At 65.5% G+C, this 228838-nt stretch carries 203 protein-coding genes, 1 tRNA gene and 3 pseudogenes (2 of these 207 running past the window's edge); 89 read left to right on the top strand and 118 right to left on the bottom strand.

Annotated features, from left to right (window positions below):
• The 3 genes from ACAM58_RS21920 to ACAM58_RS21930 all read left to right on the top strand — a co-directional run.
• Positions 1-509, top strand: the 3' portion of a protein-coding gene (locus ACAM58_RS21920) for an alpha/beta hydrolase (protein WP_018906684.1). 328 nt of this gene lie to the left of the window's left edge; only the last 509 of its 837 coding nucleotides appear in the window; the start codon falls outside the window, past its left edge; its stop codon occupies positions 507-509.
• Positions 506-1453: an ornithine cyclodeaminase family protein gene (locus ACAM58_RS21925; protein ID WP_018906683.1), complete on the top strand. Its 948-nt coding sequence runs from the start codon at positions 506-508 to the stop codon at positions 1451-1453. The genes ACAM58_RS21920 and ACAM58_RS21925 overlap by 4 nt, the downstream gene beginning before the upstream one ends.
• 141 nt (positions 1454-1594) lie before the next feature.
• Positions 1595-1837, top strand: a complete 243-nt coding sequence (locus ACAM58_RS21930) for a hypothetical protein (protein WP_015867195.1) — start codon at positions 1595-1597, stop codon at positions 1835-1837.
• 45 nt (positions 1838-1882) lie between these two features.
• Here ACAM58_RS21930 and ACAM58_RS21935 read toward each other — a convergent pair whose 3' ends face one another.
• From ACAM58_RS21935 to ACAM58_RS21945, 3 genes are read right to left on the bottom strand one after another with little or no spacing between them, the layout of a single operon-like run.
• The gene (locus ACAM58_RS21935; RefSeq protein WP_018906682.1) at positions 1883-3673 is read right to left on the bottom strand and encodes a cytochrome c biogenesis protein DipZ; all 1791 of its coding nucleotides are present in this window, start codon (positions 3671-3673) and stop codon (positions 1883-1885) included.
• A 3-nt stretch (positions 3674-3676) separates the two neighbouring features.
• A complete protein-coding gene (locus tag ACAM58_RS21940; protein WP_018906681.1) occupies positions 3677-5050 on the bottom strand; it encodes an ATP-binding protein in 1374 nt (457 codons plus the stop codon).
• Between the two features lie 51 nt (positions 5051-5101).
• Positions 5102-5521, bottom strand: coding sequence for an organic hydroperoxide resistance protein (locus ACAM58_RS21945; protein WP_018906680.1), 420 nt, complete (start codon positions 5519-5521; stop codon positions 5102-5104).
• Between the two features lie 203 nt (positions 5522-5724).
• Here ACAM58_RS21945 and ACAM58_RS21950 point away from each other — a divergent pair, with 203 nt between their 5' ends.
• Together ACAM58_RS21950 and ACAM58_RS21955 are read left to right on the top strand one after the other, a co-directional pair.
• Entirely contained in the window at positions 5725-6465 is a 741-nt protein-coding gene (locus ACAM58_RS21950) for a response regulator (protein ID WP_026284240.1), read from the top strand.
• Positions 6466-6524: 59 nt separating this feature from the next.
• A complete protein-coding gene (locus ACAM58_RS21955; RefSeq protein WP_018906678.1) occupies positions 6525-6776 on the top strand; it encodes a hypothetical protein in 252 nt (83 codons plus the stop codon).
• Here ACAM58_RS21955 and soxR read toward each other — a convergent pair.
• The 5 genes from soxR to ACAM58_RS21980 are packed head-to-tail and all read right to left on the bottom strand — an operon-like array spanning position 6757 to position 10853.
• Positions 6757-7239 (bottom strand): redox-sensitive transcriptional activator SoxR, encoded by a 483-nt coding sequence (gene soxR / locus ACAM58_RS21960; RefSeq protein WP_018906677.1) that lies wholly within the window; start codon positions 7237-7239, stop codon positions 6757-6759. The genes ACAM58_RS21955 and soxR overlap by 20 nt on opposite strands.
• A 48-nt stretch (positions 7240-7287) precedes the next feature.
• On the bottom strand, positions 7288-8262 hold the full coding sequence (locus ACAM58_RS21965) for a tripartite tricarboxylate transporter substrate binding protein (protein ID WP_018906676.1): 975 nt from the start codon (positions 8260-8262) through the stop codon (positions 7288-7290).
• Positions 8262-9467: a 3-oxoadipyl-CoA thiolase gene (gene pcaF / locus ACAM58_RS21970; RefSeq protein WP_018906675.1), complete on the bottom strand. Its 1206-nt coding sequence runs from the start codon at positions 9465-9467 to the stop codon at positions 8262-8264. Before pcaF ends, ACAM58_RS21965 begins: the two co-directional genes overlap by 1 nt.
• Positions 9468-9504: 37 nt before the next feature.
• Positions 9505-10155, bottom strand: a complete 651-nt coding sequence (locus ACAM58_RS21975; RefSeq protein WP_018906674.1) for a 3-oxoacid CoA-transferase subunit B — start codon at positions 10153-10155, stop codon at positions 9505-9507.
• On the bottom strand, positions 10152-10853 hold the full coding sequence (locus ACAM58_RS21980) for a 3-oxoacid CoA-transferase subunit A (protein ID WP_015867205.1): 702 nt from the start codon (positions 10851-10853) through the stop codon (positions 10152-10154). The genes ACAM58_RS21975 and ACAM58_RS21980 overlap by 4 nt, the downstream gene beginning before the upstream one ends.
• Positions 10854-11018: 165 nt before the next feature.
• On the opposite strand from ACAM58_RS21980, the gene ACAM58_RS21985 reads away from it, so the two are divergent.
• The gene (locus ACAM58_RS21985; RefSeq protein WP_018906673.1) at positions 11019-11804 is read left to right on the top strand and encodes an IclR family transcriptional regulator C-terminal domain-containing protein; all 786 of its coding nucleotides are present in this window, start codon (positions 11019-11021) and stop codon (positions 11802-11804) included.
• A 103-nt stretch (positions 11805-11907) separates the two neighbouring features.
• On the opposite strand, the gene ACAM58_RS21990 is transcribed toward ACAM58_RS21985, so the two are convergent.
• Both ACAM58_RS21990 and ACAM58_RS21995 read right to left on the bottom strand, forming a co-directional pair.
• Entirely contained in the window at positions 11908-12924 is a 1017-nt protein-coding gene (locus ACAM58_RS21990; protein WP_018906672.1) for a tripartite tricarboxylate transporter substrate binding protein, read from the bottom strand.
• A 144-nt stretch (positions 12925-13068) separates the two neighbouring features.
• Positions 13069-13782 (bottom strand): LuxR C-terminal-related transcriptional regulator, encoded by a 714-nt coding sequence (locus ACAM58_RS21995; RefSeq protein ID WP_369663551.1) that lies wholly within the window; start codon positions 13780-13782, stop codon positions 13069-13071.
• Positions 13783-14142: 360 nt separating this feature from the next.
• Between ACAM58_RS21995 and ACAM58_RS22000 the strand changes: the two genes are divergently transcribed.
• The 16 genes from ACAM58_RS22000 to ACAM58_RS22075 all read left to right on the top strand — a co-directional run bounded on the left by ACAM58_RS22000 (position 14143) and on the right by ACAM58_RS22075 (position 30875).
• Positions 14143-15321, top strand: coding sequence for a tetratricopeptide repeat protein (locus tag ACAM58_RS22000; protein WP_018906824.1), 1179 nt, complete (start codon positions 14143-14145; stop codon positions 15319-15321).
• Positions 15321-16760, top strand: a complete 1440-nt coding sequence (locus ACAM58_RS22005; RefSeq protein WP_018906825.1) for a murein L,D-transpeptidase family protein — start codon at positions 15321-15323, stop codon at positions 16758-16760. Before ACAM58_RS22000 ends, ACAM58_RS22005 begins: the two co-directional genes overlap by 1 nt.
• A gap of 413 nt (positions 16761-17173) precedes the next feature.
• Entirely contained in the window at positions 17174-17359 is a 186-nt protein-coding gene (locus ACAM58_RS22010) for a Flp family type IVb pilin (RefSeq protein ID WP_018906826.1), read from the top strand.
• A 16-nt stretch (positions 17360-17375) separates the two neighbouring features.
• Positions 17376-17873: a prepilin peptidase gene (locus ACAM58_RS22015; RefSeq protein WP_018906827.1), complete on the top strand. Its 498-nt coding sequence runs from the start codon at positions 17376-17378 to the stop codon at positions 17871-17873.
• Between the two features lie 66 nt (positions 17874-17939).
• On the top strand, positions 17940-18926 hold the full coding sequence (gene cpaB / locus ACAM58_RS22020) for a Flp pilus assembly protein CpaB (RefSeq protein WP_369663552.1): 987 nt from the start codon (positions 17940-17942) through the stop codon (positions 18924-18926).
• 49 nt (positions 18927-18975) lie between these two features.
• Positions 18976-20343, top strand: a complete 1368-nt coding sequence (locus ACAM58_RS22025) for a type II and III secretion system protein family protein (protein WP_051128051.1) — start codon at positions 18976-18978, stop codon at positions 20341-20343.
• Positions 20344-20378: 35 nt separating this feature from the next.
• Positions 20379-21662 carry a histidine kinase gene (locus ACAM58_RS22030; RefSeq protein WP_026284253.1) on the top strand — a complete coding sequence of 428 codons (1284 nt, stop codon included), beginning with the start codon at positions 20379-20381 and terminating at the stop codon, positions 21660-21662.
• 9 nt (positions 21663-21671) lie between these two features.
• Positions 21672-22988: a CpaF family protein gene (locus ACAM58_RS22035; RefSeq protein ID WP_018906831.1), complete on the top strand. Its 1317-nt coding sequence runs from the start codon at positions 21672-21674 to the stop codon at positions 22986-22988.
• Positions 22981-23961, top strand: coding sequence for a type II secretion system F family protein (locus ACAM58_RS22040; protein ID WP_018906832.1), 981 nt, complete (start codon positions 22981-22983; stop codon positions 23959-23961). The genes ACAM58_RS22035 and ACAM58_RS22040 overlap by 8 nt, the downstream gene beginning before the upstream one ends.
• Positions 23958-24923, top strand: coding sequence for a type II secretion system F family protein (locus ACAM58_RS22045; protein ID WP_018906833.1), 966 nt, complete (start codon positions 23958-23960; stop codon positions 24921-24923). The genes ACAM58_RS22040 and ACAM58_RS22045 overlap by 4 nt, the downstream gene beginning before the upstream one ends.
• Positions 24920-25855 carry a tetratricopeptide repeat protein gene (locus ACAM58_RS22050; RefSeq protein ID WP_026284254.1) on the top strand — a complete coding sequence of 312 codons (936 nt, stop codon included), beginning with the start codon at positions 24920-24922 and terminating at the stop codon, positions 25853-25855. Before ACAM58_RS22045 ends, ACAM58_RS22050 begins: the two co-directional genes overlap by 4 nt.
• Positions 25852-26322: a DUF3613 domain-containing protein gene (locus ACAM58_RS22055; protein ID WP_080642551.1), complete on the top strand. Its 471-nt coding sequence runs from the start codon at positions 25852-25854 to the stop codon at positions 26320-26322. The genes ACAM58_RS22050 and ACAM58_RS22055 overlap by 4 nt, the downstream gene beginning before the upstream one ends.
• A gap of 36 nt (positions 26323-26358) precedes the next feature.
• Positions 26359-26844, top strand: a complete 486-nt coding sequence (locus ACAM58_RS22060; protein WP_018906836.1) for a TadE/TadG family type IV pilus assembly protein — start codon at positions 26359-26361, stop codon at positions 26842-26844.
• Entirely contained in the window at positions 26841-27323 is a 483-nt protein-coding gene (locus ACAM58_RS22065) for a TadE/TadG family type IV pilus assembly protein (protein ID WP_018906837.1), read from the top strand. The genes ACAM58_RS22060 and ACAM58_RS22065 overlap by 4 nt, the downstream gene beginning before the upstream one ends.
• A gap of 16 nt (positions 27324-27339) precedes the next feature.
• On the top strand, positions 27340-29421 hold the full coding sequence (locus tag ACAM58_RS22070) for a TadG family pilus assembly protein (RefSeq protein WP_369663553.1): 2082 nt from the start codon (positions 27340-27342) through the stop codon (positions 29419-29421).
• 11 nt (positions 29422-29432) lie between these two features.
• The gene (locus ACAM58_RS22075) at positions 29433-30875 is read left to right on the top strand and encodes a sigma 54-interacting transcriptional regulator (protein ID WP_018906839.1); all 1443 of its coding nucleotides are present in this window, start codon (positions 29433-29435) and stop codon (positions 30873-30875) included.
• Between the two features lie 16 nt (positions 30876-30891).
• Here ACAM58_RS22075 and ACAM58_RS22080 read toward each other — a convergent pair whose 3' ends face one another.
• The 7 genes from ACAM58_RS22080 to ACAM58_RS22110 form a co-directional block, all read right to left on the bottom strand.
• Complete coding sequence (locus tag ACAM58_RS22080; protein ID WP_018906840.1) at positions 30892-32451, bottom strand: TolC family protein; 1560 nt, start codon at positions 32449-32451, stop codon at positions 30892-30894.
• Positions 32448-33764, bottom strand: coding sequence for an HlyD family type I secretion periplasmic adaptor subunit (locus tag ACAM58_RS22085; protein ID WP_015867226.1), 1317 nt, complete (start codon positions 33762-33764; stop codon positions 32448-32450). The genes ACAM58_RS22080 and ACAM58_RS22085 overlap by 4 nt, the downstream gene beginning before the upstream one ends.
• Positions 33765-33801: 37 nt before the next feature.
• A complete protein-coding gene (locus ACAM58_RS22090; RefSeq protein WP_018906841.1) occupies positions 33802-35643 on the bottom strand; it encodes a peptidase domain-containing ABC transporter in 1842 nt (613 codons plus the stop codon).
• A gap of 79 nt (positions 35644-35722) precedes the next feature.
• Entirely contained in the window at positions 35723-36019 is a 297-nt protein-coding gene (locus tag ACAM58_RS22095; RefSeq protein WP_018906842.1) for a hypothetical protein, read from the bottom strand.
• The gene (locus tag ACAM58_RS22100) at positions 36016-39090 is read right to left on the bottom strand and encodes a Mur ligase family protein (RefSeq protein WP_018906843.1); all 3075 of its coding nucleotides are present in this window, start codon (positions 39088-39090) and stop codon (positions 36016-36018) included. The genes ACAM58_RS22095 and ACAM58_RS22100 overlap by 4 nt, the downstream gene beginning before the upstream one ends.
• Before the next feature lie 78 nt (positions 39091-39168).
• On the bottom strand, positions 39169-39675 hold the full coding sequence (locus ACAM58_RS22105) for an OmpA family protein (protein ID WP_015867230.1): 507 nt from the start codon (positions 39673-39675) through the stop codon (positions 39169-39171).
• Positions 39676-39758: 83 nt separating this feature from the next.
• Complete coding sequence (locus tag ACAM58_RS22110) at positions 39759-42968, bottom strand: hypothetical protein (protein WP_369663554.1); 3210 nt, start codon at positions 42966-42968, stop codon at positions 39759-39761.
• A gap of 285 nt (positions 42969-43253) precedes the next feature.
• Here ACAM58_RS22110 and ACAM58_RS22115 point away from each other — a divergent pair, with 285 nt between their 5' ends.
• Positions 43254-43688 (top strand): DUF1841 family protein, encoded by a 435-nt coding sequence (locus ACAM58_RS22115; RefSeq protein WP_018906845.1) that lies wholly within the window; start codon positions 43254-43256, stop codon positions 43686-43688.
• Here the strand turns inward: ACAM58_RS22115 and ACAM58_RS22120 are convergent.
• A complete protein-coding gene (locus tag ACAM58_RS22120; protein WP_018906846.1) occupies positions 43685-44671 on the bottom strand; it encodes a LysR substrate-binding domain-containing protein in 987 nt (328 codons plus the stop codon). The two genes, ACAM58_RS22115 and ACAM58_RS22120, sit on opposite strands and share 4 nt — an antisense overlap.
• Before the next feature lie 107 nt (positions 44672-44778).
• Here ACAM58_RS22120 and pcaH point away from each other — a divergent pair, with 107 nt between their 5' ends.
• The gene (gene pcaH / locus ACAM58_RS22125) at positions 44779-45495 is read left to right on the top strand and encodes a protocatechuate 3,4-dioxygenase subunit beta (protein ID WP_369663555.1); all 717 of its coding nucleotides are present in this window, start codon (positions 44779-44781) and stop codon (positions 45493-45495) included.
• A gap of 20 nt (positions 45496-45515) precedes the next feature.
• Positions 45516-46124 carry a protocatechuate 3,4-dioxygenase subunit alpha gene (pcaG, locus tag ACAM58_RS22130; protein ID WP_018906848.1) on the top strand — a complete coding sequence of 203 codons (609 nt, stop codon included), beginning with the start codon at positions 45516-45518 and terminating at the stop codon, positions 46122-46124.
• Positions 46125-46197: 73 nt separating this feature from the next.
• Here pcaG and ACAM58_RS22135 read toward each other — a convergent pair whose 3' ends face one another.
• Positions 46198-46890: a cytochrome c gene (locus ACAM58_RS22135; protein WP_015867236.1), complete on the bottom strand. Its 693-nt coding sequence runs from the start codon at positions 46888-46890 to the stop codon at positions 46198-46200.
• A gap of 162 nt (positions 46891-47052) precedes the next feature.
• Between ACAM58_RS22135 and ACAM58_RS22140 the strand changes: the two genes are divergently transcribed.
• The 6 genes from ACAM58_RS22140 (at position 47053) to ACAM58_RS22165 (ending at position 56212) form a co-directional block, all read left to right on the top strand.
• Positions 47053-47907, top strand: a complete 855-nt coding sequence (locus ACAM58_RS22140; protein ID WP_015867237.1) for a MoxR family ATPase — start codon at positions 47053-47055, stop codon at positions 47905-47907.
• 19 nt (positions 47908-47926) lie between these two features.
• On the top strand, positions 47927-48523 hold the full coding sequence (locus ACAM58_RS22145) for a GNAT family N-acetyltransferase (RefSeq protein WP_018906849.1): 597 nt from the start codon (positions 47927-47929) through the stop codon (positions 48521-48523).
• A 25-nt stretch (positions 48524-48548) separates the two neighbouring features.
• A complete protein-coding gene (locus tag ACAM58_RS22150; RefSeq protein WP_015867239.1) occupies positions 48549-49736 on the top strand; it encodes a VWA domain-containing protein in 1188 nt (395 codons plus the stop codon).
• A 71-nt stretch (positions 49737-49807) separates the two neighbouring features.
• Positions 49808-51739 (top strand): autotransporter assembly complex family protein, encoded by a 1932-nt coding sequence (locus tag ACAM58_RS22155; RefSeq protein ID WP_018906850.1) that lies wholly within the window; start codon positions 49808-49810, stop codon positions 51737-51739.
• Between the two features lie 14 nt (positions 51740-51753).
• On the top strand, positions 51754-55833 hold the full coding sequence (locus ACAM58_RS22160; protein ID WP_369663556.1) for a translocation/assembly module TamB domain-containing protein: 4080 nt from the start codon (positions 51754-51756) through the stop codon (positions 55831-55833).
• Positions 55834-55942: 109 nt separating this feature from the next.
• Positions 55943-56212, top strand: coding sequence for a hypothetical protein (locus tag ACAM58_RS22165; protein WP_230537958.1), 270 nt, complete (start codon positions 55943-55945; stop codon positions 56210-56212).
• Between the two features lie 8 nt (positions 56213-56220).
• Here the strand turns inward: ACAM58_RS22165 and ACAM58_RS22170 are convergent, their stop codons facing one another.
• On the bottom strand, positions 56221-57075 hold the full coding sequence (locus ACAM58_RS22170; RefSeq protein WP_018906853.1) for a LysR family transcriptional regulator: 855 nt from the start codon (positions 57073-57075) through the stop codon (positions 56221-56223).
• A 113-nt stretch (positions 57076-57188) separates the two neighbouring features.
• Between ACAM58_RS22170 and ACAM58_RS22175 the strand changes: the two genes are divergently transcribed.
• Complete coding sequence (locus tag ACAM58_RS22175) at positions 57189-57425, top strand: hypothetical protein (protein WP_018906854.1); 237 nt, start codon at positions 57189-57191, stop codon at positions 57423-57425.
• 48 nt (positions 57426-57473) lie between these two features.
• On the opposite strand, the gene oxlT is transcribed toward ACAM58_RS22175, so the two are convergent.
• Positions 57474-58799 carry an oxalate/formate MFS antiporter gene (gene oxlT, locus ACAM58_RS22180; RefSeq protein ID WP_018906855.1) on the bottom strand — a complete coding sequence of 442 codons (1326 nt, stop codon included), beginning with the start codon at positions 58797-58799 and terminating at the stop codon, positions 57474-57476.
• A 474-nt stretch (positions 58800-59273) separates the two neighbouring features.
• On the opposite strand from oxlT, the gene ACAM58_RS22185 reads away from it, so the two are divergent.
• Positions 59274-59438: a hypothetical protein gene (locus tag ACAM58_RS22185; RefSeq protein WP_018906856.1), complete on the top strand. Its 165-nt coding sequence runs from the start codon at positions 59274-59276 to the stop codon at positions 59436-59438.
• 42 nt (positions 59439-59480) lie between these two features.
• Here ACAM58_RS22185 and ACAM58_RS22190 read toward each other — a convergent pair whose 3' ends face one another.
• The 11 genes from ACAM58_RS22190 to oxc form a co-directional block, all read right to left on the bottom strand.
• A complete protein-coding gene (locus ACAM58_RS22190; protein WP_018906857.1) occupies positions 59481-60428 on the bottom strand; it encodes a LysR family transcriptional regulator in 948 nt (315 codons plus the stop codon).
• A 68-nt stretch (positions 60429-60496) separates the two neighbouring features.
• Positions 60497-61912 (bottom strand): pyruvate kinase, encoded by a 1416-nt coding sequence (gene pyk, locus ACAM58_RS22195; RefSeq protein WP_015867248.1) that lies wholly within the window; start codon positions 61910-61912, stop codon positions 60497-60499.
• Positions 61913-61990: 78 nt separating this feature from the next.
• Positions 61991-63004, bottom strand: a complete 1014-nt coding sequence (locus ACAM58_RS22200) for a 2-dehydropantoate 2-reductase (protein ID WP_026284255.1) — start codon at positions 63002-63004, stop codon at positions 61991-61993.
• Between the two features lie 46 nt (positions 63005-63050).
• Entirely contained in the window at positions 63051-63833 is a 783-nt protein-coding gene (locus tag ACAM58_RS22205) for a fumarylacetoacetate hydrolase family protein (RefSeq protein ID WP_018906860.1), read from the bottom strand.
• 45 nt (positions 63834-63878) lie between these two features.
• The gene (gene sucD / locus ACAM58_RS22210) at positions 63879-64778 is read right to left on the bottom strand and encodes a succinate--CoA ligase subunit alpha (protein ID WP_369663557.1); all 900 of its coding nucleotides are present in this window, start codon (positions 64776-64778) and stop codon (positions 63879-63881) included.
• 314 nt (positions 64779-65092) lie between these two features.
• The gene (gene sucC, locus ACAM58_RS22215) at positions 65093-66262 is read right to left on the bottom strand and encodes an ADP-forming succinate--CoA ligase subunit beta (RefSeq protein ID WP_018906862.1); all 1170 of its coding nucleotides are present in this window, start codon (positions 66260-66262) and stop codon (positions 65093-65095) included.
• Between the two features lie 8 nt (positions 66263-66270).
• Positions 66271-66603, bottom strand: coding sequence for a hypothetical protein (locus ACAM58_RS22220; protein WP_018906863.1), 333 nt, complete (start codon positions 66601-66603; stop codon positions 66271-66273).
• 208 nt (positions 66604-66811) lie between these two features.
• Entirely contained in the window at positions 66812-68062 is a 1251-nt protein-coding gene (frc, locus tag ACAM58_RS22225) for a formyl-CoA transferase (RefSeq protein WP_015867254.1), read from the bottom strand.
• Positions 68062-68499, bottom strand: coding sequence for a PAS domain S-box protein (locus ACAM58_RS22230; RefSeq protein WP_015867255.1), 438 nt, complete (start codon positions 68497-68499; stop codon positions 68062-68064). The genes frc (ACAM58_RS22225) and ACAM58_RS22230 overlap by 1 nt, the downstream gene beginning before the upstream one ends.
• 72 nt (positions 68500-68571) lie before the next feature.
• On the bottom strand, positions 68572-69843 hold the full coding sequence (frc, locus tag ACAM58_RS22235) for a formyl-CoA transferase (protein WP_015867256.1): 1272 nt from the start codon (positions 69841-69843) through the stop codon (positions 68572-68574).
• Positions 69844-69869: 26 nt separating this feature from the next.
• Positions 69870-71699, bottom strand: a complete 1830-nt coding sequence (oxc, locus tag ACAM58_RS22240) for an oxalyl-CoA decarboxylase (RefSeq protein WP_015867257.1) — start codon at positions 71697-71699, stop codon at positions 69870-69872.
• Between the two features lie 156 nt (positions 71700-71855).
• On the opposite strand from oxc, the gene ACAM58_RS22245 reads away from it, so the two are divergent.
• Positions 71856-72464, top strand: a complete 609-nt coding sequence (locus ACAM58_RS22245) for a Crp/Fnr family transcriptional regulator (RefSeq protein ID WP_015867259.1) — start codon at positions 71856-71858, stop codon at positions 72462-72464.
• A 129-nt stretch (positions 72465-72593) separates the two neighbouring features.
• Here ACAM58_RS22245 and ACAM58_RS22250 read toward each other — a convergent pair whose 3' ends face one another.
• From ACAM58_RS22250 to ACAM58_RS22265, 4 genes are all read right to left on the bottom strand, one after another.
• Complete coding sequence (locus tag ACAM58_RS22250) at positions 72594-73430, bottom strand: cytidylate kinase family protein (protein WP_018906864.1); 837 nt, start codon at positions 73428-73430, stop codon at positions 72594-72596.
• A 15-nt stretch (positions 73431-73445) separates the two neighbouring features.
• Positions 73446-74975, bottom strand: a complete 1530-nt coding sequence (locus tag ACAM58_RS22255) for a tripartite tricarboxylate transporter permease (RefSeq protein ID WP_018906865.1) — start codon at positions 74973-74975, stop codon at positions 73446-73448.
• 21 nt (positions 74976-74996) lie between these two features.
• Positions 74997-75521 (bottom strand): tripartite tricarboxylate transporter TctB family protein, encoded by a 525-nt coding sequence (locus ACAM58_RS22260; RefSeq protein ID WP_018906866.1) that lies wholly within the window; start codon positions 75519-75521, stop codon positions 74997-74999.
• 115 nt (positions 75522-75636) lie between these two features.
• Positions 75637-76662, bottom strand: a complete 1026-nt coding sequence (locus tag ACAM58_RS22265) for a tripartite tricarboxylate transporter substrate binding protein (protein ID WP_015867263.1) — start codon at positions 76660-76662, stop codon at positions 75637-75639.
• 316 nt (positions 76663-76978) lie between these two features.
• On the opposite strand from ACAM58_RS22265, the gene ACAM58_RS22270 reads away from it, so the two are divergent.
• The 5 genes from ACAM58_RS22270 (at position 76979) to ACAM58_RS22290 (ending at position 79610) form a co-directional block, all read left to right on the top strand.
• Positions 76979-77215 (top strand): hypothetical protein, encoded by a 237-nt coding sequence (locus tag ACAM58_RS22270; protein WP_018906867.1) that lies wholly within the window; start codon positions 76979-76981, stop codon positions 77213-77215.
• Between the two features lie 55 nt (positions 77216-77270).
• Positions 77271-77345: transfer RNA gene (locus ACAM58_RS22275), tRNA-Arg, on the top strand.
• A gap of 175 nt (positions 77346-77520) precedes the next feature.
• Positions 77521-78750 (top strand): integrase arm-type DNA-binding domain-containing protein, encoded by a 1230-nt coding sequence (locus tag ACAM58_RS22280; protein ID WP_015867265.1) that lies wholly within the window; start codon positions 77521-77523, stop codon positions 78748-78750.
• 255 nt (positions 78751-79005) lie between these two features.
• The gene (locus ACAM58_RS22285; RefSeq protein ID WP_167313213.1) at positions 79006-79287 is read left to right on the top strand and encodes a YlcI/YnfO family protein; all 282 of its coding nucleotides are present in this window, start codon (positions 79006-79008) and stop codon (positions 79285-79287) included.
• The gene (locus ACAM58_RS22290; RefSeq protein WP_015867267.1) at positions 79284-79610 is read left to right on the top strand and encodes a type II toxin-antitoxin system RelE/ParE family toxin; all 327 of its coding nucleotides are present in this window, start codon (positions 79284-79286) and stop codon (positions 79608-79610) included. The genes ACAM58_RS22285 and ACAM58_RS22290 overlap by 4 nt, the downstream gene beginning before the upstream one ends.
• A gap of 187 nt (positions 79611-79797) precedes the next feature.
• On the opposite strand, the gene ACAM58_RS22295 is transcribed toward ACAM58_RS22290, so the two are convergent.
• The 4 genes from ACAM58_RS22295 to ACAM58_RS22310 all read right to left on the bottom strand — a co-directional run bounded on the left by ACAM58_RS22295 (position 79798) and on the right by ACAM58_RS22310 (position 83912).
• The gene (locus ACAM58_RS22295; protein ID WP_125967249.1) at positions 79798-80262 is read right to left on the bottom strand and encodes a hypothetical protein; all 465 of its coding nucleotides are present in this window, start codon (positions 80260-80262) and stop codon (positions 79798-79800) included.
• Between the two features lie 206 nt (positions 80263-80468).
• Positions 80469-81155, bottom strand: coding sequence for a hypothetical protein (locus tag ACAM58_RS22300; RefSeq protein ID WP_230537962.1), 687 nt, complete (start codon positions 81153-81155; stop codon positions 80469-80471).
• 807 nt (positions 81156-81962) lie between these two features.
• Positions 81963-83411 carry an IS1182 family transposase gene (locus ACAM58_RS22305; RefSeq protein ID WP_015867268.1) on the bottom strand — a complete coding sequence of 483 codons (1449 nt, stop codon included), beginning with the start codon at positions 83409-83411 and terminating at the stop codon, positions 81963-81965.
• Between the two features lie 150 nt (positions 83412-83561).
• Complete coding sequence (locus ACAM58_RS22310) at positions 83562-83912, bottom strand: nuclear transport factor 2 family protein (protein WP_015867269.1); 351 nt, start codon at positions 83910-83912, stop codon at positions 83562-83564.
• A 426-nt stretch (positions 83913-84338) separates the two neighbouring features.
• Between ACAM58_RS22310 and ACAM58_RS22315 the strand changes: the two genes are divergently transcribed.
• The gene (locus ACAM58_RS22315; protein WP_015867270.1) at positions 84339-84887 is read left to right on the top strand and encodes a DUF1003 domain-containing protein; all 549 of its coding nucleotides are present in this window, start codon (positions 84339-84341) and stop codon (positions 84885-84887) included.
• 466 nt (positions 84888-85353) lie between these two features.
• Here the strand turns inward: ACAM58_RS22315 and ACAM58_RS22320 are convergent, their stop codons facing one another.
• The 8 genes and pseudogenes from ACAM58_RS22320 to ACAM58_RS22355 all read right to left on the bottom strand — a co-directional run bounded on the left by ACAM58_RS22320 (position 85354) and on the right by ACAM58_RS22355 (position 90098).
• A complete protein-coding gene (locus tag ACAM58_RS22320) occupies positions 85354-85680 on the bottom strand; it encodes a DUF6228 family protein (RefSeq protein WP_369663558.1) in 327 nt (108 codons plus the stop codon).
• A gap of 376 nt (positions 85681-86056) precedes the next feature.
• Positions 86057-87253, bottom strand: a complete 1197-nt coding sequence (locus ACAM58_RS22325) for an IS91 family transposase (protein WP_369663559.1) — start codon at positions 87251-87253, stop codon at positions 86057-86059.
• Positions 87254-87262: 9 nt separating this feature from the next.
• A pseudogene (locus ACAM58_RS22330) lies at positions 87263-88136 on the bottom strand (tyrosine-type recombinase/integrase).
• A gap of 181 nt (positions 88137-88317) precedes the next feature.
• Positions 88318-88554, bottom strand: a complete 237-nt coding sequence (locus ACAM58_RS22335) for a hypothetical protein (RefSeq protein ID WP_038108222.1) — start codon at positions 88552-88554, stop codon at positions 88318-88320.
• A gap of 2 nt (positions 88555-88556) precedes the next feature.
• Complete coding sequence (locus tag ACAM58_RS22340) at positions 88557-88901, bottom strand: hypothetical protein (protein ID WP_150106810.1); 345 nt, start codon at positions 88899-88901, stop codon at positions 88557-88559.
• A 61-nt stretch (positions 88902-88962) separates the two neighbouring features.
• Positions 88963-89295, bottom strand: coding sequence for a hypothetical protein (locus ACAM58_RS22345; protein WP_018907256.1), 333 nt, complete (start codon positions 89293-89295; stop codon positions 88963-88965).
• Between the two features lie 89 nt (positions 89296-89384).
• On the bottom strand, positions 89385-89666 hold the full coding sequence (locus ACAM58_RS22350) for a hypothetical protein (protein WP_015867274.1): 282 nt from the start codon (positions 89664-89666) through the stop codon (positions 89385-89387).
• Between the two features lie 195 nt (positions 89667-89861).
• Complete coding sequence (locus ACAM58_RS22355; protein WP_230537982.1) at positions 89862-90098, bottom strand: DUF6429 family protein; 237 nt, start codon at positions 90096-90098, stop codon at positions 89862-89864.
• A 190-nt stretch (positions 90099-90288) separates the two neighbouring features.
• Between ACAM58_RS22355 and ACAM58_RS22360 the strand changes: the two genes are divergently transcribed.
• Positions 90289-90840, top strand: a complete 552-nt coding sequence (locus ACAM58_RS22360) for a hypothetical protein (RefSeq protein WP_015867276.1) — start codon at positions 90289-90291, stop codon at positions 90838-90840.
• Between the two features lie 38 nt (positions 90841-90878).
• Here the strand turns inward: ACAM58_RS22360 and ACAM58_RS22365 are convergent, their stop codons facing one another.
• The 10 genes from ACAM58_RS22365 to ACAM58_RS22410 all read right to left on the bottom strand — a co-directional run bounded on the left by ACAM58_RS22365 (position 90879) and on the right by ACAM58_RS22410 (position 97593).
• Positions 90879-91328: a hypothetical protein gene (locus tag ACAM58_RS22365; protein WP_150106811.1), complete on the bottom strand. Its 450-nt coding sequence runs from the start codon at positions 91326-91328 to the stop codon at positions 90879-90881.
• A gap of 107 nt (positions 91329-91435) precedes the next feature.
• Complete coding sequence (locus ACAM58_RS22370) at positions 91436-91771, bottom strand: DUF2489 domain-containing protein (protein ID WP_018907259.1); 336 nt, start codon at positions 91769-91771, stop codon at positions 91436-91438.
• Positions 91772-91866: 95 nt separating this feature from the next.
• A complete protein-coding gene (locus ACAM58_RS22375) occupies positions 91867-92064 on the bottom strand; it encodes a hypothetical protein (RefSeq protein WP_018907260.1) in 198 nt (65 codons plus the stop codon).
• 72 nt (positions 92065-92136) lie between these two features.
• Positions 92137-92709 carry a GNAT family N-acetyltransferase gene (locus tag ACAM58_RS22380; protein WP_015867278.1) on the bottom strand — a complete coding sequence of 191 codons (573 nt, stop codon included), beginning with the start codon at positions 92707-92709 and terminating at the stop codon, positions 92137-92139.
• Between the two features lie 224 nt (positions 92710-92933).
• A complete protein-coding gene (locus tag ACAM58_RS22385; RefSeq protein WP_155247920.1) occupies positions 92934-93251 on the bottom strand; it encodes a hypothetical protein in 318 nt (105 codons plus the stop codon).
• A 77-nt stretch (positions 93252-93328) separates the two neighbouring features.
• Complete coding sequence (locus tag ACAM58_RS22390; protein ID WP_155247921.1) at positions 93329-93778, bottom strand: hypothetical protein; 450 nt, start codon at positions 93776-93778, stop codon at positions 93329-93331.
• 204 nt (positions 93779-93982) lie between these two features.
• A complete protein-coding gene (locus tag ACAM58_RS22395; protein ID WP_015867279.1) occupies positions 93983-94291 on the bottom strand; it encodes a hypothetical protein in 309 nt (102 codons plus the stop codon).
• A gap of 44 nt (positions 94292-94335) precedes the next feature.
• The gene (locus ACAM58_RS22400; protein ID WP_015867280.1) at positions 94336-94866 is read right to left on the bottom strand and encodes a hypothetical protein; all 531 of its coding nucleotides are present in this window, start codon (positions 94864-94866) and stop codon (positions 94336-94338) included.
• A complete protein-coding gene (locus ACAM58_RS22405; RefSeq protein WP_015867281.1) occupies positions 94863-97046 on the bottom strand; it encodes a GYF domain-containing protein in 2184 nt (727 codons plus the stop codon). Before ACAM58_RS22405 ends, ACAM58_RS22400 begins: the two co-directional genes overlap by 4 nt.
• A 151-nt stretch (positions 97047-97197) precedes the next feature.
• The gene (locus ACAM58_RS22410; protein ID WP_015867282.1) at positions 97198-97593 is read right to left on the bottom strand and encodes a hypothetical protein; all 396 of its coding nucleotides are present in this window, start codon (positions 97591-97593) and stop codon (positions 97198-97200) included.
• A gap of 654 nt (positions 97594-98247) precedes the next feature.
• On the opposite strand from ACAM58_RS22410, the gene ACAM58_RS22415 reads away from it, so the two are divergent.
• Both ACAM58_RS22415 and ACAM58_RS22420 read left to right on the top strand, forming a co-directional pair.
• Positions 98248-99051 carry a type IV toxin-antitoxin system AbiEi family antitoxin gene (locus ACAM58_RS22415; protein ID WP_018907261.1) on the top strand — a complete coding sequence of 268 codons (804 nt, stop codon included), beginning with the start codon at positions 98248-98250 and terminating at the stop codon, positions 99049-99051.
• A 78-nt stretch (positions 99052-99129) separates the two neighbouring features.
• The gene (locus ACAM58_RS22420) at positions 99130-99885 is read left to right on the top strand and encodes a nucleotidyl transferase AbiEii/AbiGii toxin family protein (RefSeq protein ID WP_015867284.1); all 756 of its coding nucleotides are present in this window, start codon (positions 99130-99132) and stop codon (positions 99883-99885) included.
• Between the two features lie 453 nt (positions 99886-100338).
• On the opposite strand, the gene ACAM58_RS22425 is transcribed toward ACAM58_RS22420, so the two are convergent.
• From ACAM58_RS22425 to ACAM58_RS22435, 3 genes are read right to left on the bottom strand one after another with little or no spacing between them, the layout of a single operon-like run.
• Positions 100339-100566: a hypothetical protein gene (locus ACAM58_RS22425; RefSeq protein WP_150106814.1), complete on the bottom strand. Its 228-nt coding sequence runs from the start codon at positions 100564-100566 to the stop codon at positions 100339-100341.
• Between the two features lie 56 nt (positions 100567-100622).
• Positions 100623-100955 (bottom strand): hypothetical protein, encoded by a 333-nt coding sequence (locus ACAM58_RS22430; protein WP_369663560.1) that lies wholly within the window; start codon positions 100953-100955, stop codon positions 100623-100625.
• Positions 100956-100999: 44 nt separating this feature from the next.
• Positions 101000-101368, bottom strand: coding sequence for a hypothetical protein (locus tag ACAM58_RS22435; RefSeq protein WP_369663561.1), 369 nt, complete (start codon positions 101366-101368; stop codon positions 101000-101002).
• A gap of 58 nt (positions 101369-101426) precedes the next feature.
• Between ACAM58_RS22435 and ACAM58_RS22440 the strand changes: the two genes are divergently transcribed.
• Positions 101427-101834, top strand: coding sequence for a hypothetical protein (locus tag ACAM58_RS22440; RefSeq protein ID WP_018907265.1), 408 nt, complete (start codon positions 101427-101429; stop codon positions 101832-101834).
• Here ACAM58_RS22440 and ACAM58_RS22445 read toward each other — a convergent pair.
• The 12 genes from ACAM58_RS22445 to ACAM58_RS22500 form a co-directional block, all read right to left on the bottom strand.
• Entirely contained in the window at positions 101759-102031 is a 273-nt protein-coding gene (locus tag ACAM58_RS22445; RefSeq protein WP_015867285.1) for an AlpA family transcriptional regulator, read from the bottom strand. The genes ACAM58_RS22440 and ACAM58_RS22445 overlap by 76 nt on opposite strands.
• Before the next feature lie 255 nt (positions 102032-102286).
• Complete coding sequence (locus ACAM58_RS22450) at positions 102287-102553, bottom strand: helix-turn-helix transcriptional regulator (RefSeq protein WP_369663562.1); 267 nt, start codon at positions 102551-102553, stop codon at positions 102287-102289.
• A 395-nt stretch (positions 102554-102948) separates the two neighbouring features.
• Positions 102949-103392 carry a hypothetical protein gene (locus ACAM58_RS22455; protein ID WP_150106815.1) on the bottom strand — a complete coding sequence of 148 codons (444 nt, stop codon included), beginning with the start codon at positions 103390-103392 and terminating at the stop codon, positions 102949-102951.
• A gap of 9 nt (positions 103393-103401) precedes the next feature.
• Positions 103402-105150, bottom strand: a complete 1749-nt coding sequence (locus ACAM58_RS22460; protein ID WP_369663563.1) for a ShlB/FhaC/HecB family hemolysin secretion/activation protein — start codon at positions 105148-105150, stop codon at positions 103402-103404.
• Between the two features lie 76 nt (positions 105151-105226).
• Positions 105227-105835, bottom strand: coding sequence for a hypothetical protein (locus ACAM58_RS22465; protein WP_369663564.1), 609 nt, complete (start codon positions 105833-105835; stop codon positions 105227-105229).
• A gap of 83 nt (positions 105836-105918) precedes the next feature.
• Entirely contained in the window at positions 105919-106869 is a 951-nt protein-coding gene (locus tag ACAM58_RS22470; RefSeq protein ID WP_015867290.1) for a hypothetical protein, read from the bottom strand.
• Positions 106870-106894: 25 nt separating this feature from the next.
• Positions 106895-118549 (bottom strand): hemagglutinin repeat-containing protein, encoded by an 11655-nt coding sequence (locus ACAM58_RS22475; RefSeq protein WP_369663565.1) that lies wholly within the window; start codon positions 118547-118549, stop codon positions 106895-106897.
• Between the two features lie 465 nt (positions 118550-119014).
• A complete protein-coding gene (locus ACAM58_RS22480) occupies positions 119015-119143 on the bottom strand; it encodes a hypothetical protein (protein ID WP_268969341.1) in 129 nt (42 codons plus the stop codon).
• Positions 119144-119179: 36 nt separating this feature from the next.
• The gene (locus tag ACAM58_RS22485; protein ID WP_208856273.1) at positions 119180-119392 is read right to left on the bottom strand and encodes a hypothetical protein; all 213 of its coding nucleotides are present in this window, start codon (positions 119390-119392) and stop codon (positions 119180-119182) included.
• Positions 119393-119859: 467 nt separating this feature from the next.
• A complete protein-coding gene (locus tag ACAM58_RS22490; protein ID WP_369664508.1) occupies positions 119860-120951 on the bottom strand; it encodes a relaxase/mobilization nuclease domain-containing protein in 1092 nt (363 codons plus the stop codon).
• Positions 120952-120958: 7 nt separating this feature from the next.
• Positions 120959-121540 (bottom strand): hypothetical protein, encoded by a 582-nt coding sequence (locus tag ACAM58_RS22495; RefSeq protein WP_230537984.1) that lies wholly within the window; start codon positions 121538-121540, stop codon positions 120959-120961.
• Positions 121541-122369: 829 nt separating this feature from the next.
• Positions 122370-122942: a cupin domain-containing protein gene (locus ACAM58_RS22500; RefSeq protein ID WP_028256538.1), complete on the bottom strand. Its 573-nt coding sequence runs from the start codon at positions 122940-122942 to the stop codon at positions 122370-122372.
• Positions 122943-123219: 277 nt separating this feature from the next.
• Between ACAM58_RS22500 and ACAM58_RS22505 the strand changes: the two genes are divergently transcribed.
• Positions 123220-123582: a helix-turn-helix domain-containing protein gene (locus tag ACAM58_RS22505; RefSeq protein WP_026284333.1), complete on the top strand. Its 363-nt coding sequence runs from the start codon at positions 123220-123222 to the stop codon at positions 123580-123582.
• Positions 123583-123679: 97 nt separating this feature from the next.
• On the opposite strand, the gene ACAM58_RS22510 is transcribed toward ACAM58_RS22505, so the two are convergent.
• Both ACAM58_RS22510 and ACAM58_RS22515 read right to left on the bottom strand, forming a co-directional pair.
• Positions 123680-124198 (bottom strand): hypothetical protein, encoded by a 519-nt coding sequence (locus tag ACAM58_RS22510; RefSeq protein WP_028256539.1) that lies wholly within the window; start codon positions 124196-124198, stop codon positions 123680-123682.
• 178 nt (positions 124199-124376) lie between these two features.
• Positions 124377-125246, bottom strand: a complete 870-nt coding sequence (locus ACAM58_RS22515; RefSeq protein ID WP_369663566.1) for a restriction endonuclease — start codon at positions 125244-125246, stop codon at positions 124377-124379.
• Positions 125247-125577: 331 nt separating this feature from the next.
• Between ACAM58_RS22515 and ACAM58_RS22520 the strand changes: the two genes are divergently transcribed.
• The gene (locus ACAM58_RS22520) at positions 125578-126549 is read left to right on the top strand and encodes a putative phage abortive infection protein (protein WP_369663567.1); all 972 of its coding nucleotides are present in this window, start codon (positions 125578-125580) and stop codon (positions 126547-126549) included.
• A 477-nt stretch (positions 126550-127026) separates the two neighbouring features.
• Here the strand turns inward: ACAM58_RS22520 and ACAM58_RS22525 are convergent, their stop codons facing one another.
• Complete coding sequence (locus ACAM58_RS22525; protein ID WP_041945567.1) at positions 127027-127599, bottom strand: XRE family transcriptional regulator; 573 nt, start codon at positions 127597-127599, stop codon at positions 127027-127029.
• Positions 127600-127838: 239 nt separating this feature from the next.
• On the opposite strand from ACAM58_RS22525, the gene ACAM58_RS22530 reads away from it, so the two are divergent.
• Positions 127839-128030: a helix-turn-helix transcriptional regulator gene (locus ACAM58_RS22530; RefSeq protein ID WP_150106816.1), complete on the top strand. Its 192-nt coding sequence runs from the start codon at positions 127839-127841 to the stop codon at positions 128028-128030.
• A gap of 124 nt (positions 128031-128154) precedes the next feature.
• Here the strand turns inward: ACAM58_RS22530 and ACAM58_RS22535 are convergent, their stop codons facing one another.
• Genes ACAM58_RS22535 through imuA form a run of 4 tightly spaced genes read right to left on the bottom strand, consistent with a single transcriptional unit; the run spans position 128155 to position 133839 of the window.
• Entirely contained in the window at positions 128155-128619 is a 465-nt protein-coding gene (locus tag ACAM58_RS22535) for a thiamine pyrophosphate-binding protein (protein WP_369663568.1), read from the bottom strand.
• Between the two features lie 40 nt (positions 128620-128659).
• Positions 128660-131782, bottom strand: a complete 3123-nt coding sequence (locus ACAM58_RS22540) for an error-prone DNA polymerase (RefSeq protein ID WP_369663569.1) — start codon at positions 131780-131782, stop codon at positions 128660-128662.
• 10 nt (positions 131783-131792) lie between these two features.
• On the bottom strand, positions 131793-133148 hold the full coding sequence (locus ACAM58_RS22545; protein ID WP_369663570.1) for a DNA polymerase Y family protein: 1356 nt from the start codon (positions 133146-133148) through the stop codon (positions 131793-131795).
• Positions 133090-133839, bottom strand: coding sequence for a translesion DNA synthesis-associated protein ImuA (gene imuA / locus ACAM58_RS22550; protein WP_369663571.1), 750 nt, complete (start codon positions 133837-133839; stop codon positions 133090-133092). The genes ACAM58_RS22545 and imuA overlap by 59 nt, the downstream gene beginning before the upstream one ends.
• Before the next feature lie 263 nt (positions 133840-134102).
• On the opposite strand from imuA, the gene ACAM58_RS22555 reads away from it, so the two are divergent.
• From ACAM58_RS22555 to ACAM58_RS22595, 9 genes and pseudogenes are all read left to right on the top strand, one after another.
• Entirely contained in the window at positions 134103-135026 is a 924-nt protein-coding gene (locus ACAM58_RS22555) for an SOS response-associated peptidase family protein (RefSeq protein ID WP_369663572.1), read from the top strand.
• A 566-nt stretch (positions 135027-135592) separates the two neighbouring features.
• Complete coding sequence (locus ACAM58_RS22560) at positions 135593-136060, top strand: hypothetical protein (protein ID WP_369663573.1); 468 nt, start codon at positions 135593-135595, stop codon at positions 136058-136060.
• Positions 136061-136191: 131 nt separating this feature from the next.
• Entirely contained in the window at positions 136192-136839 is a 648-nt protein-coding gene (locus tag ACAM58_RS22565; RefSeq protein WP_369663574.1) for a hypothetical protein, read from the top strand.
• Positions 136840-137023: 184 nt separating this feature from the next.
• Entirely contained in the window at positions 137024-137485 is a 462-nt protein-coding gene (locus tag ACAM58_RS22570; RefSeq protein WP_369663575.1) for a hypothetical protein, read from the top strand.
• A gap of 145 nt (positions 137486-137630) precedes the next feature.
• Positions 137631-137948, top strand: a complete 318-nt coding sequence (locus tag ACAM58_RS22575) for a hypothetical protein (protein WP_369663576.1) — start codon at positions 137631-137633, stop codon at positions 137946-137948.
• Between the two features lie 162 nt (positions 137949-138110).
• Positions 138111-138344, top strand: coding sequence for a hypothetical protein (locus tag ACAM58_RS22580; RefSeq protein ID WP_369663577.1), 234 nt, complete (start codon positions 138111-138113; stop codon positions 138342-138344).
• Positions 138345-138389: 45 nt separating this feature from the next.
• On the top strand, positions 138390-138746 hold the full coding sequence (locus ACAM58_RS22585; RefSeq protein WP_369663578.1) for an RHS repeat domain-containing protein: 357 nt from the start codon (positions 138390-138392) through the stop codon (positions 138744-138746).
• Positions 138747-138874: 128 nt separating this feature from the next.
• Positions 138875-139809, top strand: a pseudogene (locus ACAM58_RS22590) (Ku protein).
• Positions 139806-140669, top strand: a complete 864-nt coding sequence (locus tag ACAM58_RS22595) for a tetratricopeptide repeat protein (protein ID WP_369663579.1) — start codon at positions 139806-139808, stop codon at positions 140667-140669. Before ACAM58_RS22590 ends, ACAM58_RS22595 begins: the two are co-directional and overlap by 4 nt.
• Positions 140670-140678: 9 nt before the next feature.
• Here the strand turns inward: ACAM58_RS22595 and ACAM58_RS22600 are convergent, their stop codons facing one another.
• Positions 140679-140858 carry a DUF3606 domain-containing protein gene (locus ACAM58_RS22600; protein WP_369663580.1) on the bottom strand — a complete coding sequence of 60 codons (180 nt, stop codon included), beginning with the start codon at positions 140856-140858 and terminating at the stop codon, positions 140679-140681.
• Positions 140859-141037: 179 nt separating this feature from the next.
• Here ACAM58_RS22600 and ligD point away from each other — a divergent pair, with 179 nt between their 5' ends.
• On the top strand, positions 141038-143611 hold the full coding sequence (gene ligD, locus ACAM58_RS22605; protein ID WP_369663581.1) for a DNA ligase D: 2574 nt from the start codon (positions 141038-141040) through the stop codon (positions 143609-143611).
• Positions 143612-143960: 349 nt separating this feature from the next.
• Here the strand turns inward: ligD and ACAM58_RS22610 are convergent, their stop codons facing one another.
• Positions 143961-144533: a helix-turn-helix domain-containing protein gene (locus ACAM58_RS22610; RefSeq protein ID WP_369663582.1), complete on the bottom strand. Its 573-nt coding sequence runs from the start codon at positions 144531-144533 to the stop codon at positions 143961-143963.
• A 195-nt stretch (positions 144534-144728) separates the two neighbouring features.
• Between ACAM58_RS22610 and ACAM58_RS22615 the strand changes: the two genes are divergently transcribed.
• Positions 144729-144965, top strand: a complete 237-nt coding sequence (locus ACAM58_RS22615; RefSeq protein ID WP_369663583.1) for a helix-turn-helix domain-containing protein — start codon at positions 144729-144731, stop codon at positions 144963-144965.
• 140 nt (positions 144966-145105) lie between these two features.
• Here ACAM58_RS22615 and ACAM58_RS22620 read toward each other — a convergent pair whose 3' ends face one another.
• Positions 145106-145393: a hypothetical protein gene (locus tag ACAM58_RS22620; RefSeq protein WP_369663584.1), complete on the bottom strand. Its 288-nt coding sequence runs from the start codon at positions 145391-145393 to the stop codon at positions 145106-145108.
• A 367-nt stretch (positions 145394-145760) separates the two neighbouring features.
• Here ACAM58_RS22620 and ACAM58_RS22625 point away from each other — a divergent pair, with 367 nt between their 5' ends.
• The 4 genes from ACAM58_RS22625 to ACAM58_RS22640 are packed head-to-tail and all read left to right on the top strand — an operon-like array spanning position 145761 to position 155288.
• Positions 145761-148610: a hypothetical protein gene (locus ACAM58_RS22625; protein ID WP_369663585.1), complete on the top strand. Its 2850-nt coding sequence runs from the start codon at positions 145761-145763 to the stop codon at positions 148608-148610.
• Positions 148607-149719, top strand: coding sequence for a hypothetical protein (locus ACAM58_RS22630; RefSeq protein WP_369663586.1), 1113 nt, complete (start codon positions 148607-148609; stop codon positions 149717-149719). Before ACAM58_RS22625 ends, ACAM58_RS22630 begins: the two co-directional genes overlap by 4 nt.
• On the top strand, positions 149716-153594 hold the full coding sequence (locus ACAM58_RS22635; RefSeq protein ID WP_369663587.1) for a DEAD/DEAH box helicase: 3879 nt from the start codon (positions 149716-149718) through the stop codon (positions 153592-153594). The genes ACAM58_RS22630 and ACAM58_RS22635 overlap by 4 nt, the downstream gene beginning before the upstream one ends.
• A complete protein-coding gene (locus ACAM58_RS22640) occupies positions 153591-155288 on the top strand; it encodes a DUF1998 domain-containing protein (RefSeq protein WP_369663588.1) in 1698 nt (565 codons plus the stop codon). Before ACAM58_RS22635 ends, ACAM58_RS22640 begins: the two co-directional genes overlap by 4 nt.
• A 7-nt stretch (positions 155289-155295) precedes the next feature.
• Here the strand turns inward: ACAM58_RS22640 and ACAM58_RS22645 are convergent, their stop codons facing one another.
• A complete protein-coding gene (locus tag ACAM58_RS22645; protein WP_369663589.1) occupies positions 155296-156504 on the bottom strand; it encodes a Druantia anti-phage system protein DruA in 1209 nt (402 codons plus the stop codon).
• A 723-nt stretch (positions 156505-157227) separates the two neighbouring features.
• Between ACAM58_RS22645 and ACAM58_RS22650 the strand changes: the two genes are divergently transcribed.
• The 8 genes from ACAM58_RS22650 (at position 157228) to ACAM58_RS22685 (ending at position 164271) form a co-directional block, all read left to right on the top strand.
• Positions 157228-159837: a hypothetical protein gene (locus ACAM58_RS22650; RefSeq protein WP_369663590.1), complete on the top strand. Its 2610-nt coding sequence runs from the start codon at positions 157228-157230 to the stop codon at positions 159835-159837.
• Positions 159834-161057, top strand: coding sequence for a hypothetical protein (locus ACAM58_RS22655; protein ID WP_369663591.1), 1224 nt, complete (start codon positions 159834-159836; stop codon positions 161055-161057). Before ACAM58_RS22650 ends, ACAM58_RS22655 begins: the two co-directional genes overlap by 4 nt.
• Before the next feature lie 229 nt (positions 161058-161286).
• Positions 161287-161688: a transposase gene (locus tag ACAM58_RS22660; protein ID WP_369663592.1), complete on the top strand. Its 402-nt coding sequence runs from the start codon at positions 161287-161289 to the stop codon at positions 161686-161688.
• Entirely contained in the window at positions 161685-162032 is a 348-nt protein-coding gene (tnpB, locus tag ACAM58_RS22665; protein WP_369663593.1) for an IS66 family insertion sequence element accessory protein TnpB, read from the top strand. Before ACAM58_RS22660 ends, tnpB begins: the two co-directional genes overlap by 4 nt.
• Positions 162033-162118: 86 nt before the next feature.
• Complete coding sequence (locus ACAM58_RS22670) at positions 162119-162439, top strand: transposase (protein ID WP_369663594.1); 321 nt, start codon at positions 162119-162121, stop codon at positions 162437-162439.
• The gene (locus tag ACAM58_RS22675; RefSeq protein WP_369663595.1) at positions 162432-163589 is read left to right on the top strand and encodes an IS66 family transposase; all 1158 of its coding nucleotides are present in this window, start codon (positions 162432-162434) and stop codon (positions 163587-163589) included. The genes ACAM58_RS22670 and ACAM58_RS22675 overlap by 8 nt, the downstream gene beginning before the upstream one ends.
• Before the next feature lie 9 nt (positions 163590-163598).
• The gene (locus tag ACAM58_RS22680) at positions 163599-163724 is read left to right on the top strand and encodes a hypothetical protein (RefSeq protein ID WP_369663596.1); all 126 of its coding nucleotides are present in this window, start codon (positions 163599-163601) and stop codon (positions 163722-163724) included.
• 28 nt (positions 163725-163752) lie between these two features.
• Positions 163753-164271 (top strand): hypothetical protein, encoded by a 519-nt coding sequence (locus tag ACAM58_RS22685; protein WP_369663597.1) that lies wholly within the window; start codon positions 163753-163755, stop codon positions 164269-164271.
• 551 nt (positions 164272-164822) lie between these two features.
• Here the strand turns inward: ACAM58_RS22685 and ACAM58_RS22690 are convergent.
• The 4 genes from ACAM58_RS22690 to ACAM58_RS22705 form a co-directional block, all read right to left on the bottom strand.
• A complete protein-coding gene (locus ACAM58_RS22690) occupies positions 164823-165794 on the bottom strand; it encodes a phage exclusion protein Lit family protein (RefSeq protein ID WP_369663598.1) in 972 nt (323 codons plus the stop codon).
• Between the two features lie 410 nt (positions 165795-166204).
• Positions 166205-166585, bottom strand: a complete 381-nt coding sequence (locus tag ACAM58_RS22695) for a hypothetical protein (RefSeq protein ID WP_369663599.1) — start codon at positions 166583-166585, stop codon at positions 166205-166207.
• A gap of 71 nt (positions 166586-166656) precedes the next feature.
• A complete protein-coding gene (locus ACAM58_RS22700) occupies positions 166657-167028 on the bottom strand; it encodes a hypothetical protein (protein WP_369663600.1) in 372 nt (123 codons plus the stop codon).
• Position 167029: 1 nt separating this feature from the next.
• Positions 167030-167533, bottom strand: coding sequence for a Panacea domain-containing protein (locus ACAM58_RS22705; RefSeq protein WP_369663601.1), 504 nt, complete (start codon positions 167531-167533; stop codon positions 167030-167032).
• A gap of 513 nt (positions 167534-168046) precedes the next feature.
• Here ACAM58_RS22705 and ACAM58_RS22710 point away from each other — a divergent pair.
• Both ACAM58_RS22710 and ACAM58_RS22715 read left to right on the top strand, forming a co-directional pair.
• Positions 168047-169165 carry a site-specific DNA-methyltransferase gene (locus ACAM58_RS22710; protein ID WP_369663602.1) on the top strand — a complete coding sequence of 373 codons (1119 nt, stop codon included), beginning with the start codon at positions 168047-168049 and terminating at the stop codon, positions 169163-169165.
• Between the two features lie 12 nt (positions 169166-169177).
• The gene (locus ACAM58_RS22715) at positions 169178-170032 is read left to right on the top strand and encodes a NotI family restriction endonuclease (protein ID WP_369663603.1); all 855 of its coding nucleotides are present in this window, start codon (positions 169178-169180) and stop codon (positions 170030-170032) included.
• 789 nt (positions 170033-170821) lie between these two features.
• On the opposite strand, the gene bamE is transcribed toward ACAM58_RS22715, so the two are convergent.
• The 5 genes from bamE to ACAM58_RS22740 all read right to left on the bottom strand — a co-directional run bounded on the left by bamE (position 170822) and on the right by ACAM58_RS22740 (position 181150).
• The gene (bamE, locus tag ACAM58_RS22720) at positions 170822-171265 is read right to left on the bottom strand and encodes an outer membrane protein assembly factor BamE (protein WP_062365430.1); all 444 of its coding nucleotides are present in this window, start codon (positions 171263-171265) and stop codon (positions 170822-170824) included.
• Between the two features lie 59 nt (positions 171266-171324).
• Positions 171325-172560, bottom strand: coding sequence for an HlyD family efflux transporter periplasmic adaptor subunit (locus ACAM58_RS22725; protein ID WP_062365429.1), 1236 nt, complete (start codon positions 172558-172560; stop codon positions 171325-171327).
• Complete coding sequence (locus ACAM58_RS22730; RefSeq protein WP_062365428.1) at positions 172557-174749, bottom strand: type I secretion system permease/ATPase; 2193 nt, start codon at positions 174747-174749, stop codon at positions 172557-172559. Before ACAM58_RS22730 ends, ACAM58_RS22725 begins: the two co-directional genes overlap by 4 nt.
• Entirely contained in the window at positions 174746-176080 is a 1335-nt protein-coding gene (locus ACAM58_RS22735) for a TolC family outer membrane protein (protein ID WP_369663604.1), read from the bottom strand. Before ACAM58_RS22735 ends, ACAM58_RS22730 begins: the two co-directional genes overlap by 4 nt.
• Before the next feature lie 72 nt (positions 176081-176152).
• Positions 176153-181150: an Ig-like domain-containing protein gene (locus ACAM58_RS22740; protein ID WP_369663605.1), complete on the bottom strand. Its 4998-nt coding sequence runs from the start codon at positions 181148-181150 to the stop codon at positions 176153-176155.
• Between the two features lie 443 nt (positions 181151-181593).
• Here ACAM58_RS22740 and ACAM58_RS22745 point away from each other — a divergent pair, with 443 nt between their 5' ends.
• Positions 181594-182382, top strand: a complete 789-nt coding sequence (locus tag ACAM58_RS22745) for a helix-turn-helix domain-containing protein (RefSeq protein WP_369663606.1) — start codon at positions 181594-181596, stop codon at positions 182380-182382.
• A gap of 82 nt (positions 182383-182464) precedes the next feature.
• Here ACAM58_RS22745 and ACAM58_RS22750 read toward each other — a convergent pair whose 3' ends face one another.
• Entirely contained in the window at positions 182465-183280 is an 816-nt protein-coding gene (locus ACAM58_RS22750; RefSeq protein ID WP_278879246.1) for a DNA-binding response regulator, read from the bottom strand.
• 130 nt (positions 183281-183410) lie between these two features.
• Positions 183411-184124, bottom strand: coding sequence for a response regulator transcription factor (locus tag ACAM58_RS22755; RefSeq protein WP_015867370.1), 714 nt, complete (start codon positions 184122-184124; stop codon positions 183411-183413).
• A 28-nt stretch (positions 184125-184152) separates the two neighbouring features.
• Between ACAM58_RS22755 and ACAM58_RS22760 the strand changes: the two genes are divergently transcribed.
• Entirely contained in the window at positions 184153-186243 is a 2091-nt protein-coding gene (locus ACAM58_RS22760) for a 7TM-DISM domain-containing protein (protein WP_369663607.1), read from the top strand.
• A gap of 18 nt (positions 186244-186261) precedes the next feature.
• Here ACAM58_RS22760 and ACAM58_RS22765 read toward each other — a convergent pair whose 3' ends face one another.
• Entirely contained in the window at positions 186262-188577 is a 2316-nt protein-coding gene (locus ACAM58_RS22765; protein ID WP_369663608.1) for a TonB-dependent receptor, read from the bottom strand.
• 150 nt (positions 188578-188727) lie between these two features.
• Positions 188728-189708: an AraC family transcriptional regulator gene (locus ACAM58_RS22770; protein WP_018906253.1), complete on the bottom strand. Its 981-nt coding sequence runs from the start codon at positions 189706-189708 to the stop codon at positions 188728-188730.
• Between the two features lie 128 nt (positions 189709-189836).
• On the opposite strand from ACAM58_RS22770, the gene ACAM58_RS22775 reads away from it, so the two are divergent.
• A complete protein-coding gene (locus tag ACAM58_RS22775) occupies positions 189837-190109 on the top strand; it encodes a DUF4242 domain-containing protein (RefSeq protein WP_015867374.1) in 273 nt (90 codons plus the stop codon).
• Between the two features lie 54 nt (positions 190110-190163).
• On the opposite strand, the gene ACAM58_RS22780 is transcribed toward ACAM58_RS22775, so the two are convergent.
• From ACAM58_RS22780 to ACAM58_RS22810, 7 genes are all read right to left on the bottom strand, one after another.
• The gene (locus ACAM58_RS22780; RefSeq protein WP_018906252.1) at positions 190164-190319 is read right to left on the bottom strand and encodes a hypothetical protein; all 156 of its coding nucleotides are present in this window, start codon (positions 190317-190319) and stop codon (positions 190164-190166) included.
• Positions 190320-190952: 633 nt separating this feature from the next.
• Positions 190953-191699, bottom strand: coding sequence for a 1-acyl-sn-glycerol-3-phosphate acyltransferase (locus ACAM58_RS22785; protein ID WP_018906250.1), 747 nt, complete (start codon positions 191697-191699; stop codon positions 190953-190955).
• 16 nt (positions 191700-191715) lie between these two features.
• Entirely contained in the window at positions 191716-192999 is a 1284-nt protein-coding gene (locus ACAM58_RS22790; RefSeq protein WP_018906249.1) for a dihydroorotase, read from the bottom strand.
• Between the two features lie 139 nt (positions 193000-193138).
• Positions 193139-194101, bottom strand: a complete 963-nt coding sequence (locus tag ACAM58_RS22795) for an aspartate carbamoyltransferase catalytic subunit (protein WP_015867378.1) — start codon at positions 194099-194101, stop codon at positions 193139-193141.
• Complete coding sequence (pyrR, locus tag ACAM58_RS22800) at positions 194101-194598, bottom strand: bifunctional pyr operon transcriptional regulator/uracil phosphoribosyltransferase PyrR (RefSeq protein WP_062367262.1); 498 nt, start codon at positions 194596-194598, stop codon at positions 194101-194103. Before pyrR ends, ACAM58_RS22795 begins: the two co-directional genes overlap by 1 nt.
• Complete coding sequence (gene ruvX / locus ACAM58_RS22805) at positions 194595-195044, bottom strand: Holliday junction resolvase RuvX (RefSeq protein WP_369663609.1); 450 nt, start codon at positions 195042-195044, stop codon at positions 194595-194597. The genes pyrR and ruvX overlap by 4 nt, the downstream gene beginning before the upstream one ends.
• An 11-nt stretch (positions 195045-195055) precedes the next feature.
• A complete protein-coding gene (locus ACAM58_RS22810; protein WP_015867381.1) occupies positions 195056-195655 on the bottom strand; it encodes a YqgE/AlgH family protein in 600 nt (199 codons plus the stop codon).
• Between ACAM58_RS22810 and ACAM58_RS22815 the strand changes: the two are divergent.
• Positions 195656-197202, top strand: a pseudogene (locus ACAM58_RS22815) (deoxyribodipyrimidine photo-lyase).
• Here the strand turns inward: ACAM58_RS22815 and ACAM58_RS22820 are convergent.
• On the bottom strand, positions 197153-197545 hold the full coding sequence (locus ACAM58_RS22820; protein WP_062367256.1) for a hypothetical protein: 393 nt from the start codon (positions 197543-197545) through the stop codon (positions 197153-197155). The pseudogene ACAM58_RS22815 and the gene ACAM58_RS22820 sit on opposite strands and share 50 nt — an antisense overlap.
• Positions 197542-199179, bottom strand: coding sequence for a hypothetical protein (locus ACAM58_RS22825; RefSeq protein ID WP_369663610.1), 1638 nt, complete (start codon positions 199177-199179; stop codon positions 197542-197544). Before ACAM58_RS22825 ends, ACAM58_RS22820 begins: the two co-directional genes overlap by 4 nt.
• Positions 199180-199398: 219 nt before the next feature.
• Here ACAM58_RS22825 and ACAM58_RS22830 point away from each other — a divergent pair, with 219 nt between their 5' ends.
• Positions 199399-200481: a helix-turn-helix transcriptional regulator gene (locus tag ACAM58_RS22830; protein ID WP_062367250.1), complete on the top strand. Its 1083-nt coding sequence runs from the start codon at positions 199399-199401 to the stop codon at positions 200479-200481.
• Between the two features lie 21 nt (positions 200482-200502).
• On the opposite strand, the gene ACAM58_RS22835 is transcribed toward ACAM58_RS22830, so the two are convergent.
• The 6 genes from ACAM58_RS22835 to ACAM58_RS22860 all read right to left on the bottom strand — a co-directional run bounded on the left by ACAM58_RS22835 (position 200503) and on the right by ACAM58_RS22860 (position 210625).
• On the bottom strand, positions 200503-206565 hold the full coding sequence (locus ACAM58_RS22835; protein WP_369663611.1) for an Hpt domain-containing protein: 6063 nt from the start codon (positions 206563-206565) through the stop codon (positions 200503-200505).
• 134 nt (positions 206566-206699) lie between these two features.
• A complete protein-coding gene (locus tag ACAM58_RS22840; protein ID WP_015867387.1) occupies positions 206700-209012 on the bottom strand; it encodes a methyl-accepting chemotaxis protein in 2313 nt (770 codons plus the stop codon).
• 42 nt (positions 209013-209054) lie between these two features.
• Positions 209055-209588, bottom strand: coding sequence for a chemotaxis protein CheW (locus tag ACAM58_RS22845; RefSeq protein WP_015867388.1), 534 nt, complete (start codon positions 209586-209588; stop codon positions 209055-209057).
• Between the two features lie 19 nt (positions 209589-209607).
• Positions 209608-209973: a PleD family two-component system response regulator gene (locus ACAM58_RS22850; protein WP_015867389.1), complete on the bottom strand. Its 366-nt coding sequence runs from the start codon at positions 209971-209973 to the stop codon at positions 209608-209610.
• Positions 209974-210372 (bottom strand): PleD family two-component system response regulator, encoded by a 399-nt coding sequence (locus ACAM58_RS22855; protein ID WP_015867390.1) that lies wholly within the window; start codon positions 210370-210372, stop codon positions 209974-209976.
• Between the two features lie 82 nt (positions 210373-210454).
• Positions 210455-210625 carry a rubredoxin gene (locus ACAM58_RS22860; RefSeq protein ID WP_007838397.1) on the bottom strand — a complete coding sequence of 57 codons (171 nt, stop codon included), beginning with the start codon at positions 210623-210625 and terminating at the stop codon, positions 210455-210457.
• Between the two features lie 111 nt (positions 210626-210736).
• Between ACAM58_RS22860 and ACAM58_RS22865 the strand changes: the two genes are divergently transcribed.
• A complete protein-coding gene (locus ACAM58_RS22865) occupies positions 210737-211702 on the top strand; it encodes a bifunctional hydroxymethylpyrimidine kinase/phosphomethylpyrimidine kinase (protein WP_015867391.1) in 966 nt (321 codons plus the stop codon).
• Positions 211702-212997 carry a glutamate-1-semialdehyde 2,1-aminomutase gene (hemL, locus tag ACAM58_RS22870; protein WP_369663612.1) on the top strand — a complete coding sequence of 432 codons (1296 nt, stop codon included), beginning with the start codon at positions 211702-211704 and terminating at the stop codon, positions 212995-212997. Before ACAM58_RS22865 ends, hemL begins: the two co-directional genes overlap by 1 nt.
• Before the next feature lie 48 nt (positions 212998-213045).
• Here hemL and purH read toward each other — a convergent pair whose 3' ends face one another.
• Genes purH through dusB form a run of 3 tightly spaced genes read right to left on the bottom strand, consistent with a single transcriptional unit; the run spans position 213046 to position 215988 of the window.
• Positions 213046-214653, bottom strand: coding sequence for a bifunctional phosphoribosylaminoimidazolecarboxamide formyltransferase/IMP cyclohydrolase (purH, locus tag ACAM58_RS22875; protein ID WP_369663613.1), 1608 nt, complete (start codon positions 214651-214653; stop codon positions 213046-213048).
• Between the two features lie 20 nt (positions 214654-214673).
• Positions 214674-214910, bottom strand: coding sequence for a Fis family transcriptional regulator (locus ACAM58_RS22880; RefSeq protein WP_007838304.1), 237 nt, complete (start codon positions 214908-214910; stop codon positions 214674-214676).
• Between the two features lie 19 nt (positions 214911-214929).
• Positions 214930-215988, bottom strand: coding sequence for a tRNA dihydrouridine synthase DusB (gene dusB / locus ACAM58_RS22885; RefSeq protein ID WP_018906239.1), 1059 nt, complete (start codon positions 215986-215988; stop codon positions 214930-214932).
• A 181-nt stretch (positions 215989-216169) separates the two neighbouring features.
• Here dusB and ACAM58_RS22890 point away from each other — a divergent pair, with 181 nt between their 5' ends.
• Entirely contained in the window at positions 216170-216640 is a 471-nt protein-coding gene (locus ACAM58_RS22890; protein ID WP_015867395.1) for a YqaA family protein, read from the top strand.
• A gap of 10 nt (positions 216641-216650) precedes the next feature.
• On the opposite strand, the gene ACAM58_RS22895 is transcribed toward ACAM58_RS22890, so the two are convergent.
• Together ACAM58_RS22895 and ychF are read right to left on the bottom strand one after the other, a co-directional pair.
• The gene (locus tag ACAM58_RS22895; RefSeq protein ID WP_015867396.1) at positions 216651-217325 is read right to left on the bottom strand and encodes a glutathione S-transferase; all 675 of its coding nucleotides are present in this window, start codon (positions 217323-217325) and stop codon (positions 216651-216653) included.
• A gap of 9 nt (positions 217326-217334) precedes the next feature.
• Complete coding sequence (gene ychF / locus ACAM58_RS22900; RefSeq protein WP_015867397.1) at positions 217335-218426, bottom strand: redox-regulated ATPase YchF; 1092 nt, start codon at positions 218424-218426, stop codon at positions 217335-217337.
• A gap of 203 nt (positions 218427-218629) precedes the next feature.
• Here ychF and ACAM58_RS22905 point away from each other — a divergent pair, with 203 nt between their 5' ends.
• The 6 genes from ACAM58_RS22905 to rbsD all read left to right on the top strand — a co-directional run bounded on the left by ACAM58_RS22905 (position 218630) and on the right by rbsD (position 224797).
• Positions 218630-219586 (top strand): sugar ABC transporter substrate-binding protein, encoded by a 957-nt coding sequence (locus ACAM58_RS22905; protein WP_369663614.1) that lies wholly within the window; start codon positions 218630-218632, stop codon positions 219584-219586.
• A gap of 118 nt (positions 219587-219704) precedes the next feature.
• Positions 219705-221327 carry a sugar ABC transporter ATP-binding protein gene (locus tag ACAM58_RS22910; RefSeq protein ID WP_369663615.1) on the top strand — a complete coding sequence of 541 codons (1623 nt, stop codon included), beginning with the start codon at positions 219705-219707 and terminating at the stop codon, positions 221325-221327.
• Positions 221324-222307: an ABC transporter permease gene (locus ACAM58_RS22915; protein ID WP_018906236.1), complete on the top strand. Its 984-nt coding sequence runs from the start codon at positions 221324-221326 to the stop codon at positions 222305-222307. The genes ACAM58_RS22910 and ACAM58_RS22915 overlap by 4 nt, the downstream gene beginning before the upstream one ends.
• A 26-nt stretch (positions 222308-222333) precedes the next feature.
• Positions 222334-223434: a LacI family DNA-binding transcriptional regulator gene (locus tag ACAM58_RS22920; protein ID WP_018906235.1), complete on the top strand. Its 1101-nt coding sequence runs from the start codon at positions 222334-222336 to the stop codon at positions 223432-223434.
• Entirely contained in the window at positions 223431-224402 is a 972-nt protein-coding gene (gene rbsK / locus ACAM58_RS22925; protein WP_018906234.1) for a ribokinase, read from the top strand. Before ACAM58_RS22920 ends, rbsK begins: the two co-directional genes overlap by 4 nt.
• A complete protein-coding gene (rbsD, locus tag ACAM58_RS22930; protein ID WP_018906233.1) occupies positions 224399-224797 on the top strand; it encodes a D-ribose pyranase in 399 nt (132 codons plus the stop codon). Before rbsK ends, rbsD begins: the two co-directional genes overlap by 4 nt.
• Before the next feature lie 10 nt (positions 224798-224807).
• On the opposite strand, the gene ACAM58_RS22935 is transcribed toward rbsD, so the two are convergent.
• Positions 224808-225689: an MOSC domain-containing protein gene (locus ACAM58_RS22935; protein WP_018906232.1), complete on the bottom strand. Its 882-nt coding sequence runs from the start codon at positions 225687-225689 to the stop codon at positions 224808-224810.
• Between the two features lie 97 nt (positions 225690-225786).
• Here ACAM58_RS22935 and ACAM58_RS22940 point away from each other — a divergent pair, with 97 nt between their 5' ends.
• The 3 genes in view from ACAM58_RS22940 to ACAM58_RS22950 are tightly spaced (at most 20 nt apart) and all read left to right on the top strand, a layout consistent with a single transcriptional unit that may run on beyond the window.
• On the top strand, positions 225787-226923 hold the full coding sequence (locus ACAM58_RS22940) for an FAD-dependent monooxygenase (protein WP_369663616.1): 1137 nt from the start codon (positions 225787-225789) through the stop codon (positions 226921-226923).
• Between the two features lie 20 nt (positions 226924-226943).
• The gene (locus ACAM58_RS22945; protein ID WP_018906230.1) at positions 226944-227666 is read left to right on the top strand and encodes a DsbC family protein; all 723 of its coding nucleotides are present in this window, start codon (positions 226944-226946) and stop codon (positions 227664-227666) included.
• On the top strand, positions 227666-228838 hold the 5' portion of the coding sequence (locus tag ACAM58_RS22950) for a M61 family metallopeptidase (RefSeq protein ID WP_018906229.1). The gene runs 681 nt beyond the window's last position; the window shows 1173 of its 1854 coding nt (coding positions 1-1173); it begins with the start codon at positions 227666-227668; its stop codon lies beyond the right edge, outside the window. Before ACAM58_RS22945 ends, ACAM58_RS22950 begins: the two co-directional genes overlap by 1 nt.

Raw genomic sequence — 228838 nt, forward strand, 5'->3', positions numbered from 1 at the left:
GCGAATCGGCCGGCAAGCCCGAGCCCAAGGGCGTGTTCGAGGATTCCAGCGCTGCGCTCGACCACGTGCGCTCGCGCGGCGATGTCGACCCCGGGCGCCTTCTCGTCTTCGGCCAGAGCCTGGGCGGCGCCAATGCGATTGCGGTGCTGGGCTCGGGCAACCGGGCCGGCGTGAAGGCGGCGGCCATCGAATCGACCTTCTATTCGTACTCCTCGATCGCGAACGAGAAGCTCCCGGGCGCCGGGCTGCTGGTGAGCGACGACTACGCCGCATCGAAATACGTCGCCGACGTTGCGCCCATTCCGCTGCTGCTGATCCACGGCACGGCCGACATGGTCATTCCGGATTCCCATTCGCGGCGCCTGCTGGAGGCCGCGCGCGAGCCCAGGCGCCTGCTCGAGGTGCCCGGCGCCGGCCACCTCGAGCCCATGACCGAGCGCTTCGGCACCACCTGGCAGCGGGCGCTGGTGGAATTCTTCGACGCCTCGCTGCGTCCACGCCAGCCATGAAGCATTTCGATTCAACCGCCACCCGCGAGCCGCTGGACTTTGCGCGGCTCGTGCCCGCGCTGCGCGCAGCCTTCGCGGCCGAGGCGCAGGTGCCGCCGCGCCATGTGCACGCCATCGAGACCGCCGGCGCCGACAAGGGCACCGTGCTCATCATGCCGGCGTGGAGCGACGCGGGCTTTCTGGGCATCAAGACCATCAACATCTTTCCGGGCAACAGCGCGCGCGGCCTGCCCGGCCTGCATGCGACCTATGTGCTGTACGACGCGCGCACCGGCGTGCCGCTGGCCATGATGGACGGCAACGAGCTCACCGCGCGCCGCACGGCCGCCGCATCGGCGCTGGGTGCCTCGTTCCTGGCGCGCGCCGATGCGCGCCGCCTGCTGGTGCTGGGCACCGGCCGCGTCGCGCGGCTGCTGCCCGCCGCGCATGCGAGCGTGCGGCCCATCGACGAGGTGCTCGTGTGGAACCACCGGCCCGAAGGCGCCCAGGCCCTGGCCGCGCAATGGCGCGCCGAAGGGTTCAACGCCCGGGCCGCCACCGGGCTCGAAGCGGCCGTGCGCCAGGCCGACATCGTGAGCTGCGCCACCCTGGCCACCGCGCCGCTGGTGCGCGGCGAATGGCTGGCGCCGGGTTCGCACCTGGACCTGATCGGCAGCTTCACGCCCGCCATGCGCGAGGCCGACGTGCGCTGCTTCGAGGGTGCGCGCACCTTCGTCGACACCACCGAAGCGCTGCAGAAGGCCGGCGAGCTGCTCGACGCGATCGCGGCCGGCACGCTGCGCGCCGATGAGGTGCAAGGCACGCTGGCCGCACTCTGCCGGGGCGAATGCGCGGGCCGCGCGGGCCGCGAAGAGCGCACCGTCTTCAAGGCCGTGGGCAGCGCGCTCGAAGACCTGGCGGCCGCAACGCTGGTCTGGCAGCACGCCGAATCGATTCCGGCCTAAGGCTTAAGGCCTAGAAAACCGCGGCCACCGCGCTGCGGGAAGCCCGCTTACCGACAGTCACATACGTCATGCAGCGGATGGCACGCCTCTTGCGCCAACGTTAACCTGATGCCCATACCCAAAGGCCAGGAGGCCCGCCCCATGCTCACCATCTTCCAGAAAGCCACCATCCTCAGCAAAGCCGGTTTCGAGGTGCCCGCCTGTCCGGCCGAGGATGCCTCGGCCGGTGCGGTGTCCCAGAAGATGCACGACTGGGCCAAGGCCATCGAGACGCTGTACGTCAGCTACGTGGCGGCCCGCGCGGCCAAGAGCCTGCGGGATGCCGAGGAATCGCGCCAGACCGACATGCTGCGGCGGCTCTCGCTGAGCGCCTGGGCCGCCTGACAGGCAGGCTCGGCCGCCCGCTCCACGCCCGAGCCGCGTCAGCGCTCAACCGAAAGTGAACGCGTAGGCCTGCGCGCCGGCGTCGAAAAACTCGATCTCGAACAGCCGCTCCCGGCTGCCCTCCGCCTGCCGCACCAGCTGGTACAGCTTCTGTGCATCGATCACGCCGTAGCCCTGTGCGTCGGTGTCGGAACCGTGGTCCGCGAGCGGCGGCTTTCCATCCATCAGCACCCTGAAGCGCACCGGCTTGCCATTGGCCGCCGGGCCCAGCACCAGGTGCAGGTCGCGCGCCTGGAAGCGATAGGCGATGCGGCCGTTGGCGCCGTTCAGCACGGCGCGCTCGGCCTCCACCGTCCAGTCGCCGGCCAGCGACCACTGGTTGGTGCGCAGCGCCGAGGCCGCCGGCTGGTAGGCCTTCGCATGGTCCCGCGCGATGCCGCCGGGCGAGGCAAAGCCGTGCGCACGCTCGTGGCCCAGGTAGGTTTCGCCGGAGAGCGCCGGCTCGGCGCCGGGCGCGGCCTGGGTACCCTGCCCGAGCGGCGCCACCAGCCCGGCGGCGATGCGGGTCTGGCCCGCCTCGGCCAGCAGCTGCTGGATCACCTGCTCGGCCTTGTCGTAGCGGTTCTCGCCGAACTGGTGGTGGCGGATGCGGCCCTCGGCATCGATGAAATAGAACGCGGGCCAGGCCTGGTTGTCGAAGCCGCGCCAGATCGCGAAGTCGTTGTCCAGCGCCACCGGAAAGCCGATGCCCAGGTCCTGGACGGCCTTGCGCACGTTGGCCGGCTGCTTCTCGAACGCGAACTCCGGCGAATGCACGCCGATGACCACCAGCCCCGCGTCCTTGTACTTCTCGGCCCATGCACGAAGGTAGGGCAGCGTGCGCAGGCAATTGATGCACGAGTAGGTCCAGAAGTCGACCAGCACCACCTTGCCGCGCAGGGCCTCGGGCGCGAGCGGCGCGGAGTTGATCCATTCGGTGGCGCCGGCCAGTGAAGGAAAGCGGCCTTCGACCCTGAGCTCGCGCGCGGGCGGCGGGGCCGTGCGGTTGTCCGACACGCGCAGGAGGCCCGCGTCTTCGCGCGCCGCGACCGGTTCCGCCTGCGGCTTTCCTGGCTTGATCCTGTCCACCAGCGCCTGCTCCAGCGCCGACGTGGTGCCCACCGACAGGCGGGCGAGCAAGCCGGTGTCCAGCCCCAGCGCAATGGCGCCCACGCCCAACAGCACGGCCGCGCCGGCGGCGCGCCGCACCCATTCGCCGGTAGGCAGCGAACGCTTCATGACGGAGAAAACCCGCCCGCCGAACAGCAGCGCGGCCGCAAGCGAGGTGCAGGCGCCGGCCGCATAGGCCAGCAGCAACAGCGAGGTGCCGACGCTCGCGCCATTGAGCGCCGCGCCCGTCAGGATCAGGCCGAGGATCGGCCCCGCGCACGGCGCCCAGAGCAGGCCCGTGCCCACGCCCAGCAGCAGCGGCGAGAACCCGGATGCAGGCGCCGCGCCGCCATCGCCGCGCGGCTGGGACATGCGGACGCCCAGCGCCACCAGCGGCCGGCCGAGGCGCTCGGCCACGCCGGGGAACAGCAAAGTCAGGCCGAACAGCGCGAGCAGCGCGATGGCGCCAAGGCGCCCGTATTCGTTGAGCGTGACGATCCAGCCGCCGCCCACTGCCGCCAGCGTGGCCACGGCGGCAAAGGCCAGCGCCATGCCCAGCAGCATCGGCAGGCCGTGCGAGCCGAACGGTCGGTCGGCGCGCGCAAACACGAAGGGCAGCACCGGCAGGATGCAGGGGCTCAGGATGGTGAGCACCCCGCCCAGGTAGGCAATGAGGAGGATGAGCATGATTCAGTCCTGGAGATTGGTGCGTGCCGGCGCGGCCAGCGCAAGCCGGGCCTCGAGCCCGCCTTCGGTGCGGTTCTTCAGCGTGAGCTCGGCGCCCATGGCCATGGCCAGCTGGTGCGCAATGGCCAGGCCCAGCCCGGTGCCGCCGGTGCTGCGGTTGCGCGAACTCTCGACGCGGTAGAAAGGCTTGAGCACGGCGTCGAGCTCGTCCGGCGGAATGCCGGGGCCGTTGTCGAGCACGCTCAGCACCAGCCGGCCGTCTTCTTCGGCATGCACGCGCAGGCGCACCTCGCTGCCGAACTTGAGCGCGTTGTCGATCAGGTTCATCAGGATGCGGCGCAGCGCATGCGGGCGGCTCACGATCGGCGCGCCGGCCTTGCCTTCGAGCCGTACCTGCTGGCCCACGTCTTCGTAGTCGGCCACCATGCTCTCGAGCAGTGCATCGGCATCGATGCGCAGCGGCGGCTCCGCGGCGCCGTGGAGCGTGCGCGCATAGGTCACGCCTTCGCGCACCAGCGAGTGCATGGCGTCGAGGTCCTGGCGGAATTTCTCGCGGTCGTGCGCGTCGTCCATCAGGTCGGTGCGCAGCCGCATCCGCGTGATGGGCGTCTGCAGGTCGTGCGAGATGGCCGCGAGGATCTCGACGCGCTCGGACATGTAGCCCGCAATGCGCTGCTGCATGGCGTTGAAGGCGCGCGCCGCGTGCGCCACTTCGGTGGGACCCTCTTCCGCGAGCGTGCGGCCCTTCAGGTCGGGCCCGAGCCGGTCGGCCGCCTCGGAAAGCTGCGCGAGCGGCCGCGTCACCAGCCGTACCGCATACCAGGCGCACACGGCCAGCACCACCAGCTGGGCCGCAAGCAGCCACATCACCCAGCCCGACACCGGCATGCCCACGCGCATTGCATGGACGACCACGGAAGACCCGTCGCCCAGGCGCACCTGGATCTGCAGGCCCTCGGGCGGCCAGGCCACCTCGCCGACCTTGACGACCTGGAACGGGCGCATTGCATCGACGATGGCCGCGGCAAACTGCCGCGACTGCAGCGAGCCGGGCTCGGTGCCCTCTGCACTGCCGCCCAGCACGAAGCGGTAGTTGCGCCGCTCCAGCCGGTCGAGCCAGCCGGCGCGCTCGGCCGCGGGCAGGCGGTCGAGGATGGCGACCGAGCTTGCGATGTCGCGCTCGATGCCGATCATCATCAGCTCGCGCAGCGCCATGTTCCGCTCGTAGCGGATCGCCGCGAAGGTGAGCAGCTGCGCAATCGCCAGGCCCACCACGATGATCAGCGTCACGCGGGAGAACAGCGAGCCGGGCAGCAGCCGGCGCCAGCCGCGCACAGCGCCGGCCGGGTTCGCGGGAGGATTCGCGGGAGTGGACATGGACACCTTCTTCTTCGTTCATGCGGCGCGGCTCTGCACGCCGCCGCTGGCTCACACCAGGTGGATGGAAACGTCGATATTGCCCCGGGTGGCCTTCGAATAGGGGCAGGTCTGGTGCGCCGCGTCCGTCAGGGCCTGCGCCACTTCGCGGTCCAGGCCCGGCAGGCTCACATTCAGCCGCGCCTGCAGGAAGTATTCGCCGCCCGCCGTGCCCAGGTCGACCTCGGCATCGACGGCCAGGTCGGGCGGCAATGCGACCTTCATCCTGCCCGCCGCCTTGCCCATGGCGCCGATGAAGCAGGCCGACCAGCCGGCCGCGAACAGCTGCTCCGGGTTGGTGCCCCTGCCGGCGCTGCCGGGCGACGAGAGCTTGATGTCCAGGCGGCCGTCGGAGCTGCGCGCCTCGCCGTCGCGGCCACCCGAAGAAGTGCGGGTCTTGCCGGTGTAGAGAACTTTTTCGATGCGGGTCATGGTGGTTTCCTTGGGGTGGGTTGGTTCGGGAACGCACGGATTGTTGAGCCGCCTTCCCCCTGCCCGCGCGGATTGCGTATGCCTGTGTACGGCGCCCGCCGCGCCAGATACTTGCGAATACAAAACCGCCGGCCCAGAGCGGGCGGGAAGCTACATTGCGGCTGCGGCGCGCTTTCCGCACCCACCCTTTTTTGCTCACTGCCATGACGCCAAAGACCTCCGACCACATCCTCATCGTCGACGACGACCGGGAAATCCGCGAACTGCTCACCACCTACCTGGTGAAGAACGGCTTGCGCGTGGTCGCGGTGCCCACCGGCCGCCACATGCGCGCCGCGCTCGAGGAGTCGGGCCCGTTCGACCTCATCATCCTCGACCTGATGCTGCCCGGCGAAGACGGGCTCACGCTGTGCCGCGACCTGCGCACCGGCAAGTACAAGGCCACGCCCATCCTGATGCTGACCGCGCGCAGCGAGGAGGCCGACCGCATCCTGGGCCTGGAGATGGGCGCCGACGACTACCTGGCCAAGCCTTTTTCCGCACGCGAGCTGCTCGCGCGCCTGCGCGCCGTGATGCGCCGCACGCGCATGCTGCCGCCGAACATGGGCGCGGTCGAACCGTCCCAGAAACTGAGCTTCGGCGAATGGCAGGTCGACACGGTGGCGCGCCACCTGATCGACGACAGCGGCGTCATGGTGGCGCTGAGCGGCGCCGAATACCGGCTGCTGCGCGTGTTCCTGGACCATCCGCAGAAGGTGCTGAGCCGCGACCAATTGCTCAGCCTCACCCAGGGCCGCGAGGCCGAGCTCTTCGAGCGCTCGATCGACCTGCTCGTGAGCCGGCTGCGCCAGCGCCTGCGCGACGATGCGCGCGAGCCCCGCTACATCAAGACCGTGCGCAGCGAAGGCTATGTGCTCGCTTCGGCCGTCGAAGCGATGAACTGACCGGCTCGGTCTTCATTCCGCTTGACCTCAAGTTAGGTTGAGGCTGCACATTGCGCAGCATGAACCATGTCCCGCAACCCTCCGCCCGCGTCGCAGAGGCGCTCCAGATCCATCGAAGCATTGCCGCATGCCATGCGTACCTTGCGCGCAGTGACGATGCCCACGCGCTGACGGCCACGCTGATGCTGCCTTGCTACCGCGCCGAGTTCGAGCGGCTGGTGCTCGCGATGTCCGCGCCGGAAAGAAACGAACTGACGTCGCTGCTCCCCATCGGCGAAGCGCAGCAATCCCTCAGTCTTCCGCGCGCCTGATCACCAGGCGGCGGGCGCCGGGCCCTTCCGACGACAGCTTGTCGGCCGGGTTGCGCAGGCGGCAGCGGTCGATCGACAGGCAGCCGCAGCCGATGCAGTCGTCCAGCGTGTCGCGCAGCTTCTTGAGCTGGGCCATGCGTTCGTCCAGCTCCGCGCGCCAGCCGGCGGAAAGCCGCGCCCAGTCCGCGCGGCTGGGCGCGGCCGAGGTGGGCAGCGTGGCCAGCGCATCGGCGATGTCGGCCAGCGCAATGCCCACGCGCTGCGCGACGCGGATGAACGCCACGCGCCGGAGCACGTCGCGCCCATAGCGGCGGTGGTTGCTGGGCGCCCGGTGGCTCGCGATGAGCCCCCTGGATTCGTAGAAATGAAGGGTGGACACCGGCACCCCGCTGCGCTGCGCGACCTCGCCCACCGAAAGCGTGGCGGGAAAATCGTGCGGTGGTTCTGCTGGCTTGGATTTCATCGAGACCTCTGGACCTCGACTTTAGTTGAGGTTCCAGAGGCCGCGTGCTCACTCCACAGTAGCGCCCGAGGCCTTGACGATGCCGGCCCAGAGCGCGCTTTCCTTCGCGATGAGGGCGGCGTATTCGGCCGGGCCGCCGAGCAGCGGCACGGCGCCTTCCACGCCCAGGCGCGACTGGAATTCGGCGCTGCCCGCCACCTGCAGCATCTGCGCCGAAAGCTCCTTCACGAAGGCATCCGGCGTGCCGCGCGGCGCGAGGATGCCGTAGGTCAGCGTGCTCTCGAAGCCCGCGAGTTCGCGCAGGCCCGACTCGGCCACGGTGGGCACATCGGGCAGCGAAGGCAGGCGCTTGGCGCCCGTGACCGCAATGGCGCGCAGCCGGCCGCCCTTGACCAGCGCGAGCGCGGGCGGAACGACGCTGAACATCATCTGCACCTGCCCGCCCGCCAGGTCGGTGAGGCCGGGGTTGGTGCCCTTGTAGGGGATGTGATTGATCCGCGTGCCGGTGCGCTCTGCGAAGAGTTCGCCGGTCAGGTGGCCGCCGGTGCCGCTGCCGCTCGATGCGTAGTCGAGCAGGCCCGGCCGCGCCTTGGCCTCTGCGACGAGCTCGGCCACGGTGCGCACCTTCGATGCCGCGGGCACCACCAGCACCAGCGCGGATGAAGCGAACATGGCCACGGGCAGCAGGTCCTTGCGCGCGTCGAACTTCAGGCCCTTGTAGAGCGCCGGGTTGATCGACACGGTGCCGGTGTGGCCCAGCAGCAGCGTGTTGCCGTCGGGCGCGCTGCGCACCACCTGCTCGGTGCCGAGGTTGCCGCCCGCGCCGGGCTTGTTGTCGACGATGACGCCCTGCTTGCGCAGCTCGCCCAGGCCCTTGGCCATCTGGCGCGCGAACACGTCGTTGCCGCCGCCGGCCGCAAAGGGCACGACGATGCGGATCGGCCGGGCCTCGCTCTGCGCGTGCGCAGACAGCCCCGCCGCCGCCAGCAGCCCCAGCAGCAGGCCGCGACGGGCGCGGTCCATCAGACGCGTTCCAGGATCACGGCAATGCCCTGGCCCACGCCGATGCACATCGTGCACAGCGCGTAGCGGCCGCCGCCCTTGTGCAGCTGGTTCACCGCGGTGGTGGCCAGGCGTGCGCCGCTGGCGCCGAGCGGGTGGCCAAGTGCAATGGCGCCGCCGTTGATGTTCACGCGCGGGTCGTTGTCCTGCAGGCCCAGCAGGCGCAGCACGGCAAGGCCTTGCGCCGCGAAGGCTTCGTTGAGCTCGATCACGTCGAGCTGGTCGATGCTGAGGCCGGTGAGCGCCAGCACCTTCTGCGTGGCGGGCGCGGGGCCGATGCCCATCACGCGCGGCGCGACACCGGCGGTGGCCATGCCGACCACGCGGGCGCGCGGCGTGAGGCCATGCTTGGCGGCGCTGGCTTCGTCGGCCAGCAGCAGCGCGCAGGCGCCGTCGTTCACGCCACTGGCATTGCCGGCCGTCACGGTGCCGTCGGGGCGCACCACGCCCTTGAGCTTGGCGAGCGATTCGAGGCTGGTTTCGCGCGGATGCTCGTCCTTGTTGACGATGATCGCGTCGCCCTTTTTCTGCGGCACGGTCACGGGCACGATCTCGGCGTCGAAGAAGCCGGACTTCTGCGAAGCCACGGCGCGCAGCTGCGAGTTGAGCGCCATCAGGTCCTGCGCCTCGCGCTCGATCTTGTAGTCGGTGGCCACGTTCTCGGCCGTCTCGGGCATGGAGTCGACGCCGTACTGCGCCTTCATGAGCTTGTTGACGAAGCGCCAGCCGATGGTGGTGTCGTACACCGCGTTGTTGCGGCTGAAGGCGCTCTCGGCCTTGGGCATGACGAAGGGCGCGCGGCTCATGCTTTCGACGCCGCCGGCAATCATGAGGCCAGCCTCGCCCGCGCGGATGGCGCGCGCGGCGGTGCCCAGCGCATCGAGGCCCGAGCCGCACAGGCGGTTGATGGTGCCGCCGCCGATTTCGAGCGGCAGGCCCGCGAGCAGCGCCGACATGCGCGCGACGTTGCGGTTGTCTTCGCCGGCCTGGTTGGCGCAGCCGTAGAGCACGTCGCTCACGGCCTGCCAGTCGACGTTCTTGTTGCGTTCCATCAGCGCCTTGAGCGGCACCGCGCCCAGGTCGTCGGTGCGCACGCTGCTGAGCGAACCGCCGTAGCGGCCGAAGGGGGTGCGAACGGCGTCGCAGATGAAGGCTTGGTTGGTCATGTGAGTTGTCTCTCTCTGATTACTTGGTTGAATGCGGTCAGGCGGCGATCGGCAGGCCGACCAGCTTTTCGAGCTCTTCGCGGCTGAGGCCCTCGACCAGGTCGACGAGCTTCAGGCCCTCGGGCGTGCATTCGAGCGTGGCAAGGTCGGAGTACACGCGCTTGACGCAGGCAATGCCGGTCAGCGGATAGCTGCATTCCTGCACCAGCTTGCTTGTGCCCTGCTTGGTCAGCAGGTCCATCATGACCCAGGTCTGCTTGGCGCCGATGGCCAGGTCCATGGCGCCGCCGACCGCGGGAATCGCGTCTTTCTCGCCCGTGTGCCAGTTGGCCAGGTCGCCCGTGGCCGACACCTGGAACGCGCCGAGCACGCAGATGTCGAGGTGGCCGCCGCGCATCATCGCGAAGCTGTCGGCATGGTGGAAGAACGAGCCGCCCGGCAGCAGCGTGACGGGCTGCTTGCCGGCGTTGATGAGGTCGTAGTCTTCTTCGCCGGCCTCGGGCGCGGGGCCCATGCCGAGGATGCCGTTCTCGCTCTGCAGGATGACCTCGCGGCCCTTGGGCAGGTGGTTGGCCACCAGCGTGGGCTGGCCGATGCCCAGGTTGACGACGGCGCCGTCGAAGATGTCCTGCGCCACGCGGGCTGCGAGCTGGTCCTTGGTGCGACGTTGGTAGGTTGTCATGGTCATGCTGCCTTCTTGAAACCGCCGGCCTGGGTGGCCACGCGTTCGATGCGCACCACCTGGTGCACGAAGATGCCCGGGGTCACGACGGTCTCGGGGTCGAGGGTGCCGAGCTCGGCGATGTCGTGCACGGTGGCAATGGTCTTCTTCGCGGCCATGGCCATCACCGGGCCGAAGTTGCGCGCGGCCTTGCGGTAGACCAGGTTGCCCCAGCGGTCGCCGCGCTCGGCCTTGATGAGGGCCACGTCGCCGTGGATCGGGTATTCGAGCACGTACTGCTTGCCGTCGATCTCGCGGGTTTCGCGGTTGCCCGCGAGCTGCGTGCCGTAGCCCGTGGGGCAGAAGAAGGCGCCGATACCGGCACCCGCGGCGCGGATGCGCTCGGCCAGGTTGCCCTGGGGCACCAGTTCGAGTTCGATCTTGCCGCTGCGGTAGAGCCCGTCGAACACCTGGCTGTCGGCCTGGCGCGGAAAGCTGCAGATGATCTTGCGCACGCGGCCGGCCTTGAGCAGCGCGGCCAGGCCGGTTTCGCCGTTGCCGGCATTGTTGTTGACGACGGTGAGGTCCTTGGCGCCCTGCTCGACGAGGCCGTCGATGAGTTCGCCGGGAATGCCGGCGGTGCCGAAACCGCCGATGAGAACCGTGGCGCCGTCTGGGATGCCTGCCAGGGCATCGGCGACCGAGCGCGCGATCTTGTTGATCATGAAGCCTGTCTCCGGGAATGAGGAAAGAAAGAGAAATCGAACCGTGCGAACGACCTGCCCCAACCATCCGACCAGACCGGGCCGATTCCGTGTCTTGCGAATCGCCGATTTGTTCGTATAAAGAACATTTGTTCGTATAATGAATTCTAAAGAGGATCGTTCCACATGGCAACCCATACCCCGCAAACAGAGACGCCCGCCCCCGGCGACAGCTACGTGCAGTCGTTCGCGCGCGGGCTCCAGGTGATCCGCTCGTTCAGCGAAAGCGCGCCGCGCCAGACGCTCAGCGAGGTGGCGGCCGCCAGCGGCCTCACGCGGGCGGGCGCGCGGCGCATCCTGCTCACGCTGCAGACGCTGGGCTACGTGGTGAGCGACGGCAAGCTCTTCACGCTCACGCCGCGCATCCTCGACCTGGGCTTTGCGTATCTTTCGTCGATGCCGATCTGGAACCGCGCCGAGCCCGTGATGGAAGCGCTGGTGCAGCAGGTGCAGGAGTCCTGCTCGGCCGCGGTGCTGGACGCCACCGACATCGTCTACGTGATGCGCGTGCCCACCAAGAAGATCATGCACATCAGCCTGGGCGTGGGCTCGCGGCTGCCGGCCTACTGCACCTCGCTCGGCCGGCTGCTGCTGGCCGACCTGGACGACGAAGAGGTGCGCGCGCGGCTCGAGGCCTCCGATCGCCAAGCGCTCACCAAGCACACGGTGACCGACGTGGACGCGCTCATGGCCAAGGTGGCGCAGGCGCGCAGGCAGCAGTGGTGCCTGGTGAACCAGGAGCTGGAAGAAGGCCTGATCTCCGTGGCCGCGCCCATCGTCAACCGCCAGGGCCGCATGGTGGCCGCGCTGAACATCAGCGGACAGGCCAACCGCACCAGCGCCAAGGTGATGCAGGAGACGATATTGCCGGCGCTGATGGATGCCGCGAAGAAGGTCTCAATACTGCTGTAAATAGAAGGCGGCCTCATCCAGCGCACCCGCGGAACGGGCTTTGCCCGGCCGCCGGGTGCGCCCCCCAGTGGGGGGAGGCGCCGAAGGCGCTTCGGGGGGCGTCCTAAGCTTCGGAGTGGATGCCCTTCATGATGATCACGCCGCCCAGGCGGGCCGTGTCGGCGCGCATGCGCTTGGCCAGCGCGTCGGGCGAACCGGGCTGCGCCTGCCAGCCGGTCTTCAGCAGCGCCTGGCTCACCTCGGGCGAGCCGAGCACCTCGGCCAGCGCGGCATTGAGCCGGGCGATGGCGGCGGGCTTCATGCCCGCGGGCGCGGCCAGCGCGGTCCAGATCTCGAGGTCGGCGCCGCGCACGTCGGCGTCGCGGATCGTGGGCAGTTCGCTGGCCAGCGGGCTGCGCTCGGGCGAGGTCACGCCAATGGCCTTGAGCTTGCCCGACTTCAGATGCGGCATGGCCAGGCCCGGCGGCAGCAGCGCCAGCTGGATCTCGCCCGCCAGCAAGCCCGCAATGACCTGCGGATTGCCGGTGTAGGGCTTGTGCTGCGCGGTGATGGCGGCGCGGCTCTTGAGCAGTTCCATGCCCAGGTGGCCCACGGTGCCCACGCCCGGCGTGCCGTACTTGCCGCCGCTGCCGAGGTTGCGCACCCACAGCAGTTGTTCGGCCGCCGTCTTGCCGGTGGCGCTGCCCGACACCGCCAGCACCAGCGGCGCGGTGCCGATCATGCCGACCGGCGCAAAGTCTTTCTCGGGATCGAAGCTCAGCTTGGGATTGAGCAGCCTGGCAATGGTGAGATTGCCGTTGATCAGCGCGCCGATGGTGTGGTCGTCGGTCGCCTTGGCCACCTGGTCGGCCACCAAGTTGCCGCTGGCGCCGGGCTTGTTCTCGACCGTGACCGGCTGGCGCAGGATCTTCGACAGCGGCTCGGCAATGGCGCGGGCCGCCAGGTCGGGCGATGCGCCGGCGGGAAACCCCACGAGGATGCGAACGGGCTTGGTCGGCCAGGCGGCGTCGCCGCCGGCAGCGGCGGAGCCGGCGCGCTGGGCCCACGATCCGGGTGCAAAAAGCGATGCGGCAACTGCTGCTGCGCCGCTTTCGAGCAAGCGGCGTTTGGTGATCTTCAAGATGGCTCCAGAAAGAGTGGGAGAGAGTCCGGCAACGTTGCTGACGTCGCACTTACAGAACGTTACAGGATCGTGCTGCATTGCGCAACCGTTGACCCTGTTGCGGGCACGCCCCGCGCCCCCGCCTCTGCCCCTCGGTCCGCGTCAGTTGAAGAGGCCCTGCTGCGTGGCCTGGTGCACCGCCTGGGTCCGCGACTTGACGGACAGCTTGCGGTAGATGTTCTTCGCGTGAAACTCGATGGTGTTGACCGAAAGCGACACGGCCTCGGCGATCTGCTGGTTGCTCCAGCCCTGGGCGATGAGCCGCAGCACCTTCAGCTCGCGCGGCGACAGCAGCGGCTTGCCTTCCGCCAGGCTCGCGGGCACGGGGTGGATGGCAATCGGCTTGGGCTGGGCGGAAGCAGCGAACAGGCCGAGGATGCGGCGCGCAATGCGCGAATCCACCGGCGCGCCGCCGCGTTCGATGGAACGCAGCAGGAACGCGAGTTCGGCGTCATCTGCCTCGGTCAGCACGTAGCCCACCGCACCCGCGGCAATGGCGGCGCCCACCAGGCCGTCATCGTCGGTTTCCGACATGGCGATGGCGTCGATGTGCGGATGGGCCATGCGCACGTGGCGGATCAATGCCGCGCCATCGCCATCCGGCCCGTCCATGCCCACGAGCACGAGGCTGAAGGCCTGCGTGGCCAGCATGAAGCGGGCCTCGGCCTGCGTCGACGCGGCTGCCAGCTCCAGGCCGGGTGCCACCGTGGCGAGGATGCGCCGCATGCGCTCCGACACGCCCCGGCTGCCCTCGACAACGAGGGCGCCACCACGCATGCCGGCAGCAGGGCTGCCGGCGGATATCTGATTGGCCACGCGCACTTCCTTTCGGCCGCACAAGGCGTGCCGAGATTGATCTTTGGCTTGAACATTGCATGAACGATGCCCGGCCAAGGAGGCCGGCGTGGCGCCCGGCGCTTCGATGCATGCAGGCACTCCGATCTTCATTGGCGAAGCGGCTGCGGACCCGCTTTTCAGAGGCTTGAAAAGGGCGGCTGGAACGGCTGTTTTGGGGCCCTGCGTTACGTATCTGCCACAGTGCCCGTTACGTAACACGCCCCTCGGCCACACAGGTTGGAAGCGCTCAATTCGAGTGTCCGCACTGTGTCCGAAGGTTACTCCCCCACTTACAATCCCTGCCGCATCATTCCTTCCCCCTACCAGGTCTCGTCCGCAATGCCCAAGAGCCCCCTGCCGCGCACGCGCTTTCGCTTTTCTCCCACCGTGCGTGCCCTGCTCCTGGCCACCGCCTGTGGCGTGGCATTGCCGGTGCTCGCCGCCATTGAGCACGACGAGGTCGACCGGCTCATGCAGGCCGGCAAGCTCGACGAGGCCATGACGCGCGCCGATGCCTTCCTGAAGGACAAGCCCAAGGACCCGCAGATGCGCTTCCTCAAGGGCGTGATCCAGCTCGACACCGGCAAGCGCGCCGAAGCCATTGCCGCCTTCACCCAGCTCACGCAGGACGCGCCCGAACTGCCCGAGCCCTACAACAACCTCGCCGTCATCTACGCGAGCCAGAACCAGTTCGACAAGGCGCGCAGCGCGCTCGAAAGCGCGATTCGCACCAACCCGAGCTATGCCACCGCGCAAGAGAACCTCGGCGACGTGTATGCGCGGCTGGCCAGCCAGGCCTACAGCAAGGCGCTGCAGCTCGACCAGAACAACACCGCCGTGCAGCCCAAGCTCGCGGTGATCCGCACCCTGTTCACGCCTGCGCCGGCCGGCGGCAAGCCATCCGCCGTTGTCGCGGCGGCAGCGCCCGAGGCCACGCTCCGCGCGGCGCCGGCTGCGAAGGCTGCGGCACCTGCTGCGGCACCCGCGCCCGTCGCCAAGGCGCCCGCCGCTCCGGCGCCCGCGCCGGTGCCGACGCCGGCTCCCGTCAAGGCAGCAGCGGCCCCCGCACCAGCGCCCGCAGCACCGCCGCCGCCGCCCACCGTGGTGGCCAAGGCACCCGAGGCTGCGCCGGTGCCGGCGGCGCCCGCGCCAGCACCGGCTGCGGCGCCCTCTTCCACCTCCACCGCCGAAGTCGAATCGGCCGTGCGCGGATGGGCTGCCGCATGGGCCGGCCAGGACATGGACCGCTACCTTGCCGCCTACGGCGCCGACTTCAACCCCGGCGGCGGACAAAGCCGCAAGAGCTGGGAAGAAGAACGCCGCGCGCGCATCGTCGGCAAGTCGAGCATCAGCGTGAACATCGAGAACCTCGTGATCAGCGTCAACGGGCAGGCCGCAACCGCCAAGTTCCGCCAGATCTACCGCGCCGACAACCTCAACATCTCGAGCCGCAAGACGCTCGAGCTGCAACGCGCCGGCAACCAGTGGCACATCCGCAAGGAAAGCGTCGGCGGCTAGTGGCAGACATCGTCCGGCGCGGCCGGCTTCGGAAGCCTGCGCTGCGGCGCGGCGCGAACATGCTTGCCGCGCTCATGGCGGCATCGGCCCTGCTGCTGGCAACGCACGGCACGGCAGCGGCCGCATCGACCAAGTCCGCGAGCGCCAAGACCAGCAGCGCCAAGGCCAAGGCTTCCGCCAGCCGTCCGGCTGCCAGGGAAGCCAAGGCCAGGACGGCAAGAAAGGCTTCCGCGGCAGAGGCAAGAACCGCCGCCGCAGCCAAAGGCGCCCCGCGCAGCAAGGCGGCAGCCGCTTCTGCTTCTTCTTCTGCAGCCTTGCAGCAGGCCAGCAGCGCCGAAGCCCGCCTGATCGCCGTCTATGAACTGTTCGGACGCGGCCAGCCGCGCCCCGCGCTGGCCAAGGCCCGCGACCTGGTGCGGGACTATCCCAACTTCCAGCTTGCGCAGCTCGTCTATGCCGACCTGCTCGCCACGCAGGTGCCGCCCGCGCACGCCTTTTCAGACGCCACGGGCATCGGGCGGCTGCGCAGCGATCCGGCCATGGCCGACCTGCGCGAAGAGTCCCGCCGGCGCCTGCAGGCCCTGCGCGACAGGCCGCCGGCCGGCACCGTGCCTTCGCAGTTTTTGGCGCTGTCCACGCGCAGCCGCTATGCCATTGCGGTCGACGCCTCGCGCTCGCGGCTCTACCTGCTCGAGAACTCCGACAAGGGCCTGCAGCTGGTGGCCGACTATTACGTTTCGGTCGGCAAATCGGGCATCGGCAAGGCCACCGAAGGCGATGCTCGCACGCCGCTGGGCGTGTACTACGTCACCAGCAGCCTCGACCCCAAGTCGCTGCGCGACTTCTACGGCGCCGGCGCACTGCCCATCAACTACCCCAACCCCTACGACGTGCGGCGCGGCAAGACCGGCAGCGGCATCTGGCTGCACGGCACCCCGCCCCAGCAGTTCTCGCGCGCGCCGCTCGCGAGCGACGGCTGCGTCGTCATGGCCAACCCCGACCTGAAGCAGCTGCTGCGCAAGGTGCAGATCGGCGCCACCCCCGTGGTCACCGCGCCCAGCCTGCAGTGGATTGCGCGCCCGCAGGCCGAAAAAGAGGCCCAGACCTTCACCAGCGCAATTTCTGCTTGGAAAGATGCCCGGGCCAATGGCAATGAAGCGCAATTGAAGAAATTCTATTTGCCCGATTTCCAGCGCAGCAGCGGCAACAAGAAAAATACCGATGGCTTTTCGGTGCTCCACGACGAAGTGGAATATGCCCAGGGCAAACGCGTGCAGTTCAAGGACATGTCCTTCCTGCATTGGCGCGATGGCGACGACACCATGGTCGCTACCTTCGGCGAAGTCTTCGAAGGCGAAAAAAGCGGGCGCACCCGGCGCCAATACTGGCTGCGCCAAGGCAGCGAGTGGAAGCTTTTCCACGAAGAAATCCTCGGCTGAGACCCTCCCGGCTGAGGGGTAGGTACCCCAAAGGTGTGACTTTTTGCACAAGAGATGCACCTATCTTGGGCGTTACAACTACCGTTACACACCCCTGCTACGTAACACGTAACGACTTTGTTCCCGTAACAAACGCCGTTTGAATGTTCCCAAGGAACGTAACGTTGTTCACCCATTCATGGGATGCGCACACACCGTGTCAGAGGGAAAAATGTGTCTCAGGACTGTTACTCCTGCTCCCAAGCGGAGGCTTCCTGAGGACGGCAAAGGGTTGGCCGCCTTCCTGCTTAGACCATATGGCCTAGCACAGGAAAGCCTCGAACCCACGGGTTACTGTTGTTGATACACGGAGTTACGCTGTATAACATCCACCTGGCCAGCCTCACTTGTTAACACTTTTTTAAGGGGAAATCATGCTTCGCTCTATTACTCGTTTTCTGCGCGATGAAGAAGGTGCTACCGCAATTGAATATGGAATTATTGCGGGGTTGATTTCGGTCGTGATGATTACAGCCATCACGGGCCAAGGCGGCATAGGCGCCAACTTGGAAATTATTTGGAACAGCGTCAAATCGTCCCTCGCGACTGCGGCAGCATAAAGTGCCGACGCAAGCAATGACATCAGCGTATTTGGTGTGGTTGCTTTTCATTGCGGCTTATGACTTCAGGCAACGCCGCGTTCCCAATTGGCTTGTGCTCGCAGGCGCCTTCTTGGCTCTTGCAGCACTGGCATTGGGAATGGGGCCAACCAATCACGACTGGGCTGCCGCGCTGCTCGGTGCGGGATTGGGTTTTGGATTTCTGCTGCTTTTCTACGCTCTCGGAATCATGGGAGCCGGCGACGTGAAATTCGCCGGGGCGCTCGGACTATGGGTCGGCCTGTCGGCACTGCTTCCGGTCTGGATCATCGGCAGCCTTCTCGCCGGCCTGCATGCCGCACTCTGGCTGATTCTTCAGCGCTGGCCCGTTGCTCCTCGGCTTTCGCTCGTCCTTTTCGGGCGGTCCTCTTCGGGCGGCGGCCCATCGCCGAGTCGAGTTCGCTTTATTCCTTATGCGGCTTATCTCGCACTGGCCGCCGCGGTGTGGATGGTTTGGGGCCGACAGGGTAGCTAATCGCTCCGCCGCCACGAGCTGTTCATCGATAGCTCCCGAATTGCCTCCCTCCTAGTCACGCCGCCCATGATCAATCTCACCAAAGTCATCGCCGCCATCCTCGTGCTCCTGGCCCTCGCGCTCGGCGGCTATGCATGGATGCTCAGCCGCCAGCCCCCACCGTCGGTCGCAGTCGCCCCCTCCACAGCCGCTCCCGGCAAGACGGTCCAAGCCCAAACCTTTCCCGTGGTTGTCGCTGCCAAGCCGCTGCCTGCGGGCCAAGCGATTCCAGCCGACGCACTTCGCATCGAGCGCCTGACCATCAATCCCGTGGGCGCGTTCCAGGAGACTGCACCGCTCGCAGGGCGCGTGCCGGTGATCGACCTGGGCGAAGGTTCCCCGCTTCTCCAAAGCCAGCTCGTTTCGGGTCTGGCCCTGCGTGTTGCCGAAGGCGAGCGTGCGATTGCCATCAAGGCCGACGAAACCATGGGCGTGGGCAACAAGGTCCAGCCCGGCGACTTTGTCGACGTATTCCTGATGCTCAAGTCCGACGGCAAGGACATCGACCGCAGCCAGGCGCGCCTGCTGCTGTCGCGCAAGCGCGTGCTGGCCTACGGCACTGCTTCCGTCGATGGCCTGTCTTCGAAGATGGACAAGAACGGTGCCGCGCAGCAGCAGCGCGTCGAGGCTGCCCGTACCGCGGTGCTCGCGGTGCCAGTGGACGAGATCAACCGGCTCACGCTCGCCGAAAACAGCGGCCGTTTGCTGCTGGCGCTGCGCAACCCGACCGACATGTCGGAACCCGACCCGAAGCTTTTTGCCGAACTGCCCACCGCCCTGCAGCCGCCTCCGCTTAAAGCCGGCGAACCGCGCCGCCCACCGCTCGAAGGGCTGGATCGCGCGCAGGCCGGCGTCACCACGGCCGACTTCGTGACCGGCGGCAAGCCGAGCAGCGCTTCGCGCGCGCCAGTCATCGCTGCTGCGCGGGCACCAACGGCCAGTACGGGGGAGTCCCGTGGCGGACTCAAGGTCGAAGTCATTCGCGGCGACCGCAGCGAAACCATCAATTACTGATCAGCAAACAAGTGGCACGCCCGTGCATGCCACGCAGGAATCGAACACCATGACGATCGCCCTTCGCGCGAAAACAGCCGGTCCGGCACGTCCTCTGCGTCCAACGCTCGCGGTGCTGTGCCTGCTGGCCCAGGGGGCGTGGCCTGTGGCGGCCACAGCGGCAGATGCAACAGAGGCTGCATCTGCCCGTCCTGCGCTGCAACTGCGGATCGACGCGGGCACGCAAAAGGAATTGCTGATCGGCAAAGGCATCGAGCGCATGGCCATTGCCGACGAGACGGTCGCCGGTGTCGCCCTCACCCGCCAATCGCCCAACTCGCCAGCTGCACGCCTTATCGTCACCGGCAAGGCCGCGGGCCGGACCACGCTGATGATCTGGGAAAAAGGCCAGTCGGCTGCCACGGTCTACGCGCTCGAAGTGCGGCGCCGCGCCTCCACGCTCTCCGGCTCGCTCAACAGCATGGACGCGCACCAGGAAGCCCGCGACGCAGCCATGGCCGCCGGCGGAGAAAAGACAGCCTTGGTCGACCGCTCCGTTGTCAATGTGCGAAGCAACACGGTGCAGGTCGAAGTCAAGATCGTCGAGTTCAACCGCAGCGTGCTCAAACAGGCCGGCCTCAACATCTTCAGCACGCGCGCCAACTCCAACGGCTTCAGTTTCGGCGTTTTCACGCCGTCGTCGCTGCGTTCTGCAACGTTCGGAAGTGACGGATCGATTGGCGGCGAACACAACAACCCGCTCGCACAGGCATTCAGCTTGCTGTTCAACTTCAGCAAAGCCGGTATTGGCCTGAATGTCGGTTTCCTCGAAGGCAACGGCATGGCCCGCGTGCTTGCCGAGCCCACGCTGGTGGCACTCTCGGGCCAGAGCGCAAGCTTCCTGGCCGGCGGCGAACTGCCCGTGCCCGCGCCCCAGGGCCTCGGCACCACGAGCATCGAATACAAGCCCTTCGGCATCGGCCTCACGCTCACGCCCACGGTGCTGTCGAACGAACGCATCGTGCTCAAGGTGGCGCCCGAGGCTAGCGACCTGGACTACACCAACTCGCTCAGCATAGGCGGTGTCGCGGTGCCCGCGATCAGCACGCGCCGCGCCGACACCACGGTGGAACTGGGCGACGGCGAGAGCTTCATCATCGGCGGCCTCGTGAGCCGCACCACGACCTCCAACGCCGACAAGGTTCCGCTGCTCGGCGACATTCCGGTGCTCGGAGCCTTCTTCAAGCAGAACAAGTACCAGATGAGCGAGAAGGAGCTGGTGATCCTTGTCACGCCACACCTGGTGAAGCCCATTGCGCGTGGCACGGATCTGAGTCCGTACCTGCCGGGTGGCGCCGAACAGCGCGATGGCCCCGTGTGGCGCGCGCATCTGCTGGGGCCAGCTTCGGGCACGACGGTGCCGGGCTTCTCGCGTTGACAGAACCGAACCACGCAAAGCCTTTGGCCGACGCCATGAACGCCCCACGCGACAGCCTTCCTGAAATTGGTGCGGAGACCTATCTCTTCGCATCGCCAAACAGCAGCCACATCACATGGCTGAGCGACGCGCTCAACCAGTTGGGTGCCGTGGTGATCCTTCCCTCCGAGGCCAAGTCGATCGACGAGCGGATCGCCATGCTCAGTCCGGCGGCGGTCTTTCTCGATTTCTCGGGTGACCACGCCGCTGCAGCGGGCGAACTCCACCAGCGCCTCAAGCGTGAATGGCCGACGCTGCCGGTGCTGGCAACTGGCGTTTCGGCCGAGCCAGCTTCCATGCTTGCCGCACTGCGTGCCGGCGTGGACGATTTCGTCGACATGAGCGCACCGCCGACCGATGCAATCAACACGCTGCGCAAGCTGGTCGATCGTCAAGTCAGCCTGCAAAGCCATGCCCGCGGATGCACGCTTGCGCTGCTTGGCGCGAGGCCCGGCATTGGCGTGACCACGCTCGCGGCCAGCCTGGCGTTGATGCTCAACGAGCAGCCGTCCCAAACGGCCGCACCTTCTCAGAGCCGCAACGCGCGCCGCGGGGTGGCGTTGCTCGACCTTGGACTGCCGGCCCGAGACGGTCTTCTGTATCTGGACACGCAAAGCGGCTTCAGCTTTGTCGACGGCGTGCGCAGCCTGCGCCGCCTTGACCAGACGCTGCTGCACACCGCATTGGCCCACCACACGAGCGGCGTGGCCGTGCTGCCGCTGCCCGCGAGCCTTGCGCAGGTGCGCGAGATCTCGCATGCCGATTCGATGGCGCTGATCAAGCGGCTTGGCGATTTCTTCGATTTCCAGATTGCCGACCTGGGGGGTTTTTCGACGCTTGATTTCGTCGCACAGACCGTGAAGGTTGCCCAGCACAGCTGGGTGGTGTGCGACCAGAGCATCGGCGCCATCGTCTCCACCGCAAACATGCTCAAAGAGCTGCGCACCCGCGGCATCGACACCGATCGTCTGTCGCTCGTAGTCAACAAGTTCGACAGCCATGTGGGGCTGCCGGCCAAGGACATTGCCGATCGTCTCGAACTGCCGCTGCACCATGTGTTGCCAGCACGCGGCACGCAACTGCTGGCGGCGGCAAGCCGCGGCGAGATGCTGGTGCGCACCGCGCGCAGCGACGCGTATTCACAAGCTGTGGCCGCCCTCGCACGCGGATTGAACCAGCAATACACGTCCGACGCAGGCGAGCCGCCGGCCAGGGAGTCCAGCTGGGTCGCTCGAATGTCGCAAATTGCCGGCTTCTGGAAAAGCTCTAGTCAAGGTTGAAACGCCTCTATGTCCAACGATCTCGAATTCGCCGACGACGACCAGGCGTTCGTCAACTCCCAGCAGTTCCAGGACATCAAGAGCTGGACGCATGACCATCTCTTGAGCCGCATCGAAGAGCTGGGGGCGGAGTTCGGCCGCTGGTCGCGCGCCTCTATCCAGCAATTTGTCGAACTGGAAGTCGACAGCTTCGTCCGGCTGCGCCGCGTACCGATCAACAACCGTGAGATGCAGCTCATCTCCGACGCGTTGACCAAGGAGCTTGCAGGCTTCGGGCCGCTGGAAGACTTGCTCAACGACCCGGCCGTCGAAGATATTTTGATCAACGGCTACCAGAACGTGTACGTGTCGCGCCACGGCATGTTGGAGCGCGAGACCGTGCGCTTTGCCGATGCAGAGCACGTGATGCGCATCGTGCGCCGCATCCTCGCGCCGCTCGGCCGCCGGCTCGACGAATCCAACCCGATGGTCGATGCACGCCTGCCCGACGGCGGGCGCATCAACGTGATCATCGAGCCGCTGGCCATTGACGGGCTCTCGGTCTCAATCCGCAAGTTCCGCAAGGAGCCGCTCACGCCGGCCGATCTGGTGAAGCTCGGCACCTTCGACGCAGGCATGGCGCAGTTGCTGGAGATTGCCGTGCGTGCGCGCTGCAACATCCTTGTGAGCGGCGGCACCAGCTCGGGCAAGACATCGCTGCTCAACGCGCTTGCCACCTTCATCCCTGCGCGCGAGCGCGTCATCACCATCGAAGACACGGCGGAGCTTTCGCTAGGCACCAGCCACGTCGTCCGCCTCGAAAGCCGCCCCGGCGGCTTCGACGGCACGGGTGTGGTGTCGATCCGCGACCTGCTGCGCAACAGCCTGCGCATGCGGCCTGACCGGATCATCGTGGGCGAAGTGCGTGGCGCCGAAGTGATCGAGATGATGCAGGCGATGAACACGGGCCATGAAGGTTCGATGGGCACCATCCACGCAAGCTCGCCGCGTGAATGCCTCTACCGCCTTGAAATGCTCGCGGGTTTTGCAGGCTACCAGGGCAGCGAAGTGAGCCTGCGCCGGCAGATTGCCAATGCCATCGATTTCATCGTGCAGATCGGTCGCCTTTCGAATGGGCAGCGCCGCATTCTTTCATTGAGCGAAGTCACCGGCGTCAACGACAACGTGGTCGCGATGCAGGAGCTCTACCGCTTCGAGCCGATCACGTCGCCCGACGGCGAGGAGCGCGATCGTTGGGTGTCGCTGGGCATTGCGCCGCATTCACCCAAGATCACGCGCTTCCGCCAGTCGCTGGCACGAGGCCAGCAGGGAGACAACCGTGGCTAAGGTCCTGCTGACGGTGGCTTGCATCGCGCTGCTGCTTGCAGCCGCGGGGCTGCTGCTGTGGCAATGGGCAAAGGGGCGCCAGGCGCGACAGGCGGCGGCACGCCACTTGGACCAGCAGATCCTGGCCAGCACGGCGGCTGCCGTGCAAACGCCGATGCCCTTGCGGGATTTGCCGAGCGATGCGCTCATGACCGACCCGTGGCTCGAGACCGAGGCAAGTGCCGCGGCTTCCGAACCCGCCGGGCTTCTTGAAAAAGCCATGCCTGACTGGTTGATTGGCGTGATCGAGCCGCGCATGGTCGTGGTGGGCTTCGTCGCCATCGTGGTGCTCACGGCCCTTGCGGGTCTCTTCGGCGGTTGGATTGCTGCCTTGAGTGCGCTCACTCTGCTGGCACTGCTCGCCGTTTTCGCGATCTGGCTGCGGCTTCAGAAATCCCGACGCAAGCTGGTCAGCCAGTTGCCTGGCTATATCGACGCGATGGTGCGACTGATCACCATCGGCAATTCCACGCAAGCGGCTTTCCAGCTGGCGATTGCCACCACGGAAGCTCCGTTGCGTGGTCACCTGGAACGCTCGGCCTCGCTGGTGCGCGCGGGCATGGACCTGGATCGGGCGCTGCATCAAACAGCCAGCAGTGTCCGCGTCGAAGAGATGTTCCTATTGGCCTCCATCCTCGGCCTGGGTGTGCGTTACGGCGGGCGCTCTGACCTGCTGTTGGAGCGCGTCGGCAACTTCATGCGTGACCGGGAGCAGGCGGAGCACGAACTGCTTGCCATGTCTTCGGAAACCCGTCTTTCCGCCTGGATTCTCGGGTTGTTGCCTGTGAGCATAGGCGCCTTCTTCATCCTGACCAATCCCAGCTATTTCCTGGGAATGTGGAGCGATGGGACCGGCCGCATGATGGTCCTTTCTGCCGCAGGTTTTCAGTTGTTCGGTGCAGCACTCCTCTATCGGTTGGCGAAACTGACATGACGGTCACCTTCAATCAACTGGCGATCTTCAGCCTGGCATTGCTGGCCTTGGGCCTGATGGCCGGCGCCGGCGCACTCATTGCGACCGAGTTGCGACGCGCACGCAGCGGAAAAACCATCGACCGTGCCATCCAGCAAGTGGTGACGGCTCCGCACGAATCGAGAGCCACCGTCGACTCAGCCGAAGAACTGGACACCGCGGCAAAGCCGGACATCGAGCTGCCGTTCCATTGGCTCGATTCACGGATCGGTCGCGCACTGGTGGCAGACGAAGATCGCAACCTCATCGACCAGTGCGGCCTTCCCTCGAAACGGGCGCAGTTGATCTTTTTGGTGGCGCGTGTCTTTCTTGCATTCCTTCTTCCATTTCTCGCCTATGTCCTGTGGAGCGCGGGCCATCCACAGCGCACCGTGATCACGGTTTTGGCGGCCGCATTCGTCATTGGCTTCATGGCACCGAAATGGACACTCGGCCGCTTTGCGGCCAAACGGCGCGAGCGGGTGAATCAGGAGCTTCCGCTGTTCATCGATTTGCTGCGCCTTCTCCAGGGCGTGGGGCTGAGTCTGGACCAGAGCCTGCAGATCATGGCCAGCGACTTCTCGCATGTGCTGCGCGTGCTCGGCTACGAACTGACCTTTGCCAACAACCAGTACAGCCGTGGCCGCAGCCGCGAGCATTCGTTGCAGCGCCTCGCGACCCTGCACAAGAGCGAAAACCTCCGCGGGCTCGTGTCCTTGCTGGTGCAGGTCGACAAACATGGCGGCGCGGTACAGGAACCCTTGCGCATCTTCAGCGACCGACTTCGTGAACACCGGCGCTCCGAGATGAAAGAAAAAATCGGAAAAATCACTGTGAAGATGACTGCTGTCATGGTGACCACGCTGCTGCCAGCGCTGGTCATCGTCACGGCGGGACCGGCCTTCCTGGCGATCTTCCGTTCACTGGGAGCCGCCGCCAAATGAAATCATCTAAATCCTTGACGAGCTCGTTCCGTGCTGGATACATGCTGGCTTTGGTCTCCGCGACGGTCGCGGTCTTCGCCGTCACCGGCTGCGCCAGCGTCAAGGACCAGTACGCCGCCAGTGCCGATGCGCAACAGCGCATGGCCGCCGAAGCGGCCGCAGAGACCAAGGCGGGAGCGTCGGTGGATTCCCAGGCGACCTACCTCAAGCTGGTCGAGCAGATGCAAAAGGAGGACCTGTGGTTTGCATCGCTCGCGCACATCGACGCACTTGAACAGCGTTGGGGTGTTTCGCCTGAATCCACGCGCACGCGTGCCGAAGCATTGCGCCAGACCGGCCAGGCTGCACCCGCCGAAGCTGCATACAGGCGCCTTCTGGGTACACCACTGGCAAGCGCCGGCTACCGCGGACTCGGACTTCTGGCAGGTACGCGTGGCAACTACAGCGAGGCAGTGCAACTGCTCGCGCAGGCGCAACGCCGCACACCAACCGATGCGCTCTTGCTGAGCGACCTGGGCTACGCGCAGTTGCGCGCTGGCCAGATCGAAGAGGCGCGACTGCCGCTGATGCAGGCCCTGCAACTTCGCCCCGACAGCACGCAGGCACAAGCCAATCTCGCGCTCTATCTGGAAGTAACCAATCAGCGGGATCAAGCAACAGCGCTGATGGATGCAAACCGCATGTCCGAACCAACACGCCGGGCCGTGCGCGAAGCGGCGCTGCAGTTACGCGCACTAGGTGGACTCGCCGCACCCGTCGCCGCTACGGCGACAGCATCAACTCGCGGAGAGCTCACTGTTGCGCCGCTCGCCCTCAAACCGTCGCGCTGGTCAGGCGTTGGCGGAATGAGAACTGCGATCCAGACGAATCCGCCGGCATCGAACGCCGAAGCGCCCTTTTCTCCGAATTCGACCTCACGAGGTACACCATGAACAACGAATCCACCGAGCGGGTTCCCTCTCTGCCCGCTCGTGCGGCCTTGGCGGCCGCACTTCTCTTCATGGCAACGTGCGCGATCGCACAAACGAACGCAACCAAATCAGACGCAAAGGCCGTCGCGACGCCAGTGACCGCGTCGACAGATAAGGTCGCAGCAACAGCCGCACCCGCTGGTCAGTCCGCACCGAATCAGACAGCGCCGGAGCCTCAGCAGCCGCAGGTGGCCGAGTCCGAAGAGGTCGGCCCGCCGCCGCTGTTGCTTGGCGATGCAACGCAAAACCTGCTCGCCTGGCAACGCAGCGGAGAGATTGCATCACCTACACCTCGGCCCATTGCCGGAAGCGTCGCGAGCCGAAGCTACGAGCGCTACATCAAGAGCTTCGAGCATTCGATTCCCGAGCACCTGAGCTCGACGGTGACGAAGTCCAGCGGCGGCGGCTCTTCGGCCGGGTCTCGGTAAGCGGCGAGCCAGTTCGCGCGGCGCAAAGAGAAGCACGTGGAAATACGCAGCCATGCAAAACCCTGGCGCGCCCAGCGCGGCGTGTATGCGATCGAGTTTGCATTTGTGTTCCTGATCATCTTTGCTCTGCTTTATGCAGTCATCTGCTACGGCTTCTTGCTGACGATGCGCATGAGCCTACAGAACGCAGCGGAAGACGGTGCCCGCGCTGGCCTGCGCTATCAGAGTGAATTGAATAAAAGAAAAGACATTGCCAGCGCCGTGGCAACCGCTCGCTCTGGCTGGTTGCCTGCGTCTCTGAAAGCAAATCTAGAGGTTGCGGCAAACATCTGCATCGCTGAAGAGAACGATTGCCAGCAAGAAGCGCCTGCCTGCGGTCCGGTTTGGAGCACCCGTTGCCAGATGGTCGTCACGGTCACGGTCAGCGGCATAGAGACCCTGTTTCCCGCCTTTCCCAGCTTTGCCGTGCCCGACCGGATCGCAGGCAAGGCCAGCATGCTGCTCGATGGGAGATCTTTATGAGATCCGGCTTCCCACAACCGAAGCGCGTGACTCCTCGCCCGCAGAGGGGGGTCGCCGCCATCGAGTTCGCGCTCGTCTTCAGTGTTCTCTTCCTCGGCATCTATGGCTTCGTGACATTCAGCGCTGTGCTCTACGTCCAGCAGGCAGTTTCTCGAGCGGCGGAGGATGGAGCGAGAGCGGCTCAACTCGCCGGCGGGACCATCTCCGCCGCAGACCTGCAAGCGAATGCCCGGACAGCGATCTATCGTTCGTTGGCCCTGTCCCTGATTACTCCGGCCGCCGCAGGCGGAACACCTTCATCCAAAGAGGACTGGCTTCGGTTAGAGATGAAGACCCTTCCCGTGATCAATCTTCTGCCCGACGAAATTGAAGTGAAGGTGACCTATCCCTACCGCGCCAATCCACTGTTTCCGCCGCTCGTACTTACCTCGAACTTGATTCCAGAGCAGTTGACCGGTAAGGCTACCGCTACCAGATAGAGACCAGGGCAGAACGATGCAATTAACCAATCGTGAACCAGGCCGACGACAGACTGGCTCAGTCGTCATCAATGCGGCAATCGCCCTCAGTCTGATCGTTATTGTTCTTGTGGGTACCGAACTTGGCTACTTGTTCTATATGAAACGAGAGCTCCAGAAGGCGGCGGACCTCTCGGCGCTCGCAGGCGCTCAGGTTCTCAGACCCACTGAGTGCAGCAAGGCTACGACAGCAGCTTCGGCAAATGCGGCGCGAAACTTGCCATTTCTCGCATCGCAATATGAACTCACTGCAGTCTGCGGTGTTTGGAATCCCACGAAATACACGGCTGGATCGCATTTCAGCTCCGTCTTGAGCGGCACAGACGAAATCAATGCGCTCTCCGTCACCATAGTTGGTCGCCCTCCGCTCTTATTTCCCTCATTACCTGGCAATGAAGTGCGTGCCGTGACTGTAAGCGCAATCGCGGCTAAAGACGAACCACTGGCCGTATTCAGCGTTGGATCAAAGCTCGTCGATATCAATCCGGATGCACCACTGATTTCGATTCTCAAATTTGTGGGCGCCGATATTTCCGGATCTTGTGGCGGATGCTACTCCGGCCTCGTCGGCGTAAAAATCACGCCAGGTGGACTGCTTGCGGAACTCAAAATTCCTGTCTCCACCGACCTGACTATCGGCGACCTCAATGCGTTGTTGGTTGCGAAAAAAGTCACCCTCGGCCAACTACTGAATGCCGTCGCAACCATCGCCGGGCAAACGAGTCTGGTTTCGGCCAACGCGACTCTCGTGAAATCCCTGCTCGATGCGGGTGTGAACGCAGACAACTTGGGGATTCAGCTCGGGACCGATTCAGCCAGTGGGGTGCGAGGCCTTTTCGCTCAAATTACTGCGCCGACCTCCGCGTCCGCCCTGAGCGCGGAAGTCGATGCTCTCGATCTAATAACAACTGCGGTGGGAATCGGCACAAGCGGCCACGCAGTGAATGTGAGCACCGGCGTGAGCCCGATTGGGGTCACGCTCCAGTCGCGCATCATTGAGCCGCCCTCCATCGGCATTGGCCCGATCGGTACAAAGGCCTACAACTCGCAAGTTCGCATCGCGCTCGACATCAATTCCAGCGGCTCCGTCCTGGGCGGATTGCTCGGTGCTCTGGGCACAGAGATTCATCTTCCTATGGCGATCGATGTGGTGAATGCATTCGGTCGGCTGGATGCCATCAATTGCGACGTGGCACCGCCAGAGGCAACGATTCACGTCGATGCACCCATACTCAATGCTTGTATCGGCAATATCAATCCAACCGCGCTCTGGTCGAAATCCGATGTCTGCACGACAGACCTCGGGGCAATGCCCTTGGTCAAATTACTTGGCATTAACCTGCTGAATGGCAAGGTAGCCATTCCCGCCCTCCCCTATGGCGAGAACATCACGCTATCGGTGGGCGAAACGAAAACTACAAGCCGCAATCCCTTGAACATCGGCAGCACCATCGAGGCGTTGCTCGATCAGTTGCTCAAATTGCTCCTGGGTGGCAATACCGGTTCCGACGATACGCCGGCAAGCAGAGCATCCAATCCTGAGATTGCGGCAAAACTTGCGGACTACTACATTACCCGGTCAGGTAGCCTCACCAACGTCAGTGCCATCAAGACGCTGCTCTATGGCGATCACTTGGCATGGAATAGACCCGGGCTTCTAAATCTCCTCCCAATTCCAATGCCGGAGGAATGGGCCGGAAAGATTGCCGCACTTCCGCCAGGAGGATGCACGCCGCTCTTCGGTTCCCCCTCGGCTTCATGTATTCGCACGAAGCTGATCGAATCGCTTCAGTCCTCTGCTCAGAATGGCATTGTTGGCGATCTCCTCGGCGGGCTTGTCGATCTCGTATCTAACGTGCTCGGTCTGGATCGCAATGGCCCAGGCACCCCTTTGCTTTCTACGATCCTCGGCCCGCTACTTGAGTTGCTGCAGCCCATCCTCGATTCTGTAGGCGGTTTCATCTCCAATCTGCTGGGTGACACACTGGGTCTTGAGCTCGGCCGCACCGACGTCCACCTCCAATCACTGAATTGCAAGAACGCCAAGCTGGTGTACTGACGCCTCTTCCGATGAATCCTGCATCCCCCAACTTCGACGAACTCGACCTCTTTGTCTGGGAAGGCAAGGCCGACATCCTCGACCGTATCGCGCGGTGCATGGCGAGCTTCGACGTGGAGGTGATCCGGGCCGATGGCTTGCCGCCTCCGCAGCAGGATCGCGGCACTGCGCTTCGGCCTTCGGTGGCCATCCTCAGCGTCACGGTCATCGACAGTGGCGGCCTCGCGCATGCCACCGAGCTGCTGCAGGGCATGCCGGTGATCTGGGTGGCCGCGGCCTCGCGGGAGCGGGACTCGCGCACCTATCCGCCCGAGTACCTGCACGTGCTGCCCTACGACTTCACCTGCGCCGAGTTGCGCACGATGGTGGCCAAGCTGGTGCGGCAGCTGCGCGCGCGCGATGTGGCGCCGCAGGCGCCCGATGTGCTGGTGGCGCATTCGGACGCGATGAAGTCGCTGCTGGCCGAAGTGGGCGCCTTTGCCGACTGCAACCACAGCGTGCTGGTGCGCGGCGAAACGGGGGTGGGCAAGGAGCGCATCGCGCAGCAGCTGCACCTGGGGCACCAGCACTACAGCAAGGGCGCGTTCGTGGCAGTGAACTGCGGCGCGATTCCTGACGGACTCTTTGAATCGCTCTTCTTCGGCCACACCAAGGGCTCGTTCACGGGCGCCGTGCATGCGCACCGCGGCTATTTCGAGCAGGCCACGGGCGGCACGCTGTTCCTCGACGAGATCGGCGATCTGCCGCGCTACCAGCAGGTAAAACTGCTGCGCGTGCTGGAAGACAACGCGGTCACGCGGCTGGGCGCCACGGCGCCGATCCGGGTCGACTTTCGGCTGGTGGCGGCCACCAACCGCAACCTGCGCGAGATGGTGGCGAGCGGCGAATTTCGCGCCGACCTGTTCTACCGGCTCGCGGTGATCGAGCTGCACGTGCCCAGCCTGGAGGAGCGCGGGGAGATCGACAAGATCGCGATCTTCAAGGCGCTCTTGGCCAATGTACTGGGCGACGAACTCGAGACGCTCGGGGAAACGCCGCACTGGCTCAGCGATGCGGTGGCCGAGACCTACTTTCCCGGCAACGTGCGGCAGCTGCGCAACCTGGCCGAGCGGGTGGGCGTGATCGCGCGGCAGCTGCACAGCTGGGACCAGAACCTGATCCAGCGCGCCATTGCGCTCACGCGCGGCACGCCGACGCTGGCAGCAGGCGCTGCTGCGGAGCGCAACGGCCATGGCGGCGGCGGCACCATGAACGGCGTGGCGCTCGACGGCAATGGCGAGCGCAAGGGATGGAACAGCAGCGAGCGCAACCGCATCATCGCGGCGCTGGAGATCAACGACTGGAAGCGCCAGGACACCGCGCAGCACCTGGGCATCAGCCGCAAGGTGCTGTGGGAAAAGATGCGCAAGTACCAGATCCTCGACGGCGAGCCCGGCATCCCCGAAGACGCCTGAGCCCGCTGCGGCTCGCTTAGCGGTTTGCCAGCCGCGCGGCCCGGCGCAGCGGCGGGTTCGCCGCGGTTGCGGTGGCACCGCGCTCGGCCACAACAGGCTCGCTGGCGCAGCTTGCGTTGCTCGAGATGCACAGCGCGGTGAGCAGGCCGTCTTCGCTCAGCGCGGGCCGGTTCGGTGGGCCGAAGATGCGGTCGATCCAGGAATTGCTCGCGTCGGCGTCGATGCGCAGTTCGCCGGTGGTGCGCGCCAGGCGCAGCTCGGTGATGCGCAGGTCGAACACGGCGTCGACGTAGTCGAACAGCAGGTTGTAGTAGTCGAGCTGCGCGTCGAGCACGGCGGGCAGTGTTTCGCGGCCGAACTCCATCAGCCGGCGGCGCCCGCGAAAGGCCTGGCCCGATGTGCTGACGGCCTCCGCCAGCTGCCGCTCGCGCTCGCGCCCGGACACGGCGCGCGACCATGAGGCCGAGGTGAGCTCCAGCAGGTTGAGCTTCACGCCTTCGAGCTTGGCTTCCTGGTTGGCGACTTCGGCCAGGGCCGACTTCAGGCGCAGCTGGCGGTCGAAGCCGTTGCCGAAGTTCCAGTTGAGCTCGAAGGCCGCGCGCGTCGGGTCTTGCGGCGACACGCCGCGCGGGTCCTTGCTCTTGACGACCACCGCATCCACGGTCGGCCAGATGCTGGCCTCCTGCTGGTCGACCAGGGCCTGGGCGCGCGCCACGCGGCCCTTGGCTTCGGAGATTTCGGTGCTGCGCTCCTCGGCGCGGCGCAGGGCCTCTTCGTGCGAAGCGATGCGCCAGTACGCGGGCGCGGCCAGCACGGGCAGCGAATCGGTGTTGGGCGTGAACTTGAAGTAGGTGTTGAACTTGGCCAGCGCCTCGTCGCGCTGCGCCTGGAAGTCGGATTCGCGTGCAGCCACGCTGGCGCGGCGCGCTGCCGCCATGTTCAGGTCGTTCTCGCCGGCGGCGCCCAGCGCCACGCGGCGGGCCTCGGCCTTGGAGAGCTCGGCCACCACCTCGGTGGACTTGCGCGCGATCTGCTTCTTGAGGTCGAAGCGCTGCACCTGCAGGTAGGCGGTCAGCGCATCGAGCACCACCTTCTGCGAAGTGGTGACGACGGCCTCGTCGTCGGCCTGGTTGCCGGCCTCGGCGGCGCGAATCGCGGCGTTCATGGCGCCGCCGTCGACCAGGCTCAGGCGCGCCTCGGCGGTGAGCACGGTGTAGTTCTCAGTCTTCGCGTTGTCCGCGCCGCTGTTGTAGGTGCCGGAGGCGGTGCCCATCTTGAAGCGCGGGTAGCGGGCCTTCTTGGCGGCGTCCACGCCAAAGCTGCTGGTGTTGGCGGCGGCTTGCGCGGTCTGCACTTCAGGGTAGTCCTGCGACAGCGCGATGAGCGCCTGCTTCACGCGCTGCGCATAGCTGGCGGCGCCGATCGATGGCGCGGAAAGGCGGCGCGCCGGCATCAGCTGCGCGGGCGCCTCCTCCTGCGCCATGGCGCCGGGAGGAAGCGCAAAGCTCGCGCACAGCACTGCACAAAGAACACCGGTGCCCGCGGGGCGCCGGCCGGCCACGTTGCTGCCCATCATGGTTCGCGGAAGGCTTCGCGCCGCAGCTTGAGCACGGGCCGAAGGATGTACCAGATGAACGGATCGGTGCCCACCTTCAGGTCGACCTCGGACTCCATGCCGGCGGTGATGCGGTTCTCTTCGCGGCCCACGTGGGCCTGCTCGGTGCTCACGAGGATGCGGTAGTACGGCGCCGCGTTGGCAATGGCCGGGTCGCGGTCGGCATCGGCGGCCACCAGGGTGACCTTGCCTTCGACCGCGCCATAGCGCAGGTAGTCGTAGGCGGTGATCTTGACGCGCGCCGCCTGGCCGACCTCGACGAAGCCGCGGTCGTTGGGATTGAGGCGCGCCTCGATCATGATCTCGTCCTTGTCGGGCACCACTTCCATGATGGCTTCGCCGGGCTTGATGACCCAGCCCGGGCTGGCGCTGCGCAGCCCCTTGACGATGCCGTCGGCGGGCGCCTTCACCATGGTGCGGGAGCGCTGCGTGCGCGCGCGCGCCAGGTCTTCGTTGAGGCTGGCGAACTGGCGCTCCACGGTGGCCAGCTCGTCGGACGCGCGGCGCCGGAAGCGCCCTTCGGCCTCGGCCATCTTGGCCTGCGCCTCGGTGATGGCAGCGCTCGCGGAGATGGCGCCCTGGCGCGCCACGGCCAGCTCGCTTCGCACGCTTTCGACCTGCCGCCGCTTCTCGAGCACTTCGACCTGGCCGACCAGCTTTTCATTGAGCAGCTGCTCGGAGATCTCGAGTTCCTTCTGCATCAGTGCGAGGCGGTCGTTCAGGCCCTTGACCTTGGCCTGCTGCTCGAGCAGCCGGCTGCGCGCGCCCTCCAGGCCCGACACCGCACCGGCCATCACGCCGCGCTGCTCGAGCGCGCGCGCCTCGTAGGCGCCGGTCTCGCCGTCGAGCACGCTCTCGTCGATGTCGGCGGCAAAGCTCTCGCGCCTGAGCGGCTGGCCGCGGCTCTCGGCCATGAGCCGGATGCGGGTGGCCTGGGTGGCGGCGTAGCGCGCGGTGAGTTCCTCGAAATTGAGCCCGCTGCCGCCCAGGTCGATCTCCACCAGCGGCTGGCCCTGCGTGACCTTGTCGCCTTCCTTGACCAGCACGCTGCTGACGATGCCGCCTTCCAGATGCTGGATCGACTTGACGCGGTCCGACGGGATCACGCGGCCCGGTGCCACCACCACGGTTTCCATGGGAAAGCCCAGCCCGACAGCGGCCAGCAGCGCAACCGCGCCGCCAATGACCCACTTGCGGCGCCGGCCCTTGGGCGATGTCTGCGCCGCGCGCTTGTGATCCTCGTCCTGCAGTATCTGCGGCAAATCTGATTTCAAGTCGCGGTCCCCAATTACTCTTCGATCGATCGGCCGCTCAGGCCATGGAACGGTTGGCGGCGGCTTGCTGCGAGTGCACGTCGGCATCGTCCTCGCCTGCGGTGGAATCGGGGAGCGCCACCAGCGCCTTCTTCACGCCGAAGAGCTTGGGCACCATGACGGCGGCCGTGCCCTGTTCGACGTTGCCCTGGCCCGTCACGTGGTAGACCACGCTGGCTGCCGACACGATGCGAAGCGAATGCGTGACCACCACCACCGTGCGCACCTTGGCCACCGCGAGCAGCGTGGCCAGCAGGGTGCGCTCGCTCTGGAAGTCCAGGTCGTTGCTGGGCTCGTCGAGCACCAGCACCGAGGGCTTGCGCAGGAAGCTCATGGCCAGCGCGAGCTTGCGCCGCTCGCCCACCGACAGGCCCGTGCCGCCCTCGCCCACCACGGTGCGGTAGCCGTCGGGCATGCGCGAAATGAACTCGTGCGCGCCCGAGAGCTTGCAGGCCGCCACCACCTGCTCGTCGGTCTGGCCCGGGGCCGTGCGGCGCATGGTGTCGATCAGCGGTCCGCCGAACCAGTACACCTCCTGCGAGAGGTAGCTGATCCAGCGCGAAAGCTCTTCGCGGCCGAATTGCGAAAGGTCGTACTCGCCGATGCTGATGACGCCGCGCGTGGGCGTGTACAGGCCCGAGAGCAGCTTGACCAGCGTCGACTTGCCGGCGCCGTTGCGCCCGACGATCACGTGCAGCCCGCCCGGCCCGATGTCCAGGTCGACGTTCTCCAGCACCGGCCGGTGCGCGTCTTCCGTGAAGCTGAAGCTCACGTCCTTCAAGGTGACGCGGCCCAGCGGCTGCGGCAGCGTCATGCCGGTGGGCGCTTTTTCCACCGGCTCGCCAAGCACCGTCTCGAGCCGCTTGGCCGCTTCCTTGGCCGCGGCCAGCGAGCGCCAGCTCGACACCAGGCCCGCCACCGGCTGCAGCGCCTTGAGGGCCAGCATGTTGGAGGCGACCAGGCCGCCCACCGTCATCCATTGCTCCATCACCGAGATGGCGCCCACCGTGACCACGATGACCGAGAACACCGTCATCAGCACGGTGGTGCCGTCGCGCGCGGTTTCGATCTGCCCGTTCTTGCTGAAGCTTTCGCTCAGCCAGGAGTTGTACGACTGGCGCCACATCTCGATGGTGGGACCGTCGTTGGCCTGCGTCTTGAGCGTTTCGCGCGCGTTGCAGATCTCCGAGGTCATGCGCTCGAGGCCGCGGCCGCGCTGCACTTCCTCGACCCGCCCGCTGCGCACCTCGTCGGCCCACCACCAGGCCAGGAAGACCATGATGGCAAGGAACAGCACCACCACCGGCAATACCGGCAAGGCCACGATGCCGATCACGGCCAGTGCGAAGACCGCCATCGGCAGGTCGAAGATCGATTGCGCCAGGCCGCCGGTGACGGTGCCGCGCACCGAGGCCACGTCGCGGAAGAACTGGTGCCAGATCGAGGCCGGCCGCGCTTCGAGCGCACGCAGCGGACGGTTCAGCATCGAATGCAGCAGCGCGCCCGAGACCCCGTGGTCGATGATGGCGCCCGCATTGCGCAACAGGCGCGAACGCCCCGAGCGCAGCCAGAACTCGATGCACAGGAAGAACAGGATGCCGCACACCAGCGCGGCCAGCGTGGAGACGCCGCTGCGCGACAGCACGCGGTCATACACCTGGAGCAGGAAGATCGATGGCAGCAGGCCGAACAGGCTGATGGGCAGCGAGCGCCAGGCCGCGCTCTTGACCAGTGGGTAGGCGGCGCGGAACGCCGTGTGCAGGGCACCCGCGTACGGGCTCGCACCTGCTTTTTCGGGCACCTCGGCCACCAGTTGGCTGGGCAAGAGAAACTTGATCATGGGAAGGGCCGATCCGTCAGGCAATGACGCCTGCGCCATTATCGACTGTTACCCAGTTGTTACAAGACAAAATCAATACTTACGAAGCGCTGCAGCGTGACATACGTCTCAGCGTGTGCGACACCGTTTCCGCATTGGCCGCAGCGGCGTCCTTGGCGGCCTCGACAGACAGGCTGCAGTCCGCCGCTTTTCTAGCCACGACCGGCGCCGCTTCGTCTTTCGGCAGGCCCTGCGCCAGCACCAGCGCAACGTTGGCGCACAGCAACATGCAAAGCAGCCAGGCGCACAACAACTGCAGCCAGCCCAGCCACCACCGGCGCTGCGGCGCGGCCTGGCGTTGATAGGGCAAGGACGCCTGAGCGTTCAGTTTGATCATGGCAATGCTTTCAGAACCCGGGCCAGCCGGGACAGGCCGACACCGGCAGAACTCTTGGCCAGCACCCAGTCGCCCGGCTGCAGCAGGCCGCCCAGCGCGGTCGACAGGTCGGACACATCGACGAACCAGTGCGAGCGGACCTTGGTGCGGATGCGCGCATGCAGCGCCCGCATCAGCGGGCCGCACAGCAGCACGCGGTCGGGCTGCGATGCGAGCAGCTCGGGCTCCAGGTCCAGGTGGTGCCGCTGCGCGGCGGGGCCGAGCTCCTGCATGTCGCCGAGGATCGCCACGCGGCGGGCCGGCTCGCAGGGCGCCTGCGACAGCAGCTCGAGCGCGGCGCGCATCGAGCTCGGGTTGGCGTCGTAGGTCTCGTCGATCAGCTTGAAGCTCCCGCCGCCGATGTGGATGGTGTGCAGCGCGCCGCGTCCGCCCGGCGGCTCGAACTGCGCGAAGGGCTCGACCGCGGCGGCCAGCTTCAGGCGCATCGCCTGCAGGGCCGCCAGCGCGGCCACGGCGCTCGCGCCCATGTGGCGCCCCGGCGCATTGAGGCGCAACTGGAACGGCTCGCCGAGCACCTGGGCCTGCACCTCGCCATGGTCGAAGGCGAGCAGCCGCACGTCGGCGTCCTTGTGCTCGCCATAGGTCACGATCTGCAGCTGGTGCGCCATGGCGGCTTCGGCAAAGGTCGCGAACTCGGGGAGGTCGCGGTTCAGCACCGCGCTGTCGCCGGGCGCCATGCCCTCGAAGATGCGGCTGTCCATGCGCGCGGCGGCTTCCGAAGGCCCGCGGTGCTTTTGCGACGCGGCCGACAGCCCCGTCACCACGGCCAGCATCGGGCGCACCAGCTGGGCCGTGGCCAGCATGTGCGGCGATCCCATCTCCAGCACCCAGTAGGCCGCATGCCGCGGCATGCAGGTCAGGTTCCAGGCCATGCCCGAGGGCAGGCTGACGTTGCCTTCGGGCCGGCCGACCTCGCCCCACACGGCCAGGGCGTCGGCCAGCATCGCGGCCACGGTGGCGCCGGCGGTGCCGCTGCCCAGCACGCCGCAGACGCGCCCCGTGAACTCGGTGCGCGCATGCGCGCCCAGTGCAAGCACGGCCTGCGGCACGTCGTCCACCTGGAGCACCGGCACCCGCTTGTCGAGGTGCGGTGCGGGATCGGTGCACAGCACGGCGGCGGCCGGCTGCAGCACGCCCTTGAGCGCCACCGCGGCCAGCGGCGTCTTCGAGGGCCGCGCCTGGTGCTCGAACACCACGCGGCCCTTGCGCAGGAAGGAGCGCTGCGTCACGCCGCTGGCGCGCCAGCCGTCTTCCGGGCGCACCACCCATTCGCCGCCGGTCACGCGCGCCATTTCGCCCGCGGTCCAGGCGGCGGCACCGTCGTCCCTCGCGCTGCCGGCGCCGGGCACGGCCGGGCGCTCCAGCAGGTAGCGGCGATAGGCCACGAAGCCCGACACGTATTGCGCCACGTCGTCGATGCGCACCCGGAACGCGTGGTGCCGGATGAAGAAGGAGCCGACGATGGTGGAGGGCCGGCGAAAGTACATCGCCATCTCGGGCCAGAAGAAGCCGTTCTGCAGGTAGTGGGCGCGGTACTCCAGCGCGCGGTAGAACTTTTCGGTGTCGAGCTCGTCGAGCAGGTGCCGCATGGCGGGCGTGGCCTCCAGGCGCTGCAGCATCTGCTGGGCCGCGAGCATGAGTTCGAGCAGCGTCGGAAAGGTGGTCTTTCGGTCGAGCACGAAGTCCAGGTAGCCGGCCACGTTCTGCAGGCCGAAGCGAAAGTACTTTTCCTGCGGGCTCCAGCGCGTGAGCTCGTTGACACAGCAGCTCAGCCAGTGGTCGTGCGCCTGCCAGTGCTGGCTTGCAATGAAATGGTCGAAGGCCTTCTCGACCACGGCGAGCCATCTTGCATCGCGCGTGAGGCCGTACAGGCGCATGAGGCCGTAGGCCGCCTCGCCGTCGTAGTAGATGACGCGCGAGGCCTGCTTCACGCGCAAGTCGCCGGCATGCAGCACGTGGCTGAAGCTGCCGGTGGCGCCATCCTGCAGCGACGCGATGCCCAGCGCCAGCTTCTCCAGCAGCGGCAGCCAGTCGCGCGTGTCCATGGCCTCGCAGTACTTCACCAGGGCCAGCACGCAGGCGGCGTTGCCGCCGAGCCTGATTTCTTCGCCGGTGTCGACGAGAAAGGCGACCTCGGTGCCGTCGGCCAGCGTGTAGCTGCGGATGAGCGTGTTCGCGAGATGGTCGAGCGCGCGGTCGATGGCCAGGCGCAGCTTGTCGTCGCGCACGAGCTCCCACGCCTCGATCATGGCGCTGAGCACGCTCGCATGGCGCATCGCGTCGTAGGTTGGAATGCGGCGGTCGAAGCACGGAAAGTAGCCGTACACGAAGAGCCCGTCGTCCTGCACCTGGCGCGCAAGGTACGAGGCGCCGCTGCGCACCAGGTCGAGCGCCGATTGCGGCGCGAGCGCCGGCGCCTGGCGCCGTCCGGCATCGAGCCCCGTGCCCACGAGCTTGTGCACCACGCAGTCGGCCTGGCAGAACACGCCCACGGTTGCGAGCAGGTAGACGCGCTGGTCGGCCGGCAGCTCGAGCGGCAGCGCGCGTGCGAAGCGCGCCTGGGCATAGGCCTCGAAGTTGCGCGCATTCACCACGGCATGCGCAATGGTCGAATCGCCGCTCAGCATGGCGTTGGCGTTGAGCTCCTGCTCGGTGAACGCGGTCTCGAAGTCCTGGTCGAAGGCCAGGCCGAGGCGGAAATAGTTGCGCTTGACGCCGGCGAGCTGGGCCTTGAACTGCGCCCAGTCGATCGGGCTTGCGCCCTCGACCCAGTCGATGCGCAGCCATGGCGAGACGATGCCGCAGTCGCGCACCCAGCGCTCCACGGCCTCGGCGCCTTCGTGCCACGCGGTTTCGAAATCGGCCGCGCGCGCGTGCACCACGTGCGCGCGCTGCGACCCGTCGCTCACCGAGAAGAAAAGCGTGAAGGCCGGATAAGGCGCCGGCAGCGCCGCGCACACCGAGGCCAGGCGCTCGTGGCAGGCATGGAGCTGGTCGGAGAAGGACATCATTCGGCCCCAGTCGAATGCGGGAGGCCGGTCGCACCCGGACCGGGAACTCCCATCGAAGGCATCGCGTTTCTCCGTGTTTCAGCGGTAGCTGAATTCGGCTCGGCGATTGAGCTGATGGCCCTCCTCGGTGGTTTCGAGCGACGCGGGTTTTTCAATACCCCAGCTGACGGCCTCGATCCGTTCGCCCGGCACGCCAAGCTGCGTGAGCGCGCGCTGCACGGATTCGGCCCGGCGCTGGCCCAGCGCAAGGTTGTATTCGCGGCCGCCGCGCAAGTCGGTGTGGCCCTCGATCACCACCTTGCTGGCGGGACGGTTGCGCAGGTAGCTCGCATGCGCTTCCACCACGTTGCGGTACTGCGGCTTGACGTCGTATTTGTCGAAGTCGAAGTACACGATCTTCAGTGCGGGGCCGTTCTGCACCGGCGCGGGCGGAGGTGGTTCCACCTTCGCCACCGGGGCTGCCTTGTTCGAGTAGTAGTAGGTGGCGTCTTCGCGTCCGCTCGTGGCGGCGGTTCCGCAAGCGGCAAGGCTTGCTGCGAGGGCGACGATGGCCAGTATCCGGTAGCTGCTGCTGCTGTTCTTCATATCGATTCCTTTCGCGGGCCAGGCCGCGGCGGCCTGGCCCTGGTGCGTTGTTTTTCTTCCTTCTCCTCTACTGCTCTTGTTCCTTAACCCAGCAGGCCGTGCAGGATGTTCGCCACCGGGGTCAGAACGCTGCCGGTGCCGGCGGCCTGGTCCACCAGGCTGGTGATCGGGGTGACCACGTCGGTCACGATCGGCGCGGCATGCTCCACCGTGTCGACCACGCTGGCGACGGTGTCGACCACCGGAGCGACCGTCGGGGCTGCGCCGGCCAGGATGTCGGTCACGGGCGCTGCCACCGTGGATGCCGTGGCAACCACCGGTTCGAGCGCCGCACCGGCCGTGCTTGCCGTATCGAGCACCGGCTCCAGGATGTTGGCCACCGGGCTGCTGCCGCCGCCCAGCACGCCGCCCAGCAGGCCATCGCTGCCGAGCACGCTGCCGACCAGGCCGTCGTTGCCAAGCAGATCGCCGCCGAGCAGGCCGCCGACGATGCCGTCTTCGCCGAGCACGCCGCCCAGCAGGTCACCACCAAGCAAGTCGCCACCCAGAAGGTCGCCGCCGAGCACGCTGCCGACAACGCCGTCCTGGCCGAGCACGCCACCGAGCAGGTCACCGCCAAGCAAGTCGCCACCCAGGAGATCGCCGCCCAGCACGCTGCCGACAACACCGTCTTCACCCAGCACGCCGCTGAGCAGGTCGCCGCCGAGCAAGTCGCCACCCAAGAGGTCACCGCCGAGCAGGTTGTCGACAAGGCCGTTGTCGCCGAGGACGCCGCTGAGCAGGTCACCACCGAGCAGATCGCCGCCCAGGAGGTCACCACCGAGCAGGTTGCCGACGAGGCCGTCTTCACCCAGCACGCCACCGAGCAGGTCGCCGCCAAGCAGATCACCGCCCAGGAGGTCACCACCGAGCAGATTGCCGACAAGGCCGTCTTCACCGAGAACGCCGCCGAGCAGGTCGCCGCCGAGCAAGTCACCACCCAGGAGATCGCCGCCGAGCAGGTTGCCGACGAGGCCGTCCTCGCCCAGCACGCCGCCGAGCAGGTCACCACCGAGCAGATCGCCGCCCAGGAGATCGCCGCCGAGCAGGTTGCCGACAAGGCCGTCTTCGCCGAGGACGCCGCCCAGCAGGTCACCACCGAGCAAGTCACCGCCCAGGAGATCGCCGCCGAGCAGGTTGCCGACCAGGCCGTCTTCGCCGAGCACACCGCCCAGCAGGCCGCCGTCGCCCAGCAGGTTGTCGACCAGGCCGTCCTCGCCGAGCACGCCGCCGAGCAGGCCGTCTTCTGCGAGGAGGCTGCCGATGGCGCCGCCGCTGCCGAGCAAGCCGTCTTCGCCGAGCAGGCCGCCGACCACGCCGTCATCGCCAAGCACGCCGCCCAGCAGGCCGCCTTCACCCAGCACGCCATCGGTCACGCCGCCGAGCAGGCCGTCTTCGCCGCCGAGCAAGCCACCCAGCGGGCTGTCTTCGAGCAGGCCGCTCACGGCGCCGCCGTCGCCCAGGAGGTTGTCGACCACGCCGTCCTGGCCCAGCAGGCCGCCGGTGAGGCCTTCGCTGCCCAGCAGGCTGGACAGCGCGCCGTCACCGCCAAGCAGGCCGCCCACCACCCCGTCGCCGCCGAGCAGGCTGCCCACGGGGCTGCCCGCGCCGATCAGGCCGCCCAGCAGGCCCTCTTCGCCCAGTACGCCGCCGACCACGCCGCCAAGGGCGCCGTCCTCGCCCAGCAGGCCGCCGACGATGCCGTCGTCGCCGATCACGTTGTCCAGCAGGCTGCCGACGGCACTGCCTTCGCCGATGAGGCCGCCAAGCGTGCCGTTCTCGCCGAGCAGGCCGCCCACCAGGCCGTCTTCGCTGACGAGCTCGCCGAGGAGGCTGTCCTGGCCGAGCAGGCCGTCCACCACGTTGCCGACCACTCCATCCTCGCCCACGAGGCCGTCGAGCGCGCCGTCCAGGCCGAGGCTGCCGGTGAGGCCGCTCAGGATGCCTTCATCGCCCACCAGGTTGTCCAGGCCGTTCTGCAGCGCGTCGGTGACGTAGTCGACCTGCTTGACCAGCTGGTCGACCAGCGCACCCGTGGCGCCTTCGCCGAGCAGGCCGTCGACGATCGGGCTGGCCACGCCGCCCACGCCATCGGCCACGGTCTCGACGAAATCGTCCGCCGGATCGAACTGGTTGGGATCGTTCTGGGAGAACTCGGAACCGAGCACCGGGGCCAGCACGTCGTCGACCACGTCGGTCACGCCGTCGACCACGCCCAGCACCGGGTCGAGCGAGTCGCCGAGACCCGCGGTGTCGCCGATCGAACCGACCAGGCCGCCAGCCGCGCCGTCGCCCGGATCGAGCAGGCTGTCGCCGTCTGCGTCTGCGTCTGCGTCTGCGTCTGCGTCTGCGTCTGCGTCTGCGTCGGCGTCCGCATCGGCGTCGGCGTCCGCATCGGCATCGGCGTCGGCATCCGCATCGGCATCGGCGTCGGCATCCGCGTCGGCGTCGGCGTCGGCGTCGGCATCAGCATCGGCATCGGCATCGGCATCGGCATCAGCATCGGCATCGGCATCGGCATCCGCATCCGCATCCGCATCAGCATCAGCATCAGCATCCGCGTCGGCATCAGCATCGCCGTCGGCATCCGCGTCAGCATCCGCATCGGAATCAGCATCCGCATCGCTCTCACCGCCACCACCGCCGCCGCTGCCGGCGAAGAACGGGATCGTTCCACCGTCGTCACCGCCACCGCCGCCCAGCGCGGCACCGAGCGCAGCGGCGCCCAGTGCGCCGAGCGCGAATTCGCCGAGACCGAGGCCGCTGCCGGCCGCGACCTTCTTGGTGACGGCCAGTGCGGCCGCGTCGGCGTCGCTGTCGGGCGGGGTCACCTGCAGGTCGCCCGAGGCGACATCCACATTCACTTGTTCGAGGCCGCCGGGCAGCTTGGTCGAGCCGATGGTGGCGTCGGTGCCGCCGGTGAAGACGCCGGCCAGCGGCGCCTTGTTGGTGGCCGAGCCGGGGAACAGGACGTTGGCCTGCCCGCCTTCGGGAACGATCACGCGGTCACCCGCGATCAGGGTCTGGTTGCCGTCCACTGGAATGCGGACACCCTCGCGCATCACCGCGACGCCCGGCGTAGCATTGGACAATGTGCCAATGCTCGAGGGCGCCGCGGCAGCGGCAGGTGCCGACGAGCTCATCGCGGCGGGAGCGCCGAGCGGTGTGCTGGTGGCTTGGGCGATGACCACAGGAGCAACGCCACTGGCGGCAAGTCCTTCGGTCGAATGGGTCGGTGCTTGTGGTGCGTTCATGACAGCCTCTGTGACAAAAGATGCATCTACAGGGGCAACTAGCGTGCCGTGCTGCCAACTCTTTTGAGCCACCGGTTCGCCAAGAACGCAAGTTATTGATTCTTATGGATATTTTTCTGAAAACGAGTGCCCGCGCTGTCGGCCGGAACAGCGCTTTGGACGCTGTTTTGACCATTCGTTACGTTACGGCGTAACGTCCCGCTACCGGAACATCGGGCGCATTCCGGGCTGCCGGCGCGCGGTTTTCCCTTCCCTCTTTTTCCTTTCCAGCTTCTCCATACAGATATGTTCAATCCCTCCCAGGAAGACGTGCGCCGCTTCTTTTGCGACGTGTACGCCAAGCACCGCCAAGGCTTGCCGATGGAAGCGCTCGAGACGATTGCCGCGGGATGGATCGACGCCCACCCCGAATACCACGAGGACCTTGCCGACGCCGATGCGGCCGTGGCGCGCGTGTACGACGGCTCGAACGGCCGCGAAAACCCGTTCCTGCACCTGTCGATGCATCTTTCGATCAGCGAGCAATGCTCCATCGACCAGCCGCGCGGCATCCGCCAGGCCGTCGAACTGCTGGCCGCCCGCCGCGGCTCGCTGCTCGATGCGCATCACGAGGCCATGGAATGCCTCGGCCAGATGATGTGGGAGAGCCAGCGCGCCGGCCGGCCGCCCGACGGCGACGGCTACGTCGCCTGCGTGCAGCGCCGCGCAACCAAGGACTAGCCGGCCTTCCGGGAAGGCAGCGCGCCCTGCTGCTTCGCTCCCTCGCGCAGCAGCGCGGCCATGGCGCTGCGCAGCGCCGAGGGCTCGGCGTCGCTGCGCAGCAGCAGGCCCACGGGCTCGTCGGTGCCGGCGGTTTCGATGCGCAGGCGCACCAGCCGCTGGTCGGCCAGCTCCCCGCGCGCGGCGCCCAGCGGGGTGATCCAGACCGCGTCGGACACCGCCACCAGGCCGCGCGCCACCGCGACGTCGAGCGTCTGCAGCGCGTGGGGCGGAAGCGCCAGGCCGCGCGCCGACAGGAAGCTTTCGGTGTTGTGGCGCGGGATGGTGCCCTCGCCATACACCACGAGCGGAAAGCCGAGCACCGCCTGCACCGACACCGCCCGGGTCGACCGGCCCGCCAGCGGATGGCCGGGGCGCACGGCAAACACCAGCGGCTCGGTGTAGAGCAGCTCGAAGCTGAGCCCGCCCATCAGACGCGGATCGCTCATGCGGCCGGCCACCAGGTCGAGTTCGCCGGCGCGCAGCTCGTCGAGCAGCACCGGGTTGGCCGCGCTCTTCACCACAACCTGCACCGACGGCCAGCGCTCGCGAAAGCGCGCGAGTGCCGCCGGCAGCAGCGCCGGCGCCACGCTCGGCAGCGCGCCGATGCGCAGCCGCTCCACGCGCTCGCCCGAGGCGGGCGCCACCGCCTGCGCGCTGGCGTCGATGGCCTCGAGCACGCGCAGCGCATGGGCCAGCAGCTGCTCGCCGGCCGGCGCGAGCCCCTGCACCCCGCGCCGCCCGGCATTGCCGCGCTCCACCAGGCGCGCCCCGACGATGGCCTCCAGCTCGGCCAGCGTCTTGGACACCGCCGGCTGGCTCAGCGACAGCCGCTCGGCGGCGCGCGCGAGATGGCGCTCCTGCGCCACCGCGACAAGGCAGCGCAGGTGGCGCAGCTGCACGTTGCGCACAAAGTCCTGGCGAAGGTCGGCGGGCGTTTTCAATTACTGATGGTTATGTAAAACAGACCAATCTTCAATTTACATCATCGAACGCGGCTTCTAAAGTTCAGCTTCCAAATTCGATTCGTCCCACGACAGGAGACAACGGCATGTTGACGAAAACCCCGGCCACCCTCACCCCCCGCGATTGGGAAGCCCATCCCTCGTACATCTACCCCGGCTACAAGTCGACCGCGAAGCGCGGCCCGCAGAAGCCCCTGGTGCCGCTGAAGGCCTCGCTCGGCGAGCTGCAGCAGCCGGTGTACGGCCACGACAGCATCGGCGAGCTCGACCACGACCTGACGCGCAATGCGCGCAAGAACGGCGAGCCGCTGGGCGAACGCATGATCCTCACCGGCCAGGTGCTCGACGAGCGCCGCCGCCCCGTGGTCAACACGCTGGTCGAGCTCTGGCAGGCCAACGCCTCCGGCCGCTACGTGCACAAGGTCGACCAGCACGACGCGCCGCTCGACCCCAACTTCCTGGGCGCGGGCCGCTGCCTGACCGACAGCGAGGGCCGCTACCGCTTCCTCACCATCAAGCCCGGCGCCTATCCCTGGGGCAACCACCCCAACGCCTGGCGCCCGCAGCACATCCATATGTCGCTGTTCGGCCAGAGCTTTGCGAGCCGGCTGGTCACGCAGATGTACTTCCCCGGCGATCCGCTGCTGCAGTACGACCCCATGGTCACCGGCACGCCCGAGCGCTACCGCAACCGGCTGATCGCCGACTTCAGCCTCGACATCACCGAGGAAGGCTACGCGCTGGGCTACCAGTTCGACATTGTGCTGCGCGGCGCCGACGAAACGCCGTTCGAAAACCGCTGAGCAAGAAGGAGACACACACCATGTTGATGACCGCACAGGAAGCCGACTTCGGCCAGACCCCCTCCCAGACCGTGGGCCCCTACTTCGCCTACGGCCTCACCGCCGCGCAGTACGGCTACGACTTCGACCAGCCCTTCGACGGCGTGGTGGCCCTGGACAACGCCAGCGGCGAGCGCATCCGCCTCGAAGGCCGCGTGATCGACGGCGACGGCAACCCCATCGGCGATGCGCTGGTCGAGATCAGCCAGCCCGACGGCGAGGGCCGCTATCCGCAGACGCCCGAAGAGGCGCGCGAGATCGGCTTTCGCGCCTTCGGCCGCGCCGGCACGGGCACCGATGCGCAGAACCGCTTCGTGTTCCACACCGTGAAGCCGGGCGCCGAATCGCCAGGCGAAGCCCCGCATATCAACGTGATCGTGCTGATGCGCGGCCTGCTGCTGCATGCGTTCACGCGCGTGTATTTCAGCGACGAGGCCGAAGCCAACGCCAAGGACGCCGTGCTGGCCAGCGTGCCGGCCGAGCGCCGCCACACGTTGATTGCCGAGCGCGTGGAGCAAGGCGGCGCGGTGAGCTACCGCTTCGACATCCGCATGCAGGGGCCCCAGGAGACGGTGTTCTTCGACGTCTGACACCAGCAGCCGGACCCGCAAACAAGAAAGCCCGCGCGATGCGGGCTTTCTTCTTGATGGGGCGGGAGGGCGCTTACTCGGCGGCGCGGTGGATGCGCGATTCGGGCACCGTCTTGAGGTCGCCGGGCAGCGAGCTGATGTAGCTCGCGAGCGTCTTGAGTTCGGCGTTGCTGAACTTCTTGGGCTCGACCTGCTGCGCCATCACCGCATTCGAGCGGCCCAGGTGCAGGTTGTTCTTCACGCGGTACGACTTGAGCGCCACGAAGAGGTAGTCGGCATGCTGGCCGGCCAGCTTGGGCACCGTGCCGTCATTGGGCGTGCTGAAGTTGGCGCCGTGGCACTTGGTGCAGCTGTTGTCCTTGTCGCGCGACACCAGGGCCTGCACGTTCTCGGGCATGGGCTTGGCGAGCGCAGCCGGGGGCGCGTCGCCTTCCTTCAGGCCCAGCTGGCTGTAGTAGGCGGCCAGGTCGGCGATGTCCTGCTCCTTCAGGGTGTCGGCAATCGCGCGCATGGTGGGGTGCTTGCGGTCGCCGCCCTTGTAGGCGGTGAGGGCCGAGGTGATGTAGCTGGCGCTCTGGCCGGCGATCATCGGGACCTTGTGGATCTCCGGAAAGCTGGCCTGGTAGCCGATGATGCCGTGGCAGCCCACGCACATGGCAACCTTCTTGGCACCCTCCTGGGCATTGCCCGTGACTTGCTGGGCTTGCGCCGAGACCGTCACGCAAGCGACAGCGAAGGCAAACATCGTGGTCAACAACTTGTTCATTTTGCGCGCACAATCTCGTGGAGATACAGTTTTTCGAATCAACATTCGATTATATGCAAGGGTCCTCCGGGAACCCCTTCAAGCCGTCCAAGTGGCTGCACGAAGCGAATCGAGTGTGTTCTTTTCTCCACCCCGCCTCCTCCACCCTGCTCGCGTTCACTCATGAAATTCAAGGGCTCAGACAACTACGTCGCCACTCAGGACCTGATGCTGGCCGTCAATGCCGCCATCACGCTCACGCGCCCGCTGCTCGTCAAGGGCGAGCCCGGCACCGGCAAGACCATGCTGGCCGAGGAAGTGGCGCAATCGCTCGGGCTGCCGCTTTTGCAGTGGCACATCAAGTCGACCACCAAGGCGCAGCAGGGCCTCTATGAATACGACGCCGTGAGCCGCCTGCGCGACTCGCAGCTGGCGGACGTGGACGGCGGCGAGCGCGTCAAGGACATCCAGAACTACATCGTCAAGGGCGTGCTCTGGCAGGCCTTCACGGCCGACCAGCCGGTGGCGCTGCTCATCGACGAGATCGACAAGGCCGACATCGAATTCCCGAACGACCTGCTGCGCGAGATCGACCGCATGGAGTTCTACTGCTACGAGACGCGCGAGCTCATCCGCGCCAAGCACCGGCCGGTGGTGTTCATCACCTCCAACAACGAGAAGGAGCTGCCCGACGCCTTCCTGCGCCGCTGCTTCTTCCACTACATCAAGTTCCCCGACGCGGAAACGATGAAGAGCATCGTGGCGGTGCACTTCCCCGGCCTCAAGCAGGAGCTGCTCACCTCCGCGATGAAGACCTTCTACGACGTGCGCAACCTGCCCGGGCTCAAGAAGAAGCCCTCCACCTCCGAGCTGCTCGACTGGCTCAAGCTGCTGGTGGCCGAGGACATTCCGCTCGAGGCCTTGCAGAGCAAGGACGACAAGGTCGCCGTGCCGCCGCTGGTGGGCGCGCTGCTCAAGAACGAGCAGGACGTGACCCTGTTCGAGAAGCTCGTCTTCATGCAGCGCAATAACCGGTAACTGCTCCGGGGCCCGCGAAATGGCGTTCGTCGAACCTGTCACGCTGAAGGCCCGCGACCTGGCGCTGGTGCCGCTCTCGCTCGATCATGAAGAGGGCCTGCGCGCCGCCGCGGCCGATGGCGAGCTCTGGAAGCTGCGCGTCACCTCGGTGCCCGAGCCGCACGAAACCCGCGCCTACATCGAAACCGCGCTGCAGGGGCGCGAGGCCGGCCACCGCTTTGCGTTTGCCGTGACCGAAGCCGAAAACGGCACCGTGCTCGGCAGCACCAGCTTCCACGACATCCTGCCGGCCGTGAAGCGCGTGGAGATCGGCTACACCTGGTACGCCAGGCGCTGCCAGCGCACCCACGTCAACACCACCTGCAAGCTGCTCATGCTGACGCATGCCTTCGATACCCTCGGCTGCAACGTGGTGGGCTGGCGCACCGACAATTTCAACTTTGCTTCGCAGCGCGCCATCGAGCGGCTCGGCGCCAAGAAGGACGGCGTGATCCGCGGCCATGCGATGCGCCGCGACGGCACCATCCGCGACACCGTGATGTACAGCCTTGCCGCGGGCGAGTGGCCCGAGGTGAAGGCCCAGCTGCTCTACCTGCTCGACAAGCCGCGAAGCTGAAGAGCAGCCCAAGGAAAGCCCGACCATGCTGATCGATTTCTTCTACACGCTGCGCTCGGCCAAGCTGCCGGTCTCGGTCAAGGAATACCTCACGCTGCTCGAGGCGCTGCAGGCCGACGTGGTGGGCCCCAACTCCGACGGCGCCTTCGGCCTGGACGACTTCTACTATCTCTCGCGCACCGCGCTGGTCAAGGACGAGAAGCACTACGACAAGTTCGACCGCGCCTTTGCCGCCTACTTCAAGGGCGTGGAGATGCTGGCCGACTTCACCAAGGAAGTGCCGCTCGACTGGCTGCGCAAGACGCTGGAGCGCGAGTTCACGGCCGAGGAAAAGGCCAAGATCGAGAAGATGGGCTGGGACGAGCTCATGGAAACGCTCAAGAAGCGCTTCGAGGAGCAGAAGGAGCGTCACGAGGGCGGCAACAAGTGGATCGGCACCGGCGGCACCTCGCCCTTCGGCCACGGCGGCTACAACCCGCAGGGCGTGCGCATCGGCGGCGCGGGCAAGAACAAGAGCGCCGTGAAGGTGTGGGACCAGCGCGCCTATAAAGACTACGACGACAGCCAGGAACTCGGCACGCGCAACATCAAGGTGGCGCTGCGGCGGCTGCGCAAGTTCGCGCGCGAGGGCCACGAGGAAGAGCTGGACCTGGACGACACCATCCACTCGACCGCGGCCAATGCCGGCTACCTCGACATCAAGATGCGGCCCGAGCGCCACAACAACGTCAAGGTGCTGCTGCTGATGGACGTGGGCGGCACCATGGACGAGCACATCCAGCGCGTGGAGGAGCTGTTCTCGGCCGTCAAGACCGAGTTCAAGCACCTGGAGTTCTTCTACTTCCACAACTGCGTCTACGACTTCATGTGGAAGAACAACAAGCGCCGCTTCTCCGAGAAGTTCGCGACCTGGGACATCCTGCGCAAGTACAACAAGGACTACAAGCTCATCTTCGTCGGCGACGCGACCATGAGCCCCTACGAGATCCTGCAGCCCGGCGGCAGCGTCGAGTACAACAACGAGGAAGCCGGCGCCGAATGGATCCAGCGCCTCACGCACACCTTCCCCAAGTTCGCCTGGATCAACCCCGAGCCGCAGGGCGTGTGGCAGTACCGCCAGAGCATCGCGGTGATGCAGCAGCTCATGTCCAACCGCATGTACCCGCTCACGCTGCGCGGCCTCGAAGAAGCAATGCGAATGCTTTCTAAGTAAGGCCGGTGCGAAGCCCGGAACTGTTTCCGGATGCTTACGGAACCGGCCCGCCTTGCTGTCAAAATCCGCCCATGCTCAGGGTGGTTCCAGTCATTGCGCCGGCGTGGTTGCCGGCCTTGCTTTTTTGCGGCGTCCTGCTCTTGCAGGGATGCAGCCTGCTGCCGAAGAAGGACAGCGCGCAGGACACGGCCACCCCCGCGCTGGTGCGCAGCGACGGCGCGGCCGCCGATGCGGACCGCAAGGACAGCGAGCGAAGCGGGCCGCGGCGCGACGCCTTCACCGTCGAGGTGCGCGGGCCCGACACGGTGCGCGAGTACCTCACGCTGCACCTGGACATCCAGCGCTACCGCACGCTCGACGACCTGGGCGCCACCGAGATCTCGCGGCTCATGGTGGCGGCCGAAGGCAATGCGCGCGAACTGCTCGGCACGCTGGGCTATTTCACGCCCACGCTGACGCTGGAGCTCAACGAGACGCCGGCCAGCGACAAGGCGCCGCGCGAGATCGTCATCACGGTGGAGCCGGGCGAACTCACGCGCGTGAGCAACGTGCAGATCAGCTACGGCGGCGCCATTGCAAACGACCCCACGGCCGAGGCCCAGCGCGATTCGATCCGCACCGGCTGGACGCTGCGCCCGGGCCAGCCCTTCACGCAGCAGGGCTGGGACAACGCCAAGACCATTGCATTGCGCAGCCTCACGGCCAGGCGCTTTCCCACCGGCAGCGTCGAAGTGAGCCGCGCCGAGGTCGATGCCGACCGGCACGAGGCCCGCCTCAGCGTCACCTACCAGTCGGGCCCGGCCTACCGCTTCGGCCCGCTCGTGCTGCGCGGCACCGAGCGCTACGACGCCGACGGCGCGCGCCGCATCGCGCAGCTTCCCACCGGCACCGACTACGACCAGCAGAAGCTGCTCGATGCACAGCAGCGCCTGGCCAGCAGCGGCTACTACGACTCGGTGTTCCTCACGCTCGACACCGAAAGCGGCACGCCGCTGGCCGCCCCGGTGATTGCGCAGCTGCGCGAAGCGCCGATGCAGAAGGTGGTGCTGGGCGCCGGCTTCACCACCGACAACGGCCCGCGGCTGTCGGTGGACCACATCCACAACCGGCTGCCGCTGCTCGGCTGGCGCGCCGTGTCGCGGCTGTCGGTGGACCGCGACATCAAGTCGCTGGGCACCGAGTGGAACGCCATTCCCGATGACCGCGGATGGCGCTGGTTCGCGGGCGCCGGGCTCAAGAGCGAAACCTCCGGCAGCTACGTGGTCGACAGCGGCCGGCTGCGCAGCGGGCGCAGCAAATCCAGCGGCCACATCGACCGCAGCTACTTCCTGCAGTACGACTATGCGCAGAACCGCGGCACCAATGCACCGCCCTCGGCCTCCGCCGTGACCGCCAACTGGGGCTGGACCGGCCGCTATTTCGACGACAACGCCGCGCCCACGCGCGGCTTCGGCCTGGCGCTCGAACTGGGCGCCGGCTATACGCTGACCGGCGAGCGCCTGCCCTTCACGCGCACCTATGCGCGCTGGCTCGGCGTGCTGCCGCTGGGCTTCGCCGAAGACCGCGACGCCGACACGCTGGCGCGCCGCAGCCGGCTGCAGCTGCGCGCCGAAGCCGGTGCCGTGTCCGCCAAGGACAGCGCGCAGATTCCCTCCACGCTGATGTTCCTCACGGGCGGCGACACCACCGTGCGCGGCTACAGCTACCGCCAGATCGGCACCGTGCGCAGCGACGGCCAGATCGTGGCGGGCCGCTACCTGGGCGTGGTGAGCGTCGAATGGCAGCGGCCCTTCGTCTACAAGGACAAGCTCACCGAATGGGAGAGCGTGGTGTTCGCCGACGCCGGCGCCGTGGCCGACAAGCCCGGCGAGCTCAGGCCGAAGGTCGGCGTGGGCGTGGGCGCGCGCTGGCGCAGCCCGGTCGGGCCGGTGCAGGCCGACCTTGCCTACGGCGTGGACACGCGCAAGTTCCGCCTGCACTTTCGCCTGGGCTTCACTTTCTGAACGCGCACGCATCGATGCAGACCGACGCCGAACCCCAGTCCACGCCACGCGCACGGCGCTCGCGCACGCGGCGCGCGCTGCGTGCGCTGGGCTGGATGTTCGCGGGCCTGCTCGCGCTGGTGCTCGTGATCGGCGCGGCCGCGTGGTGGTGGATCGGCTCCAACCAGTCGCTGGCCTTCGCGCTCGCCCAGGCCGCGCGCTATTTGCCCGCCGGCCAGACGCTCGAAAGCCGCGAGGTCACGGGCTCGCTGCGCACCGGCGGGCGCATCGGCTGGCTGCGCTGGCAAAGCGACAAGCTGGCGGTCGAGGTGCAGGAGGCAAGCGTCGGCTGGCAGCTCGCGCCGCTGTTCCAGCGCAAGCTGCAGCTCGGCGAAGTGCATGCAGCGCGCCTGCTCATCGAACGCCGCGGCCCGCCGAGCGACACGCCCACCGAGCCGCTCGAACAGCTCGCGCTGCCGATCGAGGTCGAGCTGCCGTTCCGCATCGACGAACTGCGCTGGACCGGCCCGCCCGCGCTGCAGGCCAGCCAGCTCGCGGGCAGCTACCGCTACACCGGCGCGGAGCATCGGCTGGAGGTCAAGGGCGTCGACATTGCCGACGGCCACTACAGCGCGCGCGTCAAGCTGCAAGGGCCCGCGCCGATGGCGCTCGACGCCACGCTCGACGGCCGCGTGAAGGCACCGCTGGCCGAAGGCCGCAGCATCGAGGTGCTGGCCCAGGCCGCCATCAAGGGCACGCTTGCCGGCACCGGCGCGCGGCTGCAGGTGGCCGCCGAACTGAAGCCGGCCGAGCCCGACGCCGAGGCCCCCATGGAAGCAAAGCTGCAGGCGAGCGTCGCGCCCTGGCTGCCGCAGCCCGTCATCGATGCCAAGGCCGATCTGCACAACGTCGATGCGGCCAGCCTCTGGCCCGGCGCACCGCGCACGCGGCTGACCGGCACGGTGGCGCTGCAGCCCGACGCGGCCACCGGCCCCGCCGCCTGGCAGGCCTCGGCCAGCATCCGCAACGCGCTGCCCGGGCCCTGGGACAAGGGCGCGCTGCCGCTCGAACAGGTCGAGGCGCGCGTGGGCTTCGACGGCACCAGCTGGACGATTCCCGAAGCCACGCTGCGCGCCGGCGGCGGCCGCATCGACGCCGAAGGCCGCTGGAGCCCCGCGCCCGCGCCGTGGCAGGCGCGCGCCACCGTGCGCGGCGTGCGGCCCGGCCTGCTGCACAGCGAGTTGTCCGGCGCGCCGATCAACGGCACGGCCACGGCGCAGCAGCGCGAGGACACCATCGGCTTCGACCTTGCGCTGCAGGCCCAGGGCGGTGCCGGCAGCGCGGCCATGCCGGGCTTCGGCCTCGACCGCGTGCTCGCCCAGGGCCAGTGGAAGAACCAGGTGCTGGACCTGCGCACGCTGCGCGTCGAAGCCGAACGCGCCAGCATCGGGGGCCGGTTGCAGGTGCGCGTGGCCGAGCAGGCCGCGAGCGGCAAGCTCGACCTCACGCTGCCGGGCGGCGGCGCGCAGCTCGAAGGCCGCATCGCACCGGCACAAGGGGCCGGCGAGATCAAGGCGCGCATCGACGACGCCGAGGCCGTGCAGCGCTGGATCGAAGCCCTGCCCCAGATGTCGAAGCTGTTCGCGGGCAAGTCCGCCAAGGGCTCCGCGCGGCTCGACGCCAGCTGGCAGGGCGGCTGGCAGACCATCCAGCGCCGGCTCGAGAACCCCAATGCGCCGGCCCAGCGCGGCGTTGCGGAGCCCAGCCTCAAGGCCACGCTGGGCGTGCCGCGCCTCACGCTGCGCATGCCGGCGGCCGATGGCAACGGCAATGCGGCGGCCACCACGGTCGAACTCAAGGATCTGCACGCGGACCTTGCCGGAAGCCTGGCGCAGGCCACGCTCGCGCTGCAGGGCGAAGCCAGCACCGGCACGCAGAAGCTCACGCTCGATGCGCGCGCGAGCGGCGGCCTTGCAGGGCCCAACCAGTGGCGCGCAGCGCTCGCCAGCCTGCGCCTGCAGGCCCAGGACAGCGCGAAGCCCGCCACCGCCAGCGCGCCCTGGACGCTGGAGCTCGGCCGCGAGCTCACCGCCACCCTCAAGACCAGCGGAAGCGGCAGCAACAGCCGGCTCGATCTCGAAGCCTCGGCCGCTGCCGCCACCTTGCGCGGGCCCGCACCCGGCACCGTGCGTATCGAATGGCAGCCGCTGCGCTTCACGCAAAGCGGCGCGGCCCCCGACCAGGCCTTCCGCCTGCAGTCCAAGGGCAAGCTGCAGGGCCTTCCGATGGCCTGGGCCGAGGCCTTCGGCGCCAGCGCCACCTTCAACGAGATCGGCGTGAGCGGCGACCTCGTGTTCGACGGCGACTGGGACATCGACGCCGGCGACACCCTGCGCGCCCATGCGCGGATCGCACGCCAGAGCGGCGACATCCGCGTGCAGGCGGGCGAGGCCGCGCTGGTCACGCGCATCACGAGCCGCGGCACCGGCACGGCCAGCGAGCGCACGATGAATTCCGCCACCGCGCAGGGCACCGCGCCCAGCACGCCGGCCGGCCTGCGCCAGGCCGAACTGCGGCTCGACGCGCAGGGCGAGGCCGTGCGCGCCACGCTGGCCTGGGACAGCGAACGCGCGGGCAAGATCGGTGCAGAGCTCAACACGCGCATGCAGCAGCGCGCAGGCGGCTGGCAATGGGCGCCCGATGCGCCGCTGGCCGGCAACATCAAGGCCACGCTGCCCAACCTTGGCGTGTGGTCGATGCTCGCGCCACCCGGCTGGCGCGTGGCGGGCACGCTGGACGCCGATGCCGCGCTCTCGGGCAACCGCGCGGCGCCGCGCTGGAACGGCACGCTGGGCGCCGACAAGCTCGCGCTGCGCGCGCCGGTCGAAGGGCTCGACCTGCGCGACGGCCGGCTGCGCGCCACGCTCACCGGGGAGCGCATCGAGATCACCGAATTCACGCTCAAGGGCGGCGCCGGCAGCACGGTGCGCATCGGCGGCCAGAGCGGCAACCGCAGCACCGCGGCCAGCCAGGCCGCGAGCGACGGCGGCTCGCTCTCGGCGCGCGGCGACATGGCCTGGGGCGCGGCCGGCGCCTCGGGCACGGGCATCCGCATGGCGCTGCAGGCCGACCTGCGCGCGCTGCGCGTGCTGGTGCGCACCGACCGGCAGCTCACGCTCTCGGGCAACCTGCAGGCGCGCCTGGACGCCGGCCAGTTCAGCGTGCGCGGCAAGCTCAAGACCGACCGCGCGGTGATCATCCTGCCCGACGAGACCGCGCCGAGCCTGGGCACCGACGTGGTGGTGCGCTCCGCCGCCAAGGACCGCGAGCTGGCCGAGCAGGCCCAGCGCGACGCCGCGCGCAACGAGGCACAGGCCGCCAGGCCGCAGACCGCGAAGCCGCCCGACATCGTGGTGAACTTCGACCTGGGCGACGACTTCGCGGTGCAGGGGCGCGGCATCACCACGCGGCTCGAGGGCGACCTGGAGATCCGCAGCACCCGGCTCGATGCGCCGCCGCGCATCACCGGCGAGGTGAAGACCGTGAAGGGCCAGTACCGCGCCTATGGCCAGCAGCTCGACGTGGAGACCGGCGTGGCCCGCTTCAACGGGCCCTTCGACAATCCCGCGCTCGACATCCTGGCGATCCGGCCCAACATCTCGCAGCGCGCCGGCGTGCAGATCACGGGCACCGCGCAGTCGCCGCGCGTCAAGCTCTATTCGGAGCCCGCGCTGTCCGATGCGGAGACGCTCTCGTGGGTGGTGCTCGGCCGCGCCTCGGCCACCAGCGGCGGCGAATCGGCGCTGCTGCAGCAGGCGGCGCTGGCACTGATCGGCCACGTCAGCAAGGGCACGAGCGGCGGCAGCCTGGCCGGCCGCTTCGGCCTGGACGAACTCGGCTTCAAGGGCCCCGGCAGCGGCGGCGACCTGCGCGAATCGGCGGTCACGCTCGGCAAGCGGCTGTCGAAGGATTTCTATCTCACCTACGAACGCAGCCTGGGCGGCACCTTCGGCACCATCTTCATCTTCTACGACCTGACGCAGCGCCTCACGCTGCGCGGACAGGCCGGCCAGACCAGCGGGCTCGACCTGATCTACACGCTCAAGTACGACTGAGCTGCGGGTCTGCCGCCTTGACCGCGGTAATTCACAGAGTTAAAAATCGTTAACGCCCTTCTAACAAGGAACGACGATGCACGGTGAAGGAGACAAGGGCGAGTGTTCCATGCTGGACCGTCAGAAGTACGACCCGCCGGGCTACTCGCGAACCACGTTCTTGCGCCACGCGCTGCAGTGCGTGATTGCAGTCATTGCAGCAGGCGCCGCGGTGGCGTCCCTTCCGTACTGGGGAGGCGACGACTTTCCGCTGATGGGCCTGATCGTCTACGTGGCGGGCATGGTGTTCGTTGCCATGCCGCTGTGCCTGTACTACGAGTCGCTGCTGCAGTCGCATGAAGAGCGCGTGGAGCGTGCAAGGCACATGCTGGCGGCTTAGGCCTCCGCCTAGACCTCCGGCTTTGCCTTGACCACTTGCCGCAGGCCCGCAAGCGCGGGATCGACGATGGCCGCGTCCGCTCCCACCGCATACACCGCATAGGCCGGGTAAAGAAACTCGGGCGTGCCGGGCACGCGGCGCAGCCGGCCCGACTCGAGGTGGCTGCGCACCACGTCGTGCCGGAAATAGCCGGTGCCGCCCGCGGCCAGCAGATACTCGCGCCCGAGCGGCCCGAGCCCGGCGCTCACCGCGGCGTTGGAGAGCTCGGGAAACGCCAGGCCGTGCTGCGCCGCGAACTCCGGGCCCCAGTCCACATACACGTAGTCCGCAGGCCGCGGCACGCGCGGGCGCTGCGCGGTCGTGACCATGACCAGCTTCTCCTCGATGAGCAGCTCCACGCGGAGGCCCGGCCGCTGCTGCGGCGCGTAGGCAATGGCCATGTCGAGCACGCCCGCGGCCACCTTGTCGAGCAGGTCGTGCGGAAAGCCGACCTCGGTGCGGATGGCCAGTTGCGGCGCGGCCGTGCGCATCCACAGCAGCCATTGCAGCAGCAGCGGATCCCACAGGCTGATCTCGCATCCGATCGCGAGCACGGCGCGGCTGCCGACGGGCACCGCCACCTGGTGGCGCGCGCGCTCCCACACCTGCACCAGCATGGTGGCGTGCGGCAGGAACTGCTCGCCGGCCGCGGTGAGCACCGCGCCCGCCTTGTTGCGCACGAAGAGCGGCCGGCCCAGCAGTTCCTCGAGCGTTCGCACGCGCGCGCTCACCGAAGTCTGCGTGACGTGCAGCCGCTCGGCGGCGCGCTGGAAGCTGCGCGTGTCCACGATCTCGAGGAAAGTCCGGGCCAGGTTGATGTCCATGCCGCATCCTTTTGAGTGCATAAATTTTGCACTCAACTGGCAATTAATATCGTTTTACTTGATACGAACGCGGGCCCAAGATGAAGGCATCCCAAGCAACCAGGAGTTGATCGATGTCCACCGTTCGCCAACCATTCCATGCCGGTGCCGCCGAAAGCCTTGCCGACGCCTTCAAGGGGCTGCTCGACGAAACCCTGATGCTCGTCGAGGCCCTGCTGAGCCCGAACAAGATCATCGGCGAGGTGGAGCAGATGCGCGCGCTTCAGGTTGCGGCGGACGACATCGAGCCGACCGATCCGGCGCAGGCCGAGCTGCTGCGCTCGCGCGCCTCGCGCATCGGCCTGCGCTGAGGCGGCGTGCGGCGCGGCTGTTGGCCTGCCGCGCGAACCATGAACAGACTACGAAGAAAGCCGGCTCTGCTCGATGTGCTTGCGCCGCATCGGCCGCAACACGAACCAGGCCAGCAGCGCCGCGGCCGCATTGACCGCGCTCGCGGCAATGAAGACGGCCTGCCAGCTGCCGGTGGCTGCCGCAAGCACGCTGGACAGCGGCACCAGCAGCGAGGCCGTGCCCTTGGCGGTGTAGAGCATGCCGGCGTTGGACGCCGCGTACCTGGAGCCGAAGGTATCGGCGCAGGTCGAAGGAAAGAGGCTGTAGATCTCGCCCCAGGCAAAGAACACGATGCCGGTGAGCACCACGAAGAGGATCGGGTTGTGGCCGTAGTGATAGAGCATCAGGATGCCCACCGACTCGAGCGCGAACGCAATGAACATCGTCTGCTCGCGCCCGATCTTGTCGGACACCCAGCCGAAGAAGGGCCGCGTGAGCCCGTTGAGCACGCGGTCGATCGCCAGCGCGAAGGTCAGCGCGGGCAGCACGAGGCCCATGATGTTGACGGGCACGTCCATGATCTTGAAGTCCTGCGCGATCGGCGCGAGCTGGGCGGTGGCCATGAGGCCGCCCGCGGCCACCATCACGAACATCGCGTACATCACCCAGAAGACGGGCGAGCGCAGCACCTCGGAGGGCGCGTAGTCGCGGCCCGCCTGCTGCACGTTGCGGCTGTTCGATGCCTTCGCGTGGTGGGGCGCGCGGGTCAGCATCCATGCGAGCAGGAACACGATGAGTCCCTGCCCGATCCCAAAATACAGGAAGGCCGATTCGTAGCCGCTCGACTTGATCATCGCGGAGATCGGGATGATCGTGAGGGCCGAACCCGCGCCGAAGCCCGCGGCGGTCATGCCCGCCGCAAGGCCGCGCCGGTCGGGAAACCACTTGAGCGCATTGCCCACGCAAGTGCCATACACCGCGCCCGCGCCGATGCCTCCGATGGCCGCCGCAATGTAGAGCAGCGGCAGCGTGGAAGCCACCGAGTTGATCACCCAGCCGAGGCCGCACAGGATGCCGCCCACGAGCACCACCGGGCGCGGACCGAAGCGGTCGACGAGGTAGCCTTCGATCGGCACGAGCCATGTTTCCGTGAGCACGAAGATGGTGAAGGCCACCTGGATGGCGGCGCGGCTCCAGCCGTGCTTCTCCGCGATCGGATTGACGAACAGCGTCCAGCCGTATTGCAGGTTGGCGATCATCGCCATGCAGACGATGCCGATCAGCAGCTGGCCCCATCGGTAGGCCTCGGAACGGGTCGCGCCGGTGCCGTAGGTTTCGGATGGGGAATACATCGCAGGATTGGAACCTGCGATCGTGGAGGTGGGCCGGGTCATGGAGTTGTCCTAAGTGTTTTCGTTGAATTCCGACAGGCTGCGAATACGGAGCAATCAGTCGAGCGATCGATGCGCATCGACAGGCGACGAGGCTTTTTTTGACATCGCTACACGGCAGTGGGATCGCCAGTTTCTGCGCGTGAATGACTGTCGGACCGAGCGCCCCAAAAACTCTTGACCGCAGTCAAGTTCATACGAATCGCGCTCTCGCGAGACCCCCGTGGTATCCCTAGCGGGTTCGAAGTTTCGATGGTTCGCGAAGGGGTGTTGGCGTGCATGCCGATGCGCGTTGCGCGCCCGCCGGAAGGCCTCGCGAAGCGCTCCAGGAGCCCGCGCATGCAGGACCCGTTTGCGTCCGAAAAAATTGACCTAGGTCAAGAAACGCAAAAATCGCGTTTGCGCTCGTCTAGGGTAAACCCTAAAATCGAGGGTAATCCCTTCAGTCTTTTCGATTCAATCTTCCTGGAGCCTCTCATGAGCCACACCACCCTGAATTCCAGCGCCTTCCGCACACCCGCCTCGTCGTCGACCGCCAACGATGCGATGCGCGAGCTGTTCGCCGCCATGCCCATCGTGATCTTCTACAAGGCCGCACGCGCCGCGCTGATGCAGCGCCGTTCGGCGGCCGTGCAGCGTTGAGCCGCAGCAGCCCACTCACTCTCATCGAAGAGCGCGCGCGAGTTACTCGCCGCGCTCTTTTTCGTTGGGGCTTCCGAACGGCACGATCTGCGAGATGAGCGCGGGTCCATCGGCCAGCAGGAAGTCCTTGAAGGCCTGCGCCACCGGCGGCAGCCGCTTGCTGCGCCGGTGCACCACGTACCAGTTGAGCATCAGCGGAAAGCCCTCGACGTCGAGCACGCGCAGGCTGCCGGCGCGCAGCTCCTGGCTGATGGTGTGGGCCGACACGAAGCTCACGCCCATGCCCGCGATCACGGCCTGCTTGATGGTCTCGGTGCTGCGGATCTCCATCGCGATGTTGATGCCGCGCAGGTCGCCGCCGAAGCCCTCCTCCATCGAATGCCAGGTGTCGGAGGCCTTCTCGCGCACCACGAAGGGCTCGCGCATGAGCCGCGCGAGCGGGATGCGCGGCACGCCCACCAGCGCATGGCTGGGCGCCGCGACGATCACGTAGGGATGCGGCGCGAACGGCTGGTTGACGGTGTCCAGGTCGGTCGGCGGGCGCACCATGATCGCCAGGTCGGTGAGGTTCTCGGCGATGTGGGTCATGAGCCCTTCGCGGTTGTGCACCGTGAAGTTCAGCGTGACGCCGCGGTGCCGGCTCGCAAACTCCACCAGCAGGCGCGGAAAGAAGTAGTCGCCCGCACTGATCACGCCCACGTTGAGCTTGCCGCCCGAGACGCCGTTGAACTGCAGCATCGCGTTCTCGGCCGCCTCGAACTGCTGGATGATCGCGCGGCTGATCTGCAGCAGCTCGGTGCCGGCCGGCGTCAGGTAGATCTTCTTGCCGAACTGCTCGAACAGTGCATTGCCCGCGTGTTCCTCGAGCTTGCGCACCTGCGTGGAAACGGCCGGCTGCGTCAGGTGAAGCTCCTCCGCCGCGCGCGAGAAGCTCAGCAGCCGCGCCACCGCTTCGAAGACTTTCAACTGGCGCAGGGTCGCGTGCTTCATTCGGAAAAAGGTGGCTGCTGCAATCGAGCGGGCATCGTACTGCGCCCGAGTCCGCTCGCGTGAACCGCCTAGGGTATGCGCGCGACGTGCAGCAGGTTCGTCGTTCCCGACAACCCGAACGGCAGGCCCGCGACCACCACCACGTCGCGGCCGCTGCTCGCGAAGCCCTCGGTGCAGGCGTTGCGGCAGGCGCACTCGATCATCTCGGCCACGTCGTGCACGTCGTCGACCAGCACCGCGTGCACGCCCCACACCATCGCCATGCGGCGCGCCGTGGCCACGTCGGGCGTGAGGCTGATGATGGGCACGGCCGGCCGCTCGCGCGCGGCGCGCAGGCTGGTGAAGCCCGACGAGGTGTAGGTGACGGTGGCGGCGGGCGCAAGCAGCGCGGCCACCTGGCGCATCGACGCGCACACCGCATCGGCCGTGGTCGAGAGCGAGGCCTCGTGCGTGGCGTCGATGCCGATGCGGTAGGACGCATCGGCCTCCACGCGCGAGATGATGCGGTCCATCATCGCCACGGCCTCGAGCGGATATTTTCCGGAGGCCGATTCGGCCGACAGCATCACCGCGTCCACGCCGTCGTACACGGCGGTGGCCACGTCGGACACCTCGGCGCGCGTGGGCACCGGCGCGGCAATCATCGATTCGAGCATCTGCGTGGCCACCACCACCGGCTTGCCGCGCTTGCGGCAGGCGCGCACGATGAGGCGCTGCAGCTCGGGCACGCGCTCGGGCGGCAGCTCCACGCCGAGGTCGCCGCGCGCCACCATGACGCCGTCGCACAGGTCGACGATCGCGTCGAGGTGGTCGATGGCCGCGGGCTTCTCGAGCTTGGCCATGATCCACGCGCGCTTGCCGATGATGGCGCGCGCCTCCTCGATGTCCTCGGGGCGCTGCACGAAGGACAGCGCCACCCAGTCCACGCCCATGGCCAGGCCGCAGGCCAGGTCGTCCAGGTCCTTGGGCGTCAGCGGCGAGATCGGCAGCACCACGCTCGGCACATTGACGCCCTTGCGGTCGGAGATCGGGCCGCCGACCAGCACCGTGGTCTCGGCAAAGTCGGGGCCGAAGCTTTCGACGCGCAGCCGCAGTTTGCCGTCGTCGAGCAGCAGGTCGGTGCCCACCTGCAGCGCCGCGAAAATTTCCGGATGCAGCAGCGGCGCGCGGCGCGCATTGCCGCTCGCGGCGTCCATGTCGAGCCGAAAGCGCGAACCCGCGTCCAGCTGTGCGCGGCCGCCTTCGAAGGTGCCCAGCCGCAGCTTCGGCCCCTGCAGGTCGAGCAGCACGCCGATCGGCCGGCCGAACTCTTTCTCGAGCCGCCGGATGGTGTCGAGGCGGCGCGCATGGTCATGCTGCGTGCCATGGCTGAAGTTGAGCCGGAACACATCCACGCCGCGCTCGAACAGGGCACGGATGGCCGGCTCGTCGGTGGTGGCAGGGCCCAGCGTGGCCACGATCTTCGCGCTGCGTGTACGTCGCATCATCCGTTCCATTTCATCGATCGATCACAGCGCACGACCGGCGCCCCCTCGGCGCCGGATTGCGCAGCCTGGGGGGAGCTAGCCCGCCATCTCGTGAAGGCAGACGCGGCCGCGCTGTTCTTCCATCGTACGCGCCAGCAGCTTGACCAGGGAATACACGGTGTCGATGTGCGGCGTTGGCGTGTCGGTGAGCCGGGCCAGCTCGACCACGGCGCCCACCAGCGCATCGATCTCGGGTGCGCGGCCGGCCTCCACGTCCTGCAGCATCGAGGTCTTGTGCTTGCCGACCTTCTCGGCGCCCGCAATGCGCTTGTCGAGCGTCACGCGGAACTCGATGCCCAGCTTGTGCGCCACCGCCTGCGCCTCGCGCATCATCGCGGCGGCCAGCTCGCGCGAGGGCGGGTATTGGCAGATGTCGACCAGCGTGGAGTGCGACAGGCTGCTGATCGGGTTGAAGGTCAGGTTGCCCCAGAGCTTGAGCCAGATCTCGGCGCGGATGTTGTCGAGCACCGGCGCCTTGAAGCCGGCCGCGCCCAGGCAGGCCGAGACGCGGTTCACGCGCTCGCTCGAAGAGCCGTCGAGTTCCCCCACCGGGAAGCGGTCGCCTTCGATGTGCTTCACCACGCCCGGCGCCGTGAGCTCGGAGGCGGGATACACCACGCAGCCGATGACGCGCTCGGCCGGGATCTTCGCGGCCACCAGGCCGCTCGGGTCGACGCTGCGCACCGGCGTGCCCGCGAGCGCGCCGCCATGGTTGTGGAAGTACCAGAACGGGATGCCGTTCTGCATCGTCACCACCACGGTCTCGGGCCCGAAGAGCCTGGGCACGTCGTTGGCCACCGCCTCGACCTGGTGCGCCTTCATCGCAAGGATCACGATGTCCTGCGGTCCCGCCTGCTCGTAGCGGTCGGTGGCCTTGACGTTGCGCGCCACCTGTTCCGTTCCATCGGCCCCGATGAGCTTGAAGCCGTTGGTGGCAATGGCGTCGAGATTCTTCCCGCGCACGATGAACGTCACGTCCTCGCCGGCCAGGGCGAGCTTTGCGCCCACCAAGCCGCCGATGGCGCCCGCTCCAATGACTGCTATCTTCATGTCGATCCCCAAGGTTGTTGATTCTTCCGGCGCAGGTCGGTCTCTCTCAGCCGAAGCGGTTGCCGAGCCTGCCGATGCCGCCGATCTCCACTTCGACCAGGCTGCCGGGCTTCATCGAGCCGACGCCGATGGACGTGCCGCACAGGATCACGTCACCGGGTTGCAGGGTCATGTCCTGGGAGATCAGGCTCACGAGTTGCTGGACCGAAAAGCGCATGTCGCTGATCGGATAGTTCTGCCGCACCTCACCATCGAGCAGCGTGGTGACGGTGAGCGCGGCGGGATCGAGGCCGGTGGCCACCACCGGGCCCATCGGGCAGAAGGTGTCGAAGCCCTTGGCCCGCACCCACTGGGCGAACGACGCGTCGCGGTTCAGGATGTCGGCCACCGTCACGTCGTTGGCGCAGGTGTAGCCGAACACATGGCCGAGCGCATCCGCCTCGGACACGGCCGTGCAGGCCTTGCCGATGACGATGCCGAGCTCGCCCTCGAACACCACCTTGCCCTCGCACAGCGGCTTGCGGATGGGCGCGCCGGGCGCAAGGTAGGAGTTGGGCGCCTTCAGCAGGTACAGCGGCTCGGCCGGCACCGCGAGCTTGAGCTTCTCGCCGAGCGCGTGGAAGTTGTTCCACAGCGCGATGACCTTGGTCGGCTCGGTGGGCGTGAGCAGCCGCACGCCCGAGAGCAGGAACACGCGGCCGGTCGGCTCCGGGCGATCGAACATGTTGCCGCGGTGCTCGTGCACGGCGTCGCCTTCGAGCGTGCCGAAGCCCGTTTCGCCGCCGTGTTCGAAACGGACCCATCGTTGTTGTTGCTGTTGCTGCTGCATGTCGCGCCTTCCTTTGGTTTCTGTTGGAGTGGTTCTGTGTTCAGTTCAGTCGAAGGGCAGGTAGTCGGGGATCACCAGCGACGCGAGCAGCTTTCCCATCTCGGCCGGGTTGTCGGTCACGTGGATGCCGCATTCCTTCATCACCGCCAGTTTTTCCCGCGCCGTTCCCTTGCCGCCCGAGACGATGGCGCCCGCATGGCCCATGCGCTTGCCGGGCGGCGCGCTGGCGCCGGCGATGAAGCCGACGACCGGCTTTCGCATGTGCTCGCTGATCCAGCGCGCGCAGGTTTCTTCGTCGCTGCCGCCGATCTCGCCGACCATGATCACGGCGTCGGTGCGCGGGTCGTCGTTGAACAGCTTCAGCACGTCGATGTGCCGCAGCCCGCCCACCGGATCGCCGCCGATGCCCACTACGGTCGACTGCCCGATGCCAAAGCTCGCGAGCTGGCTCGCGGCCTCGTAGGTCAGCGTGCCCGAGCGCGACACCACGCCGATGCGGCCCTTCTGGTGGATGTGGCCGGGCATGATCCCGATCTTGATTTCCTCGGGCGTGATGAGGCCCGGGCAGTTGGGTCCGAGCAGCAGGGTCTTGCTGCCCTCCATGCGATGCCGGGTGCGGATCATGTCGCGCACCGGAATGCCTTCGGTGATGCACACGACAAGGTCGAGCCCCGCATCCACTGCTTCATCAATGGCGGCGGCGGCAAACGGCGGCGGCACGTAGATCACGGACACGGTGGCGCCGGTCTCGGCCTTGGCTTCCTTGACGGTGCCGAACAGCGGAATGCCGTCGAAGGACTTGCCCGCCTTGTTGGGGTTCACGCCGGCGACGAAGCACTTCTGGCCGTTGGCGTAGTCGCGGCACATCGCGGTGTGGAACTGGCCGGTCTTGCCCGTGATGCCCTGGGTGATGACGCGGGTGTGCTTGTTGATGAGGATCGACATTTCAGCCTCGCTGTTGTTCTTTTTCGGGGTGCGTGCACAGGCCACCGGGTACTCCCCTCCGCGAATGTCCCCCGCCTTCGGCTCCTCCTTTATTTCGCTGCGGGGAGCACCCGATGCCCTGTGCACGAGGACACGCTCGTTGTGCACCGCTGATCAACCACCGCTCTGTCCAACGCTCCCGTCGATGGGGTGCCTTGCGCAGCGAAATAAAGGAGGAGCCCGAAGGGCGGGGGACATTCGCGGAGCAAGGTACCCCGTCGGCGGGAGCGCGCCCCGGACAAGGTAGGTCAAACACAAAGCGGTGCTTCATGGTCCTAGCCTCCCCGCCGCGCAGCAGCCACCACCAGCCCCGCCGCCTCCGCCATGTCGTCCGCACTGATGATCCGAAGGCCCGACTGCCCGAGGATGGTCTTGCCCAGGCTCTCGTTGGTGCCCTTCATGCGCACCACCAGCGGCACCGCCAGCTGGACCTCGCGCGCGGCAGCCACCACGCCGCGCGCGATCACGTCGCACTTCATGATGCCGCCGAAGATGTTGACCAGGATCGCGCGCAGGTTCGGGTTGCGCAGCATCAGCTTGAAGGCTTCGGTCACCTTCTCCGCCGTGGCGCCGCCGCCCACGTCCAGGAAATTGGCGGGCGATCCGCCGTAGAGCTTGATCGCGTCCATCGTGGCCATGGCCAGGCCCGCGCCGTTCACCAGGCAGCCGATGTCGCCTTCGAGCGCAATGTAGGAAAGATCGAACTTCGAGGCCTCGACCTCGGCCGGGTCTTCCTCGTCGAGATCGCGCATCGCGGCGATCTCGGGCTGGCGGAACAGCGCGTTCGGATCGAAGTTGAACTTGGCATCCAACGCCAGCACGCGGCCGTCGCGCGTGAGCGCCAGCGGGTTGATCTCGGCCAGCGATGCGTCGCAGGCGTCGAAGGCCTGGTAGAGGTTCTGCACCAGCGTGCGCACCTGCGGCAGCAGCTTTCCGGAAAAGCCGATGTCGCGCGCCAGGCCATCGGCCTCGGCCGCCTTCACGCCGGTGGACGGATCGACGAAGAGCTTGCGGATTTTTTCCGGCGTGCGCGCCGCCACGTCCTCGATGTCCATGCCGCCTTCGCTCGACGCCATCAGGGCCACGCGGCGCGATTCGCGGTCGACCGCCATGCCGAGGTAGAACTCTTTTTCGATCTCGACGCTCTCCTCCACCAGCAGCCGCTTCACCAGCCGGCCTTGCGGGCCCGTCTGGTGCGTTCGCAGGGTCATGCCGAGCAGTTCGTCGGCGTGGCGCCGCACTTCGGCCGCCGACCAGGCCAGCCGCACGCCGCCGCCCTTGCCGCGGCCGCCCGCATGGATCTGCGCCTTGACCACCCAGGCCCTGCCGCCAAGCCGCGCGGCCGCATCGGCCGCCTCGTCGGGCGAAAAGCAGGCATATCCACGCGGCGTGGGAACGCCGTATTTGCGCAATACGTCCTTGCCCTGGTATTCGTGGATATTCATGGCGGCTTTCAGGCGCCGAGTTCGGCGCCGCGGGTTTCGGCCCAGTTGAAATAGCGCCTTTTTTTCATGGCGCCGGCATCGAGCTCGCGCTTTTGATGCTCTTCCTTTTTCTGCTCGATCACCTCGGCCAGGAATTTGGCGTCGTAGGCACGCAGAAGATGCGGCTGGTGGGTGCGCAGGTAATGGCAGATCCGCTCGACGCCGTCCTGGCTCTCGCGCAGCAGCTGGCAATAAACTTCGCGGTCCCAGTGCCAGCGCAATCCCAATTCGTAGAACGCCGCGTTGTAGGCGTTGCGCTCGGTTTCGCTGCTCCAGTATTGAATTGGCAAATCATCGATCATGAAATTTCTCCTAGAAATTGAATGCCGGGCATCAAATGTTTTGCGGATCGGCATGATCAAAATGTAGATTCGATGATCGATAAATAATAGTTAAACTATTTTATTGAATGCATTCACGATAAGTTATACATAATTGGCCGTGAATTCCCACCGCGGATGGCATTGCCATCCGCGTTTTCCTCAGCCTTCTAAAAAACCGGCGCTCAGTTCAGATGACGCCGTCGGCGCGCAGCGCGGCCACGTCGCTGGCCGTGTAGCCCAGCTGCATCAGCACCTCGTCGGTGTGCTCGCCGAGCAGCGGCGAGCGCGTGACCTCGGTCGGGCTGTCGGACATCTTGATGGGGTTGCCCACCGTCAGGTACTTGCCGCGCGTCGGGTGGTCGACCTCGACGATGGTGCCGGTCTCGCGCAGCGACGGATCGGCGGCGATTTCCTTCATCGAAAGAATCGGCCCGCACGGAATGTCGTACTGGTTGAGGATGTCCATGGCCTCGAACTTGTCCTTGGTCATGGTCCATTGCTCGATGCGCGCGAAGATCGGCTTCAGGTGCAGCAGGCGTGCGGCCGGCGTGGCGTAGGCCTCGTCGGTGATCCAGCCTTCCTCGCCGATGACCTTGCACACCGCGGGCCACACCGCCCCTTGCGTGATGAAGTAGATGTAGGCGTTGGGGTCGGTCTCCCAGCCCTTGCACTTGAGGATCGAGCCCGGCTGTCCGCCGCCCGAGGCATTGCCCGCGCGCGGCACCGCGTCGCCGAACTTGCCGTCGGGGTACTGCGGGTACTCGTGCATGGTGCCGGTGCGCTCCAGCCGCTGCTGGTCGCGCATCTTCACGCGGCACAGGTTGAGCACCGCGTCCTGCATGGGCGCGAGCACCTGCTGGCCGCGGCCCGTGCTGTTGCGCTGGTAGAGCGCCGCCACGATGCCCAGCGCCAGGTGCAGGCCGGTGCCGCTGTCGCCGATCTGCGCACCGGTGACGACCGGCGGGCCGTCCTCGAAGCCGGTGGTCGAGGCCGCGCCGCCGGCGCACTGGGCCACGTTCTCGTACACCTTGCAGTGCTCGTACTTGCCGGGGCCGAAGCCCTTGACCGACGCCACGATCATGCGCGGGTTGAGCTCCTGGATGTGGGCCCAGGTGATGCCCATGCGGTCGAGCGCGCCGGGCGCGAAGTTCTCCACCAGCACGTCGCAGGTCTTGATCAGCGAATCGAGCACCTTCTTGCCCTTGGGCTTCTTGGTGTCGAGCGTGATCGAGCGCTTGTTGTGGTTGAGCATCGTGAAGTAGAGGCTGTCCACGCCGGGAATGTCGCGCAGCTGGCCGCGCGTGGCGTCGCCTTCGCCGGCGCGCTCCACCTTGATCACGTCGGCGCCGAACCACGCCAGCAGCTGGGTGCAGGTGGGACCGGATTGCACATGGGTGAAGTCGAGGATGCGAACGCCCTCAAGTGCCTTGCTGCTCATCAGCTGTCTCCTTTGATCGTGGCCTCTGCTTCTTGCAGACGAGCGCGCAATTTACGCTCTTCGGCGAAGCGGGTGGTTTCGTCGCGCACGATGGCGACGATGCCCGTGACTTCACGACTCTGCGAGAACAGCATCGACACCGTGAAGGCGATCGACAGCGTGTGCCCGTCCTTGTGCAGCGCCGGCACGCGCAGCAGGTCGGCACCGTACTTGGTGATGCCGGTTTCCATGGTCTTGTGGTAGCCGTCCCAGTGCCGCTGGCGCTGCCGCTGGGGAATGATCATGTCGAGCGACTGGCCCAGCGCCTCGGCTTCGGTGAAGCCGAAGATGCGCTCGGCCGCGCGGTTCCAGAGCGTGATCGCCCCTTGCGCATCGCACACCATGATCGCGTCGCCGGCGCCTTCGACGAGCTGCTTGAAATCAACGTTCGCTTGCATGTTTTCCTCTGGCGCTTCGTGTCATTTCCCGGCTCGCCCGCGTCTCGTGAAGCGGCGAGCCGGGGTGGTCCGCTAGACGGCCTTCGATTCTTTCAGGTTGTCGATCTGTGCCTGGGTGTAGCCAAGCTCCGCGAGCACCTCTTCGGTGTGCTCGCCCAGGAGCGGCGAGGCAGTGACCTCGGGCTTGAGGTCCGAGAACTTGATCGGGCTGCCGATGGTCCAGTAGCTGCCGCGCTCCTTGTGCGGCACTTCGACGATGGAGCCGCTCTTGCGCAGCGACTCGTCGTGCAGCAGTTCCTTCATCGACAGCACCGGGGCGCAGGGAATGTCGTGCTTGCGGAAGATGTCCACCGCCTCGAACTTGGTCTTGTCCTTGATGAAGTCCTCGATGGTGGCGAAGATCTGGTCGATGTGCGGCTGGCGGGCCTTGGGGGTCATGTAGTCAGGGTCGGTCTTCCACTCGGGCTTGCCGAGCGCGTCGCAGATCGGGTCCCAGGCGTGGCCCTGCACCGTGAAGTAGATGTAGGCGTTGGGGTCGGTCTGCCAGCCCTTGCACTTCAGGATCCAGCCCGGCTGGCCGCCGCCGCCGGCATTGCCGCCGCGCGGCACCACCTTGTCCTTGAAGGCGTCCATCTCGTGCGGGTACTGCGGGTATTCCTCCAGGTAGCCCACGTTGTCCAGGCGCTGCTGGTCGCGCATCTTCACGCGGCACAGGTTGAGCACGGCGTCCTGCATCGAGCAGGCCACCTTCTGGCCCTTGCCGGTCTGCTGGCGGCCGATGATGGCCGTCAGGATGCCGATGGCCAGGTGCATGCCGGTGTTGGAGTCGCCCAGCGCGGCGGCCGAGATCGTCGGCACCGAGTTCTCGCCCTTCCACCAGCCGGTGGTGGAGGCGGCGCCGCCGGCGCACTGCGCCACGTTCTCGTAGACCTTCAGGTCCTCGTAGTGGTGGCCGTCGCTGAAGCCCTTGACCGAGGCGACGATCATCTTGGGGTTCAGCTCCTGGATGCGCGCCCAGGTGAAGCCCATGCGGTCGAGCGCGCCGGGGCCGAAGTTCTCCACCAGCACGTCGGATTCGCGGATCAGCTTTTCCAGCACGGCCTTGCCCTCGGGCTTCTTCGTGTCCAGCGTGATCGAGCGCTTGTTGCTGTTGAGCATGGTGAAGTACAGCGCGTCGACGTTCGGGATGTCGCGCAGCTGGCTGCGGGTGACGTCGCCGGCGCCCGGGCGCTCGACCTTGATCACGTCGGCGCCGAACCAGGCCAGCATCTGGGTACAGGCCGGGCCGGCTTGCACGTGCGTGAAGTCGATGATCTTGATGCCGTTGAGGGGTTTGTTGCTCATTTGAGGTTCTCCTTGAGGATGCTGGGTTACTTCTTCTTCGCCGTGCTGGGGTTCAGACTGGTGATGCGGCCGCTTTCGGTGCCGGCGGTCTCGTCGATCACGGCATTGATGAGGGTCGGACGGCGCGAAGCCACGGCTTCGGCCAGCGCCTTCTGCAATTCGTCCGCGGTGGTGGCATTGACGCCCACGCCGCCGAAGGCTTCCATCAGCTTGTCGTAGCGCGCGTTCTTCACGAACACGGTGGGCGCCACGTCGGGCGTGCCGCTCGCGTTCACGTCGGTGCCGCGGTAGACGCCGTTGTTGTTGAACACGACGATGCAAATGGGCAGGTTGTAGCGGCAGATGGTCTCCACCTCCATGCCGCTGAAGCCGAAGGCGCTGTCGCCCTCGATGGCGATCACCGGCTTGTCGGTGACCACCGCGGCGGCCACGGCAAAGCCCATGCCGATGCCCATGATTCCCCAGGTGCCCACGTCCAGGCGCTTGCGCGGCTCGTACATGTCGACGATGCTGCGCGCGAAGTCCAGCGTGTTGGCGCCTTCGTTCACCACGATGGCGTCGGGCCGCGCCTTCACCTGGTCGCGGATCACGCTGAGCGCGCTGTGGAAGTTCATCGGCGAGGGCCGCGCGGCCAGCGTCACGGCCATCTTCGAGAGGTTCTTGTCCTTGCGCTCGGCAATGGCGCCGGTCCATTCCGCCGGCGGCTTGGCCCACTTGGCATCCACGCCCGCGAGCAGCGCCGCCACGCAGGAGCCGATGTCGCCGATCACCGGCGCGGCAATCGCCACGTTGCTGTCGATCTCGGTCGGCGCGATGTCGATCTGGATGAACTGCTTGGCGCCCTTGTCCTGGCCCCAGGTCTTGCCCTTGCCGTGCGACAGCAGCCAGTTCAGGCGCGCGCCCACCAGCATCACCACGTCGGCTTCCTGCAGCACGTAGGAGCGCGCGGCCGCGGCCGACTGCGCATGCGTGTCGGGCAAAAGGCCCTTGGCCATCGACATCGGCAGGTAGGGAATGCCGGTCTTCTCGACCAGCGCGCGGATGTCGGCATCGGCCTGCGCGTAGGCCGCGCCCTTGCCCAGCAGGATCAGCGGCTTCTTGGCGCCCTTGAGCAGGTCGAGCGCACGCTTGACCGCGTCGGGCGCGGGAATCTGGCGCGGCGCGGGATCGACCACCTTGATGAGCGAGCGGCGGCCGGCTTCGGCCTCCATGGTCTGCGCGAACAGCTTGGCCGGCAGGTCCAGGTACACGCCGCCCGGGCGGCCCGACAGCGCCGCGCGGATGGCGCGTGCGATGCCCACGCCGATGTCCTGCGCATGCAGCACGCGGAAGGCCGCCTTGCACAGCGGCTTGGCGATCGCGAGCTGGTCCATCTCCTCATAGTCGCCCTGCTGCAGGTCGACGATCTCGCGCTCGCTCGAGCCGCTGATGAGAATCATCGGGAAGCAGTTGGTGGTGGCATTGGCCAGCGCCGTGAGGCCGTTCAGGAAGCCGGGCGCCGACACCGTCAGGCAGATGCCGGGCTTCTGCGTGAGGAAGCCGGCGGCGGCGGCGGCGTTGCCCGCATGCTGCTCGTGGCGGAACGAGATGACCCGCAGCCCCTCGGCCTGCGCCATGCGCGTGAGGTCGGTGATGGGAATGCCCGGCAGGCCGAAGATGGTGTCGATGTCGTTCAGCTTGAGCGCATCGATGACCAGGTGGAAGCCGTCGATGGTCGTTTCGTGCGCCGCCGATGCCTCGTCGGCAGGGTGCTTGAGGGCCACCACGACCGCATCGCCGTCGTTTGCCCTGTTCTTGGGCTTGAGGGCGTCGTCCAGGGTGGTGGATGCCTCTTTGTCCGTTCTTACTGAAGACATGTCTCTCCTTCTTGCTTGGTTGAATGGCCGAGGCCCGAGCCGGGACTATGATTCGGGGGCATGCTTTCGGGCGTTGACCTCGGTCAACTTTCCGGAAAACGGCACCGGCCAGATGAACCAGAAGTTGTTGTTGCGCATTCGAGCAAGACGGGACCCATGACCTTGTTGGAAAACCACCCGGAGAAGAACATCATTCGCGCGCAGCTCCGGCAGAACATCCTTCTCAAGGACCTGAGCGAGAGCGAGCGCGCCGAGCTGGAAACCCATCTCGTCATCGTGGACGGCAACAAGGGCGATTTCCTGCTGCACCAGGGCGTGCGCGAGATGGAGCAGTACTTCATCCTCGACGGCATCCTCAAGCGGGTGGTGAGCAACCCCGAGGGCAAGGAAATGATCCTGCGCTTTGCCGATGCGCACGACATGGAAACCAGCTACGCCGCGCTGCGGCTGGGCACGCCCACGCCCTACGGCATCGTCTGCGTCACCAAGGCGCGCGTGGCGAGCCTGCCGCTGAAGGAGTGGATCGCGTTCCTGGACCGCCACCCCGAGACCAAGGAACTGTTCGAATACTGCGTGATGCGCGGCATGAGCGAGATCATGGCGCACACCATCACGCTGCATCTGCTCGACGCCCCCGGCCGCGTGCACCGCTTCATGCGCAAGCACCCCGAGCTGGAAGACCGCATTCCCAGCAAGGAGCTGGCGTCGTACCTCAATCTCTCCGCAGAAACCCTGAGCCGGCTCCGAAAGCGCGGGAAGATTTAGCTCGCCCCCAGTCTTCGCGCACTTCGTGTCGCTTCGCCAACCCCCTACCGGGGGCAACACCAGAGGCCCGGCAAAGCCGGTTCCTCGGTGTTTCACGAAAAGAATCCTTTCCGAAGAATCGTGGATGGCTCAGGTCTGCTTGGCCGACGCGAAGCGGCGCGGAACGGTCATCAGGCGCAGCGCGTTGTCGACGCCGCTCACGCCGTCGACCTTGGAGGCCACCTCCTGCGTGAGCGCGCGCTCCTGTGCATCGAGCACGATGCCGCTCAGCTTGACCTTGCCCTGGTCGGCCTCGACGGTCACGCGGATGTCTCCGGTCGCCTCGTTGTCCTTGAGCGCCGACTTCACCCGCGCCGCGAGCGCCATGTTGGCCAGGAGCGCGCGCGAGGCCGGCGTCTCGGCAAACTCGGGGCGCTCCACCAGCGCGCGGATCTGAGCCACGCAGCTGTCCACCGAGAGGCGGTCCGTGTTGAGCACCAGGTCGTAGAGCACCGGGTCGCCCCAGGTCACGCCGAACTGCGCATGCATGCGCGCGGCGTGCGCGTCGTCGCTGCGCCGGATCTCGGCTTCGGCAAACTCGGCATCGTCGGTTTCGAGGTGCGCCATCAGCCATTCGACCCGCTTCTTCATCGAGCGCGTGATGCGCACGCACACCACGTGCGGCACCGGCCGCAGCAGGCAGGTCGCGCCCCAGCCGCGCAGCACCACGTTGCCGCGGTCGGCCAGCGCAAAGAGTTCCTCGGCCGTGTAGAGCGCCAGGCTGCGCCGGTCGGCGGTGAACCGCTCGACAAAACCGGCCTTGCCGTCGCGCAGGCGGCCGATGAAGCTGGTCGGCACCTGCATGCGGTCGGCCACGCGCTCGATCGTCTCGTGGCGCATGACCGCGAGGCCGAGCGCTTCGGCAAGCCGAAGCGACACGTCCTTGGCAAGGGAACCCATCTCCTGGGTGAGTGCGATCACTGGCATGTGGTTGTTCTCCGTTCAGTCCACCGGGCGCTCGACGGCGAACTCGTCGGGCTTCTTGGGCTTGACGAAAGCCAGCACCTTGGAAATGAGCGGCCAGAACAGCAGCACGAGCGCCAGGGTGGTGATGCCGCCGACCAGCGGGTTCGAGAACATGATCGTCACGTCGCCCTGCGAGACCAGCATGGCCTGGCGGAACGAGTCTTCCGCCTTGTCGCCGAGCACCAGCGCCAGCACCAGCGGCGCCAGCGGGAAGTCGAGCTTCTTGAACAGATAGCCCACCACGCCGAAGCCGAGCATGAACCAGATGTCGAGCATCGCGTTGTGCACCGTGTAGGCGCCGATGGCGCAGATCACGATGATCACCGGCGCAATGATCGAGAACGGAATGCGCAGGATCGAAGCGAACAGCGGCACCGTGCTCAGCACCACGATCAGGCCCACGATGTTGCCCAGGTACATGCTGGCGATCAGGCCCCAGACGAAGTCCTTCTGCTCGACGAACAGCAGCGGGCCGGGCTGCAGGCCCCAGATCAGCAGGCCGCCCAGCAGCACCGCGGCGGTGGGCGAACCCGGAATGCCCAGCGCCAGCATCGGCAGCAGCGCGCTGGTGCCCGCGGCGTGCGCTGCGGTCTCGGGGGCCACCACGCCTTCCATCTGGCCAGTGCCGAACTTGGAGCCGCGCTTGGACATCTTCTTGGCCAGGCCATAGGCCATGAACGAAGCCGGTGTCGCGCCGCCGGGCGTGATGCCCATCCAGATGCCGATCAGCGAGCTGCGCAGCGAAGTCACCCAGTACTGCGGCAGCTGCTTCCAGGTCTGCAGCACCACCTTGGGATCGATCTTCGCGCTCTTGCCCGAGAACTTCAGGCCCTCTTCCATCGACAGCAGGATCTCGCCGATGCCGAACAGGCCGATCACCGCAATCAGGAAGTCGAAGCCGCGCATCAGCTCGGGCTGGCCGAAGGTGAGCCGCAGCTGGCCCGTGACGGTGTCCATGCCCACGCTGGCCAGCGCGAAGCCGAGCGCCATCGACGCCAGGATCTTGAACGGCGAGCCCTTGCCCATGCCCACGAAGCTGCAGAAGGTCAGCAGGTACACCGCAAAGAATTCGGGCGAGCCGAACTTGAGCGCGAACTTGGCCACCAGCGGCGCCAGGAAGGTGATCATGATCACCGCCAGCAGCGCACCCACGAACGACGAGGTGAAGGCGGTGGTCAGCGCGGCGCCCGCATTGCCCTGCTGCGCCATCGGATAGCCGTCGAAGGTGGTGGCCACCGACCACGGCTCGCCCGGGATGTTGAACAGGATGGAGGTGATGGCCCCGCCGAACAGCGCACCCCAGTAGATGCACGACAGCATGATGATTGCCGAGGTCGGCGACATCGTGAACGTGAGGGGCAGCAGGATCGCCACCCCGTTGGCGCCGCCCAAGCCCGGGAGCACGCCGATCAGCACGCCCAGGATGATGCCGACGAACATCAGGCCGATGTTCATCGGCGTGAGGATTACCGAGAAGCCCTGCATCAGGGCACTGATTTCATCCATTTCGCATTTGCTCCGTGAGATTCAGTAGCCGAGAAACCGGAGAGGATCGAATGCGCCCTTGAACAGCGGCACCTTGAACCACACCTCGAACATGCAGAAGAACACCGTGTTGACGACCAGCGCCGCAATGGCGCTCTTCACCCACGAGTACTTGCCCAGGAACACCATGAACAGCGCGATGTAGATCGCCGACGCCACGTAGATGCCGAGCAGCGAGATCGCCCCCACGTACACCGTGGCCGGCAGCAGCACCGACAGCACGCGCTTGAGCTGCACCGAGTCGACGAAGACCTCGGTCTTCCTGTTCTTGCCCAGCAATGCCTGGTACAGGATGCCGGCGCCGGAAATCGTGATGATCACGCCGATGTAGAAGGGGAAGTACCCCGCGCCGGGCCCGTCGCTGGTCCAGCCCGAGCCCAGCCTCTGGCTCTCGTAGATCACCACCAGGCCGATGGCCACCAGGACCAGTGCGACCACGGCCTCGACCACGTGGGTCGCTACGCCGGTGCGCACCGGCCCGTCTGCTGAATTCTCGTCGTGCTCCATGGAGTCCCCATCGTTCATGTGTATGCCGTGAAACCCGAAGTGCAGCGCTCCGCCCGCCGCCCTGCCGGCGGCCGTCTCATCAGGGCAAGGAGCGCCGCGCGACGCTCGGTGATTGCTACTTGCTGCTGGCCAGGAAGCCGGCTTCCGTCATCAGCGTGCGGTGCGTGGCTTCCGCTTCCGTGAGCCATTTGGTGAACGCGTCGCCGGTCATGAAGGTCGGGTTGAAGGCACCCTTCTCCATGTACTCCTTCCAGTCCGGCGTGGCGGCGATCTTGGTCAGCAGGTCCACGTAGAAGGCGAGCTGCTCGGGCGTCACGCCGGCGGGCATGAAGATGCCGCGCAGCATCGTGTACTTGGTGGGAACGCCCGCTTCCTTGCAGGTGGGTACATCGTTCCACGACTGCGTCTCCGTCACCTTGGCCTTGAACGGCATGCGCTGGTCGTCGAACACGCACAGTGCGCGCAGCTTGCCCGCACGCCACTGGGCCACCGCCTCGATCGGGTTGTTGACCGTCGATTGCACGTGCCCGCCCACCAGTTGCACCGCCACCTCGCCGCCGCCCTTGAACGGCACGTAGATGAACTTGGTGCCGGTGGCCTTCTCCAGCGCCACCGTGATGATCTGGTCTTCCTGCTTGGAGCCGGTGCCGGCCATCTTGAACTTGCTCGGGCCCGCCGCCTTGGCGGCCGCAATGAACTCGGAAGCGTTCTTGTACGGCTGCTCGGCGTTGGTCCACAGCACGAACTGGTCGAGCGCCATCATCGCGACGGGCGTCATGTCCTTCCAGTTGAAGGGCACGCCGGTGGCCATGGGCGTGGTGAACAGGTTGGACAGCGAGATGATGATCTTGTGCGGATCGCCCTTGGCTTCCTTCACCGCAAGAAAGCCCTCGGCCCCCGCGCCGCCCGACTTGTTGACGACGATCAGCGGCTCCTTCATCAGCTTGTACTTGATGACGATGCCCTGCAGCAGCCGGCCCATCTGGTCGGCGCCGCCGCCGGTGCCCGCCGGGATCACGAACTCCACCGGCTTGGTGGGCTCCCATGCGGAAGCTGGCGTGGCAGCCGCCAGCGCCAGCATGGCCGCAGTGAAGACTGAGGCCCGGCAAGCGCGGGTGCGCGAAAAGAAGTTCTTCATCATGTTGTCTCCTGTGTAAGGTGCGCTCTTTTTTTTTGATGGATCTGAGCCGAGATGCGAACAGGGGCGATGGTGCGCGCAGGAATAACTCGGCCTGCTTGACCATGGTCAACTTTTTCAAGATTTTGTCTTGGGGTTAGCCCGTGCCGAGCGAGGGCGGGCGAGCCCCGCCGCGCAGGCTGCGCGGGAGGAATTGCACACGAGCGAAAGGCCTGTGGCAGCACCGGCCGGATTCAGTTTTTCCTCGCATTCGGGCGGGATTCGGGTAAACCCTAAAATGGCGGTCATTTCCCGACCAACGAATCCCAGGAGTTCCCGTATGTCTACCCTTGACCGATCGTCCGGCACGAGCGCATCCGGTGGCTTGGCTGGCGCGCTCAAGGCGCTCGCCGAAGAGGCCAGCGTGCTCGTTCAGGCCTTGCTCAGCCCGGGCAAGGTGATCGAGGAAGTCGAGCAGATGCGCGCGCTGCAGGTGCGCGCCAACCGCATCGAGGCCTCCGACCCGCTGCGCGCCGACGTGCTGCGCTGGCACGCCTCGCGCATCGGCCTGCGCTGAACCGGCCTCTGCGCGGCGGCACGGCGCCAAACTGGTAAAGTCCGGGCCGCCCTCCGTCTTCGTAGTTCAATGGATAGAACGGGGTCCTCCTAAGACTCAGATACAGGTTCGATTCCTGTCGAAGGCACCAAGGACCCGGTTCACGGCGTCTCACTCCACACCAGAAACCCGCACGTTTCCCCAGCGTAGCGGGTTTTTCTTTGCCTCGCGACGACACGCGGCGTAGCATCCCTTCCCACAGAAATACCGTCATTTTTGCCGGTACCTCGGAGATCCCCGTGACGAGATACCGTTAAGGAGTGGAGATGGCACTGACAGACACGTTTGTTAGGCAGGTGAAGCCCACCGGGAAGGCCAACGGCGACAAATATGCCGACGGCGCCGGCATGTACCTGCTGGTGAAGACTGCCGGGAAATACTGGCGAATGGATTACACCTTCGCCGGCAAGCGGAAAACGCTGGCGCTGGGGACCTACCCGGAGGTCTCGCTGGCCAAAGCCCGGGATCGCCGCGCCGCCGCCCGCGAGCTGCTGGCGGACGGGACCGACCCGAGCGCGGCCAAGCGCGAAGAAAAGAGAGCCCGAGCCGACGCGGCGGCGAATACGTTCGAGGCGGTTGCGCGCGAGTGGCTGGGAAAGACCGCGGCCAAACGAGCGAGTGGAACGCAGCTCAAGGTCAAGACATGGCTCGAGAAGGACGTGTTCCCCTTCATCGGCAAGATGCCCATCTCCACCATCGGTCCGCGCGACATTCTGGAGCGGGTGGTCCGCAAGCTGGAAGCACGCGGCGCCATCGATACCGCCCATCGCGTCAAGCAGCTTTGCGGGCAGGTGTTTCGCTTCGCAGTGGTGTCAGGACTGGCAGAGAGGGACGTGACCGCCGATCTGAGCGAAGCTCTGGCCTCGAAAGCGACCAGGCACTTCGCCGCCATCACCGAGCCCAAGAGAGTCGGCGACCTGATGCGCTCGATCCATGCCTACAGCGGCCACCCCACCACCGTTGCCGCGCTGAAGCTTTCCCCTCTGCTGTTTGTCCGGCCCGGCGAGTTGCGCACCGCGGAATGGGCCGAGATCGACCTGGACGCGGCCGAGTGGCGCATCGCCGGCCCGAAGATGAAAATGAAGGTCGATCATGTCGTGCCGCTCGCAACCCAGGCGGTGGAGATCCTGCGCGACCTCCACCCAATCACAGGGCATGGACGGTTTGTGTTTCCGAGCATACGGACGGGTGAACGCCCCATGAGCGAGAACACCATCAATGCCGCCCTGCGTGGAATGGGCTACAGCGCCGAAGTCCACACGGCTCACGGCTTCAGGGCAACCGCGCGGACCATCATGGATGAGGTGCTTGGCGAGCGCGTGGACTTCATCGAGCACCAGCTCTCCCACATGGTCAGGGATACCAACGGTCGTGCGTACAACCGCACTGCGCATCTCCCCGCGCGCCGGGAAATGATGCAGCGCTGGGCGGACTACCTGGACAAGCTGCGCATCGGTGCCGACCTGATTCCGTTGAAGCCGCGCCAGATGACATAGCGCCAAGTCCGCGCGCTCCTTCCAAGCCAGCTGGATGAGTGCCACGACATCGCGCAGGTGCGCCGCAATCTGGGGCAAACCGCTTCGGACGCCTGCCGTGAACTGCTGTGCTGCTCGCAGTGCGCCGCGCGCCCGTTCCGACGCCGCGCGTTGACTACAGCCGGCTCAGCCAGGACCAGACACTCGAAGTCACCTTCCGATGTCGGCGTCGGGACAAAGTGGCGAACGCATTACAAATGTGCTACGCTTACGGCCATGAAATCGTGCACCTTACCTGCCGTTCGCGTTGAGCCGGAACTGCGTGCCGAGCTCGAAGCGGTCCTGGGTGAAGAGGAAACCATCAGCACCTTTGTGGCCGATGCCGTGCGCCGAGCAGTTGACTTCCGTCGCGTCCAGACGGACTTCCATGCGCGTGGCGAGGCCGCTTGGCAGGACTACCTGCGAACCGGTGTTTCACACCCCGTGGACGAAGTGTTTGACCGCGTCCAGACCCGCATTGATGCACGACGTCGCGAATTGCAAGGCTCTGGCACGTGACTGAGTTGTTCGGGGTTGAGATGACCCCGCAAGCCGAGGATGACCTTGAGCGGTTGTTTGAGTTCCTCGTCGCTCGGTCAGAGACCTTGGAGGAACTGGACCATGCCCAGCATGTACTGCACGAGCTTCGCACCAGTATCAAGAAGCGGCTGGCCGAGAATCCTTGGGCGTATCGGAAAGCGAGCGACGGCAGGCGTACAACGCGCCGAGAGTTGATCGTAGGGCTTGGTTCCACAGGCTACGTGGCCCTCTACGAAATCCTTCCAGGGCGGGAAGTCAGGGTGTTGGCAATTCGTCATCAGCGCGAAGAGGACTACCACTGAGCCCAATGCGGCCGTAAGTCGCTGTGGTGTGGCGCGACGATCTGGCTGAGAGGCGCGCGACAGTCTCCACAATTTGAATGACTTCTTCAGAGATGCTGCTATGTCTCTTGTGGGCCCCTAAGCGGAAGTACCAGCACGAAGAAAGCTGCCCGTCGATGGAGACTTCAGTCGATGCCCGGAAGGCCTCTCACTGCGAAGTATTGCTTGGCGCTCTTGCTTCAAGCCCTTTGATCTCACTCAAGCCTTCGTCCGTGGGTACCGATCCAAGTTGCCAAGTAGTGTGAAGTACTCCCCCATAAAACTCACCGCCCAATTGCGACAGTCGGACGTATGTCCTTTCCTTGGACGGGACATTGATTTCAATCTCTATGTCTTTGATCATCATGTCCCAGTCCCACTTTTGAGAAAGACGATAAGCTCCGGGAGGAAGCTTTATCAGCGAATATGTTCCTGATCCTAGACTTGCAACTTCAACGCCATCTACATAGAAGTAGACATTCCGAGCTCCGAATACGAACGATCCGGGCCGATAGATGACCAACTCTCCGTTCTTTGAATCTGACACCCACGACTGGGGCTTAGGCTTGCCGCTCGGCGCAGCGCAAGCAACAAGAAAAATGGGCAGAGCCAAAAATATCCACTTTAACTTCATCTACAACCTCTCTTCGGGGATGTCGCCCCGCCTCCATACAGACAACGTCACCGATCAGATTTTGAAACATTGTCGATAGGCCGACTGTAGCCGCACAGGTTAGCGGCGAAAAGGAGGCCGAACCGGAAGTACAGATTCCTCTGCAGCAGCCCTGCACAAGGGCCTACGCCAAATCAGCGGCCCGGTCGCTGGGCCTGCATCGTTGTTTAAACTTGAAGCGAGCTCCACGCTTCAGAAAAGGTTTCGAGGCTGATCGGCTGCGCGTGAGGGTCTTCTTCCCTGAACAATCCGCGCCCGACGCCGAAATCCTGAATGGCATCCCGAAAGCCGCCCGCAGTGCCTGACGCGATACCCCAGGCACGGTGCTTACAAACCACGAGAGGGCTCTCGAGCAGCGTTGCAACGGCGGTCATTGCGGCGCGGAGCTCCCCCCGGCGCATTTCAGAGGCAGAAGCTGCCAATGCGACTACCAACATGGAGCCGAACTGAGATGCGCCTCCATGTTGGACGTTAGGCGCCGAAAGTAGATGCAAGTAGAAGTCCGGCGCCTCATGTTCTTTCTCGCATACCGTCCATGATGGCGCCCATGCTTCCGTTCCAAGGAACCTCCAAGAATTCGACTCGAGGGCGTTGGAGGGCGAACCGTGCGCCCAACGTGCATGTGACTTCAAATCCCAACCCATCTTTCCGAAGGCGACCGATCGATACTCTTTCCCCAAACCCGAGGTTTGGCTTGAACGGACCGTCGGCTTTCCGCGGTCTGAGCGGACAAATGGCGCGAGCAACTGCTCGATCTTCACCCATACCTGCCATTGCCAAGGCAACAAGCTCGGTGCACCAAGCAGTACAAACACATCGTAGTTCTTGGCGTAATACGGAATTGAATTCGTCACGGGGAGAGGGTCATCATTCAACTGGACGGCAAAGAAATCGATGCGTGCAGCGAGCTTGCCTTTTTAGCTGGACAGTACCGAGGGCTCGGGGCCGATCAGCACGATCTTGCCACGGGCGCGAACGTCGGTTCCTGGTTGGCTTCAGTCGCACCGGTGAAAGCGCTTGCACTCAGCGACAGCATGAATAGCAACTACGCACTCAGTTCACGCAAAACCCTGAGAGCCAGTGCTCCGCGTCCAACGCCTGTGCCTCGATTGTGCTCGTTGAAATTTTGGGCGCTCGTTATGTCCTCCCACTGCTCCACTCGTATCTCATCAGTCGTGTCGATCTCAAATGCAATGAAGCGCTGGTCTTGCGTTACTAGCCGACCGAATATGCTGGGCATGCCCGGGAAGTCAATGCCAAGTTCAACGACGATCGATCTTTCCCATTGGATGCCCCGCTCAACTCCCACACTAGCCAACGCCGGCGGCACGCCGTGCCGCCTCCAATAGCTTGCTTCTGCGCGCAGCGAACGCTCGACGCTGGCGTTTTGCTGTTGTACGTTTAACTGTCGCGGTTCGCGTTCACACATAGCCGAATTACGATCGTCCAAGATGAATGGAGCTACTCGGATCTTCGCCGCTGCGACAGAGGTCCGCTCTTGGCCGAGGTTGTGTGGAAACGCTCTCGGCGCTCCAGTATGCCGAGCATCCGCGTCACGAGGGCAACCGCCAGCCTCGCAGGCCATCCAGTCGTCGTAGACGGGCACGAATGGATTTGAAGCCCAGCGGCCCTCTGCACCCGTTGAAGCGCCGTAAAGAGGCTCATGGCCCCACCAGCCGCACCGCCTTCATCATTCTTCTCATTCCCAGGATGGCGATCACTCGCTTGAGGTTGTAAGCCAGCACATGCAGGCTCATCTCGGTGCCCACATGCGCCAGCGTCTTCGTCAGGAAGTGCGTCGAGCCCATCCAGTGCTTCAACGTCCCGAAGACATGCTCCACGGTGCGCCGTCGCAAGGTCATGGCCTTGGGCTTCTTGTCCAGGCGCTGCTGCACACGCTCGAGTACTTCTTCATGTTCCCATCGGCGGATGCGTCGGAAGTCGCCTGTCGTGCATTGGTCTTTGATCGCGCATGTGGGGCAGGCGCTGGTCCAGTAGACATGCGCGTTGAGCCCGTTCTTCTCCAGCGTGCTGAACCGGTAAATGGCCTGCTCGCCCGCAGGGCACTGGTACTCATCGTCCTTCGCGATGTAGATGAAGTCGCTCTTGTCGAAGCGACCCGCAGCCTTGGCGCCCGAGGTCATGGGCTTGGGCACGAAGGCCGTGATGCCCGCGTCCTCGCAGGCCTTGAGCTCGGTGCCGTTGAAGTAGCCACGGTCGGCGAAGGCCTGCAGCTTCTTCGTGTCCATCGCCTCACGTGCCGCCTTGGCCATCTTGCTCAACTGGGCCCGGTCGTTGCCGATGTTCGTCACCTCGTGTGCCACGATGAGATGGTGCTTGGCATCGACCGCCGTCTGCACGTTGTAGCCCACCAGGCCCGAGCCCTTGGCCTGCGAGTTCATCGAACGGGCATCGGGGTCGGTGGTGGAGATCTGCCCGTCGGGCAGCTTCTTCAATTGCTCCTGGGTCTCGTCGAGCTGGCGCATCTGCGCGCGCAGGGTTCGGATCTTGTCCTGCAGGCGTTCGGTCTTCGCTTCCACTTCAGCAGGCTGTGTGCGATCCGCCGTCTCCAGCACGTCGAGGTAGCGCTGGATGCTCTGTTCGATCTGGCGCTGGCGCGCATCGATCTTGGCGGGGGTGACATTGCGGTCGCGGCTGTTGACGGCCTTGAACTTGCTGCCATCGATGGCCACGATGGCCTGCGTGAACAGCTTGAGCTCCCGGCACATGCCCACGAAGCGCTTGCAGACGTTGCGGATGCCCGCGCCGTTGTCGTGACGGAAGTCGGCAATGGTCTTGAAGTCCGGGGCAAGGCGGCCAGTGAGCCACATCAGTTCGACGTTGCGCTGGGCCTCGCGCTCCAGACGCCGGCTGGACTGGATGCGGTTCAGGTAGCCGTAGATGTAGAGCTTGAGAAGCACCGCCGGGTGGTACGCAGGCCGACCGGTAGCAGCTGGGTCCGCGCCTTTGAAGCCGAGTGCCTGAAGATCAAGTTCCTCGACGAAGGCGTCGACGACTCGCACCGGGTTGTCTTCGCCGATATAGTCATCAAGACATTCCGGCAACAGCGCGACCTGCTGTCGGTCTTCGCCTTCGATGAATCGCTTCATGGGCACCTCGCTTGGAACGGTGCATCGATTTTATTTTTTGATGGGCGGGACTGGAAGTCTTTTCACACAGCCTCGGCCGACTGTAGCCGCCCACGCTGCCATCGTGGACGGACCTAAGCCGACAAGCGCCTCCTCCAACTCCCGCCGTCTTTACGAGGCAAGGACGACGAAAGCCTGCAGTTCGGCCATCTTGCCGTCACGGAATCGCCAGACATCGCAGTACGCATGAGGCTGTGTGTTCCCCTCCTCGTCCGTCAACGTGATCTCGCCGAGTGCGGCAACGAAGTCGCCGTCGCCGATCATGTGGTGAACCTGGAAACGGGGCGGCTCTTTGTACGCGACGACCATCCACTCGCGAACGGCCTCCTTGCCTCGCAGGATTGTGTCACCCACGAAGTTCCAGACGGTGTCTTCGGTGCAGAACTTCAAGAACCCTTCGAAGTCGCCATCCATGATGGCGGCGTTGGCAGTCGCGAGGATCGTCTTGTGATCTTTGGGCATTTCAGCATCTCCATCCATGAATGGCGGTGGGGCCCGCGCGAGTGATCAATGAATCAGGGCCGTGACGCACATTTTGAACCGGTCCGAAATCACATTCTCTGCCAGCCTAAGCGTCGCGGCCTCGGAGCTTTGGGCCCATCGCAGACGATCGCTCGTCCAGATTTGGCGCCGCAGAGCTGTCGGTGGAACTCGGCGGGTCAAGGAGTCAACGTCCAGTCGATTTCGATCGACGGTTTGATGCTCCTCGCAAGCCGCGCGCCGGCGCACCCAGCTGCCGCTAGGAATGCGCTGGCGTGGGCACGAGTGCAACGCTTCTCGGTGTCTTCAAACATCCACGTGCTGTCTGCCCCATGATGCAACCGGGCTTGCGGCGTTTGGCGGACGCGGGCCATCGACATCGCCCCTGACTTCACCATCGGAGCCCGTATGAACGACAAACACCTCACCCCAAATGCGACGACCCTGGCGGCCGAAGATCGGCTTCGGCTGGAGTCACTTCGCAAGCAGCGACGCGCCCATCGGCAAGCCAGATCGGCCAAGCCGCCGACGGCTCCCGAGCATTTCCTTGCAGGCGAACCGACTCGCAGTCAACGCCTGGCCGACGCGGTGGCGGCGACCGTAGGGTCGTGGCGCTTCATCATCTTCCAGAGCACGGCCATCGTGCTGTGGATCGTCGGCAACGCGATGACCGGGAACGGCGCTTGGGACCCGTATCCGTTCATTCTTCTGAACCTGCTCCTGTCGTTCCAGGCGGCCTACACCGCGCCGGCAATCATGATGAGCCAGAACCGGCAGTCCGAGCAGGACCGGCGCCACGCGGAAACCGACTACGAAATCAATGTCAAGGCGGAGTTGGAGATCGAACTGCTGCACGAGAAGATCGACCTCCTGAAGGAACGCGAACTGCTGGCGCTGACCGACGCGGTGCACGCCCTGACTCGGCGGATCGAAGGGTTGTCGGCGCGCCCGACCTGAATCGCGCTACGGCCGCGGCTTCCACGCCACGTTGAGTCGTACGACGGGCAGGTCTGGCGAGCCACCGCGTGGTGCAACAGGCGGTCGATCTCCTTCTTCGCCAAGCCGTAGCGCAAGGCGCAGGCGCGACGCCGGGGCGAACCCGGGGGGCTGCACTGGGCTGAATGGGAGCATCACATGGCAGTCGCATCGGTCGAACCTGAATCCGGTCTCGCTCCGAGCGCGTGTCGCCACTGCCCTTTGTGGCACCTGCTTCGTGGCGCCCGACACGGGACTTCAATGAAGTCCGAGTTCCACCGCAATGGGTGCGGGCCGAAGATGCGCACGCCCGGACCAGACGGTCGTGAGCACCCGCTTGTGGCCGGGTGCAGCCCTATCGCCGGACTTCTTGTTGGCCGAAGAATGCTCCTGCCTCCGCGGCGAGTTGCTCCAGGCTTCCCACCTCAGGGACCATCGTTAGACGAACCTACCACTCGGGAGGTCCGTCTCTCGGGTCCAGATTGACTTCAAGATTCACGTGCCCAAGCGAATCGGTAATTGCCACCATGCTCATCTCCCCGTCCAGGGCAGCCCAAGATTTCTCACCTTCCCAGCCAGACGGTTCGGCAACCATCTCATTGAATAGCACCACGGGTGACGTTCCGAGCTCCGAGTTGCCAACTCGCGCCGTCGCACTGAACCGATGACCCTCAAGGGTCACATCGTAGCTAACGAGGCTTCCTTGTCGTTGATCCCGACGAGAGTGGAACCGAAGCTTCGCCTCGCGTTCCGAGGTCACTACAAATTCGCCCATGCTTTCCTTCGTGAACGTCAGCTTAGGTTAAGGGTTGTCCGACACCTGCCCGTGCAACACCACGAGCCCGCGCACGACAACGGCCTGAGGGCAGGTGTTGGACAAGCCTCTAAGGAGGAAACCGCGGAATGCGCTGCTGCGGACGGGGAAGGCTACCGGCCTATGGCGATTCGGAACGCGTGGCCCGAGCTGGCGCCGATGCTGAGCCCGAGGGACGCCTCCAATGGCGTTGCCGAAGCGCAGCAAATCAAAGCCGTTGTTTGGGTCGCCTGACGCCAGGACGGTCGACGAAGGGCATCACCGGACTCGAAGACCAGACTTCCTCTCATCGGCCCGATAGCAAGAAGGGTCGAAGGTTGGCTGAGCAGCGGCGTCGTCATGGTGCCCGGACCTGTGGTGGCGGCGCACGGATCGGCTGCCCGCGCGCCAACGTCAGCAAGACGATCATCGCAGCGCCGCAGTGCATGCAGACGAAGGTCGGTGGAGAACGGCAAGGCTCAGCATCCAGGCTCGCGATCTGCGCGACGGCGTCAGCCTCTTGCCCCAGTAGTTCGCGGATGCGCGCCAGGTTGGCCGTGCGATTGCCGTTGGCCAGAAGCCCGTAGTGTCGGATGCGGTGGAAGCCGCCCGGCAGGACATGCAGCACGAAGCGGCGCATGAACTCATCGGCATCGAGCGTCATCGTCTTGCGCCGAGTGCGCCCCTTGGCCCGATAGTCCTTCCAACGGAAGGTGACGCCTTGCTCGTCCATGGCAACAAGCCGGCTGTTGGAGATGGCGACGCGGTGCGTGTAGCGGGACAGGTAGGCCAGCACCGCTTCGGGTCCGGCGAACGGTCGTTTGGCGTAGACGACCCATTCGCACGTGCGCAGCGGCGCGAGCCAGGCCGCAAAGGCGCGCGCGTCGGTCAGCGCGGCGAACTCGTCGAAGAACCGCAGTCGGCCCGCGCGATGCAGCTGTCCGAGCGCTTCGAGGAAGCGCCTTCTGAACAGGCGCGACAGCACCCGCACGGACAGGAAGAAGCCGGGCTTGCAGGCGATCCAGCGCCCGCCATCCGGCGACAGACCTCCGCCCGGCACGATACCGTGCACATGCGGGTGGTGCGTCAGTGCCGATCCCCACGTATGCAGCACCAGGGTCGCGCCGATGCTTGCGCCAAGGTGCTTGGGATCGGCTGCGATGGTCAACAAGGTCTCGGCGGCCGCATCGAACAGCAAGGCGTAGATATCGGCCTTGTTGTAGTAGGCGATGGCACTGATCGGCGCCGGCAAGGTGAAGACGACGTGGTAGTAGTCCACCGGCAGCAGATCGGCCTGGCGCGCCTGGAGCCAGCGCTGCGCCGCACTGGCCTGGCACTTCGGGCAATGTCGGTTGCGGCACGAGTTGTAGGCGATCTGATCCTGCCCGCAGCCTTCGCAACGCAACACGTGGCCTCCCAGCGCCGCGCTGCGGCACTGCTCGATGGCCGACATGACCTTGAGTTGACCCAGGCTCAGGTGACCACGCTGCGCGTTGCGCCAGCCAGGACCGTGGGTGCGGAAAATGTCGGCGACTTCCAGGGCGCAGTGCGCCATGAAGAGGGCCTACGCGGACAGCTTCTCCAGCGGGCTGACGACCTCGCGCAGGACTTCGGTGGCCACGTGCGTGTAGACCGACGTGGTCTCCAGCTTCTTGTGGCCGAGCATCACCTGGATCACGCGGATGTCCACCTTCTGCTCCAGCAGGTGCGTGGCGAAGCTGTGGCGCAGCGTATGCATGGTGACGCGCTTGTCGATCTTGGCCGCTGCGGCGGCGTCATGAACTGCCCGGTTGAGCTGGCGCGCGGTCAAGGGATCGACCGGGTTCTGCCCGGGGAACAGCCAACCGCTGGGCAGCATCTTGCCCATCGCATTGGCATATCGCCACCAGGCCCGCAGCCGCTCCAGAAGAACCGGCGAGAGCATCGCATAGCGATCCCTTGCGACCCTTGCCCTGCTCGACGCGCAGGGTCATGCGCTGGCTGTCGATGTCGCCGACCTTCAGCGCAACGATCTCGCTGACCCGCAGGCCAGTGCCGTAGGCGATGGACAGTGCCGTGTGGTACTTGAGGTTGGAGGCCGCCGCGATCAGGCGTGCGGCCTCGTCGCGGCTGAGCACCACCGGCAGCTTCTGCGGCACATGCACGTAGCTCATCCTCTCGACCAGTTCGCCGCGATGGAGCGTGACGTCGAAGAAGAACTTCAGGCCGGTGATGGTGGCGTTGAGCGTGATCGGCGAGACGCCCCGGTCGACCAGGTGCAACTGGAAACGCCGCAGATCCTCCGCGGTGGCCGTGTCGGGGGAGCGCTGAAGGAAGCCCGCGAGGTAACGCACAGCGCGAACGTACGCGGATTGCGTCTTGGGGCCGAGCTTGCGCATGCGCATGTCGTCGAGCAAGCGCTGGCGCAGCGCAGAAACAGCCGGTGTGGAAGGGATCATGATCGTGCTCCTGTCGAAGAACGAGGCCGATTGCCTCGGTTCCCAACATAGACAGGGGCGCGATGTTTGTTAAATCACGGACTGTGCGGCGGGCTACCGCGCGAGCGGTTTAGTCCTCGGGGCGAATTCTGCCTGCGTCGCGAAGGTCTGGTTCTGGCCGAAAGTGCCTCTGCGCGATGCGTCATTGCCTGGCAAGGCGTGAGGCGATCACCCCACGGCGATCGAACACCCAGCCGCGCTCGATGTTCACGCTGAATTCAGCGTAGACGGAATCCTGAAGCCATCCCTTGCACTGCTCGACATCGACGACATTTCCGTCGGGCAGAAGACAACGCATGGTTCGCGCCTCGTCTTCCACTATTTCGATCAGTTTCGACCAAGCTTCGATCCACAGGTCTTCGATTTCAGAGTTAGTCACAGCTATCGGACTCGGCCGGCATGTCGCTCGACGAACAGCTTAGCTTCGGCCAAGGTCGCAGGGTAGTCCACGAGTGATCCACTCGGCTGCTCGTGGATGGATTGAAAGCGAAACCTGTGGCTGACCAGGAACTCGACCTTGCGCCACTGCTCAACGTCGGTCATTCTGGGCGCCGAAAATTTCCGACTCAGCATCACCATCGGTCCGTGGCACTGCGGGCAGAGCCGAGCAATCTCCCGCGTTGGCTTCTTGAAGGACTTACGGCACGAGAAGCAGACGTGCGGAAACAGATGCCTCTGCTCCTGGCGCGGCTTGGCAAAGTACACGTGATGTTTGAACTTCTTCATGGCTTCTGGGGCGGCGACCAATAGATGCGAAGGGCAGCTTTTGGCCGAATTCTGCCTTCGCCTACACATGTCCCAAGTCATCGAGCCAGCGAAGCTCCTCGGCCCCCTCCTCGGATGCCTGGAAGATGTTTCGCAGAATCTGCGGAGTGATTGGCCGACCAGCCTCACTGACAAGAGGCTGATGCCCCGCACACTCCAGAGCCGAAAGCAGCGCAAGCGCTTTTGCACAGACGTCTTCTGTTCGATTGAAGAAAATCTCCTGGTCGAACACGGGCTTCCCGGCGAGAAGGCGGTCTCGCACATCGAGAACTCCGAGGTTTGTAATGCGCCGAACTTCGCTCACCAACGACACGGGCGGGTCACATGGCGCTGTAGAAATGATCACGCGGCTCATCTTCGTTGGGAAGCGAAAGGGGATGACTGATCCAGGCCGAATTTTGCTAGCCGCTGCGAACAGCTGATTGTGGCCGCAAGCCGTCGATCTCAATGATCTAGCTGGTGACCGGTGAATTTCAAGAAAGCGAAATAGTGATAGAGGCCAACAAACGCACCGACCGCGAGAGCTAGTAGGAAGTAGCCGGCAAGAATCCAGAAAGGGGCCGCAGCGAAGAGCGCTCCGATCTCGCTGAAGTCCATGGCGGAGAACAACACTACGAGCGGGATAATGACGGACATGATCAGCACAGGAATCATATAGAGCCCGGAAAACTGCAGGCCGCGAAATCTTACTGAGGACTTCTCATCCCACAGGTTTGGCTGAATCATCAGTGGGATAGAGAAGAAGTGATACGGCTTTCCGGGTATATGAGTTGGTGGAGGGTTCATCTTGAACGAGAAAAAGCGAGGCGGTCGACAAAGGTGTGCTCCAGGCCAATCGTCACTACACGAGCCGCTGAGTACCAGAGACAGGCGATTCGGCGTCCCTCACGAATGACTGATGTTGGCCGGATTCTGCCGCAGCTACTGGCGCACTGGCGCCGCCCCGTTGGTTCCGAAGCATTTGGCCGCGAGCTCCTTGGCACGACGCATCCCTTCGTCCGTCAGGTAGACCGACTCCTGCCTGCCGTGGGCCTCCGTGATGAGCCCTTTTTCGTGGAGCCCGTCCATGGTTGCGAAGTCATATCGCTTCCATACGCGTCCGTTGTCGAACTCAAAGACGCCGAGCAACGCCAGAACCGCCTCTTCGACCTTGACCATGTCATACCCCATAGCATCGCCCCTTTCCGTTCGACGATGGACCGTTTGCACGGCACCGCCTCTGATTAGCCTCGGCCGCCGCAAGGCGGCAGTTCGACCTTACGATGGTACTTTGGCAATTTGGCATTCGCCAGCAACATGGTCTCACCCGCCAGGCGTCGTACAGGCTTCAATTCCGACACGCACAGAGATGAAAGCAAGCAAGACCAAGAGATCCACGTCCTGGAGCGACGTCAAGGCCAGACTGATCCACTTCGACCACGATGGACTGGTCGGCCTGGTGCATGACCTGTACACGGCCGACAAGAGCATCCAGATTTTCCTTCACGCCCGTTTCGGGCTGGGCGAAGATATCCTGGAGCCGTACAAGATCACCATCAGCCGCTGCCTTTGGCCCGACATGTTCCGGAACCAGACCGTGTCCGTCGCCGAGGCCAAGAAGGCCATCGCGAATTACAGGAAGGCAATTGGCCAACCGGAGGGCCTCGCAGAGTTGATGGTCTTCTACTGCGAGCGCGGATCAGGCTTCAGCGTTGAAGTTGGCCTGCAGGACGAAGACTTTTTCAACGCGTTGGTGCGAATGTTCGAGCAGGCGTTGAAGGCCATTTCGAAACTGCCGGATGAGCAGCGACCCTTGCTCATGGAACGACTGGAAGCCGTATGTCGCATCAGTCAGAACATCGGCTACGGCGTCGAGGATGCCATGAAGGACCTGCTTGTCGAATACGACATCTACGATTGACGACGATGTTCAGGGTTTGCTCATGGCCGGATCCGCCACTAGCGAGCGGGCGGCGTTGTCGCAACGGGCTTGCCGGTCAACTCTTCGATCTTTGATCTCGCCTGCCGTTCGATCGCTGCATTTTCCTCTGCCGACAGCTGCACTGATCGAGATGGGAGTTCGGTGGGCGGCCTTGAGCCCTGAGCGTTGATGGCAATCACTGCTACGACTGCGAGACCAGCGACAGCGGTCGCGACCCATCCAGGAACGCGGTGAGCACCGCGCCATTTTTCAGGATTAGCTTTTGCAAGATCATGCGCCCATACCCACGCGCTTCCGGAAATCAGCAGGCTCAGAAAACATAGAGGAATGCCGATCCAGATGACGCCGACGGCGGCCCACGGTGTCAGCACACCGCTGATCGCCAGGAGGCCAAGCCAAAGCACAGTCGGGGCTACACCCAAAAGAATCAGTATGTTGGCAACATTGCGTTTGCTGCCGGAGCTCATTTGATTCACCGAAGTCGTAGGGCTTGAATGTCCGCCATCCGCTGATCTTCGCTTGCGGGAACAATGACTGGCTCTGGTCGCATTCTGCCCACCGGCTGGCTCCACGCTCATGAGGAAAACCGGCCGACGAGGCGCGCACATGCAGCGCGAACCTGCTTCCGGTGAAGAGCCTCGAGCTCGCGCGCCTCGCGGTCGCACTGTTCTAGCCAGGCCGGCGCACATTGACTGCGGAGCTCGTGCGGCGGAAGGTGGTCCGCTTCACTCGCAACGGCGACGAACAACGTGAAGTCCGGGTCATGGTCAAGCCGTGACACTTCAAAGCTCAGCGCTGCCAATTGCCTGACGCCCTCAATAAAGGGTACCGTGTCATCCGCGAGGCCCCGAGCGGCGTCCACGACCGCTCTGCGCGCCGCCCCGAGTTGGCCGTCGTCAGCCGTGTTCACGTCACTCCTCTGTACATGTTCACTGTCCTTCGGCGCCACCCCTCGAAGGCCCGCAATTGGCCGATGACAGCTGTTGCATCCACGATTGCGCAGCCTTACCAGAATCGACCGACAAAGCTAACGGTCTTCTCAAACAGGCTATTCGGCAGCATGGCGCTCACAGCGATGCAAGCACCACCGATGAGCCCAAACAAGAAACCAACCCGATCACCGCTGGCCCACAGCAGGTAGCCGATCCCCGCGATGGCTGCACCAAAGGCGAGGACGGAGAGTCGCCCTTTCCAATTAGCCATGAAACTCCAATCTTTTGTGGGTTGAGGGCAATGAACGACTGAATGCCAATGCCCCGACGCAAGAGATTGTTTTCATGTCGGTATAGGACCACCGGTTTGGCTCAGAGATTGGGCACTAGACTCGGGAACAAGCGAGAAAACGTAGGCGTCGGTGAATTTCCCATGCACCTTTAAACGATTGCGAGCCAGGCATTCGCGCAAGGCCCCGGACTTGGCCGCCAACGCAAGGCTGGGGGCGTTGTCTGCCGCGACGACGATTTCAACTCGACCAAGCTGAAGCTCTGAAAAAGCCACGCGAGATAGGGTCTGAATGGCTGCGGAGGCGGCACCCCGGCGATGCCAGGACTCACGAACCCAGTAGCCGAGATTGCAGAACCCATTGAGGGCATTGAATTGGTTCAAGCCACACCCACCCACAAAGCATCTTGACTGGGCATCGAAGATCCCGAATTCGTGACTCGCTCCGTTTGCGCGTTCCTGCGCGCAATGTGAAAACCAAGACAGTGCATCGGAATCGGTGTAGCCGGCATGTGCCCAAGACATCCACTTGCCCACCGTAGCACCCGACTCGCGAACGGCCTCAGCAAAGGAAACGGCGTCGCTCTCGACGAAGGGACGAAGAACGAAGTGACTCGCAGCTTGCATGAGTGTTGATGTATGGGCGCCTCACGGATTCTCGCCGCACGGCGTACAGCAAGGTTCGGGGACCGGAAGACTGTACAAGTTCACATTACCAAATAGAAGCCGAACCGGCAATGCGACCGGCCGCTCTTGGCCGGCGACGGAAGTCTAGGTGCGCTTCCAAAGCTCACGACGTTGCCACGTCGGAACGGCCACAGTTCAAATGGCGATGACGTCACGTCGACTGCTCAGCAGGCAAGACGGCCGAATATCACCGTGTCGCTCGGAAACAGCGGAAACGACATATCTTGTTTGATGCATATTTCTTCTCCATCACGGGTGACATGAATGTCCACAAGCACAAAAGTTGGGTCGTCACGCGACAGGTGGTACCGAAAATATTTCGGCGGGTCGTGCGGCACAATGTAGGCGCCGGTCCTTGCTTCAATCTGCTCAAGCATTTCAGCGATATTGGTGCACGGCAACATCAATCCAGGCTGTGCGACGAACGTATTCAAAGATTGGTCGAAGGCCAACACTTGGCCGCGAGGATGTACTTCAGGCATTTGAGTGGCTTGGCTTGGCAGTGGCAATCTCGAATTCTGCCTGTCTAGCGAAGGGCTTCTCTTGGCCGACTGCGGCACTACTCGTGTGTGCGTACATGCGACGTCCCAACATAGATAGCCACTGAAACTACCGCTGCCACGATGGCCCCGATCAACCATCGGCCGCGACGTCGCTCGATCTCCTCGACATATGCCTGATACGACAGAACAGGTCCAGCAGCGCTCTCCAACGTGACGACCTCACCCAGATGCAGCCCTATCCGCACTCTGGGACCTGCGGCTTCAACAGCGCCCGCTTGCTCTTGTGTGACGCTGAGAATCGATGCAAAGGGAAGATATAGCACGGGCCGGAGTCTCAGCAGGAGTTCGTCACGATCAATGTCGTTTGCGATTCCAATGCCCAGACCGGCGTCGAACTTCGTCGTTCCATGATTGATACCAGACCTGCTGATTGCTTTTCCAATCGGGCCGACGTACTTCAGCGTTACGTCACGCGCCGTGAGAGTCTTCTCGGCGGCAGCCCTCATTTCTGCTCGGTGCATCAGCATCAAGCCAGCAACGACTAGCAGTCCGATACTGCAAGATGCGCGGTACTCCCGCAACCATCGCGAGACCCGCACTGCACTCGCCGCTAGCTCCATCACTTCCCCAATGTCAACTCTGATGGCCGAATTCTGCCTGCCGCTCCGAATGTCCGGTTCTGGGCGACACCTTAGCAATCACGGACCGGGTTAGGTGCCATCTCCCGTCCCGACCGCCGCCGTTCCGGGCGGTTCGAACTGATGATGGGCTTTGACCTGGTCGTAGCAGTGCGAGCACAGGACAGTGTGTTGAGTAAAGGCCCGGAAGCGCTCGCTCCTGTCCTCTTCCTGCAGATAGACCAGCTCGCAGGCGTAGCACCAGCCTTGCTTGTCATCAGGGTCATCACTGTTCTCAATGAAGCCTAACGGAACGCCGTGATTCTGGATCAGATGCCCGCACACCGAAGCAAGTGCCGCTTGCCCGTGATGCGGGCAGTTGATATCTATCTTATCGGTCATGGTGTCGAAGGGATGTACCCGGCTTCTAAAGATTGCAGCCGAACCTAGCTCACCTCACTGCGAAGCTCGTGTTCAGGCGCCTGCGGTTCGTCCAGCAGGCGTTTTGCCACCACCTGAGCCTTCAGGACAAGAAAGAGCCCAAGGGCCAGTTGGGCGAAGCCGATGAATCCGTCGATGTGCCGGCCTGCGTCCATGGTCGAGACCGGCTGGCCGCTGCCAATCCACAGCGCGCACACCGAGAGATAGCCCATGACGGGGGCGAGCGCCTTGAATGCAATGACGAGCAGGCCCAGGACCACGCATGCCACGACCAACGCCTGCTGAGCCGGAACGCGCAGGACGTCGTCGTATTTCGTCCTGGGGACAAGCTTGTGCGCAATGACCATGGGGAAGAACCAGCACAGCAGGCCCGCCAACAAATAAAAGCCGCCCATGAGGTAAGGCACCCAGACGGCACTGGGGTCGCTGCTGCCAGCCTTCAAGGCGCCGCCGATGGCAACAGCCTGGAATGCCGTGATGAGCAGCCAGATGGCAAAAAGGCGCGAAGCGGTACCGACGATTTGCTGAGGGGTCATGGGGTTTGCGCTTGCGCGCTCGGCTGAGAAGATGTTGTTTTTTGGCTGCTTGCGGGTTGCGGCGGCACCGTGCCGCGCTGGGCCAGCAGCAGGAAGTCGACGCCCTGGGCGCGTACGGACTGCATGTCGAACTTGGTGAGGCTGGCTTGGCCCAGGAGCGACACGCAATCGGCGCAGACGACGGCTGGTACGTTCTTCAGCTCGAAGGGTCCCACCTTCATGGAGTCGACCACCACCCCCTTGGCTGCGACCTTGCGACCGTCGGCCACGGTCATCAGAACTTTGGGGTCGACCACCCGATACACCGCCTTGGAGTCGCGCAGCATCGCTTCGCTCAGGCTGGTGAGACTTGCGCCGGTATCGACCATGAAGGGCTTCGGCTTGCCCGAACCGAGCGTCACGGGTGCGAAGAAGTGACCCGCATACATGGGAAGGCGCAGCGCCATGCGTTCCTCGTTCTTCTCCGGCTCGGCCTTGTCGATGGCCGTCTCAATCGAAATCCGTTGCGCCGCGAAGTAAGGCCGCATGCCTTTGGCCTCCAGCTGGCTGTCGTACGCCTGCAGCAGCGACAGCGCTTCGTAGGGTCGATGGGTCTTGAGCAGCAGGCTGGCCAGCCGACCCCTGACATCCACGAGGCTTGGCGCCACGGACAGCGCCTTGTACGACCATTCGATGGCGTCGCCGGTGTGGCCAAGCTTCTCGTGGCTGTCCGCGTAATAGGCAAAGAGGTCATACGCTCCCGCTCCGAGGTCCATCGACTTTTTCAGGTGAACGATGGCTTCTTCATGCTTGTCGCGTTGGTTTAGCACGAACCCGAGGCGGGCGATGCCGAGGGAATCCTCCGGCCGAAGGCGCACGTATTCGCGCCAGCTCGATTCCTGGCACCGCAAGTCGCGCAACTGCGCGCACTTGTTGGCCTGCGACCTGAAGTCTTCTGCGCTCAGGTTGTCCTTGTTGAACCAGCGCTCCACGTAGCCACGGTTCGAGAGCGAACTCGCGCCCGAGGTCGCGAGCAGCACCGCGCAGCACCCGACAAAGACCTGCAGGTTTTTCCGTTGGCTCGGGTAAGCGGTCCAGAGCGAGAAGATGGCGACCACCACCACTGGAATCAGCAGCGCGCCGACTCCAACCCCCAGTGCGTAGCCGAGGGAGGCTCGCTCGGGCAGGTGGAAGGCCAGGCTGAACCACACCAGTACTGCGGAGAGCACGACCGCGGAGGTCCACAGAGGTGCGCCGGCGGTGCGCTCGCGCAGCCTGTCAAGTCTGACGAAGTCCGGCTCGACATCGGATGGCGCCGCTCTCTCGCCGACCAGTTCCGGAATCTGCTGCAGAGGCTTCCAGGTCAGGCGCCCTTCGCACCAGACGAGCGTGTTCGAGCTGATGGTGCCCGCCTGCACGAGCTGCTCGAGTTGCGCAGCCGACACGGGCCCGCTTCTGTGCTCGCCTTCCGCATACCACCAGACCTGCTCTCCCTCGTCCTCGGCGGGGGAGCTGGTGAGGTCCGCCGCAGGCGCCAGTGGCACCGGAACGTCTGTAAACACTGGCTCCCGGCGCTGCTCCAGCCCCTTCAAATTCCTTACACGCGGGCGTCCAGGCTCAAAGGGGGCGGAACCGGCGCTCTTCTCGGCGCCAAAGTACGTGTTCTTCACCCGCTCGGAGTTCGTGAAATACAGGAACCAGAGGAAGCTGGAGATGAAGCCGCGCACGGTGCGTCCGGCATCTTCGCCAGCTGCATTGACGTCCAGGAACGCCCAGGCCGCACCCACGTCGCCGAGATACATGACGAATGGACTGAGGGCCAGAAAGAGCTTGGCATGCGCCACGCTCTCCGGCTCGTACCTCGTGCGAAGCCGATTGGCCATCCAGACTTGCCAAACGATGACGCCCAGCAGCAGGCACCAGCAGAAGGCCTTGTAAGGCACGTAGCCCGCAAGTTCCAGGACCGCGGGGGTGCGCAGCTCGACGTCTGCGAAGGTCTTCAGCTGCGTCCCGATGCCTACCAGGGGTGTGAGGACGAACGCCGTGACAAGAAAGAAGCCGAGCCAGCCTTTGGTTCCGTACAGCGTCTCTCCTTGAACCTCCCTCTGGCGTGCCGACCGGCGGGTGAGCCATACGCAGCCCGCAACGAGCGCGATGAACAGCAACAACGGCACCATCGAGCCAACCTGCTCCATGTTCATTTCTGTTCCTCGGTCTTTGAGTTCTTTTGGGGGGCTCGGCCTGTCGACGGCAATGTGCGCGCGAGCGCGGATACGGGCACTCGGGCACCCGCCAGCCCGCGAAGCGCAAGCTCTCGCTTGAAGCCAGAAAACGAGTTCTTGCTTGCCGCCATCATTCCGCCGGCGCGAAAGTGGTGTGTTCGGAAGCGGGCGCACCCGCCGTCTCGCGCCTCTTGGATGCCGTCAGGGCAAGAAGATTGAGCAGGCAAGGCATTGCCAGCAGGGCAACGAAGACCGCGATGAAGAAGCCTTCTCGGAGCGGGAGCGACCACAGGATGAAGGTAATTCCTGCGGACAAGCCGGCCATCCACAGGCCGTTGAGAAGGAGTGCCACCACGACGGCAAGGCGGGAGGAGTCCTGTCGAAAGGCAATCAGTGCCGCGCCAAGCGGCAGCAAGTGAATCACCATGACCAGCGGTGAGGCCCGCGGATAGCGAGCCATCGCAAGTGCGCCAATCCCGAAGATGGCAACACCAACCCAATCGAGTACCTTCGCCCAGGTTCGCATCCGGATTCCCTCCAACGGGCGCGCGACCTGATTAGCCGGTACCGCCCTAACCCTCGACTACCCGAGGCGTCTCCCCGGAGGAGTACCGCCGCTTATGTTTTTTTGCACCCGCTCGTTGGCCGTTTTCTATGGTGCTGGCGAGATGTTACCCGCAGTAACCCGAGCACACAACGCTCAGGAAGGCCTGAGCTTTCCGCCGGGCGCGAGTATTGGGGCGATGGAACGTAAGTCCGCTCGTGGCCGAGGTCGTGTGGAAACAGCTTCGGTGACCGCGAAGCTGTGATCGGCGTCACGCACTCGTCCAGTGGCCTCGCCGCAGAAACGGGTGACCTGGCATGCTCCTGAGTCGCCGAAAGCGTTGCAATGGCGATTGAAGAGCCTCACTCCCCCAATAGGCCTTGTCGCCTTCATCGTTTGGTTCATACCCAGGATCGCGATCATGCGCTTCAGGTTGTAAGCCAGCACGTGCAAGCTCATTTCCGTGTTCACGCGTGCGGTGACCGAAAGGTGCCCGACGTCCGGGCGCAAGAACGTTTGCGTAAATATACAAAAAACGATAATTTTCGCAAACGCTTTTGAACTCAGAGGCCTTCCATTTTGGCCCCCACGCCTCCCACACAAGCTTTCCCCGTTGGGCAGGAAAGAAGCGCAGAGTTGCTGCGCAATCTTCAGTCGCAGGCTCGGTACCTGTTCCGCGAAGACGAGTTCGCCCGCCACACGGGCCGCGAACCGGGCGGCCCCGCGTCCCAGATGGCGCTGCAGCGCCTTTCCAGGGCGGGACGCATCGTATTGGCCCAGAAGAACGCGGCCCGCTGGCTCATCGTACCTCCGGAGCAAGCGCACTATGGCGCCCCACCAGTCGACTGGTGGCTGGATGACCTCATGCGCGACCAGGAACCAGCGTACTACCTGGCCCTTCTGAGCGCCGCACGCTTTTGGGGTTCGTCCCATTACGCCTATCAAGCCACTCAAGTCATGGTGAGCCGGCCTCGGCGGCCGCTTGCAGTGGGCAAGCTGCGTGTGGAATTCGTTGTCAAGAAGGCCTTGGGCGACACCCCCGTGGTTCACGAGCGGACCAAGATGGCGCGCATGCGCATCAGCACTCGTGAAGCCACCGTGCTTGACCTCATTCGACACCAAAACACCGTGGGCGGACTGGAGGCCGTCGCTCGGATTGCCCACGACCTCCTACCGAAGATGACGTCGGTCGGCGTGCGCGACGCTGTAAGGGCCCTGAACCAAGTGCCGGCCGTCCAGCGCTTCGGGTTCGTGCTCGACCAGCTCGGAGGGGGGCGCTTGGCAGATACGGTCGCCAGCTGGCTGCATCAGCAACGGCGCAGTGTGCAGCCGCTGGTCACGCCCCGAGATGACCAAGCCACCATGCACCTGGTCGACGGCAAATGGGCCATCGAGTACACGTCGAACCAGCACGAACTACTGAAGGAGATGCGAGGATGATCAGCGTGCAGGAACTAGCGCAGTGGCGGCCAGTGGCTCCGTGGAGCGGTTGAACAGGACTACCTCATCAGCCAGGCCGTGGCCGCCATCTTCGAGGACAAGTTCTTGACGGGCCAAGTCGCAATGCGCGGAGGCACGGTGCTTCACAAGGCGCACCTCGCACCGGCGAGCAGGTATTCGGAAGACATCGACTTGGTGCTGGTGGGCGACCGTCCGCCCGGCCACATCAAGAAGGCACTCACACGAGTACTGAAGCCGCTTCTTGGTAATCCGGTCGAGTCGGTGATGACGGACATTCAGTTGACTGTTCGCAACCTGGTGGCCAAGTCAAAAATCATCCGCAGCACATACACCTACGACCCCACGAGTTCTGACGCGGCGCTCGCCCACCTCAAAGTCGAGGTCAACACCAACGAGAACAAGAGCTTCTTCCCTCTCGTGACCGTCAAAGTCCAGGTTCCCGGGCCCGGCGCGGCACGGCACATTGCCGTGGCGTCATACGACCTCGACGAGATGCTCGGCACAAAGCTGCGCGCGCTGCTCCAGCGCGAACACGGTCGAGACCTGTTCGACATCGTCTGGGCGTGGGAGACATCGCAACAGCCCCATGCGGTCTCCAAGGTGAACCCGGGTCGAGTCGGCGAAGCCTTCCGCTTCTATATGAGGCAGGAGGGCAGCACGTTCAGCGCTGCCAACATCGAAGCAGAGCTGGTGCGCCGAATGAAGTCGCGCAAGTTCTTGAGCGACATGGACGGCTACTTGGCACATGACAGGACATATTCGCCACAGACCGCGTATGAGCAGTTCTGCCAGGTGTTCTTGCCGCACCTCTGACCCGCGCTGCGCGACTGGATGTGGTGCTCAAACCCCTGTGCAAGCATTTTGCGCATCAGAGCGTTCTGAAGCGTCGCCCCTCGAAGCACAGGAAATCGTCGTTCAACTACGTGGAAACCGTGACGGGCTCGGCCGACAACTTGAACCTCGAGCCGCAAGCCGGTCCCATCTGACCTGTCCCAGAACAGTCACATGCGAAAGCACGAACTGGCTCGGCACATGCCATCGCCAAGGCGTCTCCGGGGAAAAGTGCTCGTACTCAGCTCGGCGAAGCAAAACGGCATATAGGGCCACAGACCGTCGGTTGCCTCGGTTGCCATTGCATCCAGGTAGTCGACCTTCGTCCCGCCGATGGCCACAAAGCCGCTGGCCTCAAGGCCTTTGATGACATCCCCATCACACCTTCTGCCAAGCCACCTGGAAACATCCCTTCGATGGTTGACTCCAGGGCCTTCAGGACCGCGGGCCGCCCAATCTGGTCTTTCGGACGTCGGCGGCACCGGCGAGCGTGCAGGCGCCGTTCTTGTAGACGAGGGCCGCGGTTGGCCGCGCCGGATCGTTCGCGAATACGCGGCCACGCCCGATACCGGCGATGACGGAATTGGGGATGTTGGGACCGTACGGAAGATCGTCGAATAAGGAAGCGACGCGATGGAACTCCGAAGGTCTCAGTTCAAGCATTGGTGCGATTTGAGTTGGTCAGTTGAAGGGTTGCTTCTGGCCAATTCTGCTTTCGCCTACCCATGTCCCAAGTCGTCGAGCCGGCGAAATTCCTCGGCCTCTTCTTCGGACGCCTGGAAAATGTTTCGCAAGATCTGCGGAGCGATTGGCCGACCAGCCTCACTGACAAGAGGCCGATGCCCGGCACGCTCCAGAGCCGAAAGCAGCGCAAGCGCTTTTGCAAAGACGTCTTCTGTACGATGGAAGAAGAGCTCCTGGTCGAACACGGGCTTCCCGGCGGAAAGGCGGTCCCGCACGTCGAGAACTCCGAGGTTTGTAATGCGCCGAACTTCGCTCACCAGCGAGGCGGACGGGTCGCATGGCGCCGTTGAAACGATCACGCGGCTCATCTTTGTGTAAGCGTCAGCTCACGGCCCTCTTGACCGCGGCCGAATCATAAGATGTCGAAGACCTGGCGCAGCATGTGGAACGGCACTCGCCATGAATGCCCGTTGCCCGTGTCGACGGTGGCGGTGCGCTGGTTGATGCGCACGATGACGCCTACCTGCGGCTGGAGGTAGCTGTCGTCGAACGAGACCTTCTCGCCGCAGCGGAAGTCGCCCCGTGAAGGCATGCTCCGCGGTGGTGCTGCGCGCGCAGAAGCCGTTGCGGGCGGGCTTGCAGGATCCGGTGGTTCGACGGCGGCATAGGGCAGCTTCCACTCGCGTCGCGTGCCTTCCTCGTGCAAAGTCACCTGCGTGTCCCTCATGGCGACCACCTTGCCATGGCGCATCTGGCCGTCGCGCCAGTCGAGAAAGCGCACCGTCTGGGCCGATCGCGGCCATCCTAGCTGCCCAGGGCCACCCGACAGCCAAGGGTGGTTGACTCAGTCGTCGAGCGGGATCGAGCGCGGCTCGTGCGTCCTCGGAAAGTTGCGCGGCAAGCATGTCGACGGCGTCAATCACCTCGTCGCGCTCCAGCGTGTAGAGAAATTCGTGCTTGCGGTTGAGCGCGCCGACAACCTCGAGAAATTCCGAGACCGCCCGGGCGACCGCTTCGGTATAGGCCGCGTCTTCCGCGCCCGCCACATTGTTGGCCTCGCGCACCTGCCGCAGCGCATCCAGGAAGGCCGCGCGCGTCTTCTTGACTATGGCGGCAGGGATGCCTTCCCGGCCGTCCCAATGGCGAAGCGGATTCTCGAGATTCTCCTGCATCAGGTAGCGGGCTCGGCTAGATCAACCAGTCCGCGAGAGTTCGAATATCCCTCCGGATCATCAATCCATTGCTGAAGCGCCCCACGCGGCCATCCACAGGCGTGTCCGCCCAAATGCACTTGAGGCGGAAACTTGCATCCGGCAGTCCTGCGATACAAGGTGGCGCGGCTCAGTGCGGTGATCCGTATCACGTCGGCCATGCGAAAAAATGCGGGGCCTGTCGCGCTCGACAGATCAACATGGCGGTGATTGGCATGGGATTCCAATTGCATGACAACTCCTTGAAATTGGGTCGAGCCTTGGCGGCGTGCTTGCGGACATTGAATTTCTGACTTGAAGACTCTGGACAAAGCAGAGCAGCGCTGCCGTTCGGACTCGCCCCGGCAATCGCAGCCCAATCCGGCGGTTCTTAAAAATTGTTATCCGCATGGAGTTGCGCCGAGCGTGCGACAAAGCTCGACTTCGGACAACTGACAAATCTGCTAGGGAAGTCCGGTCCGCGAAGGACGCGGAGAGTCTCGCTTCGTTCAGTTCATTCGACTCGGATGCGTGATGGGCGAATTCGAATAGCCGTCCGGATCATCGATCCAGCGCTGAAGCGCTGCACGCGGCCATCCAGAGGCGCGGCCTCCCAGGTGCACGGGAGGCGGGAACTTGCCTTCGGCAATTCTTCGGTATACGGTGGCGCGACTCAGTGCAGTGATGCGAATCACGTCAGCCATGCGAAAGAATGCAGGCATACCGACGGTCTGCGGACCGGGTTCGCGGCGGTTTACGTGGGCGTCGAGTTCCATGACAGATCCTTTTGGGTGCCGTGCTTTCAGGCCGTGCATCGTTGGATGTGAAGTCCCCGGCTTGAAGAGCTCGAATAGGAGCAGAACCAGTGCCAGGCAAGAGTGACTGCGCCCTGAACAGCTGTCGGACCCAGGGGCGGCCTGCTCCCACAAAAAGTTCTCCGCCTGGATCTGCGTCTAGGGTGCGACGAAGTATGTCATTCGACAACTATCACTTTTGACAGTGCATATGAAAATTGCGGGATGGCCTGGTGGAGAGACCGCCGCAACGGTCGGATATCGATCCTTCGTCGATCACCATCGTCCTTCCTGCTTTCTACGGTGCCCATGCACCTCAAGGGCGCTGAGGAATGTGGACTGCTGCAAAATTCATGCGGATAACGGTGCGCCCAAGGTCATGCATGGCGCGACTCCAGCCACTGCTTCATTTGTTCGAGTTGCTTGTCACGCTCGGAGATCGCCAGGTCCAACGCGCGGGCACCATAGCGCCCGACGCTGAACGACTTGCTGACGTTCCGATCACCAATGCGCGTCTGTGCTCGCCAGATCGACGGTTTGCCATCGGGGGTACAACGGATGCAAGTCACGCCAGCGATGCCACTGGGCGAATCGACGCGCGGCTTGGCTGCCTGTACATGGCGAGGCGTGAGCGGCTTCTCGGCTTCGATCTCATCGCGCCATTGTTTGGCGACTTTCAACGAAGCACGAACTCCACCGTGCGTACTGAGCAAGAACACGCGGCGATGGCGCTGGCCTTGCCGGATAAGTGTGACTTCCCAGCGGTCTTCCATGCGCCAGATGCCTCGCATCGAGAACGAATTCGGTGTGCCCTTGGGCATGATCGCTAATCAGAAACTCGCATTCAGGTTGAAGCCGAAGGTGGTCTTGGCCGTGCGATACCCCTCGGGCTTGCGGATCGGCGCCCCCATGTAGAAGTCATAGCTGAGCTTGCTCCACTGCCCCCGCACCCCGAGGACCGCGCCCGCGAGGCTGCGGCCCAGCAGGTCCGCGGTGGAACGCCCGCCGACATGCCCGTAGTCGGCACCGACATACAGCTCCGCCCCGCTCTGCCCCATGGCCCAGCCGATGTCGTTGCGGATCAGCCAGCCGCGCTCGCCCATCAGGCTCGTCTCGCCGTCGAAGCCGCGCACTGTGTAGCGCCCGCCGATGGCGAAGCGGTCCTGCGGCGTGAGCGGCGTGCGGTTCCACTGCGCGCGCACCAGGCCCGAGTAGCGCAGCTTCTCTTCGCCCAGCTTGAACGGCGCGTTCAGGCTCACCTCCGCCGTGTACAGCCGCATGCGCGAGCTGCCCTCGCCGAATGCTTCTTCCGGCGCCGCGATCGACCCGAAGCCGCCCGTGCCGTGCTTGTAGGCGAGCGTGCCCTCCAGGGTGGCCTCGCCGATGAACTCCTTGTGGTTCAGCCCGAGCTCCCAGCCACCCACCACCCGGTGCTGCACCTCGACCTCGGTGTCGTCCACGAAGTTGCGCGATTCGCGCCGGAAGCCCTTCAGCGCCAGCGTGGTCTTGCGGCTCTGGTCGCGGTACAGCAGGCGCGAGAGCTTGACCTCGGCGTTGTTGGTCTTGCCCGCGTAGACATAGTCCTGGTTCAACCCGGCCACGCGCTGGTGGTACTGGCTGTTGGAGGCCGTGAGGCCCAGCATCCAGTAGCCGTAGGGCAGCGAGTAGTGCACCGTCTGGCCTTCGGTGCCCTTGGCCGGATCGCTGAAGACGTGGCCGTTGATGTTGTGGTTGGCGCTGACATAGAACAGGTCGTTCAGGCCGAACGGGTTGTCCAGCGACAGCGTGGCGCCGGCCTGGTAGCGGCCGGTGGCCTCGGTGCCGCTGTCGTCCAGGCTCAGGGTGAGGCGCCACTTCTTGGCCTGCACGTACTTGACCACCAGGTCGCTGTCGCCCGGCCTGGCACCGGGTGCGGTCGAGGGCTCGATCTGGATGTCGGCCTCGGCCGTGGGCGCGCGCTTGAGGTTCTCCAGGCCCTGCTCGATGTCGCGCAGGTTCAGCAGGTCGCCCGGACGGGCGGGAATGGCCGAAGCCAGCAACGCGGAACTGCCCAGCAGCGTGGAGGAAGAATCAGGCGTGGTCCGGATGGCCGCGATGCGCCCGGGGACCAGCGACAGGGTCAAGGTGCCGGTGGAGAGGTCCTGCGGCGCGGCCAGCACGCGGGTGGTGACGAAGCCGCGCGCAATCGCCGCCTGCTGGGCGCGGGCGAGCACCACGTTTACGCCGGCGGTGCCCAGGCAGCGGCCAAGAGGTGAATCGTTGCCTTCAGGACCTGACAAATCGGAAACAGCCCACTGGAAGGCCTCGGCCTGCTCGCCCACCAGCAGCACGCGGTCGATGCGGAAGCACGGTGCTTCGGAGGCCGCGATGCGCTGAGTGGGTGCGGGCGGTGCGGCCTGCAGCCGCAGGTCGACCGTGCGCTCGTTCTGCTCGCGCAGGGCGCGCTCGCGTTCCTGCTGGCGTTGCTGTTCGACGAAGGGTTGGGGAGTGCTCGCCAGTTGGGCTGACGCGAGCGACGGCAGGCCGAGGATGGCCGTGGTCAACAGCGCACGCGCACGCGGTCTATTTTGGGTGTTCATTTGGAATGTGCTCTTACGCGGCGCGCAAAGGGGCAACGGCCATGCGGTCATGCCGTCAGGTTGCTTGTGGTGCGGGTTATCTGGGCGGACGCGCGCAGCTCGGCGCATCCTTCGTTTCGACCGGCGCGCCGTCCATCGAAGTCACCGAAAGTGAACATGCCATTGGCCCGGCCTTGAAAAGGTGCACTCGGTATCTCGCGCCGGGCTTCGGGGTCAAGATCTTTGCCGCCCAGGGACAACTCGTCGCCGGCATGACGGTCTTTCTCTGGCTCAGATAGTCATAGCCAGCTGAGGAATAGCGCGTCCACTGACCCGCGATCAGAATCGGCTTATCGGCAGGGGCCGCGATCTTCCAAGGGCCCGGCGCGTCCGCTCTGCGTAGGTAGGAGTCCATCTGCTGCAGGTACGCCACCCGTTTGGTGTCGAGGCAGTCGTCGCCGTCCTGCACGGCTTCTGTCTTGGCTTTGAACTGCGAGTTGGTTCCGAATTCGGACTCGAAGAAGAACTCCGAATCGCCTGCTTGGGCCGCATAGTTGTATTCGGGCTTGGGATAGCCAGCGCCGTCGTATGCGCAACCGGCCAGCCAGAACGCAACCAGCAATGCAAGACTTGGCGCGGAGAACTTATTTTTTAGCATCTGGAGAATCAATAGGATTGGCGAGAATGCAGCTTCGAACGCCGTCATTCAATTTTCATCGCGGACATTAAGCGCGTAGAAGAGCGAGAGTGCCGCGCAAGAATCAGACAACGCGTGCGAACACATGCCCGCTAGGAAGTGGAAAGTTGTCGATACAAGCCTCGCACCGTTAGGCCTTCATCACTCTCGAGTCGATGGTACAGACCAGAAAGCAGCTCGTCTGGTACCGCAGGTCCGATTGGCCACAAGCGCGACCAAGGGAATTTCATGAGTGGGTGATTGACCTGTGGATTCACAAGGCCTGCTTGCTCTCGCAACCGAAACAACATCAGCACCTCAACGGGAAAATGGCTGAAGCTATTTGAAAAATCGGCAAACTCTTGAACGCCAGTCAAACGAGTATGTTGATTGCACAGTTGCACGAGCCATTTTCCGAGGGTCTCGGAGTCCTGAGTGTCCCAGTTCTGCAGTATTTCCTCTGCTACTGCATAGCGCGGATAGTTCGTACCCGGATAGTCGATGCGCCGCACATCGCACCACAAACGCAAGATCCATTGCAACAGTCCGCGCGAATCGGCGTCACGCAAGTAGCCGCGCCTCATCACATCTACGGCCAAAGAAGCCCAGCGCTCCAGAACGACCAAATCACCCACCGCGGCGGCAAGACCCAACCAACCGGCGAATCCAACCGACATGCCGCAAAGCTTCCGTCCAAAGCGCGCGGGGAACTCGGATTCAACCAATACGGTCTGCAAGAACGAAAGCTCTCGATAGAGAACTCCGAGCGCAAATTGATCACGTGCCGTATCAGCAGGCGCCAGTCGGCACCCATGCATTACCTTTGCTATCGACGTCGTTTCGAGCGCCCCACTTAGAAACGCGGATCGCGAGGGATGACTCACCACTTCCTCATGACCCGTCAATATGGATGTGTGAACAATTCGTCCCGTGCTCGCGTAGTCGCCAAGAGTTTGAAGGTCAGATGATTCAAACGACTGCAGCCACTCTTCATTCATCCGAAGGTGTTTTTTCAACGAAGGCCAGGAATCGAGTGTCTTTACGAGCGGTGGGTCGATGTGCAAGATTTCTCCTCGGAGTCGAAAATGATCAAGGTGCGGTGCCAGGACGTGGTAACCCCTTGGGAACAGGCCACGGAACTACGGTCACTGTCGGACGCGCACTCTGCCCTTGCGGTGGGACAGCGACTTCAACTACGTAAGGTTGAATCGTATAGCCTTCGCGAAGCAAATTTTGTAGCCCCCTTGCATACGCCCTATCAGCTGCGCTAACGCGCTGTCCACTGATCATGCCTGTATTCGCGGCTTCATTGACCCAATCATTCACTCGTTCAGGAAGCGGCTTTGGTTTGTCGACAGGCTGCCGATTCCCGGTATCAGTCGTTTTGATCTCGAATGCGGGAATCGTCTTGTTCTCCGTATTAATCTTCCCGCCAATGCTATCCACACCATAGCCTCCGCCGGTTTGCAGGGGCCTGGTCCCTGGCGACAGTTGCTCAATGATCTCCGTACCGAGGCCGCTCGGACCTTCACCCCAAGCCCCAAGCCGCACCCCGGCGTTTTGCCCCGAGATTCTTTGTCCTTGTGGGGGCATCGTGAATACTGTTGCCCCAGAAATGTCCTCAATGGAAGTGCCCCTGATGGGCATATGGACGACGGTTTGATTCTGCGTCGAATAGACATTTGAAAGATCCCCGTCGCTGGTGATCTCCGTTGGCCGAACAGAATTCCTGGAGGGGCTGACAGGGCGTAATCCTCCTAGGGCCTGTATGGCCGTCGGAATCGCGACGGTGGTGGCTCCGAGTATCAAGGCACGCGTCGCTCTGTCGGCAATAGCGTCGTCCACCCTTGCGTCGCAAGCTCCAGCACTGAGCCCTCCGCAGTAGGTCTGTCGGAACTTCGCTACTTCCAGTGCCTGTTGGACGTCAGTGCCACCCAGTGCCCCCACCCCGCCAACTGTGCCCAAGACGTTCACGTTGTTCTGCCAGCCTTGGAATACGGTTGACATCTGGGCATAGCCAAACGGGATGGCCGAATCCACGTCGGCAGCACTGGCTGCTTGGCTTTCCAAGGCACTGACACTGGCGACGTCGCCGGCCTTGATGTAGGACTTGATCAGATCGATGTTCTTCTGCGAGAGGGCAGCATATTTGCCCGCGATCGCTCGGACTTCCTCATCATTGCACTCCCCCTTGGCCCTGCACGCCGCGAACTCCTTCTTCATCGCGGCCACTTGGTCGTGCTTTAGAAAATTGTTGACCGTTGCATTGTTGGCAACTGTCGCGCCGACGCCGGCACTCGAGCTTCCGCCAGCCACCGTGCCAACAGCCGCACCCACCAAAGTCGAAGCGGCCGTCAATAGCGCGCTGTAGTCACTCTTCTTCTGTGCAGCTTGCTCAACCGTTAACGAAGGGTCGTTGTAGTCATAGCCGTTCTCCTTTAAGTATTTCTCCATCGCAGGCAGCAACTGCTCGTTGACAACACCAGCAGCGGCCCCCGCCAAACCGCTGCCGTCGCCGACTTTGGCCTGGATGAACCCGGCAATCCCGTGCAGTACAGTTTTTTCCAACGAACCATCTGCAAAGTTGGTCACAGTCCGTGGAGCTTCTCCAGCAGCGAGCGCTCTTGCATTCTCTTGGGCCTGCGCTTGTTGATTTAACGACTGGCTCACGTCTCCAATCACGCCGCTCAAAACGCTGCCCACGAGCTGAGCTGCGCGCTGATGATCTTGCGCTTGCTGCTGCAGTCTCGGAATCTCCTTGGCCTGTTGCAAGGTCAGCGTATTGACGAGCGCGCCGTTGGCCGTAACCGGATCCCTAGTTGTCAGAGTGGCCACGTTGGCGTTGCTCTTGTCGTCGATCTCCTTGACGCCTGTGCCAACGATCTTGATGTTGCCCGGGCTGATCACGCTCAAGGTCTGGCTGGACTGGCTGTTATCCGCAGGCAGTCCCTTGCCTCCGTTCAGATTCGCCAGCACGGTGTTGGTCGCGCTCCGAGCTACGTTGCTCAGCACGTTGTTCGCTGCACCCGTGCCATAGCTGAAGCTCAGGCTGACGGCGCTGCTGCTTGAATTGGTGTTCTGCCGGTTTTGCAGATCGCTGGTTGTGAGGCTCCCGGTGACCAGGCTGTTCTTGCTTTCAGGCGCCGTGCTGGTGATCGCACCGCCCTTCAGATCAGTGTTGCCCTTGACCGACACGTCGTAGCCGCCATTGCCCGCAGCGATGCCACTTTGCCCGGTGGCGCTGCGGTAGTTATGGTCGACTCTCTGTTTGGAGGCATCGACCGTGGCGGAGACGAACTGACCGTAGCAGATCGGCGGAATACACAGGCTGAGCGCGACTCCGCTGCTGCTCTGGTTGCTGTTGTAGGTGGTGCTGTCCTGCAGGCTCTCGATGTTCAGGTTGCCTGCGATGTCGGCCTTGACCGAATCGGCCGTGATCTGCGCCCCCTTCATGTTCACGTCGCCGCCGCTCTTGATCTTCACGGAGTCGGTGGCGGTGATGAGGGTGTTGTCGTGGCGCGTCTCGATGCCCGTGGCCTTGCCCTGGTTGCTGCCGGCATTGACCTGGATGCTGAAGCCGTTCTGCGAACCGAAGCCGAAGGTCACGCCCCCGCCGAGCGAACTGCCCGAATTGGTACTGAGGGTGGCCGCCTTGTTTTCCGCGGCGAGCATGTTGATGTCGCGCTTCGCGTCCAGCGCGATATCGCGAGCCTGCAGCTTGGCACCCTGCATGTTGATGTCGGTCTCGCGCGCGGTGATGTCGATGCTGCCGGCCTGGATGTTGGTGCCGCGCTGGTTGCTGTAGACCTCGGCCGTGTCGCTACGCGAACGTGTGCGGCTTTCGCTCACGCTCACACCAAAGGCCGCACCGCTGGGGTCGCCGCCGGTGCCCGCAGCCGTCAGTCCCTGGATGCCATTCCCTAACGCCCCATCGGTGGCCAGCTTGTAGGCGTCGTACCCAGCCTTGAGTTCCAAGGCGCCCTTCAGCCGGCTGTCATCGGTCTTGCGCGACTCCTGCGCCGCATCGTAGGCGCTGGTGATCGCGCTGCCCACGATGCCGCTCAGCTGCGCACCGATGGTGTGGCTCTTGGATTCTGCGTGGTGCTTGCTGCTGCCGCTGGACGTGGCGGCGTTGAGGTTCACTGCATTGCCAGACAAGGCGACTTTGTTCTTGGCCAGCAGATCCGCGCCTTCGGCCGTGATGTTGCCTTGGCCAGTGCCCGCATATTTGGAGTCCAGGCCAGCCACCATGGTGAGATTGCCGCCGTTGGCACTGATCAGGCTTGTGACGGCGGTGCTGGACTCGCCCGTACCGTCCTCCGAACCCTTCACATTGCTGTAGGCCGTATGGCGTGGCGCAAGGCCTGGCGACGGGCTGAAGCTGCGGCTCTTGCCGCTGCTGGCAGTTGCCGACACAGAGGTATCCTGAGCCGCCAGCACGTCGATGTTACGGCCGGCAGTAATGGCGATGCTCGTGTCGGCCAGTACATTGCTCGCCACGATCTGGGCATCGCGCCCAGCATCGATGCTGACGCTGCCGCCACTGATGGTGCTGCCGACCTGTGTCGTGCCAGCACTCATTTCGTTGCGATTGCTGGAACTGCTGCTGTAGCCCTTTCCGTACAGCAGGCTGTCTTTCACTCCGTTGAAGCCGCTTTGGCTGCTTCTCGAAACGTTGCCGGTCGCATGTTGCTCCTGCGCGCTCTCGATGCGCACATCGCGACCCGCGCTCAGCACGAGTTGGCTCTCTGCAGACACTCGACTGCCGCGGACGCCCAGGTCATTGCCCGCGGACATCACCACGTTCTGCCCGGAGAAGTTGCTGCCAAGCACGGTGGTGTCGCTCTGCGCCTTGATTTCGGAGCTGCTGCTCTTTGAAGTGAGCGTTTTGCGTGAGGAGTTGCTGGTTGTCAGGATTGCTTGGCTTGACTGTCCGGCATCGATGCGGATGTCATGCTCAGCGGTGACCGCCAGGGTGCCTCCGGCCGACACGTCAGCGGCGCGTGCTCGGACATCGTTGCCCGCGGTGATGGCGACACTGCCGCTGCCCACGATGGTGGAGCCGATTTCGCGGCTCTGCGAGGACACGGCGCTGAAGCTACGGCCCTTGTTGCCGCCGCTGGCGAAGATGGTGCTCGATTCAGAGACGGTGCCGAGGTTGACGTCCCGCTCCGCATTGACCAAGGTTCGGCTGTCCTTGCCGACGTTCGCGAGAACGGCGCCGACGAGATTGACGTCGCGGCCGGCAGAGGCCAGCAGCACACCGCCAGGGTTGCTGACATAGACTCCGGCCACACGGTCCACGGCCGTGTTGTTCAACAGCCCGCCCGTGCTCTGGGTGGTCGTTCGGATGGTGATGTCCCGGCCGGCAGTCAGCATGGCCGTGTCCCGCGCATCGATGGTGCCGCCGATATTGTTCAGATCGGACCTGGCGTCGAGGGCAACGCTGCCACCCGAGATGCGGCCGCCAAGATTGTTGACGTTCTCGGCCGTGATCGACACCAGACGCCTCCCGGCGATGGTGCCCGTGTTGGTGACATCGCCCGAACTCTTGATGATGGCGGCATCCGCGCTCAACAATGCGCCTGAACCGTCGATATCGCCTGGCCGCACACGCACATACACCTGAGGCACCAGCACGCGTTGCATCGTTCCGTCCGGCAAGGTCACCGTCTGTTCGACGAGCCACACGATGTCGCTGGTCAGCTGCGCCATCTGCGCCGCGCTCAGCGCCACGCCCGGGCGCAATCCGTATTGCTTCGCGAAAATCACGCCGGCGTCCATCAGCGCCATGTACTGGTCTTCGTCGCTGTTGTAGCCATCCAGGTAGCGATAGCCTGTGAGTTGCGCCACCTGTTCGCGGATCAGCTTCTGCTCGTAGAAACCATCGCCCAGGCGCTTGAGGATGTTGCTCGGGTCCTGGCCGAGGCTGTTCAGCAGGTAATCGCTGCTGAGCCAGTTGCGGTAGTTGGCGAAGCGCGGGTCGGTCTCGATCAGGTAGCTGCCCGGACCGGCACGAAGGTTGAACAGGCTGGCATTCGGGATACGCACGTTGGGCATGCTGGTGCGCACGACCATCGGGACGGTCCGGCTTGCGCCGGCTTGGGCCGACGAAGCGGTGCCGGTCGCAGCTCCGTTGGCACCTACGTCCGTGGCGCCCGTACCCAATTGCGTTGCCGTCGTGCCATCGGGTCCGGTCGACCCTGTCGCGCTGCCAGCACTCTGGCCGTCGACCTTGACTGTGTCGCCCACATTCGCCGGCACTTCGACAATGGTGGCCGGCCCTTGGCCGCCGCCCACCGCGCCCTTGCCGGTCGCCCCGCCCGTCCCGCTGCCGACCGGGGCGACGCCCGCGTTGTAGCCGGCGGCCGCATTGATGTTTTCCTGGTACTTGTAGGCGCCCAGCGAAATGGTCTGCGGCGGAAGGATCAGAGGCACATTCATCGCCTGCACCTGGCCCTTGTTGTCGATCACGGTGGCAGAGCCCGTGATCGTGCGCGTACCCGTCAGCTGGTAAGACTGGTAGTCAGTGGCCGTGATCGTCCCGCCGGCCAGCACCTGGCTGTTCTCGTTGTACAGGCGCCCGTTGACGGTCATGCTGCCGCCCGCCACCAAGTGGGCGGGGTCGATGTTGGTCGCCGTGTCTTCCGTGGTCGTGATGGCGTTGTGCCAGACGGCGTAGCCTCCGATGCCGACGAGCTCGCCGGTAGCCTTGAGATAGACGAAACCGTTGACGGGGTCGACATTGACTTCGTCCAATGGATAGGTCGTGGTCCTGCCGACACCGCTGCCCACGAGCGTGTTGGGTGCGATGCCGGTCAAGGTGCTGGGCGTTACCGTGGGCGCGCCCTTCTGGATGTGGACATCGCGGTTGTTGACCTGCGCCATCGAGATGGACATGTCGCCAATGGACTCGATGTCGGCGCTCAGGTTGTCGAGCGTCCCACCTTGGCCGATCGCCTGACGGTTGGCATCGAGGGCGCCACCGATATACATGTTGCCCTGGCTGTAGATCAGGGCGTGCTCACGGTTGGTGATGGTGCCCGCACCGATGTCGAGGTCGCCGCGCGATGCGATCGTTCCCGCCTTGGTCACGCCATTGGCGGTTTCGCTGTCGTTGAGCAGCGTGCCGGCCGAGATGGAAATCGCATCGCCATAGATCCGGCCGGTGCCGATGTTGTTCAGCGCGCCTGCGTTGATCTCGGTTTCGCCGCGGCTGTCAATCAGGCCGCGGTTGGTCAGCGTACCGCCGGCATTGACGATGGTGTTCGTCCCCGACATCTCCGCATTCGCCGTGTTGTCCACGTTGTTGCCGCCCACGGTGAGCGTCTGGCCCGCCAGCAGCTTGCCGTTGTTCGTGAAGTTGCCCGTCGTCGTGTAGCTCAGGTTGCCATTGGCAGCCACCTCGCCGTTGTTCACGATGTCCTGCTGGAGCGCAATGCTCAGGTTCTGGCCCGAGACGGCCCGGCCATCGCCGCTGAAGTTCGCAACATCGATCTTCAGGCTCTTGTCGGCCACCAGCGTGCCGCCGGTATTGACCAAGTTGAGCGTCTTGGCGCCGGGGTTGGCGGCATTGGGATCGGCGATGGCGAGCGTGTTGCCGGCCGAGATCAAGCCATTCGTGTTGTTGACGGTGCCGCCGCTGGTGATGGTGGCGTTGACGTCGGCGCGGATGGCACCCGAGCTGTTGTCGAGATTGACGGCACCAACGGCCACATTCAGGCCTTCGATGCCCTGCTCGGTGCCAAGAGTGCTGGTGTTGACGATGCGGCCGGCGTTCAGCGTCGTTGTGGCCGCCGAGCGGATCAGGCCGCTGGTATTGGTCAGCGTCCCGGCGTTCACGGCCAGATCGCCCGCGGCCAGGGTGCGGCCGCCGGTGTTGTCGTAGGCGGCCGCGTTGGTGTTGATGGCGACGGTGGACTGCCCGAGCACCAAGCCTGCGCCCGTGTTGGAGAAGCCCTGGGTGCTGGCCGTCACGGCGTTCTTCGCGCCGATGAAGCCCGCGTTGTTATTGACCGACCCGGTGGTCAGGTTCAGCGTGCCGCCGCTGCTGATGCCGCCTTGGCCATTGATGTACCCGGCCGCATTCGTGTTCGTGAGCAACTGACCATTCGTGTCGATGGTCATCGCGCCGCCCGACTGGATCAGGCCGGCAGCGTTGATGAGCGCGCCCGAGTTCACGGCCACCGTGGTGGTGGCCGCCAGCGTGCCTTGCGTGTTGTCCAGCGCATTGTTCTGCCCGTTCGCGCGCGTGTTCACCGCCAGGCTGTTGCCAAAGATCTTGCCCGCGACATTGTTCAGCCCGCTATTGAGCAGCGTGGTCGCGGCGCCGGCCTGCAACGTGCCGCCGTTGTTCGTCGTCGCGCCTGACGTCGTGACGCTCAGGTTGCCATTGACCGCCGCGGCGGTTCCGCTGCTGTTGTCCAGCGTTCCGGCCACGAGCGTGGTGTTGCCGTTGGCCGCCAACGTGCCGCCCACGTTCGAGGCCGCGCCGCCCACGGTAACGCTCAGGTCTTCGGCAGCGGTCACGCTGCCCGCGTTGTTGCTCAAGCTGCCGGCAGCGATGGTGGTGGTGCCGCCCGCGCCGATCACGCCCTTGCTGCTGTTGTCGAGCAGGCCGCCCACGGTCAGGCCGAGATCGGAGGCCTCGGCGGCGCGGAGGATGCCGCCCTGGTTGGACAGGCTGCCGGCCGCGACGGTCGTGTTGCCATTGCTGGCCAGCGTGCCGCCGCCGTTGTCCAGCGCGCCCACCACCGTGATGCGCGTGGCATCGGCGCCGGTTTGCACGATCTGGGCGCCGGCGCGGTTGCCGAGCGATCCGGCGTCGATGGTGATGTGCTTGGCGCTGACTGCGGCCGTCGCGCCGTCCTGGTTGAACGCGCCCGACATCGCGACGGTCAGCGCACCATTGGCCGTGACCTGGCCGTTGGTGCCGTTGTAGCTGCCGCCGGCAATGCTCAGCGTGCCGACACCGGCATGCTCGATCTTGCCGCCGGCGTTGGTGATGTTGGCGCCACCCAGGCTCAGGTCCTGCCCATTGCTCGCGATGCGTCCGCCGTTGTTGTTCAGGGTGCCGGTGGTCGCAATGGTGGTCGCGCCCGTGCCCGTCTGCACGATCTCGCCGCCGTTCGTGTTGGCGAGGTTCGAAAGCTTCAGGTCGAGCTGTTTCGCGTTGAGCCGGCCCGCGTCGTTGACAAGGGTCTGCGGCGCCTTGCTGTTGGCGGTCACGCTCAGGGTTCCCGGCGTGACGACCGTAGCTTTGCTGGTGATCACGTCGCCCTGCGTGGCCGTGATCGCGATGTTCGCGGCGCTGGTCTGACCGGCCGAGACATCGACACTGGCGCCTTGCAGCGCGGCATTGCCGGCTGCCAGGTTGGTGCCGTGTGTGGCGAGCGCCCCGGAGACCGTCACACTCAACTCGCCCACCGTACCGAGCTTGCCATCGCTCTGGACGCCTGCACCGAGCACGCCGGTGCTGCCGCCTTGCAGGCTGCCGGTGGTGATGGTGGCATTTCGCCCGGCCGTGATGCTGCCGTCGTTGGCGAGCAGGCCAGCCACTGCCACGGTGGTGTCGTTGGCCCCGCGCAGGCTGCCGCCCGCGGCGTTGCTCAGGCTGCCCGCCTGCACGCTGAGGTCGGTGGCGGCGCCGATGTAGCCCTGGCCATTGGTCAAAGCGCCGGTGACGTTCACCTGGGTCGCGGCCTGGGCCGACTGGATCGAGCCCTTGTCGTTGGCGAGCGAGCCGGCGTCGAGGGCCAGCTCCTGGGTGGCCGCCAGCGTGCCGGCCGTGTTGTCGACTGCGCCCTGGACATTGACCGCCAGGCGGTTCAGCGCGGACACGGTGCCGCCGCTGTTGTCCAGGCTGCCGGCATTCAATGCGGTACTGCCATTGGCGGCGATGGTGCCGCCACGGTTGCTGGTGGCGCCGCTCGTGGTGCTTGCGACATCCCCCGTGGCAGCCGTGACGCGCCCGGCATCGTTGGCAAGGCTGCCGGCTTGCAGGGTCGTGTTGCCGCCCGCACTGATCTCACCCTGGCCGTTGTCCAGCAGACCCGTCACATTGACGCTCAGGTCGGAGACCTGGGCGGCCTGCAGTGTGCCGCCCCGGTTGTTCAGGCTGGCTGCGGTGAGGGCGAGGCTGCCGTTGCTGGCCAGCGTGGCGCCGCTGTTGTCGATGGCGCCCGAGGTCGCGATGGTGGTCGCCCTCGTGCCGGTCTGCACGATCTCGCCGCCGTTCGTGTTGGCGAGGTTGGAGACATTCAGGTCCAGCTGATTGGCGCTGAGCTTGCCGCCCTCGTTGACCAGCGTCTGGCTAGGCTGTGCGTTGGCAGTCACGCTCAACGTGCCCGGCGTTGTGATCGTGGCCTTGTCGGTGGTCACGTTGCCCTGCGTCGCCGTAACCGCAATATTCGCCGCACTGGTCTGGCTGGCCGAGAGATCGACGCTTGCACCCTGCAACGTGGCATTGCCAGCCGCCAGGTTGGTGCCATTGGCGACCAAGGCGCCGCTCGTGGTCACGACCAGGTCACCCGCTGCGCCAAGCTTGCCGTCGCTCTGGATGCCGGCACCCAGCACGCCGGTGCTGCCGCTTTGCAGGCTGCCTGCGGCGACCGCCGTGTGCCGCCCGGCCGTGATGCTGCCGTCGTTGGTCATCGCCCCGCCGACCGCGACACTCACATCGTTCGCGCCGCGCAGGCTGGCGCCATTGGAGTTGACGAGTGAACCCGCCTGCACCTTCAGGTCGGTGGCCGCCCCGATCGTGCCGCTGCTGCCATTGGTCAGTTGGTTAGTCACCCCCAGCTGCACTGCAGCCTGCGCCGACTGGATGCTGCCCTGCGTGTTGTCCAGGCTGCCCGCGCCGAGCGCGACGCCTTGGTTCGCCACCAGTGTGCCGCCGGTGTTGTTCACCGCGCCCGCCACGTTGGCCGTCAACGCACCCGTTGCCGAAATCACGCCGCGCGTGTTGTCGGCCTGTCCGCCCACGGTCAGCGTGGCGTCGGCCGCGCTGGTCAGCTTGCCGTCGACATTGACCAGGTCGCCGGTCGTGGTGATGTTCAGGCTGCCCGCGTTGAGCGTGCCGCCGGTGTTGTCGAACCGATCGACATTGGCGCTGAAGCCGTTGCTGACGTTCAGCGTGCCGCCGTGGTTGTCGAACGTCGGCTGGCTCACGGCCATGTTGGCGACATTCAGCGTGCCGCCGTTGTTGTTGATGTTGGCGCTTTGCAGGCTGATGGGCCCGCCGGCGTAGATCTTGCCGCTGTCGTTGCGGATCGTGCCGCTGGCGGTGATCGCACCTGGCGACGGTGGAACGTACGGGGCGGGCGTGACGGTGCTGCCGGAGCCGGTCTCCGTGCCGGTGCCCGTGGTTGGCGCGGCGGGGTCGGTGGTGCCGCCCGTGCCTGTTCCTGTGCCCGTGCCGCCGCCCGTTCCGGTGCCAGAGGTGGACGGCGCAGCCGCCACGGGCTCCAGCCCGATGACGCCGCCGCTGGTGTTGCTCAGGGCCGGCGCGCTCAGCCCGAGACCGGCGCTGCTGGTCTGGCGCAGGGTGCCGCCGCGGTTGTCGATGTCGCCTCCGGTGCTGGCGAGCTCCAGCCGCGCGCCTTCGAGCGTGCCGCCCGCGCCGTTGAGTGCATTGGCCAGGTCGCCCTGGGTCGTGATCTTGAGGTTGCCGCCGCTGCTGATGCGGCCGCTGTTGGCGAGGGCCGAGGCCGCGAGGTTCGCATCGGCGGTGGCCTGGAGCGTGCCGATGTTCTCCAGGCGCCCGGCGCTGGTGACCACCAGTTGGCCCGCGCCCATCAGCGCGGCGGCGCCCGGCGCGGCCTGGATGGTGCCGGCGTTGCGCACGCCCAGGCCGGCCTCGGTGCCGATGAGGGTGATCTTGCCGGCGTACATGCCGCCGAGCGCAGCGACGTCCAGGGCAAAGGTGGGCGCCGTGCCGGTGCCCGCGGTGGGCGTGACCTGGCTGTGGTCGGCGCTGACCGTGTTGGCGCCGGTCACCACCTTCAGTTCGCTGGCCCAGATGCCGGCGTTGGCCTGCACGGCGCGCGCGAGGATGGCGGCGTAGTCGGTCTTGCTGGCGTCCAGGCCCGCGCCGTCGATGGTGATGGTGCCGCCGCGCACGAGGAAGCTGTCCAGGCCGCCCACGGCATTGAACTGCGGCGTGCCGGTGGTCAGCGTGGCCCGGCTCGCATTGATGAAGCCGCCGCCGTCGACGCTGATGCCGGCCGGGTTGGCGATGACCACCTCGGCCCGCTGCCCCGCCACTTCGATGTAGCCGCGCAGCTGGCTCGGGCTGCCGCCGTTCACCTCATTGAGGATGATGCGTGCAGGCCCGGTCGCGAGATACGGATTGCCTTGCACGAACCCGCCGAGCTGGCTCTGCACATTGGTGCGGCTGTTGTTCAGGATGGCGCCGTTGGGCGCCACGTTGAACTGCTGGTACACATTGCGCGAGACACCGGCGGCGCTGGGCGTCTGGATGTTGATGAGCGGCACGCCGTTGGGCGCGACCAGCACCGTGGGCCGCAGGTTGGCGGGAACGTTGGGCGCGCCGACGATCTGGGCTTCTCCAGGAAGCGCGACCAGTGCACCGAGCAACGCGACAGCCTTCACCGCGGCGCCCGCGCCGCCGGGCCCGCCCGTGGGTTTGGATTTGCCCTTCCCCGTGCTGCTGGCTGTTTCTTGCACCACCATCCGCATGCCTCTGGCGGCGTTGAAGATGATGCGATGCAGATAACGATTCATTGTTCGGCGCTCCCTCGGTGTTGTCTGCTTGCGACGTCTTTTGTGACAAGACGCACGAGACGGGGAGCGATTATGCGGAACGGGTGCGCGAGGACGCGCGGTACAAATTCACAGATCCGACCTGTTCGCGAGACCGCCGGCCGAACGTAATCAATACGGCCTACATTTCGCTGCGGGATGTGTGGGTCCAATACGACGAATGGTCGCCCGCAGCATTGCGGGATGCGTTTGCGCACTCCCAACGCGATCCGACAAGTGCCGACGACGACGACCGCGTGTCGGGCGACACGACCAACTGGCTCCCGGAGCCAGTTGCTGACGTCGCTTGATACTGCGACTGAAATGAGGCGGCGATGGCGGCGCGGGTGAGGTGCCGCAACAGCCACACCGAGGGTATTGCCTCAGCCCCGATAGCCGACACGGACCCGGTCGGCGTGCAGTCGCAGCAACCGAAAGTCCGCCCCTTCATTCTGGGAGAGAGATTCGAACGGACTTGGTTTCCTCGACAAGCTTGGCCAGCAGCAGAACGCGGGTGTTGATCTCTGCAAATTGATAGTTTTGTAAGCCGCCCCGTGATGCGCTAAGTGCGTCCACGTGGAAAAACTCAGTTCGCCCGCCGAAGGTCATCTATCAAATACGCGCCGCCAGTGTGTTGAGCATGTTGGCGAGGCCGGTATCCGCTGAACTGTAGGGATGGTCAAAGTGCTCAATTTGCAGCCACTGTGCTTCTTGGCCGAGATGAACGTACTTCTCAAAGTCATCGACCGGCAATACTTGATGTGGATGTACGCCAGGGACAAACCGAAGGTTTTTTGTCTCGCCTTGCCAAGTGATGTATTCCACTTCCGCAAACCAGGGGGGCGCGACGCCCTCGTCCACCAATAAGCGCGCGATCTTCCTGAACCGTTCTTCCTTGACAGTGGGGTGAACATGACGATGCGGGGAAAAAGTTCAGCGCAACGATTCAGGAATCCAGCCAGACCTGGCCACGGTATCTGGCTCATCGCATTTGAGATCAATGTGCCTTCGAGATCGAGAGCAAGGACGTAGCTTTTCATGAATGGACGTTGATCGGTCACAAAACTCCGGACTTTGGCCGCATTCGCCCTTACCAATTTCGCACACGACTGGGTCAGGTGGCGTCATTCTTCAGCGAGGCCAAGACAAGGCACGTCCGCAGGCAGGGCAGCTCGAAAGCTTGCAGCTGTGAGGGACCTCGGTGCGCGCGAAGTTGCGGGGCATCCAATCGCACGAAGGTTCACGTGCCACAGCCGCAAGCCTTGCCTCACCAGTCGCACGAGCGCAGCCATTCACCGAATCTTTGGCAGCATGGGCTGGTCCTTCGCGTGCTCCAGCACTCGACTTCTCTCCGCCCCTCTCCAACGCTCCGCCAATCGCTGCGCTTCGGTCTGCACGTCCGGCATTCGTGCGACGAAATGATCCACTTGGTCGGCAAGATCTGCCTCGCCCTGTCTTCGAAGCGCATCTGCTGTGGCGCGCCAATCTGCGACCACTGCCCGCCGGGTGTTTCGCATCTTCTCTTGGCCGTCATCCACGGCGCCTCGCCCCGAACCCAGCGCCTGGAGCAGGCTCTCCAGCTTGGCGCGCATGAAGGTCGAGGTCTTCGGCGACCGATGCCTGGCTCGGTCGCTCAAGGGCAGTTGCCCGAATGCCCGAAACGCGCGCAGCCGATGATGGATCGCATCCCTGTACGGCTTGCGGGTCTGCCCTCGCACTTGGCGCGGCGTGGCATTGGCCGCCACGCCCTGCTCTCGCATCAGTGCGGCGAACTGCTCGCGCCACTGGCGCAGCGTGTCCTTTCGGATGTAGAGGCGCTGGCCGGGCTCGAACTCGTGCTCGCACTTGACCACCAGGTGCACATGCGGGTGCGGTTGATCGGTGTGCAGCACCATGGCGTAGCGATACTGCAGCGCGAAGTTCTCGCGCGCAAAGACGCGGGCGGCCGCCCGTACCTTGTCCGGCGGCGTGCCGGCGGGCATGGACAGGACGATGTTGTGCACCAGCTTCGCACGCGTGTCTTTCTGCCCCGGCGCGGGTTTCGGCTTGTACTGGCTTCTGCAAAGCTCCAGCTGCCAGTCGGCCGCGATCTCCTTGCCTGCACCCCGGCCCTGCGGCGTCAGCCCCTCGTCGGTTTCGATCGGCAGCTTGCCGTGCCGGCCGATGTAGCGCAGATGGGCCTCGACGCCGCCGACATCCCGTCCGCCGCCGGAGACCTTCACCATCACCTCGGGCGTGCGCCCCACCGTGCGCTGGATCTGCGCGATCTGGTCGGCGCCGAAGCGCAGCTGGCCGCCCGGTCCTCGCCGGCCGTAGCTCACGATGTCCAGGGTCATGTCGCGCGGCGCACCGGCCGGGCCGCGGTCGCTTCGGCCTGCGCGCACCCTCTGTTTAGGCATGGGCACTCCCGGCGCCGGTCTCCCAGCTGATGAGGTTGCGCCGCACGAGGGCGGCCGTGGCTTCGCGTGCCACTTCGACTTCCCGCCGGACTGACGCAATCGCTTCACTGAGGTCCGGTGCCACCGTCGCTGGCTGAGTGTTCGGCGTGCCGAACGTTCGAAGCTGCCGTCCCAGTGCAGCCAGTCGGGCGCCGGTCACCTTGATCTGGTCCAGTTCGTTCGGCGGCAGCACGGCCGCGTCACGCACATGGTTGTGGATCAGCAGGGCCAGGTAGCTGGCTGTCTTCATCCCACGGGCACGGGCTCGCTCTGTCGCCAGCGCGCGATCGCCTTGGCGAAGCCGCAGCGTGATGCGATCCGCCGCGCCAATGTCGCTTTCCGTTTCGTGTGGGAATCGCTGTTCGCCCGAGCCCGGCGAGATGACGCCGTGGGTCTTGAGGACCTCGTCGACCATCTTCGCGAGCAGGCTCGACGCACTGAGATGATGACGGGCGGCCAGCGCGGCGAAGCACGCCCTCGTCTCGGGCGGCACCCGGGTTCCGATCATGCGGCTCGATCGAGAGGACTTGGTCATTGCAACGCCATCGCTGTTAACAATGTCTGACGGCAGTCTATCCTGCCCTCATAGCCGCACAAGGACTTTGCCCTCGGAATTCCAGCGTCGAACTCCCCTCGCCGTTTCGCCGCTCCCGGAGCGTTGCTATCGATCGGGAATTCAGAGCGCTCCATCAATGTTCGGCATGCCGAACATCACGCAGGTAGACGGAACGATCCCGCCCTCATAGCCGCACAAGGAGGTTGCCCTCGGATTCCAGCGTCGAGCTCACCTCGCCGTTTCGCGGCCCGGAGCGTTGCCGTCAATCGACAGCTTGAAGACCACCATCAATGTTCGGCATGCCGAACATTTCGGAAGTAGACGGAACGATCCCGCCCTCATGGCCGCACCGGGACGTTGCCCTCGGAATTCCAGCGTCGAGTTCACCTCGCTGTTTCGCAGCTCCGGAGCGTTGCCGTCGATCGACAGCTCGAAGGCCTCCATCGATGTTCGGCATGCCGAACACTACGGAAGTAGACGGAACGGTCCCGCACTCGTAGCCGCACGAGGACTTCGCCCTCGAAGTTTCGACGTCGTCCTGCGACCGCCGCGTCCTGGCTAGCGAAACCGAGAATTCGTTCCGCTCGCTAAGCAAGTCCACACGGCCGCTGCATGGCTTCCTCACGGCCCCATCAAGCAGAAGACTCCGCTGATGCTGCCGTTCGAGACCTTCTCGGTGTTCGGCATGCCGAACACCTAGAAGTGGAGCCGGACAGAGAAGTGAATTCGGCACGCAGCGAATTCGCGGGTGAACCATCGAATGGGCGTTCGCGCCGCCCCGCGGTGCGCCAGTGCCGCCAAGAACAGCCTACTCCCGCAGCGTGAACACCACCGACAGGTAAGAGACCGGCTGGGTCTGGATGGCCTCAATCCCGTGCAGTGCGGTCGCATCGAACAGCAGCGAGTCCCCTGCCCTCACCTCCGCAGTCCTGCCGCCGTAACGGTAGCGGACCTCCCCGGACAGGAAATACAGGAACTTGAGGCCTGGATGCTGGAAGGTCACATAGGGATCGGCGCCCGGCAGCAGCGTGACCAGGTAGGGCTCCACGAACAGGTTACCCGACAGCAGGTGGCCCAGCAGCTCATAGCGGTAGTCCGCCACCGCGCCGATGCGATCGACCAAGACACCATGGCCTGCGCGCACATGGCAGAAGTCGGTGCGCCGCGCCTGATCGCCGAAGAACCGCGACGTCGGCACCCCAAGACCATTCGCGAGATGCTCCAGGGTCTCCACCGAAGGCGAGACCAGCCCGCGCTCGATGCGCGAGAGCATCGAGGCAGAAATCCCCGAGGTCTTGGCCAGCTCGCCGCCAGACACCTCGGCCGCCATGCGCAGCGCCCTCACCTGCGCACCGATGCGAGCCGCAGACAGGCTGCGCACGACAGGTGCTGGTTTCCTCGATCGGACACGCGTCACCGAGACCGGCAGCCGCAAGGGGCGGACCGTTGGCAAAGGCGAGGCGGCTTCTTTGCGCGTCATACGCCCCCGCTGATCACGCGCAGGCCACCGCCGAGAAATCGCTGGTGGCATTGAATCTGAAGGTAGCTGCTCTGGTTCCGCATCGTTGCTGCACCGTGTTCTCAAAAACATGCACAGCGGGATTATGTGTCGTTTAAGACGTTTCCTCCACAAGCACATTCAACGAGCCTGCTCGGACATGAATGCAGGCACACGATCCAAGACGCCATCTGGCATTGCGCGGGGCAGGTTGCCCAACGCAGTGACCCTGGCTCTCGGGCGAAACCTGCGGTATTTCCGCGAGCAGGCAGGACTCACGCAGGTCGAACTGGCCTTTGATGCGGAGGTGGAGCGCTCGCGCATCTCCAAGATAGAACGAGGACACATCAACCCTTCGCTGTTGACGCTGGCCACGCTGTGCTATTGCTTGAAGATCACACTCCCCACTCTGTTCGAAGGCATGAAAGAGACGCTGGCGCCCTCGTGGAAAGGCGGCGAGTTGCGACGCTCAAACCAGGCAGTTCTTGTCGCGTCGTCGGAGAAGTCGCGTGGTCACCGATAACGCGCAGAAGCCGCGACGTCAACAGTTCGGTTTCTGGTTTCCTCGGGCGGGCCTTTGGTAATAGTCCGCTCGAGGCCGTTGTTGACGGCTCGACTGTTTAGGGCGTGACATCTGTGACGTGTTGAAGCAGAGCGAACGCCACGCGCCATGCACGGCCGTCGCAGTGAACGGTGGCCGTACGCTGGTTGATCCGAACGATTTTTCCGACATGCCGCTTCAGGCTTTGGTCGGTGAAGCTCACACGCTGGCCGATGCGGAAGTCCTGTTTGTGATGGATCTCCGGCGGCGGCCTCAGCGGCGCTGCAGTCGCCGGTGAGGATGACGTGCCTGCCTGCTGATCATCGACAGGCACGACGGCCGCGTACAGCACGCTGAAGCGCTGTTTGCTTTGCTCGTCGATCAGCGAGACCTGCCGGTCCTTCATCGCCGCGATGCGAGCCTCACGCAACTTGCCGGTGCCCCAGTCCCAGTACTTCACCAGTTGGCCCATGTGCAGCTGCGAGCGCGCCTGCACGATGCGCCTGGGGTCGGCCATGAGTTGCTCGATGACCCAGCTGAGCTGGTACAGCTCGGCGCTTGTGGCCATGGGGAGATCTTCGATCTGCTTGACACGCATGCTGGCGATTTTGCCAGCGGCGATGTGCTCAGGCCGCGAGCCTGTCGGTCGGCGGTGAGCTCGTCGGCGCCGCCTTGGCAAGCTCACTGGCGGCTTTGCCGAGCCAAGCCTCCCCCTCCTGCGGCGAAGGTTGGACGTTCTCCAGATCGACGAGCAAAGTGGACGCCTGTGCCCATGCTCAAGCGGTGCCGCGGCACCGCGGATAGTCCGAGCACCCCCAGAATTCTTGGCCTGCGTTGGCTCCCTTTCTGGCCGTACGTCGCACCATGGGCTGCGTGCACCTGGGGCAGCTCGGGGCGGCTGTCTTCGCCGCTTGGGGCGCTGCGTTGCTGGCCTGCTCCGTCGCCCTGATGTCGGCGGCGGGCTTGGCCGAAGAGCCGCCTCGGGCCTGCTTCAACAACCGGTGCAACTGCGGGCCGTCGAGCAGGCGAAGGTTGCGACCACTGGCGAACGCTTCGGCCTCCGGCGTAAATCGACCGGAAGTGACAACGAATCCACCGGCGGCCCCTTTGGCCGCCATGACGCCATAGAGCTCGCGCACCACGGGCACGCCGACCTTGAGGGCCCGCCATTGCTTGCATTGCACCAGGTACTTCTCTCCGTTCTTGCGAAGGGTGAGATCGATGCCGTCATCCGGACCCGCCTCGAAGTTCTCCGCGACCTGGTAGCCCTGCAGGCGGAAACCCTCGCCCACCAGCATCTCGAACTCTCGCCAGCTCATGTCGTCAAGGATGTCGGGAGCGTCTGAACGGGTCACGTTGTCCATCAACGAACGCCTCGCGTGACGGCGCCAAGCAGAGATGGCTGCGCCGGCGAGGCAGAGGATCGGCACGATGTACTGCCCGCCAGTCGCCAGGCCGCGCCCCACGGCTCCGACCATCGCATTGCCCACCTCACCGGGGCCAAGGGCACTGGGAAGGGGCGCTATCGCGATGCGGTGGAGCAGCAGGTACCCGGCAAGAGCCAGGATGACCCCCACATACCAAGGCAACAAGGCAATCAGGTCGACCACGTCTTCGGCGGGGCTGGTTCTTTTGCGGCGGGCCATCGATGAATTCCTCCTTCTGGCGGATTTTGCCCAAAAGCAGCCGACTTTGATACAGTCCGTTACGCTCGTCACGATGGGATTTCGGCCGGCCACGTGCGTGCGACACGGATCGACACACTGGCCTTTTTTTTAACGCACCCCCCGGTCCGCGCCGAAGCCCAAACTGAGGCGCCGCGCCGATGAATCGCACCATGGGGTGGAAGCAAACGCCGTGATGCTCACGACCGATACCGGTTATGACCATGATTGAATTGCTGAATCGTCGCAGCTGGCGATTTACTACTCCGTTCTTTGAATGACCTCCACCAATGCGCCTGTCCCCAAGACGTCCATGAGCGAGCATTTGCTCATGGCTGCGTATTGGATCGTTGCCATCGTCATCCTCGCCGCACTCGTCGTCCTGTTGGTGTACTTCCATGCTTTTGGCGGGCAAAAAATGTCCCGCGATCCCGGCGATTGGGGAGCGTTTGGAGACTACGTCGGCGGGCTTATCAACCCCCTCGTCGGAATCGCCACAGTCACGTTGATCTTCCTGACGCTCATGCTGCAGCGGAAGGAACTGCAGGCCTCGCTTGAAGAAATACGCAGTGCCCATCGAAGTGCGGTGCTCCAGGGATTCGAGCAGTCGCTGTTCTCATGGCTAGCCAACTATCACTCCCTTCTCTCGGCCACGAAAAGCAAACTCGGCGGCGAGGGACGTCAAGCCTTGACAACCATGTACGAGCAGCGCTTCTCGAGCGTGGTTGCGATGCAGAGGCATCAACGTGCCGAAGGCCTTGGGGCCCTCGATGAAGAGGAAGCGAAGATCTATCTTGGGGAAATACGCAGGGCGTCCGCAACCGGGGACGCCGAAGAAAAGGGCAACCTCTCCAACGTTTTCATGATCGCGCTCTGGGGCTACAAAGAAGTCATCCGTATGCATCGATCGGAGTTGGATGCCGTCTTTCGCACCCTGTACCGTCTGCTGCGGTGGATCGACACCTCTGAACTCGACGATGTTCAAAAGTGGCACTACGTCGCGCTTGTGCGCGCGCAACTTTCCTGGATCGAGTTGGTTTTTATTCTCTACAACTGCCTCACACCGGAAGGCGAGAAGTTTGCTGATCTGGTCAATGACTATGCGCTCTTCGACAATCTGGAGGGGGCACCCGATGAACTGATTGATGCCATCGCCCATGAGTTCACTGTGTCGCCCCCGTCTTCGTTCACGGCGAACCTGCCACCAGAACCATGGCCGTTCAACGAAGCTGCATTCTCATCCGAGGTCGCCAAAGCCAAACGCAAGCTGCCACCGTCGGCATAGCCAGCCCTCATAGCCGCACAAGGACTCTGCCCTTGGAATTCCAGCGTCGAACTCCCCTTGCCGTTTCGCGGCTCCGGAGCGTTGCCGTCGATCGACAGCTCGAAGACCGCCATCAATGTTCGGCATGCCGAACATGACGGAGGTAGACGGAACGATCCCGCCCTCGTAGCCGCACGAGCACTTTTCCCTCGAAGTTTCGACGTCGTCCTGCGACCGCCGCTCCAGGCTACCGAACCCGAAAATTCATTCCGCTCGCGGAGCAACTCCACGCGGCCGTTGCATAAGTTTCCTCACGGCGCCATCAAGCAAAAGACCTCCGCTGTTGCGACCGTTCGAGACTTTCTCGGTGTTCGGCATGCCGAACACCGAGAAATGGAGCCGGACAGAGAGGTGAATTCGGCACATAGCGAATTCGGGGAGACCATCGAACGGACATCCGCGTCGCCCCGCTGCGCGGCAGTGCCGCCAGGAACAGGCCTACTCTCGCAGCGTAAACACCACTGAAAGGTATGAGACCGGCTGGGTCTGAATGGCCTCGATCCCATGCAGTGCGGTCGCATCGAACAGCAGCGAGTCCCCTGCCCTCACCTCCGCAGTCCTGCCGCCATAGCGGTAGCGGACCTCTCCGGACAGGAAGTACAGGAACTTCAGACCCGGATGCTGGAAGGTCACATAGGGATCGGCGCCGGGCAGCAATGTGACCAGGTAGGGCTCGACGAACAGGTTGCCCGACAGCAGGTGGCCCAGCAGCTCATAGCGGTAGTCGGCCACCGCCCCGATGCGATCGACCAGGACACCATGTCCTGCACGCACATGGCAAAAGTCAGTGCGCCGCGCCTGGTCCCCGAAGAACCGCGACGTCGGCACCCCAAGACCATTCGCGAGGCGCTCCAACGTCTCCACCGACGGCGAGACCAGCCCGCGCTCGATGCGTGACAGCATCGAGGCCGAAATCCCCGAGGTCTTGGCCAGCTCGCCGCCTGACACCTCGGCCGCCATGCGCAGCGCCCGCACCTGCGCCCCGATGCGCGCCGCGGACAGGCTGCGCACGACCGGTGCTGGTTGCCTCGGCCGAACGCGCGTGATCGACGCCGGCAGTTTCGGCAATTGCGCGGTGGGAAACGGCGACGGCATCCGAACATTTCGCATGACCACAGACCTCTTGTAGAGCCATCAGGTCTTTCGATTGTGACTCAAACGCGGCTGACGTAAAAGCAGCTTTCTCGAAGACTTCCCCCGTGACCAGTCCTAGGAATTCTTCGAAGCAACCCCAAGCCTCGGCGAGGGAGGTGCTTGCTTTGAATTTGATCCGCCAGCGCGGAGCAAAGGGGTGGTCCCAGGAGGCTTTGGCATTCGAAGCAGGACTGCATCGGACGTTCGTCGCCCACGTTGAGCGTCAGGCTCGCAACATTTCACTCGACAATCTCGAGCGCCTCGCATTGGCACTGAATCTCAGGCCATATCAGCTTCTCGAGGAATAGTCGCCGCCGGATCAACGATCCGAAGCGTCTCGCGCCCTTCTGCGCCCCCATACAGACCTCTCTTGAGTGCGCCGGCCGTTCTATTTGGACTGGTGCCGCGCCTGCGAACAGCACCTGAGGTGCGCTATAGCGACTTTGACTGGAGCCGGAGCCTAGCTACCGCTGATTCGGAAGTCCTCGTCTCAAAAGCGAGACATACCGACGTGCATTGAAGCGGCAGGTTGTTGTTCAAGGCCACGCCAAGACCGGAGGCCATGTTGAGGCCGCCCGGCCCCATCTCGCCCAGCGCCACCGCGATCCGCCCCGGCGCGGCATGGGTTGCGGCCGCCATCATGGCCCCGCGCCCTCGTTGCCGCACCTCGACGAAGCGCAATTGCACCTGCTGCGCGACGGCGTGCAGCAGCGGCCCCAGCTTGCCGCCAACAATGCCGAAGACTTCGCGCACCTGCGCCGCGGGAAGCAAGCGCACCGCGCCTGCGCGCCGTTGATCTGCAGGGCCATGCGTCAGTCCTCCGCCATGAAGTTGGCCGCCTTGGCGCTTAGCCGGCGTGTCGGTGGAGGCGGCCGCAGCGGCAAGGGCAGTCACCATGTCGGTGGCCGCTGCAGGTAGACCATTACTACGTCGATTGCTACCGGAAATCCCTGCTCACCGTCGCCCCCGCCAACCGCCCCAGCAGCGGCGTCAGATCTTCCAGCCGCGTCGCGACCAGGTTCTTCACCGCTCCCTCGCGCTGCCACCTGCCGTGAACGGCCATGAGCCGAGCGCCCAGCAGTTCCTCGCGCTGGACGTCCCTGAGGCTCTTCCAGACGATCACCTGCACCACACCCGTCTCGTCTTCCAGCGTCACGAAGATCGTGCCCTTCGCCGTCTCCGGCTGCTGGCGCAAGGTCACGATGCCGCAGTGGCTCACCTGCGCACCGTTGTCGATCCCGTCCAGATCCCGCGCCGTCATGAGCCCGCGCCGCACGAGGCGCTCGCGCAGCAGGGCAAGCGGATGCCGCCGCAAGGTCAGGCCGGTCGACGCATAGTCGAACACGATCTCCTCGCCCTCGGGCGCCGCGTCGAGCTCCAGAAAATCCTCATCAACCGGCACCTCGCGCAGCAACCCGGGCGCCGCGCGCAGGCCGGACGCCTCCCAGACCTGCTGGCGCCGGTGACCCGACAGGCTCATGAGCGCGTCGGCCGCGGCCAGCAGCTTCATCTCGTGCAGCTCCAACTGCGCGCGCAGCGCCAGGTCCTCCGTGCTGTCGAACACCTGCTGCACGCGGGCCTCGACGATGCGCCCCGCCGAGGCCGACGCGAGCCCGCCGATCATGCGCAGCCCGAGCCGCACCGCCGGTTCGTGCGCGAGGTCTTCGAGGGTGCAGTCCACGCCGCTGTACATCACGTCGACCGGCCGCACCTCGACGCCATGGCGCCGCGCGTCCTGCACGAGCTGCGACGGCGAATAGAACCCGAGCGGCTGCGAGTTCAGCATGGCCGCGAGAAACTCCGCCGGGTGGTGGCACTTGATCCAACAGCTCGCGTAGACCAGCAGCGCGAACGACGCGGCATGGCTTTCCGGGAAGCCGTACTCGCTGAACCCCTTGATCTGCTCGAAGATCGCCTTCGCGAAGCTCTCCTCGTAGCCGCGCGCGGTCATGCCGTCCACGATCCTGGCGTAGTAGTGCTCGAGCCCGCCCTTGCGCTTCCACGCCGCCATCGACCGCCGCAGGCCGTCGGCCTCGCCCGGCGTGAAGCCCGCCGCCAGGATCGAGATCTGCATCACCTGCTCCTGGAACACCGGCACCCCCAGCGTCCGGCCCAGTGCTTCCTTGAGCGCCTCGCTCGGGTAGACCACCGGCTCCCGGCCCTGGCGCCGATTCAGGTACGGGTGCACCATGCCGCCCTGGATCGGCCCCGGCCGCACGATCGCGACCTCGATCACCAGGTCGTAGAAGCAGCGCGGCTTCAGCCGCGGCAGCATGCTCATCTGCGCACGGCTCTCGATCTGGAACACGCCGATGGTGTCGGCCTTGCAGATCATGTCGTAGGTGGTGCCGTCCTCGGCCGGGATGTCCTGCATGCCGAACACGCAGCCCTGGCGCAGGCCGATGAAGTCCAGCGCCTTGCGGATCGCGGTCAGCATGCCGAGCGCGAGACAGTCCACCTTCAGCAATCCGAGCGCATCGAGGTCGTCCTTGTCCCACTCGATCACCGTGCGGTCGGGCATCGAGGCGTTCTCGATCGGCACCATGCGGCACAGCGGCCCCTTCGTGAGCACGAAGCCGCCCGTGTGCTGGCTCAGGTGCCGCGGAAAGCCGATCAGTTGCTCCGTGAGGTGCAGCAGCTGCTGCACCTGCAGTGAATCCGCAGACAGCCCGAGCTCCTGCAGCCGCTCCGGCCGCACCGCCCCCCCGTCCCACCACTGGTGCCCCTTGGCAAGGGCGTCCACCGTCTCCAGCGACATCCCCAGCGCCTTGCCCACGTCCCGGATCGCGCTCTTCGGCCGGTAGCTGATCACCACCCCGGTGATCGCGGCGCGGTCGCGCCCGTACTTGGCATAGAGGTACTGCAGCACCTCCTCGCGCCGCTCGTGCTCGAAGTCGATGTCGATGTCCGGCGGCTCGTTGCGCTCCTTGGAGATGAAGCGCTCGAACAGCACGCTCATGCGGCCCGGGTCGACCTCGGTGACGCCCGTGCAGTAGCAGACCACGCTGTTCGCGGCGCTGCCGCGGCCCTGGCAGAGGATGTGGCGCGAGCGCGCGAACATCACGATGTCGGCCACGGTGAGGAAGTAGTGCTCGTACTTCAGCTCGGCGATCAGCGCGAGCTCGTGCTCGATCTGCGCCTGGACCTTGGCGGGGATGCCATCGGGCCAGCGGCGCCCTGCTCCCTCGTAGGTGAGGCGGCGCAAGTACCCGGCGGGCGTCTCGCCCGCGGGCACCACCTCGTCGGGGTACTGGTAGCGCAGCTCCTCAAGATTGAAGCTGCAGCGTGCCGCCACCTTGAGCGTCTCCGCGAGCAACTCGGGCGCATAGGTCTGCGCGAGGCGCAGCCGCGTGCGCAGATGCCGCTCCGCGTTGGGCTGCAGTTCAAGGCCGCAGTCGGTCAGCGGCTTGCCCAGGCGCGTCGCGGTCATCACGTCCTGCAGCGGCTTGCGCGAGCGCACATGGAAATGCACGTCGCCCGCGGCCACCAGCGGAATCTCCGTGGCCGCGCTGACCTCGCCCAGGCGATGCAGCCACATCTCGTCATCGAGCAGGCGCAGCTTCTCCACGGCGAACCAGCAGCGCCCGAGGAACTCACGCAGCAGCCAGGTCCCGAGCCAACCCAGCTGCGCCGGCGTGGCCATGCGCCGGGGCGAGGCCAGCACCACGCAGTCGGCGAGTTCGGCACCGCGGATCTGCGCGAGCGTCAGCTTGTAGGTGCCCTTCTCGGAGCTGCGCCGCAGCTTGGTGATGAACGCCGAGAGATTGCCGTAGCCATCGAGATCGCAAGCCAGCACCGTAAGCGTGAAGGGCGCGGCCTCCGGGTCGAGCTCTGCATCGGGCTCGACGAGGAACTGGCTGCCGATCAGCAGCTTCAGGCCATGGTCCTTCGCCGCCACATGCGCGCGCACCACACCGGCCAGGCTGCATTCGTCGGTGATCGCGAGCGCGGCGTAGCCCAGCTGCTTCGCGCGCTCGACAAGCTCGTCCGGCTGGCTCGCGCCGCGCAGGAAGCTGAAATTGCTCACGCACCGCAGCTCGGCGTACTCGGGCAGTTCCATGGGAGATCTCTCAGGCGAAGGTGCCGTGCAGGAACCAGGCCGTCTCGTCCTGCGCGAGCCGCATCTGGAAGATCCACAGCACGCCGGCATGCTCGCTCACGGCCACCCAGTAGTCGCGGCTCGCCTGGCGCGTGGTCTCCTGCGGGCCGTCGCCCGGATTCCTGCCGCCGCCCTCCTCCACGGTGCGGTCCCACCATCCGCCCTCGACGCGATGCGGCCCCGCGAGCAGCTGCAGCACGCCCTGGTAGATCGGGCGGTTGTGCTGGGTCGCGAGGCGCAGCGGCTTGGGCAGGATGAAGGTCGGCTGCGGCACGTCGACCGTTCGGCACCGCGCCCGTGGCGCCGGTTCGGGCGCCGGGCGCCAGCGGCACATCCACTCCAGGCGGTGGTCTTCGAGGATCACGGGGCGCAGCACACGGTCGGGCCCGAGCCGCGCCGCGATGCGCTCGAGCACCAGGGCCAGGCTCTCGCCCGACTGCTGCGCCTCGGGCAGCATCGAGCGGCTCTTCTCCTCGAGCGACTGCACCTCGGTCGCGAGCAGCTCCAGGTCGCCCACGGGCGCGAGCAGCTCGACCTTGCCCAGGTGCTCGGCCAGCAGGCGCATCAGATGTTCGGTGTCGCGCGTGGCCTGGGCGGTGCGCACGGTGAGTTCGCCGCCGTCACCGGCGGTCCTGGCGCGCATCGCGTCATGGCACCAGCGCAAGGTGAACGCGGTCACGCCGGACCGCCGCGCCATGAGCCAGCCGGCCATCTGCAGCATCAGGCGACGCGCCCCGAACAGCATGGCGGGCGCATGCTCGACCCGCGCCATCAGCTCGAGCCTGGCGCGGAAGGTCTCCGGCAGTTGCGCCCAGGGATAGGTCTCCGGCCGCAGCCCGTAGGCCTGGTCGAGGGTCGCGAGCAGCTGGGCGTCGAAGCGCCGGCTCAGGCCGCCGCGCGGCAAGGCCCGCACCTGGCCCAGGGTCCGGCAGCCGAGCCGGGCAAGCGTCGCCTGGTGGGCCGCGACCTGCGTCAGGGTTTCGAGCGGCAGCGCGTCGAGCAGTTGCGCGAGCGGCTTCGCGAAGCCGTTCGACAGGCCGGCCCGGGCGACCGCGAGCGCGGCGAGGCTGGTCGGCGCCCAGCTCAGCTGCCGGACGCCGAGGTCGGGGCATTCCTCGCGCACGCGCTCGACCAGGCGGCGCTTGCCGCCGAACAGGCGCACGCTCTGTTCGACTTCCATCACGACCGCCGGACACGACAGAAGCGCTTCGAGGACCGCGACGCGGGGCGTGAACTGCAGGCACCACGTCGCGAGGCCATCGAGCGCCTCAGTGCGCGGCTGCGGGTCGGCCGGCAGGCTGTCGGGAAGAAGGGCTGCCCACAGCATGGGAAAGCTCCCGGGATTGGCGCGCCGCGATCAGGCGGCTCGGGTGGCGAAGGCGCGGCGTGAGGATGGCCTCCAGGCCACCGGGCACCGAGGAGAGCGTCAGTTCCCCCTCGTGCGGCGGCCCCTTGCGCTTGAGCAGGTGGATGCGCAGCTCCCAATCGACGCCGAAGCGCGCCTGCAGACGCAGCGGGGCGGCCGACGACTCGTGCTCGGCCGCGGCTGGCCGGCACAGGATGACGGGTCCGTCGCAGCCCTGGGCGCAGACCTGCAGCCGCCGGATCTGCTCCTGGCGGGCCTGCGGCAACCAGCTCACGAGCATGCCAGCGGCATTGGCCTTGATGAGCTGCTCGGTCGCCCACAGGCGCTCGACGGGCTTGTCGGCGGCGATCCAGACCAGGTGGCGCTCGTCGAGGCCGAGGTGGCGCAGCCCCGGCAGGTGCGGAGCCTTCGGCGGGCCGATGACGACGATCTGCCGGCCCTGCGCGACCAGCGTGCGCATGGCGGGCGCGAGCAGCCGCCATTCGAGCACCGAGGGCTGGACCTGCAGCACCTCGGTCAAGGACTGGCAGGGCCAGCCGCCGCCCGGCAGCTCAGCATCCAGGCGCTCGAACCCTGTGCTCACGGCCGAAGTGACCGGGGTGCCGAGCGCATCGCCGCGCCAGACGGCCGCTTCGACCGCGTGCGGCAGCACGACGTGCGGGCGCCGTGGCCGCTCTGACGGCAGTGAACTTTCGCGGGCCGATGGCGCTTCATCGCCATCGGCCCATGACAGGGGGATGGCCAAAAGGACTCCAAATACTGTATGGATGAACAGTATCCATCCGGCGCAGGGGCGTGAGCAAGAAGGTTTACAAATCTGCCCCCGGCCATGCCGCCTTGTGAAATCCGACCCGCCTGCACGCCCAAGGAAAATCCCCGCCCGGCGAAGCCGGAACCCCCGCCACAATGGGACGCATGTGCTACTCAGCCCAGATCCGCGCAGACTACAAGCGGTTCTTCCGCCAGTTCGGCGGCGTCCTGTCGCTGCGCGCGTTCGCCAAGCTGTACTACGAGCGCCAGGGCAATCCCAGGATCAAGATCCCGAAGGCGGTCGACGCGGCGTTCATGAACCCCGAGTCCGACGAGGAGCGGGAGATCAAGGGCCTGATCGACGCCTTCAACGCCGAACAGGCCATGGCGCTCGAGCAGGACCTCTTCAAGCAAAGCAAGCGACTCGCCGACGCCGAACGCAAGCTCCAGGTCAAGGAAACCAAGAAGGCGGTGGAGGATGTGCGGATCGCCACGGCGAAGATCGAGTGGGGTCTGGGCAAGCTGGCGGACCTGAACCGCGTCGAGCTCGAACCGCGCGATGCGCGGATCTTTCCGGGCGTGTATGTCCCCGTGATGATCTGGGAGGACGGCCAGCGGATCGTGAAGCCCATGCGCTATCAGTGCCGGCCCGCCGGCAAGCCCGCGAAGTTCGATGCGCTCTATCCCGGCACCTACAACGCCCGGCGCGACAACCTGGAAGGGTTCTGGAAGGACGTCTTCGGCCGGTCGCACGGGATCATGGTCGCCAATGCCTTCTATGAGCACGTCGACCGGGAGGGCGAGGATGTGGTGCTCGAGTTCAGGCCGCGGCCGCAGCAGGACATGCTGGTCGCATGCCTCTGGTCCGTGTGGTCGGCGCCGGGCGAGCCCGACCTGCTCTCGTTCGCTGCCATTTCCGATGAACCTCCGGAAGAGATTGCGGCAGTGGGCCACGACCGCTGCATCATCCCCATCAAGCCGGAGAACGTCGACACATGGCTGAGGCCGGATCGCGCGAACCTGGAGGCCTCGTACGCGGTCCTCGATGACCGCGAGCGGCCGTATTACGAGCACAGGTTGGCAGCATAGGTGCAGGCCCAGTTCCTTTGCCAATAGCGGCTCCAGACTGGTAAGAATCGTTCGCCGGTCGCGATCTGAAAGTCAGAGGCGGCAGTCACCTGTCAATCGATGCGCGCCGCCCTCAACGACTACTATATCTTCGAGGTCGGAACTTGCCGGCGGGAGCCTGCGGGCAGGCCACTACGACCCGTCGTGGCCCGCACGCATTGGAACTCCCGACCCGAAGCGGAGATCGACGACTTGGGCAGGCTGGCGAAGCGGAGATCCACGACTTAGGCAGGCTGGCGAAGCGCAGATCAATTCATCGTGGACACGATGTCTGCCGGCCCTCAGTCCATCAAGATGACTTCACCGCGTGCCTACCGATAAGTCACAGCCCACCGAGACCGTGGAATCGCTGCCAGCTGACCCAGAGCGCTTGAAGACGCTGCGAGATCAGTGCAAGGTCGATCGAGTCAAAGTAGGCGTCGAACTGTGCGACCAGGTGGCTGCGGCGTAACTGGTGATTTGGCTTGGCAAGCGCGATCAGCGACTAAGATTGTGAGATGAACAAGCACCCTCTACGTCTTCCACCCATGTTCGGCGGCGTTGAGGATGGCTCGGTGGTTTGGAAACGAATCGCGGAAATCGACCACGGCCTGCTCGGCTACTTCTTGACATGCCACCTCGTGATTGAGCATTACATGGACGAGTACCTCAAGGCGACCATGACACAGCTCGATTGGGAGAAGGCGAAGCTAACATTCGGACAGCGGATGAACCTCTTGAAATGGGAAGAGCTGGTGCGGGACCAGAAGTTCGATCCCATCCCCGCGATTAAGCACATGAACACGCTGCGGAACAGGATCAGCCACCGATTGGAGATCAAGCTAGACGCGGAAGCTTTGCTGCCGCTCACGTACTACTTGAAGGGCCTTGACTCGCAAGGTCTCACCATTCCGACAGACCCGAAGAAGCTTCTCGAAGTGTTCGTCAACACGTGCTGTGCCACGTTCGCAAGTCACCTCACCTTCCAGCACCGCCGACAGTATCCGAATAGCTAGATCGCGTTTCAAGTACGCTGCCACTACGTCATCAAGCAAGTGAACAAGGGTCTGCCGGTTCTCAAAATTTCGGCCGACCAATCCACGCAGGCAGCGTTCGCAAGAACTCGCCGCATTCTGAGGTCAGTACCATGACTTACGGCATCCACCCTTCAGAGGTGCTGCGGCAATACTTCGAGGCGAAGCCGTATCAAGGCGCAGCACCGGATTCGGCACGCTTCCTCTTCTTCGGTCTTGATGCGAACTTTGATCACGGGATCGAAAACTCGGACGCATATCCAGACGTCCGTGCGTACCTGGAGGACGGCGTTCGGTTCTGGAAAACGAACAAGGAGCACCACCATCACCCATTTCTGCTTCCCTCATACCGTGGAAGCGGTCGTGGCTACCATGAACGATTTGCCCGTATCGGGTTTGGCCACGAGCACGCGGACCAAGTATCGTTCGTCGAGCTTCTGCACTTGCCGACGTTCGGCTCAGGGCGTCCAGTGAAGGCTCAGCTGAAGGAGTCCCATCTTTCCCAACTCGAGGAATGGGTCCAAGATGGATCAGCACGGTACATATTCATCCCCAAGTCCGTGCTGTCGATGCTGAAGCGTTCAAAAAAATTTCGTTGCCTCCCGTCTGAACCGATCGGACATCTCCGCTCACTACCAGTGCTTAGTGAGTCCAGTCAGAAGACGATCTTCGCGCCGTTTCACTTTTCGTTCCGATACATCTCGCGAGAGGAACGAGACCGTCAGCTCGAAGACATCGGTGCACTGATCGACAAAGCATAGGCTGCTTTTAGAAAGAGCGGAAGTCGTTTCGCCGGTTCAAGAGGCATTCAATCAAGTGAACAAGAGCCGGCCGATTCCGAAGATGTCAGAGAGCATCCGGCAGCGGAGGGATGCACAGCGCAAGGCGTTCGCCGCTGGTTCTCCTCGGTTACAGTCATTCACTCGATGAGGAGAGTGAGAACAGATGACTTCACCTATTCACAAGTCAATCAGCACGCAAGCGCTGCGTGCTGCAACTCGGAAGTTCTTCAGCTTGCACTGGTCGACAGACGTGTCGGGAAAAATCCCGCGGTGGGTTCGCCTAGACGAGACAAATGTGTCGGAATCCGTGCGCCAAGGGGGATGCTATGCCATCCTCGATAAGAACGAGAACGTTTCTTATGTGGGCCTTGGCATTGCCAAGGCGCTAAAGGAAGGCGCAGCTGGGGGTGTCCTTGGTAGGTTGCACCGCCATGTACTCGTTCGCGGAGCGTTCAACATGGGCGAACTCAAGCCGAAGCGGGACGTGTGGAATGAGATGAGCGGCGTCCTCTACGTCCCATTTGAGAAACACGAGTATCTCGCGGCAGCGCTTGAAATCTACCTAATCGGCAAGTTCGGCGCCGCGCTCCTACACAACAAGGGTCGGGTTCGTCGTGAACTCTGAAAGCGACGCGGCGCCAGAGCCGCGCGATTGCCCCGATTTCGCTGCCGTTGTAAGGGCTGCTCTGCCAGTTGGAAGGTCCTCGCAGGGCCCCGGCGTTCGCGCCCGGTTTCTTCGGGACCTGGAGCGTGTCAGCAAGAACCCAATCGTGAAGATCGACATCTTGGACATAGAGGTCGTGTTTCGCGGTGCGCGATGGCCTACCCTGGGGGTCGGGATCGATTCAGGCGACTACAGGCCGCAGCGTGCAGCGGAGCAGGCATTCCGGGCGACCGGCTACCGATGCGCCTCTCACGCGCTGATCGTCGTCGCATTTGCACCGGGGGATATGGGAAATGGCGAGCCCAGGATCGCAGCGAGGCATATCTACCAGCACATGGAAGAGGACTGCTTCGTGTGTGTCGGGGCGATCGAGGATGATCAGCTTGCTCGCGGCACGATTCGAGTGAGCGCCCTCCTTGGCTGATGCTCGCCGCCCTCCGGGCGCGTGATGTGCAGTCCTTCGTTGCGATAGAAACTAGATCGCGTTCCCCTCAGCCATGCGGCCCAGGATGGCGAAGGACATGGCAAAGCAACGCCAAGTCTTGCGATCCAGCATGGCGCGGAGATCGACAACTGGAGATTGCAAATGGAAAATCCGCTTGTCCGTTCAGGTAACTACATCCGACAGCGGAAAAATTTTCTCAGGTTCGCAGTTGTGTGCTTTGGCACAGTTGCTTCTGTTCTTTCTATTCTTCTCTTCGGCTCTTACGGTGGATGGCCGTTGCGGATCTTTCTCGTCATCGTTTCGTTCGTGACCGGATATTTTTGGGGGGTCGCTTTTTGGGCCTTGTTCCTGAAGAACGTCTTTCATCAGAAATGAGTTAAGAAGGGCGTCGGTGCGAAGCGGCGACCAGGAGGACTTCACATGGTTATCTTCTCGGAGGTGCGACCGCGCGCCAAGGGTCGGCGCTTGCACGACTTCCGCCTGGTGTGGCTGTCGGTGCTGTTTGTGCTCTGTGCGGTTTTCACTGCGGCCGCCTTTGCCGAGGTCCAGTACGTGTACGACGAGAACGGCCGATTGGTCCTAGTCGTCGCGCAGACAGGCGCCAGTGCTCAGTACTCTTACGATGCCGCGGGCAACATCATCGCGCTCGCTCAAGTCCCAGCGTCTTCCCTCTCCATCGTTGAATTCACCCCCAATGCAGATCCCCGTCGGCGCGACGGTCACCCTTGGGGTAATGCCGAGGGGGTGCAAAGAGTGCACCACCCTCCGAAATCGTGACAGAGTTTCTCCTACGAAGCATGGAGCAGATGGCCCAATTGACGCGCTACAACACGGAGATCTAGCATCTTCCCCTCACCTGTCGTGGGCAGGTGGCATTCGCCTTTCAGAGGTGTTGAGGAGTCCGCATGGCAGCCCGTTCGATCGCGTCGCTCACGCTCAGCTTCGGCCTGGTTTCGATCCCGGTGCGCCTCTACTCCGCCACGGAGAGTTCCAGCGAGATCCGTTTCAACATGCTCACCAAGAACGGTGAGCGTCTGAAGCAGCAGTACATCTCCGAGAAAACCCGCAAAGTGGTCGAGCGATCGGAAATGGTCAAGGGCTACGAGTTCGAGAAGGACCATTTCGTCCTCTTCACCCCTGAGGAGTTGAAGGCCCTCGAGGAGGGCAGCAGCCCGTCATCGAGATCGTGGCCTTCGTTCCGATCAAGACCATTGACCCGGTGTTCTACGACAAGGCCTATCTCCTGGCCCCGGACAAGCGCGGCGGCAAGCCCTATGCATTGCTGGCCGAAGCGATGCGCAAGAGCGGTCGCTGCGCCCTGGCGAAGTGGGCATGGAAGGCCAAACAGCATGTCGTCCAGGTCCGCCCTGTCGAGGACGGCCTCATCCTGCAACAGCTCCTGTACGCGGACGAGGTCCGCTCCCTGCAGGACCTGAACATCGAAAAGGTCACCGTTGCGCCGGCCGAGTTGCAGCTGGCCCTTCAACTCATCGACCAGATCTCCCAGGACACCTTCGATCCCACCCAGTTCGAGGACGAGGAGAAGCAGCGGGTCCTTGCGGCCATCGACGAGAAGATCGCCGGCAAGCAGATCGTGGCCTCCGCCCACAGCGAGGATGCCGCCACGGGCCAGGTCATCGACCTGATGGACGCACTGAAGGCCAGCCTCGGCAGCAAGGCCGCTGCGTCAGCCGCCCGGTCGGGCAAGCCGACCGACAAGTCGGCGCGCAGCAACGTCACCCCGATGCTCGAGGCAAAAGAACGCAAGTCGGCACGGCGCGCGCCGGCGAGAGCTCCGGCACCCGCCCCGGCGCCGTCCCGCGCACGAGCGAAGAAGTGAACGCCAGGGCGACCGAAGGCTACACCGTTCGGAAGGTCCAGCAGATGCTGGGCATCTCGAGGGCCATCATCGACCGGCTCGTGCGCGCAGGCTTCGTGTCGCCGACGCGCGGGCGCCGCAACGAGCATCGCTTCGCGTTCCAGGACGTCATGCTCTTGCGCACGGCGTACGACCTCCAGCGGGCGCACATTCCCCCTCGCAAGATCCTGCGATCCCTGCAAAGTCTCAGGGCCTCCCTGCCCCGCGAGCTGCCTCTCACGGGTCTGCGCATTTCCGCCGTGGGTGAGGAGGTCGCCGTTCGAACCAGGGACAGCACCTGGGAAGTCACCTCTGGACAGATGCTGATGGATTTCGAAGTGACGTCGAGCGACGGAGAGCTCGCCTTCATCGATCCGGTGAACGCCGCGCGCACCTCCAATCCGTCGCCGGCGGATCTCGTGAACCTCGGTGCGTCGCTGGAAAAGACGGACCCGGCGGGCGCCGAGGCGGCGTACAGGTCTGCCCTCGAGGCAGCACCGGATTTCGTGGACGCCATCTTGAACCTGGGCGCACTGCTGTGCGAGCGCGGGTGTTGCGCCGAGGCGGTTCAGCTGTACGAAAACGCGCTTCCCGTCGTCACCGGATCGGCGCCCGTGCACTTCAACCACGCCATCGCGCTGGAAGATGCGGGCCAACTCACGGCCGCGGCGCAGGCCTACGCCCGCGCGCTCGAACTCGACCCGGGATTGGCCGATGCCCACTACAACCTGGGCCGGCTGCACGAGCAGCTTCGCAATCCCCAGGCCGCCCTGCGGCATTTCAGCGCCTACAGGCGCCTGACGCGCGAGCCGTCGGCGCAAATGGATGACGAGGATGCCTAGCCGCCGCGGCTACTTGCCCTTGAGATGCTTTTCGACTGCCTCGGCACTCGTGCCGACGGCTTTCACCGCGGCCTTCAACTGTTCCGGTGTGACCTTGAGCTTCTTCGACCAATCCCGCAGCTCGTAGTCTTCGTTCACGTTGATGCGTGTACGGTCCTGGCCGCCCGGTTTGCGCTTGTCGTCTGCCATGTGGGTCTCCTGCTCATGGGCTGTTCGCCGACCACGAGGTCGACGGCGAGCCGCAAAGGTCCCTCGGCCGCCGGAAGCGCAACGCCGGACGGGGCCGAGTCCGGTTGGAAGGGAAATCCCACAGCCGGACGCGCCGACGACCGTCCCCCGGATCATCGGCACATGCCCACAGTCCAGCCATGGCCGCCCGCGACACCACCGCCGATCCCCTCTCCCGGTACTGGGCCAAGCGGGACTTCGCGATCACGTCGGAGCCGCGCGGTCAGCGCGCCAGGCCCGGCAAGGCCCTGTCCTTCGTGATTCAAAAGCACGCTGCGTCACGCCTCCATTACGATTTCCGGCTGGAACTCGACGGCGTCCTCGTCTCCTGGGCCGTGCCGAAAGGGCCGAGCTACGACCCCGCCGACAAGCGGATGGCGATCCACGTGGAGGACCACCCGCTGTCCTACGGCTCGTTCGAGGGGACCATTCCTCCGAAGCAGTACGGTGCGGGCACGGTCATCGTCTGGGACAACGGGACCTGGGAGCCCATCGGCGATCCCCACGAGGGCCTGGCCAAGGGAAAACTGGTCTTCCGATTGCATGGCCAGAAGATGGAAGGGCTCTGGGAACTCGTGAAGATCGCCAAGGGCGGCGAGAAGCAGGAGCCCTGGCTGCTGTTCAAGAAGCGCGACGAGTTCGCCCGTGCCAAGGCGGACTATGACGTCGTGTCCGCGCTGCCGGACAGCGTCATCGCGAAACCCTTGCGTACCGCGGCGCCGTCGGCGCCGCGCACCAAGCTCCAGACCCGCGCTCCCACGCCGAGTTTGAAGAAAAGTGCCAAGGCACAGGCTGTCGTTGCCGGCGCGAAGAAGGCGCCCATGCCGGCCGGGATGTCGCCCCAGCTCGCGACGCTGGCGTCCGGCGTACCGGCCGTCGGCGAGTGGGTCTACGAGATCAAGTTCGACGGCTATCGCGTCATGGCCCGGATCCAGGCAGGCAAAGCCTCGCTCATCACCCGCGGCGGCCATGACTGGTCCGCCAAGATGCCACGGCTGGTTCAGGAACTGGGGCAGCTGGGCCTCAAGTCCGCCTGGCTCGATGGCGAGATCGTGGTGCTGAATGACGAGGGCCTGCCGAGTTTCAACGCCCTGCAGAAAGCCTTTGACCGTGGTGCAGGCAGCGACGCGATCGTGCTGTTCCTGTTCGACGTTCCGTACTTCGAAGGCTACGACCTGCGGGAGGTGGCGCTCGGCGCCCGTCGCCAGCTGCTGAAGGCGCTGCTCGACGAGCGGGCGACGGAACACGTCCGCTACAGCGCCGATTTCGAATCCGACCCGTCCTCCATCCTCAGTTCGGCCTGCCAGATGAACCTCGAGGGCGTGATCGCCAAGCGCCTCGACGCGCCTTACGTGTCCAGGCGCTCGGAGACGTGGCTCAAGCTCAAGTGCAAGCGGCGCCAGGAGTTCGTGGTGTGCGGCTACACCGACCGAACCGACGGATCGCCGCAGATCGGCAGCCTCCTGCTTGGCGTCCATGGTCCGAACGGCGACCTGATTTCCGTCGGCAGCGTGGGCACGGGCTGGGATTCCACGGAGGCGCAGGACATCAAGCGCAAGCTCGCCAAGCTCGAAGTGCCCAAGCCGCCGTTCGCCGCCGGCGCCAGCAAGCCGGGCCGGTGGTCGAAGCGGGTGGCCGGCAGCGAACGGTGGGTGAAGCCGGTCACCGTCGCCGAGGTCGAGTTCGCCGAGTGGACCCCCGAGGGGCAGATCCGGCATGCGTCGTACGTCTCCCTGCGTACCGACAAGCCCGCCAGCGCCATCGTGCGCGAGACGGCGAAGCAGATGGGCCCCGGACCGTCGAAGCCGGCCCGCAAGGCGGCGACGGGCAGCGTCAAGGTCAGCAACGCCGAGCGCGTCATCGACCCGAGCACGGGCCTCACGAAGCTCGACCTGGTGCGCTACTACGAGTCGGTGGCTGAATGGATGTTGCCGCACCTCCAAGGCCGCCCTTGTTCGCTGGTCCGAGGACCCACCGGTATCCAAGGAGAGCTGTTCTTCCAGAAGCACGACGACAAGCTGAGCATCCCCGGGGTCAAGGCGCTTGACGAGAAGCTGTGGCCGGGGCATGCGAGGCTGCTCGAGGTGGGCACGATGCAGGCGCTGGCGAACGCGGCACAGATGAATGTCATCGAGTTCCACACATGGAACTCGCTCGCCAGGAACATCGACAAGCCGGACCGGATGATCTTCGATCTGGACCCGGGCGAAGGCACGACCTGGCAGCATGTGCAGGAGGCCGCCACGCTCGTGCGCACGTTGCTCTCGGAGCTTGGCCTCGAGTCCTGGTTGAAGACGAGCGGCGGCAAAGGGCTCCACGTCGTCGTGCCCCTGGCGCCCAGACTCGGCTACGACACGGTCAGGGCGTTCTCGCAAGCGATCGTGCAGCATCTCGCGAGGGCCATACCGTCGCGGTTTGTCGCAAAGAGCGGCCCGTCCAATCGGGTCGGCAAGCTCTTCGTCGATTATCTGCGCAATGGGCACGGCGCGACCACCGCGGCCGCGTTCTCGGCGCGCGCCCGGCCCGGCCTTGGCGTTTCTGTCCCTGTGAGTTGGGACGACCTCGCCACCCTGAAAAGCGGTGCGCAATGGACCATCGCCACCGCGCGCGAGCACCTGTCATTCCAGACCAGTGACCCATGGGAGGGGTACTGGAAAGCCAAGCAGACGCTCACCGGGCCGATGAAGGTGCTCGGCTTCACAAAGAAGGTATGACGCGCTGATCCAACGCCTCGAACTTGGAACCACGAAACACAAGAGTCGGCCCGAACTCGCGGAGATGCGCCGCGAGACGGAAGCACATGCAGTATCTCGCCTGGCGGTTCGTCGAGGATCGGCAGCCAATGCTCCGTCCACGGCCGCTGCATGAATTTCCTCACGGCGCCATCAAGCAGAAGACCTCCGCTGTTAATAACGTTCGAGATTTTTCTCGGTATTCGGCATGCCGAACACCGAGAAGTAGAGCCGGACAGAGAGGTGAATTCGGCACGTTGCGAATTCGAGGAGAACCATCGAATGGGCATCCGCGCCGCTCCCGCTGAGCGGCAGTGCCGCCTAGAACAGGCTACTCTCGCAGCGTGAACACCACCGACAGGTAAGAGACCGGCTGGGTCTGAATGGCCTCGATCCCATGCAGTGCGGTTGCATCGAACAGCAGCGAATCCCCTGCCCTCACCTCCGCAGTCCTGCCGCCGTAACGGTAGCGGACCTCCCCGGACAGGAAGTACAGGAACTTGAGGCCGGGGTGCTGGAAGGTCACATAGGGATCGGCGCCCGGCAGCAGCGTGACCAGGTACGGCTCGACGAACAGGTTGCCCGACAACAGGTGGCCCAACAGCTCGTAGCGGTAGTCCGCCACCGCGCCGATGCGATCGACCAAGACACCATGTCCTGCGCGCACATGGCAGAAATCCGTGCGCCGCGCCTGGTCACTGAAGAAGCGCGAGGTCGGCACCTGCAGACCCTGCGCGAGGCGCTCCAGGGTCTCCACCGAAGGCGAGACCAGACCGCGCTCGATGCGAGAAAGCATCGAGGCAGAAATCCCTGAGGTCTTGGCCAGTTCGCCGCCTGACACATCGGCCGCCATGCGCAGCGCCCTCACCTGCGCACCGATGCGAACCGCGGACAGGCTGCGCACGACAGGTGCTGGTTGCCGCGCCCGGGCACGCGTCACCGAGGCCGGTAGCCGCAGCGGCCTAGCGCTAGGGAGAGGTGACGCAATCGCTCGATTAGACATATGGAACAACCCTGCTGCCGAGATGACGAGGTCTAGGCGGACCAAGCGATTCTAGTCTGTTTACGACTATTCCTGAATGGACTTAACGATTGCTGGATGTCTGTTTCGCTTTACGATCCTAAATATGAGGAACTCCGCTCTTTGCTTCGCAGCCTGCGGTTGGAAGCCGGCCTCACACAGGTTCAGTTAGCAGATTCGCTCCGCGTCGGACAGTCATACGTTTCAAAAATTGAACGAGGTGAAAACTTTTTGGACGTTTTGCTCTTTGCTCGATGGTGTTCTGCCTGCGGCGTCAAGGCCGGGAGTACTCTGGATAAGTTTCTGGACCGTTGATTTGAGTGAATCCCTCGTGTCAGTGCCTTTCCGATTCGTGACCAATAAGGCTGCGAACGAGAACTTGGACCACCCGAGGGTAGTTCATGCATTTGTCCGAAGACAGGATTCGAGCGGTCCAGCACCTCATCACCAAGCCCTTATCCAACCGTGAGGCCTTCGGGCTCGCGAAGCGACTGGATCAGTTCAGGGGAAATCTGGCGTCGAAGATCGAAAGCTTCCAACACTGCGGAGTTAAGGCCGGGCATTTTTGGCGGCTTGGCCTGCCCGACATAAGGCTCCGGCAAATGTGTCAATGCCTTGCCATGGGCGGCGACGCCTATTCGTCCAGCATCTGTTTCGATGCTGTCGCAGCCGCTGAAGCTACTGCGTGGTCCGGCATCGCGGCTCGCAGTAGCAACCTCAAGCACGGAACCACTGCCGCGCATGATTCTCGTTCACATGTCGATTGCTCCGAAGTTGGCACTCTTTCGGCGGAAATATTTCGCGGAGTGTCCAAAATTCTCGTTAACCCCAGACCCTTCAAGGTTCGGCGCCGTTAGATTCAGATACAAAGATAACAACTGTGAATACTGGCCGGAAGGGCGCGAGAGGACGTGCGGAGGGGCGGTGCCAACGCATACACAGACGCATGAATCCGGCTTGGCTTGAACTGGTGGTGGAACTTGCGAGCGCGTAGACACGCGGAGGGGTGTGTTGAATGCCGACTAGTGGCGAACTTGAGGAGCTTCTCGGGGTGTTTGGCGGGCGGCGTCGCAGGCTGGCAGGACATGCGCGGCGAAGTCGGATCGCGCCATGAGCGAAACCCTTGCGTTGTTCGAAGAGCGACTTCGATCGCATTTCGCGGACCTGTCTCAGTCCAAGGCGTCTGGTGGCCATCGTCTTTTCGCGTTGGAGCACTGTCTGGCGCCCGACGAGGTCAAGGTTCTGTCGGCGCAGCTTGGCAAGAGCCTTGGCAGACGCCGCATGCTTGCCGACTTCAAGGTCTCATGGGTCGTGCACGCTGCGGAACAGGGGTACGACTTCGATGGGCAGGAGTACTGGTATTCGTTCGCTCAACGCACGGCCAACTGGGAGGACTACGGCAATCGCAAGCGTCTGCGCGACTGGTTCAGGGCTTTTTGCGCCGAGTTTTCCGGAGTGCAGCCACAGGGTGACTGGGCCAAGCACTACAAGTACATCGCGTGGCCTATCGCAAACGCACTGCTCCCTCGCGACTTGCAGGAACAACTCGCGCAATCGATCTTCAATATCCGCTTTCAACTCAGGACCGTTGCTCACCTGCCACCGGAAGCTACCGGCAAGCTGATCGCCCAGCACTCCTACGTTTCATCGTCGAGATTCCGGTTCCTGCTGCAGCAGCATGACCTGGTCGGCAGATTGGTCCATACGCTGCTGCAAGGCGATGGCGGCGGACAGACCTCCATCTATCCCGCGACCCTGCAGCGAATCACGACGGATCTGAACTCTCGCGGCCACGCGAGAGCGTGGCTCAGAGATGCCCAGAAGCAATATGCACAGCTGCAGTTCCAGCTGCCAGGGATCAAACAGAACTACTGGACTCAGACACTCCCGCATGCCGGTACGACAGATCCGCAGGTGGTTGCAGTCACCGATCGGCAAGGGGTGCTGCTTCGCCCAACCATTGAACTGCGGCGCACGGCATCGGCGCAGTGGCAGGTGGTGCTCAGCGTCCCCTCGTTCCAGCCGCTGGTCGATGCTCAGCCAGAACTCCGGCCACACCTGGAACGGGTCAGGTATACGGTCCCGGCGCACGGCACCGCGCTGTTCCTGGGCCGCACATTGTTGTCCCCCCGAGGGATGCAGTACACCCTCGTAGATTGGCCTGCCCAACGGCAGTGCGTCCTTAGTTTCAACGATGCAGATAGCTTCTTTGATCGGATCGTCGGTCCTGAATGCCAGTTCCAGCCAGCAAAGGTCTGGGTGTTTCGAGTGAGTGAGGAAGGAACGGCCAGGCACATCGCCACGGCTCATGTCATCCCGGGCCAGTCCTACCTGGTGGTCACACGGGAACCCGGGCTGATCAATCGACTGGGGCCCCCGGTTGTGTTGCGTTGCGCGGGCGTGACTTGTGTGAAGCTGACATTGGATACGGTCATCTCGCAGGCGCAGAAGACGGCACTTTTGCACGCCGGCATTTCTTTCCATTTGAGCGTTCGCGTCTCCCCCCTGGGCTTGTTGCCACGTCAGTGGGGGGAAGAGGGACTCGGCGTGTGGCTGACCAGCGAGACCCCCTGCTTCACGATCACGCGCGACCATGAATTCGATGCCTATCAGCTCGCGATTGACGATGGGGAAGTCCAGACCTTCGCATGCGACCACAATTCGCCCAGCATGAATTTCATGCTGCAGGGGCTCTCGGTAGGACGACACAAGATTGCCGTCGCGACCCGCGTCTCAATCGCCACGCAGAACGGCACGCACTTCAAAACGGAGCGAAGTGTCGAACTGAGCCTCTTCGTCCGTCAGCCGACGGCATGGACACCGGGCAAGCTCAGCATCAACGCAATGGTGGTTGACGTGCATCCACCCGCCCCCACCATCGAGGACTTGCTCGGAGGGCGAATTGCCCTCTCCGTGGACGGTGATCACGCGCGGCGCGCCACTTGCACATTGGTGCTCACAAATGCGTCGAATGAAGAACTGTCCGCTCAGACCGTCTTTCAAAAAGAACGCCTGCCAATTGCGGCAGCGGTTTGGGAAGAGAAGCTTCATGCGTTTCTGAACCGGACCTCGGACGAGCAAATCTATCTGGAAGCCGCGGGTGGTTTCATCCGCATCGACGCGGAAGATCTCGGGGAATACCGGGTCGCACTCTTGCACCATCCCGAGCCGCTTCGCTGGGGCACGACCGTTTCGAAGTCCTCCGCCACGCTGCGACTCATCAACGACGGCTTCGACAAGTCCTTGCAGATCGAGCACCTGTCCTTCTCGCAACCGATGCAACGGACTTCAGTGGACCCTGACCGAGCGCGTATCGGCATCGACACCAGGGCGAAAGATGGCCTGTTCGTGGTTCGTACCGAGGAACATCAATACGCAGCCGTCGTGTCATCAACCCATGTCGGCAAAGGGTTCGGCTGGCTCGGTGTAGAGCTGGACGAGTACAAGATGAGACAGAGTAGGGACGACAGGGAGTTGGTCGACACCTATGCGCTCTGGGCGAATGCCAGGACGTGCGGTGGGATATCACGCTTCAAGCGGATGCGCGTGCTCGATCACATCCACGATCAACTGATCGCGGTCGTGTGCGGCATACCCTGGGCAAAGTTGGAGAAGCGCCTCGCGAGCCATGTGACGGCGGAGAACTGGGGCCTCCTGGATGACGCGGTCAGTCAACCGATCTCATATGCGGTGGCCCTTGGCCTCGCATGCAAAGTCGCGACCACCTTGCCCGACGAGACGATCGAGAATATTCATCGGACGAAATCGATGGGATTTCGCATCTCGCAAGACTTGGCGGTCGTGCGCACCGCGTGGTTGCTTGCATTCAACCCGGCACTCCTGCTTGATGGCGAGGCGCATCCTGTGGGCCCCAGCAAGGACGTTTTCGCGACGCTTGTGCGCGGCGCGCGGCTGCTGCTGCTGTGCCGAAGACACGAACGTGCGGGAGCGCAAGGATGATCGCCCGCGCCGTCCGGGCGAGTGAGCTGGAAGTGTTCCAGCAGTTAAAGGCCGATCTGCATCTGCGGTCTTCGACCTTCGACGGGGAAGTCGAGTCCACCGTGGCGGCTGTCATCAGACGCTTGGGCGGCTTCATGTGCCCATGCCCGAAGACCGCGCTCGCGAGTGCGGCCGTTCGATCGCTGAGGCTTGACCCGGAAAAAACTGCGGAAATTGCCGACCAGGTGGATGGCTCCATCGAGGATCTGATGATCGCGGGCGACCTGATCGAGCTGTCCAAGGTGGTAGCGGTCGGCGCCGAGGACCATCCCACATGGCTTTTTTGCGCGCCGCCCAGTTTTGTAAAAAGGGCTGACGGCCGAATCTACGTGTTCGGCGTAGCTCCGGACGACGCCGTCTTTCTGCCCGGCGAAATACTTGAGCACGTGCATCATCTAGGGGCAACCCGGTACATCGATGCGTCCGACGCCGCACCGCTGGCCGACGTGTTGCCAGGCCTGGGTCTTCGGCAGATCAACGAGGCGGCGTGGTTGACATCGCATCACGCCGAGGCGCCGGAGAAGTTTCTTGCGCGCATGACAAAGCGGCTTCAGCAAGACGGCATCAAGGGGCACCTGCCCGAGATATCCCTCCTTCGTCACGCCACCAATGTGCTGTCGACATACCGTCAGCGTTGGGCCAAGCCACAGGGTGAGACCGGCGTCTTCATCGGGCGCCACCCTCACCCCTACGGTGCGCCGCCCTGGTACCTGTGCGAGGTCCAGGCAGGCGAGGTTCAGCGCAGCCTCTTGCTTCCGCTGCCCGATCAGGCGGCCCGGGCGTGCGATGTCGCGTGGCAAATCCAGCTGGCGATCGATGCGGTTCAGGGATATCCGGCCCTCATGCGATCGCGTGTCGACCCGGACGGTGAAGGTGTTTATCTCAACGTCCAGTTTCCCTTGCCCATGGCGGCACGGCGCAGGCTGGTCCTGCTCGGCGGTCCCCGCGGCAGAGGCGATCTGAGTGGCTTTTCTTTCTGGCTACCGACCTCGCAACTGGCGCAAGAAGTGTCCTTTCTGAAGGATCACTTCTGGTACGTCCATCAACGGAATCCAGAGGATATTCAATGACAAAGACGATTCATGGCGTGGCCTCCGAGCTGCGTGAGGCGTTGATCGAGTACATCGAGGCGACCTACCATATCGGCGACCCCGCGTTGCTCAAGCAGCGACGCGCGCTGCTCGAAGAGATAGGCGTGGTGCATCAGTCGCCATTTCTGGAGTCCACGCCGCGATATCAGACCGGCGAGAAGTTTGGGGATATCAAGGGGTTGTCTCTGGCCGCGCGCGCCTTGTTCGAGACGCTTTCGCAGCCTACGGCGAAGGGGAAACAACTCCTGTACGACCCACCGTACACGCACCAGAGCAAGGCCATTCGGGAGACCTTGGTCGAGGGCAAGAATCTACTCATCATGACCGGGACCGGTTCAGGAAAGACAGAGTCCTTCCTGATGCCCATTCTTGGCATGCTCGCGAAGGAAGCGCAGTCCAGCCCTGAGGCATTCGGGACTCAAAGCGGCATGCGCGCAATGATCCTCTATCCGATGAATGCCCTGGTCAACGACCAACTGGGACGTCTTCGCGGGATCTTCGGGGACCCCCGGCTCGTGGAGATGTTTATGGGCTGGGCCGATAGGCCACCGCGCTTCGCGCGATACACCAGCCGCACGCCTTATGCAGGAAAGCGTGTGAAGGGGAAAGATCAGACAAGGCTCAAGCAGTTCGGCGACTTCTATGTCAAGGCGCTGGAACGCGCGGCGGCCGATGACGAAGATGCGGCGATCGCCGCCCGGATGATCGAAGACCTCAAGAGTCGAGGCAAGTGGCCGGCCAAGCCCGATCTGGCGCGCTGGTACAAGGGGCCGAAGGGCAAATACTGGCAGGATGCCGCAGGTAATTTCATTCGCGCAATTACGTTGCCAGGCGACTCCGAGCTTCTCACGCGACACGAGTCCCAATCGGCCGCCCCCGACCTGCTCGTGACCAACTACTCGATGCTCGAGTACATGCTCATGCGCCCTGTTGAGCGAACGATCTTCGACCAGACGAGGGCGCGGCTGGCCGCCAACCCCGACGAGAATTTTCTGCTGATCCTCGACGAGTCGCATCTGTACCGTGGTGCGGGTGGCGCAGAAGTCGGTCTGCTGCTGCGCCGCTTGAGGGATCGCCTGGACATTCCCATCGAACGCTTCCAGGTGATCTGTGCGACGGCAAGTTTCGACAGCCCGGAATACGCACCCAAGTTTGCTTCCCAGCTGACTGGAGCGCCGCCTGAATCCTTCACGGTGATCCAAGGTGACTACCTCAAGCAGCTGCATGGCGGGCAAGGAAGCGCGGCTCAGGCAGAGCTCCTGGCGGGCCTGGACATGAGCGGGTTCTATTCGGAGGAGCCAGCCAAGCGTGCCGAATCCGTCGCTCCTTTTCTCGCAGCACAGTCCACGCCCCTCGATCCGGGGAACATCGACCGTTCGCTGTTTGCCGCCTTGAGCAACTTCCCGCCGTTGATCGCGCTAGTGAACAAAACCATGGGCGATGCACAACCCGTCAACGACCTGGGGCTGTTTGTTTTTCCCGATTCGCCCAAGCTCGTTGCGGAGCTCGCGCTGACCAATCTGGGCGCCTTGGCAACCAGTGCACGAAAGAAACCAGACGATCCCAGCCTCCTGCCATGCCGTGTCCATAACTTCTTTCGAGGACTGCGGGGGCTGTGGGCATGCATGGACCCTGACTGCTCGGGAATCGATGAGTCACTTCGGGGCGTAGTGGGCAAGCTCTACACCCAACCCCGAGATCTGTGCGCGGCGTGCAATGCCCGTGTTCTCGAACTATTCACGTGCCGGGTGTGCGGGAGCGCATATGCACGCGGCTACTGTGACAACGTCGAGAAGCCATCGGTCATCTGGAGCGAGGCAGGAGCGCCACTACGGATGTGGGATGACAGCATTGAAGAACTCGACATTTTGGACATCTTGCTGGTCAAGCCTGGCAACTCCGACCTTGCCGAGGAAGCCAGTTTCGATCTGACGACCGGTCAGATCAATTCACCGCTCAAGAATCAGCGTGAGCGGAGTGTCTACCTGTCGCCGCACCGTATTGCGCAGCCCGTTCAGGACGATGACGATGACGACGGCGGTGGCGGCGGGTACCTCGCCTCGGCTGGGGTGTTTCATCAATGTGGCATCTGCGAGCGCAAGAGCTATCAGGGACGCTCTTCGGTTCAGGATCATGAGACCAAGGGCGATCAGCCATTCCAGGTTCTGGTCAGTCGGCAGATCCAGGTGCAGCCCCCGGGACCTCAGCCTGCAACAAGCTTTGCACCCTTGCGAGGCCGCAAGGTCCTTGCCTTTTCCGACTCCCGACAGGTGGCTGCCCGTCTCGCTCCAAACCTGCAGATGTACTCGGCCCGCGATACCTTGCGTCCCTTGATGGTTCGCGGATGGACGCGTCTGGCCCAGATACCCAAGCTCCCCTTGTCGCTTGAGCATCTCTATCCGGCGGTACTCATTGCCGCCAGTGAACTCGGGGTCCGATTCCGGCCTGAGTTGACGATGCAGGAGAAGCTGCAGGATTTCACAGACGCAGGCCACGTGGTCAAGCCGGGTCTGAATGTCTCCGATGACGACTTGCGCGCGCTGTGCTCACAGCTCGTGCCTGGCGAACCACCGGAAGCGTTCCTTTCCGATTTGATGTCGACGATGAGAGATCGGTCGCTCGGGCTTGAAGCGCTGGCATTTGCTTCCATCGTGGAACATCAGGATCAACGCGCGGCGGTGGAAGCACTGCCGAACATCGCAGGCGTTACCGAGACCGCGCAGGATCGCATGGAGCTGGCCCGGGCGTGGATCAGGGAATGGAATGGTGCGGGCTTCTGGCTGCGAAACATGCCGGGTCGGTGGTACCAGATTCACCCAGACAAGAAGGTGCAAATCACCTCGAGAACGGGAAAGTTCCGACGCTTCGAGAGCAGACTGGGATCGCCAACAGCCAAGAAGGCATTCAACGAGAAGTGGCTGCCCAAACTGCTCGACGTGTTCACGACGAAGATGGAAGGGAAAAAACACCAGCTGCAAGGCCGGCGCCTTTCTCTGGCGTTTGGAGGGGAATGGGTTCGCTGCGCAGATTGCAAGTCGGTCCACCGGCCCGTCAGGCTGCTGCCCGTGTGTCTTGACTGCGGTCATGCGAGCATCTTCGCGCTCGATCCGAATGCGGACGAGGTCTTCATGAAGCGCAAGGGCTACTACCGCAACAGCGTGATCGCCGCCCTGTTGCCAGACGCGCAAGCGCCAGTTTCCATCATTGCAGCCGAACACACCGCACAGCTCAACTCCGCGGAGCACGATGACGTGTTCTCCAAGGCGGAGGAAAACGAACTGCTTTTCCAGGACGTGGACATTCCCGTTCGCAATGCGCGATCGGCACCATCTGCGGTCGACGTGCTCTCCAGTACCACGACGATGGAAGTGGGGATCGACATCGGTCAGCTGTCCGGTGTCGCGCTGCGCAACATGCCGCCCAGCCGCGCCAACTATCAGCAGCGCGCCGGCCGTGCGGGCCGGCGGGGCAACGCGATCGCGACCGTGGTGGCCTTCGGCGGCTCGGACACCCATGATGAGCACTTCTTCTCCGAGCCCGCAAAGATGATCTCGGGGGAGGTCATCGATCCCACGTTGAGCATCGACAACCCGGACATCGTTTGTCGTCACATTCGGGCTTTTCTTCTGCAGTCCTACCATCAGGCAAGAATCCCCGCCGACTACGTTGGCAAGGGAGACCTCTTCTCGGTGCTGGGCCAGGTCAGTGACTTTGCGCTGTCAGGAAGCGTTCTCAACCGTGAGGACTTCGAGACGTGGCTCAATGCCAATGCCGATCATCTGCGCTCGCGGGTCGATGCATGGATTCCCAGCGAGTTGTCTGCTCAAGACAGGCAGACGCTCCTGGAAGGATGATCGAAGACTGCCTGGATGCGATCGACAGGGCAATCGAGGATGACCTGGCAGCGGCAGCGGCGCTGGTCGGCGCCGCTGCCGTCGCGAACGGCGACGAGGAAGGCGAGCTCCCGGAAGTGCCTGCGGAAGTGGACGAAGAAAAGCCCGTCAACCCGCCCGACGCCAGATCGCTGCTCGATGCCTTGCTCTACAAGGGGGTCCTGCCGCGATACGCCTTTCCGACGGATGTCGCAACGTTCCACGTTTTCGATGTCGAAGGCTCAACGAAGTACCGACCCAAGCTCAAGTTCGCTCCTGCCCAAGGTCTTGCGGTGGCACTGACCCAGTACGCGCCTGGCAAGCAGGTCTGGATTGCAGGCAAGTGCTATACCTCTGGCGCGATCTATTCGTCGATGCCGGGCGAACGCTACAAGCAGTGGGATGGCAGGAAACTCCATGTGGAATGCACGCGCTGCGGCTACGCCCGGACGGAGCTCGTGGATGCTGGCCTCAAACGTGGCGATGTGATGGACTGCCCTGCGTGCCAGGGCTCGCAGACCTTGGGTCCGGCGCGTTATTGGATGCGCCCTACGGGCTTTGCCCATCCGATCACCGTGCCGGAGGTCACCTCGCCGGACGACATCCCCGAGACCAGCTATGCCACCAGGGCAAAGCTGACCATGGAGAGCCCGGACGATTCCAAATGGGTGGTGCAGTCCGAGCGCGTTCGCCATCTTGCGGTGCGCACACACCTTCTGGTTTCCAATACCGGGCCTGCCAAGCAGGGGTACTTGTATTGCACTCGTTGTGGACGCATCGAAGCGACCACCACACCCCATAGCCCTTTGCTGCAAGAGCACTCGAAGCCGTATCCCGATCCGGCCGATCAGACCTGCAAAGGTGGCGCAGCAGCTCGGGAGATTGTGCTCGGCACAGACTTCATCACCGACGTGGCGCTCTTTTCTTTCCGCCTCGAGGACCCGATCCGCCTTCATGCGGCCGCTTCGATCACGCGCGTCGCGCTGCGCACGCTGTGCGAAGCACTGGCGCGTGCGGCGACGGACCTGCTGGGTATCGAGCCCGGTGAAATCCTGGCCGAGTACAGGCCGGCGGTGACACAGCTGGGCAATGAGGGATTGGAAGCCGAAATCTTCCTCTACGACACGCTGCCTGGAGGTGCCGGTTTCTCAGGCGCTGCGGCCGCCGAGGGACTTCCGCTTTTCCAGAAGGCGCTCGACATCATGAAGTCCTGCGAGGAGCATTGCGATCTGTCGTGCTATCGGTGCTTGCGCAGCTTCCGCAACCGCCTGGACCACGGTGCCCTGGACCGCTTCACCGGTATCGCATTGCTGGAGTACCTGCTCGCTGGCAAGCTCAGCTCGTTCGAGCCGCGCCGTATTTCAAGCGCGGCGAATTCGCTGTTCACCGATCTGCTGCGCCACGACAAGCCCTATCTGCAGCCAGTCACGCTTGACGATCTCACCGACGATCAACTCAAGCCGCATCACAAGCCCACCCTGGTGACGAGCGCAACGGGCAAGCCAGTACTGCTGGCGGTGGTGAGCCCGTTGGAGGAATTCCAGGCGCCACGGCAGGTGGACGGCATATTGCCGGATGGAGGCTCGGCGCTGCTGGTCCAGATCAGCGAGTTGCTGGTGCGACAGAACCTTCCCAAGGCCACGCAGTTCGCGCTTGGGCAGATCGCAAGTGCCTGAGTACTCGCTAGAGCGCGCTGGCCAGCGGCGCCGCGATCGCGCTGGCCAGCGTATGTCTGAGGAGATCGACATCCTTCCCGAGGTTCCACTCCGGGAAGCGTTTCGCGCGCGGTACCGCCCAGCGTTCGCGCCAGAACTCAGCGAAGTCCGCTTCGGGCAAAGAAATCGGTGCCCCGAATCCTTTGCCGGCCATGCCGTCGTCGAGCTGGTCGACAAGGCGATAGAGAAACACCTCGCGCTTGACGCCATGCTGAAGAAGCGAAGCCGGCAATCCCAGCCGCACCAACGCGCGACAGATGTTCTGCCAGCGTACCTTGGGGCCATTCCCGAAGCCGCCGTCCGTGAAGCCATCGACCATCTTCAAGTACGAACACAGCGCAGGGTACAGGTGTTCCAGGTGGATGGTGCCAAAGCCCATCGTGTAGCCGATCGGCTCGGCCAGCAGGCGGCCGTTGTACTTCAAGCGGTTGTACTGCGAGCTACGACCGAACGCGCTGGTGGTCGTCACAGCCGCCAGCGGCTGCTGAATGTTCTCGTCCAGCATGCGCGTCTTCCTGCCCGCGTACTGGCGCCAGTACGCCTGGCGTATCGTGTCCGAGGAAATCATGCCCGCGCAGAGCTTTCCTCCAAGCAGGTAGGAGTACGGGGGAATCGCACCGACGGCATATGCGTCCAGGGTGCAATTAACCAGCGTGAGTTTTTCTTCGTCCGGGTAGTCCCACAGCCGGTCCCGCGCTGCCAGGTCGGCTGGAGGCGACTGAAGTCCGATGATGCCGATCACGGCCTCGTGATACTCGTCGAAGATCACAAAGCGCAGGCGACGGCCATACCCCTTGTTGTAGGGCATCGACCACATCGAGCGCGTCGCGTAGAACAGGTCGCTCCATTCCTGGTTGCGCTGGACAAACTTGAGGACAGGCTTGATCTTCGAGGGATCGATTTCCGATCCGTTGCGAAAGCGCGAGCGGTATTTCTCGAAGAGTGCCTTGGCAGTTTGCGCCGTGCCCCCACCTTGATCGAGCTTCGCCTGTATGTGCAGCGCCCGCAGGTAGTCCTTGTCGCCCTTGCCCGTCGCCGCTTCGAACTTGCCGCAGGCCTCCAGAACCGATACGCGCAGTGCTTGCGCAACCGCTTCCACCTGCTGGGGAAGATAGATCACCTTGGCGGAAGAAGCTGGCTTCTTCGTCGCGGATGGGATGGTTTTGCTCTGAATCATGTTGCCGTTGATTTGGCCACGGCGTGGCCACTCAGTCAAGGGCTATCGCTTGACAGCCTAGCCTTTCAGCACGATTGCATCACAATTTCCACCGCCCCCGCTTTGTGGACGTCGCACGCCAGCGGCAACAACCATCGCAAAGGTACCTGAGAGTGCCGCCGGGAGATCGCATCAGGACGGAGCCACGGCACGAAGCGCGCGCGTGTCCGAACGTGACCCTGGTCTTCGCACCTGGAAGAAAAGAGAACCAGAAGTTGCTGCGATACCCCACCGGCCCGAACGCAAGGTGCGATCCTTCAGCGACTTGACGATACCCACTCGGCAAGCGGTCGCAATGGGCCAATGGAAGGTGCGGGAGCGCATCATCGATCTTGACCGGCAATGCAGAGTCGCTCTGGATATTTAGAAGATGGTCATCGCGATGGACGCTCGTCAGGAACTGAGTATGGGAAGCAATTCTTAGTTTGAAGAATGCGTCCGTCTTGCCCTGGAGGTGGCAAACAAGCTCGACCTCATGAAACGACCATTTCGCGCAATCAACCCCGGCCAAGCACTACGGCGATTGGGTCTTGCCTAAGCAGATCAACGCATTCCGAAGTCGAGAGGATTGGTAGAGCCAACGGAACCGACAAGCAACGGCTTTGATACGCAGATAATTCGCACTATCAACGACATCCGCCCGTGCGCGGATCGACTACGCGACGCAATTCGAGGGAGACGCCAATGGCAAGCATTCAACTGTCCGACGGGCTTCGGGCATGGCTCAAGGAAGTCGCCATACTGCCGGAAACGCTGGAGCTTCGCAAACCGGGTGGCTCGACTGTTCAGTTCCAAATCCTCGAGCGAGATGTCGATGGGAAGGTCAGCGGTATTGCATCCCGCATGGGGAAGAAGGGCTTTGTCCTCAGAGTGCTCGACCCCGACACCAATGCCGAGTACGCCGCCAAGCTTTGCGTGTCCGCAGACTATGACGGACAAAGAAGCGAAAAGGACGAGGCCGTTCTTGCAACGAACCTGCGCGGTGCCGGTGACCTGTTTGCCCCACCTTTGCATATCGGGAGGGTCCAGCCCTTTGCGGGCATGCCGGACACACCGGAGAGCTTTGTGTGCTTCATCTCCGACTGGATCGAAGGGGAAACCATCGAGAGCTTGGCGCAGCGGATCGGGGGGCTGACTCCTGACCTGGTTGCCGAGGTATCGATGCAGGTAGTTCGGGCCATCCACTATCTGAAGAACAAGGGCTTGAAACACGATGATCTGCACTGGGGCAACGTCATGGTCCGCCCGATGGCAAAGGAACTGGCTCTAAACGAAGACGATCTGCGCAAAGTCTCCGTCGTGATAATTGATCTCGGAAGCCTGAAGCCGTTCGCACAGCAGACGGCGAAGAGCAAGGACGATCACCTGGCACTGGTGGATTTGCTTTGCCAGATGCACAACGGATTGTGGGCACAGCGTTCTGTTGTTGCATCGCACGCCGTATTCATCAAAAAGATGCGAACGATCATCCAGTGCCTGACGGATGACGATCAGGCACGGTTCTATCCTCGTTCCGAGGATCTGCATCGCGATCTGATGCTTCTTCGAGATTCCATCTCACAATCGGAGGCCGATGCTCCAGGGCGCAGATTCAGGCCCTTCGAGGCGATCTCCGCCGAACATCTGGCTGACGACAAGGTTCTACTGCGCCTGTTTCGCACGGGGCTGCCATGGTTCCAGGACGTGCTGGAGCCCAAACCGATCGTATTGACCGGGCCGCGCGGATGCGGCAAGTCAATGATCTTCAGGTACATGGCAGTGACTACCCAGATCAACTCGGAAGAGGATCCTCACACTTCGAAACAGCACGCTGGCTTCGGGGTGTACATCAGCTGTGCGACCCATTTGCAGAACCATCTGCTCTGGATCGCTCGCGAAGAAGGCAGAACCCAGAAGCTGGCCACGAGCATTTCCACCTACTTTCAGCTAGTGGTGCTCCGTGAGTTGGTGCGAGCACTTGGCCTGGCCGCTCGCGACGAGCGCTTCAAGAAGTTCTTTGACCTTCGACCCTCGCAGCTGGACGCTTGGATCGGCTGGATAAGCCATCACTTCGATGTGTCCATCGAGACACCGAGAACCTCCGCGGCCTCAAGACTTCTCCATTTCGCGGATGACCTGGATCGCGCACGTGTCCAGGTCCACCTGAAGATGCTCTATGGACATCCGGCCACACTCCTTCTGGCGGATGCATTCCTGGGGGACGTCACCTCCAAGCTGATCGAACTCTGCCCGAGGCTCAAGTCTCATCCAGTGATCTTTCTGCTTGACGACTACACCGACACGCGCATCAACCCGGAGGTCCAGCAGATCCTCAATCGCGTCGTGTTCGAGCGACGTTCATCCCATTTTTTCAAGATTTCCTGTGAGCGCTTCGGCTTCAAGATTCCCGACGCACAAGGCGCGCCCATCGACCGGGACCGCGAATTCACGGTCGTTGACGTTGGTCATCAGACGATGGAAGTTCTGCAGGCTCATCAGGCGAAGAATTTTTTGAAGGAACTCATCGACTGCCGTCTTGAGTACGCGGGTTGGAAGGGCCGCTGCGAGACGCTGATCGGCGACTCTACGCCCTATGCACACGACAACAAGTTGGCAGACTTCATTCGCAGTACTGGTTCCAAGCAAGGGAATCATTACTACTATTTTGGAATGACCACGTTGTCGGGCATGTGGAGCGGCGACATTGCGGCGATCTTGCAGGTTGTGAACGCCATGTGCATGCAGGCCAGTGTGGGGCCCGACACAGAGAAGAAAATCAGCGCGCAGCATCAACACCAAGCCATCGTTGCGATCTCGAAGGCGCTCACCCGCGCGGTCCTCGATTACCACCCGTTCGGCACCCAGCTGCATGCGATCCTGCAAGCCTTTGGATCCATGGCGCATACGATCCTGGTGGAAGGTACGCCTCAGAAGGACGGCAACGCGCGTCGGCTCTATCGAATCGAAATATCGACCGATTCGACCGTTGTGGTGATGGACGAACTCGAAAAGCACAGGCCCGATCATGCGCGGATCGCCAAAGAATTGCTGCGGCGATCGGTGTTCCATCCGTTCAGCGACAGCCGGGGAAAAGAGGGTCCCGGTTCTAAGACAACGCGCTGGGAGATGCGGCCGATCTTTCGGCCCAGCTTTGGTCTTTCGTTGGTGCGTGAGAACTACATCGATCTCAAGAAAACTGACGACATCTATGAGCTGCTTTCAGATCCTAAAGCGTTCGCTCAGAAGATTGTGCGCAGATACGAGAACGGCAATCAGAGCAAGCCGCTGTTCGCTGATGAAGGGGATACGCCATGAGCGAAAAATTGGCCAGTGTGCGTGAGATTTCCTACTCTGAAGTCGAGGGCTACCTGCCGCCCGTCGAACCGTTCGACTCGGATGGTGAGTTTCCCGACGTACTGATTTGTGCTCTGGGTTTCGAAGACCGTACCCGAGCAATTGCTGGACGCCTGGCACAGACCGTTGATATTTCGAAGTCCAAGCATCCACTCGCCATCTACTGCGAGTATCAGACAAACAATGAGGACAACGCGGCCAACCGCGGGCCGTTGCTCGAACTGCTCAACGCTGCGTATGAGCGATCGGTTTCAGTCGCGGCTGATGATCCAGCCAGCTTGCGGGCTCGTATGTTGAACGAGCTATCCCAGGTCGCCAATTCGAGCGCGAAACCGATTTCCGTGATGGTTGACATCAGCGCTGCCGCAGGAAGTCTGATCCTCACGCTATGCGCCGTACTGACGGAGTTCAGCGCAACACATCGCATGGGGTTGCGCGTGGCCTACGCCGAAGCGGAATCCTACGAGCCTAGCAAAGACGCCTATGAGGTGAATGGAGAGCAGCTGGTGCTCAAGGCATGTTCATCAGGCGATGCCTCTTCGCTGCACGAGTTCGGCGTGGCCGAAGTCGAGATCAACGAGTTGTATCCCGGCTCGCCTCAAGAAGGCAGAGAGGAACTCATCATTGCGCTGCCGGCGTACCGCACTGAACGGCTTTCCAGGTGCCTGCGTCGGCTATCGAGCGAGCCGATCCTGCCGGTCGGCGACCACGTGCACTGGATTTTTGGTGAGCCACCAGCGAAAGAGCTAGCTTTCCGACTGGAATTCCAGAAGCGGGTGATCAACCGCTTGCTGGTGGGCGAGAGCGACCCCATCTCCTCGGGAAAGGCGCTGACTTCCGAGAACATGTCGGTAACCAGTACGCTCCACTATCAGCAGACGACGCGACGCATCGTGGAAATTGTCGACGCACACCTCGGACATGCCCTTTCGCTGGTGCACATGGGGTCGAAGATGCAGGGTCTTGGTGCAGGCCTTGCATTGGCGGTACGCGCAGAGGTCACGGTCTGTTATGCGCGCCCGACGCGCTTCAATCCCAAGCTGTACTCCGGTGGCATCGGGTCGATGTGGCAGGTCGTTTTTTCCGATTTCGGTGCCGTCATTCGCATGCTTCGTACCGTGGGTCAGCTGCAGATGACGACCTCCATTGAGACCCTTAGATCCGGCTTGCCTGTCCAGTAATAGCCGTCGATTCGCACACGAAGGGCGGTGCTCGAGGAGTCTTCAATAGAGATAGAACAAATTGATTGAAAAGCGGCCGCGGTGGGTTTAGGGGATCAATTTTCTGCGGCAACAACACAGACGTAATAGTCCGACGAAGGCCGTCCTTGCCTGATGCGCAGGCTGCAGGAAGCATCTGACCTCAATCGCAGACCCGCTTGGAGGTGTGCGCAAAAGGATGGTGCACACCATGAAGAGTGAGCAAGACTCGAAGGCCGGCCGACGACATCACGACCGTGCGTTCAAGCAGGAGCTGGTGCGACAAAGCCTGGAGCCAGGCGCGTCCGTATCGGCGATCGCGCTGCGCAGCGGCATCAACGCCAACATGCTGTTCAAGTGGCGCAGGGAGCATGTTCGAGCCGCAGGCGACGCGCCGCCGGCGGTGCTGTTGCCGATAGAGGTAGCACCGGCGACCGAGGTCATGTCCATTCCGACTTCCGCTGCGCCTGCCCTCTCGTCATCGTCATCGAGACCGACACCGCGGACCGGCGTCATCGAACTGGAGTTCGCCGGCGCGCAATTGCGACTGCGTGGCGCTGTCGACGAAGACAGCCTGTGCAGCGTCTTGCGCGCACTGCGCCAGAGTGCATGATCGGCCCGCGCGCGGTCACCCGCGTCTGGCTGGCCGCAGGCGTGACGGACATGCGCTGTGGCATGGACACGCTGGCGGCGAAGGTGCAGACCGCTCTCACCGAGGATCCGTACTCCGGCCACGTCTTCGTCTTCCGCGGGCGGCGCGGCGACCTGGTCAAGCTGCTGTGGAGTGACGGCGACGGCATGTGCCTGCTGGCCAAGCGGCTGGAGCGAGGGCGATTCGTCTGGCCACAGGCCGAGTCGGGATCGATCTCGTTGAGCGGTGCGCAGCTGTCGATGCTGCTCGAAGGCATCGACTGGCGCCGACCCGAGCGCACGTGGCAACCGCGCGCAGCGGCGTAGCGGCGTAGCGGCGTAGCGGACCGTCGGCCAAGTTGACAGGACAACTCCGGTTGTAGGGGCGGGTTCCGGTCGGCACAGTCATGCCCATGACCTCGCAGGAACTGCTTGCCGCCAACGCCGCGCTCAGCGGCGAGGTGCAGCGCTCCCAAGAGGCATTGAAGATCGCGCTGCTCACCGTCGAGAAGCTCAAGGTCGAAGTGGCGTACTTGCGTCGCATGAAGTACGGCCGCTCCAGCGAGCAACTCGAGCACGCCCAGCTTGAACTTGTGGGCGGCCAGATCGGTGCAGCCAGCATTGACCCCGACGCAGGCCGAGGGCGCCGAAGAAGACGAGCACCATTCCAACGTCACGTCCATCGAGCAGGGTCGCAAGAAGCGTCGGGCACGAGAGCGCACCGGAATGCGTGATCTGCCAGAGCATCTGCCGCGGCGCACCGTGGTGCACACGCCGCACGGCGGTTGCGATTGCCAGGCCTGCGGTCGCGGCCTGCGCGAGATCGGCCAGGACGTCTCAGAGGTACTCGACTATGAGCCGGGCAGCTTCCATGTCGTGCGCCACGTTCGCCCCAAGCTCGCCTGCGCGCGCTGCAGCACGATCACCCAGGCGCCCGCGCCGAGCCGCCCCATCGATCGCTGCATGGCCGGCACCGGCCTGCTCGCACATGTGCTGGTGAGCAAGTATTGCGACCACACGCCTCTTTACCGGTTGTGCCAAATCTACGGCCGTGAAGGCGTCGAACTGCAGCGCTCGACCCTGGCGGCGCAGGCGGCGCGCCTGCTGAGCCCGCTGGCCGAAGCCATCGGCCGCTACGTGTTGGCGGCCGACAAGATCCACGGCGACGACACACCGATCCGCGTGCTCGGCGGCGCAGGCGCCAAGGCTCGCACGGGATGCCTCTGGGTGTACGTGAGGGATGACCGGCCCAGCGGCGACACGGCGGCGCCGGCGGTGTGGTTCCAGTACTCGGCGAACCGCAAGGGCGAACATCCCGTGCGCCATCTGAGGCACTTCAATGGCATCCTGCAAGCCGATGCCTTCGCTGGGTATCACCCGTTATACGAGAAGGGCCAGGTGGTCGAGGCGGCATGCTGGAGCCACGCACGACGCAAGCTGTGGGACATCCACGAGCGCCAGCACAAGCTGGCCGGCACGCTGGCGCATCAAGCGCTGCAGCGCATCGGCAAGGTCTTCGGTGTGGGGGCCGAGATCCGAGGCAAGCCGCCACACGAGCGAATGCGGGTTCGCCAGGAACGCACCGCTGCGATGCTGGGCGAATTGAAGGAGTGGTTCAACACAGCGCTGTCGCAGGTCTCGGCGAAGTCGCCGATGGCGTTGGCGATCGGCTACTCGTTGAGCAACTGGACGGCGCTGACGCGCTTCGTCGACGACGGGCGGATCGAAGCGCATAACAACGCGGCCGAGCGTGCGCTGCGAGGCGTCGCGATCGGACGCAAGAACTACCTGCATCTCGGTTCCGACAGCGGCGGGCACAGCGCCGCGGTGATCTACACCTTGATCGGATCGGCCAAGCTCATTGGCATTGATCCACAGGCATAGCTGCGCCACGTGCTTGAGCACATCGCCGACCATCCGAGCAACCGTATCGATGAGTTGCTGCCGTGGGCAGTCGCGGGCGAGCTCGCCAGGTCTGCTGCGACGTCCTCACAAGCGACTGACAAGCTCGCGGCTTGAGCATGCCAGCGCTGGCAAAATTGCCAGCATGCGAGTCAAGCAGATCGAAGATCTTCCCATGGCCACCAGCGCTGAGCTGTACCAGCTCAGCTGGGTCATCGAGCAACTCATGGCCGACCCCAGGCGCATCGTGCAGGCGCGCTCGCAGTTGCACATGGGCCAACTGGTGAGGTACTGGGACTGGGGGACCGGCAAGCTGCGCGAGGCTCGCATCGCGGCGATGAAAGACCGGCAGGTCACACTGATCGATGAGCAAAGCAAACAGCGCTTCAGCGTGCTGTACGCGGCCGTCGTACCTGTCGATGATCAGCAGGCGGCCACGTCATCCTCACCCGCGACTGCAGCGCCGCTGAGGCCGCCGCCGGAGATCCATCACAAACAGGACTTCCGCGTCGGCCAGCGCGTGAGCTTCACCGACCAAAGCCTGAAGTGGCACGTCGGAGAAATCGTTCGGATCAACCAGCGCACGGCCACGGTTCACTGCGACGACCGCGCATGGCGCGTGGCGTTCGCTCTGCTTCAACACGTCACCGACATCACGCCTTAAACCACCCAGCCGTCAACAACGGCCTCGAGCGGACTATTACACACAGACGGATTGAACCAGCCATCTTCTGCGGTATCGCCTATGAGCAGGCGTCAGGACTCATGTCCACGTGCGCCTTCGATCGTGAAGTCAATCCTTTGGGGCCACTGTCAGTTCGCCCACTTCGCCTCCAGACTCTGCAGCTGTACGCGAATGTCCGCCACTATTGGACTTGGACTGTCCCATTGCGAGGACATCCCCAGCCACAGCGTGACTCGCGTCATGGCGATGTAGAGCAGCGGGACCTCCAGCTCATGGTGACGACATCAGAGCTTTACCGCTGCGGGCTGAAAGCGATCAATGCGTGCGCCAAGACAGCAAGCTTCGGTCCTTTGCGCACTGCCATCCACAGGGTGGGATCTCCATGACGCACACGCAATCTATGACCGCACCGTTTGCAACCCTAGGATTCTTCTCATCCGCCGTCGAACACTTTCGGGCCACCGAGCGCGCACGTCTCAAGGCCGAGTTCGAGGGCCGTAAGCACGAGGTCGCAACAGTCATCGCGGAGCTCAGCTTGGAGACCGTCGGAGCGGTGTCGCCGCGGTGCGGTCCAGCATAGTGTCAATCTGATCGAGCGTGGCCTGGAGCAGTTCCTCCGCGGTTTCGTAGCCATCTACCGGGTCTGACCAAAGAGCAGCGGTAAAGGTGCGCCGGAGCACCTCTACGCAGAGGCCGTGAAAGTACGCACGAGGCCGCTCATCGGCGATGTCCAATCTGAAGAGCATGTGCTGGACTCGGTGGTGCAGTTCGGGATGCCGATACTGCTTCACGTGGGAGGTCGTCTTCAGGAGATAGAACGAACTGAGCAGCGCGCTCAAGATTGCCCACGCCAAGTGCAGCTTCTCGTCGTCCTCGCGGTCGCCGACCAACACGTCGTATGCCGTGTTGTCAGCATCCTTTTCCAGTTCGATGTAGTCCTGGTCCGAAAGACCGGGTCCCTGCTGCAGGTGAAGACTTGTGCTGTGCGCCCACTCATGCAACAACAAAAAAGACGCGGCCTCCTGGAACACGAGATTGGCCTTCTGCGCATACCATTCCTCCGCGGCGCTGACCCAGTTAATTGGCGAAGGCAGCCCATCTGGCCAGGGCGTGTAGACGTCTGAGATTGACTCAGCCCAGGCAAGAAGCTGGTGCGCACGCGTGATCAGTTGAACGTCTGGTGAATGCGTAGTGCCCTGTTCGTGAGCAACCGCAGGCTTTTGCACCTCCTCCTCGTACATCACCATCCAGGCGTAGGTGGAGCACCATAAAACCTCAAGATGGGTGACGTGAACATGGATCTCCGCGGGCTCACCACGAGTCTGAGGGGGATCTGGCGGCGCCAAATCGGCACGCAATGCAATCTCGGGAAGAATTTGCCCTTCGGCCACTGCTCGTTGTAGCCGCTCAACGAACCCGGGGTGCGGATTCTCGAAAGCGTGAATGATGTTGTGCTCGAGCACCAAGACTGGACTAGCTAGCGTACTTTGCACTTGTGCCATTTTCTGGTGTCGTGTCGACGAGCGATGCCGCGTGGGTCGGAGTTCGCGAGTGGCTCAGTGATCGTTCGCAGCACCGCGACGCGCGCGAGGTCGGCGACAATCGAATCGGCCCGCAGGTTCAGTAGCACGGAACGAGCCCTAGTCTGGGATGACGCGTGACGCAGTCGCGCAGCGACTGGGCCAGTGACCCGACCCGGACCGGTAACGCACTCGGCGAGCGGCAGGGGCGCAGCCCTTAAAAAAATGGGAATTCCTCACCATCTCAATGAGATTTAGCCGGTCATCGTGGCCCAATCCACACTCAAAAGCCCCTCCAGCGTGCGCAATGTCAGGCCGTATAGTCGCAGGCCGGACCTGTCGAAGGCGAGGTAGATCGGTTCTAAAAGCGAGTCCAGACACGATCCGCTCCGCTACGATTGCTCACGACTTTGAGGACAGAGATGGCCGACGCAAGTATGCAAATGCCAGCGATGCGCGTTCAGCAAGTGACGCATCCAAGGGCTCACCTTCTCGTGGCGCGAGACTTCATCGCCGGCCTGAAGGCGATCGAGGCATCGGGACTGTCGCCGCCAGCGTCTCAGGAAGCTATCTTCATCGGCCGTGCGAATCTCGGTCAGCCACTCTGTCGGCACGCCCGAGCCCAGCAGGTCGGGGTCGGACATGCGGCCGAAGAAGAGCTGTTTGGCAATGGCCGGCGCCTTCTTGCGAATCACGATCTCGTCGATTCGCTCGCGCACCTCCACCCACTGCGTGGCCCCTGCCGTAGCGTGCCGGATCGCGGCATCGCGCATGTGCGGACCGGCGGCCTTGGCAGCGCGTGATGGCTCCGGCGACGTCAGTTGCCGGGACTCGGAAGACAGGCCTACTTCTTTGTGGCCGCCCCGAATAAGAAACTGAGCGCGCTGATGACCACTGTCCCGAGCAATTTCCGAACTTCGGCAATCTCTGGATTGCCGGACACAAAAAAACTGATCGCAAGGACGATGAGCGAAGTGACGATCACGAAGCCAGCGATGTTGGTTGGGGCAGTCGCATTGGAACCGAAGAACTTCCCAAGCCAGCCAAGATTTTGCTGATTGTGCTGAAGATGATATTGGCGGCCGCCTTCAGTAAAGAAATCGCTTTCTTGCTGCGCGGATACAGTAGAAGCCGGTGCCCGCGGCTCGGCGTCCGGACTGATGATGACGTCACCAATAGCACTGCCATTCGCTCGCGTGGAAGGTACGAACGCCATGCTACTTCTGTGCCGCCTGCGTGGAGTTCCGAACCGCCTGATTGAAGTGAGCCTCGATCTCAGAAAACGGAATATCTACACTGCGGATGTTGCCCGCCTTCTTCCACGTGATGTCCCATGGACTATCCGCGGCATGCGTCATTTGGGACAATGTGAGCCCGGTGTACTTGCCGTAACTGTTCCACACGCTGGTCAGAAATTTGCGGATGTCTTCCTCCGAAGGCGCTGGCACTTCCTGCAGTTCAAAATCCTTCGTGAACTGGGTCGCTTTGGAGGTGATCTGGCCCGACCCGAACTTCTTAAACTCGTGGTACAGAGACGGGATGACCGGCCCATATTGCCAAGCCTCGACGGACTCGTCGATCAGGGGGCTTCCCGTGAAGCCGGCATACCACCCGTGTGCATAGTAGACAAGTTTCTGCAGCTTCATCGGCGATAGCGGCTCACCCGCCCGCTTGGCGATGTCGATGAAGAAGTTAGCAACTGCCTTTGGGCTATAGATCATTAGTTGGCCCCCGAAAGGTTGTGTACATCCGCAAGGGCGCGCGGGCATTTTGCCGCACAAAACGAGATTTCAGATGCAGGTCAAGCCTCTTCGCGCAAATTCAAGTTGAAGTGGGCCTCGGCTCCCGAACGCGCGGGTCCCGAGGTAAAAATTGCGGTTACTGTACAAAATATCAGTATAGGGCTACGATTGTGATTGTGCCCTTGAACCACGGTGACACTTGATTTGCCGCTTGCTCCCACCGGCTGCAACAACGCTGGTGCACCGTCGACCCGATTGAACTTGGAGGTCGGTGCCAGCCTTACACATGACCCGCCTGGCATACCGCCGACAGTTTCTGGGACTGACAAGACTGATCGATTGCGAAGCCTCTACCGCACGCATGAGAAAGGGCCAGTGGATGGGGATCGCGCAGAGCGCCGCCCCTTGGTCTTTGTGGTCAACACCACACCTGGAAGCTGCCCTCAGCCTCGATTAAGGCTGAGCTAACATCGTTGACTGAGACAAAGCCTAATGAACTTGGACCGAAATTCACACGACTTGGTTGCCGAAGACGTCGCGGAAGAGGGCGAGGCGCGGACTTTCGTCGCTGAAGGCTTCGGTCCAGCTTTCAAGAAGTTCCAAAAAAGCTCCGCACTTGCGCCACTTTTGCTCCAAGGCGATGCGGTCCGGGTCCTCTCCGCATTGCCGGATGCATGCATCGACACGGTGATGACCTCGCCCCCATATTGGGGTAAGCGGGAATATCACGGCGGGGGCATCGGACTCGAAGCCGACTACCGAGATTTCGTGAAGGACCTGTTGGCGATTTTCGCTGAAGTCAAGAGAGTTCTAAAGCCAACAGGATCGTTCTGGCTCAATCTAGGCGACACCTACAACGGCAAGGGGCTAATCGGCATCCCATGGCGGGTCGCATTTGCCCTGACCGACCAGCAAGGCTGGGTGATGAGGAACCATGTTGTCTGGAACAAGCTGAAAGGCGGTATGGACAACAGTGTGGACCGTTTGGGCAATGTTCACGAAAGCGTTTTCCACTTCGTCAAGCAGCCGAAGGGCTACTACTACGACGCCGACGCTATCCGAAGCAAGCCCCGCGAAGCGAAGATTGTGAATGGCGCAGTGGTATCTGCAACTGGGGTATCCGGCGTGAGATACCGAAGGCAAATCGAGCTTTCGACAGCCCTCAGCCAGTACGAAAAGCAAGCAGCTTATGCGGCCCTTGACCAGATGCTGGCAGACGTGGCGGCTGGAAAGAATGCGGACTTCCGGATGGTCATTCGGGGTCAGCAAAGAACCACGCATTCGGACAGCGCCAAAGTGTCAGGACGTGCCAAGGAACTCCGAGACAAAGGGTTCTACATCCTGAAGTACCACCCCAAGGGCAGCAAGCCGTTTGATGTGTGGGACATAATCCCCGAGGACACCCAGGGCCGAAAACTGCACTTTGCTCCGTATCCGGTAGACCTGTGTCGGATACCCATTCTGGCGACGTGCCCACGAGACGGGATCGTCCTAGACCCGTTCTGCGGCACTGGGACCACGATGTACGCAGCTCGTATGCTCCAGAGGAAATCGGTGGGTGTCGACATCTCACACGAGTACCTGAGCGCGGCGCGTCAACGCTGCATGTAGACATAGAGACCAATGAGTAGCATTGTTGAACTGTTTGGCCGGTCCACTTGGCAACAAGGAGCGGACTGGAGAAGTGTGATTGCCGAGCAGCAGTGCCTCTACTTGGGCAAGCGATGCTACAAGGTCCGGAAGAGCGATGCGCGGACCTCCATCGGAACCTGCACTGCGTTGTTCGGGAAGGAGCAGCGGCCCATCATGATCTGCCCGACGCGACTGCTGGAACGAAAGCAAATTTTCACTGATTGCTTGCATCTGCTGACGATGCACGAGCCGGGAAACGAACTTCACATCGTCCCTGAAGTATCAATCCCTGGAGGAAGCGTTGATTTTGTTCTGGCATCAGCACGAGACGGAAGGGTCAAGGACTTCGTCGGCATCGAGCTTCAGACCATGGATACCACCGGCAGCATTTGGCCGGAGCGTCAGCGGCGGCTAAAGGAGCTAGGAGTCCCGCGATCAGATGATGCGGAAAACGACTACAAACCCGTCGGGATCAATTGGAAGCACACAGCCAAGACTATTTTGATGCAAATGCACCATAAGGTTCAGACCTTCGAGCATTTGAACCGAAAACTAGTTCTCGTGATGCAAGACCACCTTCTGAACTACATGTCGGGAGAGTTCCGGTTTGGTCACCTTCACAATCCTGCCGTGCTGGGCGACTCTATGCACTTCCACGCATATCGGATGGACCAACAGGAGGACCGATCCTTTAAATTGGCGCTTGATCGCCGTCTAAGCACCGACGAAGCAGGGATCGCCGAAGCTTTAGGTCTTCAGGCCGAAGCTCGGATCGAGTTCGAGCAAATCGTCGCCGTGATCGAGGCCAAGATGAAGGTGTTGAACACCCTGCTCCAAGTAGCCTGACCTCCGCAGTCTCTAGGGAAGGTCCTCGCGGGTGGATTAGCAGACCTGTGGCGCACTGCGGTGGATGTCATGTCGCGCAGGTGGGCACATGTTTCAGGTACCAGCGTATCGTGCATCCTCTTGGAAACCCAGCCGCGATCTGCTCGCGGCTGGGTGATCAAGTTTCTGGCCCCGCTCGATGCGGCGCGCGCGTTCCTGACGCTGATCGGCGGTTCGAAGTGAGCGCCGAAGATTAGTACGGCCGGCGCGGCGATAACGCTGCCTGATATGTGTTCCACCCCGACGGTATTGCGGCCAGAATCTTCGGTGACTTTTGTTCCGGCCTGTCGCAGCGCTGGTGTGAGCTCGCATCCACCGCAGTTAGCAAGGGGGGCGAGCCCGAATCAGTGACTTTTTCAGCGCCACAAACGTGTCAAACTTCGAGCGGCAATGCGCCACTCAGGACAGCGACGGCTCTTCGGGCGGAGGCGCCCATGTGCAGGCCACCGGGCGACTGCTTCCAGCCGGGCGGAAGTTTGATCTCGGAAGGCCCGTCGACGGCAGCGTCGACAAAATCGGCTCGAAGCGTCCTCATACACGAGGCATCCAAGCCATACGTTGAAGTTTATCGGTACTTATAGCGGTATCTTTTTTCTTCCAGCGCAAAGAATCCAATATCCATGCGGATTTTTGGCACACCTACGATTCCTGTCGAAGCACCAAAGACCCGAATCACGGCGTCTCCCCCACATCAAAAACCCGCACGCTCCTGGGCGTAGCGGGTCGACGGCTCGATCGCCAGCCGGCAGTTCAGTGTGGGATCAGGTCCAGGCATTGCCGACGGCGCCACGCGGCGCTGCGTACGGTTTGGCCGTCGTCGAACACGACTTTGTACTGGCATACGAGGTAGTTGGCCGATTGCGGCATTTGGAACTTGAACTGGTAGTCCCACTCAGTGCCGAGCGCGCCGCGCTGCTGCCTCAGCGCCTGCCCGAGCACGGCGAGCACCTGGGCCTGATTGACCCCGGGCTTGATCTCGCGAAAGCGCTCGGGCCGCGACACGATGCCGTCGCGCAGAAAGGGCTCCTTGAAGTCGGGGCGGCGCGCCTCGACGTCGCGATAGTCCAGCTTGTCGGGGTTGCTCACGGGGTCTACAGGGTTATCGCGCGCCGCCACATGGGTGGCGGTGCCGAGCAGCGCGGCGGCGAGCGCGAAGGCGGCAACGGTGGGTGATGCGTGCGGGGTCTTTTTCATGGCTGGCTTCCTCTTGGGTCGGATGGGATTCTTGGGAGAGATGAATGAGCGCGCGCGAATCAGCGCTCGCGCATGGCTTCGCGCGCCTTGTTCAGCGGCTTGGTCAGGTAGTCCCACACGGTCTTGCGACCGGTGCGGATGTCGGCGGTGGTCACCATGCCGGGCACGATGGGCATGCGGCGGCCGGCCTTGTCGGTCAGTGCGTCGGAGTCGGTGCGCACGAGTACGGGGTAGTAGACGATCTCGGGCTTGACCTCGTCGCGCTGCGTGTCGGGTGCGATGGTCACCACACGCCCTTTGAGGCCGCCGTACACGGCGTAGTCATAGGCGGTGACCTTGATCTGCGCCTCCTGCCCGGGCCGCATGAAGGCGATGTCGCGAGGCGAGATGCGCGCTTCGACCAGCAACTGGTCGTCCAGCGGCACCAGGGTCAGGAGCGAGCCGTTGGGCGGCACGACGCCGCCGATGGTGGTGACCTGCAAGCTCTTGACGATGCCGCGCACGGGCGAGTTCAGGGTGAGCCGCTCGAGCGAGTCTGCACGCCCGCGCACCACGGACGACAAGGACTTCACCTCGGCATCGGCCTTGGCGAGTTCCTCGCGGCTGCGCACCATGTAGTTCGATCGCGCCTCGGAGATCTTCAGCTCCAGGTCGGCGGCCTGGCGTTGCAGGCGGATGAGCTCGACGTTGCTGGCCGCGCCGCTCACCTGCAGCGAGCGGGTGATGTCGAGCTCTTTGCGCACGAGCGCAAGCGCCTGGCCCAGGCCCGAAACGGTGTCGCGCATGCTGCCCTGCCGCGAGCGGAAGAGCGCGCTTTCGGAGTCGACCAGCTGCGCGTACGCCTTCAGCTCGGCGGGGAACTGAAGGGTGCTATGCCCTTCCACCTCGGCGCGCAGGCGCACGCTGCTGGCCAGTGCGGCGCGGTAGCGCGCGGCGGTTTCTTCCACGCTCGATTCGCCGCGCGTCGGGTCGAGCTGCGCGAGCACCTCGCCCTTCTCGACGATCTGGCCTTCGTGCACGCGCAGCTCGGCAAGGATGCCGCCTTCGAGCGACTGGATGCGCTGCTCACGCGAGCTGGGAATCACCTTGCCCATGCCGCTGGACACTTCGTCGATCTCGAAGCACCAGGCCCACACGAAGAACGCGAGCAGAAAGAGCGCGATGAACCACACGACGCGCGCGGAGCCGCTGGCGCGCGCCTCGTCGAAGTCGCCGGCGCCGCCGGGGCCCCACACGGTGGCGGTGGATACCTGCGCAGGCACCGGTGCCTTGTTGGTCAATGTCACGGCGTTCATGCCTGTGCCTCCTTGCCACGGCCTGCGAGGGCCGTTGTCTCGCGCGATGCGGCCGCGCCCTGGCGCAGCCGCGCCATCACCTGGTCGCGCGGCCCGTCGAGCACGACGGCGCCGCCGTCCACCACGAGGATGCGGTCCACCGCATCGAGCACGGCCGGGCGGTGCGTGGCCAGCACCAGCGTGCGGCCTGCGGACAGAGCGCGCAGTTGTTCGATCACTTCGCGCTCGGCCACTTCGTCGAGCGAGGCGGTGGGCTCGTCGAGCAGCAGCACGCTGGGGCGGCGCAGCATGAGCCGCGCGAGCAGCAGGCTCTGGCGCTGCCCGCCCGAGAGGCCGCGCCCGCCTTCCAGCAGCGGATGGTCCAGCCCGGTGGGCAGGCGGCGCACGAAGGCCCAGGCGCCGGTGGCTTGCAGGGCGGTGATCAGTTCGGCGTCGGTGGCATGGGGCGTGCCCATCTGCAGGTTCTCGCGCAGGGTGCCGTGGAACAGGCGCGCGTCTTGCGCGAGCAGGCCGACGTCGCGGCGCACGTCGGCGGGGTCGATGTGGGCCATCGACACGCCGTCGAGCACCACGCTGCCCGCGCGCGGTTCGATGAGACCCGACAGCGCCTGCAGCAGCGTCGACTTGCCCGCACCGTTGCACCCGAGCACGGCAATGCGCTCGCCAGGGCCGATGTGCAGCGCCTTCACGTGCAGCGCGGTGGTCTGGCCGTCGTGGCTGAAGACGGCGTCGCGCAGCGTGTAGTCGCCCTGCACGGCGGGCCGGTGCACGCGCGTCTCATGGGGCGGGTGGTCGACCGGGAGCTTCATGAGCTGGTCGAGCGATTCGCCGGCCACCTTGGCCTGCTGCCAGCGGTTGAGCACCTGCGTCACGCCGGCCAGCGGCGCGAGCATGCGGGTCGACAAAATCGATGCGGCCACGAGCACGCCGGTGCTCATCTGCCCGTCCATCACCAGCGGCGCACCGAAGAACACGACGAAGGCAAAGGCGCCGCCCTGCACGGTCTGCGACCAGTTGCTCAGGGTGTTGAGCAGCGCGCGCAGTTGCAGGCCCGAGTCGGCGTTGACGGCGTTGTAGTGGTTCCACTGGTTCTGGAAGCGCGGCTCGGCCTGCAGCACCTTGATGTCGTCGATGCCCTGCACGGCCTCGACCAGCATGGCGTTGCGCAGCGACGATTCGCGCATGCCCGCCTGGGCCAGCGCGCGCAGGCGCCGCTGCGCCAGCAGGCTGGGCACGAGCAGCAGCACGCACGCGGCCAGCGGCACGAGCACGAGCCAGCCGGCAATGAACCAGAAGAGCACGCAGAACACGAAGAAGAACGGCAGGTCGGCCACCGCCGCCACGGTGGTCGACGTGAGCATTTCGCGCACGGGCTCCAGCTCGCGCAGCTGCGAGATGAAGGTGCCGGTGGCGCGCGGGCGCGCCGAGCCGCGCACGCGCAGCGCGTGGCCGAACACGCGGTCCGAAATGCGCAGGTCGGCGCGCTTGCCCACCACGTCGGTGATGCGCATGCGCGCGCCGCGCATGACCCAGCTGAACGCGATCGACAGCAGCACGCCGCCGAACAGCACATGCAGCGTGGGCAGCGACTGCGCGGGCACGACGCGGTCGTACACCTGCATCGAGAACAGCGTGCCGGCCAGCGCCATCAGGTTGTAGGCGAGCGATGCGACAAGGATGTGGGCGTAGGGCCGCCAGTCCGCCAGCACGATCTGTCGCAGCCAGTGCGGCTCGACGGGGCGGATGTAGGCATCGACGCGCGAGTCGGGTGCGGACTGCGCGGGCCGCAGCACGGCCATGGCTTCGAGCGCGGGCTGCAGCTCGTCGATCGTGCAGACGGTTTCCGCGCCCTGGTCGCCACCGAGCATCACGCGCAGGCCCTGGGCCGAAATGGCGGTGACCACGGCCACCTGCCCGTCGCGCAGCTGCAGCACCACGGGCAACCGCCAGGGGCTCAGGGTGTCCAGGCGCGGCGCGACCTGGCGCACGGTGAGCCCGGCCTGGCGGGCCATCTGGCGCACGCGCTCGCCGATGTCTTCGTGGCCGCTCCACGCGGCAGCGCCGCGGATGCGCTCGCGCGAGGTGTCCAGGTGGTAGTGGGCGGCCACGGCCAGCACGGCGTCGACCCAGCCGGCGAGCAGCTCGGGGCCGCGCGCGGCAGAAAGCTCGGGCATCGTGGTGGCGGTCATGGCTGGCCTCCGGCCACGAGCTCGCCCGCATCGACCAGCCCGAAGGCTTCGCGCAGGCGGCCCGACTGGTACAGGCACTCGACCGCGAGGCGCTGCACTTCGTGCACGCTCTCGGCCTGCTCGAAGCGCGCGCCGTGGAACTCCTGCTCGGCATTGAGCAGGTCGAGCAGCGAGCGCGTGCCCAGCTGCAGGTACTGCTCGCGGTACAGGTCGCGCGTGCGCTGCGTGCTGTGCACGCGCGCGGCGAGCACGGGCAGGCGCAGCGCGTGGCCTTGCGATTGCACGCGCGCGTCTTCGAGCCGCTGCCGCACGTTGAGCTGTGCATAGCCCAGCGCGGCCTCGGCCGCTTCGACCGCGTGCACGGCGGCGCGCTGGCGGGCCTGGCTGCGCCCGCCTTCGTACAGCGGCGCGCTGAAGTTCACGGTGAGCGTGCTTTCGGTGCCGGACTGGCCGGCAAGCCGCGCGCCCGATTCGAGCCCCCGGTTGACGCCGGCGTTGAGCGACAGCGTGGGCAGCAGTTGCGCATCGGCACCGCGCAGCGCGGCCTGTGCCATGTCGCGCTCGGCCTGCGCCATCTGCACGGCCGGTGCGGGCAAGGCCGTCTGCGGGTGCGCGGCGCAGGCGCTCGCGAGCGGCGCCGACGCTTCGCCGGCAATGTCGGCCGGCATGCGGCCCTGGGTCAGATGCATGAGGTTGAGGCGCCAGCGCTCGGCCTGGGACGCGGTGTTGAGTTGCTGGGCACGCGCGGCCTCCAGGCGCGACTGCGCCTGTGCCACGTCGGACTGGCTGGTGGCGCCCTTGGCCTGGCGCTCGCCCACCAGGCCGGCCAGCGACTGCACGCCCTTCACCTGGGCCTGCGCGATTTCGCCGAGCGCCTGCTGGCGATGCACTTCGATCCATGCCTGGGCGGTGTCGCGCACCACGTCGTCGACCGCCAACAGCAGCTTGGCGCGCGCGGCCGTGGCCGAGGCCTCGGCCTCGTTCACGGCGCTCGACACCTTGCCGAAGTCGTACAGCATCTGGGTCACCGACAGCGAGGCCTGGTGCACCTGGCGGCGACCGTCGGTCTGCAGCTGCCGGTTGCCCGTGCGTGCGCTGAGGCCCGCGCTGACCTGCGGGTAGTAGCCCGAGCGGGCGTCCGCAATGCCCTCGCCCGCCTGCAGCGCTTGCCCGACGGCGTTGCGCACGGTCGGGTGCGATGTGGCGGCCAGGCGCACGGCCTCGGCCATGCCCAGCGGGGTGGCGGCGCTCGCTTGCGCAAACGCCGCCGTGCCGGCGAGCAGGAAGAAAAGGCCCGCGGCGGCGGACGGAAGAAGACGGGAAGCAGACATGCGTAAGAACGTGCGGACAGCGTGTGGACCACAAGGTGTCGACGCCGCAAGCGGCGCCGACGCCCCGGTGGGTCAGTGGTGAAACGCGAGGCCCATGTGAAGCTCGTCGTCGAGCGAAGGGGCCACGGGCGGTGCGTAGGCCGTGAGCGAGTCGGCCGACGACGCCAGGGCCAGCACCGTGGGCGATGCCTGCGTGCTCGCAAAGGCCGGCGGGAACGCGGCCTGCAGCAGCACCTGCAGCGACTCGGCCGCGTTGTAGGCATGCAGCATGTCGGACAGCTGCGTGCCGCCCCATGGGCTGTCGCCGTAGGGGGAATGCGGCGCGTCGTGCGGTTGCTGCTGCTCGAGCGACACCGTCGCTGCGTCGACGCCGGCCAGCCCCAGCGAGTCGGCCGAGGTGAAGAGCGCTGCCGCCCCCGCTGCACCGGCTGCGGGCGTGTAGTTGACGTGCAGCGTCTGCGTGGCCGCGTTGCTCGCATCGCCGTCGCGGTCGACCACCTGGTAGCTGAGCGTCTCGTCGTAGTTGTGCGAGCCGCTGGTGCGCGGTGCCACCTGGTAGCTGAACTCGCCCGAGTCGAAGTCCACGACCAGCTTGCCGCCCTGCGCCGTGGCAATGGTGACCTGGTGCGTCGCCGCGTCGTAGCTGTAGTCGCTGCCGGCGGCGGGGCCGGCCTTCGTCATCAGGCCGGTGCTGCTGTCGAAGGCGTAGGTGGTGCCGTCGATGCTCAGCGTGGACACATGGCCGCCGTCGGCACCGAAGCCCGACGAGCCGCCGAGGCCGCCGGTCAGCAGGTTGCTGACGGTGGGTGGCACGCTGATCGTGCCTTGCAGCACGTCGTTCAGCTGGCTCGTGTCGGTGATGATCTGGCCATTGGTGTTCGCGCCGGTGTTGCCGTTGTAGGCGATGGGGTCGATGAAAGCCTGTGCCTCCGCGTTCAGGCTCGAGCCCAGGCCCAGTGCGAACGAGTTGATCTGGTGGGTGTTGAGGAAGTTCGTCCAGATCGCTTCTTCCCCGGCCTGGATGCCCCTGTCGGCCGTACTGCTGTTGCTGCTGTTCGCCAACTGCGCCGTGTTGCCGTCGCCCAGCGTCGGCTCGCCGTCCGTGAGGAAGTAGGACACGTTCTGGGCCCCGTCCAGCTTGCCGGTGGCCGAGAAGCCGTTCATCGCCGCAGCCAGGGCCGCGTCGTAGTTGGTGCTGCCAGCGGCCTGCAGGTTCTGCACCAGCGCCTTGGCTTCGGCCGCCGTCATCCAGGCCTGCTGCGAGGCCCCGGTCGTGCTGAAGGTGACGAGCTGCACCCGCACGTCGCCGTACAGGTCGTAGCCGTCGATCAGATTCTGGATCGCCTCTTTCGCACGGCTGAGGCGTGTCGGGGTTTCCTGGCCCATGCTCCCGGAAAGGTCCAGGATCACCATGAGGTTGGTATCGATCGGCGCCACGTCGACGGCCTGCTCGCCGTTCACGAGCACCGGCGCATCGTCCTTGACGGGCACCTCGAAGCCCACCGGCGCGCCGCTGGCCTGGCCATCGCTCACCACGGCTTCGAAGTGCAGGTTCGACACGCCTTCGCCGTTGCCCGGCGGATGATCGATCGGCGCCTTCAGCGTGACGGTGTAGCCCGCCTCGAACTGCCCCGCGCCCGTGGCGCTGACATTGCCCACAGCCACGGTCATCACCTCGGTGGTGACGCCGCCGACGGTGACGCTGCCCGTGAGCGTGTGCGTGCCCGCGTCCCAGGTCCACGACACCGGCTGGCCGCCGGAGGTGACGCCGTTGGGGCCACTCAGCGACACCGACAGGTCGCCGGCCGCGCTGTCCGGGTCCGCGATGGAAATGGTGCCGGTCGATTGCAGCGGCGGCTCTCCCGCAGCCGGAATGCCGCCGGGCAGGCTGCCTTCGGAGACGGCTTCTGCGTTGTTCACTGAGGCCGATGGCGCGTCGTTCACCGGGTTGACGGTCACGTTCACTGTGCTGGTGGTCGTGCCGCCGTGGCCGTCGCTCACCGTGACGGTGAAGCTGTCGGTGCCGTTGAAGTTGGCACCGGGCGTGTACGTGTACGTGCCGTCGGCGTTGACCGTGACCGTGCCATGCGACGGATCGCTGCTCTTCACGTAGGTCAGCGTGTCGCCGTCGACGTCGCTGCCGACGATCTGGCCGCTGACGGGCGTGTCTTCGTTCGTGGTCTTGGTGTCGTCGGGCGCCGTCGGCGCTTCGTTGAGGTTCTGCTCGTTGAGCGTGACGGGGATGGACGTCGTGACCGTGCCATCGTTCGCGCCGACCACCAGCGCGTGCGCGTTGGCGCCCGCTTCGTAGTCGTTGACGAACGCCGCAGCGCCCGCCGGCGTGAGGCTGATCGCACCCGTGACCGGGTCGATGGCGAAGTAGCCGTTGTCGTTGCCCGAGAGGATGCTGTAGGTGACGGTCGCGCTGTCGACGTCGGTGGCGTGGACCGTGCCGAGCACGGCGCCTGCGGGCCGGTTCTCGTCGTAGCCGAAGACGTAGCCGTCTGTCGTGTTCACCGGGGTGCCACCGGCGTCGACGAACACGGGGGCGTCGTTGACGGGGTTGACGGTCACGGTCACGGTGCTCGTCGTCGTGCCGCCGTGGCCGTCGCTGACCGTGACGGTGAAGCTGTCGGTGCCGTTGAAGTTGGCGCCGGGCACGTAGGTGTACGTGCCATCGGCGTTGACCGTGACCGTGCCATGGGCCGGGTCGCTGCCCTTCACGTAGCTCAGCGTGTCGCCATCGACGTCGGTGCCGATGACCTGGCCGCTGACGGGCGTGTCTTCGTTCGTCGTCTTGGTGTCGTCGGGCGCTTTCGGTGCGTCGTTGATGTTCTGCTCATTGAGCGTGACGGGGATGTTCGTGGTGACCGTGCCATCGTTCGCGCCGACCACCAGCGCGTGGGCGTTGGCGCCCGCTTCGTAGTCGTTCACGAACGCCGCAGCGCCCGCCGGCGTGAGGCTGATCTCGCCCGTGACCGGGTCGATGGCGAAGTAGCCGTTGTCGTTGCCCGAGAGGATGCTGTAGGTGACGGTCGCGCTGTCGCCGTCGGTGGCGTGGACCGTGCCGAGCACGGCGCCTGCGGGCCGGTTCTCGTCGTAGCCGAAGACGTAGCCGTCTGTCGTGTTCACCGGGGTGCCACCGCCGTCGACGAACACGGGGGCGTCGTTGACGGGGTTGATCGTCACGGTCACGGTGCTGGTGGTCGTGCCGCCGTGGCCATCGCTCACCGTGACGGTGAAGCTGTCGGTGCCGTTGAAGTTGACGCCGGGCACGTAGGTGTAGGTGCCATCGGCGTTGACCGTGACCGTGCCGTGGGCTGGATCGCTGCCCTTCACGTAGCTCAGCGTGTCGCCATCAGCATCGCTTCCGATGACCTGGCCGCTGACGGGCGTGTCTTCGTGCGTGGTCTGGGTGTAGTCCGGGACCGTGGGCAGATCGTTCACCGGGTTGACGGTCACGTTCACCGTGCTGGTGGTCGTGCCCCCGTGGCCGTCGCTCACCGTGACGGTGAAGCTGTCGGTGCCGTTGAAGTTCGGGCCGGGAACATAGGTGTAGGTGCCATCGGCGTTGACCGTCACCGTGCCGTGGGCCGGGTCGCTGCCCTTCACGTAGGTCAGCGTGTCGCCGTCGACGTCGCTTCCGATGATCTGCCCGCTGACCGGCGTGTCTTCGTCCGTGGTCTTGGTGTCGCCGAGCGCCGTCGGTGCTTCGTTGAGGTTCTGCTCATTGAGCGTGACGGGGATGTTCGTCGTGACCGTGCCATCGTTCGCGCCGACCACCAGCGCGTGCGCGTTGGCGCCCGCTTCGTAGTCGTTCACGAACGCCGCAGCGCCCGCCGGCGTGAGGCTGATCTCGCCCGTGACCGGGTCGATGGCGAAGTAACCGTTGTCGTTGCCCGAGAGGATGCTGTAGGTGACGGTCGCGCTGTCGACGTCAGTGGCGTGGACCGTGCCGAGCACGGCGCCTGCAGGACGGTTCTCGTCGTAGCCGAAGACGTAGCCGTCCGTCGTGTTCACCGGGGTGCCACCGCCGTCGACGAACACAGGGGCGTCGTTGACGGGGTTGATGGTCACGGTCACGGTGCTGGTGGTCGTGCCACCGTGGCCGTCGCTCACCGTGACGGTGAAGCTGTCGGTGCCGTTGAAGTCCGGGTTGGGCGTGTAGGTGTACGTGCCGTCCGGGTTGACTGTCACGGTGCCATGCGACGGATCGCTGCCCCTCGCGTAGGTCAGCGTGTCGCCGCTGTCCATGTCGCTGCCGGTCACGCGGCCGCTCACGGGCGTGTCTTCGTTCGTGGTCTCGGTGTAGTCGGGCGCCGTGGGCGCGTCGTTGACGGGCGAAACGGTCACGGGCACCTTCACGGTGGTGGTGCCGCCCCTGCCGTCGCTGACGGTCACTTCGAAGCTGTCGGACCCTTCGTAGCCGGGGTTGGGCGTGTAGAGGAACTGGCCGGTGGACGGGTCGACGGTGACGGTGCCGTGCTCGGGGCCCTTGGCGACGGTGAAGTTCAGCGTGTCGCGGTCCGGGTCGGCGGCCTGCACTTGCCCGGCAACGGGCTTGTCCTGCCCGGTGACGACGGGCTCGGCCTTGCCTTCGGGGCCGCGGTTCTGCGGCGGGAGCAGCGGCGGGATGAAGGCCGGGCTGCCACCGCCGCCGCCGCCACCACCACCGCTCGCGGCGGCACCGACGCCGAGCACGCCGAGCGCACCCAGCAGCCAGCCGGGCACGCCGTCGGGCAGTAGCGCGGCGCCGGCGTCGGTCCATTCGATTTCGGTGAAGTGAAAGTCTTTCCAGGGCGCGGTGTACTGGCCCCACCACTGCACGCCGGCGCCGTCTTCGAGCACGAGGTCGTTGCGGCCGCCGTCAGGGTACTCGGCGAAGAAGCCGCGCACGGCGACTTCCTGGCCGCCCTGCAACACGAGCACGAGGTCGCCGCCGCGACGCTCGAACTTGAGCACGCTCTCGGGCGCGATCTTCAGCGAGACGATCGATGGGCGATCCAGAACCAGAGGGGTGTCTGCCGCCGCTTTGCGGGATGCACCACCAGACTTGTAAACAGCTTCCATGATTTGTCCTTGCTTCTTGACTCCAGACCCCGGGGCGCCTTCGTCCTGGACGAACAACCTGGGTCGCACATTGGGAAATCTCGAGTGCCGGGGCTCTCGAGGACTCGCCAGCAAGACCCGGCCGGGTCACGCGGCTTGCGCTTGCACGAGGCGGGATTCTTGGTGCGGGGGGCGAGCCGGGCTTTTGCCGAAGAGGTCGCCGCTTTTGCCGTGACGGACAACTTTTTACAAAGGTAAGCAAACGTCGAATACTTCACACAAATTGCGAGATAACGTGGCTAATTCGCCGGTGAGAAGAACCGGAGCAGGCGGGCAATGGTGAGAATGATTACCAATAAATCTTGGTTTCATAGCCTTCACCCAGAGAGCGCGGTCCCACTGCCGTGCCCGTTTTTTCCATGTCATATTGGTCACCCCCGGAGCCCCGGAGAGTTCGTCTTCTGGTGGTCGACGAAGGCGTCGACGAACTCAAGCCCTTGCTGGAAACGCTACAGGGCGCCGGCTACGGCATCACCCACGCTTTCGGCGCGATGGAGGGCTATCGGCGCGCGACGGCGCTGCAGATGGACCTGGTGCTGCTCGACGTGGGTCCGGGCAGCACCGACGGGTTCGCCGCCTGCCGCCTGCTGAAGGCCGACCCGGCCACTGCGGACATTCCGGTGATCTTCCTGACCTCCTCGGCCAGCTTGGAAGGGCGCTTGACGGGCCTGCGGGCCGGCGCGGTCGACTACATCGTGAAGCCCTTCGATCCGGCCGAGGTGATGGCCCGGGTCGAAATTCATCTGGCACTGGCCGAATCCCGCAGGTCGCGCATTGCCCCTGCCACAAGATCTGCGTCCCCACCCGACCGCCCTGCAACGAACGATGACGGCGCGCCGGGCTCGGACGTGGACCGCATGCTCATGCAGGCGGCGGAGCGACTGATCCTCGCCGACCTGAGCCATGTATTGCCGCTGCGCGAACTGGCTGCGCGCGTGGGCACGCACGAGAAGCGCTTGTCGCGCGTGTTCAAGGAACTGGCGAACCGCACGGTCTTCGAGTTCGTACGCGAGGCACGGCTGCACGAGGCGCACCGCCTGCTGCTCGAATCGGCCATGCGCATCGAGGAGATTGCCGCGGCGGTGGGGTTCTCGAGCGCCGCAAATTTTGCGACGGCATTTCGCGAGTACTTCAACTGCACGCCGTCCGCCTGCCGCCAGGCCGGCGTGGGCCGCCGCGCCCCCGACGCGTAACGCACCATGCCGACCGGTGGTGCGAACGGGGTCGTGCCCGCCACGCCCAGCCGGCTGATGCGGGGTTCTCGAACGCCGCTTTTCAGGCGCCGCACGCGCAGTCGCGACTCAGCCGCCGAAACGCCGCAGGCGTGCTGCCGAAGCGTTCCTTGAACGCCGTCGTGAAGTTAGCGGCACCCGAGAACCCGATTGCATGCGCCACGTCCTCGATGCTGAGCGGCGTCTGGGCGAGCAGACGCTGCGCGCGCGACAGCCGCTCCTCGCGCGCGAACTCGAGCACGGTGCGCCCCGTGTGGGCACGGAACGCCCGCGTCAGCCGCTTCTCGTGCGTGCCCACGCGTGCGGCGAGCGCCGGCAGCGGTGGAATGTTCGCAAGGTCGCTCTCGATCAGCCGCTGCGCAGCCCTGGCGATCACGCGGTCCAGGTCATGGGGTGCTTCGTCTTCGGACGCCGGCGGCCTGCGGGGCGCCTCGGCGGCACCGTCGGGCGGTTGCGCGCCGCGGCGTGCGAGCGCGAGATGGACCGCGATGCGTACCAGCACCTCTTCGGGTTCGAAGGGCTTGAGGATGTAGTCGACGCCGCCCTCTCGCAGACCGGTCAGCCGCTCCTCGAGCGTTGCACCGGCGGTGAGAAAAATCACCGGGATGTGCGCGGTGGTGGGGTCCGCCTTCAGCAGCCGGCACGCCTCGAAGCCGCTGGTGGCCCCCAAGTGCACATCAAGCAGGATCAAGTCCGGCTGCAGCACCCCGGCGCGGCGGTAGCCTCCGAGCGCGTCGAAGTCAAGGCTGATGCGATGGCCGGCGCCGCGCAGCGCGGCAAGCAGCACCTGGAGCTCTTCGACGCTGTCGTCGATGACCATGATGTGCGCAGGCTCGGAAGATTGGAACCAGTAGGACATGAAGATGCGGCGCGTTGCGCGTGCCGCATGGTGCAAGCCCCGATCGTTTGTTTCATGCGCCCTTCCTGACCTTTTCTGACGGTTCCTGACCGTGTGCCTGGCTCCTGCGAGCTCGGCAGTCCCGGCAGCGTCAGATCGCGAGCACGTACCCTGTGCCGCGCACCGAATGCAGCGGCAGGCGCATGCCGAGCTTCGCGGCCTTGCGCCGCAGCCGGCTGGCAATTGCATCGATGCGGTGCTCGTCGAAATCGAACACGTCGCCACCGAGCGCGCGGATCAGGTCGTCGCGGCTCGCCGCCGTGCCGCGCTGCCCGAAAAGGCAGGCGAGGAAGGCGCGCTCGCTGGTGGTGAGCGCCATCTGCCGGCCTTCGGGGTCACCCAGGATCCAGTCGCCCTCGAGCAGGCGCCAGTCGGCGGGTGCGGCCGGCAGGGTCGCTGCGTTCCCCTGCGGTGCGACCGTGAGTCGCCGACCGACGGCGTTCAGCGTCTCGGCCAATTCCAGCATGTTCACCGGCTTCACCAGGTAGGCGTCTGCACCTTCGCGCAGCCCGAGCAGCCGGTCCTCGAGCTCGCCCCGCGCGGTCACCAGCACCAGCCCGAGCCGTCGCTGCACTGCGCGCAGATGTGAAACGACCGCGAGGCCGCTCTCGCCTGGCAAGCCGATGTCCACCACCGCGATGTCGCAGGGCTGGACCGCGAACGCCTTGTAGAACGACGGGGCGTCGCCGAAGCCTTCCGCGTCGAAGCCGAGCTCTCCGAGTGCGAAGACGGTTTCTGCACGGATGTCTTCGTCGTCCTCGATCACATGGACGAGAAGACCGGTACGCGGGCTCGGGGATGGCATGGCGCGGAAAGTATAAAGTCGCGTCCCAATGCGCCTCGACGTCGAAACCACCCGGGCGGGTCCGGGCCGCCTGCTTGTTCTTCTGTTCCTGCTGCTGTGGTGCTTGGCAATGCCCGCCAGGGCGCTGGTACTGTCGGCTTCCGATGGCCTCGGCCGCGGCATCCCACTCTCCGGGGGCCTCGAGATCCAGCGCGACCCCTCGGCCGGGTGGCGTATCGCCGACGTCGCGCACGGCGCGCAGCGAAGCGGCTTCGCGCCGATCGAAGGGCCGGTGGAGGAAGGCTTCAGCCGCGACGCTGTGTGGCTGCGCTTCTCGCTCGCGCGCACGGTCGACGCGCCCGCGCGATGGCTGCTGCGCGTGCGACCGCCGCGCATCCACGAAGCCACCTTGTATGCGCCGGACGGGCGCGGCGGCTTCGTCGAGACGCCGCTCGGCGACGCCCGACCTTTCGCGGCGCGCGAGATCCCCGACCACGACTTCGCGTTCCCGGTCGACCTGCCGACCGAGCCGGCTGTCTATTTCCTGCGGCTGCGCAACGACGGGCCACCGCTGCGGGCCGAACTGGACCTGTGGCAGCCTGCCGGCTTCGAGCGCGACCGCACGGCCGACTACACCATCATGGGCGTGCTGCTTGGCGCCGCCCTGCTCGCCGTCTGCATGAACCTGATCTTCGGGGCCTGGCTGCGGGACGGGCTCTACGCCCATTACGCGCTGTACGTGTTCTGCATCGCGGCTCTGTCGGTCAACCGCCAGGGGTTCGCAGCGCAGTGGTTCCTCGGCGACCGCCCCGAGCGCGTTGTGCAGACGCTGCTGGTCGTCAACTGCTTCTTCAACATGGTGGGTACCGCGTTCATGGCGCGCATCTTCCAGTTTCGGCGCCATTGGCCGCCCGCGGCACATTTCTTCAACGCGGTCGTGGTGTACAACTTCGTTGCGTTCATGCTGGCCCTGGCCGGCCATCACGCCGCCATCGCCCCCTGGGTCAGCGCGGGCAGCGCCGCGTCCACGCTGTTCGGCGCGGTCTTCGTCTGCTACCTGCTCTTCGTGCGGCGCCAGTTCCAGTACCTGCTGCCCGCCTCGGCCTTCGCGGTGGGAACGGTGCTGGGGCTCTACGGGCTGTTGAAGCTCTGGCTCGGCGACCAGGTGCCCGGCGTGACGCCCGACCGCATCTATTGGCTCGGCACCATGTGCCACCTCGTCCTGCTGAACGTGGCCGTGGCCGACCGGACGCGGCGCGCCGAGCGCGATTACCGCGCCGAGCGCGAGCGCGTGCTCGCAGTGCGGCTGGAAGCCGAACAGGCGCTCGAAGGCACGGTCGTGCGACGCACCGCCGAACTGCAGCAGACCAATGCCGCGCTGCACGAGGAGATCGCGGCCCGCGCCCGTCTGGAGGCCCGGCTGCGTGAGTCGCTCGAGGTCGAGCGCCAGGCGATCGTGCAGCAGCGCGAGTTCGTCTCGATGGTCTCGCACGAGTTCCGCACGCCCTTGACAGTGATCGACGGCGCGGCGCAATCGCTCGACATCTCGAAGCTCGGCGGGGAGCCGGTGGTGAAGCAGCGCACCGAGCGGATCCGGCGCGCCGTGCAGCGCCTGACCATGCTGATCGAGAACATCCTGCTGGCCGACCGCCTCCAGCCCGAGAACCGGATGCTTCGCCTCGAAGTCGTTGACATGGCGGCGCTCGCGCGTGGCCTGTGCGAGAGCTTCCACTTTCCCGGCGCTTCGCGCCTGTCCATCGACGTGCGCGAACCCCTGCCCAAGGTGCGCGGCGATCGAGCGCTGCTCGAGATCGCGCTGCAGAACCTGATGCAGAACGCATTGAAGTACTCGCCGCCGGAACGACCGGTGCATGTCGTGCTGCGGCACACGGGCGGCATCGTGCAGGTCGACGTGATCGACCGCGGACCCGGAGTCGCAATGGCCGACAAGGCCCGCATCTTCGAGAAATATTTCCGTGCCGAAACCGCGAGCGCGGTGGCCGGCACCGGACTGGGGCTTCATTTGTCGCGCGAGATCGCGATGCGCCATGGCGGCGACGTGACACTGCACGAAACAGGCGCCAGCGGGTCGACATTCCGCCTCGTGCTTCCGGCTGCGCCGCTCGAACAAGTCACATGACCGGCGGAATCCAACAGGTCAGTAGTCCAGCCGGACTGTCAGTCCCAGGGTGCGCCGCGTCCCGACCGATGCCACGTAGGCACCGTTCGCGGTGGCGGCCACGGTCGGGAAATACTTCTTGTCGAGCGCGTTGCGCAACCAGAGCGAAATGCTCCAGATTTCATTGCCCCGTGCGACCTTCCAACCGGTGGCGAGGTTCAGCAGGCCATAGGCCGGGATGCGCGAGTGGACCGACCCGTCGAGCGTGCCGTCCTGTGCGGACCGCCACGCGTACGCCGCTGAAACGAAGTGCTGGGTGGTGGGGCTCACGGGCCTGCGGTATTCGGCGCCCACGTTGAATGTCCAGCGCGGCGTCCCGGCAACCTGCCGTCCGCTCAGGCTGCAGCGCCCCTGCGGCACGAACGCGCGTTCTGACGGACAAGGCGCGTCCTCATAGCGTTGATAGCGTGCATCGTTGAAGGCGGCGTTGGCCCACGCGGTCAGCCCGCGCGCCGGTCGCGCAGTGGCATCCAGCTCCAGTCCCCGGCTACGGAGATCGCCCGCGTTCGTGAGGATCTCGACGTAGTTGCCCGCGCCTGCGCCAGCAGGCACGAACATCGACGTCTGGTAGCCGCGCACGCCTGCCAGGAAGGCGTTCAGGTTGAGTGTCAGGCGATCATTCCACAGGCTGCTCTTGACGCCGACGTCCAGGCTGTCGACACGTTCGGGCCCGATGATCAGCGACGAGGCGCCGAGCGGGCCGGGAGCGGCACCCGGCCCCGCCAGATTGATCCCGCCCGACCGCTCGCCGTGCGAAAAGCTCACGTAGCCGATCGCGCCGTCATCCAGCCGGTAGCTCGCACCCAGGAGCGCCGACGGACTGGTCTTCCGGATGGCCAGGGGGCCCGTGTCGTAGGCACCGAGCACGATCGGACGATTGCGCAGGAACGCGGTGGCAGCGGCACCACCGGTCGAGTCGCCGCGATGGGTGCGCCCGTCCTTGCGCTCCTGCGTGATGCGCAGGCCGGCCGTGAGGTCGAGCCTGGACGTGGCGTGCCACGTGGCCTGGGAGAAGAGCGCGAAGCTCTCCGTGTCGAGCGCGCCGAAGCTCACGGTGCTCGCGTTGGCGAGCACCGGCAAGGACGTTCCCTGCAGGACGATGTCTGCCCGCGGACCGAACACGGTGAATATCTCGTTGCGCATGCGCTGGCGCATGTAGAACGCGCCCACCACATAGTCGACCGCACCGCCGGTGGGCCCCGCGTAGCGCAGCTCCTGCGAGAACTGCTGCTGGCGCACGCGGGAGCCGCCGTCGATCAGCACGGGGATATTGAGGTTGTCATTGGCCGTCGGCACGAACTTCCATGAACGGCCGGCGGTGATGGACGTGACGGTGGCGCCGGACCCGAGCTTCCAGCTCGCTTCGGCCGACACGCCACCCTGGTCGAGATCGACGCGCTCCACGCCGTCGGTATTGACCGCATAGCGCCGCGGGTCGGTGACGATGCCGGTGGCGCCGCCGGCCCATGCGCGGGCCGCCGCCGGTCCGCTTCCCAGCGAGTAGATGACGCGGGTGCCGTACGTGGAGCGCTCGCGGTGCGCATCGGCGATCAGGCGCAGGCTGAAGGCGTCGCCACGGCGCAGCAGCCATTGGCCGCGAATGCCGGATCGATGGCCCCCGTTGACGCTGCCGCCGTCGTAGAGGTTCTCGATGTTGCCGCGTTCATGGGTGCCGTACACCAGCAGCCGGCCCGCCGTCTCTTCCGACAGGGCCCCCGCGAAGATGGCTTGCCCCTGCGCAAGTCCGCGCTGCCCGATCGAGAGTTGCAGGCTGCGCTCGGTCTCCCGGCTCGGCGCACGCGTGTGCAACGCCAGCACGCCGGCGGTCGTGTTCTTGCCGAAGAGCGTGCCTTGCGGCCCGCGCAGCAGGTCCACGCGCTCGATGTCGAGCAGGTCGAATGTCGCCATGCCCGCGCGGCCCAGGTAGACGTTGTCGAGGTAGATGCCCGTACTGCCCTCGAGGCCGTCGTTCGATGGATTCCTGCCGACGCCGCGCACCGCGATGGCCGATTGCCGCGGATCGCCGAAGGTGATGCTGGTACTCGGCAACCATTGCTGCAGGTCTTCGAGCCGCCAGCTTTGCTGCGTCTCGAGGGCCTCGCCATCGATCGAAGTCAGCGGGATCGGAACTTGCTGGGCGGCTTCCGAACGGCCCCTGGCATCCACGGTGATGGCGGGGAGCGTTTCGCCATCGTCCAAAGGCTTCGGCTGTGCATGGGCCACCACGGCGAGCCCGGAGGCGAGAGCGCTGACGGCCAGGGAACGGGCGAGGAGATCGCATGGGCGGAAGGGCATGCGCGTACTCTAGTAGACGCTCGCACGCGCCACCTGCGCACACGCCGGAATCGGCGGCGCCACGCACGTGGGCATGGCGTTGATTGCCACCGAAAATTGGCCCGGCCATGGAACTAATTTCCGTCCGAGACTGACCCACGACACCCCACCTCAGGGCGCCGCATCCGGCACCAAGGCCCGCGCCCCGTTCTGCCGCCAGGCCCCGGGCGACACCCCGTACTCGCGCTTGAAGGCGCGGTTGAAGGCCGCTTCCGACTCGTAGCCGACACCTTCGGCAATGCGCGCCAGGTTGCCCTGGTCCTTGCGCAGCATGCCGGCGGCCAGGATCATGCGCCAGCGCGTCAGGTAGTGCATGGGCGGCGCGCCCACCAGTTCGGCGAAGCGGTCCGCCAGCACGCTGCGCGAGACATGGATTTCCTGCGCCAGCGCGTCGACCGTCCAGTTGCGGGCGGGATCGCCGTGCATCAGCGCCAGGCAGCGGCTCACGTGGGGGTCGCGCAGGCCCGCGAGCCAGCCGGGGTTGTTGGCGGGCATGGATTCGATGTAGCCGCGCAGCACTTCGGCGAACAGCACTTCCGCCACCTTGGCGGCGACCATCTCGGAACCGGGCGTGTGCGAAGCCGCATCGCCCAGCACGAAGTTGACGGACTGCTCGATCCACGGGCCCGCCGGCCTGCTGCGCAGCGACGTGGTGAACAGGCGCGGAATGTTCGCCATGAGAGGGTTGGGCGCATCGCCTTCGTAGGCGAACCAGCTGCACACCAGCACCGTGCGGTCGCCATTGCCGCCGTAGCGGATGCGCTCCAGCTCGGGCGCCCGCGGGTTCACCACATGCGCCACGTCCACCGCCGCCTGGAGCAGGCCGCTGCCCACCACATGCGAGTCGCCATGCGGCACGGCGATGACGTCGCCGGCATGGGCGCGGATCGGCTCCCCGCCGTCGACCTGGGCCCAGCATTCGCCTTGCAGCACGAGGTGGCAGATGGCCAGCCGCTGCGCGCCGGGCCTGAGCAATTGCGCCATGTGCGCGCCCTTGGGCACCTTGAAGCACCAGGGCGCATGCATGTCCCCGTTCAGGAACAGCGCGCCCTCCAGGCGGATGGTCCGCAGCACGTCCGACAAGACATCCATGGTCACCTCCCGGCAAGCGAGGGCGGGGTTTCGGTCAACAAGTCCGGTGCAGCGGGCAATACAACGGTGCTTCGCGCCGGCACCATCGGTCTTGGTCGCTCCGACCGATTCTAGACAGGAGTATCGCCATGCCCAAATTCCTCATCGAACGGCACATCCCCGGCGCCGGCAAGTTCACGCCGGCCGACCTGAAAGCCATCTCGCAGAAGTCCTGCGGCGTGCTGGGCAGCATGGGGCCCGACATCCAGTGGGTCCACAGCTATGTGACCGACGACCGGATCTACTGCATCTACCAGGCCGCCGACGAGGCGCTGGTGCGCAAGCATGCGGAACTCGGCGGCTTCCCGGCCGACCGCATCGACCGGGTGCATGGCGTGATCGACCCGGCCACGGCCGAGTGAGACGGTGGAGAGACGGCCGAGCGGGGCGGCCGGATCAGCGCGAAGGCGCCGCCCTCATTCGGCCTGCAGCCGGCCTTGCGGCGCAGCCATGGCCTGCAAGCCCTGCGACGACGCCTGCTGCTGCTGGCTCTGCACCGGCCCGACCAGCGGGCCCGGTCCGGATTCGCCCAGGCTCCTGCGCCCGGTGCCTCTCACGAGGTGGCGCGGCAAGTGGTGTGTTCTTCGAATGAGCTCCAGGGCCTCGCTGCGAGCTGGTTCGGACGCCGGTAGAAACATCTGCAATACGCTCATGATGTCATCCCGTGAAGGCCAGAGAGGAATGTGGCTGGCTCGCCTCGAAGGACCGGAGCCGCGTCTCGATGCGGCCTCTGGCGTGGGTCGCAGGCGCATTATGGGCGCCGAAATGCGACCGGTTCGCACGGCCCCTCGGGCAGTAGTGTTGCTGTGCGCTTACTTACAAACCATAGTATTCATTCAGCCCATTCCGCCGTCACAAGTGCCGCGCCACGAGCACCATCGCCCCCGCAAGGGAGATGGCGCCACCCACGATTTTCCTCAGCATTCTCATCAGGTTCTTTCTCCAGCGTAGAACCTGCATGGTGCAACGCTTCGGGCCCTGGCGGGTTTGGCAATTCTCATGGCCGGGATAGCCACGGCCCGGCGGGCCGCCCTGCCCTGTAGGCACCCGCCCACGCGCATGGATTGATTTCTCCCGCAAGCGGCGGCCGCCGGCCCGGCCAATGTCGGATGCACGAATTCCGGTTCCTCCTCACGACGCTCCGTGCGTCGTTAAGCGCTCCCTCGGGAGCGCTTTTTTTGCCTGTGCCGCGCCGCGCCGTGCGGCTAGTGCGTCTCGCGGCGCAGCTGCTGCACGTCTTCGTGCAGCGCCTGGGCCCAGGCGCGGCGGTCGCGCCCGTGCGAGGCCTGCGGCTCGCCGAAGCGCACGATGGCCACGAGCGGCGGCGCGCGCAGCGTGTTCCAGAGCGAGGTCAGCAGGTTGTCGTCGTCGATGTAGCGCGGCGCCTGGCTGGTTTCCCCGGTGGCCGCATCGGCAAAGCGCAGCGCGGCCGGCAGCACGGGCGCACCCGACGAAATGGCGGCCTGCAGCAGGTTGGCATGGAAGGGCAGCAGCCCGCGCCCGTCGCTCGTCGTGCCCTCGGGGAACACGCCGATCAGGTCGCCGTTGCGCAGCGCCTCGGTCATGTGGTGCACCACGCGCAGCGCATCGCGGCGGCGTTCGCGCTCGATGTAGAGCGAGCCCGCGCCGGTGGACAGCGTGCCGATCAGCGGCCAGTGCTTCACGCCCGCCTTCGAGACAAAGCGCACATGGCAGGCGGCATGGATGGCCGTGATGTCTAGCCACGAGAGGTGATTGCTGATGAGCAGCACCGGCCCCTGCGCGGGCGGCCTGCCCTGCACCTGGAGCGCGATGCCCATGATCTCGAGCAGGCGCCGCGACCACTGCTGCACGCGCAGGTTGCGCTCTGCCTGCGAAAGGCCCGGAAAGGTGAAGCGGATCGTCCACCAGCCACCCAGCGCGTGCCCCACCGCATGCAGCAGGCGCCAGCAGGCCTTCAGTGAATGAACCATCGAGGAGCGGGCCCTTTCAGCCGTGGACCACGCGGCCCGCGACGAGGGTGTGGCGCGCGCGCCCCACCAGCGGATAGCCCGAGAACGGCGTGTGCTTGCCCTGGCTCTTGAGCGCATCGGGCTGCACCTGCCATTCGAGGCCCGGATCGAAGACGCACAGGTCGGCCACGCCGCCCTCGGCCAGCCGGCCGATGCCGGTGCCTGCATCGGCGGCGGCCAGCAGCTGCGCGGGCGCGGACGTGATGACTTCCAGCGCGCGCACGATGCCCGCGCCGCTGCGCTCGCCCCACTGCAGCGCCAGCGGCAGCAGCAGTTCGAGCCCCGTGGCGCCGGGTTCGGCTTCGGCAAAGGGCAGCGTCTTGGCATCGGCCTCGACCGGCGTGTGGTCGGACACCAGCGCATCGATGGTGCCGTCGGCCAGCGCGGCCGACAGCGCGTCGCGGTCGCCCTGCTGGCGCAGCGGCGGGTTGAGGCGCGCGCGGCTGTCGAAGAAGCCGATGTCGGTGTCGGCCAGGTGCAGCGAATTGATGCTGACGTCGCAGCTGAGCGGCAGGCCCTGCGCCTTGGCCGCGCGCACCAGCGCCACGCCCGCGGCGCTGGAGATGCGGCACAGGTGCACGCGCGCGCCGGTGCTCTTCATGAGCTCGACGATGGTGAAGATCGCGATGGTTTCGGCCGACACCGGCACGCCCGAGAGGCCCAGGCGCGTGGCCAGCGGGCCGCTGGCCGCCACGCCCTTGCCAAGGTCGCGGTCCTGCGGGCGCAGCCACACGGTGTAGCCGAAGGTGCTCGCGTAGAGCAGCGCACGCTGCAGCACCTGGGTGTCTGCGAGCGGTACGTCGGCCTGGCTGAAGCCGATGCAGCCGGCCTCGGTGAGCTCGGCCATTTCGGTGAGCACGCCGCCCGCAAGGCTGCGCGTGAGCGCGCCGAGCGGAAAGAGCCGTGCGCCCTGCAGCTTCTCGGCGCGGAACTTGAGCATCTCGACCAGGCCGGGCTCGTCGAGCACGGGGTCGGTGTCGGGCGGGCACACGAGGCTGGTGACGCCGCCCGCGATGGCCGCAGCCATTTCGCTTTCGAGCATGCCTTCGTGCTCGTAGCCGGGCTCGCGCAGGCGCGCGGCCAGGTCGACGAGGCCGGGCGCGACCACGCAGCCCGTGGCATCGAGAGTGCGCTCGGCCTCGAAGCCGGCCGGCGTGCGGCCGATGCCGGCGATTTTTCCGTCGGCAATGGCGATGTCGGTCTTCTTGTCGATGCCCGAGGCGGGATCGACCACGCGGCCGTTGGAGATGAGGATGTTCATGCGTCTGTACTTCCGGTGGCGGTCAGGGCCTTTTCGGGAAACACCGAGGAACCGGCTTCGCCGGGCCTCAGGTGTTGCCCCCGGTAGGGGGTTGGCGAAGCGACACGAAGTGCGCGAAGACTGGGGGCGAGCAACATGTCTATGCTTCGTTACCTGCGACGATGCTCATGACGGCCATTCGAACGGCGATGCCGAAGGTGACCTGGGGAAGGATCACGCTCTGCTTTCCGTCGACCACCGCGGAGTCGATTTCCACGCCGCGGTTGATGGGGCCCGGATGCATCACGATGGCATCCGACTTCGCCAGCTGCAGCTTCTCGGGCGTGAGGCCGTAGGTCTTGAAGAACTCCTGCGACGAGGGCAGCAGCGCGCCGCTCATGCGCTCGTTCTGCAGGCGCAGCATGATGATCACGTCGCAGTCCCTGATGCCCTCTTCGAGCGTGTGGCACACGCGCACGCCCATGCCGGCCATGTCGCCGGGCACCAGCGTCTTGGGGCCCACCACGCGCACCTCGGCGCAGCCGAGCGTGGTGAGCGCATGGATGTCGGAGCGCGCCACGCGCGAGTGCAGCACGTCGCCGACGATCGCGACCGTGAGGTTCGCAAAATCCTTCTTGTAGTGGCGGATCGTGTACATGTCGAGCAGCCCCTGCGTCGGGTGCGCATGGCGGCCGTCGCCGGCGTTCACCACGTGCACGTGCGGCGCCACATGCTGCGCGATCAGGTAGGGCGCGCCCGACTCGCTGTGGCGCACCACGAACAGGTCGGCCGCCATCGCGCTCAGGTTGGCGATGGTGTCGAGCAGCGACTCGCCCTTGGTGGCCGAGGAGCGCGCGATGTCCAGGTTGATGACGTCGGCCGAAAGGCGCTTGGCCGCGATCTCGAAGGTGGTGCGGGTGCGCGTCGAGTTCTCGAAGAACAGGTTGAACACGCTCTTGCCGCGCAAGAGCGGCACCTTCTTCACCTCGCGGTCGCTCACGCTCGTGAAGTTGGCGGCGGTGTCGAGGATGTGCGTGACGATGTCCTTGGGCAGGCCCTCGATCGACAGCAGGTGAATCAGCTCGCCGTTCTTGTTGAGTTGCGGGTTTCGCTTGTAGAGCATCAACGGTTCTCCTCGACCTTGAGGCTGAAGGCGCCATCATCGGCGCGGGCCAATGCGAGCAGCTGCGTATCGGGCAGCGTGAGCTTCGCGGCCGCGAAATCGGCCGCCACCGGCAGCTCGCGCCCGCCGCGGTCCACCAGCACCGCGAGCCGCACGCAGGCCGGGCGGCCGAAGTCGAACAGCTCGTTGAGCACCGCGCGGATGGTGCGGCCGGTGTAGAGCACGTCGTCCAGCAGCAGCACGTCGGCACCGTTCACGTCGAAGGGCAGCGCGGTCTGCGCGCTGGCCGAGAGGCCGCGGCGCGCGAAGTCGTCGCGGTGCATGGCCGACGAGATGACGCCGGGCGCGCCGGGCAGGCCCAGGTCCTTCTGCAGCCGCTCGACCAGCCAGGCGCCGCCGGAGGTGATGCCCACCAGCTTGGTATCGGCGCGCATCAGCGCTTTCACGCCGGCCAGGAGGTCTGTGTAGAGCGCTTCGGCATCGGGTATTGAACTCACGGAAGACTCCTTAGAAATTGCTCCAGGATGATGCAGGCCGAGGCCGCATCGGCATCGCGCGCGCCGGAGGCCAGCGCCTCGGTGGTGCTGTAGCGCTCGTCGACCTCGAACACCTGGAGATTGAAACGCCCGCGCAGTTGCCGCGCGAACTTCTGCGCGCGGCGGGTGTTCTCGTGCGGGGCGCCGTCGGGGTGGTACGGCACACCGACCACCAGCGCGTCGGGCTGCCATTCCTTGATGCGGGCTTCCACCTGTGCAAACCGGGCATCGCCCTCGGCCTTGATGGTGGCCTGCGGCGTCGCGGCGCCGAGCAGGCGGTTGCCGCTGGCGACGCCGGTGCGCTTCAGGCCGAAGTCGAAGGCCAGGAAGCTCTGGAAGTGGGGGGGAACGGCAACGGCAGCAGGGGCGGCGGAGGGAGCGGCGGGAGGGGCGGGAACGTCTGGCATGGCAGCGGCCATCACGCGTGTCCCGCTTCCGGCGACAGTTTCCAGGCTTCCAGGCCCAGCAGCAGCAGCGCCCGGTCGTAGCGCTGCTCGACCGGCGTGTCGAAGATCACAGCCGGATCGGCGCCCACGGTGAGCCAGCTGTTCTCGGCCAGTTCCGATTCGAGCTGCCCCTCGCCCCAGGCCGAATAACCGAGCGAAACCAGCACCTTGCGCGGGCCCGCGCCGGTGGCCAGGGCTTCGAGCACGTCCTTGGAGGTGGTCATTTCGAGGCCGCCGGGAATGGTCATGGTCGAGGCGTAGACCGATTCCTCGGGCTTCTCGGCATGGGTGAACACCGGCTCGTGCAGCACGAAGCCGCGCTCGGTCTGCACCGGCCCGCCCTGGAAAACGGGAGCGTCGCCGAGTTCGGGGCGCGACAGGTGCAGTTCGATCTTCTCGAACAGCACCTTCAGGTTGATGTCGCTGGGTTTGTTGATCACCAGCCCGAGCGCACCGCGCTCGCTGTGCTCGCACAGGTAGACGACGCTGCGGTTGAAAGTTTTATCTTCCATCCCCGGCATCGCGATCAGGAAGTGATGCGTAAGGTTCATCGGGGCAGAATCGGCAGCCATATGCCGCCGATTTTACTGGCCGTCGACAAGACCTATCCCAAAGGGCTCATGTGGTTTCGCCGCGACCTGCGCGCGGACGACAACGCGGCCCTGTACCACGCGCTGCGGGCCTGCCGGCAGGTGGTGTGCGTTTTCGTGTTCGACCGGGCCATCCTGGACCCGCTGCCCCGCATCGACCGGCGCGTGGAATTCATCCGGGAATCGCTGGTGGAGCTCGAGGAAGAACTGCGGGCGCTGAGTGGCGGGCTGATCGTGCGGCACGCCCACGCCATCGAGGAGATCCCGGCGCTGGCCCACAGCCTGGACGTGCAGGCCGTCTTCGCCAACCGCGACGACGAGCCCGATGCGCTGGCGCGCGATGCCCAGGTGCTGGGCGCCCTGGCCAACGCGGGCGTGAGCTTCTACACCTACAAGGACTCCACCGTCTTCGAGCGCGACGAGCTCTCAACAAGACCGGCCAGCCGTACACGGTGTTCACGCCCTACAAGCGGGCCTGGCTTGCCAAGGTGGACGCCTTCTTCCTCAAGCCCTACCCGGTGCGCAGCCATGCCGATGCGCTGGCGCCGCCGCCCGCGGCCCATCGCACGCCGGTGCCTTCGCTCGAGGACCTCGGCTTTGGCCGGAGCAATCTCTCCGAGCTCGGCATTCCCACCGGCAGCCAGGGTGCGGCGGCGCTGTTCGAGGACTTCTTCCAGCGCATCGACCGCTACGACGCGGCGCGCAATTTTCCGGCGGTGCGGGGGCCGAGCTACCTGGGCGTGCACCTGCGCTTCGGCACCGTCTCGATCCGGCAGCTGGCGGGGGTTGCGCACCAGCTCTTCCTGCAAGGCGACGCGGGCGCGGCCGCCTGGCTGGGCGAGCTGATCTGGCGGGAGTTCTATTTCCAGATCCTGGTGCACTTTCCGCACGTGCATTCGGGCGGCGAGTCGAAGAGCTTCCGGCCCGAGTACGACAAGATCCAGTGGCACCACGGCAAGCATGCCGACCAGCTGTTCGAGGCCTGGTGCCAGGGCCGCACGGGCTACCCGCTGGTGGACGCGGCCATGCTGCAGATCAACCAGAGCGGCTACATGCACAACCGCCTGCGCATGGTGGTGGCCAGCTTCCTCTGCAAGGACCTGGGGCTGGACTGGCGGCGCGGCGAACGCTACTTTGCGCTGCACCTGAACGACTTCGAGCTGGCTTCGAACAACGGGAACTGGCAATGGGCCAGCTCCAGCGGCTGCGACGCGCAGCCCTGGTTCCGCATCTTCAACCCGGTGACGCAGAGCGAGCGCTTCGACCCCGAAGGCAAGTTCATCCGGCGCTACCTGCCGCAGCTCGCGGGGCTGTCGAATGCCGCGATCCACGCGCCCTGGACGGCATCGCCGGTGGAACTGGAAGCCGCCGGCATCAAGCTCGGCGAGACCTACCCCAGGCCGGTGATCGACCACGCCGAGGCGCGCGAGCAGACGATGCGGCGCTATGCGGCCGTGCGCGGCGCCGGCCAGCCGCCGCTCAGCGGCGCGTCAGCACGATCTCCGCGCCGGCGTCGGAGCGGCCCCTGAGCGTGCCGGCGTCGAGCTGCTGGAAGGTGATGAGGTTGTCGCGGCAGCCGGTGAGCGCCTTGCTGCCTTGGAAGTGCAGCTCGTAGACGCCGCTTTCCACGCGCCGCCACAGCATCGGGGTCGGGATGCCGACACAGGGGTCGGCAGTGCTCTGCGCCAGCGTGCGCCAGGTGCCTCCGGCGGCCTGCAGCTGCATCTGCGCATCGACCTGGCGGCCGTTCTTGAGCGTGATGCGCGCGGTCCAGTCGCCTTCGAGGCCGTCGGCCGCCTGGGCCGCGGCCGGCCCGGCGGCCATGGCCAGCATGCCGGCGCAGGCCGCGGTACGCCACAGGATGTGCTTCATGCACCGCTCCCGATGCCCAGCTGGGGCTTCATCGCCTCCCACGCCACGCCGTTGAGGCGGCGCGCGCTGTTGAGGTTGTATCGGGCGTCGGACTTGGTGGTGCGCACCACATAGACCTTGCCGCTGTATTCGCCGAAGGTGCGCAGCGACCCCACGTCGGTCGGCGGATGGCCGCTGTTGAAGGCCAGCAAGCGCGCGCCGCCCTCGGTGCGGATCTCCACCGTGCCGGTCTCGGTGGCCGCGCAGGTGTCGTAGGCGTTGGTGGCGGAATCGAAGTTGCAGGCGTAGTACTGCACCGTGCCGGCGCCGGTGAAGGCCGCGCGCAAGAGCCGCGTCTGCTGTTCGTTCAGCACGCCCAGGCTGATGGTGCCGGTTCCGGCCGGCAGGGTGGCACCCGAAGCCGGGAAGGCCGCGATCAACGCTTCCAGCGTGGCGAAGCTTGTGGTCTCGCTCGGATTGGCCAGGTTGATCGAATAGGGCTGCACCAGGTCCACGCCGCGCCGGTAGCGCAGCTGCGAGCCGGCCGGGAAGGTGGCGTCCGGGTTGGCGAAAGCGGTCGCCGGCACCACGCCGAAGATGCTGTTGCCATCGGCCGCCTGCATCTCGGCCACCACTTCGGCCATCTTGCGGCCGGAGATGTCGGTGACCGCGGCATGGCCGAGGCTGCGCGTGGTGCCGCCGCAATAGTCGCTGCGGCTCGGCGTGCCAAGGGTGCTGGTGAAGCCCGCGTTCTCGTCGCAGCGCACCCAGCCGTTGGCGCCCAGCTGCACGACGCCGTAGAGCGTGTCGTGCGCGGTGGGGGCGCCGTTGGTGAGGCCTTCGCGCCGGTCGGTGAGCTTCAGCTTGCCGGTGGCCGGGTCGGGCACGCCATCGGTCGGATAGGTCCGCGCGCGGTAGTCGTCGGCGCGCGTGAAATCCAGCCGCGCCAGCTGGTCCGAAGCCACCGGCGTGACGGTCGCCGGATCGACCAGCCGCAAGGCCACGCCGCTGTGCAGCGCATCGGCCGTGACCAGCGCAGCGGTGAAGGCGTTGTCCTCGAAGCGGCCGGGGTCGGTCACGGGCACGGCCTGGTAGTCGTACAGCTGGGCAAGCTCGGGCAGGCCCAGCTGCAGCAGCACCAGCGCCTCGGCCCGCTCGGGCGCCAGGCCGGCCGCCACGCCCGCCTGCAGCAGCGTGGTCAGCGGATTGACCTGCCCGCGGTGCCCGGCCGGCGCGCTCATGGTGAAGGGCTGGGAGAACGATGGCAGCGAGGGATTGCCGCCGTCCACCTGCGCCAGCAGCGGCGCGGCGGCAAGCTCGGCTGCCGCGGCCGCATCGGCCGGCGTGTAGCCGAAGCTGTAGGCGCCGTCCTCGCCGGTCTTGTTGGCGGCCGCGGGCTCGCCCTCGTCGCAGGCGCCGCTCCGGTTGCGGTCCACGCAGACCAGCGCCCCGCTCACCGGGCCGAGCACCATCACCTTGCCCGACACCGTGACCGGCGATGGGGACGACGGCGGGTTGCCGCCGCCCGGGGGGCCGAACGGCGGAAAGCCGCCGCCGCCGCCGCCGCCACCTCCTCCGCCGCCGCAGGCGGACAGCGCGAGCAGAAGGCCTGCGCAGGCCGACGGAACGGCCGCTCTGGTGAATCGAATGTGCATGGTCTTTTTCCTCCAGGTTGTGTCGGGCACCGGGTCCGCCGAAAAAGCAAACCTTCGTTCTCAACAGTGTGGGAGGGCGGTTTGCACGGCGCATCACGCAAATGCACGATGCGCGGCGATCGGCGAGGAGCTAGGGGCTACCCCGAGCCGCGTTGACACCCGGCGGCGCGGGCGCGCATCATGGCCGTGGGAAAAACCGGCAGGCCAGGGAGGCACTACATGAACCGGAATCTCGCATTGCGCCGCGCGCTCGACGCCATCGCGCACCTGGACGATCCGCAGCCGCCATGGCGCGAGCTGCTGCAAAGCATGCAGCAGGTGATCGGCGGCGACAGCGCCACCTTCATCCTGCTGGAGCGCGGCAGCGAGCTGCTGAGCTTTCAGCAGGTCAATGTTTCACCGGCCGCCGAGCGCGAATACGTGCAGCATTTCTGCGCGCACGACATCCTGATTCCGCCGACCTTGGGCGCCGCGCCCGGGAGCTGGTTCGACACGCACGAGCTGTTCTCGCCCGCCTTTCTCTCGAAGAACCTCTACTACGCCGACTTCATGTGCCGACACGGCGCGCGCCAGATGCTGGCCTGCGTCGTCGACGAGGGCCCGCAGCGCCGCGGCGGCCTCACGGTGCAGCGCAGCACGGCCGCGCATGCGCGCCGGCTGCTCGACAGCACGCGGATCCGCCGCGTCACCCAGGCGCTGCGCCACGGGCTGGCGCGCCGCGACGAGCGCGCCCGGCTGTGGCTCGGCGGCGCCGAATCCGCACTCGCGGCCTTCGGCGAGGCGGTCTTGCTGCTGACGCCTGCGGGCACGGTGCTGCGCGCATCGGCCGGCGCGCAGGAGTTCTTCGGCACCAGCCGCTTGCTGCGCCTGCGCGGCCAGCGGCTCTGGCATCCGGATGCACAGACGCAGCAGGCGCTGGCGGCCGGCCTGCGGCTGGCGGCGCAATCGCGTCAGCGGGTCTGCCTGCCCATCGCCGGCGGATCGGCAGGCCTGCAAGAACTGGAAATGGCTCGCGCCGCACCGCAGCTGAGCCTGGGCGAGGAGGTGCTGGTGCTGGCGCGCATCCGCCTCGGCCGTTCGCAGGCGGTGCCCTCGACCGACGGCCTCTGCAGCGCCTTCGGCATCACGCCTGCCGAGGCGCGCGTGCTGGCGGCGCTGGTCGCAGGCCAGTCGCCCAAGCAGCATGCCGGCGCGCAGGGCGTGTCGGTGCACACGGTGCGCAGCCAGCTCGGCTCGCTGATGGCCAAGATGGGCTGCACGCGGCAGGTCGACCTGGTGCGCAAGGCGCTGCTTGCGCCCTAGGACGCTGGCCGCGGCCCAGGTTCAGGCCACCGCCAGCGTGGCGGCAGGCTCGCTGGTGTAGCTGCGCACCAGGCGCAGCAGTTCCTCTTCCGAGTAGGGCTTGCCGAGGTAGTGGTTCACGCCCAGCGTGCGCGCGTAGTCGCGGTGCTTCTCGGCGATGCGCGAGGTGATCATGATGATCGGCAGGCCGGCCATCGAGTCGTCCGCGCGGATGTTGCGCGCCAGGTCGAAGCCGTCCATGCGCGGCATCTCGATGTCCGACAGCACCACCGCCGGGCGCTCCTGCTGCAGGCGTTCGAGCGCCTGCAGGCCGTCGGCCGCGAGGGACACGCGATAGCCTTCGCGCTGCAGCAGGCGCTGCGTCACGCGGCGCACGGTGATGGAGTCGTCGACCACCAGCACCAGCGGCACCTGCGGCGCCACCGGAGCCAGCATCGGCAACGGCTCCTGCGGCGCGCCGTGGTCGGCGCCGGCGGCATGCGCGGGCGCGGCCAGCGCGGCGGCCTGGCGCTCGCGCGCCTGGTCGCCATGCACCGCGGCCACCGCCACCGGGTTGTAGATGAGCGCCACCGCGCCCGAAGCCAGCACCGAGATGCCCGCCAGGCCCGGCAGCCGGGCCAGCTGCGGCCCGAGGTTCTTGACCACGACTTCCTGGTTGCCCAGCACTTCGTCCACATGCAGGCCGACCCGCTGCGCCGCGCTTCGCACGATCACGACGGTGTTGTTCCGGCTCGTGGGGTGCTCGCTGCGCGCGGAGGCCTGCAGCAATGCGCCGGCCCAGTAGAAAGGCACCTGCTCGCTGCCGAACGGATGGCTGTTGTGCAGGTAGGCGGCCTCGAGCTCGGTGCTGCTCACGCGCTGCACCAGCTCGACCAGGTTGGACGGCACGCCGATCGACACCTCGCCCGCGCGCAGCATCACCACGTGCGTCACCGCGGTGGTGAGCGGCAGCACCAGCTTGAAGGTGGTGCCCTGGCCGGCCGTGCTGTGCGTTTCGATGCGGCCGCCGAGCGCCGCGATCTGCGCGCGCACCACGTCCATGCCGATGCCGCGGCCGGCCAGTTCGGACACCTGTCCGGCGGTCGAGAAGCCGGGCTTGAAGATCAGCTCGGTGGCTTCCTCGGGCGAGAGTTCCTGGCCGGGCGCGAGCAGGCCGAGCGTGCGGGCGCGCTCGGCGATGCGGCCGTGGTCGAGGCCGGCGCCGTCGTCGCGGAAGCTCACCGAGACGTCGTTGCCCTCCTGGTGCAGGTCGATCACGATCAGGCCGTTGGCGTCCTTGCCGGCCTTTTCGCGCGCGGCCGGTTCCTCGATGCCGTGCGCCACGCAGTTGCGCAGCAGGTGCTCGAAGGCGGGCGTCATGCGGTCGAGCACGCCGCGGTCCATTTCGATGGAGCCGCCGACGATGTCCAGGCGCACCTGCTTGCCGGTGTCCTTGGAGGCCTGGCGCACCACGCGGTAGAGGCGGTCGGAGATGCCCTCGAACTCCACCATGCGCGTGCGCAGCAGGCCGCGCTGCAGTTCGCGCGTCTGGCGCGCCTGCACGCTGAGGTCGTCTTCCGTGGCCTGCACCGTCTTTTGCAGCGTGCGCTGCACGGTGGCCACGTCGTTCACCGACTCGGCCATCATGCGCGTGAGTTCCTGCACGCGGGTGAAGCGGTCGAACTCCAGCGGGTCGAAGCTCTGCTGCGAATCCTTGGCCTGGGCCAGGCGCGACTGCATCTGGCTTTCGGCCTGCACCTCGATGTCGCGCAGCTGCTGGCGCAGGCGGTCGAGGTTGCCCGTGAGGTCGGTGAGCGAACCGCGCAGCTGGCCGAGCTCGGCCTCCAGGCGCGAACGCGTGATGATGACCTCGCCGGTCTGCGCCACCAGGCGGTCGAGCAGCTGGGTGCGGATGCGCACGGCCTGGCTCGACACCGCGCGCAGCGGCGCCAGCAGCGCGTGGGCCGGGCGCGGCAGCAGCGATGGCGCGGCGGCGGCTTCCGCGTCCGCGCTGGCGCTTTCCTCGCCGGCAACCAGTGTCTCGTCGTTGGCGGACACGCCCGTTTCGGCGGGAACCTGCACCAGCTGCACGCCTGGCGAAGTCACCGAGGCCGTGGCCACCAGCTGGGCCACTTCGGCCTGGGTCGCATCGTCCGCGGCGCGCAGGGCGTCGAAGGTGGCCTGCAGCGCATCGAGGCGCGTGAGCAGCTTCTCGATCTCGGCCCGGTCGGCGCCGCCCTGGGTGCCCAGCACCTCGATCTCGGACTCCATGCGGTGCGCGCGCTCGCCCAGGCGCATGGCGCCGGCCAGCCGGGCGCTGCCCTTGAGCGTGTGCAGCGTGCGCAGCACCGAGGCGCGCGGCGCGCTGTCGTCGGGGTGGTGCGCCCATTGGCGCAGCGCCTGGCCCAGCTGGGGCAGCAGTTCCGCCGCTTCTTCCTCGAAGATGGGGAACAGGTCGACGTCGACCGCGTCGACCATGTCGATCGCGTCTTCGGAATCGTCCAGCGCCACGTCGGCCACGTTGCCCTGCGCCACCAGATGCTGGTGCGGGCGGGTCTCGACACGCGCGGCGGCCTCGGCCGGCATGGGTGCGGCGGCAATGTCGCGCAGCGCCTGCAGCGTTCCCTCGGACGGCTCGCGCAGGAAGCCGACGGCAAACTGGTGCAGCAGGCGGCGCAGTTCGTCGGCCGCGGCCACCAGCACCACGCCCTGTTCGCGCGAGCCGCTGCCCTGCATCTGCAGATGCTGCAGCGCGGCTTCGAGCAGGCGCGCCATGCCCGAGAGGCTGTGGAAGCCGACCGTGGCCGAACTGCCGGCCAGCGAATGCGCGAGCGCAATGGTCGAGTCGGACAGCCGCTCGTGCGATTCGAGCGCCCACTCGCCCACTTCGGTGGCGAGCTGCCGGGACCACTCGTCGGCCTCGTTGAGGTAGACGTTGTAGAGCGCAATGCCGATGCGCAGCGGCCCGATGACCTTGACCTGGTCTTCGGCACCGGAGGCGGCGACGGCTTCGGCGGTTTCTTCTTCGGCTTCAACCGGCAGGGCGATTTCTTCGGCGGCGACGGCCGCAGCTTCCGCGACCTGGGCCGGTGCTTCGTCGGCGGCGGCAACAACGGCGGATTCTTCGGGCTCCAGCAGCAGGGCCGGTGCGGCCACGGGTTCTTCGGCGGGCACCACTGCTGCGGGCTCTTCCGCCTTCACCGGCATCGGTGCGGGCTCCTCGGCAACTGCGGTCTCGTCCGCCTTCGCCGGCACGATCTCGGTCGCCCAGTCGAGGTCGGGCAGCCCCTCCAGGGCCGGCGATTCGGGCGCATCGGCGGCCGGTGCCGGTTCGACGGCAGGTTCCGCCGTGAAGCGGGCGATCGACTGGACCGGTGCCTCCTGCGCTTTCGCGGGCGCAAGAAAATCGAAGTCGGCGCTGTGGTCGAAAGCCTCGAGCGCTTCGCCATCCGGCAGCGGCCGGGATTCGAAGTCGAGGAAATCGGTGGAAGCGAAGTCGTCGTCGGCTTCGGGCTTTGCAGCGGCCGGCGGCGTTTGCGGCGGCAGTTCGAATTGCGCGGCGGGTGCTGTTTCAACCGGCGCTGCGGGGGAAAGCGACAGGTCGGGCAGCTCCGGGAGCTCCAGCGGTTGCACGGGTTCCGGTGCGGGAGCGGCCAACGGCGGCTCCGCGGCAATGTGGCGCGCGGCCACGGCCAGCGCGTCGGCATCGGCGACCCATGTGGGGGCGGTGGGCACGGGTTCGCCCGCCAGCAGGGCATTGGCCACGCGGCTGAAATGGGCCGACTGCCAGCCGTGCTGGGCACCGGACGCAATGGCTTCGACCCACTGGCCGAATTCCTCGAGCGCCTTGCGGGTGCCGGTGAGCAGGTCGGGCGTGGCGTCGCGCTGGTCGGCCAGCCAGGTGTTGAGCACCTGTTCGAAGGACCAGGCGGCATCGCCGAAGTCGGTCAGGCCGACCATGCGCGAGCTGCCCTTGAGCGTGTGGAACGCGCGCCGCAGGATGGTGAGTTCCTCGGTGTCGTCGGGGTGGCCGCCGAGCTCCTCGATGGCGGCCAGGCCGTTCTGCACCACCTCGCGGGCTTCGTCCAGGAAGATGTTCTGCAGGTCGTCTTCTTCGAGCTCGGTCACCTCGGTATCGGGCAGGGCCGCGGGACCGGCGATCTTGTGGGTCCAGCTGTCGGCCTTGCTGCTGAATTCCTCGATGGGCGAGACCTTCGCCTTGCGGTTGGGCGTGGCGAGCGCGGCGAGCTTCGAGGCGATCTGGGCATCGACCTCCTCGATGCTGAGCACCGCTTCGGCAGCTGCGGGCGCTGCAGCGCCGGGGGTCGCGGCCTCCGCGGCCCCATCGGCGGCCTGGCGGCCCATCAGCGGCTTGAGTTCGCCGGCATCTGCGTCGAACACGAACAGGCGCTTGGCGAGCGTCGGCTGGTAGCCCAGCATGTCGATCAGGAAGCCGAGCGCGCCCAGGTTGTTGCCGAGCGCATCGAAGCTGTGCATCTCCTCGATCGGCGAGGCATTGCCCACCAGCATCTGCTCGACGTCGTCGCGCATGCGCTGGACGGTGCTGGCGGCCTGGTCGAGCCCCAGCACCGAGAACACGCCGCGCATCTGCAGCAGCTGGCTCGGCACGGTGCGCAGCAAGGCCTTCTCGGCCGGGCGGCGGAAATACTGGTCGAGCGATTTCTCGAGCTCGCTCAGGTGGCTGCGCAGTTCGTCGACCACGGTGCCCATGGTCTGGCGGTCGCTCACGCGCCGGTACAGGTCCTCCATCCAGGGCTCGAGCGGCTCCGAATGCCCGCCTGCGCGCACGCGCTCGATGCGGCCGGCCAGCTGCAGGGTGCGGGAGGTGAGCTGCGGATCGCTCGGGTCCAGGTCTTCGAGCGCGGCTTCCAGGTAGAGCACCGAGGTGGCGACTTCCATCGCCAGCTCGGTATCGGGCGGCTGGCTGGAGCGCACCGAGGCGTCGACCGCATGGGTGAGCGCCTCCACCATCGGCGAGATGGGCGGATGGAGCTTCTGCAGCGATTCGCCCAGCTGCGCGAAGGTGTCGGCCACCTGGCGCGTGCGGGTGATGTCGCCGCCCGAGAGCGCCGACCACATTTCCTTGGCGGTTTCGATGCGCTTGCGCGCCTGCGCCAGCACCAGCGGGTCGTAGCGGCCGAACTGCTCGACCGTGTAGTCGACCTGGCGCTCGCCGGCCACGCCCCAGGCGGTGCGAACGGTGCGCAGGGTGGCGGCTTCGTCCTGCGCGCCGGGCACGGCCTGGGCGCAGAAGAACAGCAGGTCCTGGCCCAGGCGGTCGGACACCGCGCTGTCGCCGCGCGCCAGGGTGGCGTACTGCAGCAGCACGCGCGAAGCGGCGCGCTTCACATACGAATCGGCGGGAATCAGCCCGAGCGCCAGGGCCTCGAAGAAGCCGGCGGCCAGCGTCCAGAAGCTGGCAACGCGGGGCAGCAGCGCACCGCGCCCGAGCCCCAGGCACAGCGCATGCAGCCGCCGCGCGGCCTGCGGGTCGCCGGTCTTGACCAGCTGCAGCACCTCGCGGTCGAGCCGCGAACGCACGGCCGGGTCATAGCTGACGGCAGCCTGGGTCAGCGCGGGCCGCACTTCGACCCAGCGCCAGGCCGTGCTCCACAGGTCCGCCGGATGCACGCGCTCGTTGCCGACCAGTTCGAGCACGTCGCGGTATTGCGGGAACAGCGCCACCGAGGACACGGCCTTGCCGGCCAGGAGCGCGTTGAGGAAATCGGTGACGGCAAAGCCGGCGCGCTCGATCTTCTGGACCGCGCTGTCGGTGCAGCGCTGTGGCTCGGCAATGAAGCCCTGCACCGCGAACTCGATGGCGCCGAGCACCAGCGCCGGTGCGGTGTTGCCCACCATCTGCAGCGCGCCCACGGATTGGTGCAGCTGCTGGCGGGCCATCTGCAGCGGGCCGCTTTCGAGCTCCGAGGCATTGCCCACGTCGCGCACGAAGCGCCGCAGCGACTTGCCGACGCTGTCGAGGGATTTCTGGATTTCTCCCAGAACCCAGGCCAGCGGCCCAAGGTCTTCGGTGGCCGGCACGTTGCCAGCGAGGGGGGCCGTGGCAGGGGTTTGAGTCGACACGTTGGATGCTCGCCGTTTTCTTGACTGTCAGTTTTCCACTGGGCGCTGCGCGCCCCGAATGCACGAAGCCCGCGCCATCCTCAAGCGGGTCGGCGAAGCGACACGAAGTGCGCGAAGACTGGGGGAGAGCTTCATCAGGCGATCTTGAATCGGGCCACCGAGCGGCGCAGTTCCTCGGCCATCTGCGACAGCTCGCGCACCTGCTGGGCGGTGTTGCGGGTACCTTCTCCGGTCTGCTCGGTCACGGCAAAGATGTGCTGGATGTTGGCGGCCACCACGTTGGCCGAATCGGCCTCGCGGGAGGCGGACTGCGAAATCTGCTCGATGAGGTCTGCAAGCCGGCGCGACACGCGGTCGATCTCGGACAGCGCGGTACCGGCATTGTCGGACAGCTTGGCCCCTTCGACCACACCCTGCGTGGAACGCTCCATGGCGCCCACCGCGTCCTGCGTGTCGGTCTGAATGGCCTTCACCAGCGCCGAGATCTGGCGCGTGGCGTCGGCGGAGCGTTCAGCCAGGCGCTGCACTTCTTCGGCCACCACCGAGAAGCCGCGGCCGGCTTCACCGGCCGATGCGGCCTGGATGGCGGCGTTCAGCGCCAGCACGTTCGTCTGCTCGGTAATGTCCGAGATCAGCTCGGTGATTTCGCCGATCTCCTGCGACGACTCGCCCAGGCGCTTGATGCGCTTGGAGGTTTCCTGGATCTGGTCGCGGATGGAGTTCATGCCGCCGATGGCGTTCTGCACGGCCTGCAGGCCCGAGGACGCGGCCTGCAGCGACTGGCGCGCCACCGTGGCGGACTCCTGCGCCTGCGAGGACACGCCGTTGATCCGCTCGGCCATGGTCACCACCGACTGGCCGGTTTCGCGAATCTCGCGCAGCTGCTCGGTCGAGGCGGCGAGCAGTTCGGTGGAGGTGCTTTCCACCTGCGAGGTGGTCTGCGCCACGCGGGTGGCCGTGTTCTGCACGTTGCCCACCAGCAGGCGCAGTTCTTCCACCGTGTAGTTCACCGAGTCGGCGATGGCGCCGGTGATGTCCTCGGTCACGGTGGCTTCCTGCGTCAGGTCGCCTTCGGCCACCGTCTGCAGTTCGTTCATCAGCCGAAGAATGGCGGCCTGGTTGGCGTTGTTGATGCGGCCGGCCTCTTCGCTGGCCTGCTCGGCCGCGAGACGCTCGCGCTCTGCAACGGCGGCACGTTCGCGGCCTTCGCGCACCTGCACGAAACCGATGGCGCCGGCCAGCGCCAGGGCGGCCAGCGAGAGCACGAACAGCATCACGATCGTTCCGGCGCCAAGGCCGGTGCGCGCGGACAGCTTGTCCTGCAGCTCGCCGAGCGATTTGCGCAGCGGTTCGCTGTCGGTCAGGATGGAAGCCTGCGCTTCGCGCGCGGCCACCAGGCCCTGCAGGTTGCCCAGGATGGCCGAGGCCTGCGTGCGCATCTGCTCGTAGGTCTTGAGAATGGCTTCGAGCTGCTGGCGGGTCTGCGGGTCTTTCGAGCCGGGGAAGCGCTGCTGCGCATTGCCGTCGAGCAGGCCGCGCGTGGTTTCCTGGAAGGTGTTCAGGTCCTTGCCGAGCAGGAACACGGCGTCGGGGTTCACGCCCTCGACCGTGAAGAACTCGTTGGTCGACTTGCCGATGCGCTGGGTCAGCATCACGAGCTGGCCGGCCGCCGAGATTTCAGGCAGCGTGGCGTTCTGCTGCATCTTCAGCGAAGCGACGGTTTCCGTCATTTCGAGCAGCGCGGACGACTGCTGGTTGATGTCGCGCAGGGCGGCGCCCACCTGGGTCAGGATCTGGCGCTGGGCCAGCACGACCTTGGCGCTGGCATCGGCACGGACGACCAGGGGGTTGATCTTGGCCATGTCCTCGTCGTACTGGTTGCCCACGCGCTCCAGGCGCAGGGCGTCGTCGCCGTTGGTCAGGCCCTGCACGCGGCGCGTGAGGTCGTCGGCGCTGTCCTTCACTTCGACGAAGGCCGGGGCGCTGCCCACGAGGGCCTGGGAGATCGACTTTGCGAGCCGCTGCGACTGCATCAGCGACTGGCCGGTGGCGGCCACCTGCTGCGCAAGGCGCTCGGCGCGAAGAATGGCGGAGCCGGCCACCAGCAGCAGCAGCAGCACCACCACCGCGAGCATGATGGCCAGGACGCGCTGCTGGCGCGCCGGGTTCGAACCCGCGCGGCCGCCCGCGGCCTGGGGCACGGCGCCTTCGGGCGATGCCGCCTCGTTGGCCGCCTCGCTGCCGCCGAGCATTTCGTCGGCAAAGCCGGCGGGCAGCGGCGCGGCCGGCGCGCCGTCCTTGCGGGCCAGCCGAATGGTCTTTTCCTCCAGGGCCTGAACCGTGTCGACGTCGTCGAGCGATATGGAACCGGAGCCGTCGACGCGGGCCTTGTCGTTGCCGCTGTTCGCGGGCAGTAATTTCTTGAACTTGTCGGCGATCGAGCTCACGGTCGGTCCTTCAGGTGGTTGTCTTTGGGCTGTGCGGAAGCACTAGGCGCCAATACTCAAAAACTCGGGTTGCTGAGAAAGCGCCTGCAGGTTGATTTCCTGCCAGCGCTCGCCCGCCGCATCGGTGTACAGATGCCCCAGCCAGGCGGGTGCCTGTGCGCCAGGCGGCTCCGAAGCCGTGAAGGCCTCGGCGCCGCGCAGTCCCGCCAGCCGGTCGACCAGCAGCGCGCAGTTCACTTCGAGCAGCTCGTTGAGGGCAACGAGCCGCGATTGCATGCGGGCCGCCTCGGTGGCGGCCGTGTTGTCCGGCGCACCCGAGGCGAATGCCGACAGGTGCACCACGCCATAGAGGCCGCCGCGCAGGTTGGCCACGCCCAGGAACCAGGGCTGCGTGTAGGGCACGGGCTGCGGCGGCGTCCACGGGAAGATTTCCCCCGCGTGGCCGAGTGGGAACAGGTACTTGCCCTCGCCCGCCTCGACCGCGAGCCACGAGGCGGCGACGCCGGTCGTGCGCGCAGCCTGCAGGCGGCTTGCAAGCCGGGACTGGAAGGCTCGGAGAGCGTCGCGATTGGCCATGGACTCGGCAGGCGCCTGCTCAGGCCAGCGCGCTGATCTTGGACATCAGCTCGGCCGCGTTGACCGGCTTCACGATGTAGTCGCGGGCGCCCTGGCGCATGCCCCAGACGCGATCGGTTTCCTGGTTCTTGCTGGTGCACAGGATGATCGGGATGGCGGCGTACTGCGGATCGCGGGCAATGGCGCGCGTCAGCTGGAAGCCGTTCTGGCCGGGCATGACGACGTCCATGAGGATCAGGTCGGGCTGGTCCTCTTCGAGGCGGCGCATGGCGTCTTCGGCGTTTTCGGCGGTCTTGACCGCAAAGCCGTTCTTCTGGAGCAGGTCCGAGAGGAACACCAGTTCCGTCTTGGAGTCGTCGACGACGAGGATTTTTCGAATGGGCATTTACTGCACTTCCTGTTGAAGGGTGCCAAACTGCTGCACGGCCTGCAGCAGCTGGTCTTTGGTGAAGGGTTTGGTCAGGTAGTCCTGCGACCCGACCATGCGGCCGCGCGCCTTGTCGAAGACGCCGTCTTTCGAGGAGAGCATCACGACCGGAACATTGGAGAAATGAGCGTTGCGCTTGATGATGGCGCAGGTCTGGTAGCCGTCCAGCCGCGGCATCAGGATGTCGCAGAAAATCAGATGCGGCTTGTGGTCGTTAACCTTGGAGAGCGCGTCGAAGCCGTCTTCCGCGAGAAGAACCTCGTGCCCGCCCTGCTTCAGAAATATTTCGGCACTGCGCCGGATCGTATTGCTGTCGTCGATGACGAGCACCTTGTAACCTGATCCATTCGGCCCCATTGCACATGCTCCTGCTGAGATGAGACTTGGATGCCCGCCGCACCGTACATCGGCGCAAATCGCGTAGCCCTATGCCATGCTTTCAGATTTCAACCATTTCGAAGTCTTCCTTGCGCGCACCGCACTCAGGACAGGTCCAGTTCATCGGAACATCGGCCCAGGCCGTGCCTGCCGCGATGCCGTCTTCCGGTACACCAACCGCTTCGTCATAGATCCACCCACAAATCAGGCACATCCAAGTTTTCGTATTCATCGGAGCTTAAAGTCCTTGTTCATTAAATGCAACGAGTGTATCTATGCGTATCTCACTGGCGGACGGTAAACGTCGCGCCTATGCCACCATCCAGGGGATTTCGCCCGGCGTATGACCATCTACTTACATCCAGCAGACCACGCCCGCAAACCGGGCAATCTTAACGACCCCTCGCCGGACGCCGAAGAGGTGGCCGAGCGCGACCTGAATCCGCCCTGCGTGCTGGTCTTCAACGCCAGCGATCCGAGCGGCGCGGGCGGCCTGGGCGCGGACGCACTGGCCATGGCCTCGGTCGGCGCGCACATGCTGCCGGTGGTGACGGGCGCCTACGCCCGCGACACGGCCGAGATCTTCGACCATTTCGCCTTCGAGGAAGAGGCCATCGCCGAGCAGGCGCGCGCCATCCTCGAGGACGTGGAGGTCCAGCTCATCAAGGTGGGCTTCGTCGGAACGCCCGACGCGCTGAGCACCATCGCCGAGACCGCCTCCGACTACCCCGAGGTGCCGCTGGTGGCCTACATGCCCAACCTTTCCTGGTGGGACGAGGACCTCATCGAGGGCTATCTGGACGCCTTCCGCGAGCTGCTGCTGCCCCAGGCCACAGTGTTGGTTGGAAACCACAGTACGCTGTGGCGCTGGCTGCTGCCCGACTGGAGCGGCGAGCGTCCGCCCGGCGCGCGCGACATCGCCAAGGCCGCCGGCGAGTTCGGCGTGCCCTACACGCTGGTGACCGGCATGGTGCTGCCCGACCAGTTCATCGACAACGTGCTGGCCTCGCCGCAGTCGGTGCTCGCCAGCGAGAAATACGAGCGGCTCGAAGCGGTCTTTGCCGGCGCGGGCGACACGCTGTCGGCCGCGCTGGCCGCCCTGCTCGCGAGCGGCACCGACCTGGTGGCCGCCACCACCGAGGCCCTGGCCTACATGGACCGCTGCCTCGACGCGGGTTTCCGGCCCGGCATGGGCCACGTGCTGCCGGACCGCCTGTTCTGGGCCGAGCCGGAAGACGACGATGACGACGATGAAGACCCCGACGCGCCGCAAGACTTTGCCCTGCCCCCTCACGACACCCGACACTGATGCCAAACGCTGACCAAAACGACATTCTTTTCGAGCGCGCCCGCGCCGTCATCCCCGGCGGCGTCAATTCGCCGGTGCGCGCCTTCAAGGCCGTGGGCGGCACGCCGCGCTTCATCCGCCGCGCCGAGGGCGCCTATTTCTGGGACGCCAACGACAAGCGCTACATCGACTACATCGGCTCCTGGGGCCCGATGATCCTGGGCCACGGCCACCCCGCGGTGGTCGAAGCGGTGCAGAAGGCCGTGCTCGAGGGCTTTTCCTACGGCGCGCCGACCGAGCGCGAGATCGAGCTGGCCGAAGCCATCCTCGCGCTGATGCCGTCGATGGAGATGGTGCGGCTCGTGAGCTCGGGCACCGAGGCCGCCATGAGCGCGCTGCGCCTGGCGCGCGGCGCCACCGGCCGCAAGCACATCATCAAGTTCGAGGGCTGCTACCACGGCCATGCCGATGCGCTGCTGGTGAAAGCCGGCTCCGGCCTCGCGACCTTCGGCCACCCCACCTCGGCCGGCGTGCCGCCCGAGGTCACGCAGCACACGCTGGTGCTCGAGTACAACAACATCGCGCAGCTCGAGGAAGCCTTCGCGCTGCACGGCAACGACATCGCCTGCCTGATGATCGAGGCGATTGCCGGCAACATGAACTTCGTGCGCGCCACGCCCGCCTTCGCCGCCCGCTGCCGCGAGCTGTGCACGCAGCACGGCGCGCTGCTGGTGTTCGACGAGGTGATGACCGGCTTTCGCGTCGGCCTGCACGGCGCGCAGGGCGTGCTGGGCATCACGCCCGACCTCACGGTGCTTGGCAAGGTCATCGGCGGCGGCATGCCGCTGGCGGCTTTTGGCGGCCCGCGCGCCATCATGGAGCAGCTCGCGCCGCTCGGCCCGGTCTACCAGGCCGGCACGCTGTCGGGCAACCCGGTGGCCACGGCCTGCGGCCTTGCCACGCTGAAGGAAATCTCGAAGCCCGGCTTCTATGAGGCGCTCGGCAAGAAGACGCGCTCGCTCGCCGACGGCCTCAAGGCCGCGGCAGCCGCCGAAGGACTGCCCTTCAACGCCGACAGCGAGGGCGGCATGTTCGGCTTCTTCCTGATGAACGAGCTGCCGCAGAACTACGCGACCGTGATGACCACCGACAACGCGAAGTTCAACGCGCTGTTCCACGGCCTGCTGGAGCGCGGCGTGTACATCGCGCCGGCGCTCTACGAGGCCGGCTTCGTGAGCGCCGCGCATGGCGACGACGACATTGCGGCCACCATCGAGGCGGCGCGGCAGGTTTTCAGGACGCTGCGCTCGCTCTGACCCGTCTGCTGCGGGGCGCCGAAGGGTGCCCCGCCCGAGCACACAGGCTCAGTGCCGGAAGTGGCGCACGCCCGAGAGCACCATGACCACGCCGCGCTCGTCGGCGGCATCGATCACTTCCTGGTCGCGCATCGAGCCGCCCGGCTGGATCACGCAGCTCGCGCCGGCATCGACCACCACGTCGAGCCCGTCGCGGAACGGGAAGAAGGCGTCGCTTGCCACCGCCGTGCCCTTCAGCGAGAGGCCCGCATGCTCGGCCTTGATGCTCGCGATGCGCGCCGAGTCGAGGCGGCTCATCTGGCCCGCGCCCACGCCCATGGTCATGCCGCCGGCGCAGAACACGATGGCGTTGCTCTTCACGTACTTGGCGACCTTCCATGCGAACAGCAGGTCTTGCAGCTGCTCGGGCGTGGGCTGCTTCTTCGTGACCACCTTGAGGTCGCTCGCCGCGAGCTCGTGGTTGTCGGCGGTCTGCATCAACAGGCCCGAACCGACGCGCTTCACGTCCATGAGGTTGCGGCCGTTGTCCCAGTCGGTGGTGCCGCCTGGCGGCAGCGCGATCTCGAGCACGCGCACGTTCTGCTTGACCTTGGTGGCCTGGAACACGGCGAGCGCCTCGGGCGTGTAGCCCGGCGCCATCAGCACTTCGACGAACTGCTTGGCAATGGCCTGCGCGGTCTCGCCGTCGACCGGGCGGTTGAAGGCGATGATGCCGCCGAAGGCCGAGGTCGGGTCGGTCTTGAAGGCCTTGCCGTAGGCTTCGGCCGCGTCCTTGCCCACCGCCACGCCGCAGGGGTTGGCGTGCTTGACGATCACGCAGGCGGGCACATCGAAGCTCTTCACGCATTCCCATGCGGCGTCGGCATCGGCGATGTTGTTGTAGCTGAGCTCCTTGCCCTGCAGTTGCTTCGCCGACACCAGCGAGCCGGGCGCCGGATGCAGGTCGCGGTAGAACGCGGCCTGCTGGTGCGGGTTCTCGCCGTAGCGCAGGTCCTGCACCTTCACGAAGCGGCCATTGCTTTGCGCCGGGAACAGCGAGCGCGTGGGCGAAGGCTGGCCGATGCTGGCCTCGAAGTCGATGGCCGAGAGGTAGTCGCTGATGGCACCGTCGTAGTCGGCGATGCGGTTGAACGCGGCCACCGAGAACGCGAACTTGGTCTTGTCGCTGAGCTTGCCGCCGGCCTGGAGTTCGGCCAGCGCCACGGGGTACTGCGAGGCGTCGGTCAGCACGCCCACGTCCTTCCAGTTCTTGGCCGCGCTGCGCACCATGGCCGGGCCACCGATGTCGATGTTCTCGATCGCGTCTTCGAGCGTGCAGCCAGCCTTGGCCACCGTGGCTTCGAACGGATAGAGATTGACCACCAGCAGGTCGATGGTGTCGATGCCGTGTTCCTGGATGGCCGCCATGTGCGCGGGCAGGTCGCGCCGCGCGAGCAGGCCGCCGTGGATCTTGGGGTGCAGCGTCTTCACGCGGCCGTCGAGCATTTCGGGAAAGCCGGTGTGGTCGGCCACTTCGGTCACGGGCAGGCCGGCATCGGCCAGCAGCTTGGCGGTGCCGCCGGTGGACAGCAGCTTGATGCCCAGCGCATGCAGCGCCTGCGCGAATTCGAGGATGCCGGTTTTGTCGGAGACGGAGATGAGTGCGGTCTGGGCCATGGAATATGCCGTGGAGTTATTTATTTCAGGAGTTTGTGTTCAACCAGCTTCTTGCGAAGCGTGTTGCGATTCAGGCCCAGCCATTGCGCGGCCTTCGACTGGTTGCCCTCGGCGCGCGTCATCACGACGTCGAGCAGGGGCTTCTCGACCACACGCACGAGCATCTCGTACATGCCGTCGGGTTCGGTGCCGCGCAGATCACGAAAGTAGCTGTCCAGACTGGTGCGCACGCAGTCCTCGATGTGTTTCTTGCTCATGCTTTTTCTTCTCTTCCTCTCAACCGGCGGCGCAGGCCGCCTCCTCTTCACCGGACAGCTCTTCGGCCGCCTGGTGCACGGGCATGCGGTCCATGCGGTCCGCCAACCCGTCGAAATAATCGCCGACCGCGCGCAGTTGCGCAGCGGAGTCTTCGATGGTGTTCATCCGTGCGCGGAAGGCTTCGCCGTCCGGCAGCGTGCGCACATACCAGCCGATGTGCTTGCGCGCGGTGCGCACGCCGCTGAATTCGCCGTAGAGCGCGTAGTGCTCCACCAGGTGGTCGAGCAGCAGGCGGCGCACTTCGGCGACAAGCGGCGGCGCAAGGTGCGTGCCCGTGGCCAGGAAATGGGAGATCTCGCGGAAGATCCAGGGCCGCCCCTGCGCGGCGCGGCCGATCATCACCGCGTCGGCGCCCGTGGCCGCGAGCACTTCGCGCGCCTTCTCGGGCGAGCGGATGTCGCCATTGGCCACCACCGGCACGCGCACCGCGGCCTTCACTGCGGCAATGGTGTCGTACTCGGCGCCGCCCTTGTAGCCTTGCTCGCGGGTGCGGCCATGGACAGTGAGCATCTGCACGCCGGCCGATTCGAAATCGCGCGCGAGCTTCACCGCGTTGCGGTGCTCTTCGCTCCAGCCGGTGCGCATCTTGAGCGTGACCGGCACGTTGTGGGGCTGCGCTGCATCGACCACGGCCTGCACGATTTCAAGCGCCAGCGGCTCGTCGCGCATCAGCGCCGAACCGGCCCACTTGTTGCAGACCTTCTTGGCCGGGCAGCCCATGTTGATGTCGATGATCTGCGCGCCGCGCTCGATGTTGTAGACCGCGGCCTCGGCCATCATGGCCGCATCGGTGCCGGCAATCTGCACCGCGATGGGACCGGGCTCGCCATCGTGGTTGGCGCGGCGCGAGGTCTTGAGCGTGTTCCAGAGTTCCTTGCGCGAGGTGACCATCTCGCTGACCGCATAGCCCGCGCCGAGTTCACGGCACAGCATGCGGAACGGCCGGTCCGTCACGCCGGCCATGGGCGCGACGAACAGGCGGTTTTCCAGCGTGTGGGTGCCGATCTGCAAGGTCATGAAGTGGAAGGCGTCGCGAGAGCGGCTGCTGAAAAATGAGGCACGATTGTAGCCACGCGCGATGCCATGCGCTGAAACGATTTGCGCGCGCGGTACACCGCAGGCACCGGCTGCATCCGGCGTTTTCTCCGACCTGGCGCAGAGGGGCCGCTGCCTATACTGCGTCGACTCATTTCACTTTATGCAAGCCTGGCTCGACGCACTCCTGGCGCTCCTTGCGCTTCCGCAATACGGACTCTCCACGCTGTTCATCGCGGCCTTCGTTTCGGCCACGCTGCTGCCGGTGGGCTCGGAGCCCATTCTTTTCGGCCTGCTCAAGCTCAACCCCGACATGTTCTGGCCGGCCATCCTGGTCGCGACGGTGGGCAACACGCTGGGCGGTGCGGTCGACTGGTGGATGGGCTACGGCGCGCACAAGGTGGCAGACAAATATTCGCACTCGAAACATCATGTGCGGGTCTTGGGCTGGCTGGAGCGGCTCGGACCCAAGGCCTGCCTGCTGAGCTGGCTGCCGCTGGTGGGCGATCCGCTGTGCGCGGTGGCCGGCTGGCTCAAGCTGCCGTTCTGGCCATGCCTTGGCTACATGGCCATCGGGAAGTTCCTGCGCTATGTCTGCATGACGGTCGCGCTGCTCTACGTGTTCCCGTCGTGAGCCGGCCGCTTCAGCTCAGCAGGCCGTAGGGGCCGCCGCGTTCGAGCGCGCGCTGGTAGGCCGGGCGCGCATGGATGCGCTCCAGGTACGCCATGAGCCTGGGCCGCTTCGCATCGAGGCCGCCGCGCGCCTGCGCGGCTTCGACCGGAAAACTCATCTGGATGTCGGCACCGGTGAATTCGCTGCCGGCGAACCATTCGCTCTTGCCGAGTTCGCCTTCCATGAAATTCAGGTGGCTCTCGATGTTGGGCGTGACGATGGCCGCCTTCGCCTTGCCCGAGATCATTTTTGCAATCGGCTTCACGAAGAACGGCATCTTGCTGTTCTCGATCCTGTCGAACACCAGCTTGAGCAGCAGCGGCGACATCGCCGAGCCTTCCGCGAAGTGCAGCCAGTAGCGATAGCGCACCGCCTCGGGCGTGCCCGCCGCGGGCGCAAGGCGGCCGCTGCCATGGCGCTCGATCAGCGTTTCGATGACCGCGCCCGACTCCGCCAGCGCCAGCCCGTCGTCCGTCGTCACCACCGGCGACTTGCCCAGCGGATGCACGGCCCGCAGCGAAGCGGGCGCCAACATGGTCTGCGGATCGCGCTGGTAGTGGACGATCTCGTAAGGCAGGCCGAGTTCTTCGAGCAGCCAGAGCACGCGCTGCGAGCGCGAGTTGTTCAGGTGATGGACGGTGAGCATGAGGCGGCTTTACGAACTGAAGAGGAAGTTCATCACGTCGCCATCCTTGACAACGTATTCCTTGCCTTCCGAACGCATCTTGCCCGCGTCCTTTGCACCCTGTTCGCCCTTGTAGGCGATGTAGTCCTCGAACGAAATGGTCTGGGCGCGGATGTAGCCCTTCTCGAAGTCGCCGTGGATCACGCCGGCGGCCTGGGGGCCGGTGTCGCCGATGTGGATGGTCCAGGCGCGCACTTCCTTCACGCCGGCGGTGAAGTAGGTTTGCAGGCCCAAGAGCTTGTAGGCCGCGCGGATCAGGCGATTGAGGCCCGGCTCCTCCTGGCCGATTTCGGCGAGGAACATCTTCTTGTCCTCGTCGTCCATCTCGGCCAGTTCGGCTTCGATCTTGGCGCAGATGGCGACCACGGGCGCGCCCTGCTTGGCTGCGTACTCGCGCAGGCGGTCGAGGTAGGGATTGTTCTCGAAGCCGTCTTCGGCCACGTTGCCGACGAACATCGCAGGCTTGGCGGTGATGAGCGTGAACGACTTCACCAGCGGCTGCTCTTCCTTCGTGAACTCGAGCGCGCGCACCGGCGTGTTCTCGTTCAGCGCGGCCTGGCAGCGCTCGAGCAGGCCGACCAGCTTCTGCGCATCCTTGTCGCCCGAACGCGCCACCTTGGTGTGGCGGTGCAGCGCCTTCTCGACCGTGGCCAGGTCGGCCAGGCAGAGTTCGGTCTGGATCACCTCGATGTCGGAGATCGGGTCGACCTTGCCGGCCACGTGGATCACGTTCTCGTCGTCGAAGCAGCGCACCACGTTCACGGTGGCGTCGGTTTCGCGGATGTGCGCAAGAAACTTGTTGCCCAGGCCCTCGCCCGTGCTGGCGCCGGCCACCAGGCCGGCAATGTCGACGAACTCGACGATGGCGGGCACCACGCGCTCGGGCTTGACGATCTCGCTGAGCTGGTCGAGCCGCGGATCGGGCACTTCCACCACGCCCACGTTGGGCTCGATGGTGCAGAACGGATAGTTTTCCGCCGCGATGCCGGCCTTGGTCAACGCATTGAAAAGGGTGGATTTACCGACGTTGGGCAGGCCGACGATGCCGCATTGCAAACTCATGGGGGGTCCTCTTGGGTAACCGGGGATTTTAGGCGGAGGCCGGCTCTCCCCCGGCCCGCGCGTACTTTGGCAGCCGGAAAGCCGCATTCCGGATCAGGGTTAAACCGGATTAGCAAACGTTTGCGCAAACGTTTTCGTTGGTTAACATCGGTGCCCCGGCCACAGACCGGCGCACCGCTCAACCACCTCAGGAGACATCACCCATGAAGTTCACCCGCCGCACGCTGCAAAGCGCCGCCGCCCTGGCGCTGCTGGGCGCCTTCGCCGCCTCGCCCGCCCTGGCCCAGGACAAGCCCAAGGTCGCGCTGGTCATGAAGTCGCTGGCCAACGAATTCTTCCGCACCATGGAAGACGGCGCCAAGGCGCACCAGAAGGCGCATGCCTCGGAGTACACCCTGGTGGCCAACGGCATCAAGGACGAGACCGACACGGCCGCCCAGATCAAGATGGTCGAGCAGATGATGGCGCAGAAGATCAACGCGCTGGTCATCGCGCCGGCCGATTCGAAGGCGCTGGTGCCGGTGGTCAAGGCGGCCATCGACCGGGGCATCCTCGTCGTCAACATCGACAACCAGTTCGACGCCGCCGCGCTGAAGGAAAAGGGCATCCAGGTGCCCTTCGTCGGCCCCGACAACCGCGCCGGCGCCAAGCTGGTGGGCGACGAGCTCGCCAAGAGCCTGAAGGCCGGCGACAAGGTCGGCATCATCGAAGGCGTGTCGACCACCTTCAATGCGCAGCAGCGCACCCTCGGCTACCAGGACGCGATGAAGGCCGCCGGCGCCACGGTGGTGGGCGTGCAGTCGGGCCAGTGGGAAATCGACAAGGGCAACACGGTGGCCGCCGGCATGATGCGCGAGCACCCCGACCTGAAGGCGCTGCTCGCGGGCAACGACAGCATGGCGCTGGGCGCCGTGGCGGCCGTCAAGGCCGCGGGCAAGACCGGCAAGGTGCTGGTGGTGGGCTACGACAACATCGGCGCCATCAAGCCGATGCTGAAGGACGGCCGCGTGCTTGCCACCGCCGACCAGTTCGCGGCCAAGCAGGCGGTGTTCGGCATCGAGACCGCGCTCAAGGCGCTGGCCGAGAAGAAGCCGCAGTCGAGCATGCCGGCCGAAGTGAAGACCGACGTGGTGCTGGTCACCAAATCGTCAGCCAAGTAAATGTTGCTCGCCCCCAGTCTTCGCGCACTTCGTGTCGCTTCGCCAACCCCCTACCGGGGGCAACACCTGAGGCCCGGCGAAGCCGGTTCCTCGGTGTTTCTGGAATGAGGTGGTCATCGTGACTGACGCCCATCGCAGTACGCCGGTGCTCTCGCTGAGCGCGCTCGGCAAGGACTATGCGGCGCCGGTGCTCGACGACGTCTCGCTGGTGCTGAACGCCGGCGAAGTGCTCGCGCTCACGGGCGAGAACGGCGCGGGCAAGAGCACGCTGTCGAAGATCGTCTGCGGCCTGGTGCAGCCCACGCGCGGGCAGATGCTGCTCGGCGGCGCGGCGTTCCAGCCTGCTTCCCGCCGCGACGCCGAGCGGCTGGGCGTGCGCATGGTCATGCAGGAGCTGGGGCTGGTCACCACGCTGTCGGTGGCCGAGAACCTGCTGCTCGACCGGCTGCCCAACCAGACCGGCTGGATCCGCCGCGGCAAGCTGCACGATCTGGCCGCGCGCCAGCTCGCGAAGATCGGCATGGAGCACATCGACCCGGCCACGCCGGTGGCGCGGCTGGGCATCGGCCAGCAGCAGATGGTGGAGATTGCGCGCAACCTGCAGGACGACACGCGCGTGCTGGTGCTCGACGAGCCCACCGCCATGCTCACGCCGCGCGAGACCTCGCACCTGTTCGAGCAGATCGAGCTGCTGAAGGCGCGCGGCGTGGCCATCATTTATGTGTCGCACCGGCTCGAGGAGCTGCAGCGCATTGCCGACCGCGTGGCGGTGCTGCGCGACGGCCGGCTGGTGGACGTGCGCGCCATGGCCGGCGTGCGCGAAGCCGAGCTGGTGCAGCGCATGGTGGGCCGCGCGGTGCACGAGCATGAAGGCCGCGACCGCCGCATCGCCGGGCCGGTGCTGCTGAGCGCGCGCGGCATCGGCCGGGCCGAGGCCGTGAAGGACGTCGACATCGACCTGCACGCGGGCGAAGTCATGGGCCTGGCGGGCCTGGTCGGCTCCGGCCGGACCGAACTCGTGCGCCTGCTGTTCGGCGCCGACCGCGCCGACCGAGGCGAAATTCTTCTCTACGACGGCATTGCCGCCACGCAGCCGGTGCTGCGCGTGCGCAAGGGCTGGCGCTCGCCGATGCAGGCCATCCGCGCCGGCATCGGCCTGGTGACCGAAGACCGCAAGTCGCAGGGGCTGCTGCTCACGCAGCCGATCCGCGTCAATGCCACGCTGAGCGACCTGGGCGCCATCTCGCACGCCGGCTGGCTGCAGCGCGCCAAGGAGCGCGGCATCGCCCGGCGGCTGGTGGAGCTGCTGCGCATCCGCTCGCGCAGCATCGAGCAGCCGGTGGCCACCCTGAGCGGCGGCAACCAGCAGAAGGTGGTGTTCGCGCGCTGGCTGCACCGCGAATGCAAGGTGCTGCTGCTCGACGAGCCCACGCGCGGCGTGGACGTGGGCGCGCGCGCCGACCTGTACGCCGAGCTCGACCGCATGACCGACGCCGGCAAGGCGCTCCTGATGGTGTCGAGCGACCTGCGCGAACTCATGGCCATGTGCGACCGCATCGGCGTGATGAGCGCCGGCCGGCTGGTCGCGGTGTTCGAGCGCGGCCAGTGGAGCGAGCAATCGCTGCTGGCCGCCGCCTTCAGCGATGCGGCAGGCCGCGCCGCCAGCGCGGCAACCCCCACGGCGGGCTCCGCCATTTCCGATCCGAATCCGGGCCAACCGGCCACCGCCGACACACCATGACCGCAGCCGCCGCCACCTCCGCCCCGCCCTCCGCCCTGAAGGGCCAGCTGGGCACCTACGTGGGCCTGACCGTCGTGCTCGTGGGCATGGTCGCGCTCTTCGGCACGCTGAGCGAATATTTCCTCACGCGCGAAACCTTCATCTCCATTGCCAACGAGATTCCCGCGCTCGCGGTGATGGCCGTGGGCATGACCTTCGTGCTGATCATCGCGGGCATCGACCTGTCGGTGGGCTCGGTGCTTGCGCTGAGCGCGGCGGTCACGGCCGCCGCCATCCTCCAGTGGAAGCTCCCGGTGCCGGTGGCCGCCGCGCTGGGCTTGGCCACCGGACTGGTGTGCGGCAGCGTGACGGGCGCGGTGTCGGTCGCATGGCGGCTGCCGAGCTTCATCGTCTCGCTGGGCATGCTGGAGGCGGTGCGCGGCGGCGCCTACCTGGTGACCGATTCGCGCACGCAGTACGTGGGCGACGCGATCTCGGGCCTGGCCGCGCCGTGGATCGGCGGCATTTCCGCGGCCTTCGTGCTCGCGGTGGTGCTGGTGGCCGCTGGCCAGCTGGTGCTCACGCGCACGGTGTTCGGCCGCCACGTGGTGGGCATCGGCACCAACGAAGAAGCGATGCGGCTCGCGGGCATCGATCCGCGGCCGATCCGCATCATCGTGTTTGCCGCCACCGGCCTGCTGGCTGGCCTGGCCGGACTCATGCAGTCGGCGCGGCTCGAAGCGGCCGACCCCAATGCCGGCGTCGGCATCGAGCTGCAGGTGATTGCGGCCGTGGTGATCGGCGGCACCAGCCTCATGGGCGGGCGCGGCTCGGTGGTCAACACTTTCTTCGGCGTGCTGATCATCGCGGTGCTCGAGGCCGGGCTTGCGCAGGTGGGCGCCAGCGAGCCGAGCAAACGCATCATCACCGGCGCGGTCATCGTGGTTGCGGTGATCATCGACACCTTGCGCCAGCGCCGGGCCGATCGCCGCCTGGCCTGACGCTGCATAAAAAGGGGGAAGCAACCATGGCCACCATCAAGGACGTCGCGCTGCGCGCGGGCGTTTCGGTCACCACCGTCTCGCACGTGGTCAACGACACGCGCCATGTGAGCGCCAAGGGGCGCGAGCGGGTGGAAGAGGCCATCCGCGAGCTGGGCTACGTGCCCAACGCGATGGCGCGCAGCCTCAAGAGCAACACCACCTCGACGCTCGGCATGCTGATTCCGAACAGCTCGAACCCCTACTTTGCCGAGATCGTGCGCATCGTCGAGGACCGCTGCTTCGGCGCCGGCTACACGCTGGTGCTGTGCAACACGGACGACGAGCCGCGCCGCCAGAGCGTCTACCTGCAGGTGCTGGCCGAGCGCCGCATCGACGGGCTGATCGTGGTGTCGACCGGCGCCGGCGACGACGATTCGCTCGTCACGCAGCTGCACGGCCTGCGCATTCCCACGGTGCTGGTCGACCGCGAGATTGCCGACCCGGCCTGCGACCTGGTCGAAACCGCCCACATGCAGGGCGGGCTGCTCGCGGTGCGGCACCTGCTGTCGCTCGGCCACAAGCGCATTGCCTGCATCGGCGGGCCGGTGGGCGTGATGCCGAGCGAGCAGCGCATCGAGGGCTGGCGCATGGCGCTGGCCGAGGCCGGCACCGCGCCGAATGCCGACGCCCTGCTGTGGCGCGGCGGCTTCACGAGCCAGGGCGGCTACGAGGCGATGCACGCCATCCTGCGGACCGAAGAGGCGCCCTCGGCCGTCTTCGTCTGCAACGACCTGATGGCCATCGGCGCCCTGCGCGCCGCGCATGAAAGCGGCGTGCGCGTACCCGACGAGCTCTCGATCGTGGGCTTCGACGACATCGAGCTCTCGGCCTACACCAGCCCGCCGCTCACCACCGTGGCACAGCCCAAGGAGCGCATCGGCGCGCTGGCGGTCGACATGCTGCTGGAGCGCGTGGGCGGCAAGCGCCGCGATGCGCGCAAGGTGGTGCTGCAGCCCGAGCTGCGCGTGCGCGCCTCGACCGCGCGGCACGCGAGCTTCCGCGAGGCCGCTGCGCCCTCTTCTTCCTCATCCTCTCCCGCATCCGAAGCGGCAGCCGCGCCAAGCCGAAAGTCCCGCACCCCGTGAGTTCGACGCCTTCTTCCTCTTTTTCCAGCGCCGCCTCGCCGCCGCGCATCGTGGTGCTCGGCAGCCTGAACATGGACATCGTGCTGCGCGTGCCGCATGCACCGGCCGCGGGCGAAACCCTGCTGGGCCATTCGATCGCCCACATTCCGGGCGGCAAGGGCGCCAACCAGGCCGTGAGCTGCGCGCGCGAAGGCGGCCGCGTCGGCATGATCGGCTGCGTCGGCAACGACGCGCACGGCCAGGCGCTGCGCGATGCGCTCGGGCGCGACGGCATCGACACCGCCGCGCTGCGCACCAGCCCCGGCGAGCCCACGGGCACCGCGCTGATCCTGGTGGAGGACGGCGGCCAGAACCGCATCGTGATGATTCCCGGCGCCAATGCGCAGGCCGAGATCGACGCGCCGGCGCTGCGGCAGCAGCTGCAGGGCGCGGCCTTCCTGGTGACGCAGTTCGAGATACCGATGGGGCAGGTCGCGCGCGCCATTTCGGTGGCGCACGAGGCGGGCTGCAAGGTGCTGCTCAACCCCTCGCCGGTGCAGCCGATCGCCGAGCCGCTGTGGCCGCGCATCGACACGCTGGTCGTCAACGAGATCGAGGCCGAGGCGCTGTGCGGCCAGGCCGCCGACAGCCCGCAGGAAGCCGCGCTGGCCGGCCAAGCCCTGCGCGCCAAGGGCATTGCGCGCGTGGTCGTCACGCTCGGCGCGCGCGGCGCCGTGGCCATCGATGCCGATGGCGCGCGCCACCATCCCGCGCCTCAGGCCCAGGCGGTCGACACCACGGCCGCAGGCGACACCTTCCTGGGCGCGCTGGCCGTGGCGCTGGGCGAGGGCCAGTCCTTCGACGAAGCCGTGCGCCTGGGCATTCGCGCCGCCGCGCTGTGCATCCAGCAGCCCGGCGCCCAGCCTTCCATTCCGCAGCGCGACGCCGTGCTGCAAAGCCCCCTGCCACCCGACTGGATCGCACTGTGAAACGTACCGCCCTGCTGCATGCCGAACTCTCGCAAGTGATTGCCGCGCTGGGCCATGGCGACATGGTGGTCATCGGCGATGCGGGCCTGCCGATCCCGGACGGCCCCCGGCGCATCGACCTGGCGCTCACGCCGGGGATTCCGCGGGTCGCGGACGTGCTCAAGGTCGTGCTTTCGGAGATGCAGGTGGAGCGCGCGCTGATCGCGCGCGAAGCCATCGGGCAGCTGCCGGTGGGACAGCTGCCGGCATGGTGCGAAGGCCAGCTGGCCGCCCTGCCGGAGACGGTGTCGCACGAGGAACTCAAGCGCCTGAGCGCGCGCGCCAAGGCGGTGATCCGCACGGGCGAATGCACGCCCTACGCCAACATCGTCCTGTACGCCGGCGTGACCTTCTAGATAGAGCCCGCTATTCGAAGCGGTAGTTCGCGCCCACCGCCTGCCCCACCTTGAGCATGTGCTCCACCCCTTGCAGCACGATGCAGTTCATGCCGAAGGTGATGCGCCCGTCGACGCGCGGGTCGGCGCGGTAGGTGCGCAGCATGTCGCCGACCTCGGGGCTGCTCGTGGCGGTGGCCGGGTCGATGTCCGGGATCGGGCAGCGGGTGCAGGGCTTGACCGGCTTGAGCTCGGCCTCGCCTTCGCCGGTGGCGACGTGCAGCGCGTCGACCCGGTCCTCGTCGTGCGACTCGATGCCGGCCAGCACGATGTTCGGCCGGAAGCGCTCGATGCCCACTGCATCGTGGCCCGCGGCGGCCAGCCGCTCATTGAGTTCGGCCAGCGATCCCTCGCTGGCCACCAGCAGCGGAAAGCCGTCGGCGAACTGGTTCGTCGCCTCGACGCCATCGGTCCACTGCAGGCTCGACAGGCGCTTGTGCTCGGGGTCGAAGCGCACCAGCCGCAGTGCCTGCGGCTTGCCCGGCTCGGAGAGAAAGTCGCTGAACCACTGGGCGGCGATGTCGCCCATGTCGTAGGCCGCGACCTCGTCCTTCCAGACGCGCACGCGCACCGGCTGCTCGACCCGGTCGAACGCCAGGTGCAGGGCCAGCATGCCCGGCGCGCGCAGCACCACTTCCATGTGCTTCATCTGCGGGCGGATCAGCGCCATGCGCGGCAATTGACGCTGGGTCACGAACTCGCCCTCTGCATCGACCACCATCCAGGCGCGGTCGAATTCCAGGCCGGTCTGGGTCAGCAACGCCTCGGGAAGCTCGACCCCCGCGCACGATTTCACGGGGTAGACGAACAGGCGCGCAATGGTGGCTTCAATGTCGAAGGCGGGCTGTGGCACGTGGGGTTCCTTGGATTCCTTGGAATTGGGCAGCGATTGTCCCGCATCGGCCGCCGGGGGCTCAGCCCGGGAACGGGCTTGTTCTTACAATGGCCGGATGGCCCTCCTTCCTGAAGTTTGCATTCGCGGCGCCGGCATCGTGGGCCGCACGCTGGCCCTGCTGCTCGCACGCGAGCGAGTGCGCGTCGCGCTGGTGGTTCCGCCCGCCGCGGCCGGCAAGCAGGACATCCGGGCCTATGCGCTCAACACCGCCTCCCGCACCCTGCTCGAATCGCTGCGCGCCTGGCCCGACGCGGCGCATGCCACGCCGGTGCGCGAGATGCTCGTGCACGGCGACGAAGGCGGGCGCGTGCAGTTCAGCGCCGTGCGGCAGAAGGTCGATGCGCTGGCCTGGATCGTCGACGTGCCGGCGCTCGAGCAGCAGCTGGCCGATGCGGTGCGCTTCCAGCCCCAGGTCGAAGTCGTTTCCGAGCCGGTGTCCGCGCCGCTCACCGTGGTGTGCGAAGGCAAGGCCAGCGCCACGCGCGACGCCCTCGGCGTGAGCTACGCGGTCACGCGCTATCCGCAGCATGCGATTGCGGCGCGGCTCGAAGCCGCGCAGCCGCACGACGGCGTGGCGCGCCAGTGGTTCAACGACACGGGCGAGGTGCTGGCGCTGCTGCCGATGGGCGGCGTGCAGGGCCGTTCGCTGGCGCTGGTGTGGTCGGTCGACCAGCTTCGCGCGCCCGCGCTGCTGGCGCAAGGCGACGAGGAATTCAACGCCGCGGTGAGCGAAGCCAGCCATGGCGCGCTCGGCCCGCTTCGGCTCACGAGCGAACGTGCCGCCTGGCCGCTCGCGCGCGCCATCGCCGACCGCTGGACCGGCACCCTGCCGCAGGCGAAGGGTGCGGCCGCGCAGTCGTGGGCACTGGCCGGCGACGCGGCCCACACGGTGCATCCGCTCGCGGGCCAGGGCCTCAACCTCGGCCTGGCCGATGCGGCCATGCTGGCCGACGTGATCCGGCAGCGCGAGTACTGGCGCAGCGTGGGCGACCCGCGCCTGCTGCGCCGCTACGAGCGCGCGCGCCGCGCCGACGTGCTGCAGATGAGCCTGGCCACCGACGGCCTGCAGCAACTGTTCTCGCACAGCGTGGGCCCCCTGCCCGCGCTGCGCAACTGGGGCATGCGCGGCTTCGACCGCACGCGCCTCCTCAAGCACTGGATCGCCAACCAGGCGATGGGCTTGAAGGCATGAATCCATCGACCGGACTTCCCATGAAACTCGCACGCAACCTTCTTCTCGCCGCCTGCACGCTGGCTGCGGCCGCCACGGCCCTGGCCGGTGAGGCCGAGATCCGCAAGAACCTTCCGGCGCGCATTCCGCAGTTCCCGGCCATCGACGAAGTCACCAAGTCGCCGCTGCCGGGCCTCTACGAAGTGCGCGTGAACGGCTTCCAGATCTACTACACCGACGAGCAGGGCAACTACCTGCTGCAGGGCAACCTGATCGACGTGAATGCGCGCAAGAACCTGACAGAGGAGCGCATCGAGAAGCTCAGCCAGGTCTCGTTCGACAAGCTGCCCATGAAAGACGCCATCAAGATCGTGCGCGGCAGCGGCAAGCGCAAGCTGGCGGTGTTCGAAGACCCGAACTGCGGCTACTGCAAGCGCTTCGAGAAAGACATGAAGACGGTCGACAACGTCACCGTCTACCTGTTCCTCTACCCGGTGCTCGGTCCCGATTCGGCCGTCAAGTCGCGCGACATCTGGTGCAGCAAGGACAAGGGCAAGGCCTGGGGCGACTGGATGGAAACCAGCGTCAAGCCCGCCACCGCGGCAACCGGCTGCGACGTCACGGCCCTGCAGCGCAACGTGGAATTCGGCCGCAAGTACAACATCACCGGCACGCCCACGCTGATCTTCAGCGACGGCACCCGCACGCCGGGCGCCATTCCCGCGGACCAGGTCGAGAAGCAACTCGCCGCCTCCATCAACTGATGGCCGCGCCGACCGTTTCCCGGCGCGCGCGAGCGGCTGCGCCGGCGGCCGCGGTGCACTACCGCATCGAGTGCGCCGACCTGCATGCGCACCTCTTCGCCGTCACCCTGACCATCGAGGCTCCCGCCGCGCAGCAGCGCGTGGCGCTGCCGGTGTGGATTCCGGGCAGCTACCTGGTGCGCGAGTTTGCCAAGAACCTGCAAAGCCTGCGCGCCACGCAGGGACGCCGCAAGCCCGCGCTGACGCAGCTCGACAAGTGCAGCTGGCAGGTCGACTGCGTGCCGGGCCAGCCGCTGGTGCTGCACTACCAGGTCTGCGCCTACGACAACTCGGTGCGCACCGCCTGGCTCGACGCCGGCCGCGGCTTCTTCAACGGCACCAGCCTGTGCCTGCGGGTCGAGGGCCAGACCGATGCGCCGCATGCGCTGGACATCAGCGCGCCCGCCCTGCCGCCCGGCGACGATGCGCGCTGGTCGTGCGCCACCGCGCTCGTGCCCTCGAAGATCGACAAGCACGGCTTCGGCCGCTACCTCGCGGCCGGCTACGACGAGCTGGCCGACAGCCCGGTCGAGATGGGCCCCTTCTGGAGCGCCGAGTTCGAGGCCTGCGGCGTGCCGCACCGCTTCGTCATCGCAGGTGCCGCCGCCTCGTTCGACGGCGAGCGCCTGATCGCCGACACCCAGGCCATCTGCGAAGCCGAGATCCGCTTCTGGCACGGCGACAAGGCCGGCAAGCGAGGCGGCCCCAAGCTGCCGATCGACCGCTACGTGTTCATGCTCAACGCGGTGGACGACGGCTACGGCGGGCTGGAGCACCGGCACTCCACCGCGCTGATCTGCAACCGGCGCGACCTGCCCCAGCGCGGCGCGAAGAAGCAGCCCGAGGGCTACACCACGCTGATGGGCCTCATCAGCCACGAGTACTTCCACACCTGGAACGTCAAGCGCATGCGCCCGGCCGAGTTCGCGCACTACGACTACAGCCGCGAGAACTACACGCAGATGCTGTGGTTCTTCGAGGGCTTCACCAGCTACTACGACGACCTGCTGCTGCGCCGCGCCGGCCGCATCGACGACGCGGGCTACCTGCGCCTGCTCAACAAGACCGTGAACCAGGTGCTGCAGACGCCGGGCCGGCTCGTGCAGTCGGTGGCCGAGGCGAGCTTCGATGCC

The organism is Variovorax sp. V116, assembly GCF_041154435.1.
Classification (GTDB): domain Bacteria; phylum Pseudomonadota; class Gammaproteobacteria; order Burkholderiales; family Burkholderiaceae_C; genus Variovorax; species Variovorax paradoxus.

Bases quoted from the DNA above. Each gene is read 5' to 3' on its own strand.
- tnpB (WP_369663593.1), top strand. From the start codon at position 161,685: ATGATCGGCCCGCGCGCGGTCACCCGCGTCTGGCTGGCCGCAGGCGTG.
- ACAM58_RS22055 (WP_080642551.1), top strand. From the start codon at position 25,852: ATGAACAACGAATCCACCGAGCGGGTTCCCTCTCTGCCCGCTCGTGCG.
- ACAM58_RS22795 (WP_015867378.1), bottom strand. From the start codon at position 194,101: ATGCTCTACAAGCGAAACCCGCAACTCAACAAGAACGGCGAGCTGATT.
- ACAM58_RS21935 (WP_018906682.1), bottom strand. From the start codon at position 3,673: ATGCTCATCCTCCTCATTGCCTACCTGGGCGGGGTGCTCACCATCCTG.
- ACAM58_RS22385 (WP_155247920.1), bottom strand. From the start codon at position 93,251: ATGCCTGAAGTACATCCTCGCGGCCAAGTGTTGGCCTTCGACCAATCT.
- pcaH (WP_369663555.1), top strand. From the start codon at position 44,779: ATGTTGACGAAAACCCCGGCCACCCTCACCCCCCGCGATTGGGAAGCC.
- ACAM58_RS22160 (WP_369663556.1), top strand. From the start codon at position 51,754: ATGCAGACCGACGCCGAACCCCAGTCCACGCCACGCGCACGGCGCTCG.
- ACAM58_RS22715 (WP_369663603.1), top strand. From the start codon at position 169,178: ATGAGTAGCATTGTTGAACTGTTTGGCCGGTCCACTTGGCAACAAGGA.
- ACAM58_RS22565 (WP_369663574.1), top strand. From the start codon at position 136,192: ATGACTTACGGCATCCACCCTTCAGAGGTGCTGCGGCAATACTTCGAG.
- ACAM58_RS22450 (WP_369663562.1), bottom strand. From the start codon at position 102,553: ATGGAACTCGACGCCCACGTAAACCGCCGCGAACCCGGTCCGCAGACC.
- ACAM58_RS22380 (WP_015867278.1), bottom strand. From the start codon at position 92,709: ATGCAAGCTGCGAGTCACTTCGTTCTTCGTCCCTTCGTCGAGAGCGAC.
- dusB (WP_018906239.1), bottom strand. From the start codon at position 215,988: ATGACCTTGCAGATCGGCACCCACACGCTGGAAAACCGCCTGTTCGTC.
- ACAM58_RS22625 (WP_369663585.1), top strand. From the start codon at position 145,761: ATGAGCGAAACCCTTGCGTTGTTCGAAGAGCGACTTCGATCGCATTTC.
- ACAM58_RS22790 (WP_018906249.1), bottom strand. From the start codon at position 192,999: ATGAACATCCTCATCTCCAACGGCCGCGTGGTCGATCCCGCCTCGGGC.
- ACAM58_RS21955 (WP_018906678.1), top strand. From the start codon at position 6,525: ATGAACCATGTCCCGCAACCCTCCGCCCGCGTCGCAGAGGCGCTCCAG.
- ACAM58_RS22305 (WP_015867268.1), bottom strand. From the start codon at position 83,411: ATGAAGCGATTCATCGAAGGCGAAGACCGACAGCAGGTCGCGCTGTTG.
- ACAM58_RS22650 (WP_369663590.1), top strand. From the start codon at position 157,228: ATGGCAAGCATTCAACTGTCCGACGGGCTTCGGGCATGGCTCAAGGAA.
- ACAM58_RS22015 (WP_018906827.1), top strand. From the start codon at position 17,376: ATGACATCAGCGTATTTGGTGTGGTTGCTTTTCATTGCGGCTTATGAC.
- ACAM58_RS22465 (WP_369663564.1), bottom strand. From the start codon at position 105,835: ATGACGGCGTTCGAAGCTGCATTCTCGCCAATCCTATTGATTCTCCAG.
- bamE (WP_062365430.1), bottom strand. From the start codon at position 171,265: ATGAAAAAGACCCCGCACGCATCACCCACCGTTGCCGCCTTCGCGCTC.
- ACAM58_RS22555 (WP_369663572.1), top strand. From the start codon at position 134,103: ATGTGCTACTCAGCCCAGATCCGCGCAGACTACAAGCGGTTCTTCCGC.
- ACAM58_RS22730 (WP_062365428.1), bottom strand. From the start codon at position 174,749: ATGACCGCCACCACGATGCCCGAGCTTTCTGCCGCGCGCGGCCCCGAG.
- ACAM58_RS22820 (WP_062367256.1), bottom strand. From the start codon at position 197,545: ATGAAGCACATCCTGTGGCGTACCGCGGCCTGCGCCGGCATGCTGGCC.
- ACAM58_RS22535 (WP_369663568.1), bottom strand. From the start codon at position 128,619: ATGGTGACTGCCCTTGCCGCTGCGGCCGCCTCCACCGACACGCCGGCT.
- ACAM58_RS22495 (WP_230537984.1), bottom strand. From the start codon at position 121,540: ATGACCAAGTCCTCTCGATCGAGCCGCATGATCGGAACCCGGGTGCCG.
- soxR (WP_018906677.1), bottom strand. From the start codon at position 7,239: ATGAAATCCAAGCCAGCAGAACCACCGCACGATTTTCCCGCCACGCTT.
- ACAM58_RS22735 (WP_369663604.1), bottom strand. From the start codon at position 176,080: ATGTCTGCTTCCCGTCTTCTTCCGTCCGCCGCCGCGGGCCTTTTCTTC.
- ACAM58_RS22845 (WP_015867388.1), bottom strand. From the start codon at position 209,588: ATGGCCAATCGCGACGCTCTCCGAGCCTTCCAGTCCCGGCTTGCAAGC.
- ACAM58_RS22395 (WP_015867279.1), bottom strand. From the start codon at position 94,291: ATGACCGATAAGATAGATATCAACTGCCCGCATCACGGGCAAGCGGCA.
- ACAM58_RS22285 (WP_167313213.1), top strand. From the start codon at position 79,006: ATGAAATCGTGCACCTTACCTGCCGTTCGCGTTGAGCCGGAACTGCGT.
- ACAM58_RS22010 (WP_018906826.1), top strand. From the start codon at position 17,174: ATGCTTCGCTCTATTACTCGTTTTCTGCGCGATGAAGAAGGTGCTACC.
- ACAM58_RS22685 (WP_369663597.1), top strand. From the start codon at position 163,753: ATGCGAGTCAAGCAGATCGAAGATCTTCCCATGGCCACCAGCGCTGAG.
- ACAM58_RS22920 (WP_018906235.1), top strand. From the start codon at position 222,334: ATGGCCACCATCAAGGACGTCGCGCTGCGCGCGGGCGTTTCGGTCACC.
- ACAM58_RS22350 (WP_015867274.1), bottom strand. From the start codon at position 89,666: ATGATTCAGCCAAACCTGTGGGATGAGAAGTCCTCAGTAAGATTTCGC.
- ACAM58_RS22890 (WP_015867395.1), top strand. From the start codon at position 216,170: ATGCAAGCCTGGCTCGACGCACTCCTGGCGCTCCTTGCGCTTCCGCAA.
- ACAM58_RS21940 (WP_018906681.1), bottom strand. From the start codon at position 5,050: ATGTCCACTCCCGCGAATCCTCCCGCGAACCCGGCCGGCGCTGTGCGC.
- oxc (WP_015867257.1), bottom strand. From the start codon at position 71,699: ATGTCTTCAGTAAGAACGGACAAAGAGGCATCCACCACCCTGGACGAC.
- ACAM58_RS22505 (WP_026284333.1), top strand. From the start codon at position 123,220: ATGAATGCAGGCACACGATCCAAGACGCCATCTGGCATTGCGCGGGGC.
- frc (WP_015867256.1), bottom strand. From the start codon at position 69,843: ATGAGCAACAAACCCCTCAACGGCATCAAGATCATCGACTTCACGCAC.
- ACAM58_RS22250 (WP_018906864.1), bottom strand. From the start codon at position 73,430: ATGCCAGTGATCGCACTCACCCAGGAGATGGGTTCCCTTGCCAAGGAC.
- ACAM58_RS22695 (WP_369663599.1), bottom strand. From the start codon at position 166,585: ATGCGCGATGCCGCGATCCGGCACGCTACGGCAGGGGCCACGCAGTGG.
- ACAM58_RS22090 (WP_018906841.1), bottom strand. From the start codon at position 35,643: ATGATCAAGTTTCTCTTGCCCAGCCAACTGGTGGCCGAGGTGCCCGAA.
- ACAM58_RS22345 (WP_018907256.1), bottom strand. From the start codon at position 89,295: ATGAGCCGCGTGATCATTTCTACAGCGCCATGTGACCCGCCCGTGTCG.
- ACAM58_RS22895 (WP_015867396.1), bottom strand. From the start codon at position 217,325: ATGCTCACCGTCCATCACCTGAACAACTCGCGCTCGCAGCGCGTGCTC.
- ACAM58_RS22915 (WP_018906236.1), top strand. From the start codon at position 221,324: ATGACCGCAGCCGCCGCCACCTCCGCCCCGCCCTCCGCCCTGAAGGGC.
- oxlT (WP_018906855.1), bottom strand. From the start codon at position 58,799: ATGACCCGGCCCACCTCCACGATCGCAGGTTCCAATCCTGCGATGTAT.
- ACAM58_RS22145 (WP_018906849.1), top strand. From the start codon at position 47,927: ATGGCGTTCGTCGAACCTGTCACGCTGAAGGCCCGCGACCTGGCGCTG.
- ACAM58_RS22070 (WP_369663553.1), top strand. From the start codon at position 27,340: ATGCAATTAACCAATCGTGAACCAGGCCGACGACAGACTGGCTCAGTC.
- pyk (WP_015867248.1), bottom strand. From the start codon at position 61,912: ATGCGACGTACACGCAGCGCGAAGATCGTGGCCACGCTGGGCCCTGCC.
- ACAM58_RS22245 (WP_015867259.1), top strand. From the start codon at position 71,856: ATGACCTTGTTGGAAAACCACCCGGAGAAGAACATCATTCGCGCGCAG.
- ACAM58_RS21945 (WP_018906680.1), bottom strand. From the start codon at position 5,521: ATGACCCGCATCGAAAAAGTTCTCTACACCGGCAAGACCCGCACTTCT.
- purH (WP_369663613.1), bottom strand. From the start codon at position 214,653: ATGGCCCAGACCGCACTCATCTCCGTCTCCGACAAAACCGGCATCCTC.
- ACAM58_RS22620 (WP_369663584.1), bottom strand. From the start codon at position 145,393: ATGCGCGGCAGTGGTTCCGTGCTTGAGGTTGCTACTGCGAGCCGCGAT.
- ACAM58_RS22850 (WP_015867389.1), bottom strand. From the start codon at position 209,973: ATGCCCATTCGAAAAATCCTCGTCGTCGACGACTCCAAGACGGAACTG.
- ACAM58_RS22390 (WP_155247921.1), bottom strand. From the start codon at position 93,778: ATGAGGGCTGCCGCCGAGAAGACTCTCACGGCGCGTGACGTAACGCTG.
- ACAM58_RS22325 (WP_369663559.1), bottom strand. From the start codon at position 87,253: ATGGCGCACTGCGCCCTGGAAGTCGCCGACATTTTCCGCACCCACGGT.
- ACAM58_RS22635 (WP_369663587.1), top strand. From the start codon at position 149,716: ATGACAAAGACGATTCATGGCGTGGCCTCCGAGCTGCGTGAGGCGTTG.
- ACAM58_RS22000 (WP_018906824.1), top strand. From the start codon at position 14,143: ATGCCCAAGAGCCCCCTGCCGCGCACGCGCTTTCGCTTTTCTCCCACC.
- ychF (WP_015867397.1), bottom strand. From the start codon at position 218,426: ATGAGTTTGCAATGCGGCATCGTCGGCCTGCCCAACGTCGGTAAATCC.
- ligD (WP_369663581.1), top strand. From the start codon at position 141,038: ATGGCCGCCCGCGACACCACCGCCGATCCCCTCTCCCGGTACTGGGCC.
- ACAM58_RS22105 (WP_015867230.1), bottom strand. From the start codon at position 39,675: ATGAAGAACAGCAGCAGCAGCTACCGGATACTGGCCATCGTCGCCCTC.
- ACAM58_RS22655 (WP_369663591.1), top strand. From the start codon at position 159,834: ATGAGCGAAAAATTGGCCAGTGTGCGTGAGATTTCCTACTCTGAAGTC.
- ACAM58_RS22220 (WP_018906863.1), bottom strand. From the start codon at position 66,603: ATGATCGATGATTTGCCAATTCAATACTGGAGCAGCGAAACCGAGCGC.
- ACAM58_RS22710 (WP_369663602.1), top strand. From the start codon at position 168,047: ATGAACTTGGACCGAAATTCACACGACTTGGTTGCCGAAGACGTCGCG.
- sucC (WP_018906862.1), bottom strand. From the start codon at position 66,262: ATGAATATCCACGAATACCAGGGCAAGGACGTATTGCGCAAATACGGC.
- ACAM58_RS22560 (WP_369663573.1), top strand. From the start codon at position 135,593: ATGTTCGGCGGCGTTGAGGATGGCTCGGTGGTTTGGAAACGAATCGCG.
- ACAM58_RS22030 (WP_026284253.1), top strand. From the start codon at position 20,379: ATGAACGCCCCACGCGACAGCCTTCCTGAAATTGGTGCGGAGACCTAT.
- ACAM58_RS21965 (WP_018906676.1), bottom strand. From the start codon at position 8,262: ATGGACCGCGCCCGTCGCGGCCTGCTGCTGGGGCTGCTGGCGGCGGCG.
- ACAM58_RS22630 (WP_369663586.1), top strand. From the start codon at position 148,607: ATGATCGCCCGCGCCGTCCGGGCGAGTGAGCTGGAAGTGTTCCAGCAG.
- ACAM58_RS22940 (WP_369663616.1), top strand. From the start codon at position 225,787: ATGGCCCTCCTTCCTGAAGTTTGCATTCGCGGCGCCGGCATCGTGGGC.
- ACAM58_RS22280 (WP_015867265.1), top strand. From the start codon at position 77,521: ATGGCACTGACAGACACGTTTGTTAGGCAGGTGAAGCCCACCGGGAAG.
- ACAM58_RS22520 (WP_369663567.1), top strand. From the start codon at position 125,578: ATGAGCGAGCATTTGCTCATGGCTGCGTATTGGATCGTTGCCATCGTC.
- ACAM58_RS22260 (WP_018906866.1), bottom strand. From the start codon at position 75,521: ATGGAGCACGACGAGAATTCAGCAGACGGGCCGGTGCGCACCGGCGTA.
- ACAM58_RS22065 (WP_018906837.1), top strand. From the start codon at position 26,841: ATGAGATCCGGCTTCCCACAACCGAAGCGCGTGACTCCTCGCCCGCAG.
- ACAM58_RS22315 (WP_015867270.1), top strand. From the start codon at position 84,339: ATGAACGACAAACACCTCACCCCAAATGCGACGACCCTGGCGGCCGAA.
- ACAM58_RS22580 (WP_369663577.1), top strand. From the start codon at position 138,111: ATGGAAAATCCGCTTGTCCGTTCAGGTAACTACATCCGACAGCGGAAA.
- ACAM58_RS22205 (WP_018906860.1), bottom strand. From the start codon at position 63,833: ATGCAGCAGCAACAGCAACAACAACGATGGGTCCGTTTCGAACACGGC.
- ACAM58_RS22400 (WP_015867280.1), bottom strand. From the start codon at position 94,866: ATGACCCCTCAGCAAATCGTCGGTACCGCTTCGCGCCTTTTTGCCATC.
- ACAM58_RS22100 (WP_018906843.1), bottom strand. From the start codon at position 39,090: ATGATGTCCTTCTCCGACCAGCTCCATGCCTGCCACGAGCGCCTGGCC.
- ACAM58_RS21930 (WP_015867195.1), top strand. From the start codon at position 1,595: ATGCTCACCATCTTCCAGAAAGCCACCATCCTCAGCAAAGCCGGTTTC.
- hemL (WP_369663612.1), top strand. From the start codon at position 211,702: ATGCCAAACGCTGACCAAAACGACATTCTTTTCGAGCGCGCCCGCGCC.
- ACAM58_RS22175 (WP_018906854.1), top strand. From the start codon at position 57,189: ATGTCCACCGTTCGCCAACCATTCCATGCCGGTGCCGCCGAAAGCCTT.
- ACAM58_RS22540 (WP_369663569.1), bottom strand. From the start codon at position 131,782: ATGGAACTGCCCGAGTACGCCGAGCTGCGGTGCGTGAGCAATTTCAGC.
- ACAM58_RS22785 (WP_018906250.1), bottom strand. From the start codon at position 191,699: ATGGTTCATTCACTGAAGGCCTGCTGGCGCCTGCTGCATGCGGTGGGG.
- ACAM58_RS22035 (WP_018906831.1), top strand. From the start codon at position 21,672: ATGTCCAACGATCTCGAATTCGCCGACGACGACCAGGCGTTCGTCAAC.
- ACAM58_RS22360 (WP_015867276.1), top strand. From the start codon at position 90,289: ATGAAAGCAAGCAAGACCAAGAGATCCACGTCCTGGAGCGACGTCAAG.
- ACAM58_RS22075 (WP_018906839.1), top strand. From the start codon at position 29,433: ATGAATCCTGCATCCCCCAACTTCGACGAACTCGACCTCTTTGTCTGG.
- ACAM58_RS22880 (WP_007838304.1), bottom strand. From the start codon at position 214,910: ATGAGCAAGAAACACATCGAGGACTGCGTGCGCACCAGTCTGGACAGC.
- ACAM58_RS22670 (WP_369663594.1), top strand. From the start codon at position 162,119: ATGACCTCGCAGGAACTGCTTGCCGCCAACGCCGCGCTCAGCGGCGAG.
- ACAM58_RS22675 (WP_369663595.1), top strand. From the start codon at position 162,432: ATGCGTGATCTGCCAGAGCATCTGCCGCGGCGCACCGTGGTGCACACG.
- ACAM58_RS22355 (WP_230537982.1), bottom strand. From the start codon at position 90,098: ATGGTCAAGGTCGAAGAGGCGGTTCTGGCGTTGCTCGGCGTCTTTGAG.
- ACAM58_RS22810 (WP_015867381.1), bottom strand. From the start codon at position 195,655: ATGGCTGCCGATTCTGCCCCGATGAACCTTACGCATCACTTCCTGATC.
- ACAM58_RS22855 (WP_015867390.1), bottom strand. From the start codon at position 210,372: ATGGGGCCGAATGGATCAGGTTACAAGGTGCTCGTCATCGACGACAGC.
- ACAM58_RS22545 (WP_369663570.1), bottom strand. From the start codon at position 133,148: ATGCTGTGGGCAGCCCTTCTTCCCGACAGCCTGCCGGCCGACCCGCAG.
- ACAM58_RS22095 (WP_018906842.1), bottom strand. From the start codon at position 36,019: ATGATCAAACTGAACGCTCAGGCGTCCTTGCCCTATCAACGCCAGGCC.
- cpaB (WP_369663552.1), top strand. From the start codon at position 17,940: ATGATCAATCTCACCAAAGTCATCGCCGCCATCCTCGTGCTCCTGGCC.
- ACAM58_RS22945 (WP_018906230.1), top strand. From the start codon at position 226,944: ATGAAACTCGCACGCAACCTTCTTCTCGCCGCCTGCACGCTGGCTGCG.
- ACAM58_RS22775 (WP_015867374.1), top strand. From the start codon at position 189,837: ATGCCCAAATTCCTCATCGAACGGCACATCCCCGGCGCCGGCAAGTTC.
- ACAM58_RS22135 (WP_015867236.1), bottom strand. From the start codon at position 46,890: ATGAACAAGTTGTTGACCACGATGTTTGCCTTCGCTGTCGCTTGCGTG.
- ACAM58_RS22765 (WP_369663608.1), bottom strand. From the start codon at position 188,577: ATGCCCTTCCGCCCATGCGATCTCCTCGCCCGTTCCCTGGCCGTCAGC.
- ACAM58_RS22140 (WP_015867237.1), top strand. From the start codon at position 47,053: ATGAAATTCAAGGGCTCAGACAACTACGTCGCCACTCAGGACCTGATG.
- ACAM58_RS22080 (WP_018906840.1), bottom strand. From the start codon at position 32,451: ATGATGGGCAGCAACGTGGCCGGCCGGCGCCCCGCGGGCACCGGTGTT.
- ACAM58_RS22700 (WP_369663600.1), bottom strand. From the start codon at position 167,028: ATGGCGTTCGTACCTTCCACGCGAGCGAATGGCAGTGCTATTGGTGAC.
- ACAM58_RS22445 (WP_015867285.1), bottom strand. From the start codon at position 102,031: ATGCAATTGGAATCCCATGCCAATCACCGCCATGTTGATCTGTCGAGC.
- ACAM58_RS22200 (WP_026284255.1), bottom strand. From the start codon at position 63,004: ATGAAGATAGCAGTCATTGGAGCGGGCGCCATCGGCGGCTTGGTGGGC.
- ACAM58_RS21980 (WP_015867205.1), bottom strand. From the start codon at position 10,853: ATGATCAACAAGATCGCGCGCTCGGTCGCCGATGCCCTGGCAGGCATC.
- ACAM58_RS22725 (WP_062365429.1), bottom strand. From the start codon at position 172,560: ATGAACGCCGTGACATTGACCAACAAGGCACCGGTGCCTGCGCAGGTA.
- ACAM58_RS22515 (WP_369663566.1), bottom strand. From the start codon at position 125,246: ATGGCCCGCCGCAAAAGAACCAGCCCCGCCGAAGACGTGGTCGACCTG.
- ACAM58_RS22770 (WP_018906253.1), bottom strand. From the start codon at position 189,708: ATGGATGTCTTGTCGGACGTGCTGCGGACCATCCGCCTGGAGGGCGCG.
- ACAM58_RS22830 (WP_062367250.1), top strand. From the start codon at position 199,399: ATGAACCGGAATCTCGCATTGCGCCGCGCGCTCGACGCCATCGCGCAC.
- ACAM58_RS22455 (WP_150106815.1), bottom strand. From the start codon at position 103,392: ATGCCCAAGGGCACACCGAATTCGTTCTCGATGCGAGGCATCTGGCGC.
- ACAM58_RS22405 (WP_015867281.1), bottom strand. From the start codon at position 97,046: ATGAACATGGAGCAGGTTGGCTCGATGGTGCCGTTGTTGCTGTTCATC.
- ACAM58_RS22340 (WP_150106810.1), bottom strand. From the start codon at position 88,901: ATGAAGAAGTTCAAACATCACGTGTACTTTGCCAAGCCGCGCCAGGAG.
- ACAM58_RS22640 (WP_369663588.1), top strand. From the start codon at position 153,591: ATGATCGAAGACTGCCTGGATGCGATCGACAGGGCAATCGAGGATGAC.
- ACAM58_RS22475 (WP_369663565.1), bottom strand. From the start codon at position 118,549: ATGAATCGTTATCTGCATCGCATCATCTTCAACGCCGCCAGAGGCATG.
- ACAM58_RS21975 (WP_018906674.1), bottom strand. From the start codon at position 10,155: ATGACCATGACAACCTACCAACGTCGCACCAAGGACCAGCTCGCAGCC.
- ACAM58_RS22570 (WP_369663575.1), top strand. From the start codon at position 137,024: ATGACTTCACCTATTCACAAGTCAATCAGCACGCAAGCGCTGCGTGCT.
- ACAM58_RS22825 (WP_369663610.1), bottom strand. From the start codon at position 199,179: ATGCACATTCGATTCACCAGAGCGGCCGTTCCGTCGGCCTGCGCAGGC.
- ACAM58_RS22425 (WP_150106814.1), bottom strand. From the start codon at position 100,566: ATGCTTGAACTGAGACCTTCGGAGTTCCATCGCGTCGCTTCCTTATTC.
- ACAM58_RS22860 (WP_007838397.1), bottom strand. From the start codon at position 210,625: ATGAATACGAAAACTTGGATGTGCCTGATTTGTGGGTGGATCTATGAC.
- ACAM58_RS22190 (WP_018906857.1), bottom strand. From the start codon at position 60,428: ATGAAGCACGCGACCCTGCGCCAGTTGAAAGTCTTCGAAGCGGTGGCG.
- ACAM58_RS22045 (WP_018906833.1), top strand. From the start codon at position 23,958: ATGACGGTCACCTTCAATCAACTGGCGATCTTCAGCCTGGCATTGCTG.
- ACAM58_RS22750 (WP_278879246.1), bottom strand. From the start codon at position 183,280: ATGTCCTACTGGTTCCAATCTTCCGAGCCTGCGCACATCATGGTCATC.
- ACAM58_RS22270 (WP_018906867.1), top strand. From the start codon at position 76,979: ATGTCTACCCTTGACCGATCGTCCGGCACGAGCGCATCCGGTGGCTTG.
- ACAM58_RS22310 (WP_015867269.1), bottom strand. From the start codon at position 83,912: ATGCCCAAAGATCACAAGACGATCCTCGCGACTGCCAACGCCGCCATC.
- ACAM58_RS21985 (WP_018906673.1), top strand. From the start codon at position 11,019: ATGGCAACCCATACCCCGCAAACAGAGACGCCCGCCCCCGGCGACAGC.
- ACAM58_RS22660 (WP_369663592.1), top strand. From the start codon at position 161,287: ATGAAGAGTGAGCAAGACTCGAAGGCCGGCCGACGACATCACGACCGT.
- ACAM58_RS22230 (WP_015867255.1), bottom strand. From the start codon at position 68,499: ATGCAAGCGAACGTTGATTTCAAGCAGCTCGTCGAAGGCGCCGGCGAC.
- ACAM58_RS22705 (WP_369663601.1), bottom strand. From the start codon at position 167,533: ATGATCTATAGCCCAAAGGCAGTTGCTAACTTCTTCATCGACATCGCC.
- ACAM58_RS22690 (WP_369663598.1), bottom strand. From the start codon at position 165,794: ATGGCACAAGTGCAAAGTACGCTAGCTAGTCCAGTCTTGGTGCTCGAG.
- frc (WP_015867254.1), bottom strand. From the start codon at position 68,062: ATGAGCAGCAAGGCACTTGAGGGCGTTCGCATCCTCGACTTCACCCAT.
- ACAM58_RS21925 (WP_018906683.1), top strand. From the start codon at position 506: ATGAAGCATTTCGATTCAACCGCCACCCGCGAGCCGCTGGACTTTGCG.
- ACAM58_RS22110 (WP_369663554.1), bottom strand. From the start codon at position 42,968: ATGAACGCACCACAAGCACCGACCCATTCGACCGAAGGACTTGCCGCC.
- pcaG (WP_018906848.1), top strand. From the start codon at position 45,516: ATGTTGATGACCGCACAGGAAGCCGACTTCGGCCAGACCCCCTCCCAG.
- ACAM58_RS22460 (WP_369663563.1), bottom strand. From the start codon at position 105,150: ATGAACACCCAAAATAGACCGCGTGCGCGTGCGCTGTTGACCACGGCC.
- ACAM58_RS22255 (WP_018906865.1), bottom strand. From the start codon at position 74,975: ATGGATGAAATCAGTGCCCTGATGCAGGGCTTCTCGGTAATCCTCACG.
- ACAM58_RS22115 (WP_018906845.1), top strand. From the start codon at position 43,254: ATGTTCAATCCCTCCCAGGAAGACGTGCGCCGCTTCTTTTGCGACGTG.
- ACAM58_RS22185 (WP_018906856.1), top strand. From the start codon at position 59,274: ATGAGCCACACCACCCTGAATTCCAGCGCCTTCCGCACACCCGCCTCG.
- ACAM58_RS22760 (WP_369663607.1), top strand. From the start codon at position 184,153: ATGCGCCTCGACGTCGAAACCACCCGGGCGGGTCCGGGCCGCCTGCTT.
- ACAM58_RS22375 (WP_018907260.1), bottom strand. From the start codon at position 92,064: ATGGCTAATTGGAAAGGGCGACTCTCCGTCCTCGCCTTTGGTGCAGCC.
- ACAM58_RS22155 (WP_018906850.1), top strand. From the start codon at position 49,808: ATGCTCAGGGTGGTTCCAGTCATTGCGCCGGCGTGGTTGCCGGCCTTG.
- ACAM58_RS22615 (WP_369663583.1), top strand. From the start codon at position 144,729: ATGTCTGTTTCGCTTTACGATCCTAAATATGAGGAACTCCGCTCTTTG.
- ACAM58_RS22050 (WP_026284254.1), top strand. From the start codon at position 24,920: ATGAAATCATCTAAATCCTTGACGAGCTCGTTCCGTGCTGGATACATG.
- ACAM58_RS22265 (WP_015867263.1), bottom strand. From the start codon at position 76,662: ATGATGAAGAACTTCTTTTCGCGCACCCGCGCTTGCCGGGCCTCAGTC.
- ACAM58_RS22320 (WP_369663558.1), bottom strand. From the start codon at position 85,680: ATGGGCGAATTTGTAGTGACCTCGGAACGCGAGGCGAAGCTTCGGTTC.
- ACAM58_RS22905 (WP_369663614.1), top strand. From the start codon at position 218,630: ATGAAGTTCACCCGCCGCACGCTGCAAAGCGCCGCCGCCCTGGCGCTG.
- ACAM58_RS22865 (WP_015867391.1), top strand. From the start codon at position 210,737: ATGACCATCTACTTACATCCAGCAGACCACGCCCGCAAACCGGGCAAT.
- ACAM58_RS22645 (WP_369663589.1), bottom strand. From the start codon at position 156,504: ATGATTCAGAGCAAAACCATCCCATCCGCGACGAAGAAGCCAGCTTCT.
- ACAM58_RS22365 (WP_150106811.1), bottom strand. From the start codon at position 91,328: ATGAGCTCCGGCAGCAAACGCAATGTTGCCAACATACTGATTCTTTTG.
- pcaF (WP_018906675.1), bottom strand. From the start codon at position 9,467: ATGACCAACCAAGCCTTCATCTGCGACGCCGTTCGCACCCCCTTCGGC.
- ACAM58_RS22295 (WP_125967249.1), bottom strand. From the start codon at position 80,262: ATGAAGTTAAAGTGGATATTTTTGGCTCTGCCCATTTTTCTTGTTGCT.
- ACAM58_RS22430 (WP_369663560.1), bottom strand. From the start codon at position 100,955: ATGAGCCGCGTGATCGTTTCAACGGCGCCATGCGACCCGTCCGCCTCG.
- ACAM58_RS22410 (WP_015867282.1), bottom strand. From the start codon at position 97,593: ATGCGAACCTGGGCGAAGGTACTCGATTGGGTTGGTGTTGCCATCTTC.
- ACAM58_RS22150 (WP_015867239.1), top strand. From the start codon at position 48,549: ATGCTGATCGATTTCTTCTACACGCTGCGCTCGGCCAAGCTGCCGGTC.
- ACAM58_RS22755 (WP_015867370.1), bottom strand. From the start codon at position 184,124: ATGCCATCCCCGAGCCCGCGTACCGGTCTTCTCGTCCATGTGATCGAG.
- ACAM58_RS22510 (WP_028256539.1), bottom strand. From the start codon at position 124,198: ATGCGTGTCAAGCAGATCGAAGATCTCCCCATGGCCACAAGCGCCGAG.
- ruvX (WP_369663609.1), bottom strand. From the start codon at position 195,044: ATGCCAGACGTTCCCGCCCCTCCCGCCGCTCCCTCCGCCGCCCCTGCT.
- ACAM58_RS22165 (WP_230537958.1), top strand. From the start codon at position 55,943: ATGCTGGACCGTCAGAAGTACGACCCGCCGGGCTACTCGCGAACCACG.
- ACAM58_RS21950 (WP_026284240.1), top strand. From the start codon at position 5,725: ATGACGCCAAAGACCTCCGACCACATCCTCATCGTCGACGACGACCGG.
- sucD (WP_369663557.1), bottom strand. From the start codon at position 64,778: ATGTCGATCCTCATCAACAAGCACACCCGCGTCATCACCCAGGGCATC.
- ACAM58_RS22740 (WP_369663605.1), bottom strand. From the start codon at position 181,150: ATGGAAGCTGTTTACAAGTCTGGTGGTGCATCCCGCAAAGCGGCGGCA.
- ACAM58_RS22600 (WP_369663580.1), bottom strand. From the start codon at position 140,858: ATGGCAGACGACAAGCGCAAACCGGGCGGCCAGGACCGTACACGCATC.
- ACAM58_RS22170 (WP_018906853.1), bottom strand. From the start codon at position 57,075: ATGGACATCAACCTGGCCCGGACTTTCCTCGAGATCGTGGACACGCGC.
- ACAM58_RS22025 (WP_051128051.1), top strand. From the start codon at position 18,976: ATGACGATCGCCCTTCGCGCGAAAACAGCCGGTCCGGCACGTCCTCTG.
- ACAM58_RS22585 (WP_369663578.1), top strand. From the start codon at position 138,390: ATGGTTATCTTCTCGGAGGTGCGACCGCGCGCCAAGGGTCGGCGCTTG.